The 230,686-nt window shown below is 37.0% G+C and carries 199 protein-coding genes and 1 tRNA gene (2 of these 200 cut by a window edge); 85 read left to right on the top strand and 115 right to left on the bottom strand.

The genetic code is table 11. From position 1 onward, the window contains the following. Window positions 1–830: the 3' end of an NTP/NDP exchange transporter gene (locus V8G61_RS03030; RefSeq protein WP_394873952.1), read on the top strand. The gene continues 1,984 nt to the left of window position 1, outside the view; 830 of the gene's 2,814 nt are visible here — the last part of the coding sequence; its start codon lies off the left edge, out of view; its stop codon occupies window positions 828–830. On the opposite strand, the gene V8G61_RS03025 is transcribed toward V8G61_RS03030, so the two are convergent. Continuing rightward, window positions 827–2,095, bottom strand: a complete 1,269-nt coding sequence (locus V8G61_RS03025; RefSeq protein WP_394873951.1) for a serine hydrolase — start codon at window positions 2,093–2,095, stop codon at window positions 827–829. The genes V8G61_RS03030 and V8G61_RS03025 overlap by 4 nt on opposite strands. Continuing rightward, the gene (locus V8G61_RS03020) at window positions 2,088–5,006 is read right to left on the bottom strand and encodes a PEP/pyruvate-binding domain-containing protein (protein WP_394873950.1); all 2,919 of its coding nucleotides are present in this window, start codon (window positions 5,004–5,006) and stop codon (window positions 2,088–2,090) included. Before V8G61_RS03020 ends, V8G61_RS03025 begins: the two co-directional genes overlap by 8 nt. 160 nt (window positions 5,007–5,166) lie before the next feature. Here V8G61_RS03020 and V8G61_RS03015 point away from each other — a divergent pair, with 160 nt between their 5' ends. From V8G61_RS03015 to V8G61_RS02945, 15 genes are all read left to right on the top strand, one after another. Then, complete coding sequence (locus V8G61_RS03015) at window positions 5,167–7,458, top strand: TonB-dependent receptor domain-containing protein (protein WP_394873949.1); 2,292 nt, start codon at window positions 5,167–5,169, stop codon at window positions 7,456–7,458. Between the two features lie 27 nt (window positions 7,459–7,485). Continuing rightward, complete coding sequence (locus V8G61_RS03010; RefSeq protein WP_394873948.1) at window positions 7,486–8,607, top strand: PQQ-dependent sugar dehydrogenase; 1,122 nt, start codon at window positions 7,486–7,488, stop codon at window positions 8,605–8,607. A gap of 4 nt (window positions 8,608–8,611) precedes the next feature. Further along, window positions 8,612–9,034: a c-type cytochrome gene (locus tag V8G61_RS03005; RefSeq protein ID WP_394873947.1), complete on the top strand. Its 423-nt coding sequence runs from the start codon at window positions 8,612–8,614 to the stop codon at window positions 9,032–9,034. A 65-nt stretch (window positions 9,035–9,099) separates the two neighbouring features. Further along, window positions 9,100–9,705: a uridine kinase gene (gene udk, locus V8G61_RS03000; RefSeq protein WP_394873946.1), complete on the top strand. Its 606-nt coding sequence runs from the start codon at window positions 9,100–9,102 to the stop codon at window positions 9,703–9,705. A 2-nt stretch (window positions 9,706–9,707) separates the two neighbouring features. Further along, complete coding sequence (locus V8G61_RS02995) at window positions 9,708–10,031, top strand: septum formation initiator family protein (RefSeq protein WP_394873945.1); 324 nt, start codon at window positions 9,708–9,710, stop codon at window positions 10,029–10,031. Next, window positions 10,024–11,427, top strand: coding sequence for a methylmalonyl-CoA mutase subunit beta (locus tag V8G61_RS02990; protein WP_394873944.1), 1,404 nt, complete (start codon window positions 10,024–10,026; stop codon window positions 11,425–11,427). The genes V8G61_RS02995 and V8G61_RS02990 overlap by 8 nt, the downstream gene beginning before the upstream one ends. Before the next feature lie 4 nt (window positions 11,428–11,431). Beyond that, complete coding sequence (locus tag V8G61_RS02985; RefSeq protein WP_394873943.1) at window positions 11,432–12,067, top strand: hypothetical protein; 636 nt, start codon at window positions 11,432–11,434, stop codon at window positions 12,065–12,067. Between the two features lie 28 nt (window positions 12,068–12,095). Continuing rightward, complete coding sequence (scpA, locus tag V8G61_RS02980) at window positions 12,096–14,213, top strand: methylmalonyl-CoA mutase (RefSeq protein ID WP_394873942.1); 2,118 nt, start codon at window positions 12,096–12,098, stop codon at window positions 14,211–14,213. Between the two features lie 341 nt (window positions 14,214–14,554). Next, window positions 14,555–15,319 carry a ParA family protein gene (locus tag V8G61_RS02975; RefSeq protein WP_394873941.1) on the top strand — a complete coding sequence of 255 codons (765 nt, stop codon included), beginning with the start codon at window positions 14,555–14,557 and terminating at the stop codon, window positions 15,317–15,319. 2 nt (window positions 15,320–15,321) lie between these two features. Further along, window positions 15,322–16,233, top strand: a complete 912-nt coding sequence (locus tag V8G61_RS02970; protein ID WP_394873940.1) for a ParB/RepB/Spo0J family partition protein — start codon at window positions 15,322–15,324, stop codon at window positions 16,231–16,233. Further along, window positions 16,223–16,840, top strand: coding sequence for a DUF5683 domain-containing protein (locus V8G61_RS02965; protein ID WP_394873939.1), 618 nt, complete (start codon window positions 16,223–16,225; stop codon window positions 16,838–16,840). Before V8G61_RS02970 ends, V8G61_RS02965 begins: the two co-directional genes overlap by 11 nt. Window positions 16,841–16,845: 5 nt before the next feature. Continuing rightward, the gene (gene dapB / locus V8G61_RS02960; protein ID WP_394873938.1) at window positions 16,846–17,553 is read left to right on the top strand and encodes a 4-hydroxy-tetrahydrodipicolinate reductase; all 708 of its coding nucleotides are present in this window, start codon (window positions 16,846–16,848) and stop codon (window positions 17,551–17,553) included. Window positions 17,554–17,620: 67 nt separating this feature from the next. After that, the gene (gene lepB, locus V8G61_RS02955; RefSeq protein ID WP_394873937.1) at window positions 17,621–19,198 is read left to right on the top strand and encodes a signal peptidase I; all 1,578 of its coding nucleotides are present in this window, start codon (window positions 17,621–17,623) and stop codon (window positions 19,196–19,198) included. 37 nt (window positions 19,199–19,235) lie between these two features. Next, the gene (locus V8G61_RS02950) at window positions 19,236–19,862 is read left to right on the top strand and encodes a WbqC family protein (RefSeq protein WP_394873936.1); all 627 of its coding nucleotides are present in this window, start codon (window positions 19,236–19,238) and stop codon (window positions 19,860–19,862) included. Further along, window positions 19,862–20,170 carry a DUF6122 family protein gene (locus V8G61_RS02945; protein WP_394873935.1) on the top strand — a complete coding sequence of 103 codons (309 nt, stop codon included), beginning with the start codon at window positions 19,862–19,864 and terminating at the stop codon, window positions 20,168–20,170. The genes V8G61_RS02950 and V8G61_RS02945 overlap by 1 nt, the downstream gene beginning before the upstream one ends. A 582-nt stretch (window positions 20,171–20,752) precedes the next feature. Here the strand turns inward: V8G61_RS02945 and V8G61_RS02940 are convergent. The 8 genes from V8G61_RS02940 to V8G61_RS02905 all read right to left on the bottom strand — a co-directional run bounded on the left by V8G61_RS02940 (window position 20,753) and on the right by V8G61_RS02905 (window position 27,232). Continuing rightward, window positions 20,753–21,796 carry an endonuclease/exonuclease/phosphatase family protein gene (locus tag V8G61_RS02940; protein ID WP_394873934.1) on the bottom strand — a complete coding sequence of 348 codons (1,044 nt, stop codon included), beginning with the start codon at window positions 21,794–21,796 and terminating at the stop codon, window positions 20,753–20,755. A gap of 4 nt (window positions 21,797–21,800) precedes the next feature. Further along, window positions 21,801–22,646, bottom strand: a complete 846-nt coding sequence (locus V8G61_RS02935) for a rhomboid family intramembrane serine protease (RefSeq protein ID WP_394873933.1) — start codon at window positions 22,644–22,646, stop codon at window positions 21,801–21,803. After that, window positions 22,646–23,392, bottom strand: a complete 747-nt coding sequence (locus tag V8G61_RS02930; RefSeq protein WP_394873932.1) for a rhomboid family intramembrane serine protease — start codon at window positions 23,390–23,392, stop codon at window positions 22,646–22,648. The genes V8G61_RS02935 and V8G61_RS02930 overlap by 1 nt, the downstream gene beginning before the upstream one ends. Before the next feature lie 2 nt (window positions 23,393–23,394). Beyond that, window positions 23,395–25,251, bottom strand: a complete 1,857-nt coding sequence (gene mutL / locus V8G61_RS02925; protein WP_394873931.1) for a DNA mismatch repair endonuclease MutL — start codon at window positions 25,249–25,251, stop codon at window positions 23,395–23,397. A 4-nt stretch (window positions 25,252–25,255) separates the two neighbouring features. Then, the gene (locus V8G61_RS02920) at window positions 25,256–25,546 is read right to left on the bottom strand and encodes a riboflavin synthase subunit beta (protein WP_394873930.1); all 291 of its coding nucleotides are present in this window, start codon (window positions 25,544–25,546) and stop codon (window positions 25,256–25,258) included. Between the two features lie 10 nt (window positions 25,547–25,556). Beyond that, window positions 25,557–25,793: a hypothetical protein gene (locus V8G61_RS02915; protein WP_394873929.1), complete on the bottom strand. Its 237-nt coding sequence runs from the start codon at window positions 25,791–25,793 to the stop codon at window positions 25,557–25,559. A gap of 171 nt (window positions 25,794–25,964) precedes the next feature. Beyond that, entirely contained in the window at window positions 25,965–26,450 is a 486-nt protein-coding gene (ribH, locus tag V8G61_RS02910) for a 6,7-dimethyl-8-ribityllumazine synthase (protein ID WP_394873928.1), read from the bottom strand. An 11-nt stretch (window positions 26,451–26,461) separates the two neighbouring features. Continuing rightward, a complete protein-coding gene (locus V8G61_RS02905; protein WP_394873927.1) occupies window positions 26,462–27,232 on the bottom strand; it encodes a tol-pal system YbgF family protein in 771 nt (256 codons plus the stop codon). Window positions 27,233–27,378: 146 nt separating this feature from the next. Between V8G61_RS02905 and recF the strand changes: the two genes are divergently transcribed. The 3 genes from recF to V8G61_RS02890 all read left to right on the top strand — a co-directional run bounded on the left by recF (window position 27,379) and on the right by V8G61_RS02890 (window position 29,047). Then, window positions 27,379–28,458, top strand: coding sequence for a DNA replication/repair protein RecF (recF, locus tag V8G61_RS02900; RefSeq protein ID WP_394873926.1), 1,080 nt, complete (start codon window positions 27,379–27,381; stop codon window positions 28,456–28,458). Window positions 28,459–28,461: 3 nt separating this feature from the next. Continuing rightward, on the top strand, window positions 28,462–28,758 hold the full coding sequence (locus tag V8G61_RS02895; RefSeq protein ID WP_394873925.1) for a DUF721 domain-containing protein: 297 nt from the start codon (window positions 28,462–28,464) through the stop codon (window positions 28,756–28,758). Between the two features lie 97 nt (window positions 28,759–28,855). Further along, the gene (locus tag V8G61_RS02890; protein WP_394873924.1) at window positions 28,856–29,047 is read left to right on the top strand and encodes a cold-shock protein; all 192 of its coding nucleotides are present in this window, start codon (window positions 28,856–28,858) and stop codon (window positions 29,045–29,047) included. Between the two features lie 187 nt (window positions 29,048–29,234). On the opposite strand, the gene V8G61_RS02885 is transcribed toward V8G61_RS02890, so the two are convergent. Then, window positions 29,235–29,654 (bottom strand): nucleoside-diphosphate kinase, encoded by a 420-nt coding sequence (locus V8G61_RS02885; protein WP_394873923.1) that lies wholly within the window; start codon window positions 29,652–29,654, stop codon window positions 29,235–29,237. A gap of 194 nt (window positions 29,655–29,848) precedes the next feature. Here V8G61_RS02885 and V8G61_RS02880 point away from each other — a divergent pair, with 194 nt between their 5' ends. The 5 genes from V8G61_RS02880 to V8G61_RS02860 are packed head-to-tail and all read left to right on the top strand — an operon-like array spanning window position 29,849 to window position 34,027. Next, window positions 29,849–30,868 (top strand): bifunctional oligoribonuclease/PAP phosphatase NrnA, encoded by a 1,020-nt coding sequence (locus tag V8G61_RS02880; protein WP_394873922.1) that lies wholly within the window; start codon window positions 29,849–29,851, stop codon window positions 30,866–30,868. Beyond that, entirely contained in the window at window positions 30,861–31,403 is a 543-nt protein-coding gene (gene gldI / locus V8G61_RS02875) for a gliding motility-associated peptidyl-prolyl isomerase GldI (RefSeq protein ID WP_394873921.1), read from the top strand. Before V8G61_RS02880 ends, gldI begins: the two co-directional genes overlap by 8 nt. Window positions 31,404–31,405: 2 nt before the next feature. Then, window positions 31,406–32,548 carry a peptidylprolyl isomerase gene (locus V8G61_RS02870; protein WP_394873920.1) on the top strand — a complete coding sequence of 381 codons (1,143 nt, stop codon included), beginning with the start codon at window positions 31,406–31,408 and terminating at the stop codon, window positions 32,546–32,548. A 53-nt stretch (window positions 32,549–32,601) separates the two neighbouring features. Beyond that, complete coding sequence (gene lgt, locus V8G61_RS02865; protein ID WP_394873919.1) at window positions 32,602–33,522, top strand: prolipoprotein diacylglyceryl transferase; 921 nt, start codon at window positions 32,602–32,604, stop codon at window positions 33,520–33,522. Between the two features lie 10 nt (window positions 33,523–33,532). Next, window positions 33,533–34,027 carry a DUF192 domain-containing protein gene (locus V8G61_RS02860; RefSeq protein WP_394873918.1) on the top strand — a complete coding sequence of 165 codons (495 nt, stop codon included), beginning with the start codon at window positions 33,533–33,535 and terminating at the stop codon, window positions 34,025–34,027. 81 nt (window positions 34,028–34,108) lie between these two features. On the opposite strand, the gene secDF is transcribed toward V8G61_RS02860, so the two are convergent. From secDF to V8G61_RS02840, 4 genes are all read right to left on the bottom strand, one after another. Then, a complete protein-coding gene (gene secDF / locus V8G61_RS02855) occupies window positions 34,109–37,084 on the bottom strand; it encodes a protein translocase subunit SecDF (RefSeq protein ID WP_394873917.1) in 2,976 nt (991 codons plus the stop codon). 178 nt (window positions 37,085–37,262) lie between these two features. Continuing rightward, window positions 37,263–37,877 (bottom strand): hypothetical protein, encoded by a 615-nt coding sequence (locus V8G61_RS02850; protein ID WP_394873916.1) that lies wholly within the window; start codon window positions 37,875–37,877, stop codon window positions 37,263–37,265. A 73-nt stretch (window positions 37,878–37,950) separates the two neighbouring features. Next, entirely contained in the window at window positions 37,951–38,877 is a 927-nt protein-coding gene (gene mdh, locus V8G61_RS02845; RefSeq protein ID WP_394873915.1) for a malate dehydrogenase, read from the bottom strand. A 232-nt stretch (window positions 38,878–39,109) separates the two neighbouring features. Next, the gene (locus V8G61_RS02840; protein WP_394873914.1) at window positions 39,110–40,150 is read right to left on the bottom strand and encodes a DUF6588 family protein; all 1,041 of its coding nucleotides are present in this window, start codon (window positions 40,148–40,150) and stop codon (window positions 39,110–39,112) included. 399 nt (window positions 40,151–40,549) lie between these two features. On the opposite strand from V8G61_RS02840, the gene V8G61_RS02835 reads away from it, so the two are divergent. Then, window positions 40,550–41,332, top strand: coding sequence for a membrane metalloprotease (locus tag V8G61_RS02835; protein ID WP_394873913.1), 783 nt, complete (start codon window positions 40,550–40,552; stop codon window positions 41,330–41,332). Window positions 41,333–41,463: 131 nt separating this feature from the next. Here V8G61_RS02835 and gyrB read toward each other — a convergent pair whose 3' ends face one another. Then, window positions 41,464–43,413: a DNA topoisomerase (ATP-hydrolyzing) subunit B gene (gyrB, locus tag V8G61_RS02830; RefSeq protein WP_394873912.1), complete on the bottom strand. Its 1,950-nt coding sequence runs from the start codon at window positions 43,411–43,413 to the stop codon at window positions 41,464–41,466. Between the two features lie 561 nt (window positions 43,414–43,974). Between gyrB and V8G61_RS02825 the strand changes: the two genes are divergently transcribed. From V8G61_RS02825 to V8G61_RS02810, 4 genes are all read left to right on the top strand, one after another. Continuing rightward, window positions 43,975–44,247, top strand: a complete 273-nt coding sequence (locus V8G61_RS02825; RefSeq protein WP_394873911.1) for a hypothetical protein — start codon at window positions 43,975–43,977, stop codon at window positions 44,245–44,247. A 2-nt stretch (window positions 44,248–44,249) separates the two neighbouring features. Continuing rightward, the gene (locus tag V8G61_RS02820) at window positions 44,250–45,650 is read left to right on the top strand and encodes an amidase family protein (RefSeq protein WP_394873910.1); all 1,401 of its coding nucleotides are present in this window, start codon (window positions 44,250–44,252) and stop codon (window positions 45,648–45,650) included. Continuing rightward, window positions 45,650–48,985 (top strand): bifunctional amidotransferase subunit GatB/aspartate--tRNA ligase AspS, encoded by a 3,336-nt coding sequence (gene gatB/aspS, locus V8G61_RS02815; protein WP_394873909.1) that lies wholly within the window; start codon window positions 45,650–45,652, stop codon window positions 48,983–48,985. Before V8G61_RS02820 ends, gatB/aspS begins: the two co-directional genes overlap by 1 nt. A gap of 161 nt (window positions 48,986–49,146) precedes the next feature. After that, window positions 49,147–49,695 (top strand): DUF2911 domain-containing protein, encoded by a 549-nt coding sequence (locus tag V8G61_RS02810; protein WP_394873908.1) that lies wholly within the window; start codon window positions 49,147–49,149, stop codon window positions 49,693–49,695. A 79-nt stretch (window positions 49,696–49,774) separates the two neighbouring features. Here V8G61_RS02810 and V8G61_RS02805 read toward each other — a convergent pair whose 3' ends face one another. Next, on the bottom strand, window positions 49,775–50,404 hold the full coding sequence (locus V8G61_RS02805; RefSeq protein ID WP_394873907.1) for a 7-carboxy-7-deazaguanine synthase QueE: 630 nt from the start codon (window positions 50,402–50,404) through the stop codon (window positions 49,775–49,777). Between the two features lie 102 nt (window positions 50,405–50,506). Here V8G61_RS02805 and V8G61_RS02800 point away from each other — a divergent pair, with 102 nt between their 5' ends. The 7 genes from V8G61_RS02800 (at window position 50,507) to V8G61_RS02770 (ending at window position 56,115) form a co-directional block, all read left to right on the top strand. Next, window positions 50,507–52,045, top strand: coding sequence for a helicase HerA-like domain-containing protein (locus tag V8G61_RS02800; RefSeq protein ID WP_394873906.1), 1,539 nt, complete (start codon window positions 50,507–50,509; stop codon window positions 52,043–52,045). Window positions 52,046–52,056: 11 nt separating this feature from the next. Beyond that, window positions 52,057–53,040: a YitT family protein gene (locus V8G61_RS02795; RefSeq protein ID WP_394873905.1), complete on the top strand. Its 984-nt coding sequence runs from the start codon at window positions 52,057–52,059 to the stop codon at window positions 53,038–53,040. A gap of 109 nt (window positions 53,041–53,149) precedes the next feature. Beyond that, window positions 53,150–53,707 carry a hypothetical protein gene (locus V8G61_RS02790; protein ID WP_394873904.1) on the top strand — a complete coding sequence of 186 codons (558 nt, stop codon included), beginning with the start codon at window positions 53,150–53,152 and terminating at the stop codon, window positions 53,705–53,707. Between the two features lie 4 nt (window positions 53,708–53,711). Further along, window positions 53,712–54,074: a cupin domain-containing protein gene (locus tag V8G61_RS02785; RefSeq protein ID WP_394873903.1), complete on the top strand. Its 363-nt coding sequence runs from the start codon at window positions 53,712–53,714 to the stop codon at window positions 54,072–54,074. After that, window positions 54,075–54,902: an alpha/beta fold hydrolase gene (locus tag V8G61_RS02780; RefSeq protein ID WP_394873902.1), complete on the top strand. Its 828-nt coding sequence runs from the start codon at window positions 54,075–54,077 to the stop codon at window positions 54,900–54,902. 24 nt (window positions 54,903–54,926) lie between these two features. Continuing rightward, window positions 54,927–55,682 (top strand): 23S rRNA pseudouridine(2604) synthase RluF, encoded by a 756-nt coding sequence (rluF, locus tag V8G61_RS02775; RefSeq protein WP_394873901.1) that lies wholly within the window; start codon window positions 54,927–54,929, stop codon window positions 55,680–55,682. Between the two features lie 4 nt (window positions 55,683–55,686). Then, a complete protein-coding gene (locus V8G61_RS02770) occupies window positions 55,687–56,115 on the top strand; it encodes a VOC family protein (RefSeq protein ID WP_394873900.1) in 429 nt (142 codons plus the stop codon). Window positions 56,116–56,121: 6 nt separating this feature from the next. Here V8G61_RS02770 and folD read toward each other — a convergent pair whose 3' ends face one another. The 3 genes from folD to V8G61_RS02755 all read right to left on the bottom strand — a co-directional run bounded on the left by folD (window position 56,122) and on the right by V8G61_RS02755 (window position 60,314). Next, window positions 56,122–56,997, bottom strand: coding sequence for a bifunctional methylenetetrahydrofolate dehydrogenase/methenyltetrahydrofolate cyclohydrolase FolD (gene folD, locus V8G61_RS02765; protein WP_394873899.1), 876 nt, complete (start codon window positions 56,995–56,997; stop codon window positions 56,122–56,124). Between the two features lie 37 nt (window positions 56,998–57,034). Beyond that, a complete protein-coding gene (ffh, locus tag V8G61_RS02760) occupies window positions 57,035–58,363 on the bottom strand; it encodes a signal recognition particle protein (RefSeq protein WP_394873898.1) in 1,329 nt (442 codons plus the stop codon). Between the two features lie 184 nt (window positions 58,364–58,547). Further along, the gene (locus V8G61_RS02755; RefSeq protein WP_394873897.1) at window positions 58,548–60,314 is read right to left on the bottom strand and encodes a hypothetical protein; all 1,767 of its coding nucleotides are present in this window, start codon (window positions 60,312–60,314) and stop codon (window positions 58,548–58,550) included. 113 nt (window positions 60,315–60,427) lie between these two features. On the opposite strand from V8G61_RS02755, the gene V8G61_RS02750 reads away from it, so the two are divergent. From V8G61_RS02750 to V8G61_RS02740, 3 genes are all read left to right on the top strand, one after another. After that, window positions 60,428–60,943, top strand: coding sequence for an RNA polymerase sigma factor (locus V8G61_RS02750; RefSeq protein WP_394873896.1), 516 nt, complete (start codon window positions 60,428–60,430; stop codon window positions 60,941–60,943). Window positions 60,944–61,013: 70 nt separating this feature from the next. Then, window positions 61,014–61,913: a FecR family protein gene (locus V8G61_RS02745; RefSeq protein WP_394873895.1), complete on the top strand. Its 900-nt coding sequence runs from the start codon at window positions 61,014–61,016 to the stop codon at window positions 61,911–61,913. Continuing rightward, window positions 61,906–64,260 (top strand): TonB-dependent receptor plug domain-containing protein, encoded by a 2,355-nt coding sequence (locus V8G61_RS02740; RefSeq protein ID WP_394873894.1) that lies wholly within the window; start codon window positions 61,906–61,908, stop codon window positions 64,258–64,260. Before V8G61_RS02745 ends, V8G61_RS02740 begins: the two co-directional genes overlap by 8 nt. Window positions 64,261–64,262: 2 nt before the next feature. Here V8G61_RS02740 and argS read toward each other — a convergent pair whose 3' ends face one another. Further along, window positions 64,263–66,047, bottom strand: coding sequence for an arginine--tRNA ligase (gene argS / locus V8G61_RS02735; protein ID WP_394873893.1), 1,785 nt, complete (start codon window positions 66,045–66,047; stop codon window positions 64,263–64,265). Between the two features lie 445 nt (window positions 66,048–66,492). On the opposite strand from argS, the gene V8G61_RS02730 reads away from it, so the two are divergent. After that, entirely contained in the window at window positions 66,493–68,559 is a 2,067-nt protein-coding gene (locus V8G61_RS02730; RefSeq protein ID WP_394873892.1) for an ATP-binding protein, read from the top strand. 4 nt (window positions 68,560–68,563) lie between these two features. On the opposite strand, the gene ctlX is transcribed toward V8G61_RS02730, so the two are convergent. The 37 genes from ctlX to rpsL form a co-directional block, all read right to left on the bottom strand. Further along, window positions 68,564–69,472 carry a citrulline utilization hydrolase CtlX gene (gene ctlX / locus V8G61_RS02725; protein WP_394873891.1) on the bottom strand — a complete coding sequence of 303 codons (909 nt, stop codon included), beginning with the start codon at window positions 69,470–69,472 and terminating at the stop codon, window positions 68,564–68,566. Window positions 69,473–69,508: 36 nt separating this feature from the next. Then, window positions 69,509–70,429 (bottom strand): dimethylarginine dimethylaminohydrolase family protein, encoded by a 921-nt coding sequence (locus V8G61_RS02720; protein ID WP_394873890.1) that lies wholly within the window; start codon window positions 70,427–70,429, stop codon window positions 69,509–69,511. A 145-nt stretch (window positions 70,430–70,574) separates the two neighbouring features. Then, on the bottom strand, window positions 70,575–71,864 hold the full coding sequence (locus V8G61_RS02715) for a citrate synthase (protein WP_394873889.1): 1,290 nt from the start codon (window positions 71,862–71,864) through the stop codon (window positions 70,575–70,577). 166 nt (window positions 71,865–72,030) lie between these two features. Further along, window positions 72,031–73,323, bottom strand: coding sequence for a phosphopyruvate hydratase (gene eno, locus V8G61_RS02710; RefSeq protein WP_394873888.1), 1,293 nt, complete (start codon window positions 73,321–73,323; stop codon window positions 72,031–72,033). A gap of 106 nt (window positions 73,324–73,429) precedes the next feature. Continuing rightward, window positions 73,430–74,548 (bottom strand): glutamine-hydrolyzing carbamoyl-phosphate synthase small subunit, encoded by a 1,119-nt coding sequence (gene carA, locus V8G61_RS02705; protein ID WP_394873887.1) that lies wholly within the window; start codon window positions 74,546–74,548, stop codon window positions 73,430–73,432. 152 nt (window positions 74,549–74,700) lie between these two features. Then, window positions 74,701–75,180, bottom strand: a complete 480-nt coding sequence (gene rplQ, locus V8G61_RS02700) for a 50S ribosomal protein L17 (protein ID WP_394873886.1) — start codon at window positions 75,178–75,180, stop codon at window positions 74,701–74,703. Between the two features lie 72 nt (window positions 75,181–75,252). After that, entirely contained in the window at window positions 75,253–76,245 is a 993-nt protein-coding gene (locus V8G61_RS02695) for a DNA-directed RNA polymerase subunit alpha (RefSeq protein ID WP_394873885.1), read from the bottom strand. Window positions 76,246–76,349: 104 nt separating this feature from the next. Then, the gene (rpsD, locus tag V8G61_RS02690) at window positions 76,350–76,955 is read right to left on the bottom strand and encodes a 30S ribosomal protein S4 (protein ID WP_394873884.1); all 606 of its coding nucleotides are present in this window, start codon (window positions 76,953–76,955) and stop codon (window positions 76,350–76,352) included. Window positions 76,956–77,068: 113 nt separating this feature from the next. Then, window positions 77,069–77,452: a 30S ribosomal protein S11 gene (gene rpsK, locus V8G61_RS02685; RefSeq protein ID WP_394873883.1), complete on the bottom strand. Its 384-nt coding sequence runs from the start codon at window positions 77,450–77,452 to the stop codon at window positions 77,069–77,071. A 107-nt stretch (window positions 77,453–77,559) separates the two neighbouring features. Then, entirely contained in the window at window positions 77,560–77,934 is a 375-nt protein-coding gene (rpsM, locus tag V8G61_RS02680; protein ID WP_394873882.1) for a 30S ribosomal protein S13, read from the bottom strand. 3 nt (window positions 77,935–77,937) lie between these two features. Then, on the bottom strand, window positions 77,938–78,054 hold the full coding sequence (gene ykgO / locus V8G61_RS02675; RefSeq protein WP_013305171.1) for a type B 50S ribosomal protein L36: 117 nt from the start codon (window positions 78,052–78,054) through the stop codon (window positions 77,938–77,940). A 49-nt stretch (window positions 78,055–78,103) separates the two neighbouring features. Beyond that, entirely contained in the window at window positions 78,104–78,319 is a 216-nt protein-coding gene (infA, locus tag V8G61_RS02670) for a translation initiation factor IF-1 (protein ID WP_007094967.1), read from the bottom strand. An 11-nt stretch (window positions 78,320–78,330) separates the two neighbouring features. After that, a complete protein-coding gene (gene secY, locus V8G61_RS02665) occupies window positions 78,331–79,674 on the bottom strand; it encodes a preprotein translocase subunit SecY (protein ID WP_394873881.1) in 1,344 nt (447 codons plus the stop codon). A 9-nt stretch (window positions 79,675–79,683) separates the two neighbouring features. Then, on the bottom strand, window positions 79,684–80,136 hold the full coding sequence (gene rplO, locus V8G61_RS02660; RefSeq protein ID WP_394873880.1) for a 50S ribosomal protein L15: 453 nt from the start codon (window positions 80,134–80,136) through the stop codon (window positions 79,684–79,686). Between the two features lie 13 nt (window positions 80,137–80,149). Continuing rightward, window positions 80,150–80,332: a 50S ribosomal protein L30 gene (gene rpmD / locus V8G61_RS02655; RefSeq protein ID WP_394873879.1), complete on the bottom strand. Its 183-nt coding sequence runs from the start codon at window positions 80,330–80,332 to the stop codon at window positions 80,150–80,152. A gap of 11 nt (window positions 80,333–80,343) precedes the next feature. After that, window positions 80,344–80,868, bottom strand: coding sequence for a 30S ribosomal protein S5 (gene rpsE, locus V8G61_RS02650; protein ID WP_394873878.1), 525 nt, complete (start codon window positions 80,866–80,868; stop codon window positions 80,344–80,346). A gap of 6 nt (window positions 80,869–80,874) precedes the next feature. After that, complete coding sequence (rplR, locus tag V8G61_RS02645; protein ID WP_394873877.1) at window positions 80,875–81,231, bottom strand: 50S ribosomal protein L18; 357 nt, start codon at window positions 81,229–81,231, stop codon at window positions 80,875–80,877. Between the two features lie 10 nt (window positions 81,232–81,241). Continuing rightward, on the bottom strand, window positions 81,242–81,784 hold the full coding sequence (gene rplF / locus V8G61_RS02640) for a 50S ribosomal protein L6 (RefSeq protein WP_394873876.1): 543 nt from the start codon (window positions 81,782–81,784) through the stop codon (window positions 81,242–81,244). Window positions 81,785–81,802: 18 nt separating this feature from the next. Further along, window positions 81,803–82,201 (bottom strand): 30S ribosomal protein S8, encoded by a 399-nt coding sequence (gene rpsH, locus V8G61_RS02635; protein ID WP_394873875.1) that lies wholly within the window; start codon window positions 82,199–82,201, stop codon window positions 81,803–81,805. 69 nt (window positions 82,202–82,270) lie between these two features. Beyond that, a complete protein-coding gene (rpsN, locus tag V8G61_RS02630; RefSeq protein ID WP_076698025.1) occupies window positions 82,271–82,540 on the bottom strand; it encodes a 30S ribosomal protein S14 in 270 nt (89 codons plus the stop codon). Window positions 82,541–82,543: 3 nt separating this feature from the next. Further along, window positions 82,544–83,095 carry a 50S ribosomal protein L5 gene (rplE, locus tag V8G61_RS02625; RefSeq protein WP_394873874.1) on the bottom strand — a complete coding sequence of 184 codons (552 nt, stop codon included), beginning with the start codon at window positions 83,093–83,095 and terminating at the stop codon, window positions 82,544–82,546. 2 nt (window positions 83,096–83,097) lie between these two features. Continuing rightward, complete coding sequence (gene rplX / locus V8G61_RS02620) at window positions 83,098–83,409, bottom strand: 50S ribosomal protein L24 (RefSeq protein ID WP_394873873.1); 312 nt, start codon at window positions 83,407–83,409, stop codon at window positions 83,098–83,100. Window positions 83,410–83,420: 11 nt separating this feature from the next. Beyond that, window positions 83,421–83,789 carry a 50S ribosomal protein L14 gene (gene rplN, locus V8G61_RS02615; RefSeq protein WP_344740271.1) on the bottom strand — a complete coding sequence of 123 codons (369 nt, stop codon included), beginning with the start codon at window positions 83,787–83,789 and terminating at the stop codon, window positions 83,421–83,423. Window positions 83,790–83,791: 2 nt separating this feature from the next. Next, entirely contained in the window at window positions 83,792–84,049 is a 258-nt protein-coding gene (rpsQ, locus tag V8G61_RS02610; protein WP_394873872.1) for a 30S ribosomal protein S17, read from the bottom strand. Between the two features lie 12 nt (window positions 84,050–84,061). Next, window positions 84,062–84,253 (bottom strand): 50S ribosomal protein L29, encoded by a 192-nt coding sequence (gene rpmC, locus V8G61_RS02605; RefSeq protein WP_394873871.1) that lies wholly within the window; start codon window positions 84,251–84,253, stop codon window positions 84,062–84,064. Window positions 84,254–84,266: 13 nt separating this feature from the next. Further along, window positions 84,267–84,686, bottom strand: a complete 420-nt coding sequence (rplP, locus tag V8G61_RS02600) for a 50S ribosomal protein L16 (RefSeq protein WP_394873870.1) — start codon at window positions 84,684–84,686, stop codon at window positions 84,267–84,269. 21 nt (window positions 84,687–84,707) lie between these two features. Next, entirely contained in the window at window positions 84,708–85,421 is a 714-nt protein-coding gene (gene rpsC / locus V8G61_RS02595) for a 30S ribosomal protein S3 (RefSeq protein WP_394873869.1), read from the bottom strand. A 9-nt stretch (window positions 85,422–85,430) separates the two neighbouring features. After that, the gene (gene rplV, locus V8G61_RS02590; RefSeq protein WP_394873868.1) at window positions 85,431–85,838 is read right to left on the bottom strand and encodes a 50S ribosomal protein L22; all 408 of its coding nucleotides are present in this window, start codon (window positions 85,836–85,838) and stop codon (window positions 85,431–85,433) included. A gap of 6 nt (window positions 85,839–85,844) precedes the next feature. After that, complete coding sequence (rpsS, locus tag V8G61_RS02585; protein ID WP_042245192.1) at window positions 85,845–86,123, bottom strand: 30S ribosomal protein S19; 279 nt, start codon at window positions 86,121–86,123, stop codon at window positions 85,845–85,847. Between the two features lie 3 nt (window positions 86,124–86,126). Continuing rightward, a complete protein-coding gene (gene rplB / locus V8G61_RS02580; protein WP_394873867.1) occupies window positions 86,127–86,954 on the bottom strand; it encodes a 50S ribosomal protein L2 in 828 nt (275 codons plus the stop codon). A 12-nt stretch (window positions 86,955–86,966) separates the two neighbouring features. Further along, window positions 86,967–87,257: a 50S ribosomal protein L23 gene (rplW, locus tag V8G61_RS02575; protein ID WP_394873866.1), complete on the bottom strand. Its 291-nt coding sequence runs from the start codon at window positions 87,255–87,257 to the stop codon at window positions 86,967–86,969. A gap of 5 nt (window positions 87,258–87,262) precedes the next feature. After that, window positions 87,263–87,892: a 50S ribosomal protein L4 gene (rplD, locus tag V8G61_RS02570; RefSeq protein WP_394873865.1), complete on the bottom strand. Its 630-nt coding sequence runs from the start codon at window positions 87,890–87,892 to the stop codon at window positions 87,263–87,265. Then, on the bottom strand, window positions 87,892–88,509 hold the full coding sequence (gene rplC / locus V8G61_RS02565; RefSeq protein WP_394873864.1) for a 50S ribosomal protein L3: 618 nt from the start codon (window positions 88,507–88,509) through the stop codon (window positions 87,892–87,894). The genes rplD and rplC overlap by 1 nt, the downstream gene beginning before the upstream one ends. A gap of 261 nt (window positions 88,510–88,770) precedes the next feature. Next, window positions 88,771–89,076 carry a 30S ribosomal protein S10 gene (gene rpsJ, locus V8G61_RS02560; protein WP_394873863.1) on the bottom strand — a complete coding sequence of 102 codons (306 nt, stop codon included), beginning with the start codon at window positions 89,074–89,076 and terminating at the stop codon, window positions 88,771–88,773. A gap of 11 nt (window positions 89,077–89,087) precedes the next feature. Next, on the bottom strand, window positions 89,088–91,214 hold the full coding sequence (gene fusA / locus V8G61_RS02555; RefSeq protein WP_394873862.1) for an elongation factor G: 2,127 nt from the start codon (window positions 91,212–91,214) through the stop codon (window positions 89,088–89,090). A 6-nt stretch (window positions 91,215–91,220) separates the two neighbouring features. After that, complete coding sequence (rpsG, locus tag V8G61_RS02550; RefSeq protein WP_394873861.1) at window positions 91,221–91,697, bottom strand: 30S ribosomal protein S7; 477 nt, start codon at window positions 91,695–91,697, stop codon at window positions 91,221–91,223. A gap of 21 nt (window positions 91,698–91,718) precedes the next feature. Further along, window positions 91,719–92,093 (bottom strand): 30S ribosomal protein S12, encoded by a 375-nt coding sequence (gene rpsL / locus V8G61_RS02545; RefSeq protein WP_042499114.1) that lies wholly within the window; start codon window positions 92,091–92,093, stop codon window positions 91,719–91,721. A 178-nt stretch (window positions 92,094–92,271) separates the two neighbouring features. On the opposite strand from rpsL, the gene V8G61_RS02540 reads away from it, so the two are divergent. The 9 genes from V8G61_RS02540 to rlmB all read left to right on the top strand — a co-directional run bounded on the left by V8G61_RS02540 (window position 92,272) and on the right by rlmB (window position 110,676). Then, on the top strand, window positions 92,272–93,966 hold the full coding sequence (locus V8G61_RS02540; RefSeq protein ID WP_394873860.1) for a POTRA domain-containing protein: 1,695 nt from the start codon (window positions 92,272–92,274) through the stop codon (window positions 93,964–93,966). Between the two features lie 382 nt (window positions 93,967–94,348). After that, the gene (locus V8G61_RS02535) at window positions 94,349–97,426 is read left to right on the top strand and encodes a SusC/RagA family TonB-linked outer membrane protein (protein WP_394873859.1); all 3,078 of its coding nucleotides are present in this window, start codon (window positions 94,349–94,351) and stop codon (window positions 97,424–97,426) included. 25 nt (window positions 97,427–97,451) lie between these two features. Next, window positions 97,452–99,068 carry a RagB/SusD family nutrient uptake outer membrane protein gene (locus V8G61_RS02530; protein WP_394873858.1) on the top strand — a complete coding sequence of 539 codons (1,617 nt, stop codon included), beginning with the start codon at window positions 97,452–97,454 and terminating at the stop codon, window positions 99,066–99,068. Between the two features lie 24 nt (window positions 99,069–99,092). Continuing rightward, entirely contained in the window at window positions 99,093–99,836 is a 744-nt protein-coding gene (locus V8G61_RS02525) for a hypothetical protein (protein ID WP_394873857.1), read from the top strand. A gap of 361 nt (window positions 99,837–100,197) precedes the next feature. Beyond that, complete coding sequence (locus tag V8G61_RS02520) at window positions 100,198–103,032, top strand: TonB-dependent receptor domain-containing protein (protein WP_394873856.1); 2,835 nt, start codon at window positions 100,198–100,200, stop codon at window positions 103,030–103,032. Window positions 103,033–103,056: 24 nt separating this feature from the next. Beyond that, the gene (locus tag V8G61_RS02515) at window positions 103,057–104,493 is read left to right on the top strand and encodes a hypothetical protein (protein ID WP_394873855.1); all 1,437 of its coding nucleotides are present in this window, start codon (window positions 103,057–103,059) and stop codon (window positions 104,491–104,493) included. A 659-nt stretch (window positions 104,494–105,152) separates the two neighbouring features. Next, the gene (locus V8G61_RS02510) at window positions 105,153–108,350 is read left to right on the top strand and encodes a SusC/RagA family TonB-linked outer membrane protein (protein WP_394873854.1); all 3,198 of its coding nucleotides are present in this window, start codon (window positions 105,153–105,155) and stop codon (window positions 108,348–108,350) included. Window positions 108,351–108,359: 9 nt separating this feature from the next. Further along, window positions 108,360–109,838: a RagB/SusD family nutrient uptake outer membrane protein gene (locus tag V8G61_RS02505; RefSeq protein WP_394873853.1), complete on the top strand. Its 1,479-nt coding sequence runs from the start codon at window positions 108,360–108,362 to the stop codon at window positions 109,836–109,838. A gap of 103 nt (window positions 109,839–109,941) precedes the next feature. Beyond that, window positions 109,942–110,676 (top strand): 23S rRNA (guanosine(2251)-2'-O)-methyltransferase RlmB, encoded by a 735-nt coding sequence (rlmB, locus tag V8G61_RS02500; protein WP_394873852.1) that lies wholly within the window; start codon window positions 109,942–109,944, stop codon window positions 110,674–110,676. Here rlmB and V8G61_RS02495 read toward each other — a convergent pair. Continuing rightward, window positions 110,673–111,413, bottom strand: coding sequence for a rhomboid family intramembrane serine protease (locus tag V8G61_RS02495; RefSeq protein WP_394873851.1), 741 nt, complete (start codon window positions 111,411–111,413; stop codon window positions 110,673–110,675). The two genes, rlmB and V8G61_RS02495, sit on opposite strands and share 4 nt — an antisense overlap. Before the next feature lie 167 nt (window positions 111,414–111,580). Here V8G61_RS02495 and V8G61_RS02490 point away from each other — a divergent pair, with 167 nt between their 5' ends. Continuing rightward, window positions 111,581–112,864, top strand: a complete 1,284-nt coding sequence (locus V8G61_RS02490) for a replication-associated recombination protein A (protein ID WP_394873850.1) — start codon at window positions 111,581–111,583, stop codon at window positions 112,862–112,864. A 3-nt stretch (window positions 112,865–112,867) separates the two neighbouring features. Here the strand turns inward: V8G61_RS02490 and V8G61_RS02485 are convergent, their stop codons facing one another. From V8G61_RS02485 to V8G61_RS02440, 10 genes are all read right to left on the bottom strand, one after another. After that, complete coding sequence (locus tag V8G61_RS02485; RefSeq protein WP_394873849.1) at window positions 112,868–113,686, bottom strand: hypothetical protein; 819 nt, start codon at window positions 113,684–113,686, stop codon at window positions 112,868–112,870. A 77-nt stretch (window positions 113,687–113,763) separates the two neighbouring features. Continuing rightward, window positions 113,764–114,453: a YjjG family noncanonical pyrimidine nucleotidase gene (locus tag V8G61_RS02480; RefSeq protein ID WP_394873848.1), complete on the bottom strand. Its 690-nt coding sequence runs from the start codon at window positions 114,451–114,453 to the stop codon at window positions 113,764–113,766. Continuing rightward, entirely contained in the window at window positions 114,443–115,747 is a 1,305-nt protein-coding gene (locus V8G61_RS02475; RefSeq protein ID WP_394873847.1) for a polysaccharide deacetylase family protein, read from the bottom strand. Before V8G61_RS02475 ends, V8G61_RS02480 begins: the two co-directional genes overlap by 11 nt. Next, complete coding sequence (gene radC, locus V8G61_RS02470) at window positions 115,747–116,445, bottom strand: DNA repair protein RadC (protein WP_394873846.1); 699 nt, start codon at window positions 116,443–116,445, stop codon at window positions 115,747–115,749. Before radC ends, V8G61_RS02475 begins: the two co-directional genes overlap by 1 nt. Window positions 116,446–116,510: 65 nt before the next feature. Next, the gene (locus tag V8G61_RS02465) at window positions 116,511–118,259 is read right to left on the bottom strand and encodes an ATP-binding protein (RefSeq protein WP_394873845.1); all 1,749 of its coding nucleotides are present in this window, start codon (window positions 118,257–118,259) and stop codon (window positions 116,511–116,513) included. Then, window positions 118,253–118,636 carry a hypothetical protein gene (locus tag V8G61_RS02460; protein ID WP_394873844.1) on the bottom strand — a complete coding sequence of 128 codons (384 nt, stop codon included), beginning with the start codon at window positions 118,634–118,636 and terminating at the stop codon, window positions 118,253–118,255. The genes V8G61_RS02465 and V8G61_RS02460 overlap by 7 nt, the downstream gene beginning before the upstream one ends. A 239-nt stretch (window positions 118,637–118,875) precedes the next feature. Then, complete coding sequence (murC, locus tag V8G61_RS02455) at window positions 118,876–120,231, bottom strand: UDP-N-acetylmuramate--L-alanine ligase (RefSeq protein ID WP_394873843.1); 1,356 nt, start codon at window positions 120,229–120,231, stop codon at window positions 118,876–118,878. Between the two features lie 139 nt (window positions 120,232–120,370). Continuing rightward, complete coding sequence (locus tag V8G61_RS02450) at window positions 120,371–121,291, bottom strand: tetratricopeptide repeat protein (RefSeq protein WP_394873842.1); 921 nt, start codon at window positions 121,289–121,291, stop codon at window positions 120,371–120,373. Window positions 121,292–121,425: 134 nt separating this feature from the next. Next, the gene (locus tag V8G61_RS02445) at window positions 121,426–122,151 is read right to left on the bottom strand and encodes an SDR family oxidoreductase (RefSeq protein ID WP_394873841.1); all 726 of its coding nucleotides are present in this window, start codon (window positions 122,149–122,151) and stop codon (window positions 121,426–121,428) included. Between the two features lie 97 nt (window positions 122,152–122,248). Continuing rightward, complete coding sequence (locus tag V8G61_RS02440; RefSeq protein WP_394873840.1) at window positions 122,249–122,770, bottom strand: DUF4136 domain-containing protein; 522 nt, start codon at window positions 122,768–122,770, stop codon at window positions 122,249–122,251. A 111-nt stretch (window positions 122,771–122,881) separates the two neighbouring features. Here V8G61_RS02440 and V8G61_RS02435 point away from each other — a divergent pair, with 111 nt between their 5' ends. Both V8G61_RS02435 and V8G61_RS02430 read left to right on the top strand, forming a co-directional pair. Then, the gene (locus V8G61_RS02435) at window positions 122,882–123,136 is read left to right on the top strand and encodes an autorepressor SdpR family transcription factor (protein WP_394873839.1); all 255 of its coding nucleotides are present in this window, start codon (window positions 122,882–122,884) and stop codon (window positions 123,134–123,136) included. A 4-nt stretch (window positions 123,137–123,140) separates the two neighbouring features. Next, window positions 123,141–123,782: an SdpI family protein gene (locus V8G61_RS02430; RefSeq protein ID WP_394873838.1), complete on the top strand. Its 642-nt coding sequence runs from the start codon at window positions 123,141–123,143 to the stop codon at window positions 123,780–123,782. A 126-nt stretch (window positions 123,783–123,908) separates the two neighbouring features. On the opposite strand, the gene obgE is transcribed toward V8G61_RS02430, so the two are convergent. Both obgE and V8G61_RS02420 read right to left on the bottom strand, forming a co-directional pair. Next, window positions 123,909–124,931 (bottom strand): GTPase ObgE, encoded by a 1,023-nt coding sequence (gene obgE, locus V8G61_RS02425; protein ID WP_394873837.1) that lies wholly within the window; start codon window positions 124,929–124,931, stop codon window positions 123,909–123,911. Window positions 124,932–124,998: 67 nt separating this feature from the next. Then, the gene (locus V8G61_RS02420) at window positions 124,999–126,108 is read right to left on the bottom strand and encodes an adenylate kinase (RefSeq protein ID WP_394873836.1); all 1,110 of its coding nucleotides are present in this window, start codon (window positions 126,106–126,108) and stop codon (window positions 124,999–125,001) included. Window positions 126,109–126,245: 137 nt separating this feature from the next. Between V8G61_RS02420 and V8G61_RS02415 the strand changes: the two genes are divergently transcribed. From V8G61_RS02415 to V8G61_RS02395, 5 genes are all read left to right on the top strand, one after another. Next, window positions 126,246–127,400, top strand: a complete 1,155-nt coding sequence (locus tag V8G61_RS02415) for a 5-(carboxyamino)imidazole ribonucleotide synthase (RefSeq protein WP_394873835.1) — start codon at window positions 126,246–126,248, stop codon at window positions 127,398–127,400. Between the two features lies 1 nt (window position 127,401). Then, on the top strand, window positions 127,402–127,884 hold the full coding sequence (gene purE / locus V8G61_RS02410; RefSeq protein ID WP_394873834.1) for a 5-(carboxyamino)imidazole ribonucleotide mutase: 483 nt from the start codon (window positions 127,402–127,404) through the stop codon (window positions 127,882–127,884). 146 nt (window positions 127,885–128,030) lie between these two features. Further along, complete coding sequence (locus V8G61_RS02405; RefSeq protein ID WP_394873833.1) at window positions 128,031–130,064, top strand: M3 family metallopeptidase; 2,034 nt, start codon at window positions 128,031–128,033, stop codon at window positions 130,062–130,064. 47 nt (window positions 130,065–130,111) lie between these two features. After that, entirely contained in the window at window positions 130,112–130,666 is a 555-nt protein-coding gene (locus V8G61_RS02400; protein WP_394873832.1) for a sigma-70 family RNA polymerase sigma factor, read from the top strand. Window positions 130,667–130,668: 2 nt separating this feature from the next. Then, entirely contained in the window at window positions 130,669–130,923 is a 255-nt protein-coding gene (locus tag V8G61_RS02395; protein ID WP_394873831.1) for a hypothetical protein, read from the top strand. Here the strand turns inward: V8G61_RS02395 and V8G61_RS02390 are convergent. Next, window positions 130,917–131,585 carry a hypothetical protein gene (locus V8G61_RS02390; protein WP_394873830.1) on the bottom strand — a complete coding sequence of 223 codons (669 nt, stop codon included), beginning with the start codon at window positions 131,583–131,585 and terminating at the stop codon, window positions 130,917–130,919. The two genes, V8G61_RS02395 and V8G61_RS02390, sit on opposite strands and share 7 nt — an antisense overlap. A 286-nt stretch (window positions 131,586–131,871) precedes the next feature. Here V8G61_RS02390 and gcvP point away from each other — a divergent pair, with 286 nt between their 5' ends. From gcvP to V8G61_RS02370, 4 genes are all read left to right on the top strand, one after another. Then, the gene (gcvP, locus tag V8G61_RS02385) at window positions 131,872–134,721 is read left to right on the top strand and encodes an aminomethyl-transferring glycine dehydrogenase (RefSeq protein WP_394873829.1); all 2,850 of its coding nucleotides are present in this window, start codon (window positions 131,872–131,874) and stop codon (window positions 134,719–134,721) included. Window positions 134,722–134,822: 101 nt separating this feature from the next. Continuing rightward, window positions 134,823–135,893: a 3-oxoacyl-ACP synthase III family protein gene (locus V8G61_RS02380; protein WP_394873828.1), complete on the top strand. Its 1,071-nt coding sequence runs from the start codon at window positions 134,823–134,825 to the stop codon at window positions 135,891–135,893. Between the two features lie 2 nt (window positions 135,894–135,895). Further along, a complete protein-coding gene (locus V8G61_RS02375; protein WP_394873827.1) occupies window positions 135,896–136,417 on the top strand; it encodes a methyltransferase in 522 nt (173 codons plus the stop codon). A gap of 23 nt (window positions 136,418–136,440) precedes the next feature. Next, window positions 136,441–137,304: a glycosyltransferase family 2 protein gene (locus V8G61_RS02370; protein WP_394873826.1), complete on the top strand. Its 864-nt coding sequence runs from the start codon at window positions 136,441–136,443 to the stop codon at window positions 137,302–137,304. 3 nt (window positions 137,305–137,307) lie between these two features. Here V8G61_RS02370 and pafA read toward each other — a convergent pair whose 3' ends face one another. Continuing rightward, entirely contained in the window at window positions 137,308–138,963 is a 1,656-nt protein-coding gene (gene pafA, locus V8G61_RS02365; protein WP_394874480.1) for an alkaline phosphatase PafA, read from the bottom strand. A 107-nt stretch (window positions 138,964–139,070) separates the two neighbouring features. On the opposite strand from pafA, the gene V8G61_RS02360 reads away from it, so the two are divergent. Together V8G61_RS02360 and V8G61_RS02355 are read left to right on the top strand one after the other, a co-directional pair. Then, complete coding sequence (locus V8G61_RS02360) at window positions 139,071–139,808, top strand: MlaE family ABC transporter permease (protein WP_394873825.1); 738 nt, start codon at window positions 139,071–139,073, stop codon at window positions 139,806–139,808. After that, on the top strand, window positions 139,808–140,575 hold the full coding sequence (locus V8G61_RS02355) for an ABC transporter ATP-binding protein (protein ID WP_394873824.1): 768 nt from the start codon (window positions 139,808–139,810) through the stop codon (window positions 140,573–140,575). The genes V8G61_RS02360 and V8G61_RS02355 overlap by 1 nt, the downstream gene beginning before the upstream one ends. Here V8G61_RS02355 and V8G61_RS02350 read toward each other — a convergent pair. Genes V8G61_RS02350 through V8G61_RS02340 form a run of 3 tightly spaced genes read right to left on the bottom strand, consistent with a single transcriptional unit; the run spans window position 140,572 to window position 143,733 of the window. Further along, window positions 140,572–142,050, bottom strand: coding sequence for a DUF389 domain-containing protein (locus V8G61_RS02350; RefSeq protein ID WP_394873823.1), 1,479 nt, complete (start codon window positions 142,048–142,050; stop codon window positions 140,572–140,574). The two genes, V8G61_RS02355 and V8G61_RS02350, sit on opposite strands and share 4 nt — an antisense overlap. A 2-nt stretch (window positions 142,051–142,052) precedes the next feature. Next, the gene (locus tag V8G61_RS02345; RefSeq protein WP_394873822.1) at window positions 142,053–143,132 is read right to left on the bottom strand and encodes a mannose-1-phosphate guanylyltransferase; all 1,080 of its coding nucleotides are present in this window, start codon (window positions 143,130–143,132) and stop codon (window positions 142,053–142,055) included. Window position 143,133: 1 nt separating this feature from the next. Then, the gene (locus V8G61_RS02340; protein WP_394873821.1) at window positions 143,134–143,733 is read right to left on the bottom strand and encodes a SprT-like domain-containing protein; all 600 of its coding nucleotides are present in this window, start codon (window positions 143,731–143,733) and stop codon (window positions 143,134–143,136) included. A gap of 94 nt (window positions 143,734–143,827) precedes the next feature. Between V8G61_RS02340 and V8G61_RS02335 the strand changes: the two genes are divergently transcribed. Continuing rightward, a complete protein-coding gene (locus V8G61_RS02335; protein ID WP_394873820.1) occupies window positions 143,828–144,256 on the top strand; it encodes a DUF4174 domain-containing protein in 429 nt (142 codons plus the stop codon). A 14-nt stretch (window positions 144,257–144,270) separates the two neighbouring features. Here the strand turns inward: V8G61_RS02335 and V8G61_RS02330 are convergent, their stop codons facing one another. Both V8G61_RS02330 and V8G61_RS02325 read right to left on the bottom strand, forming a co-directional pair. After that, entirely contained in the window at window positions 144,271–144,954 is a 684-nt protein-coding gene (locus V8G61_RS02330) for an SDR family NAD(P)-dependent oxidoreductase (protein ID WP_394873819.1), read from the bottom strand. Next, window positions 144,947–145,879: a M28 family peptidase gene (locus tag V8G61_RS02325; RefSeq protein WP_394873818.1), complete on the bottom strand. Its 933-nt coding sequence runs from the start codon at window positions 145,877–145,879 to the stop codon at window positions 144,947–144,949. The genes V8G61_RS02330 and V8G61_RS02325 overlap by 8 nt, the downstream gene beginning before the upstream one ends. Before the next feature lie 240 nt (window positions 145,880–146,119). On the opposite strand from V8G61_RS02325, the gene V8G61_RS02320 reads away from it, so the two are divergent. The 3 genes from V8G61_RS02320 (at window position 146,120) to V8G61_RS02310 (ending at window position 150,201) form a co-directional block, all read left to right on the top strand. Further along, complete coding sequence (locus V8G61_RS02320) at window positions 146,120–148,531, top strand: TonB-dependent receptor domain-containing protein (protein WP_394873817.1); 2,412 nt, start codon at window positions 146,120–146,122, stop codon at window positions 148,529–148,531. Between the two features lie 62 nt (window positions 148,532–148,593). Beyond that, complete coding sequence (locus V8G61_RS02315) at window positions 148,594–149,688, top strand: nickel-binding protein (protein WP_394873816.1); 1,095 nt, start codon at window positions 148,594–148,596, stop codon at window positions 149,686–149,688. A 123-nt stretch (window positions 149,689–149,811) separates the two neighbouring features. Beyond that, window positions 149,812–150,201, top strand: coding sequence for a DUF4242 domain-containing protein (locus V8G61_RS02310; protein WP_394873815.1), 390 nt, complete (start codon window positions 149,812–149,814; stop codon window positions 150,199–150,201). Window positions 150,202–150,270: 69 nt separating this feature from the next. Here the strand turns inward: V8G61_RS02310 and V8G61_RS02305 are convergent, their stop codons facing one another. From V8G61_RS02305 to porU, 5 genes are all read right to left on the bottom strand, one after another. Continuing rightward, window positions 150,271–151,923 (bottom strand): pyruvate dehydrogenase complex dihydrolipoamide acetyltransferase, encoded by a 1,653-nt coding sequence (locus V8G61_RS02305; protein WP_394873814.1) that lies wholly within the window; start codon window positions 151,921–151,923, stop codon window positions 150,271–150,273. A 3-nt stretch (window positions 151,924–151,926) separates the two neighbouring features. Then, window positions 151,927–152,925 (bottom strand): pyruvate dehydrogenase (acetyl-transferring) E1 component subunit alpha, encoded by a 999-nt coding sequence (pdhA, locus tag V8G61_RS02300; protein WP_394873813.1) that lies wholly within the window; start codon window positions 152,923–152,925, stop codon window positions 151,927–151,929. A gap of 88 nt (window positions 152,926–153,013) precedes the next feature. Next, complete coding sequence (gene cdd, locus V8G61_RS02295; RefSeq protein ID WP_394873812.1) at window positions 153,014–153,496, bottom strand: cytidine deaminase; 483 nt, start codon at window positions 153,494–153,496, stop codon at window positions 153,014–153,016. 83 nt (window positions 153,497–153,579) lie between these two features. Then, window positions 153,580–154,824, bottom strand: coding sequence for a type IX secretion system outer membrane channel protein PorV (porV, locus tag V8G61_RS02290; RefSeq protein WP_394873811.1), 1,245 nt, complete (start codon window positions 154,822–154,824; stop codon window positions 153,580–153,582). Between the two features lie 31 nt (window positions 154,825–154,855). Next, entirely contained in the window at window positions 154,856–158,740 is a 3,885-nt protein-coding gene (gene porU / locus V8G61_RS02285; protein ID WP_394873810.1) for a type IX secretion system sortase PorU, read from the bottom strand. Between the two features lie 266 nt (window positions 158,741–159,006). On the opposite strand from porU, the gene gldJ reads away from it, so the two are divergent. Then, entirely contained in the window at window positions 159,007–160,698 is a 1,692-nt protein-coding gene (gldJ, locus tag V8G61_RS02280) for a gliding motility lipoprotein GldJ (protein ID WP_394873809.1), read from the top strand. An 81-nt stretch (window positions 160,699–160,779) separates the two neighbouring features. Next, window positions 160,780–162,063 carry a UDP-N-acetylmuramoyl-tripeptide--D-alanyl-D-alanine ligase gene (murF, locus tag V8G61_RS02275; protein ID WP_394873808.1) on the top strand — a complete coding sequence of 428 codons (1,284 nt, stop codon included), beginning with the start codon at window positions 160,780–160,782 and terminating at the stop codon, window positions 162,061–162,063. Window positions 162,064–162,276: 213 nt separating this feature from the next. On the opposite strand, the gene V8G61_RS02270 is transcribed toward murF, so the two are convergent. From V8G61_RS02270 to V8G61_RS02230, 9 genes are all read right to left on the bottom strand, one after another. Next, window positions 162,277–163,047: a LuxR C-terminal-related transcriptional regulator gene (locus tag V8G61_RS02270; RefSeq protein WP_394873807.1), complete on the bottom strand. Its 771-nt coding sequence runs from the start codon at window positions 163,045–163,047 to the stop codon at window positions 162,277–162,279. Between the two features lie 191 nt (window positions 163,048–163,238). Next, window positions 163,239–164,699, bottom strand: a complete 1,461-nt coding sequence (locus tag V8G61_RS02265) for a sialate O-acetylesterase (protein WP_394873806.1) — start codon at window positions 164,697–164,699, stop codon at window positions 163,239–163,241. A 207-nt stretch (window positions 164,700–164,906) separates the two neighbouring features. Beyond that, a complete protein-coding gene (locus tag V8G61_RS02260) occupies window positions 164,907–167,375 on the bottom strand; it encodes a glycoside hydrolase family 88 protein (protein WP_394873805.1) in 2,469 nt (822 codons plus the stop codon). An 88-nt stretch (window positions 167,376–167,463) separates the two neighbouring features. Then, the gene (locus V8G61_RS02255) at window positions 167,464–169,170 is read right to left on the bottom strand and encodes a sulfatase (RefSeq protein WP_394873804.1); all 1,707 of its coding nucleotides are present in this window, start codon (window positions 169,168–169,170) and stop codon (window positions 167,464–167,466) included. A gap of 43 nt (window positions 169,171–169,213) precedes the next feature. Beyond that, a complete protein-coding gene (locus tag V8G61_RS02250; protein ID WP_394873803.1) occupies window positions 169,214–170,632 on the bottom strand; it encodes a purine-cytosine permease family protein in 1,419 nt (472 codons plus the stop codon). A gap of 25 nt (window positions 170,633–170,657) precedes the next feature. Next, a complete protein-coding gene (locus tag V8G61_RS02245; protein ID WP_394873802.1) occupies window positions 170,658–171,806 on the bottom strand; it encodes an alpha-hydroxy-acid oxidizing protein in 1,149 nt (382 codons plus the stop codon). A gap of 4 nt (window positions 171,807–171,810) precedes the next feature. After that, the gene (locus tag V8G61_RS02240; protein ID WP_394873801.1) at window positions 171,811–173,181 is read right to left on the bottom strand and encodes an FGGY-family carbohydrate kinase; all 1,371 of its coding nucleotides are present in this window, start codon (window positions 173,179–173,181) and stop codon (window positions 171,811–171,813) included. A 3-nt stretch (window positions 173,182–173,184) separates the two neighbouring features. Beyond that, window positions 173,185–174,465 carry a sugar isomerase gene (locus V8G61_RS02235; RefSeq protein ID WP_394873800.1) on the bottom strand — a complete coding sequence of 427 codons (1,281 nt, stop codon included), beginning with the start codon at window positions 174,463–174,465 and terminating at the stop codon, window positions 173,185–173,187. Between the two features lie 95 nt (window positions 174,466–174,560). Then, a complete protein-coding gene (locus V8G61_RS02230; protein ID WP_394873799.1) occupies window positions 174,561–176,666 on the bottom strand; it encodes a bifunctional aldolase/short-chain dehydrogenase in 2,106 nt (701 codons plus the stop codon). A gap of 702 nt (window positions 176,667–177,368) precedes the next feature. Between V8G61_RS02230 and V8G61_RS02225 the strand changes: the two genes are divergently transcribed. Then, window positions 177,369–178,415 carry a GntR family transcriptional regulator gene (locus V8G61_RS02225; RefSeq protein WP_394873798.1) on the top strand — a complete coding sequence of 349 codons (1,047 nt, stop codon included), beginning with the start codon at window positions 177,369–177,371 and terminating at the stop codon, window positions 178,413–178,415. Window positions 178,416–178,442: 27 nt separating this feature from the next. On the opposite strand, the gene V8G61_RS02220 is transcribed toward V8G61_RS02225, so the two are convergent. The 3 genes from V8G61_RS02220 to V8G61_RS02210 form a co-directional block, all read right to left on the bottom strand. Further along, window positions 178,443–179,864 (bottom strand): sulfatase, encoded by a 1,422-nt coding sequence (locus tag V8G61_RS02220; RefSeq protein WP_394873797.1) that lies wholly within the window; start codon window positions 179,862–179,864, stop codon window positions 178,443–178,445. Between the two features lie 13 nt (window positions 179,865–179,877). Then, window positions 179,878–180,192, bottom strand: coding sequence for an L-rhamnose mutarotase (gene rhaM, locus V8G61_RS02215; protein ID WP_394873796.1), 315 nt, complete (start codon window positions 180,190–180,192; stop codon window positions 179,878–179,880). 140 nt (window positions 180,193–180,332) lie between these two features. Then, on the bottom strand, window positions 180,333–181,241 hold the full coding sequence (locus V8G61_RS02210) for a T9SS type A sorting domain-containing protein (RefSeq protein ID WP_394873795.1): 909 nt from the start codon (window positions 181,239–181,241) through the stop codon (window positions 180,333–180,335). A 385-nt stretch (window positions 181,242–181,626) separates the two neighbouring features. Between V8G61_RS02210 and V8G61_RS02205 the strand changes: the two genes are divergently transcribed. Beyond that, window positions 181,627–185,277 (top strand): leucine-rich repeat protein, encoded by a 3,651-nt coding sequence (locus V8G61_RS02205; RefSeq protein WP_394873794.1) that lies wholly within the window; start codon window positions 181,627–181,629, stop codon window positions 185,275–185,277. A gap of 156 nt (window positions 185,278–185,433) precedes the next feature. Here V8G61_RS02205 and V8G61_RS02200 read toward each other — a convergent pair whose 3' ends face one another. The 9 genes from V8G61_RS02200 to V8G61_RS02160 all read right to left on the bottom strand — a co-directional run bounded on the left by V8G61_RS02200 (window position 185,434) and on the right by V8G61_RS02160 (window position 204,232). Next, window positions 185,434–186,561: a glycoside hydrolase family 105 protein gene (locus tag V8G61_RS02200; protein WP_394873793.1), complete on the bottom strand. Its 1,128-nt coding sequence runs from the start codon at window positions 186,559–186,561 to the stop codon at window positions 185,434–185,436. Continuing rightward, window positions 186,561–188,825 (bottom strand): glycoside hydrolase family 3 N-terminal domain-containing protein, encoded by a 2,265-nt coding sequence (locus V8G61_RS02195; RefSeq protein WP_394873792.1) that lies wholly within the window; start codon window positions 188,823–188,825, stop codon window positions 186,561–186,563. The genes V8G61_RS02200 and V8G61_RS02195 overlap by 1 nt, the downstream gene beginning before the upstream one ends. A 10-nt stretch (window positions 188,826–188,835) precedes the next feature. Further along, window positions 188,836–191,400, bottom strand: coding sequence for a heparinase II/III family protein (locus V8G61_RS02190; protein ID WP_394873791.1), 2,565 nt, complete (start codon window positions 191,398–191,400; stop codon window positions 188,836–188,838). Window positions 191,401–191,434: 34 nt separating this feature from the next. Further along, a complete protein-coding gene (locus tag V8G61_RS02185) occupies window positions 191,435–192,877 on the bottom strand; it encodes a sialate O-acetylesterase (protein WP_394873790.1) in 1,443 nt (480 codons plus the stop codon). 17 nt (window positions 192,878–192,894) lie between these two features. Continuing rightward, window positions 192,895–194,937 carry a BNR-4 repeat-containing protein gene (locus V8G61_RS02180; protein ID WP_394873789.1) on the bottom strand — a complete coding sequence of 681 codons (2,043 nt, stop codon included), beginning with the start codon at window positions 194,935–194,937 and terminating at the stop codon, window positions 192,895–192,897. Between the two features lie 26 nt (window positions 194,938–194,963). Further along, the gene (locus tag V8G61_RS02175; RefSeq protein ID WP_394873788.1) at window positions 194,964–198,488 is read right to left on the bottom strand and encodes a sulfatase-like hydrolase/transferase; all 3,525 of its coding nucleotides are present in this window, start codon (window positions 198,486–198,488) and stop codon (window positions 194,964–194,966) included. A gap of 336 nt (window positions 198,489–198,824) precedes the next feature. Further along, window positions 198,825–199,526: a hypothetical protein gene (locus V8G61_RS02170; RefSeq protein WP_394873787.1), complete on the bottom strand. Its 702-nt coding sequence runs from the start codon at window positions 199,524–199,526 to the stop codon at window positions 198,825–198,827. A gap of 16 nt (window positions 199,527–199,542) precedes the next feature. Next, entirely contained in the window at window positions 199,543–201,096 is a 1,554-nt protein-coding gene (locus V8G61_RS02165; protein WP_394873786.1) for a RagB/SusD family nutrient uptake outer membrane protein, read from the bottom strand. 22 nt (window positions 201,097–201,118) lie between these two features. After that, a complete protein-coding gene (locus tag V8G61_RS02160) occupies window positions 201,119–204,232 on the bottom strand; it encodes a SusC/RagA family TonB-linked outer membrane protein (RefSeq protein ID WP_394873785.1) in 3,114 nt (1,037 codons plus the stop codon). A gap of 646 nt (window positions 204,233–204,878) precedes the next feature. On the opposite strand from V8G61_RS02160, the gene V8G61_RS02155 reads away from it, so the two are divergent. Beyond that, the gene (locus V8G61_RS02155; protein ID WP_394873784.1) at window positions 204,879–208,169 is read left to right on the top strand and encodes a glycosyl hydrolase; all 3,291 of its coding nucleotides are present in this window, start codon (window positions 204,879–204,881) and stop codon (window positions 208,167–208,169) included. A gap of 167 nt (window positions 208,170–208,336) precedes the next feature. On the opposite strand, the gene V8G61_RS02150 is transcribed toward V8G61_RS02155, so the two are convergent. From V8G61_RS02150 to V8G61_RS02115, 8 genes are all read right to left on the bottom strand, one after another. After that, window positions 208,337–208,411, bottom strand: a tRNA-Val gene (locus V8G61_RS02150). A 62-nt stretch (window positions 208,412–208,473) separates the two neighbouring features. Further along, complete coding sequence (locus tag V8G61_RS02145; RefSeq protein ID WP_394873783.1) at window positions 208,474–209,691, bottom strand: bifunctional folylpolyglutamate synthase/dihydrofolate synthase; 1,218 nt, start codon at window positions 209,689–209,691, stop codon at window positions 208,474–208,476. Between the two features lie 3 nt (window positions 209,692–209,694). Beyond that, a complete protein-coding gene (locus V8G61_RS02140; protein ID WP_394873782.1) occupies window positions 209,695–210,540 on the bottom strand; it encodes an energy transducer TonB in 846 nt (281 codons plus the stop codon). Next, window positions 210,540–210,932, bottom strand: a complete 393-nt coding sequence (locus V8G61_RS02135; RefSeq protein WP_394873781.1) for an ExbD/TolR family protein — start codon at window positions 210,930–210,932, stop codon at window positions 210,540–210,542. Before V8G61_RS02135 ends, V8G61_RS02140 begins: the two co-directional genes overlap by 1 nt. Window position 210,933: 1 nt before the next feature. Continuing rightward, on the bottom strand, window positions 210,934–211,635 hold the full coding sequence (locus tag V8G61_RS02130) for a MotA/TolQ/ExbB proton channel family protein (RefSeq protein ID WP_394873780.1): 702 nt from the start codon (window positions 211,633–211,635) through the stop codon (window positions 210,934–210,936). A 52-nt stretch (window positions 211,636–211,687) separates the two neighbouring features. Beyond that, a complete protein-coding gene (gene nhaD / locus V8G61_RS02125; protein WP_394873779.1) occupies window positions 211,688–213,091 on the bottom strand; it encodes a sodium:proton antiporter NhaD in 1,404 nt (467 codons plus the stop codon). 10 nt (window positions 213,092–213,101) lie between these two features. Further along, a complete protein-coding gene (locus V8G61_RS02120) occupies window positions 213,102–214,328 on the bottom strand; it encodes a Glu/Leu/Phe/Val dehydrogenase dimerization domain-containing protein (RefSeq protein WP_394873778.1) in 1,227 nt (408 codons plus the stop codon). Window positions 214,329–214,479: 151 nt separating this feature from the next. Further along, window positions 214,480–215,544, bottom strand: coding sequence for an anhydro-N-acetylmuramic acid kinase (locus V8G61_RS02115; RefSeq protein WP_394873777.1), 1,065 nt, complete (start codon window positions 215,542–215,544; stop codon window positions 214,480–214,482). A 95-nt stretch (window positions 215,545–215,639) separates the two neighbouring features. On the opposite strand from V8G61_RS02115, the gene V8G61_RS02110 reads away from it, so the two are divergent. The 6 genes from V8G61_RS02110 (at window position 215,640) to V8G61_RS02085 (ending at window position 220,221) form a co-directional block, all read left to right on the top strand. Further along, window positions 215,640–216,782 carry an acyl-CoA dehydrogenase gene (locus tag V8G61_RS02110; protein ID WP_394873776.1) on the top strand — a complete coding sequence of 381 codons (1,143 nt, stop codon included), beginning with the start codon at window positions 215,640–215,642 and terminating at the stop codon, window positions 216,780–216,782. Window positions 216,783–216,903: 121 nt separating this feature from the next. After that, window positions 216,904–217,239, top strand: a complete 336-nt coding sequence (locus tag V8G61_RS02105) for an arsenosugar biosynthesis-associated peroxidase-like protein (RefSeq protein WP_394873775.1) — start codon at window positions 216,904–216,906, stop codon at window positions 217,237–217,239. A 3-nt stretch (window positions 217,240–217,242) separates the two neighbouring features. Beyond that, window positions 217,243–218,298, top strand: a complete 1,056-nt coding sequence (arsS, locus tag V8G61_RS02100) for an arsenosugar biosynthesis radical SAM (seleno)protein ArsS (RefSeq protein ID WP_394873774.1) — start codon at window positions 217,243–217,245, stop codon at window positions 218,296–218,298. A gap of 1 nt (window position 218,299) precedes the next feature. After that, the gene (locus V8G61_RS02095; RefSeq protein WP_394873773.1) at window positions 218,300–218,794 is read left to right on the top strand and encodes a rhodanese-like domain-containing protein; all 495 of its coding nucleotides are present in this window, start codon (window positions 218,300–218,302) and stop codon (window positions 218,792–218,794) included. Then, window positions 218,787–219,404 carry a TIGR04282 family arsenosugar biosynthesis glycosyltransferase gene (locus V8G61_RS02090; RefSeq protein WP_394873772.1) on the top strand — a complete coding sequence of 206 codons (618 nt, stop codon included), beginning with the start codon at window positions 218,787–218,789 and terminating at the stop codon, window positions 219,402–219,404. Before V8G61_RS02095 ends, V8G61_RS02090 begins: the two co-directional genes overlap by 8 nt. Before the next feature lie 4 nt (window positions 219,405–219,408). Next, window positions 219,409–220,221, top strand: coding sequence for a purine-nucleoside phosphorylase (locus V8G61_RS02085; RefSeq protein ID WP_394873771.1), 813 nt, complete (start codon window positions 219,409–219,411; stop codon window positions 220,219–220,221). 129 nt (window positions 220,222–220,350) lie between these two features. On the opposite strand, the gene V8G61_RS02080 is transcribed toward V8G61_RS02085, so the two are convergent. Further along, the gene (locus V8G61_RS02080) at window positions 220,351–220,998 is read right to left on the bottom strand and encodes a hypothetical protein (protein WP_394873770.1); all 648 of its coding nucleotides are present in this window, start codon (window positions 220,996–220,998) and stop codon (window positions 220,351–220,353) included. A 267-nt stretch (window positions 220,999–221,265) separates the two neighbouring features. Here V8G61_RS02080 and arsM point away from each other — a divergent pair, with 267 nt between their 5' ends. From arsM to V8G61_RS02065, 3 genes are all read left to right on the top strand, one after another. Then, window positions 221,266–222,234 (top strand): arsenosugar biosynthesis arsenite methyltransferase ArsM, encoded by a 969-nt coding sequence (arsM, locus tag V8G61_RS02075; RefSeq protein WP_394873769.1) that lies wholly within the window; start codon window positions 221,266–221,268, stop codon window positions 222,232–222,234. A 207-nt stretch (window positions 222,235–222,441) separates the two neighbouring features. Continuing rightward, window positions 222,442–223,176 (top strand): DUF547 domain-containing protein, encoded by a 735-nt coding sequence (locus V8G61_RS02070; protein WP_394873768.1) that lies wholly within the window; start codon window positions 222,442–222,444, stop codon window positions 223,174–223,176. After that, window positions 223,169–223,867 (top strand): TIGR04283 family arsenosugar biosynthesis glycosyltransferase, encoded by a 699-nt coding sequence (locus tag V8G61_RS02065; protein WP_394873767.1) that lies wholly within the window; start codon window positions 223,169–223,171, stop codon window positions 223,865–223,867. The genes V8G61_RS02070 and V8G61_RS02065 overlap by 8 nt, the downstream gene beginning before the upstream one ends. Here the strand turns inward: V8G61_RS02065 and V8G61_RS02060 are convergent. Both V8G61_RS02060 and V8G61_RS02055 read right to left on the bottom strand, forming a co-directional pair. Beyond that, the gene (locus tag V8G61_RS02060; RefSeq protein WP_394873766.1) at window positions 223,864–224,589 is read right to left on the bottom strand and encodes a metallophosphoesterase family protein; all 726 of its coding nucleotides are present in this window, start codon (window positions 224,587–224,589) and stop codon (window positions 223,864–223,866) included. The two genes, V8G61_RS02065 and V8G61_RS02060, sit on opposite strands and share 4 nt — an antisense overlap. Before the next feature lie 32 nt (window positions 224,590–224,621). Beyond that, entirely contained in the window at window positions 224,622–225,629 is a 1,008-nt protein-coding gene (locus V8G61_RS02055; RefSeq protein ID WP_394873765.1) for a glycoside hydrolase family 113, read from the bottom strand. Window positions 225,630–225,753: 124 nt separating this feature from the next. Here V8G61_RS02055 and V8G61_RS02050 point away from each other — a divergent pair, with 124 nt between their 5' ends. The 4 genes in view from V8G61_RS02050 to V8G61_RS02035 are tightly spaced (at most 41 nt apart) and all read left to right on the top strand, a layout consistent with a single transcriptional unit that may run on beyond the window. Further along, on the top strand, window positions 225,754–227,058 hold the full coding sequence (locus tag V8G61_RS02050) for an NAD(P)/FAD-dependent oxidoreductase (RefSeq protein ID WP_394873764.1): 1,305 nt from the start codon (window positions 225,754–225,756) through the stop codon (window positions 227,056–227,058). Continuing rightward, window positions 227,055–228,656, top strand: a complete 1,602-nt coding sequence (locus tag V8G61_RS02045) for a 4Fe-4S binding protein (protein ID WP_394873763.1) — start codon at window positions 227,055–227,057, stop codon at window positions 228,654–228,656. Before V8G61_RS02050 ends, V8G61_RS02045 begins: the two co-directional genes overlap by 4 nt. A gap of 41 nt (window positions 228,657–228,697) precedes the next feature. Further along, window positions 228,698–229,387: a glycosyltransferase family 2 protein gene (locus V8G61_RS02040; protein WP_394873762.1), complete on the top strand. Its 690-nt coding sequence runs from the start codon at window positions 228,698–228,700 to the stop codon at window positions 229,385–229,387. Further along, a protein-coding gene (locus V8G61_RS02035) for a cellulose synthase family protein (protein ID WP_394873761.1) crosses the window boundary here: on the top strand, window positions 229,384–230,686 show its 5' portion. Its footprint extends 188 nt past the window's final position; 1,303 of the gene's 1,491 nt are visible here — the first part of the coding sequence; the start codon lies at window positions 229,384–229,386; the stop codon falls past the right edge of the window. The genes V8G61_RS02040 and V8G61_RS02035 overlap by 4 nt, the downstream gene beginning before the upstream one ends.

Raw genomic sequence — 230,686 nt, 5'->3', positions numbered from 1 at the left:
TATTAAATTTTGGAAATGCGCTTTTACCTACCCTAGTTGACCAAGTAAAGGCAAGGGTTTATTCAATTGAGATCTGCAGGAGAGTTCCCGGACTTTTTGAAACTTTCAATTCTCAGGAAGCTATTACACAGCTCCTTCTTTTGATTGATGATCGCGATTTAAGTATCCGACTTGAAGTGATTCGATCTCTGAGCAATATAAAACGGAAATCCCCTAAATTTAAGTTCAATCGGTATAAAGTGGTTCGCATGATTTTGGAGGAATGTAAATTATATCAAAAGACCCTTTCGGCTTTACATACCCAAATAATTCAACAATATCGGAACAGAAAAAGAACCAAGGAAGTATTAAGTGAAGAAGAACGCGATGCCCGATCGGTATTACTAGATCTGTTAGAACACAGACTGGATTCGAGTTTGGAGCGTATCTTTAAATTATTAGGTTTAAAATACCAACAAAAGGATGTAGAAATCGCCTATTTTAGTCTTACCAGCGAAAAACATGAAGCGCGAAATAATGCCATTGAATTTTTAGACAACCTTCTTACCGGAGACCTCAAAAGAAAGCTTATTCCTATCATTGAAAATACAGTTTTGGATATTACCTCGGATGAGGTTATCCAGAAAATTCAACAGAAAATACTATCTGAATTTGAGTGCTTTAAGTTGCTATTAGAGGCCAATGATGTTAAACTGAAACGAGCGGTTTTGTATTTGATTAAAATTGAAAACGACAAAAAATACGTGCCTTTGGTGGAAACATGCGCAAAAAGCAATGACGAAAAAATAAAACTTTTTGCCATTGAAGTCCTTGAAAGTTTACAGAATTAATAGGAAGAGGCTTGAATAATTTTGTCGATACTTCCAGCCAGAACCATGTGATCTGTTGCAGAATTTTTGCGTAAAACATTGGTCATTAAAACGACCATGTATTTTTTTCCATTAGGATGTTCTATAATCGCAACAGAGTTCATGAAATTTTGAACATTTCCCATATATTTCCCACAGGTCTCGCCTTGACTTCTATCACACTTATATAAACTTCCCGACTTAAAAAAAACAGCAGCATCTTTGAAGGCCGGAGCTTGCGCGTATCTGATCCTTCTATCAGTCATATACATTAAACGTTTCATTTCTAAACTTGATGGCGCGTCAACAACTTGTCCTTGCTCTAATTTTATTAGAAATTTCATTAATCCAACTGGAGTTCCTATACTCCCGCCTTTATCTCCCACGTATGTATTTGCTCCTTTTGTAAAAAAACTTCCTAAGCGCCACTCATCACCTGATATTTCTAAATCCCGTAATGGTAAGTTCACCACATCATTACCGATATCGATAAGTTCCTTTCTGTTCGCAGTTTTAAAAAATTCGTCCGCTTCCTCCTGACTCAATTCAGGATATTTCGAACCGAAAATTTGCATCAATAATACCTCCCGCCATACAATACTGGCTGCTCCATTATTACTTACAGACAACATATGATCTGCCCATTCAAAAAGACTGAAAACATCACTTGCCACCACCTGACGCTTTACAAGTTTGTTGGTTTCGATATTAAAAATTGGTATCGTATGCTCATCCGTTAAAGCCCAAATACCCGCCCGCACGGTTTTATTTCGAAGTAATTCCAAACGCTTTTCAAAATCATCAGGGTATATTTTAGCTAATTGCGTAAATAATCCTGCTAAAACAGCGAGCTTCCCAACACTTCCAGGCTGGTAACCAAAAGTTTCATTTCTATAGGCATAATGTGTATCCTGAATATTTGAAATATCAAGAATGCTTAACGAATAGCTTTTATCTAAGCCTTGGAACAAGGCATTAATTTTCTTTTGAAAAATAGGATCCGGCTTTATAAAACAAATCAAACTATCACGTTGTCTGGGTAGCAGATTTAAGGTAATGTCTTTGTAAGACTTCAGTGCCCCTGTAGGCAAATTAAGAGGTTCCTTCAATTCACCGTTTTTAATAAGCTCGAGTCGCTTTAGGCGTTTGATTCCCGTATGTTCGTAACCATCAATGGGGTAGTAAGGCCTGATTGTAAATGAAAGGCAGCTTAAAACAAAAAGTGTAAAAATTAAATTTTTATTCATCGTTTATTTTTTGGTTGAGAGAAATCTTTTTGTTTTTGTCTATTGTAGGAGTAATGGTTTCCAAATACGAAGAACTTAAGGCCTTTTTGTTTTCCACAAACGGTCGAATTTGGAATAACCAAATTTTATTGTTCTTAAAACCAAGTTCAACGTCATAGGCGCCGTGATAGTCGGCATCAGTTTCCTTTGGAAGTCTCTCTCTGATTACTTGGGCGAAGGCCCGAATTTGATTCAAGTTTTGCTCACTTAAAATGGGTTGCTCAAAAGTGGCTTGCTTTTTACCTACGCCTCCGGATTCCGGCAAGCTATTATTCAATGTTTCTCTGGATGGTGCTAAAAGCTGGTAACTTCCGGAATTAAAGATTACATAGGTTTCTGCAAATTGTCCATCCACAGCCCCTCCGGCACCGCGACTGAAAGCTACGGTTAGATCCTTGTCATTGCCATTACTTATTCCTTTGGTGATCAATACACCTGAATAATCTACATCCACACTAGGTATAACCAAAATAGAAGGAAACACATTTTCGGGATTGAGTAAAAACTTTTGACGCCATTTAAAACTTCTTTCACTATACGGTGATGCCCAAACCTCTTTAATACCATCAAGAATTTTGCCTTTATCACGAACATTGAATAGGGTTAAATTTAATCCGGCACCTGTAAAATCCTTCAGATCTTCCATATTGGTATCGCTTCTTAAAAACACAGGAATGTCCCCTAAGTCCTTACCTAAAATAGTTTGAAAATCCGTTTCCAATTCACTTACAAAATCTGCTTTTAACGGCATCGCCCGAATCGCATCCCGTAAGATACTCAATTGTTGTAATTGATATTTTTCTACGTCAGTCTCGGTAATGCCTTGAGCTTGCATTTTTTCCGCCTCCTTAAAGGTATTCTTCAGAAACTCCCAGTACGACATGTTTTGACCGGACATGGTCTGATTCATATGATCTCTAAAAATACCGAAAGGAATGACCATTCCTTCAACAACCCGATCTGGAAACATTTTTTTCAATTGCCCCAAATTTGCTGCCTTAGGACCACACAATTTCCCTGAATCATCGGCATCCACTGTTCTGAGATTTACAACATGGGTTTGGTCTAAACGTATTTGTTCTACCGGGACCTTAACTTTTTCTTCTTTGCGCTCGGTTTTTTCAAAAAGTGATTTTTCAACGGCTGTCATCGTTGACTCTGGTTTCATGATAACATTTCCCTTGTTGGAGACAGCGTAGAATACTATTTGTCCGTTAAATTTTTGAAGATCCCTTAAATTCTCATCGGAAAGTGCCGCATTGGGTATGCCCAAATTTCTGGCGAGTAATTGCACGTGTGAAACCAGGTTACCTTCCGAAACGGTAGCTATTCCAGCCACCGGTTTTAAATCTGAGGGCGGCCTTTGAAAAATATAGATGTTGTCCGACGAAACTTCAACCTCATCAGGATCTCCAGACACAACCACCAAGGGTCCCAAAGTATAACCCGGATTTAAACCCCGAAAACCACTTTGATTCGGAATATCCATTACTTTATTCGTGAGTTCCGAAGCTTCAGCTATAAAATCACCCAATTTGCTTACGGTTTGGCCGAGTGGCAAGGCAATAGACCCTCTGATTTTATCATCTATAAATCCAGATGACAAAGGTTCAAATCCTAAAAATTCATTAACCACATACTTATAATTCGCCTTGAACATTGAGGCACTCCATTCCACTTCGCGCTGAGCATTCTGTAAAATTGTTGTTAGGTTCCCAAGGGTCATAGCATTTAAAGAATCGGGAGTTTTAGTAAAACTTAAGGCATCCCATTCCGAGCGCTCTATATATCCGGCACCAACAGAAGCCATTCCCAAATAACAAACCTTATCAATTAACTCTCCCACATCCTCAGTTTCCCAGTTTGGAGCATTCTTATAAATGATGTTTTCAAGTTTTAAAGAAAGATCAAGTAATTGAAGCCTTGACTTAGGCTGCTTTTCTTCAAGAAGTTCATTTCTTATATCATATAATAACTCTGAGGTTTCCGAAACTAATTTGGCGACATTGGAACTACGGCTATTTGAAGCAACGTAGGCATCAATTTTCTGACCGATCTTTGAACTCTTCAACAATGAAATATCTTTATTCAATGACGCTATATCAACAGGTTTAAAAAATGTGGTCATGACGCGAATTAAATCATCTAGCGCTTTCATTTGATCTTGAGTTAGTTTCGAATTATGTGATGTTTTAAAATCCTTAACCCTCTCAACATCACTAACTTCTGGCTGACTGTGGATCTTTACACGCAAATCCATAAACTCCGGGACTTCATCTGAAATTACTTTAGACTTACTCCTAATTAATTGCGACAAATTATCATCACCTTGATGCGGGATATCTTTGAGCGATTGCCGAATTAAAAAATAATTTTTTTTGATGAGATTATCCTGAGACAACAACCATGTGAAAAATTCAATACCCCAGGCCGCTTCATCTTCCGCCTGAATTGCGCCGCGATAAAACTGGCCCTTTCGGTTGATCCAACCGTTATCAACGCCTGTCAAATACTTCTCTAATTGGTATTGTTTTAATCGGGAGTGATTGTTTTCAGCATCCCAAAAATCGGCCTTATCAGTATAGGCTAAAATTTGTCCCAAATAAATGTGATTGCTTTTTCCTAAAGCAATTACTTCGTCTTTATATCGTGCATGCTGAACACCCGGACCAATAGGATCTGGACAAGGATCTTTTGGCTGCCGTATACTTCCATCTGTACAAAACCACCGAATGTCTTTGTATGGCCCCCGGATATCCGTTTTATAGTCTTGAATTCGCTTTGAAATATCTTGATTATTGATTTTTTGAGAAAAGGTTTTTCCACAACAAACCAGGATAAATAATAAAAGAAATGTGGGCGTTTTTACCATGAATTAAATTCTGTTACTAAGGGAAAGTACATTTTTGTATTCCAATTAAATGTAAGACATTTTTTATTAATAAAGGGTTTATGTTCTGATTTAAACTATGCATTTAAATACTCCTTTTTATTAGCTTTGCAAATCTTTATAAACCTTTAGTATTCATGCAATGACGCGTAAGCATTTCGTTACACTCCTATCACTATTTAGCTTACTTTTAAGTTTTGCCCAACAGAGCATAAAAGGCAAGGTGGTAGATGTTGTTAATGGAACCCCAATACCATTAGTCACTATTTCTCTCAACAACAATTTGGTGACCGCTTGCGATACAGAGGGAAACTTCACATTGAATAAGGAGGGTTATTATCAATTTGAAGTACTTGGGTACAAGGTTAAAAAAATGCAATTGGTATCAAGTAAATACTATATTATCCAACTCGTCATGGATCCCTCTCAACTCGATGAAGTTATTGTGAGCGCTAGCCAAATTCCCCAACGTTTAAAAAAAGCCACTGCTGCCATAGCAGTTGTATCTTCCAATGATATTGCCCGGAGCAATACTTTGAATTTTGACAAGACCTTAAACCGTATTCCCGGCATTTTTATGCAAAGTGGAGCATTAAACACCAATAGAATTACCATTCGTGGTATTGGGGCGCGAACGCCTTTCGGTACGTCAAAAATAAGGGCCTATTTCAAAGATATTCCACTTACCAACGGAAGCGGCGAAACCAATATTGAAGATTTTGAGTTAGGATCTATTTCGCGATTTGAGATCATAAAAGGTGCGGCGTCGAGTATTTATGGTGCAGGCTTGGGTGGTGTGATCCGGATGGAACCCGAGACCTCTTTTTTAGATCAGACCAATTTCGAAACCGAATTATCAATGGGTTCTTTCGGTCTTTTCAAAGCCCTATCAAAAGTAAATGTCGGATCGAAACATTCAGCTATAAAAGCGATTTATAGCCACACTTCAAGTGATGGGTACAGAGAAAATAACAACTACCAGCGAGAAACCTTTACGTTAAGTTCCGATCATTACCTAAACAAAAAGAACCAACTCACTTTTTTTGGAAGTTTTGTGGATTTAAAAGCTTTTATTCCAAGTTCTATTAATGAAGCCACTTTTTTAAATAATCCTGAAGTAGCAGCCTTTACCTGGAAGCAGGCACAAGGCTATGAAGATGCGAACCGCCTGATCGCAGGAATTTCCTGGTCTCACGATTACACCTCAAAACTTAAACAATTCACCAGTGTTTTTACAAGTTTTAGGGATTCCTACGAGCCACGCCCTTTTAATATTTTAACCGAAAAGACCTCAGCAATCGGACTCCGCAGTCGTCTTCTGGGACAAGGAAATTTAGGAAACACACCATTCCAATGGACTTTAGGCGGCGAATTATTCAGGGATTGGTATGCCTCTGCCACATTCGAAAATTTATATGAAGATTATCCTCCCGGAACCGGAAGTGTTGAGGGCGATAAATTATCCGATTTTAAAGAGCGTCGAAATTATTTTAATGCTTTCGCGGAAGCTAATATTGAAGCCTCTAAAGATTGGACGATTTCCTTTGGGTTAAACCTGAATCAAACGGGTTATACCTTAACCGATCGTTTTCCGGTGTCTACAGAAAACCCGGATCAATCGGGCCGTTATACCTATAAAACGATAGTGTCTCCAAAACTGGGAATGTCCTACCTGATCAATGAAAATATCAGTATGTTCTCAAGTGTAAGTCATGGGTTTTCCCCTATTTCATCAAATGAAACCTTATTACCCGACGGCCAATTAAATACAGATTTGAAACCGGAAACCGGATGGAACTACGAGATAGGTTCCCGAGGCACTTTTTTGAAAGATCGCATGCAATATTCAGTTTCCTTGTTCCGGTTAGCACTAAAGAATCTGTTAGTTGCCCAACGTACAGCACAGGATCAATATATTGGCATCAATGCGGGTAAAACGCGCCACGAAGGCATAGAATTAAGTTTATCCTATGATTGGCTGAAATCTGAAAACACAAGTTTAAATTCTCACATAAGCTACACTCGGAACCATTTTACTTTTTTAGAATTTACAGACGACACCAATAATTATTCAGGCAATGATCTTACCGGTGTACCATCGCATGTTTTTAACGCTCTACTAGATTTTGATACCCCTTTCGGACTTTATGGGAATTTGAATTATCAACAGGTAGGACAAATTCCAATAACCGATAGTAATAGTTTGTATACAGATAGTTATGGCCTTGCGAATTTTAAGATGGGATTTAAAAAAGCCTTATTTAAGTCCTTTAAAGCAAATATATATTTTGGCCTAAATAACATTTTCGACACGGACTATGCTTCACAAATTCTTACTAATGCTGTGGGATTCGGAGGTAGTGCACCACGTTATTATTATCCGGGAAACCCGATAAATTATTTTACAGGATTTAATCTGAATTATTCTTTTTAAATTTACCTTGAAAAAAAATGAGCAACTATGAAAAAATCACTATTTAGCACCTTGTTCTTGGCAATGGTGTGTTTGGCTTGTGCCCAGCAAACGCCTTCAGAAGTAACAGCTGAAAGTCCTGAAAATCTGAATTACACAACAGAATTGGTCGTTGAAGAAATGGGTATTCCTTGGGGTATGACCTTTTTACCTGACGGAAGTATGTTGTTCACTGAAAAAAGTGGCCAGTTGTTTCATTTTGTGGATGGTAAAAAAACGATCATTGCCGGACTTCCTGAGGTTTACGTTAGAGGTCAGGGAGGCCTAATGGATATTGCTACCCATCCGGATTATGAAAATAATGGGTGGCTGTACATTACTTTTGCTTCATCAGAAGGAGAAGAGGAAGGAGGAAATACGGCTTTAATTCGGGCGAAACTCAGAAATGATTCTTTGGTATCGATCGAAAAACTTTACAAAGCAGTTCCCAATACTAAAAAAGGACAACATTTTGGTTCACGCATAGCTTTTGATGATGCCGGCTATCTTTATTTCTCTATTGGAGAGCGCGGAAACCGCGAAGTGAACCCTCAGGATATCACCCGTGATGGTGGAAAAATTTACAGATTAAATGACGACGGTTCAATTCCTGCGGACAACCCTTTTGTAAATGATGCCGATGCAAAAAAGGCTATTTATAGCTATGGACATAGAAATCCACAAGGGCTCACCAAGAATCCATTTACCGGAGAGATCTGGGAACATGAGCACGGACCTCGAGGTGGCGACGAGATTAATATTATTCAGAAAGGAAAAAATTATGGTTGGCCGGTTATTTCATATGGTATAAATTATAGTGGCACTTCATTTACCGACATCACAGAAAAAGAAGGTATGGAACAACCATTGTTCTATTGGGTGCCTTCTATTGCACCAAATGGTCTCGTTATTGTTCATTCCGATAGGTATCCTAATTGGGAAGGTAACTTGCTTGTGGGATCCTTGAAGTTTCAATATCTGGAACGCTTAATATTGAAAGATAATGAAGTGGTAAAACGCGAAAAATTATTCGAAGGTATTGGTCGCCTTCGAGATGTGGTTCAGGCTCCGGATGGTTTTATCTACATTGCGGTGGAAGGAAAAGGTATTTTAAAAATCGTGAAAAAATAAGACTTTGAAATTAATAACTTTAAGCTGGTTAACAGGGCTTATTTTCATTTCCTCTTACCTGTCACTAGAAACTGAAAATTATACAGCACAGGACCCCTTACAGGAAAGCATCGAAAGAGGGGCTGAAATTTACACGGATTTTTGCATGAATTGCCATTTAGCTTCAGGCGAAGGTGTAGAAAATGTTTATCCACCATTAGCCAAATCAGATTATTTAATGAAAAATCAGGAAGAAAGTATCCGTGGACTTAAATATGGCCAGCAAGGTGAAATTACAGTCAATGGGAAAAAATATAACAGTTTTATGCCGCCACCGGGATTGGGTGATGATGAAGTTGCCGATGTTATGAATTATATCAATAATAGTTGGGGCAACAAAAACACAAAAATAGTTACTGAAGCGGATGTGGCTACAATAAAAAAATAGGTCATTTGATATTAATTGGATATTGATTTACCTAAATTTGTGACACGCTAATTAAAAACCGAATCATGCTCATTATAGGAATTGCCGGCGGTACCGGTTGTGGAAAAACAACTGTGGTCAATCAAATTCTGAATGAACTTCCGGAAGGGGTAGTTGGCGTGATGTCGCAGGATTCCTATTATAAGGACACCTCACATTTAACGTATAACGAACGCGTCAATATCAATTTCGATCACCCGCAATCCATCGATTTTGATCTATTAGAATCACATCTTAAGATATTAAAAACAGGGCAACCAATAAATCAGCCCGTATATTCCTTTGTAAAACACAATCGCACAGGCGATGTGGTCATAACGCTGCCGAGAAAGGTTATGATCGTCGAAGGAATTCTTATCTTAACACATCCTTCATTACGGGATATGTTTGACATTAAAATATTTGTGCATGCCGATAGCGATGAGCGCCTAATACGACGTTTAAAACGAGATATCGCTGAACGCGGAAGAGATCTGGATGAAGTTTTGAGCCGTTATCAAAACACCCTGAAACCCATGCACAATCAATTTATTGAACCTATGAAAGAGTTTGCCGATATTATTATACCAAACAATAAATACAATACAGTGGCTATTGATATCGTTCGAACTATAATCAACAACCGACTTTAAACATGGCTTTTTTTAAGCATAAAATATTTAAACCCTTCAAAAATATCTTTATCCTGATACTGGCAGGCTTTGCTATATGGATGCTTTTTTTTGATACAAATTCGTGGCTAATTCATCATGAATTAAATGGCGATATCAAGGATCTAAAAAACGAAAAAGACTATTACCTTGAGGAAATTAAAAAGGATAATGCCGCCATAAAAACTTTAAAAACAGAGGAGGGTCTCGAAAAATTTGCTCGGGAAAAATATTATATGAAAAAGAACAACGAGGAAATATATATTATAGAATACGAAGACAGCATAAACGCTAATCCACATGAATAAATCGAGATCCTTATTTGATGCGTTCGAACCGGTATCTGCGAAACAATGGAAACAAAAAATCCAATTTGATCTTAAAGGTGCTGATTATAACGATACCTTGTTATGGCATTCAAATGAAGGTATTGTGGTTAAGCCTTTTTACCATGCTGACGATTTTGAAAATGTAGAAGAACTACCCTTAACAACCCCATCAAATTGGAAGATCAGTCAGGCTATTTACGTGGCAGACACCAATAAGAGTAATTTAAATGCGATCGATGCACTGGCGCGTGGTGCAGAAAGTCTTCAATTTATAGTCCCTGACACCTCAGTTTCGGCTGAGGCTCTTTTAAAAGATATTGACCTGGATACTATTCCAGTGTATTGCGATCTTCTTTTTTTAGATGTTGATTATGTGAAAAACTTAATGAACCTTCAGGGTAAAGCCGGCATATTTATCAATACGGATATCATAGGCCATTTAGCCGTAAAAGGAAATTTTTACAACAATCTGAATTCAGATTTTTCCGCCTTTATTTCAAACGTAAAGATCACTAAAGCCATTACTGTTGACACCATTATTTATCAAAATGCTGGTGCAAACATGGTACAGCAATTAGCTTATGCGCTTGCCCATGCAAATGAATATTTAAATCAACTGACGGCAGCACGAGAAAAAGGTCATATTGATAATCCTTGGGAAACCCTGCAAATGATTTTTAGAGTGTCAATTGGTTCAAATTACTTTTTTGAAATAGCCAAACTTAGAGCCTTAAGGCTACTTTGGGAAACCCTGGCCGCTACATATGGCATTCAAGCTAATTGTAAAATCATGGCTACGCCATCCAGACGTAACAAAACCATTTACGATTATAATACAAATATGTTGCGCACTACCACAGAATGCATGAGCGCTATTTTAGGTGGCGCAGATGTAGTTTGCAATTTAGCATATGATTCCATTTACCATAAGGTTAATGAATTTGGCAATCGTATGGCACGAAATCAGTTATTGATTTTAAAGCATGAAAGCTATTTTGATAAAGTACACAATCCGGCTGATGGCGCCTATTATATTGAATCGTTAACAGATCAATTAGCTGAAAAAGCTTTGGAACTTTTTAAAACTATCGAATCAAATGGCGGGTTTTTAAGTCAGTTGAAAGCCCGAACTATCCAGCGGAAAATAAAAGAAAGCGCGGCAAAAGAACAGGCTCAATTCGACAATGGTGAAATTGTCCTGCTCGGAACGAATAAACACCCGAATCCAGAAGACAAAATGAACGAGAATCTCGAGCTCTACCCCTTTGTAAAGACGAAACCACGAAAAACATTAATTGAACCCATAGTTCCAAAACGATTAGCTGAACGATTAGAACAAGAACGATTAGAACAAGAACGATTAAAAAAGGAATAATATCATGACATTGAGAGGATTTTATATCACTATATTTTTAGCCTTTACCCTTCTTAGCTGTAACAAAAAGAACAATTTTAAGGATTTTAAATTTTCTGATGAGCAGCCTGTCATTACGTGTAAAAGCCTGAATAATGAGCTATTAAATGAAGCTTTATACAGTTTTGAGAATGATTTGAATAGACACTATAGTAGGTTATCCGGACAAAATTTAACCTTGGCCTATTCGCGATTTATCAATGGCGCAGTGAACAATCGTATCAAACTCACAGATATCGCTTCCAAACATTCTGTTCTGGTTTTTCAAGCCCTTAAGGATGAAGACCTCTGGGACGCTGAAAACCCCAGAAGTCATTTAAACTATAATAGTCCGTTTTTTAACTGCCTGATCCAAAATATAAACGAAAAACAATTACAAGCTACTTTGAAGGCCTTGCTAGAAACAAACTCCATGAGTCCAGAGCTGTTTGGAGCACCTTTAGCTTCAAATTACCGGGCGGCAGTTACTGATAAATATATAGCGCTTTATGTGGCTTTCGACCTGTTTTACGCGAAATTTTTTGACGAGGATTTATCTTTGGTAAACTTGAAATCAGATCCATATGAAAATGTGGATTTCAATAAGATTCCTAAAAAATAATATTAAATATTATCAAACCATAGTTTTTTTGAGAAAAGACGTTCAACATATTCAAATTAAAAAAAACAAGGATAATATAAAGCCAGGTAAAAGTTCATTTACTTCGGCTGAGGAAATTCTTATTCAATCGGTTTATACACCGAAAGATTTGAAGCATGTTGAACACCTTGATTTTGTTGCAGGTATACCGCCGTATCTTCGCGGGCCTTACAGTACAATGTATGTACGACGCCCCTGGACCATTAGGCAATATGCCGGTTTTAGCACGGCTCAGGAAAGTAATGCGTTTTACAGACGTAATTTAGATGCCGGGCAAAAAGGTTTATCTGTAGCTTTCGATCTCCCCACACATCGTGGCTACGATAGCGACCATGAACGTGTTGTAGGCGATGTAGGCAAAGCTGGAGTTGCCATCGATTCGGTTGAGGATATGAAAATACTTTTCGACCAGATCCCACTTGACAAAATGAGTGTTTCCATGACCATGAACGGCGCTGTGTTGCCAATTATGGCCTTTTATATTGTGGCCGCAGAAGAACAAGGGGTGAAACCGGAGCAGTTGGCCGGAACCATTCAAAATGATATTCTAAAGGAATTTATGGTTCGAAATACGTACATCTATCCCCCGTCCCCTTCCATGAAGATCATTTCGGATATTTTTGAATTTACGAGTCAGTATATGCCAAAGTTCAACAGCATCAGTATTTCGGGTTATCATATGCAGGAAGCGGGGGCAACCTGTGATATTGAACTAGCATACACGCTAGCAGATGGTGTGGAGTATATCAAAAAAGGTCTTGATGCCGGAATGGATATCGACACCTTTGCACCACGTTTATCGTTCTTCTGGGCTATTGGCATGAATCACTTTATGGAGATTGCCAAAATGCGTGCTGCCAGAATGTTATGGGCAAAATTGATAAAACGATTCAATCCTAAAAATCCAAAATCATTAGCTCTGAGAACACATTCGCAAACCTCGGGGTGGAGTTTAACAGAGCAAGACCCCTTTAATAATGTAGCCCGGACAACTATTGAAGCCGCAGCAGCGGCCTTTGGTGGTACTCAAAGCTTACATACAAATGCTTTGGATGAGGCCATTGCCTTACCCACAGATTTTTCAGCTCGGATCGCGAGAAACACTCAAATATTTTTACAGGAAGAGACTAAGATCACCAAAACTGTTGATCCTTGGGCAGGGAGCTATTATGTAGAAAAATTAACGCACGATATTGCACAAAAGGCCTGGGAGCTTATTGAAGAAGTTGAAACGCTTGGTGGTATGACCAAAGCGATTGAAGCAGGTATTCCCAAAATGCGGATTGAAGCGGCCGCAGCCAAAAAGCAGGCCCGAATTGATTCTGGAGAGGATATCATTGTTGGGGTTAATAAATATAGGTTAGACCAGGAAGATGCTATTAGCACTCTTGAAGTTGATAATAATACCGTTCGAAATCAGCAAATTGTGCGTTTATCTGAGTTGAAGGCAAATCGTGACGCGCACAAAGTCGAAGACGCTTTAAGTAAAATTACTGAAGCGGCACGGCATGGTAAAGAAAATTTATTAGCTTTAGCGGTAGAAGCTGCCCGGCAACGTGCAACACTAGGTGAAATTAGTGATGCACTGGAAACCGTTTTCGGACGCTACAAAGCACAAATTAAATCCGTAACAGGCGTGTACAGTAAAGCTATCAAAGACGATGAGTCATTCAAAAAAGCCAGAGAAATGGCTGATATTTTCGCAGAACAGGATGGTAGACGGCCACGTATCATGATCGCCAAAATGGGCCAGGATGGCCACGATCGTGGTGCTAAAGTCGTAGCTACCGCTTATGCAGATTTAGGTTTTGACGTAGATATAGGACCACTATTTCAAACACCAAAGGAAGCTGCAAAACAAGCTGTTGAAAACGATGTTCATATACTTGGTATTTCTTCGTTGGCAGCCGGTCATAAAACTCTGGTTCCGGAAGTTATCAAAGAATTAAAAAAATACGGTCGGGATGATATTATGGTTATTGTTGGGGGTGTCATTCCTAAACAGGATTATCAATTTTTGTTTGATGCCGGCGCTATTGCAGTGTTCGGACCGGGAACTAAAATAAGTGATGCCGCAATTAAAATTTTAGATATTCTTATTGATTAAAGATTTTATACTTAGTAGAAATAAAAAAACCGCTTTGTTTTACGAAGCGGTTTTTTTGTAAATTGATTTTTATTACTCTTTTGATTCCATCGGTTTACTGAAATCACCGGCATTTACAACGGTCCACTTATCAAACAATTTAAATTACTTTTTATTGACTTTATTCACGTCTTCAACGGTAAGCGATTTATTCTAAAAAAAATTATAAATTATGGTAATCAGACATTTTATCGAAGTTTTGAAATTTTTGAGTACTTCGCCTTTCGTCTATTTGTTAACAATTTCCGTTTTTATTACTGACAAATAATTGTATTTTTACCATTCATAAAACCAAATCATTAATGGGTAAAATAATAGCAATTGCTAACCAAAAAGGAGGCGTTGGAAAAACCACTACATCAGTAAATTTAGCGGCCTCTTTAGGTGTATTAGAGAAAAGCGTATTGTTAATCGATGCCGACCCTCAAGCGAATGCAACATCCGGAATAGGAATTGATGTCGATTCCGTAGAGCTGGGAACCTACCAACTTTTAGAACATTCAAATTCGGCAAAAGATGCCATTATTAAAACAGGAACTCCAAACTTGGATATTATTCCGGCCCATATCGACCTGGTAGCTATAGAAATTGAACTGGTTGATAAACCCTCTCGAGAGTATATGCTAAAAAAGGCTCTGGAAGATATCAAGGACGAATACGATTATATTATCATCGATTGTGCCCCATCATTGGGTTTATTAACTCTGAATGCACTTACCGCTGCCAATGCTGTAATCATCCCGATACAATGTGAGTATTTTGCATTGGAAGGTCTGGGTAAATTATTGAATACTATTAAAAGTGTTCAAAAAATTCACAATCCGGAACTGGATATTGAAGGGCTTTTGTTAACCATGTACGATTCACGTTTACGCCTTTCAAATCAAGTGGTTGAAGAGGTTCAAAAGCATTTTAATGACATGGTTTTTAAAACCATCATTCAGCGAAATGTACGATTAAGTGAAGCACCAAGTTATGGTGAAAGTATTATTGATTACGATGCTTCCAGTAAAGGTGCCACAAATTACCTAAGTTTGGCAAAAGAAATTATCGATAAAAATGGTTAAGTATGGCGAAGGCAAATAAAAAACAGGCTTTAGGTAGAGGGTTATCGGCATTATTGAATGATCCTGATAACGATATAAAATCAGCTAAAGATAAAAATGCTGAAAAGGTTATCGGTAATATCATTGAGTTGGATCTTGATTTTATTGAAGTTAATCCATTTCAGCCGCGGACCAAATTCAGTGAAGAATCCATTCAGGAATTAGCATCCTCCGTTAAAGAGCTTGGTATTATTCAGCCTATAACCGTTAGAAAACTGGGCTTTAATAAATACCAGTTGGTTTCAGGTGAACGCCGTTACCGCGCATCGAAACTCTTAAATCTGGAGACGATTCCTGCCTATATTCGTATCGCTAACGATCAGGAATCTCTAGAAATGGCTCTTGTTGAAAATATTCAACGTCAGGATCTGGATCCTATTGAGATCGCCTTATCATACCAGCGTTTAATTGAAGAAATTCAGCTTACCCAGGAACAAATGAGTGAGCGCGTAGGTAAAAAACGATCAACTATAACGAATTATTTACGCCTACTGAAACTGGATCCCATCATTCAAACAGGCATTCGTGATGGCTTTATCTCTATGGGCCATGGCCGTGCGTTGATCGCTATTGAGGATCAGGGTGATCAGTTGGATATCTACGAAAAAATCCTCTCGGGTAAACTATCGGTGCGTGAAACCGAAGACCTCGTTAGGAATTATCATGATAAGGGTGAAAGCAAAACCCCTTCAAAAAAAGCCGAAGACCAAAGCGTTCCCAAATACATTAAAAAAGGGGTTCAGGTGTTCTCTGAATACTTCGGACATAAAATTGACGTTAAAGTCTCTAAAAATGGGAAAGGAAAAATTACGATTCCATTCCATTCTGAAGAAGATTTTAATCGTATTAAAAAATTAGTTCAAGGTGAAAAATAAAATCCTTATAACAGGATATTTTTTCTTTTTACTCAGCTACACCCTTTCAGCGCAGGAAAAAAAGGTCCCGGAAAAAGAAATTATTAGCGACGAGGTTCTTGTGGACTCTGTGCAAGTGGCTAGCAAACCCATTGACCCCTTATCTCCAGCCAAAGCGGCGTTTTATTCGGCGATACTTCCCGGATTAGGGCAAGCCTACAACAAAAAATATTGGAAAATCCCTTTGGTTTATGGAGCTATTGGAACCGGCGTTTACTTTTACATTAACAACACTCAAGAATATAATCGTTACCGGGATGCTTATAAAAGTCGATTAGCAGGTTTTGAGACCGATGAGTTCTATTTTGACGCCCAGGGAAATAAGTTGACAAGCCCAAGAGTAACAACCGAAGGATTACAACGTGGTCAAAAATTTTACCGTCGGAATCGGGAATTGTCGCTGTTGGTTTTAATAGGCATGTACGCACTAAATATCATTGATGCCAATGTGGATGCCCATTTATTACAATTTAATGTGGATGAAAATCTGAGTTTAAATCCCCATTATGAATTAAATAATATTGATGCTCGGGGTAACCTCGGACTCAGTTTGAATTTTAAATTTTAAAATCTATGAAAATTGCCTTACTCGGATATGGACGAATGGGTCAAACTATTGAAAAAATAGCGGTCGATCGCGGCCATGAAGTAGTGTTACGCGTGGATAAAGATGATACCGATTACGATATTACCAAAGCTGATGTGGCGATTGATTTTAGCATTCCAGATGCAGCTTTCAATAATATATCAAATTGTTTTAATAATAAAGTTCCTGTGGTTTCAGGCACAACCGGCTGGTTGGATAAATACGATGAAGCTGTTGAGCTTTGCAAGGAGAAAAAAGGCGCATTTATTTATGCATCAAATTTCAGTCTGGGGGTTAATATCTTTTTTGAGCTGAATAAAAACCTGGCTAAAATGATGAGCCAATTGAAACAATATAAGGTTTCCATGGAAGAAATTCATCATACCAAGAAATTAGATGCTCCTAGTGGCACTGCAATTACCTTGGCAGAGGGGATCATTGAAAATCATGAAAAATACACGGAATGGAAATTAAATGATGGTTCCAACAACAACCTGTCAATTGTTGCGAAACGCATTGATGATGTTCCGGGAACGCATACGGTATCATATGAAAGTGATGTAGATACTTTAATGATCCAACATACAGCACATAGCCGACAAGGATTTGCATTAGGAGCCGTGATCGCAGCCGAATGGTTAAAAGAAGATAAAACGGGTGTTTTTACTATGAATGATGTGTTAAATATTGGTTAATTACAAAAACCTTAGTAACAAGAACTCGTAGTTTTAATACTAACGAAAGATTAAAAAAATTTAAATTATGACATTCTCGCAGTGGTTTATATTCATCCTCATCATACAAGTCATACACGGACTTGGCACCTGGAAACTTTATCTTAAAGCTGGTCGTAAAGCCTGGGAAGCCTTTGTACCCTTGTACAATGGCATCATTCTATTGAAAATAATCAATCGCCCATGGTGGTGGATCTTTTTGTTGTTTTTACCCATCGTGAACCTTATAATGTTCATCATTGTTTGGGTTGAAACTGCCAGAAGCTTTGGTAAAAACACCTATCTGGACACTTTTTTAGCCATTGTTACCCTCGGTTTCTATAACTACTATCTCAATTATGTTGCGGATGTCAATTATATCGAAAACCGGAGTTTACAGCCTAAATCGTCATCCGGCGACTGGGTAAGTTCTATTTTATTCGCCATCGTAGCGGCAACCATAGTACATACTTATTTTATACAGCCATTCACAATTCCATCTTCATCTCTGGAAAAATCATTATTGGTTGGTGACTTCCTTTTTGTGAGTAAATTTAATTATGGTGCACGTGTACCGATGACCACCGTAGCAGCACCGATGGTGCATGATACAATCCCAGGCCTGGGTATTAAATCCTACCTTTTTAGCGACGATTACGACAACAGAAAAACAGCCTGGCAAAATAAGTTTCAGTTACCTTACATGCGTCTTCCAGGTTTTCAAAGTATAAAGCGAAACGACATTGTGGTTTTTAATCAACCGGCAGATACACTGCTCGATATGAACCAGTTTCAACCGGATAGAAACTACTATAAGCCCATCGACAAAAAAACCAATCTGGTGAAACGCTGTGTTGGTACACCTGGCGATACCTTAGAGGTGCGAAATGGCTACGTTTATATTAATGGCGAAAAAAATAAATTACCGGGCACAGCTCAGTTACAGTTTAGTTATCTGGTACAACCAAAACAATACCGTTTTAACCCAAAAGTATTAAAGGACCGATATGATATTACAGACTATTTTGGGATTATGAATGCCCAAAACACGTATATTTTTTCAGCTATTTCGGATGAGGCTTACAACAATTTTAAGGATAACCCGAACGTCGGAAGTATTACCAAAAATATTCAAGAAGAAGGCGTATGGAATCCTGAAGTTTTTCCTCAGGACTCTACTTACGCATGGAACATCGATTTCTTCGGACCCCTATATATCCCGGAAAAGGGAAAAACGATAGACATCAATGCTAAAAACCTCCCTTTATATAAACGTGTGATCAGCGAATACGAAGGCAACTCCCTGAATGTTAAAGACGGACAGATCTACATCAACGGAGAACCTTCCAACACTTATACCTTCAAACAAAATTATTACTGGATGATGGGTGATAACCGCCATAATTCCATTGATGCGCGCCGTTGGGGTTTTGTACCTTTCGATCATGTGGTTGGGAAACCAATATTTGTTTGGATGAGTTGGGACGGTAAAAAGCCGCGTTGGGATCGTTTCTTTACAACCGTGAATGGCGACGAAAAACCAACCTCATATTTTATTCCGTTCTTGATAGCATTATTTGCCTATTTTGGGTATTCTAAATTCAGAAAGCGTAAGAAGAAGGCCTAATTAAGAATTACACACAGAATATCTAAATTAGTTATTCATGACAGTTTTACTGCATCCCACCTATTTCCCCAATGTAGCGGCTTTTTCGGCCTTGCTTCAGGCCGAAAAGGTGCTGTTTGAAATGCATGATAATTACGTGAAGCAAACCTACCGGAATCGCTGTTATATTTATGGGGCCAATGGCAAACTGAGTTTAAATATTCCTGTGGTCTTCAGTCAAAAATACCGTCAAAAATATAAAGACGTTCAAATTTTTAACGACGAGAACTGGCAGGCTCAACACTGGAAATCCCTGCTTTCAGCCTATCGGACTTCACCTTTTTTTGAATATTATGAAGACGACCTGCGGCCCTTATTCGAAAAGAAAGCCAGCTTTTTATTGGATTTTAACTTGAGGTGTTTTGAAGTTATTTGTGATTGCTTACAAATAGAGTTCCAACCAGAAGAAACAAAGGATTTTGACACCAAACCAAAACCATCAGTAGCAGATTTACGCCACTTTGTAAATGCAAAAAAAGAAATACCATTAGAATTTGAACCCTACACCCAGGTTTTTCAGGACAAACACGGTTTTTTATCCAACCTAAGCATTCTGGATGTGTTATGTAACGAAGGCCCCAATACCGTAAATTACCTCACCTCACAAACCTTAAAACCCTTGTAATGTTGCAAACACTGGCCCATTACGGAACACATATTTTCTTACCCTTAGTAGTCGCTTTGGTGTTCTACCCAAACCGGTGGAAAACAGCCTTTTTTATCATGCTTTCCTGCATATTAATCGATATCGACCATGTGTTAGCCACACCCATTTTCAATCCAAACCGCTGCAGCATCAACTACCACCCGCTCCACAGTTATTGGGCCATAGGCGTTTATTTCCTCATGCTAGTATTCAAAAAAACACGACTTCTCGGCATTGGTTTACTCATTCACATCATAGCCGATCTGGTCGATTGTAGTTTTATGTAATACTTAATATTTTCTATTTGGGCGTTACTTCGCTCGCCAAAAAGCGAGCTCGCCGGGCTTTCGGCAGTCGCGCTTTGCAAGGCGCTCCAACAATGCCTCAATCCCTAACGCGGGTTCTGGAATTTCAAAAATCTGTTGTTATTCACAAGGATCATAGTAACTGAAGAATCTATATACATCTGGATGGAGATTCCTTTTTGAACAGATTGCTTCACGCTGTTCGCAATGACGAAATGGAACGTCATTACGAGGAGCGCAGCGACGTGGTAACCTCATTAAAAGGATTTCTGTTTCAATTTTAAAGATTGCTTCGCTTTGCTCGCAATGACGGATCGAACCGCGTTAGGGATAGTAGCGAAAAGCCCACAGCGAGGTACGAGCGCGGACTTGTAGCGGATAGCCCGACCCTTGTGGTAACGCCCAAAAAAACTATTAAAAAAGTATGGTCATCATTCAGAAGAAACGCAGTGATGGTTTAACTTGTCATTCAGAAGGAACGCAGTGACTGAAGAATCTTCATTGATTAAACCAGAGATTCTTCGACTCCGAATATATTCGGAATGCTCTGAATGACAATCTAGACTAATCCTTTTTCAAACTCAGGGTCGCCGAAATAGGAAAATGATCAGAAAATTTCTGCGTGTAGTTTTTATAGCCATTCACGGCAAATGCCTTATCGGCCAGAATAAAATCGATACGCAGGGGAAAGTATTTTAGGGGGAAATAGTTAATGTAATAGGACTTCCCAAAACCGGATCCGGCCTCTTTAAATGTATCGTTAAGATCACCTTTAATTTTGCGGTATACATAAGAAAAGGCCGTATTATTAAAGTCGCCACAAATAATCATTTTATAATGGCATTGTGCCTTATGTTTTAAAAATAATTCCGTTTGATCCTGCTGCATTTTAAAGGTATTTCCAATACGCTTTATAAGGCGCTCGGAGTCTTCCTTTTTTAAACTGTCAACATCCGTATTAATGCGCAGGGATTGTAAATGCACATTATACACCCTGATCGTGTCCGGCCCTTTCACGACATCAATAAAAATAGCATTGTTACCGGTGTTAGGAAATTCTACCGAACCCTTATTGATAATTGGAAATTTTGAAAAAATGGCCTGACCGTATTTCGTGCGCTTCCCGGCTGTTTTCTCAAACTTATATTTAAAAAAAGATAAGTTTACACCATTACCGGGATGGTATTCCTGAACACTTAAAATATCAGGAGCTTCGGTTTCAACAAAATCAGCAATATTCGTCTCAATATGATCTTCCGGGATCCATTTGTACAAATTAAATAGGCGTACATTATAATTCATCACCTTAAAATTCCCGGGATCCTCAATAGCTTTTTCAGAGGAAAACTTATACAAAGTGCCGAACAATAAATAGCCTAATACTAAAACAGAAAACGACAAGAAAAACGTACGTTTCAGTTTGACCAACCAAAACAAGAAAAACAAGGCGTTAATGGTAATAAGTATAGAAACTCCTAGATTTAGAACAGATAATATCGAAAACGTTTTTGGGGGTAAATAGGGTAAAATAAAGGAAAGTAAAAGCAACAACGCAAAAAAAACGTTGACATAATAAATGAATTTATTTATGACACTACCTTTACCCATAAGACTATTTTCCCGCCTTAAATAAATATTCTTTTTCTGCTTCTGTTAAGCTATCATAACCACTTTTACTGATCTTATCTAAAATAACATCAATTTTTTTCTGATCCGGAAACTCCTTGAATTCGGATTTTGTATAGCCTCCTACCTTACTTTTTTTCTTGTGAACCGTTTTTAAAGGGCCTTTTTTTGAAAATTTAAAAAAGTCTACTATCTGATCCATAAAACGTCCAAATCCTGATCCAATATCCTTGCCTTGGGTTAATTTTTTAGCATAGATATAGCCTAAAATAGCCCCTCCTAAATGGGCTAGATTACCACCGGAATTCGCGCCAAAAACACCAATAACATCTAATATTATTACAGCTAAACCAATATACCATAACTTAATATTAAAGGTAAAGAAACGAAATTCTTGGTTGGGCATATAGGCACATAAAAAAATAAGTAGCGCTCTTACGGCTGCCGATGCACCTACAAGATAATTTCGGCCGAAGACTTCCGGAAATAAGGAATAACATAGCACAAATAAAACACCACCACTGATAGCCCCCAGAAAATAAACATTCAAGGCCATTTTCGCAGTGAACAGATTTAAGAACATCTGCCCAATAACATACAACCACAACATATTAAATAAAAGGTGAAGTGGCTCATAATGAAGAAAAGCATAGGTAACTATGGTCCATGGTTTTACAATAGCTTCCGAGAAATCACTTGGTAATTCAAACCAGGCCAAATACTCCCGAAGTAACAAACTCAGTAGAAAAATAATAACGTTAAAAACAATTATTTTTTCAAATACATTGAGTCGGGCATATTTGTACTTTATATCTTGTAAAAAAGAATTCATTAGTACCAGCGTTTATCGTTAAACTGATTTTTTTTCCAATACCACATAATAAGGAAACCAACTAAAGCACCACCCACGTGCGCGAAAAAGGCTGTATTACTCGGACTGAAAAATGACTGCCCCGTTAATCCGGAAACCAGATCTAAAATAATAATACCGGGGATAAAATATTTAGCCTTGATGGGAATCGGCAGGAATATTAACATGAGTCTGGCCTCAGGATTCATCATTCCAAAAGCAACTAAAATCCCCATTATACAACCGGAAGCTCCTACCATTAAAGCATTATAGATGGGATAAATTTGACGTAACTGATCTACTTGTATCTGAGATAAGTTACCTGTCGTTTGCCCGCTGGTAAGCATCTCTTTTATACTTTCAGTTGATAGCCCGGCATTCAATAAACTCTGATAATCCGGTAAGAACTGCCAATAATAATAGCCCGTTTGTAAAGCAACCGCACCCAATCCGGCGGAGAAATAGATGAATAAAAACCGTTTCGAACCCAACACCTGTTCTACTGGAGAACCAAACATCCAAAGCGCCAGCATGTTAAATGCAACGTGCATAAAACCACCATGCATAAACATATGGGTAATAATTTGCCAAAGTTCGAAGCTATTACTTTTAGGAAAATGCATGCCAAACAATTCGTAAAACATGTCGTTTCCTACGGTTATAGTTCCAACAAACACAATCACGTTAATGATTATTAAATGTTTAACCGTATCTGTAATCTGCATCATATCTATATAAATTTTTTATCCAGTTCATCAACACTCATGGTGATAAACGTAGGTTTATTTGACGGAGTAATATTGGGTTCTTTACATGCAAATAATTTGTTTACCAAATGCTCCTGTTCATCTTTTAGTAATGTCTGACCGGTTTTGATGGCTAAACTCTTAGCTATAGATTTGGCCAGAAGATCTACAGCACTAAAATGAGTATCGGGAACATCATTTTCAACATCGCGAAGTAAGGCCTCCAAAATAATGGATACTTCACTTTCAGACACCCCAACAGGCACACCACTAACGGCTACAGTTTCATCTTCCAAGGTATCAAAAATAAAACCGGCTGCTTCAAGATCCTCGCGCAATTCAGAGATCATCCCGATTTCCTGTTTGGAATAATGCATCGTTAACGGAAAAAGTAATTGCTGCGTAACAGCATCCTTGATCGTTATGTTTTTTAAATACTCTTCATATAAGATACGTTGATGAGCACGGTGTTGGTCTATCACTAGCATCCCCGATTTTATAGGACTCACAATGTATTTATTATGAAGTTGATACGTTGCTTGTTTGTTTTGGGTTTCCTGAGAATCATCAAAAATAGACGCCGCTTCATTATCGCTTTCAAAATGGACCTCACTAAAATTATCCAAAGACTTTGAACTTTTCGACTCCAAACCAACATACAAACTTTCCCATTGTTGGGCAGGTTGTTTGGTAAAACGTTCCCTCTGATGCTTTGCTTTTAACCCTGAATCTTGTCTGAAGGGATTATAATCGCGATCCACTTCAATATTCGGTGTATTGGCAGGTTTATTCTTTAAATGATACGGTGTTTGTAAATTTTCGTCTTGCTCGAAATCTAGGATTGGCGCAATATTAAACTGCCCCAAACTATGCTTCACAGCCGAGCGTAATAAAGCATAGATAGTATGCTCATCATCAAATTTAATTTCCGTCTTGGTTGGGTGGATATTGATATCTATGGTTTGAGGATCTACTTCCAGATATAAAAAATAGCTAGGGTGTGTCCCTTGCTTTAAAAGGCCGTCAAAAGCGGCTGCAATGGCATGGTTTAAATACGGACTTTTAATAAACCTATGGTTTACAAAAAAATACTGTTCGCCTCTGGTTTTCTTAGCAAACTCAGGTTTTCCCACAAAACCGGAGATATTCACTACTTCAGTTTCCTCAGCAACGGGAACCAGTTTTTCATTGGTTTTACTTCCAAAAATATTCACGATGCGTTGGCGGTAATTACTCATCGGCAAATTAAAGGTTTCGCTGCCGTTATTATACATTGAAAAACTTAGATCGGGATGCGCCATCGCCACACGATGAAATTCATCAATAATATGACGTAATTCTACGGTATTCGACTTTAAGAAATTTCGCCTCGCCGGAATATTAAAAAACAGATTTTTAACCGATACCGAAGTCCCTTTTGGTGTTACCACCACCTCCTGAGAACTTACGGCACTACCTTCAATAACCAAAGCAGTACCCACCTCATCATTGGCCTGTTTTGTTTTAAGTTCCACATGCGCAATGGCCGCGATACTTGCGAGAGCCTCTCCGCGAAAACCTTTAGTATGTAATTGAAATAGATCGTCAGCCGAGCGTATTTTAGAAGTCGCATGCCGCTCAAAACTCAAACGTGCGTCTGTGGGACTCATCCCATTGCCATCATCGATCACCTGAATCAAGGTTTTTCCCGCGTCCTTTAAAATAAGTTTAATAGTTTTAGCTTCAGCGTCAATGGCATTTTCCATTAACTCCTTAACTACTGACGCCGGGCGTTGTACAACTTCTCCTGCAGCAATTTGGTTAGCAACATGGTCTGGTAAAAGCTGAATAACGTCTGACATATATTTATTTAGAAAAGAAAATAGATAAATCGAAATCGATTATGAATAAAAAAACTAAAACGAGAATACCAATGATAATAAGAACACGACGATCGGCCTCGCGGTTCGGATTTGTTTTGTAATCATTCCAGGCTTGCTTGAACTTATTTTTAAACCCTTTCTGACTTCCAACCGTTTGTCTAAAGTCGTCGAACTTATGTTTCATTTCAAACGGACTGCCCTCCTGCCCTTTATTATCATAATAACGTGGGTTGTAGTTAAATCGTTTGTTCTTTCTTGTGCTAAATATTCCCATAATGTTGTTTTTATTGAATGTATTTACGTTCTAATACATACATACAAATCAATAATAATACCAAAACAATCAGCAAGGTTCGCATGGATATTATAGGTCTTGACTTTCGCTTGCCACGACGTGCTTCACGCCACTCCCTCAAAAATTCTTTGCTACCTTGCGCTTCATTATCAGATGATGTTTCCTCATTTTCATTTGAAAATCGAGGATTATAATTAAAGCGTTTGGGTTTGCGTTGTCTGAACATGATGGTGCTCTGGTTACCTTTCAAAAGTACTTAAAATTAGGCAGAAACTGAAAGGAGGATCGATCAAAAATTGTTAACAGTCGAAGGTACTGAAAATCTGCTCCTAGCCGTTACAAAATAGAAACGCGTAACGGTTAATTTTAACGCTAATTTATTTCAAAATATTTGTTCCTAGCTGTTCTTGCGGAGTTCCGCCATTTTAATAGCAGCAATAGCGGCTTCGGTACCTTTGTTTCCGTGCTTTCCGCCAGAGCGGTCCTGAGCCTGCTGTAAGGTGTTATCAGTAAGAACGCAGAAAACAACTGGTGTTTCACCCTGTACATTCAAGTCCTTTATACCCTGGGCCACGGCTTCACAAACAAAATCAAAATGTTTGGTTTCCCCTTGAATAACACTACCAATAGCGATAATGGCGTTAAGCATGCGGTCCTGCATCTTTTTACAACCATATATTAATTCGAAACTTCCGGGAACATCCCAGCGAATGATATTGGTAGGCAATACACCGTTTTCAATTAAGGCATCGTAAGCACCTTGATAGAGGCTCTCGGTAATAGAATCATTCCACTCAGAAACAACAATCCCAAACCGAAATTTTCTCGCGTCTGGGATTGTTGTTTTATCGTATTGTGATAAATTTTTATTTACCGTAGCCATGTATTTTAAAATTATTTATTGGCAAGTACCTGAGCCTTTCCTATGAACACCTCAATAGAACCGGCTTCCGTTGATTTAGGATATTCTTCCTTAATTCGCTTGAAATATTTTAGAGCTTTTTTTGCCTGTCCTAATTCCATAGCCGTTGTTCCTGCCTTGAACAAATACATAGGCGTTGTATATTCGTTATCACGCATATTAGAGGCCTCTTCATAGTAGCTTAAAGCGTCTTCCGGCTGATTCAACTGGATAAAAGCATCACCTATATTACCTTTCGCCAAGGGCGCCAAGATCTCATCATCACTTTCAAAATTGCTTAAATAGGTTACCGCATTTTGATAATCCTTCATTTTCAAATAGGCTGTACCGGCATAATAGTTAGCCAAATTACCGGCATCGGTACCACCATACTGATCAATAATATCCAGCATACCAAATTTTCCTTCACCACCGGTTAAAGCCAAATTATACAATGAGTCATTATCAGCACCATTGATCGCCTCATTAAAATATTTCTGTGCCTGGAACATATCATTCATTGCAGTAACTTGCTTCGGTTTAGCAACAAGCTCTTTGTAAGCCAAGGAACCCAAAACCACTACAGCAACAAGGCCTATAATGATGAAAATGTACTTTTGGTTTTTCTGTACAAATTCCTCAGTCTTTGAAGCCGTTTCATCAAGGGTATTAAATACACCTGCCGTAGTCGATTGTTCTTCAATGGCGGTTTGCTTATCCTCTTTGGTTTGAGGTTTGTGACCTCTCTTTTTATACGTAGCCATGCTATATGTCTTATGCTTGTTTATTGTGGCGCAAAAATATAATTTTTCTTCTGAACTAAAAGGGTATTTATTTGATATTTTTCAATAATTTGCATATCCTTTTCGACCCGGTAACACCAAAACAATACGAATAAGTTATTTTCTTTATGATTTTAAAATCCCTTTCATTACTTAATTACAAAAATTTTGATAGTAAAGATTTTCGTTTTAATGCCAAGATCAATTGTGTCGTAGGAAATAACGGTATCGGAAAAACCAATGTACTGGATGCTATTTATCACCTATCTTTTGGTAAAAGTTATTTTAATCCTATAGCAACACAAAATATCAGGCATGGTGAGGATTTTTTTGTGGTTCAAGGCGATTATGAAAAAGAGGCTACCGAAGAAAAGATCATTGTCAGCCTGAAAAAAGGTCAAAAAAAAGTAATAAAACGTAACGGGAAACCCTACGAAAAATTTAGTGAACATATTGGGTTCTTACCTCTGGTGATCATTTCTCCGGCCGACCGTGACCTTATTATAGAAGGTAGCGATACCCGACGAAAATTTATAGACAGCGTTATTTCGCAGGGCGATAAAAATTACCTTAACAGTCTTATTAAATATAATAAAGTACTCGCACAGCGTAATGCACTGTTAAAATATTTTGCGCTAAATCACACTTATAATGTAGACACTTTAGAAGTTTACAACGCCCAGCTTAACGATTACGGCCAAGTAATTTTTGATAAGCGAGATGCTTTTTTAAAAACTTTTATCCCTATTTTCAAATCGCGTTATGAAGCTATAAGTAATGGGAATGAATCAGTGTCATTAACCTACAAAAGCGATCTGTTCGATGACGATCTTAAAACCCTTTTAGAAAATAATATTAGTAAAGATCGTAGTTTACAATATACCAGCGTTGGTATTCATAAGGATGATCTGATGTTCGATATCGCAGATCATCCCATTAAAAAATTTGGTAGTCAGGGTCAGCAAAAATCCTTTTTAATCGCCTTAAAACTTGCGCAATTCGATTTTATAAAGACCCAGAGTGGAGTAAATCCTATTTTGCTTCTCGACGATATTTTTGATAAATTAGATGAAAATAGGGTCGCTCAAATCATCAAACTGGTAGACGATGAAAATTTTGGACAACTATTTATCAGCGATACGCATCCGGACCGAACAGAAAATGCCGTAAAACAAGTACATCAATCCTACGAAATATTTAACCTGTAAACCATGGCAAAACGTAATAACGAACATTTAAGCATCAGCGACGTTCTCAAAGAATTCGTGGAGACTAACAATTTGGAAAAAGGCCTTGACAAGATCCATGTTGCCGATGCCTGGAGCGACCTTATGGGTAATGGTGTAAACAATTATACCACCGAGATTATTTTAAAAAGCGACACCCTCTACGTAAAACTCAGTTCCAGCGTATTGAGAGAAGAATTAAGTTACGGAAAACAAAAAATAATCGACATGTTAAACGAGTCCCTGGGCAAACCCTTAATTAAAAAACTGATTTTAAGATAATTGAATCTCAAAAATTATTTGAAATAATCCCGGTAAAAAAAACAACTTACAAGTATTTAATGTACCTTTGTGTCTAATTTATTATAATACAAATACAATGAGTAAAGGTACAGTAAAGTTCTTCAATGATTCTAAAGGATTTGGATTTATCGTTGAAGAAGACAACAACAAAGAACATTTCGTACACATTTCGGGATTAATCGATGAAATTCGTCAAGGCGACAATGTTGAATTTGATTTGCAAGAAGGAAGAAAAGGATTAAACGCAGTAAACGTAAAAGTAATCTAATAAAATATACTTTCACACTTACAACAAAACAAAAAAAGGGAACCAAATTGGTTCCCTTTTTTTATATCATATCGTATCTTATTTATTTGGGCGTTACGCTCTTTCGGCCTTCGGGCTTTGCGCACTACACAGTAGTTCGCTTCAATCCCTACCTACCGGCAGGCAGGCCTAACGCGACCAGGGAGTTTTAAAACATCTCCCGACCTGAGAAATGAAAAGCACCTTCAATAGCAGCATTTTCATCGCTATCGCTACCATGAATGGCATTTTCACCAATCGATTTTGCATAAAGTTTTCTAATGGTTCCTTCAGCAGCATCCTCAGGATTAGTAGCACCAATCAAGGTTCTGAAATCTTCAACGGCGTTATCTTTTTCTAAAATAGCTGCCACAATCGGGCCACTGGTCATATATTCAACGAGCTCTCCAAAGAATGGACGCTCCTTATGCACCCCGTAAAAAGTTTTTGCATCTCCAGTAGTCATTTGTGTTAATTTCATTGCCACAATTCTAAACCCTGAAGCCGCTATTTTTTCTAAAATAGCACCTATGTGTCCGTTCTCAACTGCATCAGGCTTAATCATGGTAAATGTTCTATTTGTTGCCATTATGGTATTTTTAAAATTTTTGGCAAAAGTACAGTTTTTTAAAGGAATCCCTAGTATAAGCTTAAAAAAGTTTAACGCAAACAAATGCTTCCCATCTAACGCCTAACAGTTCTTTTAAAACAAATGAATAAAACCCTTTAAAAGTACGATTTTCTATTTTACCTGTATTTTATTAAATTGTATCTTCGCTATCTATGACGAAACAAGATTTTACCGATATAAAAAAACTGTTAACTACAGAAAAAAATATTGTAATAGTTACCCATAAAAATCCGGATGGCGACGCCATTGGTTCCAGCCTTGGGTTATACCACTTCCTGAAAACCTATCATCAACATGTACTGGTTATTGTGCCCAACGATTATCCCTCTTTTTTAAAATGGATGCCAGGTCACGAACACATTTTAAAGCACGATACACAAACCGCTATTTGTGATTCTAAAATTGATAAAGCTGATATTATTTTCACTCTGGATTTTAATGCCTTCCACCGCACCGGACAAATGGAAAAACCTCTGGAGAATAGCAAAGCGTTAAAAGTCATGATAGATCATCATCAGGAACCGGATTCCTATGCCAAGTACACGTATAGCGATGTCCGGATGAGTTCCACTTCCGAAATGATTTATCATTTTATGGACCACCTTGATGCTTTGGATCATATCACTCCGGAAATTGCAACCTGTTTATATACAGGGATCATGACTGATACCGGTTCATTCAGGTTTTCCTCAACAACAAGTTTAACACATCAGGTTATCGCGCACCTCATTGAAGCCGGAGCACAAAACAGCGATATTCACAATCATGTTTTCGACTCGAACAGCTATAACCGTCTGCAATTATTAGGTTGTGCTCTTAACAATTTAAAAGTTATCCCGGAATCCCGGGCGGCCTATATCACGCTTTCGCAAGAAGAGCTTAACAAATATAATTTCAAAAAAGGCGATACTGAAGGCATCGTGAACTATGGATTATCACTTGAAAACGTGGTCTTGGCGGCTATATTTATTGAAGACAAACAAGAGGGTATCGTTAAAATATCACTGCGCTCCGAAGGTCACTTTTCAGTTAATGACATGGCCCGTAAGCACTTTAATGGTGGGGGTCATATCAATGCAGCAGGCGGGAAAAGTCATTTATCCTTAAAAGATACAGTTGAAAAATTTATTAGTATATTGCCTGAGTATAATAAAGCCCTAAATAATGAATAAATTGATGATATTGCTCCTGGCTATAGCCCTGGGAAGCTGCAAATCGCACGAAGCAAGAAAACCTATCACTTCAAAATCAGGTTCCTTCATTGATGAGTCAATCGCACGTAATAAAGCACTCAACGAACGAGAATATGCGAGTATCGAAAAGATCATGGAAAAGGACGGTAATACGTACATAGCTTCTGAAAACGGATTTTGGTATTACTACAATACAAAATCCGAAGTAGATTCTTTAGCAACACCTGCTTTCGGGGATATAATCAACTATGACTATAATATAAAATCCCTGTCCGGACAATTGATCTATTCCAAAGATGATCTCAAAAATCAGGATTATATCATGGACAAGGAAGAGCTGTTTAGTGGCCTCCGTGAGGGTTTAAAACTTATGAAACCAGGTGAAACAGTAACTTTTATTTTTCCATCCCAAAAAGCTTATGGCTATTATGGTGATGAATATAAAATTGGACGCAATGAGCCTCTTATTTGCGAAGTTACCTTAAACGCTATAACACAAAACCAAACCAATTAATCATGGTATCAATTAAACCTGCACTTAGGGTTTTAGGGGTATTACTTGCTTTTAGTTTAAGTGCCTGTAAAGCGCAATATCCCGATTTAAATGATGGTCTTTATGCCGAATTTGTAACAAACAAAGGCACTATGTTAGCCGAGTTGTATTATAAAAAAGTACCTGCTACCGTAGCAAATTTCGTTTCGCTCGCTGAAGGTAATAACCCTTTAGCAGACAGTAGTTATCAAGGTAAAAAGTTTTACAACGGACTAATTTTTCATCGTGTCATCAAAGATTTTATGATTCAAAGTGGTGATCCCACAGGAACCGGAAGCGGCGATCCAGGCTATAAATTTAATGATGAATTTTCTCCGGATTTGAAACACGATAAAAAAGGCATTTTAGCCATGGCTAATTCCGGATACAATACCAATGGAAGTCAGTTTTATATCACCCACAAAGAAACACCCTGGCTCAATGCCTATGACGAAGACACGCTTCTAAAACCTTGTGAAAACAGCCGTGTAAGCTGTCATACTATTTTTGGAGAAATCATAAAAGGTTTAAGCGTTATCGATACCATTGAACAAGAAGATACTATTGAAGAACTTAATATCATCAGGAAAGGCAGTGATGCAAAGAATTTTGACGCACCACAAGTATTTAAGGATCAGTTAGCAAAGGCAGAGCGTCTTGAAAAAGAGAAGGCCGCAAAAGAAGCAGCTTTATTAAAGGCCAATAAGGAAAAATTCGAGAAACAAAAAGAAAATGCCATTGCTTTGCCTTCGGGTTTAAAATACTTGATAACAAAGCAAGGTGATGGACCTAAACTTAAAGAAACTTCTGATGTATTAGCCCATTATTCCCTGTATTTTGAAAATGGGAAACTATTGGAGACCAGTAGGCTCGAAACTGCTGAAAAGAATAAAATGGTAAATCCAAAACGTAAGGCACGTAATGGCTACCAACCTATTGAATGCGACTTGAGTCCTGATGCACAAATGATTGCCGGTTTTAAAGAAGGACTTAGACAATTAAGTGTAGGTGATAAAGCAACTTTATTTATCCCCTATCATTTGGCCTATGGAGAGTACGGAATGCAAGGTATTCCTGGTAAAACAAACTTAATTTTTGAGGTAGAAATTACGGAACTTCTAAACTAAAGTTACATAAAGACCTCTGCTTTTAATTATCTTTACCCTGAAAATTAATAATTATGCAGCTCTTAAAATTCGATTGGAATCCGCTAACGGGTATCGACATTGTTGGAAACTTCAAGCTCCACTTTTATAGTTTAATGTGGGTAGTAGCCTTTGTTTTAGGCTGGTACATTATGAAATACATTTATAAAAAAGAAAAGATATCTCTAGATTTTCTTGACCCTTTGTTTATGTATACGGTGCTATCTACCATGATTGGCGCCCGTTTAGGCCACGTCCTGTTTTATCAGTCAGAATTGATCTCACAAGATTTTTTTAGCATATTTTTACCTTTTAAATTCAAAGGTGGATTTGAATTCACGGGTTTTCAAGGCCTTGCCAGTCACGGAGCGGCCATCGGAATCATCATCGGCTTGTATTTATACCGCAAGAAATACAAATACAAATCTCTTTTGTGGATCTTGGACCGGGTTGTAATTTCGGTCGCCTCAGGCGCGGTATTTATACGTATCGGTAATTTTATTAACTCAGAGATTATTGGAAAAGTAACCCAATCTGACTTCGGTGTTCGCTTCATTCAGAATTATTATAATCGTTATGAGGCCGTTCGCCTCACAGGAATTCAAAACGTTCAAAAAGCCTATGACGCTATTGGAAAAAATCAAGAACTTTTAGAAAAGGTCCCCTACCGTCATCCGGCACAATTATACGAATCATTCAGCTATATCTTTGTTTTTCTCATTCTGTGGTATTTCTACTCGAAAACAGAAAAAAAGAATCAGAGGGGCTTCCTATTTGGACTGTTCTTAATCTTATTATGGACGATCAGATTCTTTGTAGAATTTGTAAAAGAACCTCAAGGAGATGAATACATTGATTGGTTTGGGTTAGATACGGGCCAATGGCTAAGTATTCCGTTCATTTTAATCGGTTTATACTTCATGTTCCAATACAAACCTAAACATACAGTAAAATAATTGAAAAGCTATGCTGGCTAAAAAAGCAATCCGTTCATCTTTAATACTATTAGGGGCTTTAAGTTTAAGTCTGAATATATCTTGTAAACATAAACCGAAAGTGGTTGAACAAACCAAAATCACGTTTAAAAAAGAAGGTTCATTAACCCTATTCACAAAAGACAGCTTGACTATTCATTTAAATATCGAAATTGCCGATACCGAATATGAAAGAGAAACGGGTATGATGTATCGTCCTACTATGAAAACTGATCGTGGCATGCTTTTTATTTTTGAAGATGAAGCACCTCGATCCTTCTACATGAAAAATACGGAAATACCATTGGATATTATCTTTTTAGATGCACAACAAAAAGTGGTAAGTATTCAAAAAAACGCCAAACCATTTAATCAAGGGTCACTACCATCAGAAGGACCAGCCAAATATGTTTTGGAAGTTAACGGTGGTTTAGCAGACAGCTGGAACCTTTCGAAGGGTGATTCTATTGCCTTCAAAAAAGAATAAAATTGTTCCTTCATCATAAAAAAAAGCCTGTCAACTCAGATGCTGACAGGCTTTTACGAACAATTTAGTTAGTCCAGTCCTTTATTTTTTATCTTCTTTTTCCTTTACAGAATCGTACATAATTGGTGTTGCAATAAACAACGATGAGTATGTACCTACGATGACACCCACAATTAAGGCGAACATAAACCCTCGAATGGAATCGCCACCAAAAATAAATATAGCCAATAATACGACTAAAGTAGTGAGTGAGGTGTTTAAGGTTCTACTCAAGGTACTGCTTAAAGACAGGTTTATAACCTTATTAAAAGGCCATTTACTGTGTTCGTTATAAAACTCACGAATCCTATCGAATACCACAACGGTATCGTTAAGAGAATAACCAATCACAGTCAGGATCGCAGCAATAAACGCCTGATCAATTTCCATGTTAAATGGCATAAACTTGTACGTAAGCGAGAATATTCCTAAAGTAATTAATACGTCATGGAATACGGCTGTCACAGCACCTAATGAGAATTGCCAACGTTTAAAACGTAATAAGATATATAAGAACACAACGATTAATGACCCAAAAACAGCCCAAATCGATTGTTGTTTAATATCATCGGCAATGGTTGGTGTTACTTTATCGTACTTTAAAAGTCCAACCGTTTTAGTATCTGAATCGCTAATAAAATCATCGTAAGTAACCCCTTCTAAATACGGCTGTAGGGCAGAAAACAATTCGCTTCTGATCTCCTCGTCAACCTCACTTCCGGCTTCATTTACTTTATACTTGGTCGTAATTTTCAATTGATTTGCTGTACCAAAAGTTTTTACCTCAGCACTACCAAAAACATCTACTAATTCCGCTTGAATTTCAGTTGGACTCACATCCTGTGCAAAACGAACCTGATAGGTTCTACCCCCAACAAAATCAACACCCTGATCTAGTCCGTTTGTAAATAATGATCCTAAACTAACAAGGATCATAGAACCTGAAACAATATAGGCTACCTTGCGCTTATTCAAGAAATTCACATTGATATTTTTGAAAAGATTTTTGGTTACAGCGGTAGTAAAGGTCAGGTTACCACCTTTATTAACGTACCAGTCAATTAATAATCTGGTTATAAAAATAGCTGTAAATAAGGATGTACCTATACCAATTAGTAAGGTTGTAGCGAATCCTTTAATAGGCCCGGAACCAAAAATGAAAAGGATTAATGCCGTAAGGCCGGTAGTAATGTTAGCATCTAAAATTGATGATAAGGCATTACTGAAACCATCGTTAACCGATTCACGCTGACCTTTACCTTTAATCAGCTCCTCCCTAATACGCTCATAGATAAGAACATTCGCATCCACGGACATACCTATTGTTAATACAATACCTGCAATGCCTGGAAGTGTAAGTACGGCGCCCAAGCCGGAAAGCACTCCAAAAATGAGTAGGATATTAAAAATCATGGCAATATCAGCGAAACCACCAGATTTGCCATAGTACATAATCATCCATAATAACACCAATACTAAAGCAATTAAGAATGACTTCGTACCACTGTCTATAGATTCCTGTCCTAAAGACGGTCCTACCACCTCACTTTGAATAATATCCGCTGAAGCCGGTAATTTACCTGCACGTAAAACGTTCGCTAAATCTATAGCTTCATTTAAAGAGAAATCACCTGAAATAGATGAGTTACCTCCGCTAATTGGACCATTGGTAACACCTGGTGCAGAATAAACAATATCATCTAGAACAATCGCGATATAGCCTTTATCATTATAGGCTTTCGTAGTCATTTCTTCCCAAATCTTTGCGCCTTTTGCATTCATCTGCATGGACACTTCCGGTTGATTAGTTTGACCAAATGCCTGACGGGCATCAACAATAACAGAACCACTTAATTCAGGAACGTCATCTCGATTCCCTACCAAGGCATACAAATTAATAAGCTCGCTATCACTTTGAGATTTCCCGAAAGCAAATTTAGTATAACGTTGCTCCGGAGCGAGCAAAGCACGGATTGGTGCCATGTTTAAATATCGTTTTACCTTTTCTTTATCCTTCTCATTAATCATAGCAATAGCTGAAGGATTTGGGGATTGAAACAATAAACTTGTTAATGGATTATTTTCAGGTTTAACCGTCGTTGAATCTGTAGCAGCTTCACCCAAGAGTTCATCAATAGTTGAATCCTGATCGGCATCCTCAATGTCCTGAGACTCTTCGGTCTTTTCATCACCCTGGTCTCCAACAATATCTTTTAAAGCCTCATTGGCTTGATTTAAGAAGGTATATAATGCTTGATTTTTATTAACTTCCCAGAATTCAAGCTGTGCTGTATTCTGTAATAAACGAATCGCACGTTCTTTATCCTTTACTCCAGGTAATTCAACAAGAATACGTCCAGAGGTTCCCAATCGCTGAATGGTGGGTTGGGTAACACCAAATTCATCAATACGTTTTCTTAATACTTCAAAAGCTGATACAATAGACTCGTCAACCTTTTGTTCAATAACTTGTTTTACCTCATCATCAGACATCGTTCCGTTTATTTCACCGTCTAATGCTTTGGTGTAAAAAATATCAGGTGATGCTAATTTCGTATCTCCTTTGATTTTATCAAAGGCGGCAAAAAAGTCTTCCAAATACGTGTTTTGACTATTTTTTTGGATCTCACTGGCATCATCCAACGCCTTATTGAATACAGGGTTTGTTGTGCGATTGGCTAAGGCTACTAAAATATCTTTTACAGAAATCTGAAGCGTAACACTAACCCCGCCTTTAAGGTCTAAACCTAAAGGCATGGCCTTTTCTTTAACCTGATTAAAGGTATATTTTGCGATTCCTATATTGAATACCGTATCGTTGGCAATCGAGTCTAAATACCGTGCCTCTTCTTGGCTGCGCTTTTCCCGATAATTAGTTTCTGAATCGGGGATTGAATTAATTGCTTGTTGTTCAGCATTATCTTCAATAGCATTCGTTTTGAAGGTGAATGACAATTGATAGATACTTACCAAACCAAACATAATAGCGAATAATTTTACTAATCCTTTGTTTTGCATTGTTATATCTTTTGAGTCAAATGTTTTTTTTAAAACGGGCAAATATAGAATTTACGCCACGATTTGACAAAATTTAAATGTAAATTAAAATGTTGTTTTTTATGGTGTTGACTAGATAGTTCTTTAAGGTCTGTTTAGAAGTTTATCAACACAAATACGCTGCTAAGGAGACCCTGATTTAAGTAAGGGGTCCGGCCCGAACCTGAGGTGTTTTTTGAGGCAAATGTTGCTGAAAAGTAGCAACATAAAAAGCTGGTTTAAGAGGCTTAATACCGTATGAGGTCATATTACAGGAACCATCGTAATATGTTCCATAGAATTTATTTTGTTCAAAATAAGAATCTGTTTTCAACTTTAAAACTGAAATAGAAACACCGTTCAGATCTGAATGATTAGGCCCCTTTTTTTGAATTTCAAAAATATCAAGCTTATAAGACAGCGTTTGATCCTTGACCGGAACATCAGAAGGTAACTGATTCTCGGAAGATGCGGCGATGTCAAAATCTAAATCTGGTTCATCAGAGAAGGTTTTTTTAATAACATCAACATCTTTATCACTGTAATAACAGATCCTTAGAATACCATTTTTCTGATCTTTTAAACGAATATTGCTAACACCTAGAAGCTTTAATTGAGCCTTGATATTATCGATCGTTATACGGGCATCATCTGAATAAATAGCGTCATTATGAAATTGAAGTACAATTTCCTGATTGGGTACTTCATTTTTGTGTTGAGACAACACACCAATAAAGGCCAACAATACAATTAAAATGTAGCTTTTTAAACGCATGGGCCAAATATAAAAAATAAAGACTGTATTTCTACAGTCTTTAGTTAAATATTACAAGGTGTTCAAAAGTGATCTATACGTCTAATAAACCGTTGGTTTTACGCACGCCTTCCGCACTAGCCTGCATATGTGCTTTTTCAGCTTCGCTTAACGGTACATCAACAATCTTTTCAATACCATTTTTACCTAAAATCACAGGCACACCAATACAAATATCATTAAGCCCATATTCACCCTCTAAAAAGGTAGAACAAGGGAACATTTTCTTTTGATCACAGGCGATGGCCTGCACTAAGCCACTTACCGCAGCTCCTGGAGCGTACCAAGCAGAGGTTCCTAATAATTTGGTTAGAGTTGCACCTCCAACTTTGGTGTCTTCAGCAACCTGATTCAATCGGTCTTCACTTAAAAATTCAGAAACTTTAATACTGTTTCTGGTCGCGTGCGAGGTTAAAGGCACCATTCCGGTATCACTATGACCTCCAATCACCATACCATCTACATCACTAATAGGGGCATCTAAAGCTTCCGCTAAGCGGTATTTAAAACGAGCGGAATCCAAAGCACCACCCATCCCAATAATTTTATTTTTTGGAAGATCCGATGTTTTGTGCACCAAATAGGTCATGGTATCCATTGGATTACTCACCACAATAATAACTGCGTTCGGCGAGTTTTTGATGAGGTTCGAGGACACATCCTTTACGATACCTGCATTTATTCCAATGAGCTCTTCACGTGTCATACCTGGTTTTCTTGGGATCCCTGATGTAATAACACAAATATCACTATCGGCTGTCTTACTGTAATCGTTAGTTACTCCAGTAATTTTGGTATCAAAACCATTTAAAGAGGCACACTGCATTAAATCCATGGCTTTTCCTTCGGCATAACCTTCTTTAATATCTAATAACACAACCTCGGAAGCGAAATTTTTAAAGGCAATATACTCTGCACAACTGGCGCCAACTGCTCCTGCGCCTACAACGGTAACTTTCATAAGATAATTTTTATATGTTTTGATTAAACTTGCTTAATTGGTAACATATTCATTGTTTAAAGATAACTAGCAAATGGCTGTATAAAACAATGAAAGTCACGCAAAATTACGAATTAATAAGCGTTAAATAAAAAAAGGCACAAGATAAAATCCTGTACCTTTTAATAAGTAACAATAACTAAACTAACTAAAACTAATAATCACTATTAATGAAAATTAAAAACTAAATTTTTTATCTGAAACCGAAATTAACTCCGACTGAAAATGCATTGTAATCTGAAATATGATACTCTGCGTTCAATCTGAAGAAACTCAGTTTTAATTTTGTTCCAATGGTTCCTCTCACAGCTGAAACTTTACTGGATACCGAAAACGGATCTGTAATGGTTTGCTGAAACAAGGGGCCGTTATTTACGGTATAACTACCTAACAAATCAGAATTTGATTTTCCCGATATATACCCCAATCCACCATAGAAATTAATAACTGGTAATTTGGTTGAGGCTATAAGTTGTAATAGAACGGTATTGGTACCTGTCTCTAATCGTTGATCATTACCACTAATACCTGAGGAATCAGTAAGATTATACTTTCCATCTAAATGAGTATAAGCCACCAAACCAGAAATTGCAACAGGCAATAATTTATCTGCAGGTAACCATTTGGTAAATTCCATTTGTATCCCAGCACCATACATTTTAATCGAAACATCATCTGTTTTAATCGATGGTATGAAACGGGCTTTTACTTCAATTCCTTTAACTAGTCCAATAGCCCCTTGAATAAAGGCTGTGGGTAACAAGTTTCCGGTACTATTACCGATGCCACCTGGAAGGGTAATGGTTTCCTGTTGTTCTCCCAGAATTGGATCATCGTAGGTCACGATAATATCTATATTCTGGTTATTATCACCCAACGCTGAAGCCACCATTTTTGCACCAGAAGGATCCGAAGGATCGTCAAAGGTCACTGTAAAATCTTGATCCGGACTATTATAATCGGCCATATCCATTAAAAACGACTTATGCTCATCTTTAAAAACAGCCGCATTCGCGATTAAGGAAATTTCAAATCCGCCCAAAGGTTTTGCATCCGCAGTATTGAACCAACCGGCATTCATACTATGAATCAATCCATCGGTTGCTGGTGAGAGATAATCATTAGCAAATCGCTCTGCATTATCTACTCCGGCAGCTAATAAAGCATCAATATCCTGAGCTTTTGAGGAAAGTGTTGCCAAACAAAGCAACGAAAATAAACATAACTTTTTCATTTATAACATAGATTTGGAGATACAAACATAGTAAAAATTTCATACAAAACAACATTTAATCGAAAAAAAATGCATTTTACCGATGTTTTTATCAGGTTAAACTTAAAATTTTGCTCTTACACTCACATTTGGGGTTAGCCCAAGTGTTGTATTAATTATCTGTATGGTGGAATTTTCGTCCTGAGGATTCACCTCATAATATCGGTTAATACTATTTTGACGAATAAAAGGGTGGATTCGAGCTTCTCAAAAATTCTATATCTTTACACAATAATAGTAACGCTAATTTAACGTTGTTATTAATTGAATTGAAACCACAAACATAATAATTACGTACATGTTATGGATAAAAAAACAGCTGATCACCTCGTAGGCAGATGTTTAAAAAACAAAACCCAAATGAAACGTAAACTCTTAATTATTTTTTCATTTATCACTGTAGTTTATAGTTGTTCCAATGATGAACCGATAAACAGCCAGGATACTACGTTCATAAATAAAGCACTTAACAGACAAACAACTGGAAGTTCGGCGAATGATCTACTTTCAGATGATAAATTTACAAGTATGATTATAGAGTTGGTTTATGTTGAAGGTTATGCTCCTGACCCTGCTACAGAGACCAATTTCTTGAATTTATTACAACAACGCATCTATAAGCCTGGAGGTATTACAGTTGAAAAACGTTCGATACCATCTCCAGGAAAGGATGTTTACACTATTCAAGATATCGCTCAAATTGAACGCGATAACCGCCAGTACTATAACGATGGTGATACCATTGCCGTTTGGGCCTATTTTTCGGATGGAAAATCAGATAGCGATTCTTCTGATAATAGAACCGTTATTTTAGGGACGGCTTATTGGAATACCTCGTTTGTAATTTATGAGAAGACATTGCAAAGCTTTAGTGGCGGAAACTTTGAGCCTAGTCAAACGCTATTGGAGTCTACCGTTATTTTTCATGAATTTGGTCATATTTTCGGTTTGGTGAACTTAGGATCATCCATGCAAACCGACCATGAAGATCTAGAGCACCCAAAACATTGCACGGTTGATACCTGTTTAATGTATTGGGCTACCGAATCAGCTATAGGTGTTGCCGACTTCGCTAATATGAATGCACCTCCGGATTTTGATGCACAATGTATAGCCGATCTGCAGGCTAACGGGGGTAAATAATATTAAACCAAAAAAGACTCGGAAATTGTTAAATAAAACGTCAAAGACGATTTTAACTAAATCCATCTTTAAAATGAATAAAAAAGGCTGTCTTGGAATAGACAGCCTTTTATTTTTTATTCTAATTTAAATTACACATCGATATTCGCATAAATAGCATTCTTCTCAATAAACTCACGACGTGGTGGAACCTCATCTCCCATAAGCATTGAGAAAATTCTATCAGCTTCCGTTCCATTATCGATATTTACTTGTCTTAAAGTTCTAAACTCAGGATCCATGGTAGTATCCCAAAGTTGTCCAGCGTTCATTTCACCCAAACCTTTATAACGCTGAATTCCGGCACTTCCACCAAATTCTTCGTTAATCTTATCTCGTTCTTTATCACTCCAGGCATATTGCTTTTTATTACCTTTCTTCACGAGGTACAAAGGCGGCGTAGCAATATAAACATGACCGGCTTCAATAAGTTCCTTCATATATCTGAAGAAGAAGGTTAAAATTAAGGTTGCAATATGAGATCCATCGATATCAGCATCACACATAATTACAATCTTGTGATAGCGCAATTTCGATAAGTTCAAAGCTTTACTATCTTCCTCAGTTCCTATAGTAACACCTAAGGCTGTGAAAATATTTCGGATCTCCTCATTTTCAAAAACCTTGTGGGTCATCGCCTTTTCTACATTTAATATTTTCCCGCGAAGCGGAAGAATCGCCTGAAACTTTCTATCACGCCCTGCCTTGGCTGTTCCACCTGCGGAATCACCCTCTACAAGAAATACTTCACAAAGAGACGGATCTTGTTCGGAACAGTCACTTAATTTCCCTGGTAATCCACCAATACTCATCACAGTTTTACGCTGAACCATTTCACGCGCCTTTTGAGCTGCGTGGCGTGCTTGAGCAGCAAGAATCACTTTTTGAACAATGATTTTAGCATCATCCGGATGTTCTTCTAAATAATCGGTAAGCATTTCTGATACTGCCTGACTCACAGATGCGGAAACTTCACGGTTACCTAATTTGGTTTTTGTCTGACCTTCGAATTGTGGCTCGGCTACTTTTACCGAAACGATAGCTGTTAAACCTTCTCTAAAGTCGTCTCCCGCAATGTCGAATTTCAATTTATCCAACATACCGGATTCATCGGCATATTTTTTAAGCGTATGTGTTAAACCACGACGAAATCCAGATAAATGTGTTCCTCCTTCATGCGTGTTAATATTGTTTACGTAGGAATGAAGATTTTCAGCGTAAGAAGTATTGTAAACCATAGCCACCTCAACAGGCACACCATTTTTCTCCCCTTCAAAGGCAATAACATCGCGCATTAAAGGTTCTCGGTTACCATCTAAATACTTGATAAATTCCTTTAAACCTTCTTCAGAATAAAAGGTTTCTCCTTCAAACGAACCATCATCTTTTTTATGACGTTTATCTACCAAATGAATGGTTATACCTTTATTCAAGTAAGCCAGTTCACGCATTCTACTTGCTAATGTATCGTAACTATACTCCAGGGTTTGGGTAAAAATAGTAGCGTCTGGTTTAAAGGTCACTACGGTTCCACGCAGGTCGGTTTCACCAATAGCTTTTACAGGATATAAAGGTTTTCCGCGCTCATATTCCTGTTCCCAAACAGTTCCGTTTCTGTATACCGTTGCTCTTAAATGCTCTGATAAGGCATTAACACAACTTACACCAACACCGTGCAATCCACCTGATACTTTATAGGAATCTTTGTCAAACTTCCCTCCAGCTCCAATTTTGGTCATTACAACTTCCAGAGCAGAAACGCCTTCTTTTTTATGAAGATCTACCGGGATGCCTCGTCCATCATCTTCAGTGGTAATGGAGTTGTCTTCGTTAATGGTTACCGTAATTTTGTTACAATGGCCAGCCAGCGCTTCATCTATGGAGTTGTCAACAACCTCATAAACAAGGTGGTGTAATCCACGTGTACCGACATCACCAATATACATGGATGGACGCATGCGCACATGTTCCATACCTTCTAAAGCCTGAATACTATCAGCAGAGTAATTATGCTTGTTAAATTCTTCTTTGGGTTCGCTCATCTTTTATATTTTATCTTAAAATTTAGTTTGCTTTCATCAAAAAAAAAGATGCCATCTAGCATCCTTTTGAATACAAACAAATATAAGAATTTATAATGCCTTTTTAAAGCTTTTTATCGCATCTTTAAGATAATTATCAACATTTGTTAATTACTTAAAAGTGCCTTAAAACAGCTAAAAAGGGCCTTAAAATGAATTTTACTTAATTTTAAAGACTTACTCGATTGGTATTTTTTAACAAATTGCTTAAATCGCTTCTAAGCATTTATCAACCATTAAAAATGGACCCAAAAAAGCATCAAATTCTGCTAAAAAAAAGTTTTTTTTCCTTTAAAAATACCACAATTCGTAAACTTAGTTTTAAAACCTTACCAAAAAGCCGTTAATCCACAAAATTCTTAAGGATTCATGTGTTAAATTCATAATTATGTAACCATTTGTATTTCATATTCAAAAGACCATAATCTGTTTTATTTTTAGAAGTGATAAGTTGTTTACTCCTTAAAAACTTTCGTAATTTTACCCCCTTATTAAAATTAGAATTTAACACTGAAAAAAGACATGAGTAAGATGATGACAGTCGACGTATTGTCGAGTATTAAAGGAGCAAAGCCGAGTGCGGCCGTGAACAAATTATTTGACGTTATTAAAAACGCCCAAACAAATAATAATAACACCTCTTTTAATAATAATCATAATAATCCTGTGTCTATAAATGACCTAAGAGCAGATGTGGTCGTGGCGAGTTCTGACATTGAGAAGGAAATCATCAAAGAGAATTTTCCTAAAGAGAAGGATGGTTATTTAGTTGTTTCAAAAGTTATTGAAGAATAATCATGGAGTCTCAAATATTAAAAATTCATCGACAATTGGTGAATAAAGACGTGTCCTGCACCGCACTGATTCAGGACAAATTGGATGCACTAGCTGCTAACACGCATCATACCGTAAATACTTTGCTACCTGATTATGCTTTGGCTCTTGCTGCCAAAGTTGATGCTAAAATTTCTAATGGTGAAACCATAGGAATCTTGGAAGGCATTCCCTTTGGAATTAAGGATGTATACATGCTGCAAGGCACTTATGCCACGGCGAGTTCGAAATTATTACAAAACTACAAATCGGCTTATACGGCCACAGCTATTCAAAAATTATTGGACCTGGGCGCTATTCCTATTGTAAAAGAAAACTGCGATAGCTTTGGCCATGGTTCTTCAAGCGAGAATACCATTTTTGGTGCTGTGAAAAATGCCAAAAATCCAGATTTGGTGGGTGGTGGTTCTAGCGGAGGCTCTGCTGTAAATGTCGCCAAAGATTTTACTGTATTCTCTATTGGTGGTGATACCGGAGGCTCCATTCGTCAGCCAGCCGGATATAACGGTGTTTTTGGCTTTAAACCAAGCTACGGACGTATTTCCCGTTATGGTTTGATGGCCTACGCCTCATCTACGGATTGTGTTGGACCCATTGCAAAATCGATTGAAGATATCCGTATCGTGCTTAACGCCATGAGCGGTAAAGACGTTAAGGATCAAACAACTTTCGAATCGACACCTATAAGCGAGGAAATAATTTCAAAAGAAAATACTGTAAAAACCGTAGGATATTTTAAAAACTTTATCGAAAGTGATGCCATTAATCCTCAGATAAAGGCTGATTTTTTAAAAATTATCGAAATCTTAGAAGCTAAAAAAATAGAAGTAAAAGCCTTAGATTTCTTTGATTCCGAAACTTTGGTTTCAACCTATTATACGCTCGCAATGGCTGAAACAGCGTCGAACCTCTCACGTTTGGACGGCACAAACTATGGCAATCGTATTGAAGCGGATTCATTAAAAGAATCCTATGCTGTGACCCGGTCTGAAAACTTTTCAGAAGAAAGTAAACGTCGTATTGTAGGCGGTAATCAGGTATTATCACAGGGCTTTAGTGACGCCATTTACCTAAAAGGATTAGAGTTGCGTGATGCCATTTCGGCTAACTTCGAATCTGATTTTAAAGCAGTTGATATTATTTTATCACCGGTTACACCAAATACGCCTCCTAAAATTGGTGACAGTTTAAAAGATCCTTTGGCGATGTATTTGTCAGACGCTTATACCGTAGGATTCAGTTTAGGCCAATTACCAACCTTAACCATTCCTCAAGGCACAGAGACCGGTTTACAGATCACAGCGGCAAAAACTAAGGACGCCCTTGTATTGCAATTTGCTAACACTTTAAAAACACTATTGTAATGGAGTTAGAAGCAATTGACAAGGCACTGAAAGCCCACGATTTGGAGCTCGTTATCGGTTTAGAAACCCACGTGAGATTAAACACGAAAACAAAATTATTTTGTTCATGTGCCAATACGGAAACAGACGAACCGAATACCAATATCTGTTCTGTATGTACAGGGCAAATGGGTGTTTTACCAGCCATTAACAAGGAGGCGATCACGAAAGCCATTTATTTTGGAAAGGCGGTAAAATCGTCGTTTGAAAATGAGATCATTTCCTGGGACCGGAAACACTATGAGTATCCGGACAACCCTAAAAATATTCAGATCACACAGTTTCATAATCCTATTATTCCTGACGGACAAGTATCTTGCTTTAGAAATGATGGGTCGCAGTTTACAGTGAATTTAACACAGGTTCATATTGAAGAAGATGCCGCCAAGTTACTTCATGAAAAAAACAACTCTTTAGTCGATTTTAATAAGGCCGGGGTACCATTAATTGAAATTGTCACCGAACCCTGTATTCGCCATATTGAAGATGCATCGATCTATGCACAATACATTCAACGAATCGTTCAGAATTTAGGGGTGTCTGAAGCCAATTTGGAAAAAGGGGAATTTAAATCGGATGTTTCGATCTCACTTCGAAAAAAACATAGCTACAATTTAAATCCACGTACCGAAATTAAAAACCTGAACTCTTTCAAGTTTATGGTGGAGGCTCTAAAGGAAGAGGTTGAAAAGCAACTGGATTATTATCTGGAGAATAAAACTTTTAGACCGGATCAAACCACCGTATTATTTGATGCCGATTTGAAGCAAACCAGAACCATGCGTAAAAAGGAATACGAAGCGGATTATAGATTTATCCGTGAACCGGATTTACCTTTTGTTACGATCAAGGAGGCCGTGGATGCTATACAAGTAGACACATCTACCCTTCCTTTTGCCGTGGAGTCTATCCTGATCAATGGCGGTGTTTTACCACAAGATGCCAAGTTTTTTACTGCGGATGCGCTTCGATCTAAAACCTTCATGACTTTTAATGAAGCCATTCAAGATCCGTCATATGTTGCCAAAACATTGGCAAACAATATAAAACCTGAAGATTACGATAAAATTCAAAACCCATCGGATTTTATTGATATTTTCCAGCGCTTCAAAGCTGAGACCATTACTGCTGTTCTGGCACAACATGCCTTTAGCGAATTAATAAAAAACCCTGAATTCGACTACAAGGCGTACTTTGAGGGACATAGTATTTCGGATGCCACAATCGAGAATGCTATCCAACAGGTAATCTCTGAAAATAGGGTAATAGCTGACGAAGTTGCCGCAGGAAACCATGGTAAAGCCGGTATTTTAGTTGGAAAAGTTATTGGTATCATTGGCAAAGGCGCACCGGGTAAAGTGATCCGTGAACGTATTATCGCAGATCTATCTGGAGAAAGATCCTTACCTGCTACGGATCAGATTTCAACAGAAAAGCCCAAGATCAAAAACATAAAATCCACAGTAAAACCTGAAGAAATCCTTCCGGAAATTCCTATGGTTATTAAAGACAGCTATCGGACACATCTCGCTTCACAACTGTCTGAAGAAAGCATTGAACAGGAGGTAACCCTATCTGGTTGGGTATCTAGTGTCAGAGACCACGGCGAGCTTATTTTTATTGACTTACGAGATTCGAGCAATGAAATTTTTCAGGTGCGTTTAAGTCGGGAATCCTTTCCCAATTTAGACGAATTAGTGAAGTTGAAACCCGAATCGGTCATTATGGTTTCCGGAACAGTTGTTCAAAGAAAAGCTGATGATTATAACAAAGCGTTACGAACCGGAACTATCGAATTAGAGGCCGTAAGTTTGGATATATTGAACCTTTCCCGAACATTGCCATTCGAAATAAAAAGGGCTACAAAAACGAACGAAAACACACGATTCCAATATAAGTTTTTAGATCATAGGAATCCTGATGTACGTCGTGCTATTGTAAACCGCCACAAGGTGATTAAGTTACTACGAGATGTTCTGGATCGTGCCGATTTTCTGGAGATTGAAACACCAATCTTGAGTGCAGGAACTGACGAGGGCGCGCGCGAATTTATTGTACCCACACGTAAACAATCCGGAGCCTTTTACACCTTGCCACAGGCACCCCAGCAGTTCAAACAAATGCTCATGGTGAGTGGCTATGAAAAATATTTCCAGATCGCACGCTGTTTCAGAGATGAAGATTCTCGTGGTGATCGACAACCGGAGTTTACGCAACTGGATCTCGAAATGGCCTTCGCGAGTATGGAGCAGATCATCGATCTGAACACCAAGATGTTCAATGAAGTCGTAACAACGGTATACGGCAACAAATGGCAGCTTAAACCATTTGAGGTTTTAACGCACAAGGAAGCGATGGATTATTATGGTTGCGACCGTCCGGATTTACGCTTTGGTTTAAAGCTTCTCGATATTACTGAAATTGTAAAAGACACTACATTTCAGGTGTTCAGCAAACCTATCGATGCCGGAGGAATAGTTAAATGCATCAAAGTAACTGCCGAAGAACAAGGTAAAAAACGTTTATCAAAAGGACAAATCGAAAAACTAACGAGCATTGCGCAAGAACACGGTCTTGGAGGTTTAGCCTATATCATAGTAAATAAAGAGGGATTACAATCTCCAATTATCAAGTTCTTAGGAGAAGACATCGCCACAAATATTATTGCAAAATCTCAAGCTCAGGTTGGTGATATTGTATTCTTTTCTGCGGCTGATTATGCTACTGCCAACAAAGCTTTAGATGCGGTTCGCCAGGAATTGGGGGCCATGTTGAAACTTATCAACCCCAAGGAATTGCGTCCGGCATGGGTGATCGATTTTCCAATGTTTGAACGAACTGAAGAAGGTCGGTGGACGTTTACTCATAATCCATTCTCAATGCCTGCAGTTAAAGATATTGACAAGCATATGCGAGGTGATGATAAGGAAATTGGCAATATAATTGCCCAACAATATGACCTGATCCTAAATGGTTACGAAATTGGAGGTGGTTCTGTACGGGCTCACAAGCCGGAAATTTTAGAAGCCACTTACAGAAATATGGGATATTCGAAAGATGACATGCTTAAAAGTGTTGGGACCATGTACAAGGCATTTCACTATGGTGCACCACCACATGGCGGAATTGCCTGGGGTATCGACCGCTTGATGATGATCCTTGAGAAAAAAGCATCCATCAGAGAAGTGATGGCTTTTCCAAAAACAGGAACTAGTGAAGATCTATTATTTGGTGCGCCCTCAACCCTTTCTCTTAAAAAAGTTGAAGAGATGAATGTCACGATTCTCAAAAAATAAAGACATCAATACCTATTAATTTTTAAAATAGCTTCGGTTCGTTCTGAAGCTTTTTTATTTATAAATAAATGGAAAAACAAACTTTAACAGTATATGGTAACTTTTATAAAAACTTTAAGAAAAATTACACTTACTTTTATTGAAAATAAAAACTAATAACTATGAAAAAAACAACACTAATTACCACAATTTGCATGGCCTTAACCATGCTATTTGCCTTAAATGTAAATGCACAAAAGTTTCCTAAGTTGGATGCAAGTCCTATGGATGCTGCAGCTTTCCCTACAAGCTACAAAGAGGCAAATAAACTAATAAAAATTATTTACAGCAGACCCCAATTAAAAGACAGAGACTTAAACACGCTTGCCCCGGCAGGTAAAGTTTGGCGTACTGGTGCTAATGAAGCTGCACAGCTTACCTTGTACACCGATATGAAATTAGGAGACACTACTGTAAAAGCTGGTACTTATACATTTTATACTATTCCAGGCGAAGACGAATGGACTGCTATTGTGAGCACCGATTTAAATACCTGGGGCTCTTATTTTTATGATGAAGCTAAAGATGTAGCACGTATTACAGTGCCGGTATCTAGTGGCGACGAATCATTAGAAGCATTTTCAATTGTATTCGCAGGATCCGATGAAGGTGTCGACATGCATTTAGGTTGGGGTAACAAACGTATTACTGTGCCTTTTACAAAAGCATAAAATCCAATTTTGGATAATTAAAAAAGGTTCAAGCGGTTTAGCCACTTGAACCTTTTTTATTTGGGATTTTCTTTTTATTCTAGGGAATATTCAAATACTTATGGGTTTGTAAGGACACTTTCCATTTCGGGTTTTTCATAACATAATCCACGATTTCAGGAACCACTTTATCTCGTTTGCTCCATTCCGGTTGTAGATATAAGATACAATCTTTATTCACCTTAGAAGCTTGTTCTTCCGCAAAGCGGAAATCATCTTTATTATACACAATAACCTTCAACTCATGCGCCTTAGCATAAACCTCTTTTGTTGGTAACTTTAATTTTTTAGGCGACAAACAAATCCAATCCCAGGTTCCTGTAAGTGAATAAGCACCAGAGGTTTCTATATGAACCTTCAAATTATTATCTTTTAATAGTTTGGTTAAAAAAGACATATCCCACATTAATGGTTCACCCCCCGTAACAACAATGGTATCACTATATTTTTTAGCATTTTCTACTATTTTTATTGCCGCTGTTGGCGGATGAAGATCCGCGTTCCAGCTTTCTTTAACATCGCACCAATGGCATCCCACATCACAGCCTCCCAGACGAATAAAATAAGCTGCCGTTCCTTTATGATAGCCTTCACCTTGAATGGTGTAAAACTCCTCCATTAAGGGCAACATTTCGCCTTTATCCACCTGTATTTGCATATCTTTATTCATAGGGCGCAAAGATACGGTATTGCCCCGAAATTATTCAAAGTTTTATATATCTTGTTCCAAGGTATTCAAGCAGAATAGTTATTTTTATAAAAAATTAAATCGATGTCAAAGACCGAGGACTTTTTCAATTACATCACAGCAGGTTATACTACTAAAGGAGATTATATTCCTGTAGGGGCTGCGATGCTAGACGGGGAAACCATTACTGGAGCTCATATTAAAATTCCATTAAAAACCATGAACCGTCACGGCCTTATTGCTGGCGCCACTGGTACAGGAAAGACAAAATCCTTGCAGGTTTTAGCTGAAAATCTCAGTGAACGTGGGGTTCCTGTTTTACTTATGGATATTAAAGGTGACCTTAGTGGTTTGGCGCAACCGAGTCCAGGACATCCAAAAATTACCGAGCGTCACGAGAAAATTGGTTTACCTTTTGATGCAAAAAAATTTCCGGTGGAGATTTTAACATTGTCGGAACAGAATGGTGTTCGGTTACGGGCTACCATAAGTGAATTTGGCCCGGTGTTACTCTCAAGAATTCTCGATTTAAGTGATGTTCAGGCCGGTATCGTTGCGGTACTTTTTCAGTATTGTGATGACAATAAGCTTCCTATTTTAGATTTAAAAGACTTTAAAAAAATCCTTCAATACGCCACAAATGAAGGTAAGGAAGAATTCGAAAGATCATATGGCCGGATTTCAACGGCTTCAACCGGTGCCATTTTACGTAAAGTTGTGGAATTAGAGCAACAAGGTGCCGATCTGTTTTTTGGTGAAACGTCTTTTGAGGTTGACGATCTGCAGCGTATCGATGAAGACGGAAGAGGCTACATTAATATCATCAGACTTACCGATATACAAGATAGACCAAAACTTTTTTCCACCTTCATGCTGAGCTTATTAGCCGAAATATATTCAACATTTCCAGAGCAAGGCGATAGCGACAGACCGGAATTGGTTATTTTTATCGATGAGGCTCATCTGATTTTTAACGAAGCTTCCAAAGCACTCCTAAATCAGATTGAAAGTATTGTGAAACTGATTCGAAGTAAAGGTGTTGGGCTATATTTTGTAACTCAGAATCCTACTGATGTGCCTGAGGAAGTTCTGGGGCAATTAGGCTTAAAAGTACAACACGCCTTGCGAGCCTTTACAGCCAATGATAGAAAAGCTATTAAACTAACAGCTCAAAATTATCCGGATTCGGATTATTACGATACAACAGAAGTACTAACTTCATTAGGCATTGGAGAGGCCTTGGTCTCTGCCTTAGATGAAAAAGGTCGTCCTACTCCTTTGGCAGCCACGATGATGCGTGCACCAATGAGTCGGATGGATGTACTTAGCGACACTGAACTAAGTGACTTACTGGGAGGATCGGCGCTGGTGAAAAAATATAACGACACCATAGATCGTGAAAGTGCCTATGAATTACTAAACACTAAAATTGCCAAAGCAGATGCTGAAGAAGCAAAAGAAAAAGCCAAAAAGGAACAAGAAGCTTTAGACCGAGCTTCTTCAAAATCATCACGACGCTCCCGAGGCCAGTATCAGCGTATGGATCCTATTGTAAAAGTACTTACCAGTGCAACATTTATCAGAAGCGTATTTGGTATTTTAACTAAAGTGTTAAAAAAGTAAGTTTTTAATCCATGAATCCATTTCTTTCAAAAATTCTAGTCGATATGGCTAGAAAAAAAATACGAGCACGAAGAAAAGTTGATAAACCTATCAGCAAAAAAGAGATTGTCCCCTTAGTTAGAAAATTCCAGGTAGAATTAACTCATGCCGTTAGGGAGTATATTTTTATAATTATCGGTGTGTTTTCGGCTGGATTTGGCTTAAAAGGATTCTTACTGCCTAATCATTTTATAGATGGTGGCGCAACTGGGATTTCATTACTTTTACAACACATCACTCATTTAGAATTAGGACTTATTTTAATTGTTGTGAACCTCCCCTTTATATTTCTAGCTTCAAAAACAATTGGCAAAAAATTTGCTATTAAAAGTATTCTCGCAATACTTCTTTTAGCACTTGTAGTTCACTTTATTGATTACCCTACCATTACCGAAGATAAATTATTGATCGCCATTTTTGGAGGCTTCTTTTTGGGCCTGGGAATTGGCATGTCTATGAGAGGAGGAAGTGTTATTGACGGCACAGAGGTTTTGGCCATTTACCTCAGCAGAAAGCTATCTATGACCATAGGAGATGTTTTATTTCTAATCAATATTTTAATCTTTTCTGTAGGCTCTTACGTACTGTCGGTAGAGATTGCATTATACGCCATTTTAACATACTTATCGGCATCAAAAACTGTAGACTTTGTTGTAGACGGATTCGAAGAATACATAGGTGTTACTATAATTTCTAATAAAAATGAAGCATTAAAGCATATGTTAACCGAAAAACTTCAAAGAGCCTGCACCATATACGCAGGAAAAGGAGGTTATGGTACTTCGGGGAAAAGTTATGATAAAGATATTATTTATACCGTTATTACGAGATTAGAAATTCCAAAACTCCAAACAGAAATTGATAAAATAGACAAAAAAGCTTTTATTATTATGGGCGTTGTAAAAGATTTAAAAGGCGGTATGATTAAGCGAAAACCCTTAAAAGAAGAGCATTAGCATATGTCAAAATAACACACGATCTAAAAACATTCCTTTTTAGTTCCCTCTAACGAACATAAAGTCATTAAAAAATAATTAAATCAATAACTAATTTTAAAAACTATTTATGCGACAATCCCTTTTAGGTATCTTACTTATTACCCTGGTTACAATCAGTTGTAAAAGAGAACAAAACCCGTTCGAAATTTCTAAACATCATGTTGGTTTGCTTACCGACTCCACACAAGTTAAAGATCTGGAGGCTATTTTCCCCAATGATTCAATCGTTACCAATACCGATAGCGATGCATTTTTAGGCGCAAATTACGACTATGAGATTTTTGATAAAAGCGGAAATAAACTATTGATCCTAACCCCTAAAAGTGCCATGGACTCTACCTCCGTTATTCAATCCGTTCAAATTATGGATCCTCGATTCAAAACCAATGCAAATATAACGACGGAAAGTACCTTTAAGGATATTTCAAATGCTTACAAAATTTCAAAAATCAATAACATGATCAATTCAGTTCTGATCAGTGTTAACGATCTGAATGCCAGTTTTTCAATAGATAAAAAAGAACTTCCGGCCAATTTAAGGTTTGATATGGACATGAAAATAGAAGAGACCCACATCCCCGACAATGCCAAAATAAAATACTTTTTCATTAACTGGAATAACTAAAATCATGTCAAAATACACCGTGCAAAAAGCACCCTTTGTGGTACCAACCGATGATGGCAAGCTAATCCAAGAACATTTCGGTTTAGCCTCAGATGGTAATACAAAAATCAGCATTGCCCACATGAAAGCACCGGCGGGTTGGAGCGAGCCTTTTCAAACCCCGGAATTTGATGAATATACGTTTATCATAAAAGGCAAAAAACAGTTTATTATTGAAGGAGAAACCGTGGTTCTTGAGGCAGGGCAATCGATCAAAATCAAAAAGAATACGCGTGTACAATACTCCAATCCCTTCACGGTACCTTGTGAATATATTGCCATTTGCACACCTGCTTTTTCAATGGATATGGTAAACAGAGAGGAATAAATGGAAAAACACCTCCCTAAAATAATTGGCTTTTTTATCAATGTGATTGAGGTTTTCTCTAGATCCTATGCTGCTAAATTAGCTATCAAACTTTTTGGAACACCCCGAAAAGGACGTTTAAGTGAGGATGAACAAGCGTTTTTGAAGGAAGCCAAACACGATACTTTTTTATGTCTGGATTTTGAAATTCAGACCTACAAGTGGCAAGGCAAAAAAGATACTATTATTTTAGCTCATGGCTGGGAAAGTAATACCTACCGCTGGAAAGACCTCATCCACACCCTTACAGCCTCAGATTTTACAGTAATTTCATTGGATGGTCCTGCTCATGGTAATTCTTCCGGAAAACGATTCAATACACTTGATTATAGTGCGTGTTTGGCCGAGGTAGCTAAAAATAATAAAGCTGATGTGATCATCGGACATTCCGTAGGTGGTATGGCCACTATTTTTAGTATTAGTTTTCATAAGGTTTCTAATCTAAAAAAAATTGTGCTATTGGGAGCGCCATCAAACTTTTCAGGTGTTTTAAACCGCTATGGTGATTTCATGGGCTACAATAAACGTGTTATGAATGCTATTGAAGCTCAAATTGAAAAAGAGTTCAACCATCACCCGAATTATTTTAATACCTCAGAATTTTCAAAAGACATTTCAGCCGAAGGCTTAGTTATTCACGATAAAAAAGACCCTATTATTCCTTTCCGTGATGCGCTAGATTATAAGGACCACTTTCCAAACGCAACACTCATAGAAACTAAAGGTTATGGTCATGGTCTAAAATCCGATGAAGTTTACAAACACATCACTAAATTTTTAATGGCTTAAGTTTATCGTATTTTTGTAACACTTATGAGCGAACAGGAACTTACACGTATAAATAAATTTTTGAGCGAAGCAGGCTATTGTTCGCGGAGAAAAGCCGATAAACTTATTGAAGAAGGTCGCGTAACCATTAATGGCATTGTTCCGGAAATGGGCACTAAAATAGCTCCGGGAGATGTGGTAGCTGTAGATGGAGAGGTGGTTAAAAACAATAAAGAAGCTTTTGTTTATCTAGCCTTTAACAAACCGGTAGGTATTGTTTGTACCACTGATACGCGGGTAGAAAAGGACAATATTATTGATTATATCAATTATCCGAAACGTATTTTTCCTGTAGGACGCCTGGACAAAATGAGTGAGGGCTTGATACTTTTGACCGATGACGGCGATATCGTGAATAAAATTCTCAGAGCCAGTAATAATCATGAGAAAGAATATATTGTTACTGTAAACAAACCGATCTCGCAAACCTTTATTGACAGAATGCGTGGGGGTATTTATTTGGAAGACCTACGTCAAAAAACCAAAAAATGTGTGGTAGAAAAACTAGATTCTTTCACATTTAAAATTATATTAACCCAAGGATTGAATCGTCAAATTCGACGCATGTGTTCTTATTTAAATTATGATGTTCAATCGCTGAAACGGGTACGTATTATGAATGTGACTCTGGATGTGCCCGTTGGGCAATATCGCGAGCTCACAAAAACAGAACTCAAAGAGTTGAACAAGCTCATTAGCGATTCAAGCAAAACACATATTCCGGGAAAACCAAAAAACTAGTATTATGAAAACAACATTATCACCCTTTCATCTGGCCATTCCTGTTCATAATTTAGGAACCTGCCGTGCTTTTTATCGAGACATACTAGGTTGCGAAGAAGGCAGAAGTGATACCCATTGGGTAGATTTTAATTTTTTTGGACATCAATTGGTGATCCATTACAAACCTAAGGCCAACGACAGCTCCTTGCACACAAACCCTGTTGATGGCCATGACGTTCCTGTACCCCATTTTGGAGTGGTTTTGGACTGGGATGTTTTTCATGTTTTTGCAGAAAATCTAAAATCAAAGAATATTGACTTTGTTATCGAACCCTATGTTCGTTTTAAAGGAAAGCCCGGAGAACAAGCGACCATGTTCTTTCACGATCCTGCAGGAAATGCTTTAGAGTTTAAAGCTTTTAAGGATTTGAGTATGATTTTCGCTACCTAAGTAATACTATGAATGGCGCTCTCTAGCGAGTAAGGTGTTTTTCAACAACATCGCTCGTGTCATAGGTCCTACTCCACCAGGAACCGGAGTGATAAAGCTGGCTTTCTTACTAACACTATCATAATCGACATCACCGGCTAACCGGTATCCTCGTGTTTTCGTATCATCCGGTACTCGGGTAATCCCTACATCAATAACCACAACGCCATCTTTTACCATATCAGCTGTTAAGAATTCAGATATTCCAATGGCCGCAACAATAATATCAGCTTGTTTTGTGATCTCTTTTAAATTTGCGGTTCTTGAATGCACCACCGTAACGGTTGCATTTCCAGCTTTACGCTTTTGACTCAGTAGAATACTCATAGGACGCCCAACAATATGACTTCTTCCCATAACCACCACATGCTTCCCGGAGGTTTCAATCTCGTAACGCTCCAATAATTCTAAAATTCCATATGGTGTTGCTGAAATGAACGTTGGCAAACCTAGGGTCATTTTTCCAACATTCGTTGGATGAAATCCATCAACATCTTTATCCGGATTTATGGCCATTAAAACCTTTTGTTCATCGATATGTTTAGGTAAAGGCAATTGCACTATAAATCCATCCACGTCATCATCTGTATTTAAATCGTGAACGATCTGAAGTAATTTTTCCTCTGAGGTCTCTTCAGGAAGATCGATCAAGGTTGATTTAAAACCTACCATTTCACAATCTTTAACCTTAGAATTCACATAAGTCATACTAGCCCCATCTGTTCCCACTAAAACCGCAGCCAAATGTGGTACTTTTTCACCGTTGGCTTTCATTTTTTCAACCTCGGCAGCAATTTCATTTTTAATATCGATACTGGTTTGTTTTCCGTCTAAGATGGTCATATTTTATTGGATAATTTGAATATTTATAAATGAAGGGTTAGCGCATGTTCTGCATCATTTGCATCATCTTTTTTCCGCCGCCACCTTGCATCATCTTCATCATTTTACTCATTTGATCGAATTGTTTTAACAGTTGATTCACCTGCTGCACGGAAGTACCCGAACCTTTAGCGATACGCTTTTTTCTGCTGGCATTAAAAATACCGGGGTTAGCACGCTCTTTTGGTGTCATAGAATGTATAATGGCCTCAATACCTTTAAACGCGTCATCATCAATATCCACATCTTTCATCATTTTTCCAACACCGGGGATCATGCCAACCAAGTCTTTCATATTCCCCATTTTTTTAATTTGTTGAATCTGATTTAGAAAATCATCAAAACCAAACTGGTTCTTAGCAATCTTTTTCTGAAGTTTTCTGGCTTCCGCTTCGTCATATTGCTCCTGAGCTCGTTCTACTAAAGACACCACATCTCCCATGCCCAAAATACGATCTGCCATTCGTGTTGGATAGAAAACATCAATGGCTTCCATTTTCTCTCCTGTACCAATAAACTTGATTGGTTTGTTCACCACCGACTTAATGGAAAGTGCTGCACCACCTCTGGTGTCACCATCTAGTTTGGTTAGAATAACCCCATCAAAGTTCAAGACATCATTAAAGGCTTTTGCTGTATTCACAGCATCCTGACCCGTCATGGAATCCACCACAAATAAGGTTTCCTGTGGGTTTATAGCCTTGTGAATATTCGAGATCTCGTTCATCATGGTCTCATCGACAGCCAAACGCCCCGCGGTATCAATAATAACCACATTATGTCCGCTAGCTTTGGCATGTGCAATACCAGCTTTTGCAATGGCCACCGGATCCTGGTTTCCTTTATCGCTAAAAACCTCAACATTGATCTGATCGCCAACAACATGTAACTGATCAATCGCAGCAGGACGATACACGTCACAGGCCACTAATAAAGGTTTTTTAGCTTTTTTATTTTTAAGATAATTCGCCAGTTTCCCTGAAAAGGTCGTTTTACCTGAACCTTGTAAACCAGACATTAAGATGACACTCGGGTTTCCTGAGAGATTTACACCTTCAGCATCGCCACCCATGAGTTCTGTGAGCTCATCCTTAACAATTTTAACCATTAATTGGCCCGGTTGTAAGGTTGTCAATACGTTTTGACCCAGCGCTTTTTCTTTAACGGTGTTGGTAAACTCCTTGGCTATTTTAAAGTTCACATCGGCATCCAACAAGGCTCGTCTAACTTCCTTTAAAGTTTCAGCTACATTAACTTCGGTGATACTTCCATGCCCTTTCAGTAAGTGTAAGGCACTATCTAATTTTTCGCTTAAGTTATTAAACATATTACGGTATACATTTTAAGAAGTGCAAAGTTAATGATTTGTAATATATTAATGAAGAGACACCGAGCAAAGTCCATAAAAAAAAGGCTGTCAAATGCATTTGACAGCCTTTATAAAGGAAACTACTTAGTAATTAACCTAACCTACTTAAATATTAACGTTCCCTTTTCACCAAAAACAATCATTATACTTTTACTTTCAGTATTAATATTCGTGATATCTCTCCGTTCGCATAAAAATCGTGTAAAACGATCTCCGTTTCTGAGACCTCAGCAATTTTCCATCGGTGGTTGAGCACTTCGAATGGCGGTTCAATACCATAATTCATTCCCAAGAATAGACCTTCATTTCTGTAAGCTAACCAGGATCCGTCGATAAGGCCATTATTTGGATCGGTTACTTTTATATGACCGCTTTCTAAAAATTGGATATTATAGCCTGCATAATTTTCTGTATTATTTACCTGGCCTTCTACGATGTAGTATTTCGTTACTTCCCAATGGTTTGAAATAAGAATATCATTTATGTAATTTATATCACCGTCAACAGATGGACAAAAACGCCGTAACACCATATCACTGTTGGTACGACCCAGTGCTTGAAGCTTAATGATTCCCGGTTCAAGAACGGTTACGAACCACTCTAATTGTAGGTTCGGTCTACCATCTAAGGTGATTTGCAGTACAAACCCATTATTTACCGGTAACACTTGGTAGGTGCCTTGAACAAACTCACCATTTACACGAATTTTAACTACATTATCAGCAAAGAATTTTAATGGAGTTCCGATATAATCACTTTCGTTATCGATACCATCAACCTGCAACCGCGCTACACGCCACAAGCATTCCTGTAAATAATTTTCTATTCGAGCTTTAGTGATTTCAAAAATGATATCACAATGTTTCTTTAGAATAACTCTATTGCCACCTTCCTGGAATAATTTGATACGTCCTTCATCAAGGTCATATACATGCCATTGCAGATTGAAGTCGGTCAAGGCGTCGAATTGTAAACTGATCAAGGCTCCGGCATCAGTAACTTCAGTGGTCCAGGTTCCAGTATACATATCACCATTTCTGGCTTTTACTTTAACCACACCGTCTTCTCTGAAAACCACAACATATTCACGATACACTTCTACGAGATCATCTTGATTACGCTCAAATTGGTATACCACCCAAGGGCAAGAGGTTAATACAGTATTTAATCTCTCTAAAGTGAAATCATCGTCACCATAATCGTTATCATCATCTTCGTCGCAGGCATCCTTAGCTTCTTCAATGGTTTGTTGTAATTGTTGATTATTATTTACCACAATTTCAGTTCCATCTGCTAATTTCATAGTTACCGGAAAATTCAAGCTAGCAAAAACTTCAGACCTTTTAACACGTTGAATGAAATGATATAAACGTGCATCATTTTCAATAGTAACCGTTTCAATAACCTGAAAATTGGCATTGTAAATTGAGAAGGTCAAAGGATACACAAAATCGATACATTCAATATCGTCATCCGGTTCGTTTTCTCCACGGCATTCCACAGCCAAAGCTCTCAGGGCTTCCTTACTCTCTATCACCACCCTTTCATGATTGGCTTTGATAATGGTTATAGGGAAAATGATGTCAAGAATATCTTCATCATTATCAAACTCTTTAAAAATACGTTCGATAACTATAAAATCTTCTTTGGAATCAATGCGGATCTCGAGTCCCTTAACAATAACGGTAATTGGTAACTCAACAGAAAGACAACTCGCACGGTCTATAATATTATCGAAAGATCCATCCATAATGGCCGTTGCGTTAATATTATTCGTTAACTGAGATTCTGCCAGCAAAGCCTCTGAAGAATTGGGTGGCATAATATCAGTAACCTCATCCTGACATGATGTAAGGAAGAGTAGGGCAAAAAAAGGAATAAAAAATAAGCGTTTCAAATGTGTTCTCATGGTTTTTTGATTTTGTTAAACATAGCGTTTTGTATATGAAACAGCTAAACTTTAAAAATTCCTACCCCGTAATGTCTTTTTTTTTATTTTAGTAACTTCAACCAACCCCATAAATGGAAAAAAAACTACATGACACCGTTTGCGAGGAGCATTTATTTTCTTCCATTTTTAAGACCCACTCTGAAAATTTATATCATTTCCTATATTATAAGTTTGGTGACCTTCTAAATCCGAAAGACAAAGTACAGGAAGCTTTTATTAAGCTTTGGCAAAATTGCGCAAAGGTATCTCCTGAGAAAGCAAAAAGTTTTTTGTTTACGACAGCAAATAATTTAATGTTGAATGAAGTAGCACATCAAAAAGTTGTTTTAAAGCATCAGCAACAAAAACCGAAACACTATACCAACGAAAACCCGGAATTTTTGATGCAGGAGCAGGAATATCATGGTAAACTTCAAAAAGCTTTGGCGAATTTAACAGAGGCGCAGCGTGTGGCTTTTATGATGAATCGTGTCGAGGGTAAACGTTTCAAGGAAATTGCAGAGCTACTTGATATCTCAACAAAAGCAGTTGAAAAGCGGATTTATGGCGCTTTGGAAAGATTACGTAAAGATATAAAAGAATTATAGCACCATTATTTTTCACCCCGAGGGTAGGAAAAAAGAAAAGTTAATTGTTATATAGTTGTATAAGAACATCATGGACAGAGAAACACTCATATTAAAATGGTTGAATAACGACCTGAATGATCAAGAACTTAAGGCCTTTAAGGCACTTGAGGACTACGATGATTTAGTATTGTTACAAGATAAGCTTCAGGGCTTCAAAGCAGAAACCTATAATAAGGCAGGAGAACTGGAAGCGTTACAAAAAGCCATTCGCACTAAAAAAGCAGGTAAATCGAATACTTGGATAAATCCTTTTTTACGAATTGCTGCTATTTTGGCTATTTGTTTTGGTCTTTATTACTACACCACGACATTAGACACCACTGTTTCGACGGCCGTGGCACAAAAAACCTCCATTGAACTACCCGATAATTCCAGTGTGGAACTCAACGCAGCTTCCTTTTTAGCCTTCAATAAAAATCACTGGAAAAAAGAGCGTGAAGTTGAACTGCAGGGTGAAGCTTTTTTTAAGGTTGAAAAAGGATCCACTTTCAAAGTTATTACCAACTCCGGAACGGTTACCGTTTACGGAACCCAATTCAATGTAAAACAACGTAAAGATTATTTTGAGGTTATTTGCTACGAAGGCTTAGTTGGCGTTACTTATAATGCCCAAGAAACAAAATTAAAACCTGGTGACCAGTTTTTAATTATCGATGGGAAAATTATTGCTAAAGAAAAAGAACTACGCTCAAGGCCTTCGTGGTTAACTCAGGAAAGTACGTTTAAAAGTATTCCCTACAAACTGGTGATTTCTGAATTAGAACGTCAATACGGGGTCACTGTAACACTCTTAAATGTTGACAACTCACAATTATTCACTGGTAATTTTACCCATAAAGATCTCGATCTGGCATTAAAATCTATCACTTTACCTTTGAATGTACAGTACAGCAAATCAAACGATACGATAACGATTAAAGGTGAATAAGAAAGGGTGGTTTCCTGGAGTTCTTTTTATTATTCTTTTGAGTGTTGGTTTTCTAAATGCCCAAGGAACTCAAACAGAAAAACAACCGCTTTTCCTTATTTTAAAAAGTCTTGAATCCAGATTTGGTGTTAGCTTTTCCTATGTCGATTCCACGATTGAAAATAAGGTCGCTATAAGTCCTGACCCAGATTTAGATCTGGAAACCGCTTTAGAGTTCTTAAAACTCGAAACTGGTTTGGAATTTGATTTTCTGGACAACCGCTTTATTGTAGTCAAAAAAGCTGTAAAAAATAGGTCCTTCGTAAGAACCCAGCGCCTTAATGAGGTAATTATTACCAATTATTTAACTTCAGGGATCAGTAAACTAAATAATGGTTCTATAACCATAAAACCTGAAAAATTTGGGATTTTACCCGGTTTAACTGAGCCCGATGTTTTACAGACTATTCAGGCCCTACCGGGTGTTATCAGCTCGGATGAAACCGTTTCAAACATTAATGTTCGTGGCGGCACCCATGATCAGAATCTTATTCTCTGGGATGGTATAAAAATGTATCAATCGGGACATTTCTTCGGACTAATATCAGCCTTCAATCCCTTTATTGCGAATAACATTATTATGCACAAAAATGGAACGCCCGCTAAATACGGCGATGGTGTTTCCAGTATTATTGATATGAAGTTACCCGATGAGATCGACGGAGAATTTCAAGGTGGCGCAGGTTTTAACCTGATCAATGCCGTGGGCTATGCCAAGGTTCCAATAACTGAAAATACAGAGCTCCAAGTGTCATCACGGCGTTCTCTTACCGATTTTTTGAACACGCCCCCTTTTGAACAATATTCTAAACGTATTTTTCAGGATTCTGATTTTAGCAATGCACAAAAGAATGGTAACTCCATTTCTCAAAATGAAACCTTTTTCTTCTATGATGTTACAGCTAAGTTTTTATGGGATATCACTGAAAAGGATAAGCTGAGGGTTCATTTTTTTAATGTTTTTAATGATTTGAATTACGATGAACAATCGACGGTAAACGATCGAAATGAAGCTTTAAACAGCAAACTCACGCAACGGAATAGCGCGATTGGATTAAGCTACACAAGAGATTGGACAGAGTATTTATCAACCAAGGCACAGGCCTATGTTACTAATTACGACTTGGATGCTTTAAACTATGATGTTCTCAATAACCAACGTTTGATTCAGGAAAATGAAATTTACGATGGTGCTTTCAAGTTTGATTTGAATTACAATCCTAATGAACAATTTGAAATCAATGCCGGTTACCAATTTAATGAAGTGGGTATAAGTAATTTTGAAGACGTTAACAATCCGAGATTCAGAAGCTATATTAAAAATGTTGTGAGAACGCATGCGGTTTATGGAGAATTCGATTACACCTCTTACGACTTACAAACCAAATTAATTGCCGGAACGCGGCTTAATTATATTTCAAAGTTCGACATGGTTTTAGTAGAGCCGAGGTTAACCTTTAGTCAGCGTTTTTTAAATTACCTGCGTTTCGAAGCCCAGGGAGAATTTAAAAGCCAGACAACCTCCCAGATCATTGATCTGCAAAATGATTTTCTTGGTATTGAGAACCGAAGGTGGGTACTCGCTAATAATAACACAGAGGTTGTTACGATTAACGAAAAAAATATTTACCCAGTTCCTGTCATAAAAAGTAAACAGGCTTCAGCGGGACTACATTTTAATAAAAATGGATTTTTGTTCGGTGTTGAAGGTTTCCTGAAAAAAGTTTCCGGGATTACCACCAGAAGTCAGGGTTTCCAGAACCAGTACCAATTTGAAAATGCTATAGGAGACTATCAAGTTACGGGAGTAGAAGCGCTATTAAACAAACAATTTGGAACCCTGTTCAGCACCTGGATATCCTATACTTACAGTAAGAACGATTATTCTTTTGAGTCCCTGAATAACAGCGAATCCTTTCCGAATAATGTTGATATTCGGCATGCACTAACCTTCGCAGGAACGTATACCTACGAAAATTTAAAAATAGCTTTAGGCTTGAACTGGCACAGCGGAATTCCTAACACACAACCGGCAATCAATGACAATCCGAATGATGATGTGATCACCTATGCCAGCCCGAACAGTTCGAATCTAAAAGACTATTTACGTACGGATTTCTCAGCGTGGTACAAATTTAAAATATCCGATGGGGTTGAAGGGAATTTTGGTGCCTCTATTTGGAATCTATTAAATAATAAGAATATTATAAAAACCTACTACGTTTTAGATGATAATAATACTGTGAATAAAGTCGAAAATGAATCCTTAGGCTTTACTCCGAATGTAAGTCTGTTGTTTAAATTTTAGGTTTACATCCGCTCAGGAACTTCAATCCCGAGTACATGAAAAGCATTCTTGATAGTTTGTGCCACACTTTTCGATAACTGGACCCTGAATAACTTCTCATCCAGATTATCTGCCCCTAAAATAGAAACATTCTGATAAAAAGAATTAAACTCCTTAACCAGATCATAGGTATAATTAGCCACGACTGCCGGACTATGTTGCCCGGCAGCTTGTTGAATAACCTCTGGAAATAATTGCAGTTGTTTCAATAATTCACGTTCCTTCTCATGTAATTCCAGATGATCTGCAGGTACCGTTTTATTTAGTGCCATATCAGACTTCCGGAGGATCGATTGGATTCTAGCATAGGTATACTGTATAAAAGGCCCTGTATTTCCTTGAAAATCGATTGATTCCTTAGGATCGAACAAAATGCGTTTTTTAGGATCCACCTTAAGAATAAAATATTTAAGAGCTCCCAAACCAATCGTATGATATAAAGTGTTCTTTTCAGCTTCAGAATACCCATCTAATTTGCCTAGTTCCTCAGAGATCTCTCCTGCGGTTGTCGCCATTTCTTCAATAAGATCATCGGCATCAACTACAGTTCCTTCCCGACTTTTCATTTTACCACTAGGCAAATCAACCATACCATAACTAAGATGATATAAATTATCGGCCCAATCAAAGCCCAGTTTTTTCAAAATAAGGAACAAAACCTTAAAATGATAATCTTGCTCGTTTCCAACAGTATAAACCATACCTCCTACATCAGGAAAATCTTTAATACGTTGAATAGCTGTTCCTATATCCTGTGTCATATAAACAGCTGTACCATCAGCACGCTGCACGATTTTTTTATCCAGACCATCTTCGGTGAGATCGCACCATACCGAACCATCTTCTTCTTGATGAAAAACCCCGTTTTTTAAACCTTCTTCAACAAAGGATTTTCCTAACAGATACGTGTTGCTCTCATAATATAGCGTGTCAAAATCCACACCTAGATTTTCATAAGTTTCATTAAATCCGGTATAAACCCAGCCATTCATTTTTTCCCAAAGATCCACAACCTCAGGGTCTCCGGCTTCCCATTTTCTCAGCATATTCTGTGCATCTACAAGTAAAGGCGCTTCTTTTTTTGCAACCTCCTCAGAAGCTCCACTTTCAATAAGTTTATTAACTTCTTTTTTGTATTCCTGATCGAATTTCACATAATAATTTCCAACCAATTTATCGCCTTTTAAACCAGTACTTTCAGGGGTTTCACCTTTACCAAAAAGTTTCCAGGCCAGCATACTTTTGCAAATATGAATACCACGATCGTTAATGATCTGGGTTTTATATACCTTTTTACCAGAAGCCTTTAAAATTTCTGCAACACTATACCCTAAAAGGTTATTTCGAATATGACCTAAATGAAGTGGTTTATTTGTGTTTGGCGAGGAGTACTCGACCATAATGGCCTTTTCTTCTTCAGAAATGGGCTGAAAGCCGAATGTTGAATCATCTTTAATTTGGTTAAAGAAATTCAAGTAATACATATCGCTAATTTCAATATTCAAAAAGCCCTTTACCACATTAAATCCCTTCACCTCAGATACCTGATCAACCAAAAAATTCCCAATCTGCTCACCAATGGTTACCGGATTGCCTTTAATAAAACGTAACATAGGGAAAATAACCACCGTGATATCTCCTGCGAATTCTTTACGTGTCGCCTGAAATTCAACAGAAGGCAAAGTGATATCGAAGCCATTGGCAACAGCCTGTATTACGTGTTTTTCTAGGGTTTCTTGAAGACTCATGAATCGATACATTTTAAGTGTGCAAAGATAAAACTTTTATTGAAGCACTTAACGATAAATTAGTGATCATATATGACCTAAATATAACTTTTTGTAAGGCTTTTCGGCTAATTATAAGTGTATTAAACCCTTGTTATTACTGGATTCGGTAATGATGCATTTCATCGACAAAAGTGTTGTTTTTCCATGATTTTTGCCGTTCATCTATTCGTCGATTTTCCGTTAATTTTTAGACAGGCGTTTCATCTAATATTTTGGTAGAAAAACCTGAAAATTAGATTATGATGCGGCTTTTTACAAATTTTGTTATGTAAAGCTATTAAAATTTCCAATATGTTTTGGAAAACTAACTAACACGTCACAACCTTATAAAGCTATATTTATTTCCCTCAATAAATGACAAGTTTTACTGTCACTTTATGTGAAAGTTGTGATTTAATGTTATATGAGGAGAATAATTATTTTAACCACCCTACTGTGCTCTTTTCTCAGTTTTAGTCAAACTAAAGAAATAGACAGTCTATCTGTTGAGTTGGCCTTCCAAGATCAGGACAGCTCAAAAGTAGATACCTCATTGAGTTTAATTAAGGCGCTTTACGGTATTGGTGAATATGACAAGGCCTTAAAGTATATCGTACAAAGTGAGAAATTAGCCAGTGATATTAATTACATTAAGGCCACAGCAAAAATTATGTTCTACAAGGCACTGGTTTTTGCTCAAAAAAATGACTACATCAACGCTATTAATGGTTATTCGAAATCTAAAACCTTATTCCTCCAACTAAAAGACACCCTGAGTGTTGCTAAAGTAAATAACAGTATTGGTTTAATTGAAATTAAACGCGGTAATTATGCTATCGGTTTACAATACTGCCTCGCCGCAATTAATATCCTTGAAAAGCAAGGATTAATCCGGGAGTTAAATATGGCTTATGACAGTTTGGCGGATGCTTATTATGAAATCAAGGCCTATGATAAGGCTATTGAATTTTATTTAAAAGCTATGGAAATCCAGAGGAAACTTAACGACAAACCTGGCCTTATAGCTTCTAACTCGAAATTAGCCGAACTATACTCCATGAAAAAAGAGTTTCGTAAAGCCATTGATTATTACGAGTCGGTTTTAAGTTTCGTAAATACAGATTCTATTAAGGGAATCATTTATCCTAAACTTGGTGGTGAATACCTTAAGTTTAATGATTTTGATAAAGCACAGGATTATTTGGTAAAGGCCTACAATATTAATTATCGCGCTGGAGACAAGACCAATTTATTAGTAACCCTGAATAATTTAGGAAATCTAAATTTAAAAGAAGACCGCTTAAAAATTGCACAAAAACAATTAATGGAAGCGGGGGAATTGGCCGAGTCTTTAAATCAAAAGGAAGAGCTTCTTAAAAACTACCAATTAATGAAGGTTCTGGATTCAACAGAACGTAATTTCCAACAAGCTTTTGAATGGCAGCGAAAGTATTTCAATCTAAAGGTTCTTTTAGAAAAAGAAAACAATCAAGTATTAAATTCAGAAGTTAATAGTATTCCATTAGAGCTCAATCCGAATTTTGATAAAGCTACTTCAGGGGAAAATCTTGAGGCCTCAACATCAGAAAAAGATGGCCTGTTAAATTTGGATGAAATTAATAAGTACAAAATAATTTTTTACGCTTTAGTTGGTGCTCTGGCTTTTGTACTTGTTTTTATTGTTATGCTTTACATGAAACGTAATAATAATATAAGGTATACTCAGGAATTAGAAGAAAAAAACATCAAATTACAATTGCAAAATGATGCTTTCGAAGAGCGAACACGCCACTTAGAGAGTGTTAATAATGTTAAAGACAAACTATTTTCCATTGTTTCTCACGATTTAAAAGACTCATTATCCTCAATTAATGGCTTTATTGATTTACTCAAAGATGGGTCTTTATCTCGTGAGGAGTTCGACAACCTTATTCCGGAACTCAGCGAAAATGCTAATAATGCCTCTTTATTATTATTTAACTTATTAAACTGGTCTAAGTCACAAATGCAGTCCTTAGAACCTAAACCCAGTTTATTTGATATCCAGGAGGTTTTTGAAGCAAAAACGAAATTGATCGAGCAACGTTTAGAAAGTAAAGGAATAAATTTAATAGATCACTCCCTCCGCGATTTTGCCTATGCCGATAGAAGTATGATCGAGATCGTAATTCAGAACTTGCTTGCCAATGCATTAAAATTCTGTAAAAATGGTGACACCATTACCATTTCCAATCATATAAGTAATGGTAGTTGCGTCATTAGTATAGCTGACACCGGTGTTGGCATTTCAAAAGAAAATATCTCTAAGCTGTTTAAAAACAACAGTTTTAGCACTATGGGAACCAACAATGAAAAAGGTACCGGTCTAGGACTTTCAATCTGTAAAGAATTGGTTGAATTAAACCATGGAAAAATTTGGGTAGAAAGCACCCTTAACGTAGGTACAACTTTTTATGTTGAATTACCTAAATCCAGATCTAACGGGGATTAATACATCAGGCCTTTGGTAAAAACACCTCAGCCATCATACACCTAGCACTACCACCTCCACAAGTCTCAATAGTATCCAAAGCGCTCGACATGATTTTAGTATGTTTTTCAAGCCTATTGATTTGATCAGGGTCTAAGGAATCATAAGCCTGTTGACTCATTATGAGGTACGGTGTATTTTGAGCTCCCATAACTTGTAACATATTTCCAGCGAAGTGAGATACTTGATCCTCCGTGATCGCTATGATTTCTTTACCGTCACTTTTTAAGTGTTTCACCACATTTTTGCGCTCTTTTTTATCATCAATACTATCCAGACAAATAACAGCGAAGGTTTCTCCAATACACATCATTACATTCGTATGATATATGGCTTTCCGTTTGCCATCAACCGTTTGATTGGCCGTAAAAATGACAGGTGAATACTCAAAGTCTTCACAAAATTCAATAAAAAGATCTTCATCAGCTCGCGGTGATAAAGCACAATAGGCTTTATGATTGACACGATCCAAGGCAATACTCCCGGTACCTTCTAAAAAAAGGGCCTCGGCCTCAGCACTAGTATAATCCACAATGTGGTTTATCTGGTATCCGAGTTCTTCTATTTTAAGAAAAATATCTTCCCGGCGCTCAAAACGTCGGTTCACAGCAAACATGGGGTAAACACCTACCGTCCCATCTTCATGAAAAGATACCCAATTGTTCGGAAAAATAGAATCGGGTGTATCGTATTCTTCAGTATCTTGAAAAACAATAACGTTTACTCCGATCCCTTGTAATTTTTCAACATACACATCAAATTCCTCTTGTGCTTTTTTGTTAATGGCCTCAGGAAGCATATTATCAATAGTTCCCTGATAATAGTTATTAACCGCCGTTTGTTCGTTCATTCTGAAATGAACGGGACGAATCATTAATATAGTATTTGTAATTTGATTTCGCATATAGAATTAATCGCGTATTAATGGCATTGTAGAACAACGCAACAAGCCTTCTTGTTTTCCAATTTCTTGATATGGTACCTCTTCTACAGTGAACCCTTGCTCCCGTAACCATTGATTCAAGCGGATAAAGTTTTTTTCTGAAATGATCACATTTTCAGAGATCGAAAACACATTGCTGAACATTTGGTACATCTCGTCTTTTGAAATTTCGAAAATATTATCTTTTCCAAAAAAATCAACCAACCATTCATAATCCTCCTCATGCAAAAACCCATTCTTGTGAATGATGGCTTTATTCGTTCCAATAGGATTGAAACAGCAATCCAGATGTAATGCATTTTCTCTGGGGTCAGTATTAGATTTTCTAAGTTCGAAAGCTTTTACAGTTTTACCAGGAAACAACTCTTTTATGGCTTCAACAGCCTTTTTATTGGTTCTCGCCGTAATGAAATCAGCGTAGTCATTCCCATAATAGGTACCAATAAAAATATGGTCATTCCATGGCATCACATCGCCTCCCTCAACATGGCAGTCTTCAGGTAAAATAATCCGATTTGCCTTTTCAACCTGACCCCATATATAATCAATGGCCGCTACCTCCTCTTCCCGGTTTGGAAGGATATTGGCTTTTATCATTTTATCTTCAATAACAAAAGCAATATCACGAGAAAAAATTTGATTACAATCCTTAATAAGTTCGGGTCTGTAAACCTGCACATCATATTTTTTAAAAACGGCCGCCACAGCTTCCATTTCCTTAACCATATCAGCTTCTTTGGGATAGGTACCAGCTTTGATATGCTCAATACTTTTAGGGTCGTAGCAATCCTCAATCCGGGGTATCGGACCATTACTTTCAGCCGTACCAAGCACCACAGCTCTTAAGCGTGAGGTCTCATTTTTGACATGTAATTTTAATTGATTCAAACCTTAAAATATTTCGAAATTTCCAGTCAAAACTAGTGATAATTAAATACATTTTTTAATTAATCTTTAAAAATAAGTGACCAAAAAAACAAAAGCTTCATGTGTTTCACATGAAGCTTGTATAAGTACTTTTTAAAAGTAAATTTTATCTTTTTTCAACCGGAACAAATTTACGTTCGGTTTCACCAATATACAATTGTCTAGGACGACCAATTGGCTCCTTACGCATGCGCATTTCACGCCATTGAGCGATCCAACCAGGTAAGCGTCCTAGCGCAAACATTACGGTAAACATATCTGTTGGAATGCCCATACCACGGTAAATGATTCCAGAATAGAAGTCGACATTCGGATATAGTTTTCTATCCACGAAATACTTATCCTCCAAGGCTTGTTTTTCAAGGCCTTTTGCAATATCCAAGATAGGATCTTCTATACCAAGATCACTCAACACATCATCAGCTGCTTTTTTAATGATTTTAGCTCGAGGGTCAAAGTTTTTATAAACTCGGTGCCCAAAGCCCATCAATCTAAATGGATCATTTTTATCCTTAGCCTTTTCCATGTATTTTGCAGTATCGCCGCCATCAGCCTTTATGGCCTCAAGCATTTCTAATACAGCCTGATTGGCACCACCATGAAGTGGTCCCCAAAGTGCCGAAATACCTGCTGAAAGCGATGCAAATAACCCCGCATGAGATGACCCTACAATTCTCACTGTGGATGTAGAACAGTTTTGTTCGTGATCTGCGTGAAGAATCAATAATTTATCAAGCGCATTAACCAAAATAGGATTCTGTATGTATTTATCCTGATTAGGCTGCTTGAACATCATCTTTAAAATATTTTCCACGTAGCCTAAAGAATCGTCACCATAATAAAGAGGTAAACCGTTTTTCTTACGCATGGTCCATGCCACAAGAATTGGAAATTTTCCTAAAATGCGCACAATAGCATTATACATTTCTTCTACAGAATCAACATTAACACAAGATGGATTAAATGATGTTAAGGCACTAGTTAATGATGCCAGAACCCCCATTGGATGAGCCGCTTTCGGAAATGCATCCAATATTTTCTTTACATCATCATCAACAAAAGAATGCTTCTTAATGTCTGAATGGAATTTTTCGAGTTGTTCATTTGTAGGCAATTCACCAAAAATTAATAAATAAGCCACTTCAAGAAAATCTGCCTTTTCAGCCAATTCCTCAATAGAATAACCGCGGTATCTTAAAATACCTTTTTCACCATCCAAAAAAGTAATAGCACTTTCACAAGCTCCCGTATTTTTGTATCCCGAATCTAGGGTTATCACGCCTTTTGTTGTGGCTCGCAATTTGGAAATATCTATTGCAACTTCATTTTCAGTTCCCGTAACTACAGGGAATTCATGTTTTACTCCGTTTATCTCTAATGTAGCAGTGTCAGCCATATGTTCAATTGGTTTTTATATTATTCTTAGCGGTTTGCTAAGTTACAAAATAAAGGCCTATTTGTAAAAGCACCTAACAAAGTTTTAACCAATTTCCTTATTGTTAAAACCAATCCAAAAAAAAGCGATTATCGGTAAGGATAATCGCTTTTCTAAAGGTTTTTTATTATTTTATTTTAAAGGCTTTTTCCTTCGGAAAATAAGCCACCGTGCCTAATTCTTCTTCTATGCGAAGTAACTGATTGTATTTCGCCATACGATCACTTCTAGAAGCGGAACCTGTTTTTATTTGTCCGGTATTTAAGGCCACTGCAAGGTCTGCAATGGTATTATCTTCTGTTTCTCCAGACCGGTGTGACATCACACAGGTATAACCAGCATTCTGAGCCATGTTAACAGCCGCGATCGTTTCGGTTAAAGTACCGATCTGATTCACTTTTATTAAAATAGAATTGGCAATGCCATTTTCTATACCACGTGACAGTCGTTCTACATTAGTAACAAATAGATCGTCACCAACCAGTTGCGTTTTATCCCCAACCAGTTCAGTCAAATATTTCCAGCCTTCCCAATCGTTTTCATCCATACCATCTTCGATAGAGATAATAGGATATTTAGCGACCAATTGTGCTAAGTAATCTGCTTGTTCTTTAGATGTTCTTACAACACCTGAATCACCTTCAAATTTTTTGTAATTATATTTTCCGTCTTCGTAAAACTCAGCGGAAGCACAGTCTAGTGCAATTTTAATCTCGTCTCCAAATTTATAACCGGCATTTTCAACAGCTTTAGCAATAGTTTCCAAAGCATCTTCTGTACCTCCGGCTAAATTAGGTGCAAAACCACCTTCATCACCTACCGCCGTGCTCAGGTTTCTATCATGCAGTACTTTTTTAAGATTGTGGAAAATCTCTGTACCCATTTGCATGGCATGAGTAAAGCTTTCCGCTTTAACCGGCATTATCATAAATTCCTGAAATGCGATGGGTGCGTCACTATGAGAACCACCGTTAATGATATTCATCATTGGAACGGGTAAGGTGTTGGCAGAAACACCACCAACATAGCGGTACAACGGCAAACCTAATTCGTTGGCTGCGGCTTTGGCTACGGCCAGTGAGACACCTAAAATAGCATTAGCTCCTAATTTTGATTTGTTTGGTGTTCCGTCCAAATCAATCATGATCTGATCGATCAGGTTTTGTTCGAAAACAGAAACCCCTAATAATTCTTGGGCAATAATATTATTTACGTTATCAACAGCTTTGGTAACGCCTTTACCCATATATGCTTTTCCTCCATCACGTAATTCTACGGCTTCATGCTCTCCTGTTGATGCTCCTGATGGTACAGCAGCACGTCCGAGGGTTTCACTTTCAGTAACTACGTCAACTTCGATGGTAGGATTTCCTCTTGAATCCAAAATTTGTCTTGCGTGAATATCAATAATAACACTCATATTGGTTTGTTTTATACTTTTTTATCCCCCAAATTTACGGCTAATTCTTCTTTATTTTAAGATGTTTTTAAATAAAAACTCAAAATAAAAGCTATAACGTTTTAGTTTAAACCAGGGCTTTTTGCTTTTTAATGTTTTCTATGAATTGATCGAAAAGATATGATGAATCATGTGGCCCAGGACTTGCCTCTGGATGGTATTGTACCGAAAAACAATTTTTATTCTTCATTCTGATTCCCGCAACGGTATCATCATTCAAATGAACGTGCGTGATCTCAAGGTCAGAATGTGATTCTGTTTCTTCACGATTTATGGCAAATCCATGATTTTGAGAAGTGATCTCTCCTTTTCCTGTAATAAGGTTTTTCACAGGATGATTGATTCCTCGGTGTCCGTTATACATTTTATAGGTTGAAATACCATTTGCCAAAGCAATAATTTGATGTCCCAAACAAATACCAAACAACGGAAGGTCGCGTTTAATAATTTCTTTTGCCACATTTTGAGCATTCTCTAAAGGCTGTGGGTCTCCAGGCCCATTGGACAGGAAATAACCATCAGGCTCAAAGGCCGCTAAATCTTCAAAAGAAGCATCATAAGGAAAAACCTTTATGTAAGCATCGCGCTTTGCCAAATTCCTTAGGATATTTTTTTTGATCCCAATATCTAAAGCAGCAATTTTAAAAGTCGCATCCTCTTTACCGAAATAATAAGGTTCTTTGGTTGACACTTTCGAAGCCAATTCTAAACCTTCCATATTCGGCACCTCGGCCAACTGCTTTTTCAAGCCTTCTATATTATCCACCTCTGTGGAAATAACAGCATTCATGGCGCCATGATCGCGTATGTAACTCACCAAGGCTCTTGTATCTACATCTGAAATTGCTAACAAATTATTTTTGTCTAAAAATGCTTCTAAGGAACTATCAGCTGCAGGTCTTGAATAATCATAGCTAAAATTTTTAACAATCAATCCTGCGATCTTTACAGAATCAGATTCCACTTCATCTTCATTGGTACCATAATTCCCAATGTGCGCATTTGTGGCTACCATAATTTGACCGAAATAGGACGGATCAGTAAAAATTTCTTGATAACCTGTCATTCCGGTATTAAAACATACTTCACCAAATGAAGTTCCTTGTTTATTACCAACAGCTTTTCCGTAAAAAATTGTACCATCTGCTAGAAGAACGATGGCTTTTTGTCGTTTTTGATATTTCATGTGTTAGATTATAAATCCTCGATTTGTCGTAAAAATGGTTCCTAACTCCAATTTTATTGTTGACCATATCTCAGAAAAGTTTAACAAAATTGCATAAAAAAAAGGATAAACTAAAATAGTTTATCCTTTATATTTCAAATGCTTATTAACATTTATTCTTCTTCGTTTGAAGCTTCCTTATTTTCAACCGGAGCTGCTGCTACAGGATTCGAACTTCCACCACGTCTACTTCTTCTAGTAGATTTCTTTGGTTTCTTATCAGCATTGTAGATCTCATTGTAATCAACAAGTTCTATCATTGCCATATCAGCGTTATCTCCTAATCGGTTACCCAACTTTATAATTCGGGTATAGCCTCCAGGTCTGTCGGCTACTTTCACTGCAACTTCTCTGAATAATTCAGTAACCGCATCTTTTTGTCTTAAACGTGACATTACAATACGTCTGTTGTGTGTTGTATCCTCCTTAGATTTTGTAATCATAGGCTCAACAAACTGCTTTAAAGCTTTCGCTTTAGCCACAGTTGTGTTAATACGCTTGTGCTCGATTAAAGAGCATGCCATATTAGCCAACATTGATTTTCTGTGAGCAGTTTTTCTGCTTAAATGATTTGTTTTCTTTCCGTGTCTCATGACCTTTGATTTAGACCTTTATCTTGCTGCAACTCTTTTGAGGAGCAAAATATAAAGGCCGTTTATTAGTAATTAATCTTTATCTAATTTGTACTTACTTAAGTCCATTCCGAAATTCAAACCTTTAACATTTACAAGCTCTTCAAGCTCAGTTAATGATTTTTTACCGAAATTACGGAACTTCATAAGATCGTTTTTATTAAATGACACCAAGTCACCTAAAGTATCTACCTCTGCAGCTTTCAAACAATTCAAGGCACGAACAGATAGGTCCATGTCTATTAATTTTGTTTTAAGCAACTGTCTCATGTGAAGTGATTCTTCATCATAAGTTTCTGTTTGAGCGATTTCATCAGCTTCTAGGGTGATACGCTCATCAGAGAATAACATAAAGTGGTGAATTAAGGTTTTCGCCGCTTCCGTTAAGGCATCTTGTGGTGTGATAGAACCATCCGTAATGATCTCAAAAACCAATTTTTCGTAATCCGTTTTTTGCTCTACACGATAGTTTTCTATACTGTATTTAACGTTTTTAATTGGGGTATAGATAGAATCTGTAAAGATTGTTCCCATCGGCGCTGAAGCTTTTTTATTTTCTTCTGCAGGAACATAACCACGCCCTTTTTCAATAGTGATTTCTAAATTGAAGTTCACTTTAGGATCTAAGTTACAAATTACCAACTCGGTGTTCAACACCTGAAATCCGGAAATGAATTTCTGGAAATCACCAGCTGTAATCCGCTCCTGTCCTGAAATTGAAATAGAAACAGATTCGTTATCGATATCGTCAATTTGACGCTTAAAACGTACTTGTTTTAGGTTTAAGATGATTTCAGTAACATCTTCAACAACACCTGCAATTGCAGAAAACTCGTGGTCTACACCTTCAATTCTAACCGAGGTAATAGCAAATCCTTCTAATGAGGAAAGTAAAACTCTACGTAGAGCGTTACCTACTGTTAATCCATAACCGGGTTCTAAAGGACGAAATTCGAATTTGCCTTCAAAATCCGTAGAATCAATCATGATTACTTTGTCGGGCTTTTGGAAATTAAATACTGCCATAATTTTTATTTCTTCGTTTTAGTTGTTATCAGGTTGCGCGGTTTATAAGTTTGAAGAAGTACGAATAAACCCTTTGGCCAAATACCAACGTGATTAATTTATAATTATTTAGAGTACAATTCTACGATGAATTGCTCATTAATATTTTCAGGAATCTGAATTCTGGCAGGAACAGAAACATATGTTCCTTGCTTAGTATCATCATTCCAAGTAATCCATTCGTATACGTGACTTGAATTTGAAAGTGATTTTTCAATAGCTTCAAGTGATTTTGATTTTTCTCGAACTGCAACAACATCACCGGCTTTTAATTGGTAAGATGGGATGTTTACTAAATTACCGTTTACGGTAATATGTCTGTGAGACACCAATTGTCTTGCAGCACTTCTTGTAGGAGCAATACCCATACGGAATACGACATTGTCTAGACGAGATTCACAAAGTTGTAATAAAACTTCACCTGTAATACCTTGAGACGTTCGAGCCTTTTTAAATAATCCTCTAAATTGTCTTTCTAAAATACCGTAAGTGTATTTTGCTTTTTGCTTTTCCATTAACTGGATTGCATATTCAGACTTTTTCCCACGACGTCTGTTGTTACCGTGTTGACCAGGAGGATAGTTTCTTTTTTCAAAAGATTTATCATCTCCAAAAATAGCTTCACCGAATTTTCGGGCTATCTTCGTTTTAGGACCAGTATATCTTGCCATTTCTTAGTTGTTGTTTATGAGAGTAACTATGAATTAAGGTCTTAATCTTATCCTTCGATAGTTGTTTTGATCTCTCGTTGATACTTGTTATTTATTACTATTGTTAATTTGAATTAAACGCGTCTACGTTTTGGAGGACGACATCCGTTATGTGGTAGTGGTGTAACATCGATGATCTCAGTTACTTCGATACCGGCATTGTGGATGGAACGAATAGCAGACTCTCTACCATTTCCAGGTCCTTTAACATAAACCTTTACTTTCTTTAAACCTGCTTCTGAGGCCACTCCTGCAGCATCTTCGGCAGCTAATTGGGCGGCATAAGGTGTATTCTTTTTAGACCCTCTGAATCCCATTTTACCAGCAGAAGACCATGAAATTACATCGCCTTTTTTATTGGTTAATGAAATGATGATATTGTTGAAAGAAGCTGTAATGTGAGCTTCTCCAACAGAGTCAACATTAACTTTGCGTTTTTTTGTGCTTGTTTTTGCCATATTTTCTAGTGCTTAGTTGTTTAGTGATAGTCGCTAGAATCCTAAACCGTAAAATTTCAAACAGATTCCTTCCAACGTCTAAATACTAAAGACTAAATTGTTAATTATTATTTCGTTGCTTTCTTTTTATTAGCAACAGTTTTTCTTCTACCTTTTCTGGTTCTAGAGTTGTTCTTTGTACGCTGACCTCTTAAAGGAAGACCTGCTCTATGACGAATTCCTCTATAGCATCCAATGTCCATTAAACGCTTAATGTTCATTTGTTGCTCAGAACGTAATTCTCCTTCGATCGTAAAGGTACCTACAGCCTCACGGATGGAACCTATTTGATCGTCAGTCCAATCTTGAACTTTTGTGTTTTCATCCACTTTAGCAGTGGCCAAAATTTCTTGTGCTCTACTTTTACCTATACCATAGATATAAGTTAAAGCAATAACTCCTCTTTTGTTTTTCGGTATGTCTACACCTGCAATTCTTGCCATAATTTACCCTTGTCTTTGTTTAAATCTAGGATTCTTTTTGTTTATAACGTAAAGTCTACCTTTTCTACGTACGATTTTACAATCTGCACTTCTTTTTTTAACTGATGCTCTTACTTTCATCTTGTTATTGTTTTTTATATTACTGTTACGCGGTTAAAAAACCTTGTAATTAGTATCTATAAGTTATACGAGCCTTAGTCAAATCATAAGGACTCATTTCTAATTTAACTTTATCTCCTGGTAATAATTTGATGTAATGCATACGCATCTTACCAGAAATATGCGCTGTCACAATGTGACCATTTTCTAATTCAACACGGAACATGGCATTTGATAATGCTTCAATAATGGTTCCGTCTTGCTCTATTGCTGCTTGTTTTGCCATAGTATTTTATATTAAGCTACTGCTTTTCTATTTTTACCTGTTTTCATCAAGCCATCATAATGTCTATTCAACAAGTATGAATTTACTTGTTGCATGGTATCAATCGCAACTCCAACCATAATAAGCAATGAGGTTCCTCCGAAGAACAAAGCCCATCCAGCTTGTACATCCATAAGCTTCACAATAAAAGCTGGGAACACAGCAATTAATGCCAAGAATATAGATCCTGGAAGTGTGATTTGAGACATTATTTTATCTAAATATTCTGAGGTTTCTGACCCTGGTCGAATACCCGGAATAAAACCACCACTACGTTTTAAGTCATCTGCCATTTTATTGGTAGGTACTGTGATCGCCGTGTAAAAATATGTAAATATGATAATCAGTAAGGCGAACAATACGTTGTACCATAACCCGAACATATCAGAGAAATTAGTTTGTATCCAATTCCCAACTGAACTTGTGCTTCCAAGCGCACCTCCAATTAACCCTGGAACAAACATGATAGCTTGTGCGAAGATGATCGGCATTACTCCTGACGCATTCAATTTTAATGGAATGTACTGTCTAGACCCGGCCATAGCATTTTTCTCATAACCGCCAGAGGCTGTACGTCTAGCATATTGAACTGCGATTTTACGAACGCCCATAACTAACATAACTGAAGCCAGAATAATTACAAACCAGATTACTAATTCAAAAAGAATTAACATCACATTGTTTCCTTCTAAACGAGCTGCAGAGTTCTGGATAAAAGATGCCGGTAAACGTGCAATAATACCCACCATAATTAAAAGTGAAATACCATTCCCTATACCTTTATCTGAAATCTTTTCACCCAACCACATCGCGAAGATGGTTCCCGTTACCAATATGGTCACAGAAGAAAAGTAAAATAACGGTCCTGAACCTAATAAAAAAGCACTTTGAGGAATACCCAATGCAGGTAAACTTGCTAAATATCCAGGTGCCTGAACCAAACAAATACCGATGGTTAACCAGCGCGTAATTTGTGTTATTTTCTTTTGCCCACTAGCGCCTTCCTTTTGTAACTTTTGAAGGTAAGGTATTGCAATACCCATTAATTGAACCACAATAGAAGCAGAAATGTAAGGCATAATACCTAGAGCGAAAACTGAAGCGTTAGCAAAAGCACCACCGGTAAAGGCGTTAAGTAACCCAAGTAAACCAGTTTCTGTGTTACTAGATAATTCACTTAACTGAGCCGCATCGATACCAGGTAAAACCACTTGAGCACCAAATCGGTAAACTAAAAGAAGACTTAATGTAATTAGGATTCTGTCTCTTAGCTCCTCAATTTTCCAAACATTTTTTATTGATTCTATAAATTTCATAAATCAGGCTTATAAAGTTATTGCTTCTCCTCCTGCAGCTTCAATGGCAGCTTTTGCTGAAGCACTAAACTTATGAGCAGACACTTTTAATTTAGCTTTTAATTCCCCTCGACCTAAAACCTTAACCAGATCATTTTTTCCGGTTAAACCATTAGCCATAAGAATGTCTAAATCTACGGTATCTTTAATCTTTTTATCGTCAACCAATGCTTGTAAAGTATCTAAATTTACACTTTGATATTCTACGCGATTAATATTGGTAAAACCAAATTTAGGAACACGTCTTTGAAGCGGCATTTGTCCACCTTCAAATCCTATTTTCTTAGAATAACCAGAACGAGATTTAGCTCCTTTGTGTCCACGAGTAGCGGTACCACCTTTTCCGGAACCTTGTCCACGTCCTACACGTTTTCCGTTACTTTTTACTGAACCTTCTGCAGGTTTTAAATTACTTAAATCCATTTTTCAGTTTAAATTATTTTGCTTCCTCTACAGAAACTAAATGTTCAACTTTAGCAATCATCCCAAGAATATTAGGTGTTGCTTCGTGTTCTTTAACTTGACCAATCTTTTTAAGACCAAGAGCTTCTAAAGTTCTTTTTTGTCTTTGCGTACGATTGATTGCGCTTTTAACTTTTGTTACTTTAATTTTTGCCATCTCTGTACGTATTAAGCGTTAAAAACCTGTTCAAGTGATAATCCTCTTTCGCGGGCAATAGCCTTGGCATCTCTTAATTGCAATAAAGCATCAAAAGTCGCTTTAACCACATTGTGCGGGTTTGAAGAACCTTGAGATTTAGATAATACATCATGTACACCTACAGCCTCTAAAACAGTTCTTACGGCACCACCAGCGATAACTCCTGTACCGGGAGCAGCAGGAATAATGTTAACGCGAGCGCCTCCATATTTACCTTTTTGCTCATGAGGAACAGTTCCTTTAATGATCGGGATACGAACCAAGTTTTTCTTAGCATCTTCAACAGCCTTAGCGATTGCACTAGCTACATCTTTAGACTTCCCTAAACCTTGTCCTACAACACCGGCTTCATCACCAACTACAACTATAGCTGAAAACCCAAATGCTCTACCACCTTTCGTTACTTTGGTAACTCGTTGTACACCAACCAAACGATCTTTAAGATCTAGTCCACCTGGTTTTACTAATTCTGCGCTTTTATATTTTTGAAACATAATATTTTAAAATTTTAGTCCGCCTTCTCTAGCCCCTTCAGCTAACGATTTAACTCTTCCGTGATATAAGTAACCACCTCTATCGAAAGCGATTGTTTCTACACCTGCTTTTAAAGCTTTTTCAGCAACAGCCTTCCCAACTAAAGCAGCAACTTCAGTTCTATTAGCTTTAGCAGTTTTTATGTCTTTATCTCTTGAAGATGCCGCAACGATGGTATTCCCAGTAACGTCATCTACAATTTGAGCATAAATTTCTTTATTACTTCTAAAAACAGATAATCTTGGTCTGGCTTCAGTACCAGAAACAATTTTACGTATTCTGTTTTTAATTCTTATTCTTCTATTATTCTTTGTTAATGCCATAACTAAATTATTAAGCTGATTTACCTGCTTTTCTTCTTATTTGTTCACCAACAAACTTAATTCCTTTTCCTTTGTATGGTTCTGGTTTTCTAAACCCACGGATCTTAGCTGCTACCTGACCAACTAATTGTTTGTCGAAAGAGGTTAATTTCACGATCGGATTTTTACCTTTTTCAGTAACAGTTTCTACTTTCACTTCAGGAGCTACGTCCAAAACGATATTGTGTGAGAATCCGATAGCTAAATCTAATTTCTGACCCTGGTTTGATGCTCTGTAACCTACACCTACCAATTCCAATTCCTTAGACCATCCTACAGATACTCCTTTAATCATGTTGTTCATTAAAGATCGGTATAAACCGTGTTTTGCTTTTTGATCTTTAGAATCATCAGCGCGAGTAACAAATATGTTACCTTCTTCTACCTTTATCTCAACAGAATCGTAATTTTGAGTTAACTCACCTAATTTCCCTTTTACAGTAACAACATTATCGTTAACTTCTACTGTAACACCTTCTGGAATGGCTACTGGATTGTTTCCTATTCTTGACATTTCTTTCTGGCTTTTAAATTAGTATACGTAACATAAAACTTCGCCACCCACATTTTCTTTCTTAGCTTGCTTTCCTGTCATCACACCATGAGATGTGGAAACAATGGCAATACCAAGACCGTTTAAGATACGTGGAAATTCATTAGCACCGGCATACTTACGTAAACCTGGTGTACTAATTCTTTGAAGTTTCTTAATTACTGGTTCCTTAGTTTCTTTATTGTACTTAAGCGCTATTTTAATAGTACCTTGTACTGTAGAATCATCAAATTTGTAACTTAAAATATATCCCTGCTCGAATAATATTTTAGTGATGTCCTTTTTTAAATTAGATGCCGGTATCTCAACCACTCTGTGGTTAGCACGTACTGCGTTTCTAATTCTTGTTAAATAATCCGCAATTGGATCTGAGTACATAATGAATTGATTTTGTGGTTTTGGTTTTCGAGCTAGGCTCAAACCTTAAACCTGATTATTTAAATAATATTACCAACTTGCTTTTCTTACTCCAGGAATTAAACCTTTGTTGGCCATTTCTCTAAACATCACACGAGAAATTCCAAAATCTCTCATATAACCTTTAGGTCTTCCTGTTAATTTACATCTATTATGCATACGAATTGGAGACGCATTTTTCGGTAGCTTTTGTAATGCTTCATAATCGCCAGCTTCTTTCAAAGCTTTGCGTTTTGCTGCATATTTAGCTACTGTTTTTGCTCTTTTTACCTCACGGGCTTTCATTGATTCTTTCGCCATATCTTAATTCTTTTTAAAAGGTAATCCTAATTCGGATAATAATGATTTTGCTTCTTTATCTGTTTCAGCAGAGGTTACAAAAGTAATATCCATACCAGTAATCTTATTTACCTTATCGATATTAATTTCCGGGAAGATGATTTGCTCGGTAATTCCTAAATTGTAATTACCCCTGCCGTCAAAACCTGTAGCTTTGATACCGTTAAAATCTCTTACTCGCGGTAACGCTGAAGTAACTAAACGATCTAAAAACTCATACATTCTTTCACCACGTAAAGTTACTTTAGCCCCAATTGGCATCCCTTTACGTAATTTGAAAGAAGCAACGTCTTTCTTAGATATGGTTGCTACTGCTCTTTGACCGGAGATAGAAGTTAATTCTTCAACTGCGTGATCAATAAGCTTTTTATCTGCCACAGCAGCTCCTACTCCTTTAGATATTACTATCTTCTTAAGTTTAGGAACTTGCATTACGTTTTTATAACCGAACTCTTCAGTTAACGCTGCAATAACCCTGCTTTTATAATCTTCTTTAAGTCTTGGTGAATATGCCATAACTATATTACTTCATTAGATTTTACTGAAAATCTTACTTTTTTATCACCTTCCGTTCTGTATCCCACTCGTGTTGTTTCCCCTTTACTGGTTAACAATGATAAGTTAGACACATGGATTGGTGCTTCTTTTTCAACGATCCCACCTTGAGGGTTTTGTGCACTTGGTTTCGAATGTTTCTTAACCAGGTTGATTCCCTCAACGATCACTTTGTTCTTGTCTGTGAATACCTCAAGCACTTTACCTTCAGAACCTTTGTGGTCTCCAGCTATTACTTTTACAGTATCTCCAGTTTTTATTTTAAGCTTTGTCATCTTATAATGTATTAAAGCACTTCAGGTGCTAATGATACAATTTTCATGAATTGTTTATCACGAAGTTCTCTAGCTACAGGACCAAATACACGTGTACCTCTCATTTCCCCTGTTGGGTTTAACAATACACAGGCGTTATCGTCGAAACGGATATACGATCCGTCAGGTCTTCTAACTTCTTTCTTAGTACGCACAACAACTGCAGTAGAAACAGCACCTTTTTTAATGTTTCCATTAGGTGTTGCATCTTTTACAGAAACAACGATCTTGTCTCCTACAGAGGCATATCTTTTTTTAGTTCCACCTAGAACACGGATAGTTAAAACTTCCTTTGCTCCAGTGTTATCTGCTACCCTTAATCTTGATTCTTGCTGTACCATAATTATTTAGCTCTTTCTATGATTTCAACTAATCTCCAACATTTAGATTTACTTAAAGGTCTTGTTTCCATGATCTTTACAGTATCTCCAATGTTACAATCGTTTGTTTCGTCGTGTGCAACGTATTTCTTCGTTTTCAACACGAATTTACCATACATAGGGTGTTTTACTTTTTTAACCTCTGCAACTACAATAGATTTTTGCATCTTGTTACTAGTAACTATTCCTATACGTTCTTTTCTTAATTTTCTTGTTTCCATCTTTCAGCAGAATTATTGTAAATCTCTTTTAGTTAATTCGGTCGCAATTCTAGCAACAGTACGTCTTATGGTACGTAACTGAATTGGATTTTCTAAAGGAGATATTGCATGAGCTAATTTTAGATCTGAATAACTCTTTTTTACTTCACCAAGTTTTTCTTGTAACTCAGCTACAGATAATTCTTTAATTTCTGATTGTTTCATAATATCAAATAAATTATGCTTCGTAATCTCTAGCAATTACAAACTTAGTTTTAACCGGTAATTTTTGAGCCGCTAAACGCAGTGCTTCTTTAGCAATATCCAAAGACACACCACCAACTTCAAATAATATACGTCCTGGTCTTACAGGCGCTACCCAATATTCAACGGCACCTTTACCTTTACCCATACGTACTTCAAGAGGCTTTTTTGTTATTGGCTTGTCTGGAAATACTTTAATCCAAAGTTGCCCTTCTCTTTTCATGTAACGTGTAGCGGCAATACGTGCGGCTTCAATTTGTCGCGCTGTAATAAAGTTCGAGTCTAACGCTTTTATTCCAAAAGTTCCGTTTGAAAGTTGATGCCCTCTTCCGGCGATCCCCTTCATACGTCCTTTTTGTTGCTTACGAAATTTTGTTCTTTTAGGCTGTAACATTTTTCTTTACTTTATAAAAAATTACTTTCTACGACGAGGTGCTTTGTTTCCTCTTCCCCCACTTTTTCCTTGCTTTTTAGATAAACCAACTAGTGGAGAAAGTTCTCTTTTACCATACACTTCACCTTTCATGATCCATACTTTTACGCCTAATCTACCATAAGTAGTGTGGGCTTCAACTAAAGCATAATCAATGTCGGCTCTGAAGGTTGATAACGGAATACGTCCTTCTTTATAGTGTTCGCTACGCGCCATTTCAGCACCGTTTAAACGACCACTAATTTCGATTTTAATTCCCTCAGCGTTCATGCGCATTGTTGCAGCAATTGCCATTTTTATAGCACGACGGTATGAAATTCTGTTTTCAATTTGACGTGCAATACTAGCCGCTACTAAATGAGCATCAAGTTCAGGTCTCTTTATTTCAAAGATGTTGATCTGAACTTCTTTTCCTGTAATCTTCTTAAGTTCTTCTTTTAACTTGTCTACCTCCTGGCCGCCTTTACCAATAATGATACCTGGTCTAGCAGTGGTGATAGTAACGGTTACAAGCTTTAAAGTTCTTTCGATAATTACTCTACTTACACTAGCTTTAGATAAACGCGCGTGAACGTATTTTCTAATCTTATCGTCTTCGGCAAGTTTATCGCCATAATCGTTTCCTCCGTACCAGTTGGATTCCCATCCTCTGATAATTCCTAAGCGATTTCCGATTGGATTTGTCTTTTGTCCCATACTTCTATCTTAGCTTTGTGTGTTATTATTAGCTCCTACCACCAAGGTTACGTGGTTTGAACGTTTTCTTATTCTGTGAGCGCGCCCCTGAGGAGCCGGACGTAATCTTTTTAACATAGATCCGCCATCCACTCTTATTTCTTTTACGATCAGGTCTGCAGATTCTACATCAGCATCCTCATTTTTCGACTGCCAATTCGCAATTGCTGACAATAATAACTTTTCCAAACGACCAGAAGCTTCCTTTTGGTTGAATTTTAAGATATTAAGAGCATTCTGTACCTTTTCACCTCTTACTAAATCGGCTACTAAGCGCATTTTTCTTGGTGACGTAGGACAATTATTAAGTTTTGCAAAAGCAACGTGCTTTTTAGCTTCCTTAATAGCGTCTGCCATTTCTTTTTTACGACTTCCCATAGCTTACTACTTTTTACCTTTATTTTTAGCACCGGCATGTCCACGGAATGAACGCGTTGGTGAAAATTCTCCTAGTTTATGACCTACCATGTTTTCAGTAACGTATACTGGAACGAATTGACGGCCATTGTGTACTGCAATTGTTTGCCCAACAAAATCTGGAGTAATCATACTAGCTCTAGACCAGGTTTTAATTACTGTCTTTTTGTTGTTCTCAACATTAGCAGCTACTTTTCTTTCTAATTTATAATGAACGTAAGGTCCTTTTTTTAATGATCTTGCCATGTCTTATTTCTTTCTACGTTCTACAATGTATTTGTTACTATATTTTGTTTTAGAACGGGTTCTATATCCTTTAGCAGGGATTCCCTTTCTAGAACGTGGATGTCCTCCTGAAGATTTACCTTCACCACCACCCATTGGATGGTCAACCGGGTTCATCACCACTGGTCTGGTTCTTGGTCGTCTTCCTAACCATCGAGTTCTACCTGCTTTACCACCTACTAATAGCTGGTGATCTGAATTGGATACAACACCAATGGTGGCCATACAATCACTAAGTACTAATCTGGTTTCACCAGAAGGTAGTTTTATGGTCGTAAATTTACCATCTCTTGCCATTAACTGAGCAAAAGCACCAGCACTACGTGCCATTACAGCACCTTGTCCCGGACGTAACTCAACACAAGAAATAATCGTTCCAAATGGAATTTGACTTAACGGCATAGCATTTCCAATTTCTGGTGCTACACCTTCGTAACCGGATACCACATTTTGCCCAACCTGTAAACCATTTTGAGCTATGATATAGCTTTTCTCACCGTCTTGATAATTCAATAAAGCGATAAAAGCGGTTCTGTTCGGATCGTATTCAATAGATTTTACTTCAGCTGGAATCCCAACTTTATTTCTTTTAAAATCTATTAAACGGTATCTTCTTTTATGACCACCACCAATATATCGCATGGTCATTTTACCTTGACTGTTTCTACCACCAGACTTTTTATTCGGAACGAGCAAGCTCTTCTCCGGCTTATCAGTAGTCACGGCGTCATACCCGTTTACTACTCTAAAACGCTGTCCTGGTGTGATTGGTTTTAATTTTCTTACTGACATAGTTGTCTTAAATTACAGATTACTGTATAAATCAATCATTTCACCTTCCGCCAGTTGTACAATTGCCTTTTTAACAGCATTTGTTTTACCATGTTGAATACCATTTTTTGTGTATTTGGTATTTCGATCTGGACGGACATTTATAGTACGAACTTTTTCAACAGAAACCCCATAAGCCTCTTCAACGGCTTTTTTAATTTCTATCTTATTCGCCTTTGAGTTCACTGCAAAAGTGTAACGATTTCTGATCTCGCTATCGGCAGTTGCTTTTTCTGTGATTATAGGTTTAATTAAGATATTCATGGTTCCTATTTACTTAAATTTAATTCAATACCTTCTAGCGCACCTTCTAAAAGGATTATTTGATTTGCGTTTAAAATTTTGTAAGTACTTAATTCTGAGTTAGTTATAACTTCAGAGCCTTTCAAATTACGCGATGACAAATATACATTATTATTTGCACCACCCAACACAAACAAAGACTTTTTATTCTCTAGGTCTAATGCCTTTAAAACAGCAGTGAAATTTTTTGTCCTAGGAGCATCAAAATTGAAGTCTTCTAATACAGTGATTGCTTTCTCTCCTGCTTTGATACTTAGGGCCGATTTACGTGCCAATCGCTTTAGGTTTTTGTTAAGTTTGAAGCTGTAGTTTCTAGGTCTTGGACCAAACATACGTCCACCACCTTTAAAAATACCAGACTTAATACTACCTGCTCTTGCCGTACCGGTACCCTTTTGCTTTTTAATTTTACGCGTACTACCAGTGATCTCAGCTCTTTCTTTCGATTTATGAGTTCCCTGACGTTGGTTTGCTAAATATTGTTTAACATCCAAATATACAGCGTGATTATTAGGCTCAATAGCAAACACATCGTTAGAAAGGTCTGCCTTTCTACCCGTGTCTTTTCCGTTTATATCTAAAACTGCTACTTTCATTACTTTCTAATAATTACATAAGCGTTTTTGTGACCCGGCACACAGCCTTTCACAACAAGTAGATTCTTTTCAGCAACTACTTTTAAAACTCTTAAATTTTGAACTTTTACTTTTTCACCACCCATACGGCCTGCCATTTTCATGCCTTTAAAAACACGAGCAGGATACGATGCAGCTCCAATAGAACCCGGTGCTCTTAAACGGTTATGCTGACCGTGAGTAGCTTGACCTACACCACCGAAACCATGACGTTTTACAACCCCTTGAAATCCTTTTCCTTTAGATGTTCCTGCGATATCAACAAATTCACCTTCAGCAAAATGTTCTACAGTGATAGCATCTCCTAATTTGTACTCCTTATCAAAACCTTTGAATTCAACGAGCTTGCGTTTTACAGAAGTACCCGCTTTTTTAGCATGACCTTGATCAGCTTTAGTAGCGCTTTTTTCTGTCGCGTCATCGAAACCAACTTGAATAGCTTTGTAGCCATCAACTTCTTCGGTTCTGACTTGGGTAACGATACATGGGCCAGCTTCGATTACTGTACAAGGAATGTTTTTTCCGTTGTCATCGAATAAGCTGGTCATACCGATTTTTTTTCCAATTAACCCAGACATATTTATTAATTATTAATGTTACTATTTGTTGAAATTTAATTCAACCCTTTTTACTCGATAATCGAGACTTAATTACCGTAAGGTCCGTCTCAATATTAACTTTTGTTATTTAAACTAATCTGTAAGATTCCCTAGAGATAGTTTCCTTTTAAAAAATTTCAGGGACAAAATACCTTTCGTCCCTGAAATGTATTTATCCGTTTTTCCCGCGACCGCATCGGTGGGACATGTTAGATCCCGAAACAAGTTCGGAATGACAAGTTATACTTTAATCTCTACTTCAACACCACTTGGTAATTCAAGCTTCATTAACGCATCAATAGTTTTTGATGACGACGAGTAGATATCCAATAAGCGTTTGAATGAACTTAACTGGAACTGCTCTCTCGACTTTTTGTTAACGTGTGGAGAACGTAATACAGTGAAAATTTTCTTGTGTGTTGGTAATGGAATTGGACCTGTTACAACAGCACCTGTACTTTTTACTGTTTTTACAATCTTATCAGCAGACTTGTCTACTAAATTGTAATCGTAAGATTTTAATTTTATTCTGATTTTCTGACTCATGTTCTTAGATTTTAAGCTTCCACGCCTTTAGCTGCCTTGATCACTTCTTCAGATATATTTGAAGGTGTTTCAGCATAGTGTGAAAATTCCATTGTTGAAGTTGCACGACCTGAAGATAAGGTTCTTAGTGTGGTTACATAACCAAACATTTCTGAAAGTGGCACGGTAGCTTTAACTGTTTTAGCTCCGGCACGATCACCCATGTTGCTCACTTGACCACGTCTTCTATTTAAATCACCTACAATGTCACCCATGTTTTCTTCAGGAGTAATTACCTCAAGTTTCATAATAGGTTCCATGATTACTGCTTTGGCAGCTTTGGCAGCATTTTTAAATCCAATTTTTGCAGCTAATTCGAACGATAACTGATCCGAATCCACATCGTGGTAAGATCCGTCTGTTAACGTTACCTTCATCGCATCAATTTCATATCCGGCTAAAGGACCGTTTTGCATTGCCATTAGGAATCCTTTCTCAATGGATGGAATAAATTCTTTAGGAACGTTACCACCTTTAATTTCAGAAACAAATTCTAAACCTTGTTTACCTTCTTCAGCTGGTCCTAAAGTAAATACAATATCAGCGAATTTACCACGACCACCAGATTGTTTCTTATAAACCTCTCTGTGGTTTGCAATTTGTGTTATCGCTTCTTTGTACTCAACCTGAGGTTGACCTTGATTCACTTCAACCTTGAATTCGCGACGTAAACGGTCAACAATAATATCTAAGTGAAGCTCACCCATCCCAGAAATAATAGTTTGGCCTGAAGCCTCATCAGTTCTAGCGGTGAATGTTGGATCCTCTTCAGCTAATTTTGCTAAAGCCATACCTAATTTATCAACATCTGCCTTGGTTTTAGGCTCAACGGCAATACCAATTACAGGGTCCGGGAAATCCATAGATTCCAGAACAATCGGATGCTTTTCATCAGATAAGGTATCTCCTGTTTTAATATCTTTAAAACCTACAGCTGCTCCAATATCTCCAGCATTGATAAAATCAATGGCGTTTTGTTTATTAGAGTGCATTTGGTAGATACGTGAGATACGCTCTTTTTTACCTGAGCGGTTGTTCAATACGTAAGAACCGGCATCCAAATGACCTGAATAAGCTCTAAAGAATGCTAAACGCCCTACGAAAGGATCGGTCGCAATTTTAAATGCTAATGCAGCAAATGGTGCATCGATACTTGGTTTACGAGCTTCTTTCTCACCTGTATCCGGGTTTGTCCCTACAATGTTATCTCTATCTAATGGAGATGGTAAGTAACGACAAACAGCGTCCAATAAGAATTGAACCCCTTTATTTTTGAAAGCAGAACCACAGATCATTGGGATTATAGCCATATCCATTACCGCAGCTCTAAGTGCAGCGTGCACTTCATCTTCAGTAATTGAATCTTCATCTTCCATGAACTTCTCAAGAAGATTTTCATCGTAAGTAGCTACCTCCTCAATTAATAAGGCTCTGTATTTTTTTGCTTCAGCTTTTAATTCGTTTGGAATTTCGATAACATCAAAAGTTGCCCCTTGAGTTTCATCGTGCCAAACGATCGCTCTGTTCTTTACTAGATCAATAATACCTTTGAAGTCAATTTCGTCACCAATGTTCAATACAATTGGCACAGCGTTAGACTTCAACATATCTTTAACTTGTTGACAAACCCCTAAAAAGTTAGAGCCCTGACGGTCCATTTTATTAACGAAACCAATACGTGGCACTTTATAGTTGTCAGCTAATCTCCAGTTTGTTTCAGATTGTGGCTCAACACCATCTACCGCACTAAACAAGAATACTAAACCATCAAGAACACGTAACGAACGGTTTACCTCTACGGTAAAATCCACGTGGCCAGGAGTGTCAATAATATTAAAGTGGTAATCCTTTGTATCAGGAGTCGGTTGTGCATTTTCCATTGGAAACTTCCACGAACAGGTTGTTGCAGCAGAGGTAATGGTAATACCACGCTCCTGCTCTTGCTCCATCCAGTCCATAGTTGCAGCACCATCGTGAACCTCACCAATTTTGTGAGATACTCCCGTATAGTAAAGAATACGTTCTGTAGTAGTTGTTTTTCCTGCATCAATATGTGCAGCAATACCTATATTTCTAGTATATTTTAAATCTCTTCCCATTATATTTTAAAATCTAAAGTGAGAGAATGCTTTATTAGCTTCTGCCATTTTATGCGTATCAAGACGTTTTTTAACGGCCGCTCCTTCTTCTTTAGCTGCTGCTAAAATTTCTGAGGCCAGGCGTAACGCCATTGATTTTTCATTTCTTTTACGTGCGTAACTAATTAACCATTTCATGGCTGTAGATACTTTACGGTCTGGACGAATTTGCATTGGAATTTGGAATGTAGCACCACCAACACGACGGCTACGTACTTCTACGTGAGGCATCACATTAGACAAGGCATCCTTCCAAAGATCTAATCCTGTTTTTTCTTCGTCAGTCTTTTTTGATTCTACGATATCAATAGCATCGTAGAAAACTTTAAAAGCTACAGACTTCTTTCCGTCCCACATCATCATATTAACGAAACGCGTTACTAGCTGATCGTTAAAACGTGGATCCGGTAAAAGCGGTCTCTTTTTTGCTGCTCTTTTTCTCATGTCTTCTTCTTAAAGCGTTAATTACTTTTTAGGGCGTTTTGCACCATACTTAGATCTACGTTGTGTTCTACCTGCAACACCTGCTGTGTCTAAAGCACCACGAACGATGTGATATCTAACTCCTGGTAAATCTTTTACCCTTCCACCTCTAACCAATACTATCGAGTGCTCTTGTAAATTGTGACCTTCACCACCGATGTATGCGTTAACCTCGTTTCCGTTTGTTAAACGAACCCTTGCTACCTTACGCATTGCTGAGTTAGGTTTCTTAGGCGTCGTTGTATAAACACGAGTACACACACCACGTCTCTGAGGACACGAATTCAAAGCAGCCGATTTACTCTTCTTGGTTATTTTGGCTCTTCCTTTTCGTACTAATTGTGAAATTGTTGGCATATATAATTCCTATAAATTTTAAAATCCCTTGATTAAAGGGCTGCAAAGGTAGAAATTTAAATTAATTATTCAAATCCTAAATCATTAATTTTTAAGAGTTTTGAAAAATTAAATTTTCAATCATATTAAAAGACTACTTTTTCCGTTAGTTTTACAACAAAAACCAGATTTTATAGCCGTGCAAAAATACATCATTTTCTACCTTATTATATATGGTATGTTTTCCTCCGGAATTTCGGCTCAAAATTTATATTTAGATATGGAGGGTAACTCAAACTCCGAAACTCTGGTTTTGAACGAATTGAATTATCTAAAAACCCACGCGGATTTAGCAAGTATCAATACAGAAGTGGATTCGGTTCAAACGAGCCTGTATAGATTGGGGTACATTGAAGCACAGCTTTCGAGTTTAGAAAGGACAAATGACTCAACATTTTTAGCCCATTTTAAACTTGGTAACAAATTTGAATCCATTAAGATCCATTACACAAATTCCAAATTCATCCATCCGGAAATATTGAGTTCATTCTCTACCTCAGTATCCGACACCTATTTTGTACTGCCCTATCAAAAAATAACATCCACTTTAAAAAGGCTGAGCTCAACACTAGCAGAACAAGGCTTGCCCTTTAGTAAAGTCCAATTAAAAAATATTACCATAAAGGATAATAGCCTGGCTGCTGATCTTGAGCTTATTCCGGATCAACAAAAACGCATTATTGATGCCATTGAAATAAAAGGCTACGAACAATTTCCCCGGTCTTTCCTCCGCTATTACCTAAATATCAAAAAAAATCAGGTCTTTAATTTAACCGAGATCAAAAAGAAAACAGAACAAGTTCAAAGTTTAAATTTTGCCAATCAAATAAAACCGCCGGAAGTTCTTTTTACTAAAGACTCTACAACACTTTACCTCTATTTAGAAAAACAAAAAAGCAACAGTTTTGATGGATTTTTAGGTTTTGGAACCAATGAGGACACAAATAAAATTCAATTTAATGGGTATTTAAATTTGAATTTGATCAACACTTTAAATTTCGGCGAAGCCTTTCGCTTGTTTTATAAAAGTGATGAAACAGATCAGCAGCTTTTTGAGGTAAACGCAGCACTACCTTACTTGTTTAAATCCCCGGTGGGCTTAGCTATGGAATTGAGGGTGTTTAGGCGAGACTCTTCATTTACTACAGTAGACCAATCTATTAAGACCACCTTTCAAATTAATCCTAAACACCAAGTTGCTCTCGGGTTAACTGCAACTGCATCCAATAATTTATTTAGCTCCGGTACAGTTTCAGATATTGCTAATTACAATACCCGATTTTTAACTGGGAGCTATCAATACAGAAATCTACAATTTAACAATGCTCTATTTCAAACCAAATCGAGTTTTTATTTTGAAGGGAATTTAGGATCTCGTAAAAATGCAGGGACCTCCCAAAATCAATCACGCTTTGTTATAGATGCGATGCACATTTTCCAACTGAATTTGAAAAACAGCCTATATTTCAAACTACACGGGGAGACTATTTCCTCTGACACCTATTTTGAAAATGAACTTTTGCGTTTCGGCGGCATTAATTCCATTCGTGGCTTTCAGGAAAATAGTTTGTTAGGGAATACCTATGGTATTTTAAATACAGAGTACCGTTTTACATTAAGTCCAAGCCTATACGTACATTCCATTACAGATCTTGGCTATTTCGAGAATAATATATCTGATTTGAAAAAAAAATTATTCAGTTACGGAATCGGCTTGGGTGTTCTCACTAAAGCAGGCTTATTTAAACTGAACTATGCTGCCGCTAAAGTTGAAAATGAACCTTTTAAAGTATCAAACTCTAAGGTACATATTAGCCTTACTACTATATTTTAAAAATTATAACTTTTACATTTTAAGTAGTCATTTGACACCATTTAGCTTAGCTCTTCGTTAAAACGAATCATTTTCAAACCAGATGCTATAGTTCAAGAATAGGCCGAATGAAAAATGTAATCAAAGTTTAAAAAACAGCTAAATTGTATTAGAGCTTTTAAATAAGACGACTTTTAAATTTTCAGTTTAATCGTACTAATTCAGCGAAATATTTTAAAAAAATGTAAAAAAACGATGGATTTATATTAATTTTTAACAATCATTTGTTGTTTTATTAACTTTTAATTATGATTTTTGCCGCTGACTAACTCTAATAATTATAATAATGAAAACAAAGTTTAGTGGAATTCTAACGCTACTAATGGCGTTAATGGTGCAACTCATGTTTGCACAAACAAAGACAGTTTCAGGTACGGTTACCGATGCTTCGGGCTTACCGCTCCCTGGTGCTACTGTTTTAGTAAAAGGTACAAATAGTGGTACTTCAGCAGATTTTGACGGAAATTATTCCATTCAAGTAAATCAAGGTGCTACCTTGGTTTATAGTTTTGTGGGATACATTACCAAAGAAATGACTGTAGGTTCCTCCAATGTCATTAATGTAACAATGACTGAAGATGCAGAATCTTTAGACGAAGTTGTTGTTGTTGCTTATGGTACTACAACTAAAGAGGCCTTTACTGGATCTGCTGGTGTAGTACAATCTGAACAATTGGAGTTGAGAGCATTAACCTCTCCAATAGCTGCAATTGAAGGTAATGTAACAGGAGTACAATTTCTTTCAACTAGTGGTCAACCAGGAAGTTCTCCAAGTATAGTTATTAGAGGTGTAGGTACTTTAAACGGTACTACAGATCCATTATTTATTGTAGATGGTGTTCAATTTGAAGGGGGTTTAAATACTATAAATCAAGATGACATTGCATCATTAACAGTTTTAAAGGATGCTGCCTCAACTTCGCTTTATGGTTCTCGTGGAGCTAACGGTGTAATAATTATTACTACAAAAACAGGTAAAAAAGGCGCTGGTATCACAGTATCAGCAACTAGTTCATTTGGAGTAATGAGCAGAAGTATCGACCAATATGATGCAGTTAGCCCAGGTGAATACTACGAATTAATGTGGGAAGGTTACAAGAACACTCCTAATGTTCAAGCCCAACCTAATCCTGAGGCTTTTGCTTCGGCAGACATTTTTAATCGTTTAGGTAGAAATCCTTTTAATGTTCCTAATGATCAAATTGTTGGTGTTGACGGAAGATTAAATCCTAACGCACAAGTAATTGCTGAAGATTTAGATTGGTTTGATGCATTGCAAAGACAAGGGAGTAGATTAAACAACTCTGTGAATGTTTCTGGTGGTGGTGATAACCATACCGTATTCTTTTCATTGGCAAATCTTCAAGAAAAAGGATATGTTATTGAAAGTGGTTATGATAGAACTACAGCGCGTTTAAATGGATCATTTGATCCGACTAGCTGGTTATCCTTAGGTGGAAACATGTCTATTACTACTGAAAAATTAACAGGCCCTCCTTCCAGAGGAGCCGCTGCTGCTAACGTTTTTAGTTTTGCTAAAGATATGGGATCGATTTATAGCCCATATCTATTAGACCCAGTTACTAACCGGATTATCAGAGATGAAGCCGGAAACAAACTTTGGGATCGAGGTGAAGGTATTGGAGAATTAGGTATTCAATCTAGACCTACTTTAATCGGGCGTAATGCTTTAGAGGAGGCTATTTTAAATAACTACCTGGAAACAAGAAACAACGTTACGATGCGTATTAATGCTGAATTTACCATTACTGATGGTCTTAAAGCAAGCTTAGTATACGGTCAAGATATACAAAATGGTATTACCCAAAGTTATCAAAATCCAATTGTAGGTGATGGTCAACCTGAAGGTAGACTGTCTGACGATAGGTTCACACGAACTGTTGAAAACTTCAACCAGTTAATTACTTACAACAAATCTTTTGGAGATCATAATCTTGATGTAACATTGGGTCATGAAAGCTACAATAGAAATTTCAGAAGTAATGATGTGTTTAAAACAACGCAAACTGCATCAGGAATTTATGAGTTAGACAACTTTTCTGTAGTTGCAGATGCCGGTGGTAGTAGTACAGATAAAAGACTGGAAGGGTTTTTCTCTAGATTAAATTACAACTTTGCGAATAGATATTACATAGGTGCTTCTGCAAGAAGAGATGGGTCTTCTGTATTTGACAACAATAAGTGGGGTACTTTTTATTCTGTGTCAGGTGCTTGGAGAATAGATCAAGAAAACTTCATGTCAGACGTTTCTTTTATAAATAATTTAAAAGTAAGAGGGTCATATGGTGAAGTAGGAAACGACCAATTAGGAAACTTCTATATTTCGCAAGGTTTATACAGTTTACTCTCAAATGCTGGAACGCCAGGTATCTTTTGGGATACTACAGGTAATGCTGATTTGCAATGGGAAACAACTTCTACGTGGGATGTTGCGTTAGAGTTTGGATTGTTCAATAATCGTATATCAGGATCTGTTGAATATTACAACCGAGATACATCTGATTTACTTTATAATGTGCCTATTCCTCCTTCTGAAGGTCAAGTTAACGCACCGAATAACATCGGAGATATGTATAACAGAGGTTGGGAAGTTAGTTTAAATGGTACTATTGTTCAAACTAATAATTTTTCATGGGACCTAGGCCTTCAAGCCTCAACTCTTGAAAATAAAATTACACGTATACCAGATCCTTTTATTAATGGTTCTAAACGTTGGGCAGAAGGCCGTTCTAGATTTGATTGGTTCCTTTATGAATTTGCTGGTGTAGACCCAAGTAATGGTGATGCCCTTTACTATGTATTTGAAGAGGTTGACGGTGTACCTGGTATTCCTGTATTTGATGAGAATGGAGCTCGTGCTACGACTAATGATTGGGCTGAGGCACAACGTGGTTATGTTAACGAATCTTCAATTCCAGATGTAATTGGATCAATTACAAACTCGTTTAGATACAAAAATTTAAGTCTAAGCGTCTTATTTACTTACCAATTAGGAGGTAAAGTAATTGATTATGGTTATGAAGATATGATGCATGCAGGAGAGTTTGGAAGATCGTTGCATCCTGATGCAAAAAATGCTTGGAGACAACCTGGTGATATTACCAATGTACCGCGTTTAGAGCAAGGAAATCCTCTTTTAACTCAAGCGCTTTCTTCAAGATGGTTAACAGATGCTAGTTTTTTATCACTTAGAAATGTAAATTTATCTTATAATTTTGATAGCGCTGTTGCGGATAAGATTGGTGTGAATAATTTAAGAATATTCGCTACTGGTGAAAACTTATTATTGTTTGCAAATAGAACTGGCTTAGACCCTCAATTTAACCTTGCAGGTACTGGAGATGGAACAGATTATGCTCCAAACAGAGTAGTATCTGTTGGTGTTAACGTTTCTTTCTAAATTTAAATTAATAAAACAAAATAAAATGATACGAAAAAAAATAAAATTGTTTCTATCAGTTACAATCATAACATTGGCAATGTCAGGTTGTTCTGAAGAGTTTCTCGAAACTGTTCCTACGGATGCAATATCTACTGCCGGAGCTTACACAAACCCCGATAATATTGCCCTAGTAGTAAATGGTCTTAACAGACAAATGTACGTTGCAGCCTTAAGTGGTTCCACAACAAGTAGAGATGGTGAAATGTATTTTGTACCTGCCTTTGATTTTATAGGAGGAGAAGTTATACATACAGGTCCAGGGTTTGGATGGCAAAAATCAGAAGCTGCTTGGACAACGCACACAAACGCAACATTCGCTACTGTTTTTAATTTATGGTACCAACGTTACCACATGATAAACGTTTCAAGTGAAGTGATAGACCAAATTTTTGAGCAAGATTTCGCAAGAACACCTCAAGTAAATGGTCTTTTAGGTCAGGCATATGCTTATCGCGCTTGGTCCTACTGGAGATTGATAACAACTTACGCCAAAGGTTATATTATTGGTAATCCTGAAACTGATCCTGGAGTGCCATTAATAAGTGCATTGGGAGCACCATTTGAAGGTGGACCACGTGCAACTGTAGCAGAGATTTACGCCCAAATAGAAGATGATATAGATGAGGCGATAGGATATTTAGAAAAAGCAGGTGCTCGTCCAAATAAATCTACTATAGATTTAAATACAGCTTATGGAATAAAAGCACGTATTGCTTTATCCAAAGGTGATTGGGCTACTGCAGCATCAAGCGCGGCCGCGGCTAGAAATGGTTATCCAATTATGGATGAAGCCGAATGGTTATCTGGATTTCAAGAAGACGGCATCTCTGAAGCTATATGGGCTTGTGAAGTTATTGATACAGAATCAAATTTCTTCCAATCTTATTTTTACTACATTTCTTTTGCGTTTAATGGTGGTGAATGTAGAGGTAACAACAAAATGATAAATAATGAGTTGTATGACCAAATACCTGCTACTGATTTCAGAACTAAAGCATGGCTACCATTGGCACCAAATACAAACTCGGCTGCTTATAACAACCAAGGAGGAAGTGCTGCAGCAGATCCAAATTATGATGATCAAACGACATTTCTTGCGGCTAAAGCTGCTATTATAGCAGAATATGGTGCAACTAATGGGCATAACACCCACCCATATATGAATGTTAAATTTAAACCAGCGAATCCTGGAACCAGTGGTCCTGACGACATGATTTTTATGAGATCGTCTGAAATGGTATTAATAGAAGCAGAAGCTAAAGCCATGTTAAATGATATTCCTGGTGCCCAAGCAGCATTAAATCTTTTAGGTTCTAAAAGAGATTCTGCCTATGATGTATCTCAATATGCCACTCAAACTGCTTTGATGAATCAAATTAAATTTCAAAGACGCGTAGAATTATGGGGAGAAGGTTTTGCATATCATGATAAAATTAGATGGGATGAAGGTATTGATCACACTAACTCTGGAGCTTCAATTGTTATATATCAAGATGGATTTATACAGGAGCGACCTTCAGTAAATGATGATTGGATTTGGAAAATTCCACAAGCTGAAATTGATGCCAATCCTTATATTTCAGAATCTGATCAAAACTAGTTCAATTATAATAAACTTCTAATTATGAAAAAAACAATAAATATATTTTTAATTATTTTTTCGCTAGTTTTATTTCAAAACTGCGATGAAGAACAATTTGAACCTAGTTTAAATTATGTAACGTTTGCCTCAGATATTTCTACCGGTGTAGATGTTGGTGGCAATCAAGATGTTACCGTAGTGGTTTATACTGCTGAAAATGTTGGTTCTGATACTACCTTTACTCTAATGGTTGATGAAAGTACAGACGCAGCTGCTGGTTCCTATGTTGTACCAACTTCTGTAACGGTACCAGCTGGTTCAAATGCTGGTTCGTTTACTGTTGCATTATCCGATGTTAACTTAGGTATTGGAATTAATAGACTTGTTATAGATTTTGATGATGTTGGTATGTCTAGTACTGGGCAACCAATAACTATTGAATACATTCAAAATTGTAATGAAGTAAGTGGTACACTTGATTTAAGATTTAATTATCCTTGTGAAGTAAGTTGGGCGATAGAAGATTCCGAAGGGGGCATTGTACTTTCTGGTTCAGGTTATTCAGGTTGTACTAGTGCATATTCTGAAGTTTCTGAGCCAATAACATTGTGCGCCGGAAGATCTTACACACTTATTACTACCGATGATTATGGAGATGGTTGGGGATCAACAGGAAGTTACACACTTACCATTGACGGTGTAGAAAAAGTTACTGGTGATACTTCATTAATGAATAATGGGGGTAATGGTGAAATTTCTGCTCGCGCATCATTTGACACAAATTAGAAATTCATACCATTTAAATTAATAAAAAAAGAGACTGCTGTTAGCAGTCTCTTTTTTTATACACGAAACCCATAGGACATTTTAACAAACGGTGACCTTTGCTTAGTGTTTACCGATTTCATCAAGATTATATATTTGAAAATCACGGGTTTCAAAAACGACCTCGAAATTGGTGTTCTTTTTTTAAGAATAAGTCAATTATGTAAACGTTTTGGTAAAATTTAACATCTAAATGTAATCTGCATCAGTATTATCTTACTTAAATTATAATATTTTTGAAAAACTGAGAAAAAGAAACTTTTTATCTTAAAATTTAACTGAGAATTTTTGTTTTATTAACTAATAATTAAGACTTTTGATTTTGACTAACACAAATAATTATAAAATGAAAACAAAGTTTAGTGGAATTCTAACGCTACTATTAGCGTTTGCCGTGCAATTAACATTTGCACAAGAAATGACAGTTTCTGGTTTGGTTACCGATGCTTCAGGCTTACCGCTCCCCGGGGCCACTGTCTTAGTAAAAGGTACAAATAATGGTACTTCAACCGATTTTGACGGTAATTATTCTATTCAAACGAGTCAAGGTAGCACCTTGATTTTTAGTTTTGTAGGATATACAACCAAAGAAGTGGTAGTTGGTGCCTCAAGCACCATAGATGTCACTCTAGCACAAGACGCCGAGTCGTTGGAGGAAATTATTATCACAGGTCAAGGTTCTGGTATTGCTAAGAGAAAGTTATCTACAACAGTTGATGCGCTTGACGCCGAAGAAATTGACAAACTCCCTTCGAATCAAATTGATCAACTTTTACAATCAACCACACCAAGTGCTCAAATCAGATTAAGTTCTGGTCAACCTGGTACTGCTGCAATTATCCGAACAAGAGGTGCTATTTCAGCAAATAGTTCAGCTACACCTGTTCTAATCGTGGATGGTGTTCGAGTAGACAACCTGAATTCAAATCCGCAATTAGGTACCGACACAGGAGGAGCAGATATTTCTGCACTTACTGATATACCTGTGGAATCCATTGAAAGGATAGAATACATTAAAGGTGGAGCAGCTACTACGCTTTATGGAGCTGACGCCGCAAATGGTGTAATTCAAATTATAACAAAAAAGGGAACTAAAGGAAAAGCAAGATTTACTTTTGAATCTAGACTGGGCGTTATCAAAGCTACAGAAGATTTTTTAAAGTATGATAGAACAGCTGAAGCCCTTTTCAAGCCAGGTACTTCTTTGGAATATAAAATAGGTATCAACGGAGGAAATGAAAAAGTAACATATAACTTTTCGGGAAGTTTGTATGCTGACGATTCATTCAATAAACTAAACGAGCAAATAAGAAGAAATTTATCTTTCGGATTAGGCGCTGAAGTTTCAGATAAATTAAAATATCAAGGGTCTTTTTCATATGTGGGAGTAGAGTCTAACCTCGATTATAACGCAAATACTAGCTTCGGTAGATACTCTGCTTTTGAGGGTGCTGGCCGTGGAAATTTAGATGCCCTTACCGATGAGGAGTGGCAATCAGAATTAGATAGATCTAATGCTATTGGTGAAAACGTTGATATTGTAAATAAAGTTAATCGTTTTACGAACTCAAACAAATTTATCTACGATATAACTGATAATATACAAGCTAACGCAACAATTGGTATAGATTTTAGAAATTTTGTACAAGAAGAAGTCTTAAGTAATGCACTTCAAGTTGCTTTAGGATCAATCAACCCAGGTACTACCGATCAAGCCATTGTGAACAGACTTATTAGAAATGCATTCACAGTAACAGGTGATTTAAACTTCACTCATAAAGGAAGTATAGATAATTTTGATTTTGTAACAATTGTTGGTGCCCAATTTTTTAGAACTACTGACAGACAATATCAAGCATCAGGAAGTGGTGGTGTTGATGGAACAACCGACTTAGGCTTTTTTCCAACACAAACTGCCGATGATTTCATATTAGAAAATGCGAACTACGGTTTTTATTTCTTAGAAAATATAGGTATTTATGATGTTGCTTTCCTTGAGCTTGGTGGTCGTTTCGATACGAACACACAGGCAGGTGAAAACACAAGCGCGTTATTTTTACCGAAAATAGGATTCACCTATAATATCTCTGACCACGATTTCTATTATGATTCTGATTTAAGAAATATTGTTTCAAGAATTAAATTGAGAGCCAATTATGGTGAGGCAACAAATTTTGCCCAGGCTTTTTCTGAACAGAGAACTTTCGCATTAAATCCATTTTTAGGAACACCTTCATTTACATTTAACAACCCTGGAAACCCTGATTTAATTTCAGAAACTGTTGTTACGTATGAAGGTGGTATTGAGCTTGGATTTATTAATAATAGAATCAATTTAAGTGCAACCTATTATAAAGCCATAACTGAAGATGCTTTATTTACACCTCCAGCTCTTCCATCTTCTGGTCAATTAGATCAAGTTCAAAATATAGGTGAAATTGAAAACAAAGGTTGGGAATTTGCATTAAATACTGATATTATTAGATCTGAAAATCATAATCTGAGTTTTAATTTTTCATATAACAAAAACGAAAACATAGTTACCAATACTGGTGGTGCACCGGAATTTAACGTTGGTGGATTTACTGTAATTGGGTCTTGGGTTGAAGAAGGCCAGCCTTTAGGTTATTTAAGAGGTACCGCATCAACTCCAAACGGTGATGGAACATATACAAGGACTCCTAATTCATCTTTAGGACAAACCTTTGCACCTAATTTTGGTTCATTCGGTCTTAACTATACTTGGAAAAATCTTAACATTTTCATGACAGGAGATTACCAATTTGGCGGTCAAATTGTAGAGTTAAGTTTCTTACTAAGACATTTAAGAGGTGCTGATAACACTGGAATACCTGAAGATTTAGTAGGTACTACAAGTCCGTTTAACTACGTAAACTACTTTGTATTTGATAATGACTTTGTTAAAGTAAGAAATTTAGGGGCTTCCTATTCTTTCGGTAACAAATTGAAATTATTTGATGATGTTATTTTAGGATTTACAGTGACTAATCCATTTAACTGGACTGCGAGTGGTTTTGATCCAGAAACAACAGGTTCTGGTATTGGTACTCAAAATGCATTCTCAAGTGGTGGATTTACTTATGGAACAGAATCTGCACCTAGAATATTTATGACATCACTAAAATTTAGATTCTAACATATTATTAAATATTACTATAAAATGAAAAAAATATCAATATATATCCTGACATTAATTTTTTTAGTTAATTGTACGGATGATTTAAAGGACGCAACGGATTTTACTGCAGTAGAGAATCCAAATTTATCTGAAAGTACTGTTGTTGGTCAACCAAACTCTTCAAATATTTGGTTGCAAGGTTTAGAAAGACAATTAGCTAACGCCATAGACGAGATTTTAATACTCGCTGAATTAGGCTCTGATAATTACGTTAATACCCAGACATTTTTTAACCAGTTTATGGATAAACTGGAAATCCGAAACGATGATCCTGATATGGAAGATACTTATTTTGACATAGCAAGATTAAGAGAAATGGCTAGGTTTGGTTTAAACACTGTAGGACCTGGTGATACTGAATATAATACAGAAATTGAAGCAGAATACAACTTCTTTGAAGGGCTTGCATATCTTTATTCAGCCATGTATTTTTCACATGTACCAGCTGAACCAGGAGGTCCAACATTTTCGTCATCTGAAAATTACAATTCAGCAATAGCTTCATTTAATTTGGCAATTGGACTAAATCCTAAGCCTGAATATCACTTGGCTAAAGCAAGAGCATTCTATTATCTAGGGAATATTACGGAGGCATCATCTGCCGCAAGTGCAGCTCTTGCTTTGGATAATGATTTTTTAAGATCAGCAAGATTTGATGAGCAAAATAATCCTGACAATCAATTTGAGGATGCTTTATATGAAAGAGCTACCTTTGATGATTTGCAACCTTTACCTACCCTAGATTTCTTAGATCCAAAATATTCTTTTGTGAGTGCTGCTGAAGATGCTCCTGTACATTACTTAAAAGCTGAAGAAGCTTATTTAATTTTGGCTGAAGCAAGTTTGGCAAATAGTAATGCCGCGTTAGCTCAAGATAATCTTGAAGATTTACTTGCAGTTGTGGCAACTAGAGAAGTTAGGGAAATCGATGACTCTATTGAAGGAAGACCGGATGCATCAGCCAATTCAGCTAATTTTCCTGATAGGCCAAGTAACTCTTCAGTTATTGTTAATGGTAGATCAGGTCTAGTTTTAGATAGACAGTCTGGTGATATTATGGTACCGTCAGTTTCTGGTACATCATTAACTCAACTTGAAATTGACGCCCTATTAAATAATGATAGTGCTTTAGAATTACTTTATAGAACTAGACAGGAAATTTTCATAGCTGAGGGAATTCGATTGGTTGACATGGGCGTTAAATTAGTTATACACCAAAATGAATTTTTACAGAACATAAATATTAGTGATGGCGATCCTGGAACTGTACCAGTAATACCATCGTTTATTGATGCAGTGAAAACAGACTTAGATGCTATTACTTTCAATCAAACTACAAATATTGCTACAACTACTATTGATTTAAATCAAATTTTAGTGGCAAACAAAACTTCTAATGAGGTACTTCCATTTCATTAATTTGTAGTATTGTTTAATTGACAATTAATTTCAAACATCCCAATAATTTTTTTATTGGGATGTTTTTTTGTTATTAATTATTAGTAATAATCAACCCTTCTTTATTTGTGAGTTGTTCAATATAGAATTTTATAATAATTCATAGTATTCGTTCCATAACGATATAAAGTTTATTAATTAATTATTTCTTTAATTAAGAAATATCTTAAATCTACTTAAACCGTGTTAATTGAATGAACATAATGCTATTTAAAGAGTTGGTATTTTGGAACGAAAGTTATTGTTAGGCCATATTTGATGAGATAAAGCTGTTGTCCATTTTGGCAAATAAGGCAAACTTAACTTAATCTATTTTATATTAAGATGCTTTCCAGGTAGAGAAACAATAATTTAATAATGAATGAATTTTCAAAATCGCATAATCTGAAATTAAGGATAATCTAAATATAAATCCAGCAATTAAAAAAAATGAAATATTATATTACAACAGGCCTTCAAACTTTGAAGGCCTATTTTATTAATAGAATAAAGGATAAGAGTACTATTACTTAAAATTTGTCATACAATATGAGTGTTTACTATAAAATTTAACCCATATTTATTGTTTTATTAACTTTTTATTAAGAATTTTGATGCTGACTAATTCAAATAATTATAAAATGAAAACAAAGTTTAGTGGAATTCTAACGCTATTACTAGCGTTTGTCGTGCAATTAACATTTGCACAAGAAAAGACAGTTTCTGGTTTGGTTACCGATGCTTCAGGCTTACCGCTCCCGGGTGCTACTGTCTTAATAAAAGGAACAGCTAATGGTACTTCAACAGATTTTGATGGTAACTACGCCATAATAGCTAATACAGGCGATATTCTTGTATTTAGTTTTGTTGGTTATTCCACAAAAGAAGTTGCTGTTGGAAACTCAACGACAATCAATGTACAAATGGATGAAGATACTTCATCTTTAGACGAAGTAGTTGTTGTTGCTTACGGAACTCAAAAGAGAGAATCTCTCACAGGTTCTGTGAGCGTAATCTCTGGGGATCAAATAGAAAATACAACTTTTTCAAACCCTGCGCAAAGCCTTGAAGGTTTAGTTTCTGGTTTAAGAATCATTCAAGCGGATGGAAATCCTGGTGCAGATCCAATAATTAGAATAAGAGGTTTTGGTTCAATTAACGCTGATAGTGCACCTCTAATTGTATTAGATGGTATTCCCTATTCTGGAAGTTTAAGTAGTATTAACCCACAAGATATTGAATCTACTTCTGTACTAAAAGATGCCTCGTCTACTTCGCTTTATGGTAACAAAGCCTCTAATGGTGTTTTATTAATTACCACCAAAAAAGGTAGTAAAAATAGAAGTCCTAGAATAAGCATTGATACACGTTATGGTACCACTCAACGTGCTACCAAAGAATATAATATTATCAAAACTCCGCAAGAGTTCTACGAATCATACCACAGTGTATTGGCTAACTCTGAATTTGCAAGTCAAGCGGCAGCAGGAACACCAATAAGTATTGGAGAGGCAAGACAATTTGCTTCTGATAATTTAATTCCAACTCTTGGCTATAATTTATATGATGTACCGGATGCAGATTTGGTTGACCCAACAACAGGTAGACTCAACAGCGCTGCAAACTTATTAGTAAACGATAGATGGGAAGATGCTCTTTTTAGAGATAATGCAACTTTTAGTTCTACAAACCTTAATATTTCTGGTGGATCTGAAGATATTGATTACTATTTCTCTATAGGTACGGAAGAAAATAATGGTTATACCGTAAGAAGTAACTTTAAAAGAAAAACAGCTCGTTTGAAAGTTAACTCCTCGAAGATCGCTGAAATTATTTCTTTAAGTGGTGATGTAGCTTATGCAAAATCTAATAGTCAGGCCGTACCAGCTACTCTTGATGGAGGTGTTCCTACAACAAACTTTGCAAATGCCTTCTTCTGGACAAGAAGGATTGCTCCTATTTATCCTGTTTATCAGTATGACCAAAATTGGAACCCGATTCCTAATCCAAATAACCCAAGTGGCATTGCTTATGATTTTGGTGTTCCTCAAAATTTCCCTGATGGATCTTCAAGAGGACCAAGAAATTATGCTCCAGGTGAACACCCTTTAGCCGTAATTGAAAATACAATAGAGGCAAATGAAAGAGACAATTTTAATGGAGCTTTACGAGCTAAAATTGATTTACCACTCGGTTTTAAGTTTGAATATGTTATGAACTACTTAACTGAAGTAGATAAAGGTACTGACTTCACAAAACCTGGCGCTGGTGCATTTGCAGCAGCAAACAACGGTTTGTTAACTAATAACAGGGATAATTTCTCTGCATTCACGAATCAGCAATTATTAACATGGGATAAGGAAATTAATCGACATAGTTTTAATTTTCTTTTAGGTCATGAAACATATGAAGAGAATTTCACAACCCTATCATTATCAAAAAGAAACATTATAGGTACCTTTAGTCCTATTCTAGATAACACATCAGTATATGCTTCTGCAAGTAATTATAACACTAATTATACAACAGAAGGCTACTTTTCTAGATTTATATATGGCTTAGATAACACTTATTATGTTAATTTAACTGGACGTTATGATGCTTCTTCAGTCTTTCACCCAGACGAAAGATGGGGTGCTTTCTGGTCTGCAGGTGTTTCATGGGTACTTAGCAATGAAGATTTTTTGAGTGATTCTGATGTTATAAATTATGCGAAATTCGCAATGAATTACGGTACAACAGGTAATGACAGAATATTTTACGAGGGCACATCCGTTAGAAATTTAGTTGCCTACGAAAATCAATATGTTATTGGCGAAAATAATGGGCAGCTAACTCAAACATTATTCAGTTTAGGTGGTAGAGATATCACATGGGAAAAAGCCTCAAGTTTAGATGTACACTATGAAATGAGCTTATTGAATAGTCTAAATCTTTCTGTAGGTTATTTTAGAAAAAAATCTGAAGATTTATTATTTAATAACCCATTACAGTTATCTACAGGTCAAGCATCAAGACCAGAAAACTTTGGCTCTATGGTGAACAGTGGTTTTGAAGCTGAGGTATCTTGGAATGCAGTAAAGAAAGAAAAATTTAATGTTAACTTTAATGCTAATGTTTCTACGCTCAAAAATGAAATTACAGAACTTCCTAGAGACTCAATACAAGTAGGTAATTTCCGAAGAGTAGTAGGTAAAAGTATTTTTGACTACTTTATGGTTAAATCAGCAGGTGTAAACCCAGCAAATGGAAATGCACAATATTATACTAAAGACAGCAATGGAGAAACCATTATAACTGAAAGTTATGCTGATGCTGCAGCCAACGGTAGAGAATTTATTGGCAAACGAGCAATTCCTGACGTAACAGGTGGGTTTGGAACAAATATTCAATTTGGAAACTTCAACTTAAGCTTACAATTTGCCTACCAAATTGGAGGTTATGGTGTTGATGGAGAGTACTTTGGATTACTTGGAGCTACGCAAAATGTTACAAACTTCCCAGATTATAACCAAACGTGGACTGTTGACAACCCAACTGCCCCTTTACCAAGAGTAGATCCTTTACGACCAGACCAATATCGAACTTCAGATCTATATCTTGTAGATTTAAGTTTCTTAAGTTTAAATAATATAAATTTAGGGTATACACTGGCTAACGAAACCCTAAAGAAATTACATATCGAAAAATTAAGGATTTATGGTACTGTAAATAACGGATTTTTATTATACCGAGCAAGACAGGGATACGACCCTCGTCTTAACTCAGTAGGTAGTTCTTCTTCTGAATATGGTGCCAGTAGAACTATAGCTTTTGGTGTTAATATAAATCTTAACTAAAAAAAAGAAATGATGAAAGAAAACAAATTTAAAACAATGAAACTAGACAAATATCTTGTCTTTTTCTTCTCGGTTACCCTATTTATGTCTTGTGGAGATTTAGATAGAAATTTTGATGAAGAAAGATACTTAACAGAGTCACATGCGCAAGCAAACAATGAAGCAGGTGGTACTGTAGGACTTCAAGCATTAGACGGAGCTATTCTATCCTATTTTAGAGATGGTGAGGCAGGTACTGATGAATTTGGTATTAAAGCTGTTGATTTAGGTATGGATCTCAGAAGTAACGATATGGACATGAGTAGAAATACTTGGTTTGGTGTTTATAATAACTATGACAATATCATTCTTACTTCAGGTGACAATGAATTTATTTGGGAGTTTTTCTATAAAATTATAAATAATGCCAATGGTATTATAAACCAAATACCAGAAACATCCCCAGAAGAAACGTTAATTTTCAAATATAAATCTCATGCTTACAGAGCGATTGCTTATTTTTATTTGATAAGAATATACGAACATACAAGAGCTTCAGACGATACAGAAGCTATACCAATTGACTTTGGTGATTTTGTTGGTCAACCAAACTCTACTGTTGGAGAAGTTAAGGCTCAAATCCTTCAAGATTTAACATTAGCTTATAATGGTTTAGAAGGTTATGCAAGAGCATCTAAAGAAGAGGTTGATGCCAGCGTTGTTGCTGCATTTTTGGCAAGGTACCATTTAACCTATGAAAATTGGAGTGAAGCAGAATTATTTGCAGATATAGCCATGTCTGTAGGTAGTATTGAGAGTGATGTTACCCATGGGTTTGATGAACTTTCTTTATCAGAAGTTATTTGGGGCTCTGAAGTGACCGAAGCCACGAGTGAAGTATATGCTTCTTTCTTCTCTCATATGAGTCAAATAAATGATGGATACAGTGGATGGAACCACTTTAAAACGGTAAACTCTAATTTATACGATATGATTCCTGCTAGTGACAAAAGATTAGCATGGTTTGCAGATCAAGAATACGGACCTTGGGAAATATTAGTTCCTGGTACTTGGGGGCATTACAATATTACACCCAAATACACAAGCTTAAAATTTATAGCAGAGCCAGGTCCCGGAGTATTTATAGGAGATTATATTTACCTAAGAAATACTGAATTTTATCTCACTAAAGCTGAAGCATTAGCCAGACAAAACAAAGATTTAGAGGCTCAGCAAGTTTTATATGACTTGAATTCTGTTAGAGACGAGAGCTATGTTATATCTACGAATACAGGACAAGCTTTAATTGATGAAATCTTACTGTACAGAAGAATTGAATTGTGGGGTGATGGTGTTGCCTCCTTTGATATGGCAAGACTTGGTGTTGGGTTAAATAGAAAAGATGGAAGGCAAAATCTTGTTATGCCGGGTGCTGATCTGGTAATACCTGCATTAGATCCAAAAATGATTTATCAAATTCCTATTGCAGAAGTAGATGCTTCAAACTAAATTGTTTGCATTTCTTATATTAATCAAAAGCCAGAGAAATTATTCTCTGGCTTTTTTTATGACAAGATAAAATAAATATTAGTTTTACATTTTAAAAAAGTCTATGGAAAATCAAACCCAAATTTTTGGTTTACGCGCTATTATAGAAGCTGTACAATCAGGTAAGACCATCGATAAGGTGTTTCTTCAAAAAGGCCTAAACGGTGAACTCTTTAACGAATTGGAATCACTGTTACGTACCGAAAGTATCAATACCTCATATGTTCCGGTAGAAAAACTGAATCGCCTCACCAAAAAGAATCATCAGGGTGCTGTAGCCCAAATTTCTCCTGTAGCTTTCCATGATATGGAATCTTTGGTCCTAAAAGTTATTGAGTCGGGTGAAACGCCCTTATTTTTACTTTTAGATCAATTGAGTGACGTAAGAAATTTTGGGGCTATTATCCGTACCGCAGAATGTACCGGTGTCCATGGGGTTATCATCCAGAAAAAAGGTGGTGCTCCTGTTAATGGAGACACTATAAAAACCAGTGCCGGAGCCGTTTTTAAAGTTCCCATTTGTAAAGTAGACCATATTAAGGATGCTGTATTTTATATGCAGGCCTCGGGCATACGCGTTGTTGCCGCTACTGAAAAAACGAATCAAACCTTATATGATGTGTCGTTTAAGGAACCTACCGCTATTGTTATGGGTTCTGAAGGCCGGGGTATTAACCCGTCGATCTTAAAGGTGGTCGATGATAAAGCCAAACTACCCCTTTTGGGGGAAATTGAATCCCTGAACGTAAGTGTAGCCTGTGGTGCTTTTTTATATGAAGCTTTAAGGCAACGTCTCTAATCATTCTTTTTTTTGTAATTGTAGTTTATTACAATTCGATTAGCTGGTTTATTCTCTGATTTATCTTCAGTTTCCGTGGTTTCAATAAAGTTACCGTCCTTATCAAAATGTTTTAAGAAGGGATCATTATCTTCATTATAATCCGGTTGCTCCCAGACATAGGTTTTCCGCCGGGCTATTTCTTTTTTGAATATAAAAGCAAAAAGCAACCCCGTGATTAACCCTGATAAATGTCCTTCCCAGGACATACCATCCTCCATTGGGAAAACATACCAGATCATACTTCCGTAAAGAAAAATGACACTTAGAGACAGTGCTATAAGTCTGTAATTTTTAGCTAAAATCCCCTTAAAGAAAATAAAACTAAACAAAACATAAATAAGACCACTTGCACCGATATGATAAGCTGGTCTGGAAATACACCAGGTTAAAAATCCTGAAATTAATATCCCCAAAAGCAACACCTTCCAGGCTATAGCGCGATAAAAATAAAACAGTGCCATACTTAAAATAAGTAAAGGCATACTATTGTGATACAGGTGCTCCATACTGCTATGGATAAACGGGCTTAAAACAATACCGCGCAATCCTTTAAATGTTAATGGATATACTCCATAGGTGTTGAAATTGTAACTGAAACGTACCTCGAACCAGAACACCACCCAAATGAGCAAAACGAAAAATATAGGGTATCCTACGACACCTGTTGTAAATTGAAATGATGGATTTGATTTCATTGAATTAAATATAGCAAATAATAAACCAACCTTGGGCTAGATGCTAAATTGGCATACATACGCGTGAGCGATTGTAGCAAACTACCGTGTAGTGCGGAAAGCGCGACCCTTGATTTTTATCAAGGGGCACGCCCAAAACTTAAATAATTTCATTTAATTTTACAGCTATGAACGACAATGCACCTTTAGCCGAACGATTACGACCACAAAGCCTGGAAGACTATGTAAGTCAGTCGCACCTAGTGGGCGAAAATGGTGCCCTTGCCCAGCATTTAAAGCATGGATTGATACCATCGATGCTATTTTGGGGCCCTCCGGGAACAGGAAAAACAACCTTGGCCCATATCATTGCAACTGAGTCTGGACGACCTTTTTATGCATTGAGCGCCATAAATTCAGGGGTGAAAGATGTGCGTGATGTGATTGAAAAGGCGAAGCAAAGCGGGGGCTTATTTACGACTAAAAATCCTATTTTATTTATTGACGAAATTCATCGGTTTAGTAAATCTCAACAGGATTCGTTATTACAGGCCGTAGAGAAAGGTTGGGTAACTTTGATTGGTGCCACAACTGAAAACCCGAGTTTTGAGGTGATATCGGCCTTGTTATCGCGATGTCAGGTTTATATTTTAAATGCTTTTGAAAAAGCAGATCTGGAAACCTTATTGAAGCGTGCTATCAAAACAGACCAACACCTCTTAAAAAAAAATATTCAACTTAAAGAAACCAATGCATTATTGAGACTTTCAGGTGGAGACGCCCGAAAACTATTGAACATGTTTGAGTTGGTTATTAATGCCATAGACTCCGATACCATTGAAATTACGGATGAAATCGTTTTAACAAAATTACAGAATACTACGGTAAATTATGATAAGACCGGCGAACAGCATTATGATATTGTTTCTGCCTTTATCAAATCGATACGCGGGAGCGACCCAAATGCTGCAGTGTATTGGCTGGCCCGAATGATCGAGGGCGGCGAGGATGTGAAATTTATTGCCCGACGTTTACTAATCTCGGCTAGTGAAGATATTGGTAATGCGAATCCAACAGCCTTAGTTATCGCCAACAATACCTTTCAGGCTGTTAGTACTATTGGGTATCCCGAATCGCGTATTATACTGAGCCAATGTGCCATTTATCTGGCTTGTTCTCCTAAAAGTAATGCTGCTTACAAAGCTATTGGCGCCGCGCAACAAGTTGTAAAAGAAACCGGAAATCTGCAGGTACCTTTAGACCTAAGAAACGCCCCCACTAAACTTATGAAAGAGTTAGGTTATGGCGCCGATTACAAGTATGCCCACGACTATGCGAATAATTTTGTAGATCAGGAGTTTTTACCGGAAGCTATAAAAGATTCAACTTTCTATAAACCCGGAGATAATCAACGGGAAAAGGCCCATAGGAATTTTTTAAAAAATCGTTGGAAATCAAAATATGATTATTAGAGCCTAAAACTTAATGATCAAAAACTTTTGAACCACTACCCCATTATCTAAAGTTTCATAAACCCACTGGCCATTATGCTTGTAGATCATAGCGGAATGGTTTTCTACTAAATACACATTAGCTATTTGCGTATTGAACATGCGATACACCACTTTTGGGGTTTTATCGACCAACTGAAAGCCATTAGTAATTTCTTGAGCGTATAATGTTTCTAAACTTTCTTCCGATTGTTGGCTTGAACCCTCAGGAACTATTTCCTCCTTAACTTCTTGTTGCTGTATTTTCTGTTCTGCCATTTTTGCTTTTACAGCTTGAGGTAATTCCTGAATTTCTTGTGGTTTGGTTTGCTGTTTTGGCAATACAGCTTTAGTCGCTGCTATACCTCCCGGTTCATATTTATAATTTAAAAGCTCGAGTGGTTTAAACGCATTTCGTGTGGCCTCAGTGTATGCTCTTTTAAAATCCTTTTCACGACTTTCTCCATCGGGTCCTTTATAAATTTCAGTCCCATTACAATTTTTTAGAACCAAAGCTAATTTAGTTCGAAATAAACCACTGTCTTTGAACATATCAGCATTTAAGGCCAAGCAACGATTATAATTCAGGTCTTGGGGTAATTCATCGCCTTCCATATACGCTTCAAAACCATATTTCTCAAATAAGAATTTTGATAAAGCATTAATTTGATACTGATTAGGTTCTTTTAAAAAATCATATTTTTTAGGAACTATCACATATTTATAATCATTTATGCTGGTTTGAGCAAAAACATTGAAACCCAAAAAACAGATTATTAGAATAGAAAAAAAAGCGGTTTTCATTAGTATTATTATGAAGTTAAAGTTTAAAGATAAGGATACCTTTTTAAAAATTATAGCCTTTTAATTATAAAACCTAACTAAAGATAGTTTTTTAATAAAGACAAATGATCGATCTGTGTAATTGGGTGGTTAACTACCTCATTCCTGATATTAAAAAAAATAGCTTCCATACCAATTTCTTTCGCTCCCAATACATCAGCCTCCAAATTATCACCAATCATGACGCTTTTTTCCTTACTGGTTTTCGCCAGTTCCAAGGCGTAATAGAAAATATCGGGATGCGGTTTTTTTACACCGGCAATTTCCGAGTTGGTAACCGTTTCAAAATAATGGATGATATTAGATTGTGCTAACTTTTTATGCTGCACCTCTTGAAATCCATTTGTTATGATATGTAACCTGTACTGTTGGCTAAGGTATGTTAAGATCTCTTTGGTATGGTCGAATAAATGATTAAAGCTACTTAAATGTGTTATATAATCTTCTGAAAGGGTATTAATGATTTCAGGGTCTAAGGTCAAGTCCAACTCTAAAAAGGCATCATTTAAGCGTTTAAAACGCAGGTAGGCCTTCGAAATTTTATCCTCGCGATATAACTTCCAGTATTTTAAATTAATAGGCTCATAAACAGAAATAAAATCATTTAAAGATACTTCGATGGTATTGCTTTTAAAAATCTTTTCAAACGTCAAAGCTGAATTCTTATCGAAATCCCACAACGTGTGATCCAAATCAAAAAACACGTCTGTAATACCGTTAATCTTCATCTTGAGCGGAGTTTAATATCATGTTAAACAGCTCCTTATAACCAACCCAACGTTCATTTTCACTAAATGTGTAATTATGAAAAATAGGGGTAAATTCGCCATTAACGGCCTTAACCTCATCTATAATGGTGTTAAGCGCTTTCTTTTTATCGAGAAGCGAATGCTCCTTCAATAAAGCATAATCCAGAAAATGATATGGACAAATTTTTAAAGGGGTTTGCACTTCATAATCCAAATCATAAAATAAAAAGGGTGTACAACTGCCAGCACGAAAACCAATATGATTCACATAGCCCATGGTATAATCTTCCTGAATTTCAAGTTCAATTAAATTTCTATATGAATCGGGTAAATTAAGTCGTGAAAATGATTGCCGGCTAGCTTTTAATGGCATATTGATAATCTCTTCCATACGTATCTTTTCCTTTTTCAGGATTTCAGCATTTTCGGTAGCGAAAAAAGATGGTTTTAATCCAACTTCACAGTAATCAGCCACGTGCTTAATTAGGGAAACAAAATTGCGCTTATTAGGATTTATACCTTTATCGTAGGTGGAGTAATCGCCAATTAAAAAGAAAAACAGGAATTTATGTTTGGTAAGTTTTTGCCGATTCAGGATGTATTTAAAGGTGTCGTAGGGGTCGTGTTTAAATCCAAGCAAAACGGCATATCGCATATACAGATCTTTGAGGCGGAACTTAAAAAAATCTTTAATAGTACCTCCCACCGTTCGCATAATTCCCTTTAATTTAAAAGTATAAGCCACGGGTACATCTATGATTGGTTTTAAGCGGTAGTGTTGTTCCGGAAACTCATAATCAGGAAAATGTGCCTGCAAAGCCTCTTTAAACTTATAGGCCCAAATATCGACCACCGGCTGCCGTAAAAAATCGTGTTTATATGCTATACTTTCCGTAGCCATAAAACGCCCATATTCATCTTTAACATGGGGTAAATATTCTTCATAGCGCGATAACATATAAAAGGCTGCTGCAAAAATATCGAAGGGCAAGGAACTCTTTTCTCCATTTGAAAAAAAACATTTGGTACGCCCCCAATCCGACACATGGATCTCAATATCATTCAAACCCTGTTCGAATAAAATATCATGACTTTTTATAAAAAATTCGTTTCCCAATTGTTGTTTGGTATACGACATTTTTAAGCTGTTATGCGCTATAAAATTTTCAATGGTACTTGTAAAATCTACCTTAATTCCTAATACCCGAGTACAAATATGCCGAAAAACATATTTGAGTCGCGGTGAGATGTTATGCGTGTAAACTAATAGCATTAAAGAAGGGTTTCGTCTGCAAAACTAAAGTATGCTTTTTCTGTGATAATAAGATGGTCCAGTACCGTTATATCCAAAACTTTTGCTGCTGTTTTTAGTTTCTCTGTTATTTTTTTATCGGCTTCACTTGGTTTTAGGGTTCCTGAAGGATGGTTGTGTGACAAAATTAAGCCTGTTGCACCTAATTCCAGGGCTTGTTTTAAAACGAGTCTTACATCGACCAAAGTACCTGTTATACCGCCTTTACTCAATTGATTTTTCTGTATAACCTTATTGGAATGATTCAAATATATAATCCAAAATTCCTCGTGTTGTAATTCTCCTATTACCGGTTGCATCAATTCAAAAACCGCTTTACTCGAGGTTATTTTAGCTTGTTTTAATGCATCTTCCAAACGTCTCCTGCGCCCTAATTCTAGAGCTGCTAAAATGGTAATAGCCTTGGCTTCACCAATGCCTTTAAACGTCATTAATTGCTTAATAGATAATTTTCCTAAAGCATTCAGGTTATTATCAACTTGTTTTAAAATACGTTGACACAGGGCCACAGCACTCTCATCCCGATTTCCAGAACCAATTAAAATGGCGACCAACTCGGCATCACTCAAAGCGGCTTGTCCTTTATACAGTAGTTTTTCTCGGGGCTGATCTGCTTGGCTCCAGTTTTTTATAGAAAACGAGGGGGCTTTTTCAGTCATTTGATAAATATAAATATTGTGTATCTATCAAACAATTTATTTCAGAAATAAAGCTGTAATTAATGTTAAATTGCACTTCTTTTTTCAGCCTGCTCACTATAAGACTTGAGAAGCATATACAATTTTTCAGGATTGAAAGGTTTACCCATAAAACCGTTCATTTTGTAGCGTTTTGTTTTCTGCTTAATATCCGATTGGGCAAACGCGGTTAAGGCGATTATAGGAATATTGGAAAGGGATTTATCCGATAAGTTTCTAATCATTTCAGTGGCGTCATACCCATTAAGTATGGGCATTTGTAAATCCATTAAAATAAGATCAAAAGTGTTTTTAGGAGCCGTCAAAAATCGAATAGCTTCTTCACCATTTTCCGCAATTATGAAATTAACTTTCCATTTGGTGAAAAATTGCTTTAAAATAAGCGTATTCATTTTATTATCCTCCGCAACAAGTACGCTAACATCAAGAGGCTTATAAGATGGCTCTAATTTCACCATTTCAGTTTTAAAAGTGCTCAAAGAATTACTTATTTTGTATGTAATGTCAAAAGAGAAGCTAGACCCTGAATTTAATTTACTTTTTACATTTAAATCACTGCCCTGAAGATTTAGTAATTTTTTACAAATTGCTAGGCCCAATCCTGTTCCTCCATATTTTAAAGAGGTCTCGGAATTTGCTTGAACAAAACTCTCAAATATTTTTTTCTGGTGTTCTTTTGAAATTCCAATACCCGTATCAATAACTTTAAATCTTAAATTAATTTTATTATTAGTGATTCCTAAATTTTTTATCTTAAAAACAATGCTTCCTTTCTCGGTAAATTTTAAGGAATTACTTAATAAATTTCGGATAATTTGATTCAGCTTTAATGTGTCACCAATAAGAATGTCGGGGATATCCTTTTCTTTAACGACATTAAACACCACCCCTTTTTGTTCAGCCTGAAAACGAAAATCTGATTTTATACTTTCTATAAACTGATTTAAACTAAAATCCTTTTGTCTTAACTTTTCCTTACCTGAATTAATTTTACTAAGATCAAGCAGATCATTAATAAGGCCTAAAAGGTGTTCTCCTGAATATTTAAGTGCCATTAAATTCTCTAATTGCTGGGGTAAATAATCCTCCATAAGCAAAATATTGGTAAGACCTGTAACGGCATTTAAAGGCGTTCTTATTTCATGCGACATGGTAGACAAAAACTCGTCTTTAGCCTTATTGGCATTTTTAAGTTCTATTTCAGTCTCCTTCAAATTGGTAATATCTACAATAGATCCAATATACCCTTTCGGTTTTCCTTGTACGTCCAAAACCAATTTCGATTTCACTTTAAACCACATCAACTTATCATTGATCTTATGCTTAAAATTGAATTTTGTGAAACTCTCATTTTTATTCAAAATTTGAAGATCTTCGGACCGATCTTGCATATCGTTTAGATTAATGAAAGTACTAAAATGTTTTCCTAGCGATTCATTTACAGAAAGGCCAGTTAGATTCGCCCATGATTCATTTAGAAATGTAAAATGACCTTTCAGATCGGTCTCAAAAATGACACTCCCTATATTTGAAACGACATTTTCGAGCTGCGTTCTTGTATTATCACGCTCAAATATTAGTTTTTGATTGGCTTGTAAAAGTTCTTTAGAATTTTCTTCCGAAATTCTTTCGATATATCTCACATCCGCATCATAACTATGATAAGCTTCATCAACCATGCCCAAAAAATCAGCAAATTCCGGATTATTTAATAGTTCCGGAGGTGCTTTTTTGAGCTGTCGCCTTAATAGTCTGTGAAATTGATTATTTAACATTCTGAAAGTGTTGATATTGTCATACTCTGATTGTGTAATTCACTATTGGAGGAACCACTAAATGGAGTTATTTGGTCATAGGAATAAAATCCTGTGAAACAGGTTTTTTCTCCCAAAACATCAGGAACAACTTCTACCTCTTCTCCAATTAACTGTTTTAGTAAGAACCAACGGCCCAGAGAACTTATTAATAGCGCTAAGTGATTTAAATCTTTGTGGATAACGTCCAGGCATTGTTCCAAAATTCTATTAAAATGCTTTTGATTAGACTTAAACTGGAGTGAAATAAAAAGCATGAAAAGGTTTGCATCAATGTTAATAGACGACAATTGTTCAAGCCAATTGGGCTCACTGAGAGATAATTGTTCAACTTTCATACTTTTAGGTTAGTAGGAATCCAAAATAAGCATTTCATCGCTTTTTTTGAACGTTTCGTCGAATTTATAACAAAATTTAATACTAAAAAAAAAATTTAAATTTTAAAGCGAATTTTGCTAATAATTCTTACAGAATGGGTAACTGGTTTTACCGTTCATCGGATTTTTATAAAAAATACTACAAAATCAGAACGAAATTATCCGAAGATTAATGAGGTGTGATTAAAACCGGGATATTTTTAGGAAAGTAAGGCTTTAACCTCATCAAAATCTAAACCGCCGTAGTTGCCGGAACTCATCAATAGAAGCGCCGTGTTTTCTAGATTTTGATCAAATAAAAAAGATTTAAATTCTTCAGGATTGGTATAAATAATCAAATCATCACGTTCAAACGCTTTTTCAATCTGATCTTTCGATACGGAATCCAACTTTTTAATGGCTACCGCCTCAGGGGAATAAAAAACTACAGCTTCATCAGCAGCATCCAAAGCTCCTTTATATTCTTTAAGAAACTCAGCATTCAAACTACTGTAAGTGTGCAATTCTAAACAAGCTAGGTTCCTGAAATTCGAGTATTGAGCTTTAACAGCTTCTGTTGTTGCCTTGACCTTACTGGGTGAGTGTGCAAAATCTTTATATATGACTGTTCGCTTATTTTCCGCCAGCTTTTCTAACCGTTTACTAGCCCCTTTAAAGGTCGTAATAGCCTCATAAAAATCATCTTCATCCACACCCATATGTTGACAAATCCATTTAGCACCGGCCAAATTATTTAGATTATGATTACCAAATACCTCAATAGGTAAAGGCCCTTCAGAAGTTTCAAGAAATGTTTGTCCGTTTTCTATCGTATATTCCGGTGTGTAATAAGGTATTTTCCGAATAGGGTTTTGAGAAGCTTCCACCACACGTCTAACCTCTGGATCTTCTTCATTATAATTAATACTTCCACCATCTACAATGGAATCCACAAAAATGCGAAATTGGTCAACATAGTTTTCATACGTTGGAAACACATTAATATGATCCCATGCAATCCCACTTAATAAGGCAATATTGGGTTTATACAAATGAAATTTTGGCCGTCGGTCTATCGGAGAGCTTAAATATTCATCACCTTCTAAAACAATAAAATCATTCTCCTCAGTAAGTTTCACCATAACATCAAAACCTTCTAATTGGGCACCTACCATATAATCGACATCACGATTATGGTAATGCATCACGTGTAATATCATTGAAGTAATTGTGGTTTTACCATGACTTCCACCAATAACAACCCGGGTTTTATGTTTTGCCTGCTCAAACAAAAATTCCGGATAACTATAAATTTTTAATTTAAGTTCCTGCGCTTTCAGAAGCTCAGGATTATCCGATTTGGCATGCATTCCAAGAACAACGGCATCCAGATCGCCTGTTATTTTTTCTGGAAACCAACCAAATGCCTCCGGCAACAATCCGGCTTTGTCCAAACGTGATTTTGAAGGTTCAAATATGGTATCATCACTTCCGGTCACTTCGTAACCCTTATAATGTAAAGCCAAGGCTAAATTATGCATGGCTGCCCCTCCAATGGCAATAAAATGTACGGTCATGGTTTGATCTTATAAGATTTTGTACGGAATGGTATTTTTGATTTTTGTTAAGGTAAATATAGGAATTGACATTCTAAATGCCTGATAGAATTTCTGTTTTCTGAACAAATAAAAAGTAGTTTATCAAGCTTGGTTCTACTTAAAGATCTAATATTTTTTCCTTTTCTGCTATAAAGGGTTTTATTTGAGGTAATTCGTCCAGAGCAAGATCAATATATTTAAGAGCTTCTTTTTTATTTTGTTTATGAGTTTGAATTTGTGCCAAACGGTAATTCGCCCAGGCTCTCGGAACCCCGTCTTTTGAACTATAATTTCTGATATAGGTATGTAGGCAGGCTTCCCCTTTATCCAGATCTATATTATATTCTGCAGCAACTTTCCCTATTTGGTAATACAATGCATTTCGATTCAAATATGATTGTTCTGAATACATCTCGGGAATTTGCTTTCGAGCAGAAATACTATGCAGGGCATCACTCTCTTCTATGGCAAGTTTATAATATTTTTCGGCCAGATCCGGCTGATCATCATATTCATAAACATATCCTAAAGCCAAATAGCCATCCAATTTCGAAAGATTAAGAAGCTCGTTAGCATATTTTAATGACTTGGTTTGACTTCCTCCAAATATACCCGGTAACTGCATATACAATTCTACTAGCGCCCATCGTGCTTCAATATGCTTAGGATCTAATTCTATAGCTTTTAAAAACGAGGACTTTACATCACCAATATAGCTTAAGGCTTTAAATTTATTCTCTAAGGCCTTCATGCCTAAAACTCCTCCATATTTATAGTGATAATTGGCATTGTTTACATCAAGTCCAATCAAAGTTTTATACTCCACGAGAGCTTCATCCCATTTTTTCTGATAGCCATAAGCATCACCTAAAAGTTCAATAGCCTCTTGACTGTTAGGATGCTTTTCAAGGTAATGCTTTATAAATCGCTCTGCTTTTTCGTATTGTTTCTTTTGAAGAAACACCTCAACACCCGACAAGGACATTTGTCCGAACATCGCAGCAGGAAACAATAGTAGGTATAGAAATTTCTTCATCATATTCAGGCGAAAGTGCAAATTTAACTTTTATAACTAACTTACGAACAATTAATCTTAAGCATAACGAAAGACTTGTTGTAATATTTGACAGAAACAGATAACAAGCCTTATAATATTTTTATAAGCTCATTTTTCTAATGACTAGGTGGCATGGTTGGCCGTACCTCAATTTTACTTGGTAAGGTTCTTGGGTGCATTTTTAGTAAATCAATGACCAACATTCCGATATCTTCGCCCTGAATTTTCCAGGCATCCTTTTCGTTTGGGGTATTTCCATTAAAATGGGTAGCCACAGAGCCTGGCATGATCGTACTTACCTTAATATTATATTGCCGTAAATCCAGCATGGCAGCTTGTGTAAATCCGGTTACTCCAAACTTACTGGCATTATAGGCCGATCCTTTAGCAAAGAAATTAGTACCGGCTAAACTGGAAATTGTAATAAAATAGCCTTCAGTTGCTTTAAGGGCTTCAACACTACTTTTTATAGAGTAAAACACGCCTGAGAGATTTGTATCTATGGTTTCTTTCCATTGGTCGACAGTCAACTCCTCTACACTCGCAAAATGGCCTAGTCCGGCGTTGGCAATTACGATATCGAGGCGACCGAAGACTTCAATAACTTTTTTTACAGCGTTTGCCTGACTATTATAGTCTTTAACGTTAGCTTCAATACCAATGGCTTTAGCCCCGGTTTTTGATACCTTGTTTAATTCGGTTGCGGCGTCTTGTGCGGCTTTTTCATTCCGGCTTGTGATCGCTACCTGAATACTCTCGTTTAGCAAGGCCAAGGCGACAGCATAACCAATTCCTTTGGTACCACCGGTTATTAATGCGACTTTATTATTTAGTAAACTCATGTTCTTTTTTTTGAATTGTTACGAAATTACAAAATCAACAAGCCTTCCCAAAAGATAAACTGTTAGGATAATTATAAAGTTTGAAGGTTTGAAGGGCCTACTTACTTGGTGGGTACTTTGATAAGACCTTGTTCACCAGTTGTTGAATTCGTGTGAGTCGGGTTTCAGGAGAAGCGTTTGGATCAAAACGATAATCGCTTATCGCTTGCCAGAATAATTGCTTTTTGTTCTCATCAACAAAATCAATAGTGATCTGACGATTCACCTGACCCTGACCAATAGGTAATCCAATGGAAATACCACCACCCATATTCCGACCACCACCGCCAACACCAAGACCAACAGTTTGATTTGGTGCCTGTTGATAGGCCTGACTTCTAATGTCAATAAAAAAATCTGGTGTATTAGATAATTCCATACCCATCAATTTAAGTTTCGCATCCAAAGCATCCAAAAGACGCCGTGTATCCAAGTCACTTAAGCCGGGCTTCATATCACTATAATAATTATAGGTTTTATATGCATTAAAATTGGTTTGCTGATCATAATCGTACGTTACATATATGGGCGCACAGGAACTTAAAACCATAACGAGTAATAGCCATTTCATAGAATTCATTATACCTATTTTTTTTAAATTTAATTAAAAAATTAGCGTATTCATTAATTCTTATCCTAAAAATTTGAATAATTCAAATAATATTTAGATATTTGTCTAAATACCTAAATAATGAATTATTTATTTAAAGCCTTAAATGATGAAACCCGTCGGGAGATACTCGAGCTCTTAAAGACACGTGACTTGACCGCTGGTGAAATTGCTGAAGCTTTTGATATTTCGAAACCCAGTATTTCGCATCATTTGGATATTTTAAAACGTGCTGAATTGGTTACCAGTGAAAAACAAGGCCAATTTATTACCTACTCTATTAATACCACCATACTCGAAGATGTCTTGCAATGGCTAATAACATTAAAAAAATAATCTGATGAAACTAAAAAAAGAACTTCCATTACTTCTTATCGTTGCCGCTCCCCTAGCTTATTTGGCTTTTGTTTGGAACAGTCTACCCGAAACCGTTCCACTTCATTGGAATTTCAAAGGAGAAATTGATAACTGGGGAGATAAAAGCTCCTTAATCTTTATAACCTGTTTAATGACTTTATTTATGTATGGTTTACTCTCCGTAATCCCATTAATAGATCCAAAAAAGAAGCTTCAATATATGGGACAAAAATATTATAATTTAAAATTTTTTCTACTCCTATTTATGGCGGCCTTAGCTATGTTTATTATCTACAGTGCCAAAGAGCAGGCCATACATAATCCCAATTTATTATTCATTGTTTTGGGCTTGTTGTTTGTGGTTTTTGGAAACTATATGAAAACCATTAAGGCTAATTATTTTATTGGAATTCGAACCCCGTGGACCCTGGAAAGTGAAGCAGTTTGGAAGAAAACCCATACTCTGGGCGGTAAACTTTGGTTTGTTGGCGGTCTGGCTATTGTAGTGTGTTGTTTGATTTTTAATAAGGATATAAGTTCAAGGATTTTTTTAACTATAGTTATTACCATATCAGTTATTCCAATCCTATACTCCTATTTTCTTTACAGAAAATTAGATTCGTAAACCCGGATGTCACCCTTAAAAAGTTAGATGGTTTGAATTATTTATTTCAAACAGACAAAACAGTTTTGCGTTAGGAATACGGTCAGATTGAGGAAAACCTTTCTCCAAAAGCTTTCGAACTCATTTCTAGATGGATTTCGGAGCGGTTTCACTAGAATTCAACATTTTCCAAAGAGCGTCCTTGAGCTCTGTAAGACCTTGCTGAGCAACAGATGAAATAAAAAGATATGGCACCGGTAACGTTTTGTCTAATTCCGATTTCATTTCAGCCTTTAATTCAGCATCCAACATGTCACTTTTCGAGATAGCGATCAATCGTTCCTTATCCAGCATTTCTGGATTATAACGACGCAATTCATCGAGTAAAATATCGTATTGCTTTTTGATGTCTTTGGCATCCGCAGGAATTAGGAATAGTAGAATTGAATTACGTTCGATATGCCTTAAAAAATAATGTCCTAAACCCTTACCTTCAGCAGCACCTTCAATAATACCCGGAATATCAGCCATGATAAAGGTTTTAAAATCACGATATTCCACGATACCCAAATTGGGTTTTAGGGTTGTAAATTCGTAATCTGCAATTTTAGGTTTGGCTGAAGTCATCACCGAGAGCAAGGTCGATTTACCGGCATTCGGAAAACCTACCAACCCAACATCAGCTAACACTTTCAATTCCAGTATAACGTCTTTTTCTTCCATCGGTATACCAGGTTGGGCATAACGCGGTGTTTGATTCGTAGATGATTTAAAGTGCCAGTTTCCCAGACCACCTTTTCCACCTTCAACTAAAACTTTTTCCTCACCATCTTCAGTAATTTCGAATAATATCTCCTTGGTTTCAGCGTCTCTGACTACGGTTCCTAAAGGCACTTCAACAAAAGCATCTTCACCATCAGCGCCGGTACTCCTACTTTTACTACCATGTTCTCCATGGCCCGCGCGAATGTGCTTTTTAAATTTTAAATGAAAAAGTGTCCACAAGTTTTTATTTCCTCGAAGAATCACATGACCGCCACGACCACCATCACCACCGTCGGGACCTCCTTTTGTAACATATTTTTCACGATGTAAATGCGCAGAGCCCTTACCTCCGTTTCCGGAAGCCACATATAGTTTTATATAATCAACAAAATTACCTTCAGTCATGCGTCTGTAGTTCCGCTTTGCGGAAAATATAAGATTAATTAATTGGCTTTAGGATTAAAAACCGTTTTTATAAGTTATCAATAACAGCACTTAAGCGCTTGGTAATATCCTCAATCGAACCAACACCATCAACACCATAATACTTGTCTTGAGCTGAGTAATAATCCTTTAATACCGCTGTTTTTTTGTAGTATTCACCAATTCGGGTTCTGATCACAGACTCATTCGCATCATCTGGTCTGCCACTGGTCTCACCACGCTTTAAAAGCCGTTCTACCAAAACATCATCGTCTACTTCCAGAGCGATCATCGCATTGATTTGCGAATCTTTAGTGTCCATCAATTTATCCAACGATTCAGCTTGTGCATTCGTTCTAGGAAAACCATCAAAAATAAAGCCTTTGGCATCAGCATTCTTTTCAACCTCAGCATTAAGCATATCAATAGTTACCTGATCTGGTACCAATTCACCTTTATCCATATATGACTTGGCCAGCATCCCTAAAGCTGTTTCGTTCTTGATGTTAAATCTAAAAACATCACCGGTTGAAATATGGACTAAATTATATTTTTCTTTTAAAAAATTCGCTTGTGTTCCTTTACCTGCTCCCGGAGGACCAAAAAGCACTAAATTGATCATGTGTTGTGTTTCTTTTATTTGATAAACTTCAGGAATATCGCGTCCTAACCCGTTATAATCCAAACCGTAACCTACTATGAATTTATTAGGAATTTCTTTCCCCACATAGTGTAGTTTAAAGTCTTTATTATAGGCCTCAGGTTTATGAAATAAGGTCGCAATTTTTAAAGTCTTTACATTTTCATTTTTAAAAATACGATGAACCTCATTCAGTGTATTTCCCGTATCGATAATATCCTCTAAAATGACCACCGTTCGACCCGTAAGATCTTGCGTTAAACCAATTAATCGCTGAATATCTTCAGTAGATTTCACGCCTTCGTAGGACGCTAATTTAATAAAGGTTACTTCGCAGGGCTTAGGATACTTTTTTACAAGATCACTGACCACCATAAATGAGCCATTCAAAATACCTACAAAAACAGGTATTTCGTCACCAATATCTTTGGAAATATCAGCGACCATTTTATCCAGGATCGCATCAATTTCTTTGGCAGATATAAACGGTTTAAAATATTTATCGTGAAGTTTAATCACTATTACTTGTTTTTAAGGACGCAAAGATAATCAATAGATTAAGGAATACCCATTTTTTGATTTAGCATTTCAACAGTATTTTAAGATTTAAGTGTATTTTTGCGTATGAATGATGACTATTTACCCAAAATAACAACATGAATTACTTTTCTTCAAATTTTAAACTCGGAATTTTAGGCGGTGGTCAACTTGGAAAAATGCTGCTTTATAACACCAGAAAATTTGATATTTACACCTGTGTTCTGGAAGCCAGTAATGCGGCTCCCTGTAAAATTGCTTGTGACGAGTTTCATTTGGGAGACCTCCTGGATTACGATGCCGTTTACAATTTCGGAAAACAGGTAGATGTCCTTACCATTGAAATCGAGAATGTTAATATTGATGCGTTAGCTGATCTTGAAAAGGAAGGTATTAAAGTATATCCATCATCAAAAACGCTACGCACTATTCAAAATAAGGCCAAGCAAAAGTTATTCTATATTGATCATAATTTACCCACGGCACCTTTTTCCCGATTTGCCTATTTGTCAGAGATCAAAGAGGCATTGAAACATGGTGGGTTAAAGCTCCCTTTTGTTTGGAAAGCGGCACAGTTTGGTTATGATGGTCAGGGTGTGAAGATCGTAAAAACTATAGAAGATCTGGAAGGGTTACCTAAAGGAGAATGCATTGCCGAGGAGCTCGTACCATTTAAAAATGAGTTAGCCGTTATTGTTGCACGAAGGGCCTCGGGCGAGGTGAAAAGTTACCCTGTTGTAGAAATGGAATTTCACCCGGAAGCAAACCAGGTGGAATATGTTATTTGTCCGGCCCGGATATCGGAAGCCGTTGCAAAAAAAGCACAAGAGGTAGCCTTAAACATATCAAAGGCCTACAATCACGTGGGCTTGCTTGCCGTGGAAATGTTTCAAACCCAGAACGACGAGATTTTAATAAACGAGGTAGCCCCGAGACCTCATAACTCCGGACACCAAAGTATTGAAGCGAGTTACACATCGCAATTCGAGCAGCATCTCCGAGCCATTTTAGATCTGCCTTTGGGTAAAACCGATAGTAAAGTTGGAGGTGTTATGGTGAATCTCGTTGGTGCTGAAGGCTACACCGGAAACGTAGTGTATGAAAACATTGCCGAGATTATGAAAATGGATGGCGTAACGCCGCACATTTATGGTAAAAAACAAACACGCCCGTTTCGTAAAATGGGGCATGTCACCATTGTGAATCAAGATTTAAATGAAGCCCGAAAGATCGCTGAACAAGTGAAAGGATTAATTAAAGTAATAAGTGAATAATATGAGCAAAGTAGGAGTAATTATGGGAAGCAAAAGCGACCTACCCGTGATGCAGGATGCCATCGACATCTTAAAAGAATTTAACATTGAAGTAGACGTCGATATTGTATCTGCCCATCGTACACCAGAAAAACTTTTCGATTATGGTAAATATGCCCACACCAAAGGGTTCTCAGTAATAATTGCCGGGGCCGGAGGTGCGGCACATCTGCCTGGAATGATAGCCTCACTATCTCCTTTACCTGTTATTGGAGTGCCTGTAAAAAGTAGTAATTCCATTGATGGCTGGGATTCTGTTCTGTCTATTCTACAAATGCCTGGTGGCGTTCCGGTTGCAACAGTAGCCCTAAACGGCGCTAAAAATGCGGGTATCCTGGCGGCTCAAATTATTGGCGCTCATGATTCTGCAGTATTAGACAAAATCATAGCCTACAAAGAAGGTTTAAAAAGTAAAGTAATCGAATCTGCGAAAGACTTAAAATAAAAAAAGCCTCAAATGAATGAGGCTTTTTTAGCTATTAACAATAATTCTGTGAGTTAGTCACTCGTGAAGTATCGGTGGCTAATATATAAAAAATTATTATGTGCGCATAGTAATCTTAATTTTTCTAAAAATATTTTTTTCATAAAATGAATCCATATTTAAAAACACCTTTCGCAACTCCCTATAATTCAGCACCTTTTTCAAAAATTAAAACAGAAGACTTTATGGTGTCGTTCATCGAATCAATGGATCAGGCTCGAGCAGAAATTGATGCTATTGTGGAAAATCTGGACGCACCAACCTTTGAAAATACAATTGAGGCTTTAGAATTTTCTGGTGAGCAACTCGATATCATTTCCAGTATTTTTTTCAATTTGAATTCGGCGGAGACCAACAAAACCATTCAGGATATTGCCCAAGAAGTATCGCCTATGCTCTCTGAGTTTAGTAACGATATTACCTTGAACAAAGTGCTTTTTGAGCGTATCAAAACAGTATATGATTCTCAAAACGAGTTGAAACTAAGCACTGAGCAGTTAAGATTATTGGATAAAAAATACAAAAGCTTTTCCAGAAATGGAGCTAATTTACCGGAAGGCAAAAAACTGAAACTCCGTGAGATTGATAAAAAATTAAGTCAGTTGAAATTAAAATTTGGTGAACATGTTCTGGCTGAAACAAATAAATTTGAAATGTTGGTAACCAATGAAGATGACCTTTCCGGGTTACCCGAAGGGGCTAAAGAGGCTGCCCAACATTTAGCGGAATCGAAAGACCTGAAAGGTTGGTTATTTACTCTGGATTACCCTAGTTATATTCCATTTATGACCTATGCTGATAACCGAGAATTAAGAAAAAAAATGGCTTTAGCTTTTGGTTCTAAAGGGTTCCACAAAGATGATCTGGATAATCAGAGTATTGTTTTGGATATCGCCAAACTACGCTTTGAGCGCGCCCAACTTTTAGGGTATAAAACACATGCACATTTTGTTTTAGAAGAGCGTATGGCTGAAACGCCTGAAAAAGTTACCGAGTTTCTGAATGAGCTTTTAGAGAAGGCAAAGCCAGCAGCAAAGCGGGAGTTTAAAACTTTGGAAAATTTTGCAAAATCTCTTGATAATATCGACCGCCTTGAAAAATGGGATGGGGCTTATTATTCAGAAAAACTAAAACAAAAATTATTCAAGCTGGATGATGAGCTATTAAAGCCTTATTTCAAACTGGAGAATGTTATTGACGGGGTGTTTACCATAGCCAACAAGCTTTACGACCTCAACTTTGAACTTATCGATACTATCGATAAATACAACGAGGAGGTTTTAACCTATAAAGTAACGCAAAGCAATGGTGATCTGGTAGCGATCTTTTACGCTGATTTTTTTCCGCGTCCCGGAAAACGAAACGGGGCCTGGATGACCGTTTACAAACCGCAATTTGTAAAAAATGGCGTGAACCACCGGCCACATATTTCAATCGTTTGTAATTTCACCAAACCCACAAAAACCAAACCTTCCTTACTTACCTTTAATGAAGTAACCACATTGTTTCATGAGTTTGGCCATGCCTTACATGGGATGTTGGCTGATACCACTTACCCTAGTTTATCCGGAACCAGTGTTTATTGGGATTTTGTGGAATTACCAAGTCAGGTGTTGGAGAACTGGTGTTACGAAAAAGAGGCCTTGGAAATCTTCGCAAAACACTACGAAACCGATGAAATGATCCCGATGGAATATGTAAAAAAAATCAAGGAATCAGCTACTTTTAATGAAGGGATGCAAACGTTGCGTCAACTCAGTTTTGGGCTTTTAGATATGAGCTGGCATGGTATCGATCCTTCAAAAATAACGGATGTAAAATCGCATGAACTGGAAGCTTTCCAAAACAGTAAACTCTATCCCGATGTAGCAGAAAATTGCATGAGTACAGCATTTTCTCATATTTTTCAGGGTGGATATTCCTCAGGATATTATAGCTATAAATGGGCCGAGGTTCTGGATGCCGATGCTTTCGAATATTTTAAAGAAGAGGGTATTTTTAGCAAAACCGTTGCAGGAAAGTTTAGAACTCACGTTTTGTCGCAGGGCGGCACAGAGGATCCGATGATCTTATATAAGCGCTTCCGCGGAAAAGAACCGGAACCTGAAGCCTTATTAAAAAGAGCAGGATTGATTAAATAATAAAATCCATTTTTTTAGTTTATTTTTGGTGTTCACATAATTGCACTATGCCAAAGCATGAACTTTATCCGGATCAATGGATTGATTTATACGCCGACTACCTTTATAATTATACCATCGTGCGTGTAAGTGATAATGATGTTGCACAGGATCTTGTGCAGGACACCTTTTTGGCAGGCTTAAAATCGATGAAGAATTTTAAAGGTGAAGCCAGTGAACGTACCTGGCTTATTTCAATATTAAAGCGTAAAATCATTGATCACTACCGGAAAATAAATTCAAATAAAGGTCAGGCCGAAGTTCGCATGAGCTATTCTGATGATCCAGAAAGCGAGGGCGATTGGCTGGAAGAGCGCGTTGCCGACCCATTTGATAAAACAGCCGAAGACACCATGCAAAATGAAGAACTTGGTGAAGCCATTTTTAAGTGTCTGGAAAAACTCCCTAAGAAACAGGCCGAGGTCTTTAAAATGAAAACTATTGAAGGCTATGAAACCGAGGTTATTTGTAATGAACTCAATATTACACCGTCTAACCTGTGGGTTATAATCCATCGGGCTCGTACGGCAATGGCACAATGTTTAAAAGAAAACTGGTTTTAATTATGTTTAAGTTTATTATTCCCTGTAAAGAAGCCAATCACAATTGTGACAAAACACAATACAAGGAATCTTCCTTCCGTGAAAAGTTAAAACTTTATGCGCATCTTATATACTGCCGAGCTTGTAGACAGTACACAAAGAACAACATCAAACTAACAAAAGTGATAAAAAAATCTCATGTTACCTGTATGGAACGAGATTGCAAAAAACGCATGCAAAAAGAATTCAATGCGGCCTTAGAGAAAGAATCTCAATAGATTTCAAATAAGCGTAAAACCAGCCATAACACAGGTATCCCTTCAACCCAAAAAGCACTGTAGTATTCGCTTTGTTTTTTTCTCGCTAAAATTAAAAGCAAAAATATCCCTAAAACAACTACGATAAGTACACTTCTGGCAAAGCCTGTTTCGTCAATAAAATAGTTCAACAACAAGATTACCAAAAGCAAAACGACCCCTACAAACTTTGTGAATCTTACTCCAATTTGTTGGGGTAATGTTGATAATTTTAAACTGTCATACTGCAAATCTCTTATTTCGAATGGTAACATGAGAACGACAACGAGAAGAAAACGCTGAATGGCTAAAATAATTACTGTTTGATTTATAGAAAGGTTATCTTCAATAACAGGAAGAAAGACAGTAACGCCTGTCCACACCAAGGCAATCAAATAAATCTTTAAACCTACAACACTACGAAGATTGTGTTGCTGATCTATAAAATAGCGTTTGGGTAAAAACGGGATGGCGTACAAAAAAGTAACCAACCCAAAACCCCCAATATAATAAAGCGTTTTTAAGCTAAGCTGTAGACCAAAATAGCACATCAAAATAAAACAAAAAAAGGAAAATATTTGTATCGCTTTCAGTCTCGTGGTTAACCTCCGATGATGAAATTTTGCAACACCAAAATACTTCACAAAATTATAACCTGTTATAGTGGCAAAAAACACAAAAAAAAGCAGAGATTCATCCAGAGGATTGTGAAGGTCTAATAGTGTTATCCAGGTTAAGCATGCAACCGATAAAGCCACGTGAATACTGCTATTAATGTAGAAATTAAAAATCTGTTTAAAAACCTTCATTTTATAAAAATACGCAAACTGTTAATAACGAAATTATTTGGTTAAAAACTTTCCGTTTTATCCCTTAAATCGTATTAATTATTACTTACTTTTGCAAAATTATATAACATATTGCAACTTAATGAATACAAAAGCTTTTGCCCTTCGCCATATTGGCCCTAGAGAAGAAGACCAGAAATTAATGTTACAAACCATTGGAGTTGACTCCTTGGATCAACTTATTAATGAAACGGTCCCTGCCGACATTCGTTTAAAGAATCCGTTGGATCTGGATGTTCCCATGACCGAGTACGAGTATCTGTTGCATATCCATGAGTTATCCAAAAAAAATAAAGTTTATAAGACTTATATCGGTTTAGGCTATCACCCTACTATTACCCCTGCGGTTATTCAGCGTAATGTTTTGGAAAGCCCGGGATGGTATACAGCATATACGCCATATCAGGCAGAAATAGCTCAGGGCCGTTTGGAAGCCTTATTGAATTTCCAAACGATGATTATGGAACTAACCGGTATGGAAATAGCCAATGCTTCATTACTAGACGAAAGCACCTCGGCTGCTGAGGCCATGGGCTTGTTGTTCGCAGTAAGAGAACGGCAACAAAAAAAGGATGACATTGTAAAATTCTTCGTCTCTGACCGAACCCTACCACAAACTTTAGCCGTGTTAGAAACACGTGCTAACCCTATAGGCATTGAATTAGTGATTGGGAAAGAAGAAGAATTTGATTTCTCTTCCGATTATTTCGGAGCCTTATTGCAGTACCCTGGAAAGGCGGGGCAGATCACCGATATTAAATCTTTTATTGAGAAAGCGAACGCTGCCGAAATTAAAGTGGCTGTGGCAGCTGATATTTTAAGTTTAACAAAACTGGAAGCTCCCGGTAAATTTGGCGCTGATGTTGTTGTGGGGACAACCCAACGATTTGGAATTCCAATGGGATTCGGCGGACCACACGCTGCTTATTTTGCAACTAAAGAAGCTTACAAACGATTTTTGCCTGGTCGTATTATTGGTGTCACAAAAGATGCCGATGGTAATCGTGCACTTCGCATGGCTTTACAAACAAGAGAGCAACATATAAAACGCGATAAAGCGACCTCAAATATTTGTACCGCTCAGGTTTTATTGGCAGTTATGGCCAGCATGTATGCTGTATATCATGGTCCTGAGGGTTTAAAATCCATTGCACAACGTGTACATAATAAGACCGTTGCATTGGCAGATGCACTCAAAAAATTAGGTTACAAGCAAGTGAACACAAGCTATTTTGATACCCTGCAAATAAAAACTAAGGCCAAGCGCATGAAGCGTTTTGCAACAAAGAAAAAAATAAACTTGTGTTATCAGGATAGAAAAACGGTTACGGTCTCTTTAAATGAAACAACGTCAATGAGAGATCTGAATTATTTGATTTCCGTTTTCGCTGAAGCTGCAGAAAAAGAGACCATAGTTTTAAACCATGTTGATCCTGCTAATGTTATTCCTGAAGCCTTACAACGTAAAACTGAATTTTTAACCTCAGATGTATTTAATACCTATCATTCGGAAACCGAATTGATGCGCTACATCAAAACATTGGAGCGCAAGGATCTGGCCTTGAATCATTCGATGATTGCATTAGGGTCCTGTACAATGAAACTTAATGCGGCTTCTGAAATGTTGCCTTTAAGTATTTTCAAATGGGCCAACATCCATCCTTTTGTAGCCAAAAAACAAGCGAAAGGTTATTTTATTGTTTTAAAGGAACTTGAAGAACAGCTTACAAAAATCACCGGATTTGCAGGCACTTCGTTACAACCCAATTCTGGGGCACAGGGTGAATTTGCCGGTTTGATGGTTATTCGTGCTTATCACGAATCGCGAGGTGATTTCCATAGAAATATATGTTTGATTCCTTCATCTGCTCACGGGACAAACCCTGCTAGTGCGGTTATGGCTGGTATGAAAGTCGTTGTAACTAAATCTACTGAAGAAGGAAATATTGACGTTGATGACTTACGAGAAAAGGCAGAATTGCATAAAGACAATTTATCAGCCTTAATGGTAACGTATCCTTCAACACACGGTGTATACGAATCGGCGATCAAAGAAATTACGAAGATCATACACGATAATGGTGGACAAGTCTATATGGATGGCGCAAATATGAATGCGCAGGTAGGCTTGACCAATCCAGGAAATATTGGAGCTGACGTTTGTCACCTTAACCTTCATAAAACCTTTGCCATACCACACGGTGGTGGTGGTCCAGGTGTAGGTCCAATTTGTGTGGCGGAACAATTAGTACCTTTCTTACCAGGAAACCCAATCAGAAGAACCGGAGGAGACCATGCGATCTCATCCATTTCAGGAGCGCCTTTTGGATCTGCTTTAGCATGTTTGATCTCCTATGGTTATATAAAAATGCTTGGGTCTGAAGGTTTAACTGCATCTACAAAAGTGGCTATCCTTAATGCAAATTATATTAAGAAACGCCTTGAAGGAAGTTTCGAAACCCTGTATTCAGGTGAACAAGGTCGTGCGGCTCATGAAATGATCATTGATTGCCGTCCATTCAAAACCCACGGTATTGAAGTTACCGACATTGCAAAACGCCTTATGGATTACGGCTTTCATGCGCCAACCGTTTCCTTCCCTGTAAATGGAACCATGATGATAGAACCAACCGAAAGTGAGAGTAAGGCCGAGATCGATCGGTTTTGTGATGCCATGATCTCTATCAAACAGGAAATTGATGCGCTTTCAGAAGGTGAAAGTAACAACGTTTTAAAAAATGCACCGCATACTTTGGATATGATCACAGCTAATAATTGGGACCTACCTTACAGTAGAGAATATGCTGCGTATCCATTAGATTATGTTAGACATAATAAATTTTGGCCTAGTGTACGACGCGTTGATGATGCCTATGGAGACAGGAATTTAATATGTTCTTGTGCCCCTATTGAAGCGTATCAGGAGGCTTAAAAGGCACTTTTGAACATCGTAAATTACAAGCTTATAGTTGGCGTTATTTTTTTAAAGGCCTTATATTGCCTTAACTGAATTAAATACCCAGAAATTAATTTATGAAAATAAAAATAACGGGAACGGGAAGTTATATTCCTTCCTTAGTTGAACCAAATGACGCGTTCCACAACCACACTTTTTTAAATAGTGATGGATCTGCCATAAATGCCACAAATGAAACTATTGTTCGAAAATTTAAAGCCATTACTGGAATTGATGAAAGGCGATATGCCAAAGATCATTTAAACACTTCCGACCTTGGATCATTCGCTGCAGAGCGCGCTATTGAAAGTGCCAATATTAACCGGGAGGATATCGATTATATCATTGTAGGACATAACTACGGCGATGTTCGTTTCGGAAGTCATCAAAGCGATACCGTTCCAAGTATTGCCTCACGAGTGAAGCACTTGTTGCGGATAAAAAACCCACGTTGTGTGGCTTATGATGTTCTTTTTGGCTGTCCGGGATGGATTGAGGGCGTGATTCAAGCTCAAGCTTACATGAAGGCCGGCATGGCTAAAACCTGTTTGGTTATTGGCGCTGAAACGCTTTCTCGAGTTATTGATCCGCACGATCGAGATTCTATGATCTATAGTGATGGTGCCGGTGCAGTTATTCTTCAGGCCCGTGAAGATGATAAAGACGAATCAGCTGGTATTATTGCTCATGAATCAGCTACCTATTCTCTGGATGAAGCCCACTTTATTTTCTTTGGAGAAACCAATAATCAGGAGATTACTGATAATCGACGCTACATCAAAATGTACGGTCGGAAAATTTATGAATTTGCCATTACCAATGTGCCGTTAGCCATGAAATCTTGTTTGGATAAAAGTGGTGTGGATATTAAAGAGGTTAAAAAGATCCTGATTCATCAGGCCAATGAGAAAATGGATGAAGCCATTGTAAAACGGTTTTACAAGCTTTATGGATTGGACATGCCTGAAAATGTGATGCCTATGAGTATCAGGAAATTAGGAAATTCAAGTGTGGCTACGGTACCCACCCTATACGACCTGATTTTAAGAGGCGATCTTGAAGAGCAAACCATTAATAAAGGAGATATTATTATTTTTGCAAGTGTTGGCGCAGGTATGAATATCAACGCTATTGTTTATCAGAATTAATAATGTACGAAAACAGTTTTCCTAACAAACGTTATAAGCATACCCTAGAATTTCTTCAAAAACACGTCCCTGAATCTCAATCGATTTTAGACCTCGGTGTCGAAAATCCATTTACTAAAATCATGAAAGATCATGGTTATTCTGTTGAAAATACTCAAGGCGAAGATCTGGATATCGATACATCAACTATTCAGAAATCCAAAGCAGATGTGGTAACCGCTTTCGAAATTTTTGAACATTTATTATCACCTTTTACGGTTCTAAAATCAATTCAATCTAATAAATTAGTAGCAAGTGTGCCGCTGAAACTCTGGTTTTCTCCCGCTTATAGAAACAAAACAGACATGCTTGATCGTCATTTTCATGAGTTTGAAGATTGGCAATTCGACTGGTTATTAGAAAAAGCAGGATGGAAAATTATAGATCGTCAAAAATGGACCAACCCCACACGAAAACTTGGAGTACGGCCAATTTTGCGGTTCTTTACCCCACGATACTATATTGTTTACGCTGAAAAAATGTAATTTTAGGCTTTAAACACCACGCTTTGAACTTTTACATTGTTATTCCCGCACATAATGAGGCTGAGGTTATTGGTTTAACTTTAGAATCCTTATCCAATCAAAGGCTTTTACCTAAGCAGGTTGTTATAGTTAATGACAATTCCACTGATGACACAGGAGCTGTTGTAGAATCCTTCATGAAAGAAAACCCATGGATTTCCTTGGTAAACTCCACCTCTTCCAACGAGCACTTACCCGGTTCTAAAATTATTAATGCCTTCTATAAAGGTCTCGAAATCTTAGATGATGATTATGATGTGATTTGTAAATTCGACGCCGACCTCATTTTTCCGGAAAACTATCTCGAGCAATTGGCCATTCACTTTAAGGAAAATAAACATCTCGGTATGGTTTCCGGGTTTTGTTACATTGAAAAAGATGGTACATGGGTTCTTGAGAATTTAACTCGAAAAGATCATATTAGGGGTGGCCTAAAAGCCTATAGGAAAAAATGTTTTCGAGACATCGGAAAACTCAAGCGATCTATGGGTTGGGATACGGTTGATGAGCTTTTAGCTAAATATCATGGTTGGAACATTCAAACTGATGAAACACTTCATGTAAAACATCTCAAACCTACCGGTCAAAGCTATAGTAAAGCTTCAAAATATCTACAGGGCGAAGCCATGTATAAAATGCGTTACGGGCTAGTTATTACTTTTATTTCAGGTTTAAAACTCGCCTATCGTAAAGGTCAAATGGGTTTAATGGTCGATTATATAGCCGGTTATTTTAGGGCCAAAAAGGTCAGGGCTGAATTTTTAGTTTCCGAGAATGAAGGGAAATTTATCCGTAAACTCCGTTGGAAAGGTATGTTGGGAAAATTAAATTTTTTAAGAGTATTCTAAATTTTATTTAAAAACAAAATCTAAAGGATTACCCATGTTTGCATTTGGATAACTAATCCCTAATAATGCAGATATTGTTGGTGCAATATCAGTAATTTCAGTTCTTTGAAAAGTAGCACCATGTTTTATACCTTTTCCAAAAAACAATAAGGGCACGTGAGTATCATACTCATACGCAGAGCCATGCGTTGAGCCCGTTTTACCATAATTAATAACGGCCGGGGCGAAGGCAAAGATAACATCTCCCGAGCGCTTCTGATTGAATCCGTTTTGAATTAACCTTTCAATACCATCAATAAAAGAAGTACTAGACATAGCCGTTCCCGTATAGGCTTTTTCAATATAATTATAACTAATAATTTCGTTCACTAAGTCCTCTTGAACATCGTCTAAATCTAAATTAAGTTCTTTCAATTTTTCTTTATTCAAAAATATTTGATTGTTGCTTATACTTTCTATTAAATTATTATTTCCATAGGTGTTAGTGATAAATTCGTTAACACTATTTCGAAACGCTTTAGAATCAAAATAACCTGCAGGAATATTCACACTTTTTAAATATTCAGGCACATCAACAGCAGCATGATCGGCGGTTAAAAACACGGTATAATTATTCTTCCCAACTGCATCATCCAATGCCTTCAAAAAACGACCAAGATCTATATCTAAGCGCAAGTAAGTGTCTTCGATTTCTTTAGAATTCACTCCAAAGTTATGACCTACATAATCTGTGCAGGAATAACTCACGGTTAAAACATCTGTTTCATTATCCTTACCTAATTGCTCACCTTTAACAGCTTCTATAGCAAAATCTGTGGTTAAACTATTTCCATAAGGCGTTGTTTTTAATATATCATAACCTTTGTTCTGACGTTTTAAAATTACTAAGTCATAAGGAAAAGTTGCTGTCTCTTTACCTTCAAATCCGCCTTCAAAATCATTCAAATCATCTCCACTTTCTGTATAGGTCTCAATAGGATAAAGGGTATTCCATTCTTTTAAATATGAATCAACATGATGTTCTTTATTAAATTCTATTACCCATTTCGGTAGAGAATCCATGTAATAGGTACTTGAAATCCAATGACCTTCGTCCTCCCCTTGAAACCAATAGGCAGCGTTTGCCGTATGTCCTGCGGGTAAAATAGATGCCCTATCTTTAATTGACACCCCAATAGTTTTTCCTCGCATTTGCGTAAACAGTCTATTCTCATCGGCAAAAGTGGTTGAAACCATCTTTCTGGGCGACATTTGTCCTGAATTATTTGAAGTTCCTACCGATTGTTCAGAATCATCTTCAACGCAGTACACATTTTTTTTCAACTCCTTATCATACCAATTATTAGATATGATGCCGTGATATTTTGGGGAGGTTCCGGTGAAAATGGAAGCATGACCCGGCCCGGTGTAAGTAGGTACATAATTAAAGTGGTTATTTTTACAATTAAAACCCTCCTTCATCAAACGCTTAAAACCATCTTCGCCAAATTTATTGTAAAAACGCGTTAAATAATCATAACGCATTTGATCTATTACGATACCAACCACAAGTTTTGGTCTTTCCAAACTTTCAGTTGAATTATTGGTATGAGATATTTGTGCTTTACTGGTAAGACTTAATAAAAAAACTAAGAGCAAAGTCAGGCTATTTTTATTCATCATTAATTCTATTAGGAATTCAAAAATAGATATTTTATAAGAGGATTATGTGAAAATGAGGATAAATACGCGTAACTTTTTTTACTTTAGCAATTCATTATTTTTATATGACTTACCTACATAACATAGGAACGTACTTTTTAATGATTGCTGAAATGTTTCGAAAGCCTACAAAGTGGAAGGTAATGAAACAACTTATCCTAAAAGATATAGACGACCTAATAATAAATTCTTTGGGTATTGTTGCGTTTATATCCTTTTTCGTGGGCGGGGTAGTAACGATTCAAACATCATTAAATATAGACAACCCTTTGATTCCAAAGTATTTGGTAGGCTTTGCCACCAGACAATCCATTATATTGGAATTTGCACCTACATTCATATCTATAATTATGGCTGGAAAGGTAGGCTCTTTTATTACCTCCAGTATTGGTACAATGCGAGTTACAGAGCAAATTGATGCGCTTGAAGTTATGGGAATAAATTCCTTGAACTATCTGGTATTCCCCAAATTCATCGCGCTTCTAATCTACCCCTTTGTTATTACCATAGCCATGGTTCTGGGAATTATAGGTGGAATGATTGCTAGCGTATATGGCGGGTTTAGCACCCTACAGGATTATATCACGGGTATACAATACGATTTTATTCCGTTCCAGGTAGCTTATGCTTATATTAAAACTATGGTTTTTGCTTTCATTCTAGCAACAGTGCCCTCCTATCATGGTTATTACATGACCGGTGGTGCACTAGAGGTTGGTAAAGCCAGTACAACCTCCTTCGTTTGGACCAGTGTACTTATTATCGTCCTCAACTATATTCTAACCCAAATGCTCCTAGCCTAATGATAGAAGTTAAAAATTTACATAAATCTTTTGGTGATAGTCACATATTAAAAGGTATTTCCACCACTTTTGACGAAGGAAAAACCAATATGATCATCGGGCAAAGTGGTTCCGGCAAAACGGTCTTTTTAAAATGTCTTTTAGGATTATTCGATTTTGAAGAAGGTACCATTTCTTATGATGGCGAGGCTTTTTCGGGACTTACAGAAGATCAGAAACGAAATTTACGAGCCAAAATGGGAATGGTATTTCAAGGAAGTGCACTGTTCGATTCTTTAAACATTCTTCAAAACGTAATGTTCCCCTTACAGATGTTTACGAAAATGAGTGATAGTGAAATGGAAGATCGCGCAGATTCTGTTCTCAAGCGTGTGAATTTAATAGATGCGCATTATAAAATGCCGAGTGAGGCTTCTGGAGGGATGCAAAAACGGGTTGCTATCGCTCGAGCCATTGTAAACAATCCTAAATATTTGTTTTGTGACGAACCAAATTCGGGTCTTGATCCAAAAACGGCAATCGTTATTGACAACCTAATTCAAGAAATCACCATTGAATACAATATGACCACCGTAATTAACTCCCACGACATGAATTCGGTTATGGAGATCGGCGAGAAAATCGTTTTCCTTAAAAACGGTATTAAAGAATGGGAAGGTTCTAATAAAAATATTTTCAAAACAGATAATGCTTCTATTACCGATTTTGTTTACTCGTCTAATTTATTTAAAAAGGTTCGTAAGATGTATTTAGAAAATATAGATTAGTTAAGGCGTTTTACTACCAAAGTATCAAGTTTATATTTCTCTTTCAACCAACGTTGCAGTTTTTCCTTTTCTTTTTCTCTTGATGCATTATTCGATAAAGAATCAACCCATTTTACTGAAAAAACAGGAATAGTATCTGTTTTTTTAAAATTTGTGCTGATCACATTAGCATAGGTAAACTCATCAATAGCTTCATAGTTTATTTTAAGTTCATCCAGAAATTCATTCAACGGAATCGTGTTTTTCTCATATACCGACAACTGGCGTACTTTTTTTTCTAAAAATGAAATTTTTTGACTTTGTGATAACAGGTCCAAAGAGTCCCTTGTACGCAGCTCCGACATGTAACGAAAATTATCAAAGCTACTCGATTGATTTTGGTTTATCACCAATTTGGTATTATTGAGAGCATTGTATTTAGACATACGTTCTTGCAACAAGGTAATCGTGTTTTCCGGAATAACATCCAGTCCGAAAGTATTAAGTTCAATACTGGATTCACCACTCGGGCCATATTTATAGGTAACATTTTTTTTCAAATAATCCACATGAGGTAAATCAGGCATCGCACCAAGTTCATTTACCACATAGCTCTTTGCATCCCTGTTAAAGTTACTCTCTTTAACCACATTAATGAATGTCCATACGGCAGGTATCATCACCACAATCGCAAGTAAAGATGCTATTCGAGCGGTACGTTTCCGCTTCGCTGAATTAATATATTTCAACATCGGAAAACCTAAAACCTTCACGACCAAAAAGGTGGCTAAAGCAATAAAAATTGTATTGATAATAAAGAGATACATGGCACCCCCGAAATACGCCCAGTTTCCTTTTGCCAATCCATAACCTGCAGTACACAAGGGCGGCATTAAGGCTGTTGCAATGGCGACACCAAAAATGGCTGAGGCTATGGTACCCCTTTTTGTACGTGCTATAATTAAGGCCATACCACCAAAAAAAGCAATCAATACATCACGAATATCCGGTTTAACCCGACCTAATAATTCGGAGGTATCTTCACTTAAGGGGAAAATATAGAAAAACAAAAAGGCTGTTAATAAACTCAGTACGATCATGATCGCAAGGTTTATTAAGGAACGCTTTAGGGTATCAATATCATTTATAGCAATAGATAAGCCTACACCTAAAATAGGGCCCATAAGCGGGGAAATTAACATGGCACCAATTACTACTGCTGTAGAATTGGCATTCAGCCCAATGGAGGCCACAAAAATGGAACAGATCAAGATCCAGGCCGTAGCACCTTTAAAGGAAATATCACCTTTAATGGCTTTAACGGTTTCATCCCGATCGGTGTCACCCCTAAAATCCAATAATTCAGTCAGGAATCGTTTTACACTTTTGAATAAGCCCTGAGCATCTTTTTTAACGGCTTCCTTAGATTGTTCAACAGCCTGCTCGTGTTTTGCTTCCTCTTCCTCAGAGAAATTGAATTTATTTTCTTCTGCCATATTTAACCATATTGCTTACCAAACTTGTCTTTTACAGCTTGGAGAACCTTTTTAATATCCTGTTCTTTTGATTTAGGAAAGATAAGTAAAACTTCGTCTTTATCAACAATGATGTAGTCATTTAAGCCATCAAGAACTACAATCTTATCTTTTTTAGTCCGCAACATGTTACCGGAAGCATCTTCTACTAAAGTTCGCGCATTAACAACCGCATTATTATTCTCATCTTTTTTCAATTTATCGTATAAACTACCCCAGGTTCCGAGGTCGTTCCAGTCAAATTCAGCACCGATAACATAAACGTTCGAGGACTTTTCCATAATGGCGTAATCCACAGAAATATTTTCAGCCCTTGGATAATTTTCTTTGATAAAATCGGATTCTGTATCTGTATTATATGCCGAAATTCCCGATTCAAATAATTGAAATAACTTAGGTTGATTCCCTTTAAAGGCCTCAACAACGCTCTTCACGCTCCACATGAAAATACCGGCATTCCATAAAAAATTACCTTGTTCAATAAAACCTTTAGCGGTTTCATAATCCGGTTTTTCTCTAAATTGATTTACAGGTTTGATGGTATTTTCAGCCTGTTTGTCAAATTCTATGTATCCGTAACCTGTGTTTGGAAAAGTGGGTTGAATTCCCAGGGTCATTAAGGCATCATTTGACGCACAAAATTCGAAGGCTTGCTCTACATTTTTTGAGAAAGTTGCTTCATCCTCGATCCAATGGTCACTTGGTGCCACGATCATAAGGGCATCAGGATTTTCCTTTTGAATTTTCAGGGAAGCGTATAAAATACAAGGTGCTGTATTACGCATTGCGGGTTCCAGAACAACCTGTTTTTGAGTAACTTCAGGAAGTTGTTCTAAAACCAGGTCGTTGTAACGCTCATTGGTTAATATATAGATGTTCTCTTTTGGGATGAGATGCGCTAAACGCTGAAAGGTTTTCTGAATTAAGGTATCTCCTGTCCCCAGCATGTCGTGAAATTGTTTGGGAAAATCCTGTGTACTAACCGGCCAAAACCGTGATCCTACGCCTCCTGCCATTAAAATGGCATAATAATTCTTATTCATTTTAAGTGTTTAATAATTCAACTTCCGCATTCGGATTAAACAGATAAATACGTCCTGTTTTAACCTCTATGCACTCATAACGCTTAACGCGCTTCTTCCCCATTTTGAAAATCTTTCCATTATAAAGTCGAAATTCACAGCCCTTGGGAATGTCAAAAATATACGTTTTATTATTGGGTTCATCAAATTTTTTTAATGCCAGAGCCAAAGCTGTATCGGTATCACTGGTGGCTTTCGGGTTTTTAAAATGTCTGGCTAAGAGTGGCAATAGATCAGATGGAAAAACCTCTGGATTCAAAAATGGCAACATGATCCGCTGAAATGTTTGTTTCCATTCTTTACCGTGCGGTTTAATAAATCGGCCGAAATTCTGATAGGCTTCGAAATGGGCAATTTCATGAAGTAGTGTGATCAGAAAGCGATAGGTATTTAAATTGGAATTGATTGTTATTTGATGAGTTCCGTTAGGTAGGGCCAAATAATCCCCGTGGCGCGTTTTACGCTCTTTCTTTATTTTTACAACCAAATGATCGTGCTCTAATAGCCGTTTTACTCTAGCCAGTGCCGATTCCGGGATGTAGTCATTTAAAAGCTCCGCCATGCAACAAAAATACAGTATTTAATAAAGTAAAAAATGATTCTATAATTTCATTTTTATAATTTTTTAATTCCGATGATACTTCATAAATTTAAAGATGAAACTTTTAAAATTAATCCTTCTGGTGACTTTTAGTTTTCAATGTTCTGAAGCATTCACTCAAGATTTAAGCAAACATAAATGGGAAAACAGGTTATTACTGATTTTAACCAATGATCCTGAAAATCTGAGTTATAAAAAACAGGTTTTAGAATTTCAAAAAGCCCCTTTAGAATTTAAAGAGCGAAAACTTCTGGTATATCATATAACACCTTCCAAGTTTAAAAAAGGACTTTATAGCGATATCTGGCAAGATACAGAAAGCAAATATGCCTTTTTTTATCCCACAAAAGCAGATTTTGAGGTTATTCTGACAGGTTTGGATGGTGGTATAAAACTACGACAAAAGACCTTATTACGTTGTTCCAACCTCTTTTCCGTGATAGACCGGATGCCCATGAGAAGGCAAGAATTGCGTAACAAATAGGGTTTAAAATCTATCTAGGGTGTTGAGTTTGATACCTGAAGCAACTTTCCGTTATAGTATTTGTTACCTTTTAAGGAAAACTCAAAAATATATTCAGCCATTTCTAAGGCTGTGGTTGGCGCCTGATATCCAGGGAATGCTTCTTCCAGCATTTCGGTTTGTACGGCACCCAAAGCCAAAACATTAAATGATATACCAGATTCCTTGTATTCCTCAGCTAAAAGCTCCGTTAAGGTAATTACCGCTCCTTTACTAGTACTGTAAGCAGCCAACCCAGGAAATTTCATGCTACCCTGTACGCCTCCCATGGAACTGATAGTAAGCACATGGCTTCCTCCTTTCATAAAGGGTAATACTACGCGTGTCAATTCAGCAACCCCAAAAACATTTGTTTTATACACCGCTTCAAAATCAGAAGTACTTGTTTCAGAAAAAGGTTTATTGATCAATGCGCCGGCGTTATTTATCAAAATATCAACCTGACTCCAGTTTTTATTAACGAATTCCGTAACCTTTTTGTAAGCATCGGCATCATTTAAATCAAAAGAAAAACAGGAAACGCCTTCTAAATGCAAAGCTTCAACGGGTTTTTCATTCCGCGAAAGCGCCAATACCTGATGACCTGCTTTCGAAAATAGTTTTACCAATTCAAATCCAATACCCCTGCTTGTTCCCGTAATAATGATATTCTTACTCATTCGTGTTTAATTTTATAGCTTTTGTTTGCGCATTGATCATTCCGCTTAAAGCGGGAATCATGTCATTTACAAAACGTGTCATGTGGGTGAAATCCATTTTATCAGCTTCGTCATCAACGTGATGATAGTACTCGAAATTTGTAAAATCAAAAGTTGAAATAGCATGTGCCGGAATCTTGAATGCATTATAGAAGGGATAATTATCTGACCTTTTGAATAAGTTCAATTCCTTGGCCTGAGGTAAAAACCCAATAATTGTATCTTGCGCATACGCATTTAATTGTTCGGCCATATTAGATGCATCATAACCTGAAATATAGGCTAGCGCGTGATTCGGATCTCGAGGCACTCCAATCATTTCAATATTAATCATAGTATACACATCCAGTTCCATGGCCTTCAACCTTGACGCTAAATGCGTAGATCCCTTCAACCCTTTCTCTTCACCGGAATACAAGGTAAACAATATACTACGCTTCGGGTTTTGCCAGGCGAAATATTTGGCCCAGGCCAAAACAGCCACTGTTCCTGAGGCATCATCGTTGGCGCCGTTGGCGATAGAATCACCGTTAATTTCTTTACCAAAACCAATATGATCATAATGCGCTCCTAAAATAACATACTCATTTTTTAGTTCCGGATCTTGTCCTTCTATAGTACCCACAATATTGTAGCCAACCATGTCTTTAATATTAAAACTGTCGCGATAGGTTTCAAAAAAAGGTTTAACATTGTGGGTTTTAAACGTGTTTTCAATATAACGCGCAGCCAATTCTATCCCTTGGCTGCCGGTATCACGCCCCTCTAACTCATCGGATGCTAAATATTCCAAATCAGCTTTAATTTCCAGTTCATTAACAGACGGTTTTTGAGCGTTGCAACTAAAAACAACGAACGACAAAAGGAGAAATATAAATTTTTTCATTTCATTTTTTTAAGAGACTAAAGGTATAAAAAAGATCATATTTTGAGCTAACTCGAACTATATTCTTAGCCTGTGCTCCCATCCGGCATCAATATTTCCTTAAAAAAAGTATTTAAATTGTTTAAATAATTATATTTGAGAAAATTACTTCTCCCTAAAACCCATTCTACCTAAAATTATTTTGTTGTTGATAGCTGCTTCAAATCGGCGTGTTATGCTATTGAGTAAATTGAAACAACTATGAAACAGTTTTTATTTGGGTGCTTTTTAATTATAAGTGCTTTTGGCCTTGCACAATCCCAATTTACGATTTCGGGAGACGTAAAAGACACCAATCAACAAGGAATCGCCTTTGTGAACGTACTGTTGGTAAAAGCGCAAGATTCTTCTTTAGTAAAAGGTACCATTTCAAATGAGAATGGATTTTATAGTATAAATAGTGTGTCTGCTGGAACCTATAAAATCATAAGCAGTTTCGTGGGCTATCAAACTCATTATTCTAAAACATTCACTCTAAACCAGAACTATAAGCTTGAAACCATTATTATGGGTGAAGGCGAATTACTTGATGAAGTGGTTGTTGAAGCCAAAAAACCACTGTATCAACAAAAAACGGATCGTATGGTCATTAATGTTGAAAATAGTATCGTTTCATCCGGTAGTACCGCTCTTGAAGTTTTAGAACGCTCGCCCGGGGTCAACATTAACAGGCAGAGTAACAGTATTTCAATATCGGGTAAAAGTGGTGTGGTTTTGATGATCAATGGTAAAATTAGTTATATGCCGGAATCTGCTGTGGTTCAAATGCTTCAGGGTATGAGTGCCGATAATATTGAATCGATCGAATTAATAACCTCACCTCCTGCCAATTTTGATGCCGAAGGCAATGCGGGCTACATCAATATTGTTCTAAAAAAACGATCCGATCTGGGGCTTAACGGGTCCTACACCCTATCGGGAGGTTACGGGAATGGTCTGACAACCAATAACAACCTTAATTTTAATTACCGAAAGGAAAAGATTAACATTTTCGGGAGTTATGGCTTTGTTTTGGACGAGCGCAATAATACTTTTAAAACCAGTCGGGAATATATGGAAGGTGGGAACGCTTTAGCCACCTTTACAGAGACCAACAGAGACCCCAGAGACCGAACTCACAATTTTCGATTAGGTCTCGATTTCGACATTTCTGAAAAAACAATTATGGGCGTACTCCTTAATGGGTTTAATAATAAATGGACCATGGATGCCTATAATTACAGATTTGACACTGAAAATGGAATGCCCACTTCATTTCTCGATATTTATAATTTTGAACTACACGATAAAAAACATATCGGTCTGAACTACAACCTAAAACACAATTTTAGCGAGGACAGTTATTTAAGTTTTAATGTGGATTATCTTTACTATAAATTTAACAACCCAACAGACTATGAGAATATCTACTACGATGAAAACAATAATTTTTTGCGGACCGAATATTTAAGATCCGGAAAGATAACTCCACTTGCAACCTGGGTTGGTTCCTTAGATTATAGTACCACGGTAAACGACGATTTAAAGGTTGAGACTGGGGTGAAAGCTGTTAAATCCAATTTTGAAAATTATGTCAACGTAGATAATCTGGAAAATAATGTTTGGGTCGAAGATCCTAGCTTGACCAATACTAGTTTTTTAGATGAAAAAATTTACGCTGCCTATGGGTCTGCAGATTATACATTAACAGAGAAAACCAGTGTGAAACTAGGTTTACGGTATGAGCATACTATTTCTAAGTTGGATACCGATAAGCAGGGCACTGTAGTAGACCGAAATTATGGGATTTGGTTCCCCAGTGCTTACTTCAATCATAAATTGAATGACACTTTAAGCCTCAACCTTTCCTATAGCAAACGTATTACGCGCCCTACCTTCAATGATCTAGCACCATTTGTGCTTTTTTTCGATCCTAATACCTTTATTTCAGGAAATGCCTCTTTACAACCTGCTATTTCAAACGCGTATAAATTCAGTGTAAATTATAAATCCTATTTTTTGTCTTTTGAATACACAAACCAGGATAGCACCATTGCCCAATTTCAAGAAAAATTAGACCCCAGTACAGGACGATTAATTTTTGAAGCGGCAAACCTCGATTACACAAAGACCTTTAGTATCATTTTGGGCCTACCCGTAAAAATAACATCCTGGTGGCGTACTCAAAATAACATTAATCTGGTAAAGCAAACGGTTCGAACTTTTTACAACGAAGAGCCTTTAAAATTAAGCATTGGCAATTTTTCGGCAAACAGCTCCCATTCATTCAAGATATCTGAAAGTTTTTCAGCCGAGTTATCTGGGCTTTATAATGGTCCAAGTATTTTTGGTTCCGCCCGCTATCAAAGTTATTATGCCCTAAATTTTGGAGTTCAAAAAAAGCTCAAAGACAATTGGGGTAATTTAAAATTTGGAATCAATGATCTTTTAGAAAGTTTTGAATTTAATGGAGGAACGGATCTTCCAGATCAAAACATTAAAACGAGTAATACCTTCGATTTTTCGAACAGGACCTTTTTACTTACCTATTCCAGGAATTTTGGAAACACAAAGGTTAAAGCCGCTCGAGATCGTGAAACGGGCTCCGAAGAGGAACGTCGTAGGGTAAATTAATTATAGCCTTAAGAAGTAGTTTAAGAAACTAAAAATCATTACTTTAGAACAAAATACTAACTATGCCAATTTATATGGACAGGCACCATTTGCCAGACGATATAACTCCCGAAAAATTATCAGAGTTACATCAGCAGGATCTGCATATAGAGCATAAACACAACTGTAAAGCCTTTACCTATTGGCTGGACCTTGAACAGAGATATGCATTTTGCTTAATTCAGGCGCCTAATGAAGAAGCTATTTATAATTTACATAAAGAATCACACGGGGATTTACCGACTACAATTATTGAGGTAGAACCAGCAGTAGTTAAATCCTTTTTAGGACGTATTAGTGATCCTGAACCCAGTGAAATTAATGCATTACAGGAAATTAACGATCCGGCTCATCGTATTTTGATGATGATACGAACGAAACACCTAAACGACTTCAATAGCTTTAGAAAAGATCATGTTAAAAGTTCAGGTTTTGAGAACCAATTGAATCAAATTGTTGGGCAAAACGAAGGTAGGATCACCAATAAAAACAGCTCAGAGATCTTAATTTTATTTCGGTCTGTTGGGCAGGCTGTAACATCAGCGCAACAAATAACTCAAGCATTAAAAAATACAGAATCGCAAAATATTAATATCGGAATCGTCTCTGGTTTTCCGGTGACACCAGACTCGGATACTTTTTTTGAAGAGGCGATTACACAACTTACCAGATTTTGTACTTTAATTAAAGCCCCAGTAATCATTAATAGTGAACTTAGAGCCTTATACCATCAAGAACAGGGCAAAAATAACAAAACACTTCACGATGCTTTTATACTAACCCCCGGCGATGAGCGGTTTATAAATAAACTCTTCAAATTTATAGATGTGCATTGGAATAATCCAAATTTGGATTTGGACTTGTTTAGTCGTGCTATGGGCCTCAGTAAATCCCAACTCTACAGGAAACTCATGCGCTTATCAAATCAATCTCCAAATAACTTCATTCGAAATTATCGTCTAAAAGAGGCTTTAGAACGCCTTAAGACTCAGAAAGGAAATATCTCGGAAATTGCTTTTGAAACCGGATATAACAGTGTTGGATACTTCTCAAAACAGTTTAAAAACGCCTTTGGTCTATTACCATCCAATTATCTTAAAACGGTAAAAAATTCTTGATTTTCAACAACCTATGCAATGATTTTACACTTATTTGAACGATTTGTCCAAATCGTGCCAAAAATTCTCACCTAATTTAGTAGTGAACAAAAAGATTCATTATTAACTAACAATCCAATCATTATGAAAACGATTAAATCAATTGTTATTCTCGTGAGTTTATTAACAACACCAATTATTATGGCACAAGAAAGCACCGCTGCCGATCTTTTAAGAAAAGAAGCCAGCACACCAAAAATGAATATGTATGTTATTGAACGCGACATACCAAATGTGGGAGCATCTACAACAGAGGACCTCACAAACATTTCGAAAAAATCCTGTAGCGTTTTGGATGGTATGGGCTCTAACATTAAATGGGTAAATAGCTTTGTTACAGGAGACAAAATTTACTGTGTATATTTAGCCGAAAATATTGAACTCGTAAAAGAACACGCCACAAAAGGGGGGTTTCCTGCCAATAAAATTAGTAAAGTGGAAAACGTTATTGATCCTTCAACGGCAAATAATTGAAAAAGAATAGAACAGAAAATAAAAAAACCACTTCTTTTGAAGTGGTTTTTTTATGATTATGTTTTTAACTTAAATTAACATTGTAACCGGGTTTTCAATGAATCCTTTTAAGGTCTCAAGGAACTGGGCTCCAGTAGCACCATCGACGGTTCTGTGGTCGCAGGCTAAAGTTAATTTCATTGTATTACCAACAACGATCTCACCATTTTTAACGACGGGTTTTTGAACGATTGCTCCAACTGACAAAATAGCCGAATTAGGTTGGTTGATGATGGACGTAAAATAATCAATCCCGAACATACCTAAATTCGATACTGTAAAAGTGCTACCCTCCATTTCCTGAGGTGTTAATTTTTTATTTCGTGCTTTACCGGCCAATTCTTTCACCTCAGCACCAATTTGAGGTAAGGTTTTCTCATTAGTAAAACGTACTACCGGAACAACCAGACCATCAGGTACCGCAACCGCAACACCTATATGCACATGGTTATTCAATCGCATTTTGTCCGGGAACCACTGCGAATTAACCTGTGGATGCTGTTTTAAGGCTAGAGCACAAGCTTTAACCACGATATCATTGAATGATATTTTAACATCCGGAATAGAATTGAACTGACTGCGGAAGGCCATCGCATTATCCATATCAAATTCTACAGCTAAATAATAATGAGGCGCAGAGAACTTGGAATTGGTTAAGGCCTTCGCAATCGCTTTTCGCATTTGAGAATTTGGAACTTCTTCAAAATCTTCCTGACCCATAGGAACGAATTTCGCAGAAGACGCCGCCAACGCACCCGGGGTATAATTTTCAATATCTCGTTTTACGATACGCCCCTTATCCCCAGAACCTTGAATATGATTTAAATTAACACCTTTTTCTTCAGCTAATTTTTTCGCCAGAGGCGAAACAAAAATACGCCCATTAGATTCTACCGGTGCAGGAGCAGGTTTTCTGTCTTGCGCCTGAGAGGAAGTTGTTGAAGCCGGTTTAGATTCCGTTTTAGGAACTTTGGCTTTCGCCTCTTCTTTCGGTTCTTCTGTTTTAGATTCCGTAGAGGCTTCCTTTTCGAAACCTTCAGCTATTCCTGAAACATCAGTGCCTTCAGGGCCTATAATGGCTAATAAGGCATCAACTTTAGCTGATTCGCCTTCTTTTAGTCCAATTTCTAATAAGGTTCCAGATTGAAATGATTCAAATTCCATGGTAGCCTTATCGGTTTCAATTTCAGCTAGGATATCACCCTCTTCAACCTTATCTCCTACTTTTTTCAACCAGGTTGCTACGGTACCTTCTTCCATGGTATCACTTAAACGTGGCATGGTTACTATGGTCACGCCTTCCGGAAGTTCGGCTTTTTTAGCAGGTTTGTCTTCTTTATTTGAAGTATCATCCTTTGATTCTGATGACTTATCATCAGTCTTTTCAGCTTCAGCCTTATTGTCAGAAGTTCCTTTACCTTCTATGATCTCTGAAATATCTTCACCTTCTTCACCTATGATGGCCAAAAGCTCATCTACTTTAGTGGTTTCACCTTCCTTTACACCAATATAAAGCAAAGTCCCCTCATTGAAGGACTCGAATTCCATAGTCGCTTTATCGGTTTCAATTTCGGCTAAAATATCCCCTTCTTCTACCTTATCGCCTACCTTCTTCAACCAGGAAGCAACGGTTCCTTCTTCCATTGTGTCGCTTAAGCGCGGCATGTTTACTACTGTAGCCATAGTTTAAATTTTATGTTGAATGAATGGATAATCCTCTTGCTCATAAACCACATCGTACATCACATTTTTATCTGGGAAAGGTGATTCTTCAGCAAATTTCTCGCATTCAGCAACGCGTTCTTTAACACGTTTATCAATTTTTTTCAGATCTTCCTCTTTTGCGTATTTCTTTTCCAAGATAACATCTTTCACTTGGGTTATGGGATCTATTTTCTTGTACTCCTCTACTTCCTCTTTTGTTCTGTAGTGCTGCGCATCAGACATGGAGTGACCACGATAACGGTATGTTTTTAATTCCAAAAAGGTTGGTCCACCACCCTTACGAGCACGTTGAATAGCTTCATCAAAACCTTCAGCTACTTTTACAGGGTTCATGCCATCTACAGGGCCACAAGGCATATCATACCCTAAACCTAGTTTCCAAATATCAGTGTGACTGGCTGTTCTGGAAACTGATGTTCCCATGGCATAACCATTATTTTCACAAACGAATACAACAGGTAATTGCCAAAGCATTGCCAAGTTAAAAGTTTCATGAAGTGATCCCTGACGGGCAGCTCCATCTCCAAAACAACATAGGGTTACAGCATCATTTCCTTGGTATTTATCACCAAAAGCTAGTCCGGCTCCTAAAGGAATTTGACCACCTACAATACCATGCCCTCCATAAAAACGATGTTCCTTTGAGAATATGTGCATAGAACCTCCCAATCCTTGCGATGTTCCTGTAGCCTTACCATAAAGTTCGGCCATAACACGCTTGGGATCAACACCCATTCCGATAGGTTGTACGTGGTTACGGTAAGCAGTGATCATTTTATCTTTGGATAAATCCATAGCATGTAATGCACCTGCCAAAACGGCTTCCTGGCCGTTGTATAAATGAAGAAAACCTCTTACTTTTTGTTGGATGTATACTGCAGCAAGTTTATCTTCAAACTTTCTCCAGAATAACATGTCTTCGTACCATTTGAGGTAAACCTCTTTTGTTATTTTTTGCATGGACTGTTCTGTTTAATACACGAGTTACAAAAGTAACACTTTGAACGGTATTGGAAAAACACTTCAAGTATAATTTTAAGCGAAATCGTTATAGGACAGAATTATCAAATAAAAAAGGTAACAAATTTTCCAAAGAGGCTGATTTTGCTACTTTCCCCGTTTCTCCCATGAAATAAATTTCAATTGGAAACTTCTGTTTGATTTCATATTCTGCGATGGCTTGTCTGCAGGCTCCACAAGGGGGAATGGGTTTTTGTGAAACTTTATTTTTTGAGCCTGCTGAAATCGCCATCTTTAGTATGCGGGTTTTCGGAAACTTTGCTCCGGCATAGTAAATAGCCGTACGTTCGGCGCATAACCCTGAGGGGTAGGAAGCATTTTCCTGATTACTTCCTGTTATGATCTCTTTATTTTCTAAAAGCAATGCAGCCCCAACAAAAAAACTTGAATACGGCGCGTAGGCCCTTTTTCTCGCCTCATGAGCCATTTGCATCAATTTATTCACGTCTTCTGGCAATTCATGAACGGTGTCATACACCTCCAAAATCGATGCTACTTTAATTTCTTTCATGCTTTAAATTTAAGTAAGACTAAGATAGAACAAAAAAACTATTGCTTTTGGCAATAGTTTTAATATCCGGTCTTTTGATGCTTTTAATATTCGGTGTAAGAATCGGCTCCAAAATTAAATGTTAGTGAAAAGCGTAAAGTATTCTCTAACGGACTTTGAATGCGTGATGCAGAAAATAGATAAGATAAATCGATGTTTACAATATTGGCTTTAAATCCAGCACCAAGGGCTAAAAATTTACGAGCACCTTTATCCTCACTTTCATTAAAATAACCTAAACGAAAGGCAAAAGCATCCTGATAACGATACTCGGCACCAAGAGCCCAAGTAAATTCTCTTAATTCTTCACTAAATCCACCGGGAGCATCCCCAAAAGATTGGAACATCCCCTCAACAAATCCAATATCTTGTGATTTCCCCTGATAAATAACACCATTCGTATCGGAAATCTGATTTCCTAGGGTATCAACACCCTCGTCGTACTGGCCGTTTCCATTGTTATCGGTATACTCATATTCCGTCCCTAAGATTGGTGGAGTTGGAACCAGTAATTTTGCAACTTCAGCGGTTACAGCAACGGTATTATAATTATCTAGGATGAAATCAAATCCGGCACCTAAACGCAACGTGGTTGGTTGAAAGTTTTCTTGTCCGGCAGCGTCATATTTAAATTTGGGTCCAATGTTTTGAATCGCAAATCCACTTCGCCAGCGGCCATTAAAATCGGAATATGCTTCCTCTTCACTTTGATAATATCCTGAGATATCTACACCAAAGGTACTAGCCGGAGAGGCATCGCCATCTACACCAATAAGACGTAAATCGGAACGCAAATAACGCATTCCAACAGCCATACCGAATTGATCGCTCAGTCGTAAAGCATATGATCCATCTAAAGTAAATTCGTTTGGACGTTGAATCAAAGCTGTTGAGAATTCATCGGCCAAAAACTCGATATCACCTAAAGAGAAATATTTTAAACTTACTGCGAATGCACTTCGCTCATCAATACGATTAAAATAGGTTATATTTCCTAAAAAAATATCATTTACCAATTTACTTAAGTAAGGGGTATAACTTACACCAATACCAGATTTAGCCTCCGAGAATACATATTTTGAAGCATTCCATTGCTGTGAAAATGCATCAGGGGAAGTTGCCACACCCATATCTCCCATGGATGCAGCTCGGGCATCCGGAGCTATGAGTAAAAAGGGCATCCCGGTAGTGATTACACGAGAATCATTTTCATTTGGTATGATAGTAGTTTGTGCTGTGACTTCATTAATAATAGTAAATACCATTAATGCGCATAATAGTTTCTTCATTTTTGTTTGCGTTAGCTTTATAGTTATTGTTTTAAAGTATGACTAGCTTTTCAATTTTCTCGGCTTTTTTATCTAAAACCCCAGAATAAACAGTTAGTTTGTATACATAAACTCCTTTGCCTAATTTATCTCCAAAATCATCGCGTCCGTCCCAAACAAGGTCTCGTGATAAAGTACTTGTTGTGGCGCCCGCTCCTGAGGTTTGACCGTTTAGGGTTCTTACCAGTTTTCCGGATACCGTGAATATCTGTATAGAAACGTCTAAAGGTGCCGAACTATTGTGATTAAACCAAAATTCCGTGTAATTAACGAATGGATTGGGGTAATTTAGAACATTTTGAATTACCAAATCTTGGTCTTTGTCGTACACTATAAATTGAATTTCCATAACCGATGAGTTATTGAAAACATCCCAGGCTTTTATTGTTAAGGTATGTAATCCGGGTGCCAGATTTCTAAAAGGAAACGTAACGAGCCCTTTCGTGTAATCATCAACTTCAGTTTGATAATAATCGTTCAGGATAAATGGATTTGTTTCATCGCCATCTAAAATAGCCACAATATCGTGACCAACCCCACTGGCAGTATTAATGCCATTTTCATCTGAAAGTTTGGCCAATAAGGTAGGTGATTCGTTGGTAATACCTCCGGATACAAAACTCTCATCGTTCATAAATAAATTTATAATGGGACCTGTATTATCATTTACAGCATTTTCATTGAGCCCACCAATTTTTACTGTATTTACACTGGCTCCTGATTGATCATTCAAGGCTGCGTTATTTTCCGCATAAAAACTCACTTTTCCAAAACCAACCGGTATTCCAATATCTTTAGGCACTACGAAATCAAAAGTAAATTGACCATTAATCACTGAGGCCTGACCTCGAAAAATAATTTCTCCTAGAGTCTCAAAATCCATGATTACCAATTCGCCATTGTTTCGTGTACCATCGTTGGCAAGAGTTTGTCTTTGAATATTTTTATCAAAAATGGTAGTCGATAAAACACCATTATAATTCGTTAGTACGTTTCCAGAAATATCGGTCACCTCACCGGCTAACTTTACGTAGCTCAATGCTTTTAAAGTATCTGTAGCCTGAGTAATAGGCACATCGTTTATTTGCGTTAAGCGCACATTAGGCTTAGGAAACGCCAGTTTCATGGCAGGATCGCCTATAAAAAAAGCTAGCCGTTTTTGTGCAAGATTCGAACCTGTGATATTATTTTTTGCCAATCGTAATGCTTCAGCCATTGTTGGATATTCAAAATCGCCAAAAGTATCGTTCATGCTATACGAAAATAAGTATTGGCCTAAGACCTTATTAAAATTGATTCCGAAGGTAACGAAGACCTGTCTGGTTGTTGTAATTAAACCGATCGAACCGGCTTCTTTGTTCCAATAAATAAGTTCTCCTGCGGTTTCCCGATAAGGGTTATCAAATTTTGTAAACTCGCAGGTTACAGTAACGAAACAATGAAGTTTATTAAAATTTCGCAGGTTTTCAATATCGGGTTTCAAGAAAAAACGCTCCTGTGCCAAGGCATCCTCCCCGCCATGTCCGAAATAATTGAAAACAAGTGCCCCACTATCAATGGCATTTACCAGAGCGGTATTTACCTGAGGATAACGATCGCCTCCGGCAGATGTTTCCTGTTTAAAAGCATCTGCATAAATTTTTACTACATTTATAAAAGGCTTATTATCAACAACATCAGTAGCTATAATATCTGAAGTTTCTTCGATCACGCCCTCCCAATTCTGATCAACATCATCAGAGACCACTACATAATTATTACGCCAACTTCCAAAAGATTCCTTGTTGTAATACGATGCAATTTTATCAACGAGTTCCTTAGCCCGCTGTGGTGTATCAGCCAAAATTCGACCAACTGCAATATCTAGTTTATCGGCAGCTATCAAGGTTCCTTCTTCAGGATCCATCATACCATAGAAATCATCAGAAACAAACGAATTAGTCACACTAAAACTATTATAAGAATACCACGATGGTACAACATTCGTATTGTTTGGAATCCTGTCCTTATAATCGAAAGAACCATCACCAAAAAGGCACAGATATTTCAAGCGATTTTGTGCCGTAGTTGCATTATCGTAAATATATTTCACAAAGTTTCGAATGGCACCAATATCCTGATTTCCCGCACTAAATTCATTATATATAGCATCGAGTGTCACTACTTTTACGTTTAGATTATTTTGCTGTTCGTGAATACCTGCCAAACGTTGTGCCTGAGACAACATTCGCTGTGGCGCAACAATGAGATAATCAATATCCTCAAATTGACCTTGGCTATTATTAAAAATGGTCCCCTTTAAATTTTGATTTGCTAGAGAGGTTTCAGCACCCAGTTGAGGTTCATAAAAATCTAATGGGGTAACGGCAACATATTTTCGCACGCTACCAAGAGTCGCGTTAAAAGTAAAATTAGGGTTAGCATCCGTATTTTTCAAACCCGTTATGTTGTAGAGATCGGTAACATCCCAAACCTCAGAGACATTACTAGAATTCGATATGGTATATGAGGCAATACCTGAATTTATAGCAGCATCATTCTTTTTAAATAAAAATTGTTTATCGGTAAAGGTTAAGGCACGACTTGCTTCAATTGATACATAATCCAAATATCCCTGAGCCGAAGGATTACCCTGGTTATTATATTCCAAAGCAATATTTAAGGTCGAACCGGAAACATTAATATCCCCCTCAAATGAACCGTCAGAAGCTAAATTAAAAGTAGGAGCTGAAGGTAAAACAATATTACCAACATCAGCACTATTGACGCGCACTGCCATAGTACTTGTAGAGGCCGATGCCGCAGCTGCTTCAACCTTAATATGTACAGGCTCGCTTGTTACAAGATTTGGAAAATCAAAAGACAATGTTTTTAAATTTTCAATAGTGAATCGATCCGCAAACCAACGACGGCCTAAATTCGCAATATTATAATTGTCCTTTTCATAGAATTGATAATCGTCGAAGGAGGTTATCGCCAAATCGACAGGACCCTGCGGTTGCGTCATTGGGAGAATACGTTTACCATTTCCAGAGCTTATGTTTAAATAGTAATACGTTTCATCCGTGTAACAGTTAATATGAGTATTACTTTCAACATTGAATTGCTTGGGGCCATCAGCATAAAATAAGATATAATCTTCGTCATTAAACACACCATCGCTTTCTCCAACAAATTCAATGGCGTTTTCCTGAACATCAATTGGATACGGAATTTGATTTGTGTAAGGGATCATCCTACCGCCATTACCATAGATCTTCACCGTTCTCGGGTCTAAGCCATCTACATTAACACCCAGAGCGCGAATAAAATTTTTGGATAGTTTATAAACTCCAGTCGTATCGATATAAAATTTATACCAGAGTCCCGAACTTAAAACCGAATTACTAATAACCTTTTGAGCATTAAATTTATTTACCCCGGCAATTTTACTCGTATTCGTTCCAAAGCTATAATTAATCTGAAATGAAATAACTTTTTTATAGGCACCAGAATCCGACTTGAGTATTGGAGATAGCTGAAAAACTGCAAAACGTTTTCCTCTGGCCATTGCATTATTTATGCGTGGATTTAAATTATTTGGAATTGATTTCGGGTCTAAATCTTTTAATTCTGCGGAAGAAATGCTTGCATAAACCACATTAGTAACCTGTAAAGAAGCTTCGTTTATAGTTTGAGACGTTGTCCACTGTGTTATAAACTGAAGTCCCTTTTCTGTATCATAATTAAAATACGTGCTGTTGAAAGCAGGCAAGACCATAGATTCAGAGCCATTAGAAATTTTAGAATCGCCATCCCAATCAAGATCAAAGGTTTTTTGTTGTCCAAAACCTACTGCTGAGATTATTAAAAAAATGCACCCTAGAATTTTATTCATTACAAAATAACGTTCATTATTATTGGCTTAGTATAAGTATGTGACTAGAATTAGTCTCGGGACAAAAATAAAGATAATATTTGAGCAAAAGATACGTTTATATTAGACAATTATAAGGTAATAAGCAATCAAATCATCGACAAAATGCATAAAAAATAGGGTGAAATGCGCTTTTTTTTGGTTAAAATGCATATTTTCGCTTGCGTTGTTCGGTTTAATTGTTATATTGCGTCACCAAATAAAATATTTTTAGCTTACTTAAACGTATGGATATGAAAAAAATAGTAGCGTATAAGATACTATTAGCTGTTGCCCTAACTGTGGTTGCAACTAGTTGTAAAAAATCTTCGAGTTCAAGAAATAGTTCCAGAGCTACCGGTTGGGAAATCAATTCCAGAGAAGGTGGTTTTCAGTACAATACAGATTTCAAAGAACAGGAAACTTCTCCTGGTCTTGTATTTATTGAAGGTGGAACTTTCACGAAAGGACGTGTTCAAGATGATGTGATGCACGATTGGAATAATACACCAACGCAGCAGCACGTGCAATCTTTTTACATGGATGAAACAGAAGTTACCAATGAAATGTACCTTGAGTACCTGGATTGGATCAAACGTGTTTATCCACCATCTGACGAAAAATTTAGAGCCATCTACAACGGTGCTCTGCCAGATACACTGGTATGGAGAAACCGTTTAGGTTATAATGAAGTGATGACAGATAATTACCTGCGTCATCCAGCCTACGGAGAATATCCTGTAGTAGGTGTAAGTTGGATTCAGGCAGTTGAATTCGCCAATTGGCGTTCAGATCGTGTAAATGAATACAATCTTGAACAAGCAGGTTACCTAAAACGAGATGCTAAAGTTTTGGATGTTAACTCAGAGTCAACATTTAGTACCGACACTTACATTAATGCACCAACTTTAACCTATGGTGGAAATGAAGAAGTTTTAAGTGGTAACGGTAAAAGCAAACGCTTTTCAAGCACCGATGCTGAAGGCAATGAAACTAATATTTACGCCAATCGCGCCACCGGACTAATTTCTCCAAAATACAGACTCCCAACTGAAACAGAATGGGAATATGCTGCACTTGGATTAAGCGAATTAAGAAGTTATAACTTATACCGTGGACGTAAAAAGTATCCATGGGAAGGTCAGTATACCAGAAACGGTTCACGTAAATATCGTGGTGACCAAATGGCAAACTTCAAGCAAGGTAAAGGTGATTACGGCGGGATCGCAGGATGGTCTGACGACGGTGCTGATATTACCAACAAGGTAAAATCATATGAGCCCAACGATTACGGTTTATATGATATGGCCGGAAACGTCGCTGAATGGGTAGCTGATGTTTATAGACCAATAGTTGATGGTGAATACAACGACTTTAACTATTTCAGAGGTAATGTATACACTAAAAATGCTATTAGTGAAGATGGAACTGTAGAAGTAGTAGGTGTTGATAATATTCAATATGATACTCTTTCAAACGGAAAAATAGTTGCCAGGAATTTGCCTGGTGAAATTGTACAAGTACCGGTTGACGAAAATGAAACTTACTTGCGTACAAATTTTGATCGCAGTAATGAGATCAACTTTAGGGATGGTGATAAGCGTTCATCCAGAAATTTCCAGAGTTTTACTGAAGATGAAACCACTGAAGACCAAGATGCACAAACACGTAAAATGTATAATGCACCTGTAAATAAAATTGAGAGAGATGAGGATGGCAACATCATCAGAGAATACGATAAGAGCAATACCAGAACGTCCTTAATTAGTGATGAAGTTCGCGTTTACAAAGGCGGTTCCTGGAAAGATAGAGCCTATTGGTTAGATCCGGCGCAACGTCGTTACTTCCCACAAGACATGGCCACTGATTATATCGGTTTCCGTTGTGCAATGTCTCGCGTAGGTTCAAAATCGAAAACAAAAAAGAAAACGAAAAGTTAATTACGTTTAAAGTATAAAATTTAAAAAAGTCCTGACATTAGTTAGGACTTTTTTAATACATTTATTTACAAAACAAAACCTTTGGATACAGCAAAACTTCATCAGCTTTTTTTAGAATGCCAGTCAGTATCAACCGACACTCGAAAAATTACTCCTAACGCCCTTTTTTTCGCCTTAAAAGGTGAAAACTTTAATGGCAACGCTTACGCGGAAGAAGCTCTGAATCAAGGAGCGAAATTTGCGGTAGTAGATGAAGCAGCTTATCAAACCTCAGAGCATATCATTTTGGTAGATGATGCCTTAAAAGCCTTGCAAACCTTAGCAACTTTTCACCGACAGTATTTAAAAACTCCGATAATAGCTTTAACAGGTAGCAATGGAAAAACCACAACGAAAGAACTTATTAATGCAGTGCTTTCTCAAAAATATAAAACAATTGCTACCGTAGGGAACCTAAACAATCATATTGGAGTTCCGTTAACCTTATTGTCCTTTTCATCAGATACAGAATTAGGTATCGTAGAAATGGGAGCTAATCATCAAAAAGAAATAACATTCTTGTGCCGCATTGCCCAACCGGATTTTGGATTAATTACAAACTACGGAAAAGCGCATTTAGAAGGCTTTGGGGGTGTTGAAGGCATTATAAAAGGGAAAAGCGAAATGTATGATTTTTTAAGGTCTCATCATAAAACAGCGTTTGTTAATGCCGATGACCCAATTCAAATTGAAAAAACAAAAGGCATAAAACGCCAGATCTTTGGAACTTCAGAACAGGATGTTTCTGTGACTTTTATGGAAGCTGATCCATTTGTTAAACTTTCATATAATGACCTGGATATTCAAAGTCAATTGATCGGAGACTACAATTTTACCAATATTGCCTTCGCCGTAGCCATCGGGCATTACTTTAAAGTAGAGAAAAGTGCTATTAAAAAAGCTATCGAAGGTTATGTTCCTTCCAACAATAGATCACAGATCAAATCCATTGGAACTAACAAGATCATATTAGATGCCTATAATGCTAATCCAACCAGTATGCGTGCTGCATTATTGAATTTGAGTCGGCAAACCGGAGATAAAATAGCCTTTTTAGGTGATATGTTTGAATTAGGTGACGCTGCCTTTGAGGAACATCAGAATATTCAAAAACTGGCAGACTCCTTAGACATCAATACCATCACCTGTATCGGGAAACATTTTTATGAGGCGGCAATAGCGTCAAATAAAATAACACATTTCGAAACCTTTGAAGACTTTAAAGAAGCTTCCGAATTATCAGAGTTAAAAAACAAAACCATATTAATAAAGGGTTCCAGAGGTATGGCCATGGAGCGCATTATAGATCTTTTACCGAACCCGTAAACATAAAAACTCCTTAAATAAAAAGTGCCTAACATACGTTAGACACTTTTCCGTTTAGATAATCCTCCCTAAGAATTGACTAATAGCTAGACAAATATCTAATAAAAAAGCATATTAGACAATACTCAAAATGAGTATTTTTTCAAAAAATTTCAAAATTAATTTCAATCATTAGCAAAGATTCCCTTAAAACAGTAGGAATTATTTAAGGTGTTAAATCATAAATTGATTTATTTTCATCATACCAATGAGTTCTCCGGTTGAGGAAATATTGAGTTTTTTAAGAATATTACGACGGTGCGTATCCACCGTATTTGGACTGATACTTAATTTTTTAGCAATTTCTTTACTAGAGTAATTCAAAACCAATAAGCGAACAATATCACGTTCTCTATTACTTATACCTTCAGAAATTAATTTTTGGGAGAAATTATTGAAATAAAGCGTTTCATATTCATTCTGAGCATTCAGCCGTTTCGCTGAAGCACAAATCTGCAAGTTAATTTCAGGGTGTAATACAGTATAATGCGCTAAGCCTATTATAGGTTTGTTATTTGAGTCAAATTCTAAAGGACTCGTATTCTGAATGATATTCACATATTCATCAGAAGCATTTTTAAACCGATAATTCCATGTGTAGGTCATTTTATTTCTATCCGACTCAGGAATTTCGTTTAAAGTAAACTCCATCAAACTATTTAAAGCCTGCAACCACTTTTCCAGATCATCAGGATGCATTCTACTCCAAAAATACCGCATACCGTGTTCTTCAAATAATTTCTTGTCCAATCCCAAGCAAGAACGCATGTTCTTACTCACATATTCAAAAATGAGTTTCTGTGTATTTGTGATACAAAAAAAAGTAGAACTATATGGTAAATATTCATCTAGTTCAATAATTTTTTTTATGTGGTGTTCAAGTGAGGGATTATCATAAGATCTAAAAATTTCGTGGTAAGCTGACTTGATATTAATATCATTCATAGCATTGGTGGTTGGTACGAAAAATAACAAAAAAATATGAAATAAAGAACTGAGCTAAAATAAATAAAAAACCTCATATTGATTATCAGTCTGTTAATTTTTTTTTAGGGTCTAAAAAATAAAAAGCTTGATGTTTATTGAAGAGGTTAAATCATTTTTTTAAATCCTAATGACTTTCAATACCTATTATTTTATTTTTGATTTTCCTGGTCATTAAATCGTGATGCCTCCTCCCAACGATCCGTTCTAAAAGAGGATACTGGAAGCTGATTCGTTCCGTACAAAGAAGCCTCTACCCAGTTGTTCCAAGCATAACGAACGGCTTCCGGGTTCGGAACTTTCGGGCTTGAAACAAAAACACCTCTTCCATTTATTATTTTTGCCTCTGCCGGATAAAAAACATGGTCTTTACCAGCAATTTCAAAACCTTTCAGGTCATCATACGAATACAAACCGTTTCCGTTTTTAAAGTCCAGAAGAATACCATTATTTTGTAATTTCATAGAATCGTAACTAGGTGATTCTGGGTCAAATCCTTGAAACCCGTAAGTTTTATTCAAAGCAAGTCCTAATAAGCGATCAGCTACCTCCTTTTTCTTTGGTGGATGGATCGACCTCTGATCACCAACATCTAAAGTTATAGCGATACCCGAATTCGAAATTGAATCAACACATTGCAATTGGGCTTCCCGTTGAAAAGCTGAGTTTTGTACCTCCTGAAAAAAAGTATTTCCACCGTATCTAAATGGCGCGATTTGAGCAAAATAAAAAGGTGCCTCCTGATTTTCCCAACGCGTACGCCAATCATTCACCATGGCCGGAAGCAAGACCTTATATTGTTCAGGTTCACTTCGATTGGCTTCGCCCTGATACCAAAGAAACCCCTTTAAAGTGAATGGGATTAAAGGATTAATCATAGCATTGAATAAAACCACAGGAGTTTTATTCATTCTTGTCTTTTCATTAACCTGACTTAAGTCAACGGTCATATACTTACTTAAAACCTCCTTGCTTGTCCAACTTTCTACCGGACTAGACCCCCAAGATGTATGAATAATTCCAACCGGAACATCCAGTAGTTTTTGTAGTTGACTGGCGAAGAAATAACCAACAGCACTAAAATTTGAAACATTTTTTGGATCAGCTGCTTCCCAGCTCTGATAATTTTCTAAATCTTGAAGTGGTGTAACAGATCCCACCCTCCCTACTGAGAAAAGACGCAAATTTGGATTATCTGCATTAATAATGGCTTCCTGCGACCCATAAATAGGTTGTCCTGAATTACCCTTCACTGGCATTTGCATGTTGGATTGCCCAGAACACAGCCATACTTCGCCAAACAGTATATTTTCTAATAAAATATCAGAATCATTACCCTTAATCCTTATGGTTTGGGCTTGTTTTGAAAGCGTCGTTTTCACTCTTACAAACCATTTACCATCACTATTGACTTTCACTTCAACGGGGTTTTGAAGCCAAGAAGTTTCAATACGTAGCGTTTCATTGGTATCCGCCCAACCCCAAAGGGCCACATCAGCATCCCGCTGAAGCACCATATTTGATGAAATGATTGCTGGTAATTTTACTTTGGCAAAAACCCCTGATATAACTATCATGAAAAACACGATACTTAAAACTACTTTTTTCGTCATAATCTATTATAATTTTAAAAAGAGAAACCTCTTTGAATTCGAAACTTTGAATTTATAAATTGTTTGGTAACTAATTTAATGGAAATTTTAGTATGTCTATAAATGTACTGCTTTTGTGTATTAAGAATTGAAAAGTTAAGTAAAATTCTAGAAACTAATCAATTAAAAAGAAGATTAAAAAGGTGTTTTTAATGCCCACAATGATTGCTATTTATTTTCAACGGGAGTATCCAATATGATACCCAACACATTAGCATTATAATCTTTAAAAGTATTCCAAGGACCATTCAACCATAATAATACTTTATAACCTTCATCATTCACCACTATAGGACGGATGTTTCTATAATTTGAGTTCGAAGTTATTGGTTTCCATTTGATGGTGGAAATATCATCATTTAAATCAATATGTGCCATATAAATTTCATGAACACCTCCTAAATCTTTTCCTGTTGAAGGATCCACATCTGTGGAGATATAAACTTTTCTCGGGTCTTCAGGGTCGAATGCTAAAAGTCCGGTGTAACTACTCTCTATCTTGTAAAGACACTTTCCTGCATATGCTATTTCCCTGTCATGCCAGGATTCACCATCCCAGGAAGATATCCTGAAACGATGATCGGAATCATTAAGATACAGAGAATATCCAATATGCGGGTAATTTTGTGAATCTGTGCCCATAGCACAAGTCCACGCGCTATTTGGTACACTTTCGGTTAAAATAGATTTTTCATTTGTATCACTTCCACTATACAACTTTTCACCTTCTGAGGTTCGAAGAGGCCCAGAATTTATATCCTTTATTTTTGTACCATCAGCCTTATAGAAGATATTGTTCGAAAATTCAACGTAGTAAATATTATTACCAAATCGGCGGGGGTGCCCGTCTGTATAGGATATTCCAATGGTATTTTCGTCTATCTGATGATAGCGCGCATATGGTCGCTGATACCCTTTAATATCATTGGCTATAAAATGGGTGCTTTCACCCCAGGAATCCCCGAAATCATTCGATTTCATAAATGTTGGGTTAAACGTAAGCCCATCCCTGAAAAAATTGTATAACGTACCCTCGTTCTTTAAATAGAATAAATTCATGTAGGTTACACCATTTTTATGGTTGTAATCATGTTCAAAAAGTTTACAATTCATCCAGTTCAAATAATTACCTGGCTCAGTAACGCTTGAATAATGGATTTTTTCTTTACTGTGCATCGCCCAGACGGCTAAAATGCGATCGTCGGGTCTTTTAAATAAGGCCGGTGCATCGTGATCATCTACTTCTAAGTTTTCATGTAACACAACGGTACTATCAATTTTTTCAGACCTTAAATCATAAATCCCAATTCGAACATCGCCACTTTGACCACTTATTCCTGAAATCACCAATTTACCATCACTAATAACGGCCCTAGGATCTTGGTACCAACACCACCCCCCATCTTCCATAAAAGTTGAATGGCTCATATCCCTTGATGGTGGATGAAATTTACTGAGATATTTATATAATTCTGAACCCGCGGCTAAAAAGGCGCCTACGCCATAAACCTCCGAATAATTTTGAAAACTTTCACCGGGCTTTGCCCCTATAGGTTGAACAAAACCTAACATCCCCTTTTCATCGACACACTTTACCAAAGCATTCCAGGCTTTAAATAAAACCGGTTCAAAAACATCTTTTTCCAACAAGCCTTGATTTATACCCCAGGCCAGTCCGAAGGTAAAAAAAGACGTTCCGCTGGACTCCATCGTTGGATAATCTTTTAAATCGCCCAAAATACCTGCAGACCACGTGCCATCTTCTCTTTGAGTTTCTTTAAGGCGCTCAGCCATTTTAACAAATAAATCTTTATAAAATCCACTTTTAAAATTCTCAGGAAAATCCGGAATCATTAAAGCCAAACCTCCAAATACCCAACCATTCCCACGTGACCAAAATATTTTTTTACCATTTTTTTCTCTTTTATCAAAGTAGGATTTATCCCTATAAAAAAGGTTTTCCTCTGGATCCCAAAGTTCATTATATGCCATTTTGTATTGGGAATCCATATACTGTAAATAGGTACTATCCTTGGTTACTTTTGCTAGTCGCACCCAAACTGGAGGTGCCATAAATAGGGCATCACACCAGTCCCAATGATATTTTTTCCCCTTTTCACTAGCCATGATCGAATCAAAACGTCTTTTGGTAGGTTCAATAGAAGCTATTTTTTTTAATCGAACATTTTGATGAAGACTAAGGTAAAATTGTCCCACAGCTTGATCATCCGCATGATAGAAGCGTTTATTTAATTGCCAATTATTTCGATCACCTATTTCCACTAGCCAGTTTACATATTTTGGATCGTGAGACACTGTACTTAGTTCGAACATTCCAGAGTACAGAGCAGCACAAGTCCAGTCCAATTCGTGGTGTTTCTTCCTGTTATCCCATTCTCTTTTATTTTTAGATGATGGCAAAGCACGGTACTTACCCATATCCTCAAAGGTCTCTATTTGCCAATCGGCTACTTTTTCGGTTATGCTTAAAACTTCTCTTGAATGTGGTGTTTGCAATTGATTGGCGTTTTCCTGCTTGCAACTATAAACCAGAGTCAGAAGTAAGGCCAATAAGTATGTAAGGCGAAAACTTTTGGTGTGATAATTCTTCGATAATAACTTTATAATAAAGATCATAAATGATAATATTTTCTACATTTTAGATAAATATAATTCAAAATATGTATTTCAAAACAAAAGGATCATCCTTTAACCAACAGGATGATTATTGGTATTGCTCAAACAAATTTTTAAATGGTATGCTCCTTATTTCTTTTTGAGGGTTATAATCCGGATTTAAAATTGGCCAATAGCGCTTATCAACATTTTCAACCAACCAGTTCATTAATTTATAAAATAATTTTTGAGTTAATTCTGGGTTTTCTTTTGAGATATCATTTTTTTCATAGGGATCTTTCTGAATATTGAAAAGATGAAACCTTCCATACCAATCAAAAATAAGTTTGTAATCTCCGTCCCGAATGGCAGAGCACGGAGTCAATGGAAGTTTATCGAACGGACTATTATAAATGACGTTAAAAGGGTAATGCCAATATTGTGTTCTTTTGGTATAGCGTTTTTGTTCATTCTCCCTATCCGTAAATAATGAAACTAAACTTTCGCCATCAAGCGACAGGTGGTTAATTTCTCTATCATAATCATGTCCGGCAATTTGTAAAAGTGTAGGAAACAGATCGGTATAATCTACAGGTACATCTACCCACTTTCCTTCTTCTGTATGACCTTTCCATCTAAAGATAAAAGGCACTCTTATCCCTCCCTCTGTTAAACATGCCTTTCCACCCAAAAAAGGTGCATTATCAGTGCCCTTCCCGTTAGGAGTCACTTTACTATCGATTCCTCCATTATCGGATAAAAATACGATCAAAGTGTTTTCATCAATTCCAGTTTCTTTTAATTTATTGAGAATTTCCCCTACGGAACGATCTAAACTTTTTAGCATCGACGCATAAACCGGATCTTTATGATTATTCCACCCTCGCGTTTCTTTCTTTTCAAAATACGCGACTTCAGACTTTTTACCCTGATATGGGGAATGCACTGCAAAATGTGAAAAGTATAATAGAAATGGTTTATCCTTACGTTGGGAGCGATCTTCAATAAAATCTAACGCTTTTTCAGTCAGGTCATCTGTAAGATACTCGTGACCTGAATCATTACCTGCATGTCCAATATTCCATACATCTTGCGGCATTTCAGGAAAAACCTCTTTCGACTTGTCGTTCCATTTGTCTCTCCAGTTATAATAAACAGATCCTCCTGCATCGTACCAGGCTAATGCTTCGAAACCCTGGTCCTCAGGTTGATAATCTTTCGCACCAAAACCACCTACATGCCACTTCCCAATAAATGCTGAGTCATAGTCGTTTAATACCTCAGCAATCGTTGTTTCATTTAATCCATTATCTATTGGCGATCCGCTTGGTAGTGCCGAATTTGAAATCCCGTTTTTCAGAGCCTGCTCTATTTTTATATCATCCTTATGTTCTAATACATCATGCGGATAATAACCTTCAGGAACGGGTAAATTTTGATTGTAATAGGTTTTCCGTAACGGCATGGCCGTTGTAAAACCCAATCGGGCTGAATATTTTCCGGTAATAACGCCTGCTCTGGTAGGAGAGCATAATTGATTAACATATGCTTGTGAAAATGAAATACCTTCAGCCATCAGTTTATTGAGGTTGGGCGTTTCATAAAACATGGTTGTTGTATCCGCAGATGTAAAATGTGTGGCGTAGGATTGAATATCCATAATGCCTAAATCGTCAGCAAGGATAAAAATAATATTTGGTTTCGTGTTTAGCTGTATTTCTTTTGAAGAAAGGTTTTTGTCATTTTTACAAGCAGTAATGTTCAGGATAAAAATGAAAAAAAATAAACTTTTTAAAAAAGTGCTTTCTTCAATCATAGAATGATATTTTAATAATTCAAGACCCTAAAAAAGTATCTCGTTACTCTGAAACATTTTTCTGAAACTTCTTGCTGAAAAAAATAAAGAGTATCCCTGCTAACAACCAGGCAGGCAGGGTAACAAAAGACAAAAACACATCAAATTGTACCGAAATAAAGTAAAACACACCAAAACTTATGGCCCAAGCCCAAAAAACAGATTTGTTAAATGAAGAATTTGCCTTAAGCGCATAATTTTTAACAATCCCAGCACGCTTGTGAAAGAAATGCTCAAATACTATAATGGCCCCAAAAGGTGCTAGAATAAACCCATAAAGTGCCACAAAACCTAAAAGTTTCATTGCAAAGGCCGGAAACAACCCCGCTATGGTAGCCACCGATCCTGCTATAATGGTTACTTTAGCTGTTGATAATTTTGGAAGGATGGCTTGAAAGGCCAGACCGGCTCTGTAAATAGTCGGATTAGCAGTTGTCCAACCTGCTAAAACTACGGCTAAAATACCGAATATCCCAATAGCATTGTAGGCTAAAGGTCCGGGCGCCACGGTTGGTGCTTCTCCACCATTCAATAAAGCCGCAGCTTCAGGAGACTTTAAATAAACAGCATATAGCAATGCAGCAGCTATCCATGCCATATAATGTCCAACATACATTCCTGCCGCCGTTGTCCAGCCAGCATTTGCATTTTTTGCAAATCTGAAAACCGATAAATCCGACATCCCGATGTGCATGGCTGCGTTTGCAAACCATGACCAAATGACAACATGCCAAAACGTGAATTTAATTTGACCAGGAAATGGATCTGATCCTTCACCCCAAATATTCCAGAAATCTGAAAAACTTGTTACCCCAAGTTGGGATAATGCTACGATACCACAGGCAATAAATGCAACAACAATTATAGGGCTCATCCAATCCGCTGCCTTTGAAACGGTATTATATCCGCGGGCTGCAATAATTGAAATTATAGCCCCTACCAGTACAACGATAATTACCCACGTAATACCATTGGGCATAGTATCCGTAAGTTTGGGCATAGGCATATCGAAAGGTATACCTACAGCCGTTGCCGAGACTGTAATCATGGAGCCTGCTAAAAAGCAAAACAACACTCCGTTGGCCAGGTTATAGAAGATTACAAGTTTTTTTCCACAAATTTTTTCTAACTGAAAATATAAGGTTAGCCTGTTTTTAACGGCAATTTCAGCAGTTAAATAACGCCAACAAAGAACAGCTAGCAAATTTCCTAAAAGTAAACCAACGATTAAATCGAATGCACTAACACCTGCCGTTAAGAAAAGTGGACCGATCATAAATTCAGTTCCTGCCGCATGTTCTCCGGCATACATTCCCAAGAAACTTTTCCAACCTTTTAAGTTAGATTTTGGAACTGGAACTCTTTCAAATTCACCCCCGGCAATATGTTCTATAACCTCTTCTTCATTGTGTACAGGACTCATAAATTTTATTTTTAGTTGGTTAATTTTACTTTATTAAATGGGCCGGAAGATCTTCCAGATTTTCACAACAAAGCTGTTCCATAATCTGTTGTAATTGTACTTTTAAAATAGAAATGGTGTGGTCTCCACCTTTATTACCTAACGCGGCAGCCCCGTACATAAATGAACGACCCATGAACGTGAACTTAGCCCCTGACGCCAGGGTACGTGCAATGTCTGGACCCGAGCGTAAACCACTATCCATCATCACTTCAATCTTATCCCCATACTTTTCTGCAATGGTAGTTAAAGGTTTAATTGAAGACTCTCCAGCATCTAGTTGTCTACCACCGTGATTTGATACTATAATGCCATCAAAACCCATACGAATTGCTTCCTCGGCATCTAATTCATTAGCGACACCTTTTAGAACCAGCTTCCCTTTCCACATATCGCGAATGGGTTTTATTCGCTCTTCATTTAGGCGACCACTAAATGTTTCATCCATGAATTTGCCAAGTTGTTTTAAATCCAAACCCTTAGGCATATATGGTTTTAAATTAGCGAAATTTGGTTGGCCGTATTTTAAAGTATTTAAAGCCCATGTTGGTTTACCTAATACTTGTAGTATATTTTTAATAGACATTTTTGGTGGCATTGCCAGGCCGTTTCTTATATCTCTGGGTCTATAACCAAATGTTGGGACATCGCATAAAATAACAAGTACAGGGCATTGTGCCGCAGCAGCTCTGTTTATAATATCATCTCGCAACTCCGGTTTTGCAGGGTGGTATAATTGAAACCATGCTTTCCCTTCGGTTAATTCGCTTATCCGCTCAATACTAGATGTTGTTACTGTGCTAAGAATGAAAGGTATGTTATGCTCAAAAGCCGCTTTTGCTAAAATTTCCGGGGAATTAGGCCACATCAAGCCTTGTAGTCCCACAGGAGCAATCCCGAAAGGAGCATCATACTCGACACCAAACAATTTCGTTTTTAAAGAAGCTCCATTAAAGTCTCTTAAATAATGAGGCTTTAACTGAAGGCTTCTAATATCAGCCGTGTTTCTATGTAGATTTATATCTTCATTACATCCACCATCAAGATATTCGAAAGCAAATTTTGGCATGCGCTTTTTTGCTTTATCTCTTAAATCCTCTATTGAGGGATATCTTGTATCAAATTTCAAAGCCATATTATTATTTGATTATAAAAGGTACATGTTTTTTTAATGCGTAATTTTTTTTAAGAAATTTAGAGTTCAGTTTGGCATCTGATATACATAAAACGGCTCCTAAAGCTGAACCTAAGGAGGCTTCGGTAGTCCTTAATTTTTTATCTCTAAAATAATGTGACAGCAATTTTATATACAAATCATTATCACTAAATCCACCATCTACATATAATCGTTTAATTCCGTCGTTTCCGATCACTTTTTTAATACTTTCTATCTGTAAAAGCACTAATTCCGTCATGAGCTGGTGATAGGCATGTTCGAATTTATCGTATGGTAATTTAGTTTGAGCCGGCATTTGACTATCCTCAATACTTTCCCACTTAAACATATGAGCAAAGTCCTGAATTATTTCAAAATAGGTATCATAATCAAATTTCACAGAGCGATGATAATCTTCGGGCATCCCATACCGTTCATTTAATTTTTTTACTTGAATTTTGTACTCATTACCTAAAAACAAACGCGCGGCCTTCACTGGTTTCCCATTAATCCGCATGTAGTTTATAAAATCTGAACTTTCACTGTTGTCTGACAACGAAAATTTCGTGAAGGGATTCAGAGCAATGCTCCAGGTTCCGGTAGATACCAAAACAAATTTCTTTTTTATACTACGAACATATGGTAATAAGGCTGCTGAACTGTCGTGTATACCAACTCCAATCTTAATGCGTTTACCATTATAGTTCATATTAATACTTGTTTCAGTAGAAACAATTGGAGGCAATATTTTATGTATTTCCTCATCATAAACCCACTGATGATAATCCTTTTTCTCGTAATCCCAGAGTGCGGTATGACAACCAATACTGGTGTATTCACTTATCGGAATACCGGTAAAAATATAGCTTAGGTATTGCGGTAAGTGCAAAGAATATTTTATTTTCTTAAAAACCTCCGGCTTTTCATACTTTAACCAATATAATTGCATACCGGAATTTAGAAAGCTGAGATCATAACATCCCGTCTTCTTTAAAAATTCAGATTTCGATCCGTATTTTTTTAAAAAAGAATCAAGTATTCCTTTATCTAAAGGCTTGGTATAATTGTAGAGCGGTGTAAGAACCTGACCATATTCGTCGATATGTACAAAACTGGCGCCATAAGTAGAAAAATTTATGGCTTGAACATTGTATTTTGATTGTTCTAAAATATTCTCAAATACAGATTTAATCCAATTCTGAAGGGCTTCCAAATTTTCAGTGGGGTGTCCATCTTCATCCTTTATTTCATCAAAACGAATATATTCTTTATAAATTTCTTTGAAATTTTCATCAAAAAGAAAGAATTTTTTGTTCGTTTTTCCAATATCAAAAATAGCAGTTACATCTATCATAAATTAAAGTCCTGTTGCTACAGTATTTTTACCCCTTTCTTTAATCAAAGTTTCGCGAACTTTCCAATCTCTATATGAATTAATCGGGTGAATTGCTCCACCAAGATCCAATCTTACCTTTTGTATTAATGGCCTAACATCCGTTTTAAAAGCATTTTGTAAAATTTCTTGACAACTAACAACATCATGATTCAGTTGTGCTTCCTGCAATGCGTCCTGATCTACTAATAGCGCTTTTGCATATGATTCTTTAATGGCTTCAAGCGATTGTATTAAATCCTCTAAAGGATCTTTAACATTATGACTAGCATCTATCATCCAGGATAAGTTTGGGTTTTGTGGATTATTGTACATGCCATAGACCAATTCATTGAATATCAGGAATAAAGCATAAGGTTTTATACTTCCTACTGTTAAATCATCATCACCATATTTGCTATCATTAAAATGAAACCCACCTAATTTACCTTTCAATATCAAAGTAGAGACTATTTGCTCTATGTTTGAATTAGGCAAATGATGTCCTAAATCAACCAGAGAGAAAGCCTTTTCCCCACAGGCATTAGCAAGCATGAATGACGTTCCCCAATCTTGAATTACCGTGCTATAAAAGTTAGGTTCATAAGGTTTGTATTCAATGAGCATATTCCAATCATCTGGCAAAGCTTTATAAATTTCCTTTAAACTTGTCTCCGTATATTGAAGTGCTTTTTGAAAATTAGTTTGACCGGGGAAATTTGAACCATCTGCCAACCATACGGTTAAACTTTTAGAACCTAATTTATTTCCAATATCTATAACCTCTTTGTTATGCTGAATGGCTTGATCGCGAACAGCTTTGCTGATGTTACTCAACGAACCAAACTTATAACTTTCTTTAGCGTCTTTTTGGTCTTGAAAAGTATTTGAGTTTACGGCATCAAATTTAATATCCAGAGAACTTGCTAATTGTTTTATACCGTCATAATCTTCCGGAATATCCCATGGAATATGTAGTGAAACAGCCCCTGCAGATTGTGTCAGCGAATGGATAACACCTATATCCTCTAATTTTTGAAATAAATTAGTAGGTTCCCCATGATAAGAAAAACGTCCGAAACGCGTTCCCCCAGCTCCCAATGCCCAACTTGGTATGGCCACCTGAAAGTCCTTTAAATTTCCTATAATAGCCTTTACATCATGCCCTTGTCTCTCCAAATTATTAGACAAAAAATCAAAGGATTCCTCATGATTTTTAAGATCGAATTTATTGCTATTAAGTATTTGGTCTTTATTGATTTTCATTTTTTTTATTTTCAAAATATAAAAACTTCCACAAACCATAATCTATTTATGGAAGTTTTATACAAACTAAACAAAACTTAAATTTTTTACTACGTTTATCTTACAAAGGCATTTGCCATGCCTCCATCTACATTTACTATATTACCGGTAGTTTTATCTAAAACCCCAACCAAGGCAAAAACCCCGTTGGCAATATCTTCCGGATATATAATTTGATTTAATAAATTTCGTTTGGCGTAATGAGCCGGCAGCTCATCCACAGTTATTCCATAGGCTTTAGCTCTACCAGCCGCCCAGTCTCCTTCCCAAATCTTGCTGCCCACAATGACACCATCAGGATTTACGACATTAACCCTTATTTGATCCTTGCCTAGTTCAGCAGCTAACAAACGAGCCATGTGTTGCTGAGCCGCCTTCGCCGTTCCATAAGCCACATTATTTGGACCGCTTACTAAACCATTTTTACTGGCTATAGAAATATAGTCTCCACCTAAAGCTTGTTTACGTAAAATTTCTACACCTTGCTTCGCTAGATCAAACTGGCCTTTAACCAGTATATTTTGAAGAATATTCCAATCCTTATCTGTAGTTTCATTTAAAGGTTTAGAAATCGCTAATCCTGCACTGTGAACTATAATATCTACGCCTCCAAAGGCTAAACAAGCTTTTTTAAAGGCTTCTGAAATAGATTCAGTACTTGTAACGTCGCATATAGCATAGGTCGAAACATCTCTTTTAAAACAAGAATTTGCTTCTTTCAGACCTTCTTCATTTATATCTGTAAGCACCACATTCGCCCCTTCTAATGCTAATTTCTCGGCAATAGCCTTTCCTATGCCACCACCTGCACCTGTAACAAAAGCTACTTTACGTGAAAGCGGTTTTTCTTTTGGCATTCTTTGTAATTTAGCTTCTTCCAGTAACCAGTATTCTATATCAAAAGCTTCCTGTCTGGGAAGAGAGGTATAAGCTGAAATGGCTTCTGCTCCACGCATAACATTGATGGCATTGATATAAAATTCACTAGCCACTCTGGTGGTTTGTTTATCCTTTGAAAAACTAAACATTCCCACCCCGGGATAAATAATAATTACGGGGTTAGCATCACGCATAGCAGGACTATTTTCTTTTTTACAAGTATTGTAATAATCTGCATAATCCTTTCTGTACTTTTCAAAAGCTGGTTCTAATTTCTCTAAAATAGTCTTAGAGTTTGAAAGGTCTTCATTTTTGTCTAAGTCTAAAACTAAAGGTTGAATTTTCGTTCTTAAAAAATGATCAGGACAAGAGGTTCCCATAGGGGCAAGACGCATTAAGTCGTTGCTATTGATAAATTCCATGACCACTTCATTATCACTAAAATGACCGATCATTCTATTTTCCGAAGAACACAAACCACGTAATAAAGGCATTATTTGAGCTGCCTTTTCTTTTCTTTCGGCTGCCGGCAGACTTTCAATTTTCTGCCCACCGAACACACTTCCTTTTTCCTTAATTTTCTTATCAATATATTCAGAAGCCATTTCTATAACTTCCAAACTATTTATGTAACATTCATATGAAGTGTCTCCCCAGGTAAAAAGACCGTGACTCCCGAGAACAATTCCTCGAATTCCAGGGTTATCATTTAAACATTTTTCAAGTTGTAAGCCTAGATCAAATCCAGGCCTTTGCCATGGAACCCACCCCATCGTATCGCCCCAAATCTCGGCAGTAACTTTTTCACTATCCTGAGCAGCAGCAACGGCTATAAGGGCATCTGGATGCAAGTGGTCGATATGTTTGAAAGGTAGTAAACCGTGAAGTGGTGTATCAATTGAAGGTGCCTTACTGTCCAAATCATAAATACAATGGTTAAATAGGCCAACCATGCGGTCTTCATCATGAATACCCTCGTATACATTTTTAAGATCTCTTAGACGTTTTGTATATAACCCCGCAATACCAGCTCTTGTTAAAGTACCAATATCACCGCCAGATCCTTTTACCCACATCACCTCAACCTCATCATTGGTTAATGGATCTTTTTCTACGGTTTTACAGCTCGTGTTTCCACCTCCATAATTTGTAATTCTGAGATCGGCCCCTAATATATTCGAACGATATAAAAACAGATCGACTTGATTTTCTCCTAAAGATGATGCTTTATTATCATCCCATAAATAATCAACGTATTTAAACCTTTTAATAATTTCCTTCATTTCTATGGTTAAAATTAATTCGTATCAAAAATATATTTCAGATTGAACTTTTGTATCCTGTACTGTACCGTATATCGAAACATTTGATTTTATAAAAAAATATTTTTAGTTAAAAAATTCAGCAAAACACTGTTTTTCAAATACTTAAAAATATTTGGTAATTTACTCATTCATCTTAAATGAAACCTAATTAAATATCCCAACATTCAATTTTAAATTGGAACAGGACACCGCAGGACCCTTTAACCAATCCGTTGGATTACCTTTACATCAACTTCTAATACTCTCATTTAAATTTATATTAACTCACTCATGAATTACAAAAGGTATATGACGCTTAGTGAATTATTAATTATTGCTGATCCTATACATTCCAAATGTTCATCTGGAGAATCTCCTCGATTAATTCACTCTATCAGTTTTGCATTTAAAACTGGTAATCATAAGTTTAATAAATTAAGATTAAATAATTTACGACCAAAAGCATTCCTCAGAAGAGTTCTTTTTTTGTGCAGAAATACAGAAATGTTCACAAAAATTAATCATTTGTGGGTTCAAATAATTAACAAGATTAACACAAAGTATTCGTTATCAAAACGCAACAGAATATTAAAATAATTTTAAGTTAAATAGGATAAATTTTTGTTTTGTTTTTGTACTTTGTTCCACTTTTGTTTTTTCAAAAAACTAAGATTTATCTCTATGTCTTTAATGAAATTTATAAATATTGATGAAAATTCCAGAGTTCCTAAGTACCAACAAATTATAGACTCTATAATTGATAATATTGCTTTGGGAAACTTGACTATGGATCAAAAGATTCCATCGATAAATATGTTTAGTGAAGAATTTTATCTTTCAAGAGATACTGTAGAAAAAGCTTATAGCATATTAAAGGAACGTAACATTATTACCTCTATTCGAGGAAAAGGATATTATATTTCTCGAACAAAATTAATTTCAAAAATTAATATTTTATTTCTTGTCAATAAACTAAGTTCCTATAAATTAAGAACCTACAACCATTTTATTAATGCTATGGGAGCTAATTCCCATACCGATTTACATATTTATCATTGTGATGAAACCCTGTTTTTAAACTTAATAGACAAAAATAAATCGGCTTATGATTATTTTATCATAATGCCCCATTTTAAAACTAACGATCTCAAACATATTAGTTTTACTGAAAATGTTGTTAAAGCAATTAAAAAAATTCCTAGGGAAAAATTAATTATACTCGATAATATTAAACCGGAAATTGATGGCAATTTAATTGAGATTTATCAAGATTTTGAGAATGATATTTATAATGCATTGAGTGAAGGTATTTCGAAAATAAAAAAGTATCAAAAAATTATACTCGTTTATCCTGAAAAATCTGTTTACCCTTATCCTCGACGGATTTTACATGGTTTTAGAAAATTTTGCGTGGAGCATAAATTGGATTTTGAGATTCTAAATGAGATTTATGATGATATGATTATTAAAAAAGGGGATTTATTTATTACCATTGAAGAGGCTGATCTGGTTAATCTTGTAAAGCAGGTAAGGGAGGATGAGTATAAACTTGGTGTTGATATTGGTATTATTTCTTATAACGACACACCCTTAAAAGAGCTTTTAGGAATAACGGTTATATCAACAGATTTTAAAAAAATGGGGGAAACTGTAGCCTATATGATATTGAACAAAGAAAAGGGCCGGGTAAAAAATCCCTTTAATTTTATTGATAGAGAATCGCTTTAAACTTAACTTCTAATTTACTCCTAAATCTTAATTTAAAAAGTCTTTACCCCATTTTTGACGTAATTCCGCAGCGAAGTCTACAACCAGGTTTTTATAAGCATTCTTTTCTGCTAAATTATCTAATTCAAGAGGGTCAGAATCATGATTAAATAACATTCTTTGATAAGTCTTTCCTTTTTCGTCGATCCATTCGGTATAAAAGAATTGATCTTTGATTAAGGTCACAGCATCTTTAAACTTTGACACTGCATAATTTTTATTAAGATTTCCGCCATAGAAAAGTTGTCTTAGGCTTACACCTTCCAGATGGGAAGGCATTTCGATTCCAGCAAGATCACAAAGGGTTGGATAAATATCGATATACTCAACAATATCATGGCTTCTTTCCCCTTTAGTTACACTAGGGATTTTTATGAGCAAAGGAGTTCGCAAAGCCGATTCAAATGTGGAGTGTTTGCACCAAAGTTTATGATTTCCTAAATTCCAACCATGATCACCCCAAAGGACAACAATAGTATTCTCTGCCAACCCAAGATCATCTAATGTTTTTAAAATCCGTCCAATTTTAGCATCAATATAACTCACGCTAGCATAATACCCATGAATTAGTTTTATTGCAAGTGCCTCATTAATGGGTTCCTTACCATTTGGAATACCATAATAAGTTCGAAGCTCACCGAAATTATTAAAAGCTTCTTTCGGGGTTGATTTTGGTTGGGAATAGTTCTCTGGAAGTTTTATATTCTTTTCTTCGTAGAGATCCCAATATTTAGTTGGCGCGTTAAAGGGTAAATGAGGCTTTAGAAAACCTAAAGCAAGAAAAAAAGGAGTACCCTTTTCTTTAAGTTTCCTTAAGTCAGCAATACCTTTATTCGCTATTTTTCCATCGGCATAGACGGTGTCATTTACCGGCGATGATTCATAGGCCGGACCTCTATTTCTCATATTTCTTAAGGTATCATTTTCTTTGGAAGCATAATAATTTCCTGCAATCTTGGGATGCCAAATTTCATCCCAGGCATTTTTATCATCATCATTATGATGATATACTTTTCCGTTTGAAATAGTTGTATAACCATTATCTTTAAGGGTCATAGGAAGCGATGATACCTTTGGCGCATCAACATCTTTTCTTGTACTAAAATTCAAAAAGCGATTCCGTGTTGGACGCAATCCACTTAGGATACTCGCTCTGGATGCACCACATACAGGAATATTACAATAAGAACGCTCAAATATTAAGCTCTGAGAAGCTAATTTATCTAAATTTGGAGAACTTATATGAGAAGCTCCATATGCATTAATTTCAGGCTTTAAGTCGTCTACGGCAATAAAAAGAATGTTAGGCTTGGTTGTTTGCTCAGGTACTATAAAATCCGGATTGGGATGAACTGACAAAAAACAAAACGCCGTTAAAAACAGTGCAATAAAGCTAGTGATGATTTTCATAATATTATGGCGTTTATGGTAAATAAAAAATTTCCTCTAAAGTAACGGAAACAGGAGAATTATCCGGATTTACCTCCATGATATCTGCCATATAATCCCACCATTTTTGAACAATATCCTTTTGTGCTAAACTTTGAGAATCTGATTTTCCAGAAACTTTTTGGAAGGCAAATAAGGTATTTGTGTTGTCATCCAAAAAAATAGAATACTCTGAAATACCTGAATTTTTTAGCAGGATTTTTAGTTCAGGCCAAATGGCATCATGTCTTTTTTGATAAGTGTCTTTTTGCCCGGGTTTCAATTTCATTGTAAAAGCTATTCTTTGCATAAGTTTTTAATTTAATAACTATTTCATTTAAACTAAAAAAGCCGGCTGTTAATAAAATTAAACAGCCAACTTTTAATCAATGAGATAAAACTAAATAAAATAAATTTTACATACTATGCTATTAGTTCTTAGGGATCTCATTATTTGGAAACTAGCATTTTGCTAGCAAAAGGTGTTTTCAAAACGTAAATGCCTTTAGAAAAACCTGATAAATTTATAGTCTTACTTTCACCTTCCAGAACTTTAACTCCTAAAACATTGTAAACGACCCATTCAGTCTCGATGTTCAAATTGAACTGGCCATTGTTTGCAGGATTTGGATAGGCTTTGAAAACACTGGCTTTCTTTTGAAAGTCATCATCACTTAAGGTAGACTGCAACGAAAATGTTAGATAATCTAAATCCCAAGTAGCATCTAAAAGCCTAGTTCTAATAATCCAAGTTCCAGCTGTTAATTCGAAAGGAGTTGTAGGATCAGAATCCATAAATACAGGTGTTCCACCTCCATCAGTTCTTCCCAGAACTGGATTTCCGGCATTAGCATTTACAATCGCTGTAGACGTTGATAAATCCGGTGGATAAATGTAGACTTGAAATCTCTTATTAGCACCTTCATGTCTATAATTTACGGTTGCAGTGTACATACCCGATTGCAGTACATTCACAGTAAACATTTGAAATTCCTGACCTTGATTACCCGTTAGAAATACACCTGAAGACCCATCTCCAGTAGACAAATCCACATCAGAACCTGAACGGTAATTAGAGTCTCCAAGGTTACCAGCACTCGCATCATAGTAAGTCGCCGCTTCCCCTGTAGTAGGATCAATAGGGTTTACAGTATCGCCAGTGTAATTGGCTCCGTCTACGCTTCCCGATAAACTGTCAAAATTTTCAAATTCCAATTTATCTGCAGCGCCAACGGCCGTTCCTATTTGAATAGCCGTTCCGCCAAAAGGAACACCTAAATAGTTTTGCGCCTGAGAGACAAAAATCCCTACAAAGGTCGCTATTGAAAAAAATAAAATCTTAAGTAGTGTTGTTTTCATAAAATGTAATTTAAGTTATTTGGAGTTAAAACTACAGCCAATTTATTCTTGATCTATCCCGTACTATCCTGTTTATAATCTCTATTTTACTTCCTGATCGAACTAAGTAATGATTCTTTATGTTACTAAAATGAATTCCAAATTAATAATGAAGTTTAAACCTTTCTTCATAACCATCTTCATTCAAATAAAATAAAAAGGCGATTAACCAAAGTGTTTTATTTTTATTACAAAATCTGAGCGTTTTTACTAAACTCAACTTTTTAAAAGCTGAAATTTTAGTTTATAAATTTTTGAAAAGTGATTTTAGTAATTGAAGTCAGGTAAGAGCAGGATAGAAATTGAATTTCATTAGACGACATTTAGCGATTCCTAAAGACATATCATGAAAACAAACCTACTTTGTATTATCGGATTCATTTTTTTTATTACCCAAATACACGCCCAACTTTTGATTGGGGATACATTTAATGATGGAACACTATCGTATAAGATAGAAAATTTAAGTCCGGAAGAAGTCAACGTTACCGGATTTAGCGGAGCTACCGTTGCCAATTTAGTTATTCCATCAACAGTTTCTTCCTCGGGTCAAACCTTTAACGTTGTAGGCATAGGAGCGAGCGCTTTTAAACAAAAATCAGGGCTGGTATCAGTACAATTTCCAACAACTTTATCATTTATTGGAGATACAGCATTTCAACAAACCGCAACATTAGAGTCTTTTACCCTTACTAATCCCAGCGCGTTAAACACCTTAGGCAGAGCTATTTTTGCGGGCTGCACCGGTTTATTAAGTGCTGATTTTTCGGATATTACAGTCGATCTGTCCTCTAGCGATAGCATGTTCAATAATTGCACCTCTATGGCGGCATTTACAATGAAAAATAATACGACAACCGCAACTTTACCTCCGGCATTTTTGGGAACCTGTTCAGCTTTGGTCACAGCCGATCTTTCCGGATGCACAAATATTATATCGCTATCCGACAATGTTTTTAGAAATAACACCTCTTTAACAACATTGTACTTAGGCACCGACACACCACCTTCATTATCATTTACCACCAATGCTCAAACCTTTGCATTTGTTAACAATGGAAGTTTAACAAATATTGACAGAACATTATACGTGCCCACTAATACCGGAGCTTCTAATTATTCTGCTATTCCTGATTGGACTAATGTTTTCGGTAGCATACAACCGCAAGAAGTCCAGGAACAGATTACACAACGTCCTATGATTTGGGTTAAAAACTCGGATAAAGCATTTATCCTCAATGAAATTAATAATAACACATGGAAATCTACCTATTATACTAATTTCAAAAATAGAGTTGACGCAGAACTTTCCGGTTATTTGGCTAATCGACAAGGATATTTAAGCCAATTGCCTTTTGACAATTCCAATGCTGTGGCAGGACAGATTCCCCCATTTAAAACCATAACTGATGGTCAGGCTAACGCCGGTCCGGATCGAAATACCTACAAACTTTTTTTACAAAGCGGAATCGATAGTGGTGTTGTTTATTTTTTAACCGGAAACGAGGATTATGCAAAATTCAGTGCCTCTATTTTCTATACATATTTGAAGGCGATGAGTCAGGTTCCGGTTTCATCTTCTACAAATTTTAATGCCGGATGGATTTATCCATTGGATCACTTGAGAGAAGCCCGCGATTTTGGAGCCCAACTCCCCATACTCTATGATTTTATTGCCGGTTATATTAAAGGAGGTGGAACAGCCTATGATTTTGCAGCCAATAATGAGGTAACTATCAACTGGTGGGAAGCAGAGTCTGTTTTTAAAAAATATATTTATTTAGCTAAAGAACGAGGTGGTATAGCTTCTAACTGGCCAGCACTGGAAAGCGCCAGTTTAGCCTGTAATATATTAGCCTTGGATAGTGAGACCGAAAGAAATACAGAGATACAATACGTAATAAACAAGCGTGCAAATCGGCAGATTCCTTTTAGTGTTATGTCACAAAAAATTGATGATAACGAAGGCATTTGGCCGGAACCGTTTACCTATTCTAAGTATGTTGCCGAATACTCCACCTACTTAATGGCCTTAATCACAAAATACGATGGCTCTTATGATTTGGCATCTAATTATGCTAATCTTCCCCAATCACTTGACCTTCCAAATGATTTTTCTTATCCAAACGATAACAGAACTCTTCATTTTGGTGATGGTAGCAGAGGTTTCAGAAAATATACAGATGGCTATGAAATGGCTTATTATTTAGGCCAACTAACCAATGACAATTTGCTTTTAGATAAATTCGGAAAACTTATCAATTCAAGTGTTAATTATGATAATTACAATAGAGCCAATTTCAGTTCACAGCGCTCTACACCAGCAGATCCTTATTATAACGAACCTTTAAGGTTACTTTGGTTTTCTGGCACAATTGAAGGAGAGAGCACAGCTTTTAAACAAAATATTACCAACAAGCTAGGTTTTGCAGGTATTTCTATTCAAAGAAATTTAGAAACTCCTGATCCTGTTCTCAATGGATTAATGTTATTTGTTGGTGGCGCGGGATTTGTCCATAGTTACGCCTCGGGAATGAATATGGAATTATATGGTCCAAAAACTGTGATAGGCGCCGCAGCAGGTAACACCAGAAATTACACGTCCACAATCCACAGAAATTACTACAGATTATTTGCGGCACATAATACAGTTATCGTAAATGGGGCCTCACAGGGTAGCGGTGGTAATGCAAATATCGATATTAACACAGTTCAAAAATTATCGATTGAACCGGAGTACACACAAGTGCCTGTATCCCCTAAAAACTCCTTTAGTACAACCAGCTTTTTAGATGATAGAGGCAGTTTAGCCGAAGCTTTACAATACAGAACAATGGCTATTGTGCGAACCTCCCCTACCTCGGGTTATTATGTAGATGTCTTTAAATCTAACTCATCTTTGAGTAATGAATATCACGATTATGTTTATCACAACCTTTCTGATATATTACAATTGCAAAGCAATGGTGTGGATCTTTCCTTAACAAGCGATTCCAACAGATATGCAGCCGGAAATACCGTTGGAGGATTCGATAATCCAGGATGGCAATATTTTACAGACGTTCAAACTTCTGGCACATACTCTGATGATGTTACGGCTACCTTTACTGCCAATCGTCTTGGCGGATTAGTGAATATGAAAATGTTAATTCCTGGGGAAGCTAATAGAGAATATACTAGAGTTAATGCACCTCCCACTGTTGGAATAGCAGGATCTTACGACAATACCCCGACCCCTACAGTAGTTATTCGACACAATGGAGAGGCATGGAACACACCATTTGCCGTAGTTTATGAGCCCTATTACGGTGATAATACCAACAGCGTTACCAAAGTAACCAATATAAAAAGAGGAGGAAATTTTGCTGGATTGGAAGTACTTAGCACTGTGGAAGGTAAAAACATGAAACAAATCATTTTGCTCAGAGATAATGATGATGGTATTTTTAATGACCTCACTCTGGATGTTGAATTTACGGGAAGATTTATAGTATTATCATTAGATGAAAACGAAGAACTAACTTCCATTTACATGGGGAAAGGATCTCACGTTAAATATAAAGGTTGGGACATAGACTCACAAAACGGCGAAGCAACCAGTTTTTATGTAGATATTCTTGATAACAACGCCACAATAACAACGAATTCGCAACTGACCTATACCTACCCGGTAAATACGACTATTACAAATACCAACGTCATTAATAATGGAACGCTTGCTATAGAAGAGAACAATTTTAATAATATTGAAAAGACCTTTAAAGGGTATCAAAATAAGGGTTCTGATACCTGGACTTTTGAAACAAAAAACATAGAAATAACCAATAGTTCGGAATTAAAAATTGTCAATCTTTTAGGGCAAACTATTTTAAGTCAAAAACTTAAGGGAGTCGTAACAGAAGTTAATTTGAATCATCTCTCCAGAGGTATTTATATAGCTTTAATCACTAATAATAATTCAGTGGAAGCTTCAAAAAAGATAATACTCAAGCCTTAAAAAAGGCCAAATATAATGTTGATCTATAACTTGTTTTAAATTATAAAAACAAAAAATACCGGCTACTAAAAAATCTTATTTTAGTAGCCGGTATTTTTTGGTAATGACTTATTACTAAAAGATTATTGTCAAGAACTAGAGATTGAGTGCGTTTTATTAATTCAATTTCAAAACTTCGCTTCCAGCCATTAAAAATGCACCTGTTCCAAAATTTTGCCAACTATCCTTGTTAGCCGGCTCTGGAAATGCCCCAATGTTTTGCACCCATCCAATCATACCGTCTTCCTGCTGACATTGAGCCAAAGCATTCCATGCTTTTTTTACCGCTTTTGTAAATTTGGGTTTTTCTAAAAGACCATTATTCACACCCCAAGCTAAAGAGAAGGTAAAAAAACCACTTCCACTAACCTCGCCATGATCAAAAGATTCCGGACACAATAAGCTCGTGCGCCATAAACCATCTTCTGGCTGTAGTTCCAGAACCCTTGCTGCCATTTTTTTAAAGAGATTTTCATAAAAAGGACGTTCCGGATCTGCTTGAGGTAAATCGTCCAATAATAATGCTAAACCTGCTAAAACCCAACCATTCCCACGAGACCAAAAGATCTTTTCCCCGTTAGGTTCTTTTTTATCATTTTTACCGGTCCATACAAATCTTAGATCACGAGCAAATAAAAGCTCTTCTTCATCAAACAATTGATCATAAGTTTGTTTATAATAATGGTGCATGGCTTCCAAATATTTTGGTTGTTCAGTATGTTTTGCATAGAGATTAATTACAGGCGGCGCCATAAATAAGGCATCACACCACCACCACAAAATATTTTTGGTCTTATCAGAATCTGTGCCGTCCTTCCATTTATTAGCTTCGTACAAATGCACCTTTAGAAAGTCCTCAGTTGGTTTAAGATCTACAAAGTTTTTCCGACCTAAATTCATTTCGATATAAAGGTAACTGTATGAAATAGCGACATCATCCGCATGAAAATACCGGTCTAGAGTTTGCCAATTATTGTGATAACCTTGATTTTTTAAGGCGGCCTCGTAAATTTGATCTCCAGTTGTTTTATGTGCACGCGAAACACCTGTGTAGTAAGCACCTTCGGTCCAGTCTGTTGGTGCTAGCGCAAATATTGGGTGAGCTTCCTGCCATTCTAGAGCTTTTATCATTGAGGTTTTAATGAGCTCTTTGTTCAGAGGATCCTGAGCGTTCGTTTTTTGCAGAACTGAGCAATTGAAGAGTGCAAATAATATCAAAAGCTTTAAAAAAGATTTGTACATCATTATTCGATATTAAGTTTAAACTTTGTTTCTAAATAATCTTTTGAAGAAGTTCCCACCATAATGGTGTAATCACCTGCTTCTAAAATTTTATTCATTTTTAAACCCGTAAATTTCAACATGTCCGGCGTAATCTTAAAGGTAACCATTTTTTGTTCACCTGGGTTTAATTCAATTTTTTTGAAGGCTTTCAATTCTTTATCTGGTCGTGTTACCGAACCAATAATATCTTTGACATAAAGTTGCACAACCTCTTTCGCTTTTATTTTCCCTGTATTTGAAACGACAACACTGACCTCAATTTCTGTTTCTGGTGTTAAAATAGAATCTGTTAATTTGAGGTCAGAATAATCAAATTGCGCATAACTTAAACCGTGGCCAAACGGATAAAGCGGACCATCTTCCAAGAATAAATATCCCTTTTTATAATTGATCTCTTTCATACTATAATGGAAGGGTAATTGACCTGTGTTTCGAGAAACTGTTACAGGTAATTTTCCTGATGGAGAAACTTCGCCAAAAATAATTCTAGCCAATGATTCATCGCCAAATTCACTTAAATCCCAGGCATCCAAAATGGCGTCGGCCTTTTCTGAAATGGTATTAATGGCTAAAGTTCTTCGGTGTTTTAAAACAACGATTACCGGTTTTCCGGCAGATTTAATCTTTTCTAATAATAAATCTTGTGCACCAACAGGTTCAACCGTCGCTCTATCGCCTATTCCATTATTGAAAAATGCTTCTTTGGCTGTATTTTCGTCGCCTCCCAAAAATAGAATTGTGAGGTCTGAAGCTCTGGCTTTATCTACTAAATCATTAATAACCTTGGGGTCTGTATCTAAAAGTTTTGGAACGTCCCTCTTACCATCAGTAAGTTCAAATCCTTTTTCAGCTATATAGGAAATTTTGGTTCCCGAGACAGCTTCGAACATAGCTTTGGTGTTAGGCGCTAAAAGAGGACCTAATAACGCTATTTTTTTAGTATTATCCTTACTTAAAGGCAAAATATCCTGATCGTTTTTAAGTAAAATAACAGATTCTAAATCGGACTTCTTTGCTAATTCCAATGATGCGTTTGACCGAACTTGAGTTTTCGTTTTTTCGATATCCACGTATGGATTATCAAACAAACCTAAAATGAATTTGGTACGTAAAACTCGCTTTACAGAACGGTCAATTAATGTCTCTAATTTCGGATTTTTCTTAACCATTTCAGGAAGTAAAGCATAAGAATCTTCAGCATAAAGATCGACGTCTATACCTGCCTCGAGGCCCATTTGAGCCGCTGCTTCTGGTGATTCAGCTACATGCATAAAATAAAATAGTCGGGCAATATCATTTGAATCAGAAACAACATAACCTTCAAACCCCCAATCGTCTCGAAGTACACCGGTTAAAAGCTCGGGATTACCATGACTGGCGATTCCGTTAATATCACCATGAGAAGCCATTATTCCCAAGGCTTTTGCCTCTTTAATCGCAGCCTCAAAAGGCGGATAAATTTCATCAATAAGGGTTCGAGGAGAAATTTCTATGGCAGCAAAATTTGTACCACCTAAAACCTGGCCATAAGCAGCAAAATGCTTAGCTACGGCACCAATGTGAGTACCGTTACCCAGACCTTTGTAATTGCCTTGAACCCCTTTAATAGCCTGAGTTACCAATTGAGTGGTTAGATACGTATCTTCACCAAAAGCTTCACTCATACGGCCAAACCGAGGATCACGAACAATATCGGCTTCAGGAGAATGACACATATGCATGCCACGGAATCGCGCTTCACGTCCAACAACATCCCATATCTGATGCACTAAATCAGGATTGAAAGAGGCTGCCGAGGTTATAGGGCGCCCAAATTTGGTAGAACCCTTGGCATCTACGCCATTATAAGACTCCGTTACAAACAAGGCTGGAATTCCCCAGCGGTTATTTTCTATGATATATTTTTGAAGTTTATTGTTAAATTTTGCGGCTTCTACAGGCGGAAGGTGCTCCCCGGGATTTTTAATTCCTGCTATGCCCAATTTTAATTTTTCAACGACCTTCTCTGATAATTTTAAGTTTCCCTGTTTGTCTGACTTTGCACCAATATTAGCATGGAAAATACGCATTTGTGCCACTTTTTCCTCCAAGGACATTAAGGGTAATAAAGCGTCAACACGGTCATCAATGGAAAGTGATGAATCTTTATAATCCTTTGAAACTGATTTTCCTTGGTTACAGCTATAGAATAAAACGATTACAGCCGCCAGAATTAATTTTTTCATTTTTTCTTATTTAGTTATTAAATAAAACTACTGCGTTTTTAGTACCATTCACTTCTGGTTTATCGTTACTTAAATCCATGTATATTGAAATTGGTTTTTGATCTTTGGATGTGATCTTTAAATTCTCAAAAGTTAATTCAGATCCCTTTCCTATGTAAACATTTTGCAACTTATTTTCTGTATCACAGGTTAACACTGCGAAGGCCCCTTTAAAAACAAAATCCAATGCATCATTACGATAAACACTTTCAGGCTCTTGGCTAATAATATATTGAATTATGGTTTGGCCCTCCACATGACTTTGAACCATGAATCCTTTAAACTGATTATCTTGCTTCAAACCCACAACTGCTTGAATACCTTGATCAGCATCACTGGCAAATTGTGGTTCATAAATGACCCCGAAAGGTTGTTTCCAGGCTTCACCATTTTGGCGAATTACTAATGTTGGTGTTGATTTCTCTTCGTAGGGCTCGGGTGCATCAAATGTCTTTGGAGCTTGTACCGCCGTATATTCTCTATTTTGGTTTCCTAAAATAAACACGTTCATATAGCGTTTTTTGCCATCATAAAGATGATTTAAAATAAATTTGGCTTGCACATCCGAATTGTATACTTGAGATGTTTTCACATTTTTAAAAAAATGCCAACCCGGATTGCGATACCTTCCATTTTGTTTCCAGATTTTTTTGGCATTGGCCATAAATCGGAGTTTATCAGAATGAAATTTTAATCCTGAATCTTCAAAAACTAAAGTGTCGCCAATATTATGGTACAGATAATCGTGGTATTCATTAGGTAATTTCGATTTCGAACGGAATATATCTACATAATAACCTGTTTTTGGTGACGTTCGAATAAGTGCCAAGGTTCGTTCCTGTGTGGCTTCTGCGCCATCTCCTTTATCATCTAAGAAACTGGTTCGGGTAAAGGAGTGATTCGGAGAAACCGCAGGTTCAGATGGATTCGGCTCCATAGCAATGAGCCCCACTTTATTGATAGCTAAACCTACCCAACCTCCCTGACCCTGAGAGCTTCCGTTAACAATAATTGTATTATGAGCAGCAAAAATTCTGGAATAATTCTCATGAATATCTTGTTGGTATTTTCCACGACCATTATCAACGCCTAAAACTTCTCCTAAACCATAGAGTTCTATGTTCATGCCTTCTGCATGACCGTGAACCATATGAGCCCCACCTACAAAACACATCAGACCGTAGTTGGGGTCTTCCGTTGAACTTAGATTTCGTTGAAGAAAAATACCAGCATGCTCCACCTTATCGGTGGTAGGCAGTTCAAAAGCAGCCATTTCCTCAGTCAGTTCCAGATTCGGTAAGAGCAAGGATTGAACACTTCGGCTTTCATAATCTCCCGACTCAATAGCTCTGAACAAAAGAGGTCCGAATTTATTTATTATTCTAGGATCATTATTTAATTTTCCTAATTGAAATGCAAATTCGTAACACAAATATGAAGGAGACCCATTACGTTTACCATCGCCCCAGCGAATTATTTCATTATTGGGATAAACCAGATAATCAAGTTTTGGCAAGGAATAAAGGACGTTGGAGTATTTTTTTCCAAGATTTAATTCAGGCTTATACCGATCTACTACAAACATAAGTTCTGTGAGTATGTTAGAAACAGCATTAAGATATTGTGAAGATTCGGGCCAAATATCACCTTCATTTTTATAAATACCTGCCATCACCTCTAATGGATCTTGATGCGGTGTCTTTTTCTCTAAAAAATAGGCTAATAAGGAATCTCTTTCTTTCAGATTTTCCATAGCAAGTGCGTTGTACACCAAGTTAGTCGCTTCCAAGGCTGGATGATTCGAATTGATTTGACCGTAATTAATACTGATATCTGCATAAGTTCTAAACACCTCCTGAGCTTTGTCAACTGGGAAATCTACTTTTGTTCTTTTAATAAGATCATACGCCTGTCCCCCGTCTTTTAAAAAGGATACAATAAAATCATAAATAACAGGGAGTTTTTCTCCCAGATCTCTTACCTCTCGAAAGCCATCGTAGGGATATAGCCAGCCCCCTCTTTGATGCCATTCAGAAAGTTCAGATTGCAGAACGGCATTTACATAGACATTTAAAATATCCGTAGCACATTGTGCGTATTTATCTTCCCCGGTAAGAAAGTACGCCACTCCAGAATGAATACCAATGTTAAGGTATTTTTTTAAAGTTTCAGCATTTTTAAATTCGGTATCCGTAACGTTATCCAGATTTTTTTGTTTCCCATTGTCAACGTGATACGTTTTAAAAAATGGAGGCATTTCTTTGCGTTTACGGCTTTTCCAATCCAAAGGCAAGCCGTTCAAGAATTTCTCGGGGTCTTCTTCATGCTTTCGTACCTTTGGTTCTAACTCGCTAATTAAATCATTATAAGCTTTTTTGGCCCAGGGCTCCGTTTTTATTTTTTGTAGAATAGCTGGTCGATCTTCAATTTTCACCAATATAAAAGGACGCTCAGGGTTTTGAGCTCCAATTATCAAACAAAAGAAAAAGCCTAAAAGCAATAAAAAAAAATTAAAAAAATCACCTGATTTCAACATCTTAATACCATTTTAAAATTATAATCCCGATCGATTATTTTTTCCAATTATCCGTTCGAAAAGGAGAAACCGGAAGGCCGGCTTTACTGAACAAAGAGCCCTCCAAGCAATCTACGAAACCATAACGTACTGCAGTTGGCACCTGAACTTCCGGACTAAATACAGTTATAGTTTGATCAGAATTAATTTGAGCCTTTGCTGGATAAAAATTTTGATCTGCTCCGGCAACTTCGAAATTTTGCAAGCTTCGCGTTTTGTCTAATTTTAAATTAGCTTTATTGGGACCAAAAAATTCAAAATGAATTTGAGCTTTATTTCCTTTAATTTCCATCTTTTTAAACTCCGGACTTCGAAACGGTAGCTTATCAAACCCGTATTGATTGGCCAAAGCCCAGCGGGTAAGACGGTTTGCTACTACTCTTTTTTCCGGTGGATGAATATTATCACAATGTCCAACATCAGTAGTAACTACTATGCCCGAATTGGAGATTTCCTGAGCTGCGAACAACTGAGCTTCTCTTAACTCATTTGCAGCAATTAGTAGTGATCTTCCCTTTTCAAAATAACCAAAGGGTGCAATTTGAACAAAATAAAATGGTAGATTATCACCTTTCCATTGTGACCGCCAGTTATTGACCAAATCATGCATTGATTTTTTATACCTATGTGCTATTTTGCGATTTCCCTCTCCCTGATACCATAAAAATCCCTTTATTTTGAAATCTTTAAAGGGGTAAATCATAGCGTTGAAAAGGCAACTAGGTCTTTTTCGTTTATTGATATCTTGTGGCAAGCTATCCGGTATGGTAATATTTTCATAGGTTTCAACAATTTCTTTTGGCAACCAACATTCTATAGGTGTACCGCCCCAAGATGATTCAATAATACCAATAGGCACGTTTAATTTTTCAAATAACTCCTTGCCGTACATATAACCAATAGCACTAAATGCTTTTACGGTTTCCGGACGCGCTTCTTCCCATTCGCCTACCACATTGGTTTCTAACGATAAACTAGACGCTCTTTCAGTATTAAACAACCGTATATGCTGATTTTTTGAAGTGGCAATTAATTCTGGGCCGCCCCAAATTGGCTGGTTCTTGTTACCTTTCATGGGCATTTCCATATTAGATTGGCCGGAACAAAACCACACCTCACCAATCAAAACATTATGCAAGGTAATTTTGGAGGTCCCGCTGATACTGATTTCCTCCGAATTAAAAGAGGCCTTAGGTGTTTTTAAAGTTGTATTCCAATTACCATTTTGGTCCGTTTCAACTAATTTGCTTTCACCCCAGCTTGATAGAATATTAACAGAAGTTCCCGGTAGGTCCGTCCCCCAAATTGGAACATTTTCCTGTTGTTGGAAGACCATATTATTACTAAAAAAATTAGGTAGTTTTGTTTGAGTATAACCAAACCAAATTTGAAAAATGATAAACAGAAAACTTAAAGCCTTGAATTTTAAAATTTGCACTTATTTAAATTTTTTAACTATTTAATTAATAAACGTTTAATCATTTTACTCTCGTTAGACTTTAGTTGCAAGAAGTATAATCCACTCGAATATTCAGAGAAATTTAATGGCTCTCCGGTGAAAGTTCCTTTTTCCAGAACTTGCCCTTGAAGATTCATTAAGATATACTCGGGATTTTTCACCGTGGTAAGCAGGTTGAAAACCCCTGTACTCGGATTTGGATAAATAGACACCCCTTCTTTTTCAAATTCATTCGTGCTTAAAGCTGAGTTAAAGTTAAAGTCTAACCTATCTGGCCTACTTGATAAGGATAATTTCTGAGTTAATATCACCGTGTTTTCTCCTTGAACCAAACTCACGTTAGAAATTGTGGAAGTATCGAACACATTCCAATCCAAAGTTCTGGTTATTGGCGTATTACTATACAAAACACCATTTATTTCGATATCCATTATGGAATCATCTCTGTTTCTATTTGAAGCAGTCAATACAAAATCATAATCACCTGCCACGTCAACATTAAATTTATATTCCAGGAATTTATTTCCTGGGAATTCACTAACATATTCTCCATTTGAAGCATCAATATTGGGTCCTACTAAAACTTCGGGTGATGCCGTAGTAAAGTTCTCAGCCTCTATACCAATATCAGATCCGGTAACTGGAGTGGAATCCTCCACCTCAGAAAGTGTAAAGACCTGAAGATACATGGGGCAGGCATCACCTGCCACATTTTCCATAAGATATACATAGAGTTTATCATTTACCTGAACAGCGTCAAAATGCTTAAATACTTTTGTGTCGGCGCTAGAGTAAGCTATCCTCCAATTATTATTACCTTCTAAGGTAGACTTAACAACAGGTTTCCCACTTATTAGTTCCACCATAAAGACTTTATCATTATAGCTAAACATATCCCCGCGGACGTCCGGATTGGGAATACCACCGCCGGCTGCCCGAGAAAAGGTTGTAGCCCCGGCCGCCTTATAATAGTGCACATTTTGATTGTCTACTCGGGTAACAAAATGAATGGCTCCACTTTGAGTTACTGTGAAAGCAGGATCATTGGGTGTTCTTGGTGAAGTTGATGTTCCATAATCATCACAGGGTTCTGCCACTTTAAGCGCATCAGGGTATGAAAAAGGCACAGCTATACCGTTATCATTTGCATCAAACCAGTTCCCGGAACTATCAAATGGTATTGAATTGGTATAAGTAAAAAACAATCCGTTATTCAGAGCGTAATTGTTATTTGGATTATTCGCATATCGAATGGAAAATCCCGAATAAAATTTACCATGTAAAAACTTTTCTTCTCCATAAAGACTGTATTTATCCGGGGCTGTAATTCTGCCAAAAGAGTAGGTCCAGCTACTACTCCAGGACACCCCATTGTAGTAGTTAAAAAGAATATTGCCATTACCGGAACCACCATATCTGTAGCGTGCTATTAAACCACCATTACCGGCACGCATGATTACCGGATAGGTTGCCAATTGATAATCATCCCCGGATTTCAAAAAGTTTTGTTTTGGTTTAAAAATGCTCAAATTAAATTCAGCATCTGGAACAAAAGCCTTATTGGTATACGAAACACTATAATTAAAATAATCATTCGGATAATTAGCAGAACTATATGCGTGCATATCATAAAGGAGATGGATGGTATTATCTATCGTACTCACCCCGATCGCTGCCGTATTATGAGAATCCCCAATTGTTGGATCACCCTGAAAACCAATATGCTGATGTGGGAACTCAATAGTCACCCAATTTCCCGAAGGATCGTTAAGATTTTTTCTAGACAACATTAAATTTCTTTTATCCATGCCGCCCTTGTACCAGGTAACAAATACATAGCCATTAACAACATCAATACAATCGCCGTGTGGGGTAATTCGAGGCCCGAATTGATAGTCTACGCCTTGGACACCATCAAAAAATAAACCATCAGGTGCTACCTGAGTTTCTTCCGTTAAGCTTGCGGATAGAACCGTCGTTTGAGCCATTGTAGCCATACAAACTACTAGCATGGTTAAGATTGCGTATAATTTTTTCATAATTGCTTTTTTTTTAGTGATTTTTTTTAGAAGGAGTTTATTTTTAGTTGAATGGTGTGCTCTCCCGGACCTAATTGAATGACATTATAAAAAGGAGAAACCTTCTGTCCATTATGAATTAAATCCATACGATTCTTGAGATCAATATTAAACTCTCCTTCCATATTTCCAGGTATTTCAATAACGAATGTTTGTAGTCGAGGTCCGTTGTAGGAATAATTGCCCTTTATCATACCACGTACTGTGGGTACCACAATTTCACTAGATTTTAATTCACCCATTTGGGGTTTAATTGTGGCTATACCAAAACCCGGGGTCTTGGGCTTTATACCCCATAAACCTCTTGGAATAATATTAGCCGGTGCAGCTCCCCAAGCATGATTCCAATCTAAATTATTTTTATATTTTGTATCCCAGGCTTCTAAAGTGATTGTGGAACCAACAGCGATCATATTATACCAACTGCGATCTGATTTACTTGTTAATAACTTCAAAGCATAATTTTCCTCGCCAGCACGATATAAGCCATCCATTAAAAATTGTGCCCCATAAACACTGCAGGCCATACCTCGAGATTTAACGAATTTTAATACCGAGTCCAAGCGGTCTTCAGGCACTAAACCAAATGCTAATGGCATCATGTTGGCATGTAAAGAAGCGTGCTCTGTTCCTATTCCGTCAACATAAATCCCACGCTCTTTATCAAACATGAGCTCATTCAAAGCTTTTTTAGCTTTAGCAGCTCTAAAATTAAAATCGAGGACCTCATCAGTTTTTCCCAAAACGTGTGCAAACTCAGCCATAATTCTCATGTTTTCATAGAAAAAAGCATTGACTACAGTGTTGTAGGGCTTAAAAACAAAACCATCACGCTCACCCTTAGTTTTGCTGCCATTAAAATTAGCTGAAGGCCAGTCAACTATATCTGTTAAGGGTTTTTTGTAACCCTCTTCAAAGCCAAGTTTGTACATAAACTCGGGAGTTACCTTTTCCGCCGTGATTAAACCATCAGGATTAGACAATTCATAAAGTGATTTATGTTTTAAAGCCTCGTAATAGCGCTCAATAAGTTCCGTATTTCCGGTATACATGTAATCTTCATAAATCAATAAAGCCACATGCTGTTGCCATTCTGTTGGCCAGGTAGGATGTTTCATAAAATATTCTATGGTTCTTCTTGCCATAGCATATTCCCGATCTGTATTATAATGACTAAGCTGGTTTATATAAGCATCCGCCTCATAAGGAATACGCTCTCGATCTCCATCAACATAAAATCTATTGAAGGTTGTGGCCTTTATAGAATATTTACATAAATCCCAAACCTGATTTAAAATATCATCATCGCTTTCAAACTGACTGCTGTTATTATTCCAAAAAGTGTGATAGGCCAATTGCTCAAAATCATCAGCCGAAATAGGAGACTTTGCACCTTCAATCTCAGCATACCTAAATGGCATCAATATTGGAAATCCTTCCGGCAAGGCAACAGCTTTGTTCGGCATGGTATTTCTTTCATCTGCTTTAATTGGAATGCGATAACGGTTGAGGCCCGGCTTCACCTCTACTTTAAGTTCCTGATATCTAATATTACTTTTAGCTGGTGGCGTTCTGTTTATTTTCCCATCCTCCAACATTTCACCTACTCTTATTGTGAGCGTATGCGTTGTTTCAGCATTATAATTAAACTCCATTGTTGCAAAAGCAGCTTTTCCAAAATCTAAAAAATAAATACCGTCATTTCGTTCAAACTTCAAAGGCTTTATAGTATCTGTTTCAAACTTATTTTCAGTAGACTGAATATAACTATCGGGATTCCCTACCATAAATTTTTGTGGCTTAGAATAATCAACCAATCGGTTTTCATCATCCCAAATTCTAACTTTCCAATAGTAGGTTTTACCAGCCTCTAGTTTAGGCCCCTTGTATTCCACATTTGTAGACTCTGAAGAACCCACACGTCCGCTATCCCAAATGTCACCGTTATTATTTTTAATGATCTCCAGTGAAGAAGAAACTAAAATTTGATAGCCTGACTGGTATTTTGCCAGCGTCGGAACCGTCCAACCAAATTCTGGTTTGGTGTCTAAAATAGCAACCCCTTCACTAGGATCTCTTATTAATTCAACGGTTAGATCAAATGGTGGCTTTCTGTATTTGTTACTATTTATCTGAATCAGTTCATCAAGTTTGTTTCGCAATTTTTTGGCGACCTCCTGATACTTTTTCTTTCCAATTAAATTCTTAGTTTCTAAAGGATCATTTTTAAGATTGTAAAGCTCTTCGACTGTATTATCATTCACATATCTGAAATACTTCCATTCCTCAGTTCTCACTCCTTCACTTGGAGGAATGTTATTAAAATCCCAAAGGTGCTCAACAAGTATCGTATCTCTTTCCAGAGAATTCGTTTCCTTTTTAACGATCGGCATCAGGCTTTTCCCCTGCCATGAATCCGGTGCTTGAATCCCAGCCAAATCTACAATGGTGGAAGGCACATCAACATTTAGTGCCATGTCATTAATGTCTTGATGCTTTTTGACTCTAGGGTCGTATACGATTAATGGAACCCGAATAGAGTTGTCGTACATCAACCATTTGCCGGCCAATTGCCGCTCGCCCAGAAAGTAGCCATTATCACCCATCAGGATGATTACCGTATTATCATCCAATCCCTGTTCTTTTAATTTTTCACGGATCTTTTTAATTTCCCTATCAATACCGGAAATCATACGATAATAGCCCTTTAGACTATGTTGATATTTTTCTGGAGTATCATATCTCCACGTCCATCGCAATCGGTTAAAACCTGTTCTTACATTTTCAGGCAAGGCATCGAAATACTTATCTTCATTTAATGCAGGCTCTGGTATGGTGGTGTTTTGAAGTAGTTGGTCTGTTTCCTGTTGCCAAAAATATTGATCCGGAGCTCTATCATGGGCATGAGGCGCACTAAAACTTAAAGACAAACAAAATGGTTTATCCTTTCCAGACACGGCATCAATAAAATCCAGTGCTTTTTGCCCGGTATAACGAGTTAAATGAACCGTATCTTTTTCAAGAGTTTTATAAAAATACCCTCGTCGGTCTTTAAAATTATTGTTCCTGTCGTAGGACTCGTAAACGTCAAACTGTTTATCAAGATGATCATAAAGAACACCATATTTACCAAAAAAACCGGTAAAATATCCATGGTTTTTGAGCAAAGCAGGGTAAGAATTAACCATATATTCTTCCCGAATATTACCTGTTTGGAAATTAAAATTATGAGATCTTTCATGTAATCCTGTTAAAATGCTGGCTCTACTTGCCGCGCAAATTGGTGTGGTCACTATAGTGTTGTTAAAATAGGTTCCGGACTTGGCAAGGTTATCCATCTCCGGTGTGTCAACAAATTTATTCCCAGCATATCCAATAGCATCAAAACGTTGGTCATCGGTGAGTATGAATATAATATTAGGCCTTTTTTCTTGATTTTTTTGTTGTGCCTGAGCACTATTCAAACAAAAGAAGACGCTTACAAGAATTAATAAAATTCTACTATATTTCATAAAAATGGGGTTGTATAAATAAAAAGGTTATTTAAAATTAAATGTAGCTAAAAATACCACATTAGATAGCAAGTAGTATCCTGTTCTATCCTGATTATTAAAATGCCGATCTTTAGAATTTTAATGATAAAAAAGGCCTTAAAAGCTTTCAGAAATCGGCATATTTATTTCAATAGAAATTCCTGATAATTAAACTGTGTGTTTTCAGGACGTTACAGTTATCCTTAAAACATCAGTTTAAAATAAAGAACTCCTCTTGATAATTCAAGAGGAGTTCTTTTCTGAATAATTAATACTAATATAAATAATTACAAAAGGTATTATATTTTTAGTATTTTAATATGGTTTATTTCTTACGGGATCTCTAAGTACATGACCAATACCATTATTGAATTGGTAATTATGGGCCCAAACCTGTTCCCACCAGCTTGTTGCTGTGGTTGGCAATGGTGCTCCAGGTGCATTTACAGTTATGCGATAAATAACATCTCTTCTGAATGCGATAAGGCCATCATCACCGGGAATGAGGGTCTGAAATAAATAATCTGTTTCACTTTGAAACAAGGTTGGAACTTGCAGAACATAAGAAGCAACAATATGGTAACGCAGCAGCGTTCTTAATTTCTCAAGTTTCGCTGGAGTATCTACCCGATCCATAGTTTCATCAGCGGTTTGACCTGCAGGAACTGAAGATGATCCCGTAACAATCTGAATGATATTCCCATTACCTGTAAAGGCTCGGTTATCTAACATAAGATACGTTCTATCCGTTGTTGCCACTTGATTATACTCGTTTACCATATCTGCCTTTCTGATAGCCGCTTCAAAATAATTAAACTCTAAAGCATCATACCTACCATTAGCCAGTAATGGAGGGGTTCTGGATTGTATGAATTCCCAGGCTGTAATATTTTCAAAAGGAACTTTTTCAACGGCCTCCGGTTGGAAATCAAATTGCTCTTGTAATCCGACATCGCAAGATGATACAGAAAGTATCAGAACTATAATTGCGGAGAATTTTAAAACTTTAATATTCATAATTATATTTTTTAAATTAATAACCGGTATTTTGCGGTAATAAATTTGGATTTTCATCTAAATGTTCAAAGTATATCGGAAATAATAACCTGTCTTCGGTTAATATAGAAGCTTCAGGTATTTCACTTAATATCGGGTTCAAAATTTCTATTGCCTTATCAGTTCTTCGTAAATCCCACCATCTTTTACCTTCACCTAACAATTCAAATTGTCTTTCATCTAAAAGATAGTTTTCCCGATCTTCCTGAGTAAGACCGAACTCGGCCATAGTTACTTGAGGAAGTAAACGGGCAGAGCGCAGTTGGTTTAAAATTTCCAGAGCCCTGATCCCATCTGCATTTAACTGGTTTTCTGCTTCAGCTAGCATTAACAACATGCCGGCATATCGGTAAAGAACAATATCTGTATCATCCTGAACCGGACTAAAATTATCATAATTCCATTTGGCTACTAAAGCATTTCCCTCAAAACCGTCAAATCGACCTTGGCGACTTGCAAAATAACGCCAGTCTCCGTAAAGCGGACCTGTTGAGGTTGTAACTGCGGGCTGTACTCCAGGATATTTGGCATCCCATTCCGCCTGTTCTGTAGGGAATCTTCTCGTCCATTTAACATTCAAAGAATCAGAAATATAAAAACTCGGAATCCCTGCATAGAATAATCTATAAACACCTGATCTGTTCGCTAATCTTTGTCCCGGATTGTCTTCATCTTCAGCTAAATCAAAACGGATGGAAAATATAAGTTCCGGTCCAGTTTGAATTTTTCCTCTTCCATCTGGGGTATCCGCTGTTTGTGGTGTATTAGAAAAAAGATCTTGCCACGCCTGAACGGAAGTCACTAAACTATGCCCTCCAAGAGCTATCATTTTTTCTATGGCTTCTTTGGCTTTAGGATAGTCCTTCATCCACATATAAACTTCAGCTTGCAAACATAATATGCTAGATTTTGAAAATCTAAAGTCACTTGTTGGGGGACCAATAATTGATTCCGCTTTCAACATGTCCGGTATGATAACCTCATTTAAAATCTGGTCACCGGGCGTTCTTGATTTCTGTAAATCCGCAACAGATTCTGTTGGTTCGGTGAATAATGGAACGGAACCCCAAACTCTGATGGCATCAAAGTAAGCGAAAGCTCTTGCCGCATGCGCCTCAGCCAAAAGGCTTTCATTATAAGCTGTAATCTGAGGAATATATTTGATAGCGGTATTTGCACGATTTATCAATTCGTATAAATTGTCCCATTTTAATGTTTCTCTGTTACCACTTGTTATATTCTGTAAAACAAGCTCTTTGTAATCAATTGGCGCACCATCCTGGGCTAATTTATAACTATCAGATCGAAATTCACCCCATAAAAAGTGTGCAACTCGATAGGCTGGTTGCATGGCATCATACATCCCAATAATTCCTGATTCTGCATCCGTATTATTCTTCCAAAAATCTTTAGGACCAATTTCACTTTGTGGTTGTTCATCTAAAATATTCTGGCACGAGAAGCAGATGGCTAAAATGGTGAATATTAAAACACCTAGCTGGATATTCTTATTAAATTTATATTGTCTCATATCTTTCTTGTTTATTTTTTTACTACAACTGGAGTTTCAATCCAAGTATAATTTCACGATCATTTGGATATCGCAATCCATCTATTCCAGGATTTAAAGGGTTTCCTCTATTACCAAGTTCAGGATTGAATCCGATATAATCTGTCCAGGTAAGCACGTTATTTACAGCTAAATTAATGGATAACGCATTAACAAATTTCAGTTTATCAAGAACAGATTTTGGTAAATCATAATTGAACCTGACGTAACGTAATTTAATGTAATCGCCTTTAGTTACAAAAAAGCTGTTAGGTGCAAACCGGTTTTGAGACACCCTGTTTAATCTTGGATATACGGTAACATCGCCTTGTTCTACCCAAGCATTTTCAATACGATCAGGACCTGGAGTTTCACCATTTGAATTCAAATCGTTTCGGGCCTCATCCCAACGTCGGTAAATATCCTGTCCGAAACTATAATCGAACAAAAAGGCTACACTAAAGCTTTTGAACTTAAACTCATTTGAGAAACCTCCAAAATAAGATGGCAAACCATTACCAATTATTTGTCTGTCTTCCGAGGAAATTTGGAAGTCGCCATCAATATCCTCCCACATGATGTCTCCACCTTGTAAGATGGTATTTCCTACTCTCATTTGGTTCACTGTTCCTGTATACTCAGAGCCATCTAAAGTGTAGTTTACGAAATTACCATCCTGATCGAAATTAGGCGTTAATTGGGTCCCGTTATCTGTGTAAGCATTAGATTCATCATATTGGAAAACACCTAAATTTTCAAATCCAAAAATGTTTCCTATCGGTTGCCCCTCTTCAATTCTGTAGAATCCCGAATCAAAAGGAGTACCTCCATCTAATTTGGTTACTTTATTCTTCTGGAAGGAAATATTAAATGTTGTGTTCCAACTAAAATCTTTGGTCTTTATAGGTGTACCACCAAAGGCCAAATCGATCCCTTTATTATCAATAGCTCCTACGTTTCTTCGAATTTGAGCAAATCCGGATTCTTCAGGAAGTGGCACAAAAGCTAAAAGATCGGTGGTTTCTTTCTTCCAAATATCCACATCTACCGTGAATCTGTTTCGGAACATACCTAAACTCATACCTAAATTGGTTGAGGTGGTTTGCTCCCATTTCAATTCATCATTTCCTAGACGTGTAGGAACGATTCCACCTTGACCGTTATAAATATAACCTGCAGAATAAGCTCCTGTAAATTCATAATCAGAGATCCGGTCATTACCAACGACTCCATAACTAGCTCGGAGCATTAGATTGTTTATAGGTTTAATTTTCTTCATAAACGATTCCTTGCTCACTTTCCAACCTAAACTTAAAGAAGGGAAATTTCCGTATTTGTTGGTAGCTCCAAATCTTGAAGACCCATCACGACGGATTGTACCTGATATTAAATATTTATTTTTAAAATCATAATTAAACCCTGCAAATAATGAGAACAAAGAGTTTGCACTATTACCTGTGTTTGGAAGAATACTTACTCTTAAAGGATCCGCATTTCCGAACGTTTGAACATAATCATTATTAAAATCAGCGGATATATTAAATAATTCTGAGTAATTTTTTTGTATTTGCATTCCTGCAAAAGCACCTAAATTATGTTTGCCCCAACTATTTTTATAGTTCAAGAAATTTTCTTGCTGAATATTGTATGCATTAACAAAGGTTTCTCTACCAGTAGGCACAGGGTTATTCGGCCTTGACACTATAATTGGATCAAAAAGGTTGATTTTTCTAAACCTGTAATTAATACCCAATGTTGATTTAATAGTCAGATTAGGTAAGAACTCCAATTGTGCGTAGTTGAATATTTGTCCACGATAGTTCCTGGATTTAATAGTACGCAAGGTCTGCGCAATAGGATTCGCTCGTCCTCCAAATTCCGGAGAATAACTTCCGTCCGGCTCAAAAACCGGATAATAAGGAATACGCTCAACAATTTGTTGAAATACCTGGCTTTCATTTAAACCATTTTGGTCGTCATAAGTAAGGTTTATTTTTGATCCTACTTGAAGCTTTTCGGAGAAGTTAACATCCACTTTCAATGCTGTAGTTAACCTTTTGAAGTCACTTCCTATGGCAACTCCTTGCTCATTCATATAACCACTATTCCAATAGAACTTTATCTTTTCAGTACCACCCACAACACCAATATTGGTTTGTTGCCTTACGGCCGGTCGTGTTACTAAATCCTGCAGGTCAAAAGAATTTGTTCTTAATAAGCTCAGCGTATCACGTTCTATAGAGTTCGCACCAGCGGAGCTTCCATTTACTTTTAACCTGTCATATAATTCTCTTTGACGCGTGTTTGAAACACGAATATCGCCAACTAACTGACTGTAACCTGTTACAGTACTGATATTCACCCTTAATTGACCTGCTTTTCCTTTTTTAGTTGTAATCAAAACTACACCATTAGCTGCTTGGGCTCCATAAACTGCTGCTGTAGCACCATCCTTAATCACCTCAAACGACGCAATATCATCTGGATTCAGGTTATCGATATCGTCTAATTGTTGCCCATCCACAACAAACAAGGGACTGGTTCCGGCACCACCGAATGTAGATACACCCCGAATACGAACGTCAAACCCTTCTCCAGGACCGCCATTCGATAATATTTGAACCCCGGCAACTTTTCCTTGTGCCGCATCAAAGGCATTAACTGGTGTTGCTTCTTCCAGAGATTCCGATTTCAAAGTTGTTAGAGCTCCAAGAACCTTTTCTCTGCTTACAGGAGCATAACCAATAACCACAACTTCGTCTAAAGCTGCAACATCTTCCTGAAGGGAAGTGTTCACGAGGTCCTTAGACCCTATAGCCACCTCTTTGGTTAAATACCCAACATATGAAAAGATCAAAGTCCTCTTTCCAGAGAGCAATGTAATTTCATAATTACCATCAAAATCGGTAACTGCTCCGTTGCCTGTACCCATTTGAACTACATTTACGCCTGGCAGAGGCATTCCGTCTGTACTTGTTACTTTCCCTGTAATTTTATTTTGAGCCTCTAAATGAGAAATCCCAAAACTGAAAAAAACAAAGACAAGCAACGAAAATAAACTTGAGAGCGACACTCTCTTTAAATACTTTTTTTTCATTTGGTCGAATAATGTTAACATAAAAGTTAGTTTTATTAGTTGGTAAATTTTAAAGATCAATGACCTTACCTAGTTACGGAACAATTTTACAAATTACATATTGATTGAGTATCCTGTACTATACTGTGTGTGCGTCCACATTTTTCAAATTGCTTCATTTAATTTTCATATTTTAATGTTGAATTGGCGCCGATTAATAAGTCTTTTTAAGCTAATTCCAAGGATTGGTTAAAAATTATTATTCTGAAATATTTCAGCATTATAACCTACAACTTACGTCGAAAAAACTTTTAAAATTTACCGGAAAATAATTTGGTAGCCGATTCGAAATTTAATTCCAAAATTTCAATTAATAGCATAGAAGAATTGCGAGGCTTTTCCTTTATGAAGCAACCTCAAAAAAATTTTAAAATCTCCGGTAAATATTATACCTTCGATTTCCAATTAAGTTAGTTTAGGCTTTTTTAACTCCTTCTTTCCTAAACATCGTTCAAAGTTATTTGACCAATTTTGAAAAATTGTCCTGTACTATCATGTTAGCACTTTTTCAATTTGAAGCTATCATAAATACAGGCTGTTTTTTAATATTTAAACACTGATGATCAATAAAATTACACGTCATTCAAAGTTCCAGCTTAACAATTTAAAACCTCTAATTCGAGAACTAATGGGAAATTTATCTCTTAAAAATATCACTACAGCCTTAATCGCTCTAAATATTATTTTAAATCTTGGATGCACTGATCAAAAAACTCAGGTTACATTCTCTGACATTCAATCTGGTTTTATTACTCCAAATCCAGATAATACCCTCTGGTGTTATTGGTATTGGATAGGAGATGATGTTTCAAAAGAAGGTATCACAAAAGATTTGGAAGCCATGAGAGCAGCTGGTATTGGTGGCGCCTTAATAGGAAATATAAATCCAAAAGAAAAGGACGGAAAAGTACCCATGTTAAGTGAGGCTTGGTGGAATCTTATGGTTCATGCAGTTAATGAAGGAAAACGCGTTGGGGTCGACATCGGGGTTTTTAACTGTCCAGGTTGGAGTCAATCCGGAGGGCCATGGATAAAACCGGAAATGGCCATGCGCTATTTAACCTATTCTGAGACCCAGGTAAGTGGCGGAGAAAATATCAATATTAAACTCGAAAAGCCAACTAAAAATTTTCAGGATACTTACGTGTTAGCATTCCCATCGATTTCATCTGAAAAAAACTTCTTAAGTTCAGACAACACTGTCGTTTCAACCAAACCAAGTATCAAAAGCGTAAATAATATCATAGATCGAGACACAACAACTTTAGCTTCATTTTTTACAGGTAATCAAAATTATCAGATCGATTTTATTTCTGATAAAAATATAAATGCTCAAAGTTTGAAAATTATTCCAGGTAAAAAACCCTTTGAGGTAGAATGCAGCGTTTTTGCAAAAAAAGATAGCATCTTTAAATTTTTAAAATCATTTTCAATTAACCGAAGTAAACTGGATCCTAATGTGGGTCCTGATAAATATGCACCAATACTAATAGATTTGCCTGAAACAAACGCCAATCATTTTAGGTTAGAATTTAAATTAAGTTCAGATTTTTATAACCTTCAGGCCGATGAAAAATCTAAAAAATCGTTCTGGGATATTGCAGAAATCCAAATTTCTGAGGGGTCTGGGCTTGCGTTCTATGCGCAGAAAAGTTTAGGGAAAATGCACCCTACTCCATTTCCTTCATGGGATACCTATTCCTGGGAAAAACAAGAATCTCTTAAAAATGAAAATTACAAAATAGACACCAATAACGTTTTAGATTTAAGCGATAGTATGGATAATTCAGACACCCTTCGTTGGAATGCTCCTGAGGGTCAATGGACCATACTGCGTTTTGGGATGACGCCAACAGGCACCATGAACGCGCCTGCTGCCCCGCAAGGAAAGGGTTATGAGGTTGACAAAGCAAATAAAGAATTTGTTAAATTCCACTATAACCAATTCATTGGAGCTTTATTAGAGCGGATTCCTGATTCAAGTAAGAGCGCCTTTAAATATGTTATAGCAGATAGTTATGAAATGGGTTCCCAAAACTGGACGGATAATTACGCTAAAAAATTTAAATCTCAATTTGGTTATGACCCTACGAAATATTTACCCGTGTTTTCCGGTAGGGTTGTGGGTAGTGTGGAAGAATCCAATCGATTTCTCTGGGATCTTCGCAGGTCGATTGCTGATGCTGTTGCCTATGAATACGTAGGTGGTCTCAAGGAGGCTAGTAATGAAGATAATCTTAAACTTTGGCTAGAAAATTATGGTCATTGGGGATTCCCATCAGAATTTTTAATGTACGGTGGACAATCAGATTTGGTGAGTGGTGAATTCTGGAATGAAGGAACATTGGGTGACATTGAATGCAAAGCAGCATCTTCAGCGGCACACATTTACGGTAAAAACATGGTTTCTGCAGAAGCTTTTACAGCAGCAAACAGATCATATGTCAGACATCCTGCAATGCTCAAAAAAAGGGGTGATTGGTCGTATACAGAAGGTATTAATCATTTTGTATTACACCTATATATTCATCAACCTGATGATAAAAGAGTTCCCGGTGTCAATGCGTGGTTTAGTTCAGAATTTAATCGACATAATACTTGGTTTAAAAAAGGAAAAGCCTATTTCGATTATCTACGACGCTGCCAACACCTTTTACAACAAGGAAATTACGTAGCTGATGTCTGTTATTTTATTGGTGAAGACGCTCCTCTAATGACTGGCGTAAGAGACCCTGAGTTACCTGATGGTTATGACTTCGATTATATCAATGCCGAAGTTATTTTGAATAATTTACAGGTTGAAAATGGGCGATTTGTTTTACCTAACGGGATGTCATATGGTCTTATGGTTTTGCCCCCTTTGAATACCATGAGGCCTGAACTACTTTCAAAATTGGAAAGCTTAGTGAAACAAGGCGGCAAAATATTTGGTGACCCTCCGGTTAAATCTCCTAGCTTACAAAATTATCCTGAAAGTGATAGTTTGGTAAAGCAATTAGCTAGTAAGATGTGGGGAATGAATTCAAGTAAATTTATAAATTATGGAAATGGGACTATTGTAAAAAATCAAGACCTTGAGAAAACCTTGTCGAAACTGAACATCCAAAAAGATGTAGAAATTAAAGATAGTAAATCCGTTTTATGGACACACCGGAGCCTTCCGGAAATGGAAATATACTTCCTGACGAATCAAAGTGACGAGGAGGTAAGTATCAACCCCTCGTTTAGAGTTCAAGGACTGAAGCCTCAATTATGGGATCCCATGACTGGAGAAATTCGTAAGCTAAATGAATTCTCTGAGAAAAACGGAAGAATCCAAGTTCCTATAAAATTCGAACAACTTCAGAGTTGGTTTATTGTATTTTCAAATGCAGAATTGAATCAGGAGGCAAATTATACACAAAACTTTCCTGAAACCACTGTAGTTCAAGAACTTAAAAATACATGGTCAGTAGAATTCTTAAATAAATCCTTGGGGCCAAAAGAGAGTGTTATTTTTCACGAACTTAGTGATTGGACCACGAATGAAGACGAAAATATAAAATACTATTCGGGTACAGCTGTTTATAAATCATCATTCAATTTTGAAAAAGATCAAAACCAAGAGGATCTTTTTATTGACCTTGGAAATGTTGGTGTTATGGCCTCTGTTAAAATAAACGGCATTCCTTTGGGAACTACCTGGATATATCCCTATCAATTGAAAGCTACCAAAGCTATTAAAGATGGTGAAAACACCATTGAGGTTGAAGTAGTAAATGTATGGAGGAACCAATTGACAAAGGATAATAGATTAAACAAAGATGAAAGATCTACCTGGGTTTTGGTAGATAAATTCACGCCCGAAGAAGCTTTAATTCCTTCTGGATTAATTGGGCCTGTAGTTATTAAGGGGTTTAATAAGCATTCAAAAAATTAATAGCTTTTAAGAAATTAAATATGGTTATTATTTCTTTTAGTCAAATCTAAAATAGATTGATCCCTGAAAGGTATATCCATATATTTTGAAACTCTTTTTTCAAGGAGTCCAAATAAAAAAACGTCAAGCTAAAGCTTGACGTTTTTCAGTTAAGAAGTATGATTTCGTGGGCGCAGAGGGATTCGAACCCCCGACCCCTTGGGTGTAAACCAAGTGCTCTGAACCAACTGAGCTATGCGCCCTCTAAATTGGATTGCAAATATAAATTAGTTTTTAATACCGCAAAAGCTTTTTTATTAAAATTTTAAATTATTTCAGCCACTACAAAAGTACTGCCTCCTACAAATATCAGATCACGATCCGAAGCCTTTTTAAGAGCCTCATTATAGGCGTCTCCTACTGAAGGAAATGCACTTCCGTGAAAACCTTTTTCTAAGAATTTATTCTTTAATACCTCAGCATTTAATCCTCTTGGAATATCAGGCTTGCAAAAATAATACTGCGCCTCCCTAGGAAATAAGTTTATTATGGAATTGAGGTCTTTATCTTTTACCGCACCAAGTACGATATGCAGGTTTTCAAATTCCAAAGTTTGTAATTGCTTCATCACATAGGTTAAACCAGACTCATTATGCGCCGTATCACAAATAACTAAAGGCTTCTTTAAAATAACCTGCCAACGCCCTAGCAAACCGGTATTCTTGACCACATGAGACAAACCATACTCCAGAGCCTTATCCGAAATTGTATAATCTTTTTGCCTAAGTAAATACAAGGTCTGAACAGCTGTATTTATATTCTTTATCTGATAACTCCCCTTCAAATCTGAGACATAGCTAGTCTTTGGCTTTTGATCGGCGAAAATTATATCTGCATTATTTTTTTCCGCAAGGGCTTTAAACGTAGGGGTTGTCTCGCTTTGGGTCTCCCCAATAACTACAGGAATGCCCGGTTTTATAATGCCACCCTTTTCTTGAGCTATTTTTTCAAGAGTATCACCCAGAAACTGCATGTGATCAAACCCAATATTGGTAATCACCGAAACTTCAGGTGTAATAATATTCGTAGAATCAAGTCGTCCGCCCATGCCAACCTCAATAACAGCAATATCAACATTTTTCTCTGAAAAATATTGAAATGCCATACCTACAGTCATTTCAAAAAATGATAAGGTATGTGATTCAAAAAAAGATCTGTTTTCTTCAATAAACTGTACAACGAAATCCTCATCAACCGAATCGCCATTTACCTTGATACGCTCCCTGAAATCCTTTAAATGAGGCGACGTGTACAAACCAACTTTATAACCCGCTTCTTGAAGTACAGATGCTATCATGTGGCTTGTAGACCCCTTACCATTGGTGCCCGCCACGTGAACGGATTTAAATTTATTTTCCGGGTGACCCAGATGATTTGCAAGTGCTGTAGTATTGGATAGATCTGCTTTATAAGCTACTTTACCCTGATGTTGGTACATGGGTAACTGAGAAAACATCCAGGTTAGCGTTTCCTGATAGGTCATGTTCTATTGCCCCAATTTGAAGTTTACCTTAACAAACCCAATTTGTTTTACCGGCGCATTAGAATCCGCAGGCCATTTATGCGATAAGGCTATTTTTTTTGCAGGCTCTAGTAAACAGGGGTCCGTATTCGTTGTGCCTTTAACGCCGGGTATAGCTTCAACTACATTACCTGCCTGATTCACTGTGATTTTCACAATAACCAAACCTGATTCATTACAATCTTGTTTCAAGGTTGAATAGGTGGCACGACCACGGCCATTAAGACCATAACCTACACCGCCACTTCCGGTACCTTCCCCACCAAAATAACTTGGGGCATAGGGATCACCATTGAGTTGTCCTTTATCACCGGAAACATTATCATCGCCTTCACTTCCTGTTGCACCTTCAGAGCTGCTAACCCCGCCGATCAAAGCATCCAGTTTTTTCTTTTTTTCTTCCTGTTCACGCTTTTCTTTCGCTATACCTTCCGCCTCCGCTTTTGCCTTTGCGTCTGCTATTACTTTTGCTTTGGCTTCAGCCTCCTTTTGCTTTTTTATAGCAATCTCCTCGACGTTATCAGCCGTTAAAACCTCTTCTTTAGCTTCCGCGGTTTTTGTAGGCTCTGCTGCTGTTTGTTCTGTTTGAGGTGGTGTTTCAACACGTTTTGGTTCTGATTTCACAGGTTTTTCAGGCTGTATATCACCTTGACCAAAATTACTATTACCAAAATTTACAGCCACACCATATTCTTCAGGCGGATCCATATAAGGTGTTCCTACTACGAATAATAGTAGTAAAAGAATAATGGCGATTAGCGTTGTGAGCTTCGCTGAATCTCTTTGATATTTGGTGTTGAAATAGCTCATTAATTTGGCCGCACGGCTAAGATAACTTTCACTTTATTTCGATTGGCAATATCCATGACCTTAACCACATTTTCTACAGGCACTGATTTTTCAGCCCTGAGGATAATGGTAGGCTTTGCCTGGTCGGATACCGCAGCCATCAATTCATTTTCTAAAACACTTTCTCCAACGCGTTTTTGGTCGATATAATAGGTTAAATCTTTTTTTATACTCACCGAAACCGATTTTTTATTCTCGGTTTTTCCGCTGGCCTTTGGCAACACAATATCAATAGCATTGGTGGTAACCAGTGTGGAGGCAATCATAAAAAAGATCAGTAATAAGAACACAATATCCGTCATGGACGACATATTGAATTCGGGTGTTACTTTATTTCTTCCTCTGAAATTCATATTAAGTAGGCTCGTTTAAATGATCTAAAAACTCCAGTGAGTTGGCTTCCATTTGATAAACTACTTTATCGGTTCTAACGACCAAATGGTTGTAAGCAATATAGGCTACGATACCAACAATCAATCCTCCAACCGTCGTGGTCATCGCAGTATACAAACCGCCGGCAAGCACATCCATTTGGATCGTACCTCCAGAGTTTGCCAATTCAAAAATTGCAAGGATCATTCCAACTACAGTTCCAAGGAATCCGATCATTGGAGCGGCTCCGGAAATAGTTGCCAGAATACTGATGTTTTTTTCTAAACCGTAAATTTCAAGTCGTCCGGCATTTTCAATAGCGGTATTAATATCCGCCAAAGGCTTTCCAATTCTGGTAATGCCCTTTCCTATTAATCGGGATACCGGGGTGTTCAATTGAACACATAATAATTGGGCAGCTTCAATTTTTCCATTGCTGACATGATCTTTTATTTGATTCATAAAATTCGAATCAACTTTGGAAGCTGCCTTTATAGCGAACAAACGTTCAAAATAAATATAACAGGCAATGATGAGTAAAACGAAAAGTATCGCAATGATCAATTGTCCGGCTAAGCCGCCACTGGTAATAAGTTCAATAATAGATAGTGATTTCTCTACAGACTCGTCATTAGCCATAGCCTGAGCTGCATTTGTTGGGGTTTGTATTAATGTATATAGCATATATAGGTCGTTTATTGCAAGTGTATAACGTTGCTTTTCAAATTAAAGTATATTAAAAAAGAGTTCTTGTTACCATAAAGGCTGCGGCACCTACCAGGAATCCTATGAGGGCCAACCATGAGATTTTCTTCAAATACCAGAAGAAATTTATTTTTTCCATACCCATGGCTACGACTCCTGCAGCTGAACCGATGATAAGCATACTACCACCTGTACCCGCGGAATAGGCTATAAAATGCCATAACTCATTATCCATAGGTTCATGGAACATTCCTAAACTCGCAGCAACCAAAGGTACATTATCAATAATAGCAGAACCTACCCCTAATAATAAAATAACCAGGTCGGAAACGCCACGGGAACCATCTGCGTAGTGCATTTCTGTTCCTAACATTGGCATATATTCTTCTAAAGAACCGGCAAAATTAAACAGGATCCCAAGGGATTCTAATGCTGCAACCGCCATTAAAATACCTAAGAAAAATAAGATACTAGGAAGTTCGATTTTAGACAGTGAATGGTGCACGGGACTGTGACTGGCGTGAGCATCACTTTCGTCAGCATAAAACTCTGTCATACTGAATTTTGTATTACTGTATATTTCTGCAAATATAGCAACAACCCCCAAAGAGAGCATCATCCCTACATAAGGTGGCAGATGGGTAACAACTTTAAAGATAGGAACAAAAACGATGGCTCCTAAACCTAAATACAACATGGTACTGCTGAATTTCGACTTTTTCTTTTCTTCAGTCTCTTCTATTTCCAGTTCCCCCCTGAAAACGGGTAAGAAGGATGCAATAAAACTCGGTACCACCATACATAACAAAGATGGCACGAACAAGTATCCAAACAAATGCCCGGTCGATACTTTTTTACCAATCCATAACATTGTGGTGGTAACGTCACCAATTGGAGACCAAGCACCCCCGGCGTTGGCCGCTATAATGATCAGGCCAGCATACCAAATACGCACATCACGGTCTTTAACGATTTTTTGAAGAATAGAGATCAGAACAATAGTCGCTGTTAGATTATCAATGATTGCAGATAGGAAAAATGCCAGAATTGAAAATATCCAAAGTATTTTTCGTTTGCTCTTGGTACGAACAAAATCCTTAATGGTAGAAAAACCATCAAAATAATCAATAATCTCAACAATGGTCATAGCACCCAAAAGGAACACTAAAATTTCAGAAGTTTTACCAAGATGATGCAATAAGGTTTCCTCCATAAGTTCCATCTTACGGCTGTGATCCAACAGACCAAAACCTTCCATGAGGTTATGCTGCGCTGAATCGAACCAATTTGGAAAAGCATCGATTCCCAGCGAGATAAGGGCCCACATAACGGCCATCATCACCAGAGCTGGAATTAGTTTGTCTATTTTTAAACTGTGTTCAAGCGTTATAGCTAAATAACCCAAGGCAAATATTAAAATAAGTAAAGCTTCCATGTTGTAAATATTAAATAAGTTGGTTTAATGCAATTTCAAAAGCAGTGGCGCTTATCCCTGTTTTTGAATTGTTTTTATTATGTATTCTTTCGATCGCTTCTTTAATACGATCGGATGTATCATTAAAAATAGCCTCATCTGTCATTTGTACACGACGCTCCATAAAATACGCAAAAACCCGCGCCATACCGCAATTAGAAATGAAATCGGGTATTAAACTTACCCGTGAATCTATTTGCTCCATGATGGGCCCAAAGAAAATTTCTCTATCAGCGAAAGGCACATTAGCACCACAAGAAATAACTTCTAATCCGCTTCCTATCATCTCATCTATCTGATCTCTGGTAATCAACCTTGAAGCTGCACACGGCGCAAATATTTCGGTTTGTAATCTCCATATTTTTTCATTAATCTCCTCAAAAGGGATTAAATTCATAGCTTTTAAGGTATTCCCATTTTTAGCTAAAAATAAGGTTTTAATTTCTTCAAACGAAAAACCTTCCTCATTAATTAAGCCTCCTCCAATATCTATGATCCCGACAATTTTGGCTCCCATTTGGGACAAATAATAGGCAGCAGCAGCGCCTACATTGCCAAATCCCTGGATTACCGCGCGCTTTCTTTTTACATTTCCACCATAAATATCGTAAAAATGTTTAACAGCTTCAGCCACACCAAATCCGGTGATCATATCAGCTACCGTATATTTCCGAGATACATCAGGTGAGTAGATCGGATTTTCGATCACTTTAATAACACCTTGACGTAACTGCCCAATTCTATTTATTTTATCTGCTTCAGTAGGTTTAAAATGCCCATTAAAAACACCTTCTTGCGGATGCCACACACCACTCTCTTCTGTGATCGGAATCACCTCATGGATTTCATCAACATTTAAATCGCCACCAGTGCCATAATAACTTTTCAACAGGGGCGACACCACTTTATACCAGCGCTCTAAAACACCTTTTTTTCGCGGATCGTTAGGGTCGAAATTAATACCCGATTTAGCACCGCCTATGGCCGGACCTGATACCGTAAATTTAATTTCCATGGTTTTTGCCAGAGAGAGGACTTCATTCATATCCAGTCCTTTCCGCATTCGCGTTCCGCCACCTGCAGCACCTCCTCTAAGGGAATTAATAACCACCCAACCTTCAGCATCGGTTTCGGAATCTCTCCAATTAAACACTATTTCAGGGGCTTTATTTTCGTATTTTTTTAATAATTCTTTCATTTCTAATTAATTAGGATTTCGAATCTCAAGTGTTGTGTTTTCCGGAGTTTGAAATTGGAGTAGTTACAATTGATTCATTAGAAAAGTTTTGCAATTATTGTTTCAACAAATATAAAAAACTAAAAAAGCTTAGCCCTTAAATTTAGCCTTTTTATGGTGTAAATATTTTTCCGGAACTATGATTTTTAGATGCGCCAGTAACACTTTTTAAGCAATTTACTTCGTTGCGCAATTTTAAAACCCCTAAAAACCCAAAAATAATGGCTTCTTTGAATTCTATAAGCGTCCTGTCCGGAATGTGTAAACGATTCAAAGTTTTTTCTTTTATCCGTTGGATGAGAAACGTATTATATGCCCCACCTCCTGTGATAAGTACAGAAGCTTCCGGTTTCATCTTGATTGCCAAACCGATCTGATCTGAAATATGTTCTGTTAAGGTTCTTAAAACAACTTCAGTAGAGATATCTTTCTCGTTAATCAATGGAAAAATTTCCGAATGAACCCACTCGATCCCTAGTGATTTTGGAAAGGTTTGTTTATAGAAATTTAATCCATTCAAAGCGCGTAAAAGTGGTTCATCTAAAGAAGCATTTGAAGCTATACTTCCTCCGTCATCATAGTCGAACCCCAATTGTTTCGCATAATGATTCAATACAATATTCACCGGACAAATATCATAAGCCACCCGTTCTCCATCTCGGGAAAACGACACATTTGCAAAGCCTCCAAGATTCAAACAAAAATCAAAATCAGAAAATAATAACTTATCACCTATTGGCACGAGAGGCGCACCTTGTCCACCAAGGGCAACATCTTGAACTCGAAAATCGCACACCACAGCCTGCCCCAATTTCTTTGCCAATATTGGTAGGTTCCCTATTTGATAGGTGTAGCCTTTGTCAGGTTCATGTTTTGCCGTATGACCATGAGAACATATAGCATCAAAATCTTTGATCTGAAATTTATTGATAAACCCTTGTATAACTTCAGTCAGAAAAGTAGTGTAATCAGTATCGATGACTTGTAATTGATCGTCTGAAAATTTCACCAGATCTTTCAAAATCTGATACCAAGTATCCGGATATTTTACTGTTTCTGAGTGCTTTATATTATAACGCCAGACTCCCTGATATTCAAACTCAACCAGAACCAGGTCGATACCATCCAAGGAGGTACCTGACATCACACCAATAACGCGAAATAAATTTTTCTTCATTTAAGGGTAAAAATAATAATCAATATTGAAAAATTCACACTAAAAAGGTATATTTGTAAACTTTTTTATAAAAAACAACCTAATATTTACGAATTATGGATTTTTACCTTACAGAAGAACATCTTATGATACGCGATGCCGCACGAGATTTTGCCCAAAATGAATTGCTCCCGGGTGTTATTGAACGTGATGAAAAACAGGAGTTTCCTGATGCCCTCGTAAAGAAAATGGGAGACCTCGGATTTATGGGTATTATGGTTGATCCAAAGTATGGTGGTAGTGGTATGGATACCATTTCTTATGTCCTGATCATGGAGGAACTATCCAAAATTGACGCTTCTGCTTCTGTAATCGTCTCAGTAAATAACTCATTGGTATGCTATGGTATTGAAAAGTATGGTAGTGAGGCCCAAAAAGAAAAGTATTTATCTAAACTGGCCACTGGTGAATTTGTTGGTGCATTTTGTTTAAGTGAACCCGAAGCCGGTAGTGATGCCACATCACAACATACAACAGCGATCGACAAAGGCGATTATTACCTTTTAAACGGTACTAAAAACTGGATCACAAACGGTGGGCGTGCCGATGTGTATTTGGTGATCGCACAGACCGATAGAGACAAAGGTTCGCATGGTATTAATGCTTTTATTGTTGAAAAAGGTATGGAAGGTTTTCATGTAGGACCGAAAGAAAACAAACTGGGTATCCGAGGAAGCGACACACACACCCTTCAATTTAACGACGTGAAAGTGCCAAAAGAGAATCGCATTGGCGCTAATGGTTCAGGGTTCCGTTTTGCTATGAAAACCCTTTCAGGAGGACGCATAGGAATTGCTGCTCAGGCCCTGGGTATCGCTTCAGGAGCATATGAGTTGGCCTTAAAATATTCCAAAGAGCGAAAGGCATTCGGCACCGAGATCAGTAATCATCAAGCTATAGCTTTCAAACTCGCTGATATGTACACGGATATTGATGCAGCCAGACATTTAGTAATGAAAGCTGCCTGGGATAAGGACCAGGGAAACAACTACGACAAATCCAGTGCTATGGCAAAATTATACGCTTCAAAAGTTGCTATGGAACATACCGTTGAGGCCGTTCAAATCCATGGTGGAAATGGTTTTGTAAAAGATTATCACGTAGAGCGTTTGATGCGCGATGCCAAGATCACACAGATTTATGAAGGAACATCTGAGATTCAAAAGATTGTGATCTCAAGAAGTATATTACGAGATTAAAAAGTTGATTTATCCGACATAAAGTAAAAGACTCAATAACATTGAGTCTTTTTTTGTTAAGAAACCTTAAACTTTTCGACTTTAAACGGAGCAATCTTTATATTTAGAAAAAATTCAAATTATGCAAAAGACATATTATGATCCGGCCGATCTAAAAAAGTTTGGAAAAATTAGTGACTGGAATGAAGAGCTAGGCGCTAAGTTTTTCGACTATTATTCTAAAGTTTTTGAAGAAGGCGCACTCACGGCCAGAGAAAAATCACTTATCGCTTTAGCTGTAGCACACACCATTCAATGTCCGTATTGTATTGATGCTTACACCGGCGATGGTTTACAGCGTGGTATCACTAAAGAAGAAATGATGGAGGCGCTTCATGTTGCCGGAGCCATCCGCGGTGGCGCTTCGTTAGTGCATGGGGTTCAAATGATGAATAAAGTGAATAAACTTGATATGTAATTTATGGCAACAAAATCACTACACAAGCGTGAAAGCGATTTAGCCCAGAGTAAAAAGCAGCTCGAAATATTATCGAACGGTATTTTTCAAAATGGCGACCTACCCAAATTTAAAGATAAGATTGCCGAAACAAATCAATTTCCGCTAAAAGCGAAACCTCTAGAAATTCTTCAAATCAATGTGGGGTACATGTGCAACCAGGTATGTTCGCATTGCCATGTGGATGCCGGTCCAGATCGGAAAGAGATCATGACTCGGGAAACCATGCAACAATGTTTGGATGTTATAAAAAATACCGGGGCGCATACTCTGGACCTTACAGGTGGTGCTCCTGAAATGAATCCAAATTTCCGATGGTTCGTTGAAGAAGCCTCAAAAATTGGTGTTAAGGATTTTATCGTACGGTCTAATTTAACCATCATACGTGCCAACAAAAAGTATCACGATCTACCGGAATTTTTTAAAAAACACAAGGTGCATGTCGTGAGTTCCATGCCGCATTGGACACGTGGTAAAACAGATAAACAAAGAGGTGATGGCGTTTTCGACAGCTCCATAAAAGCTTTACAAGAACTTAATGTCGTAGGTTATGGCCTGCCTAACAGCGATTTAAAACTGGATTTGGTATACAACCCGTCTGGAGCCTTTCTCCCAGGAGATCAAGCCAGTATGGAAAAAGATTTTAAAAAGGCCTTGTTGGATGATTTTGGTATCCATTTTCATAATTTATTTGCCATTACCAATCTTCCTATTTCAAGATTTTTAGAATATTTATTGGCCTCAGAAAATTATGAGGATTATATGTATAATTTAGTTGAAGCCTACAATCCGGCAGCGGTGGCCAATGTCATGTGCACCAACACGCTTTCCGTAAGTTGGGATGGTTATTTATATGACTGTGACTTCAACCAAATGCTGGAACTACCTGTAAATAGTAAGGTAAAACACATAAGCAATTATAACCAAACCCTATTGGAAGGCCGAGACATTGTTATTTCGCAACACTGTTATGGTTGTACTGCTGGCGCCGGTAGTAGTTGTCAAGGTTCCGTAGCGTAGTATGAAAAATCTAATCACATTTGTTGCCTTGTTATTTGTTCTGACTGGTTTTGCTCAAGACAGTCTTGCTAAGGTTCTAAAAAAATATAATAACAACAAGATCCCTTACATAAGCGCTTCCGATATAGACACTGTAAATACAGATGTTATTTTTTTAGATGCCCGCGAGAAAAAAGAATATAACACGAGCCACATCCAAAACGCCAAAAATGTAGGATACACTCATTTTGATCTGAAGAAGGTCGAGGCTGAAATTCCGGATAAAACAAGTGAGATCGTAGTATATTGCACAATCGGAGTACGATCCGAAGCGGTTGCCACAAAGCTTAAACAAGCAGGCTATACCAACGTATATAATTTGTTCGGGGGTATTATTGAGTGGAAAAATACAGCCCACAGGGTTTACAACAATCAAAATAAAACAACAGATACCATTCACACCTATTCCAAGGAATGGGGTAAATGGTTAAACAATGGTGTTCAAGTCTATGAATAAAACCTTAGTTATTATATTCGTAAAAAATAGCATTCCTGGAACTGTTAAAACACGCTTGGCCAGTGCCATTGGTAACCAAGGTGCTTTTGAGATATACAACACTCTGGTAGATCTTACGCGACAAGCCGTTAAAAATTTGGAAGCAGATAAACACGTTTACTTCTCAAAGACTATAGAAGAAAACTCCTGGAATGGTTTTGAGAAACATGTTCAGCAAGGTAACGATCTTGGAGAACGCATGTATAACGCTTTCCAAAACGGGTTTCAAAAAGGTTATGAACGCATTGCTTTAATCGGATCCGATCTTCCTGATATTAGTACCGAACTCATAAAAAGTGCCTTTCATAAATTAGGTCAGAATGAATTGGTTTTCGGGCCGGCCCAAGACGGTGGTTACTACCTTATTGGCATGTCTAAATTACATTCTCAGGTATTTCAAAATAAGCCCTGGAGCACGGCAGCATTACTAGAAATCACCCTTAATGAGCTCGAAAAAGATGATACCCCGTACAGCTTATTGGAAACCTTGAATGATATCGATACGCTGGAAGATCTTCAAGCATCGGCATTTTTCAAAAACAATACATTACTACAATCCAAAATAAAATAATATTATGGAGAAAATCATTGATCAAACAGTAGATTATCTAAAAGGTAAAGGCTTCGAATCGCCTCAAATAGGTATCATTCTCGGCACAGGATTAGGACAATTAATTCATGAAATAGACATTATCACGGAAGCCAGTTATAATCACATTCCCAATTTCCCAACTGCTACGGTCGAATTCCATAAAGGCAAACTCATTTACGGCACTTTAGAAGGTAAAACCGTGGTAGTCATGCAAGGGCGCTTTCATGTATACGAGGGCTATACCCTTAAGGATGTTACATTTCCGGTGCGTATTATGGAAAAACTAGGTATCACCACGCTTTTGGTATCGAACGCCGCAGGAGCCATCAACTTAAACTTCAAAAAAGGAGATCTCATGCTCATCGAGGACCATATCAATTTACAAGGCAGTTCGCCCCTAGCCTTTAAGGGGGTCGAGTTATTGGGAGAACGTTTCACCGATATGAGTGCTCCTTACGATACCGCGATCAATAAAAGTTTTAAAACCATTGCCAAAAACAACAACATCACTTTACACGAAGGTGTTTACGCCAGTGTGGTTGGACCTCAACTAGAAACCCGTGCCGAATATCGCATGCTCAAGATCATAGGCGCCGATGCGGTAGGTATGAGCACCGTTCCCGAAATAATTGTTGCCAATCATCTTAATCTCAAAGCCGCGGCAATTTCCGTACTAACTGACGAGTGTGACCCCGACAACCTCGAACCGGTAAATATTCAAGACATTCTCGACAGCGCATCTAAAGCCGAGCCAAATATGATCACCCTATTCAAAGAACTCATAAGATCTCTTTAAAATAAGGGCGTTACCACAAGGGTCGGGCTTTCGGCAGTCGCACTTTTCAAGGTGCTCCAACAAAGCCTCAATCCCTAACGCGGCTACCGCAATAACACACAACGTTAAGTAAACGGTTTTAAAAGCTTCCTAATAACAATCGCAGTCACCTCTTCTAAACCTGAAGATCATGCCAATATTATGTTGCCAGTGTTTCGTTAAATAATCCTCAAAACTGTGCTTATAAGTGATATCGATATTGAAACCAAAACTGTCGGATATCCAATATTTCAAACCTAAACCTCCATTCAAGGTTCCCGCTCCTACAAGTTCTCCGGTACCATTTCCATTGGCATTGTACTGTCCTTCCTGAATCCAGGTATAACCAAATCCAGCGGCAACATAAGGCTCGAAATTTTCATTTTTAAATATCTTTTTCAAGTCTTTATTAATCATGGCATCAACACCAATATAATTCAGGTCGTTAACCTTGGCAACATATTGCCCTGGTAATTCACCCCACCTTTTAATACTATTGAAAGAGCCTCTTAAACTCACAAATAGATCCTCCTTAAAATAATAGCCGAAACGAGCACTAGGAACCCCCAAATTCCAATGATCTTTCGCGTTTAAAAATTCATCAAAAAAAGGACCTTGGGGAAGGTCTTCGCCAACCGGATATACATCCACAACATTTGCCCCTATTTCAAAAAACCAGGGGCTGTTGGCGGGTTGGATTTGGCCAAATAGAGAGCTTCCTGCCAGAAGCATGATTGAACAAATAAAAAAATTTCTCATAATTTTCTTTTAGTGGTTAATACATTTTGGTACAGTAAACACTGCTTTTGGTTAATAGCAAAAACGTATCTAAAAAAATTAATTAATTTATGAGGGAGATATTCGATGGTCGATACGCCTAGGCATAGATTACGTCAAACATACGAGATTTATCGAAAAAAAGATGTTTTCAAACTCCAAAAAATTTAAATTCGCCAGACAATCTGAATTTAGGCTGTTATGTTTACTAAGGCAAAACGACTTATCTTCCAAATCAAAAAAAAAGAAATGAGCTATCACGAAACGACGCATAATGTATATAAAGAAGCCGCTTTAACCCCTGATGTAGGGCTATGTTGCACCACAAACCCGATCTGGGAACTTCCAGGATTAAAGATCCCAAGGATCATGCAGGAAATGAATTATGGTTGCGGTAGTACCGTTCATGCACGTGATCTGGCCAATAACCCTAAAATGTTATACGTTGGCGTTGGTGGTGGCATGGAGTTATTACAATTTGCATATTTCAACCGTCAAAAAGGAGGTGTTGTGGGTATTGATGTGGTCGATGAGATGTTAGAGGCCTCACGCAAAAACTTTATTGAAGCTGAAGCTCTAAACCCTTGGTTTAAAAGTGAATTTGTAGATCTTAAAAAAGGAGATGCACTTCATTTACCGGTTGAAGATAATTGTATCGATGTTGCAGCGCAAAATTGTTTGTTTAATATTTTTAAGACCGACGATCTCAAAAAGGCTATTGCCGAAATGTATCGGGTTTTAAAACCCCATGGTCGCCTCGTCATGAGTGATCCCACCTGCGAACAACCCATGAACGACACGTTACGTAACGACAATCGCTTACGTGCCCTTTGTTTAAGTGGTAGTTTACCCATTGCCGATTACATAAAAATGCTCACCGACGCCGGTTTCGGAACTATCGAGATTCGTGCCCGTAAACCATACCGCATTTTAGATTCTAAGCATTACCCAACGGATGAACTGATTTATATAGAATCTATTGAAGTAGCCGCCATTAAAGATCCCATGCCGGAAGACGGCCCCTGTATCTTTACTGGGAAAGCCGCTATTTACTTTGGGGAAGATGATTATTTTGATGATCAAAAGGGCCATGTATTATTGAAAAATCAGCCTCTGGCTGTTTGTGATAAAACAGCCAAAGCTTTGGCTGCGATCGACCGAAACGATATTTTTATCAGTGAATCAACCTATCATTACGATGGTGGTGGCTGTTGTTAGATCCGTTATCTGATTTTCTAATCAATAATTAGCTTATAGAAAGCTTACGAAATCATGTGTAAAGCTTATGGTGTTATTTGTTCCGGACTGATTTTATGTCTCATTATGGCAGGGATATTGCATTAGGTTTTGATCATGATGGGAACTTTAGGAAAGTCTCATTCAACTGGGATTCTATCTTTTAAATAATAATCGTAACTAAAAAAGATGAAAGTCTACACGCTTATTTTACTACTAACCTTTGGGTCCTTTACTCAAAATCAAGGCATTAATGTTCCTAATAAAACAAATGCATTACAAACACCAGACTATGCCCACTGGACGGTATTGCTTCAAAAACACGTTTCAGACGACGGCAATGTTAACTATGAGGGCTTTAAACAAGATTGGTCACCCCTAAAGCGTTTTATCCAAACATTAAGTACCCAAACACCAAATGAGCACTGGTCGAAAGAACAAGTTCTTAGCTATTGGATCAATGCGTATAATGCCTTAACGATCGATCTGATTTTAAGGCATTACCCCGTGGAAAGCATTAAAGATATCCGAAATCCATGGAAGCAGGCCCTGTGGACATTAGGAAGTAAAACCTATGATCTAGATACTATTGAACATGAGATTTTACGAAAAATGCAAGAGCCACGTATTCATTTTGCCATTGTTTGCGCCTCGTATTCCTGTCCGAAATTAAAAAACTCAGCCTACACGCCTGACCAACTCAATGACCAATTACAACAAGCTACTGTAGATTTCATAAACGATCCCAAACGGAATGAGCTATCAGAAAATAGCCTTGAGATCTCTAAAATATTTAAATGGTTTCGTAATGATTTTGAGGAAGAACAGAATTTTATCGATTTTTTAAATCAATTTACTGAAATTGAGATTTCTAAAACGGCCCAAATACGATATCAAACTTACAATTGGGAGTTAAATGATTAAACTATCCATTATAATTCCGGTTTTAAACGAGGTGAACAGCATTCCAATACTTTTGGAAAACTTGCGAAAACATGCCTCTAACCCAAGCCATTTCGAACTTATTTTTGTAGATGGCGGTAGTACTGATGGTACTTTCGATCTTTTAAAAAAAACAGAAGGAATTTTAGTATTACCATCCAAAAAAGGCAGGGCGAAACAAATGAATCTTGGCGCTAAAGAGGCACAAGGAACGATCCTTTATTTCTTGCACGCTGACTGTTTACCTCCTAAACATTTTGATAAACTTATTCTGAATGAAATCACTAACGGTAGCGAATCCGGCTGCTTTAGAATGAAGTTTGACAGTAATCATCCTTGGTTAAAGTTTGCTGGCTGGCTAACGCAATTACCTTTTCTCTCCTGTAGAGGTGGCGACCAAAGTTTGTTTATTACAAAAGCTCTTTTTAAGGCCGTTGGGGGTTATGATGAACAATTTTTTATTTACGAAGACAATGACCTTATCCGAAAATTATACGAGCGAAAAACCTTTGTAATCATAAAAAAATGGTTGATCACCTCGGCACGAACGTACAATTCACATGGGATCTGGAGAGTGCAATATCATTATGCGATTATACATTTAAAAAAATTCTTCGGCGCTTCGGCTACGCACCTCAACAACTATTACAAAAAACACGTCCTTGATTATTAATTTCTGCCTTTTTCATCAGGATACAAATCCGGTAAAGGATCACTCTGGTACACGGCTTTAGTATCAATATTTATGGCCGATAATTTCCCTTTAAAGGCAGCACCGGTGTCAATATTCCAAACGCCGGCGGCTTGCATCGGAAGGTCTGATTGATAACGGGTGGTTGGTGTATGACCGATGTAGATTTCACTGTAATGTTTCAGCCGATTGGGATAGTTTGGATCATCCTTTTTAATATGCTCATTTAAGGCAAGTGCCATTTCCCAAAGCGTTCTGTCGTAAAAAAACGTATCCTGAGATACTTCCTTACCCACACCATGCATTGAGGTAAAACCAGCATGAATGAACAAGCGGTTATTATCATCTAGAAAATACGGCTTCATGCCTTTAAAAAATTCCAGATGTTTTTGCTTTTCCTCTCGTGAAATATCAGTGTAACTTCCTAAGGTGGCTTTACCTCCATGGATGTACCACGACGGATTAACAGCGCCTTCTTCTAGCCAGTTTTCGCACCAAACATCATGATTTCCTTTTATAAAAACACAAGAAAACGTTTCCTTTAACTCCATTAAAAACGCAATTACTTGAGCCGACTCCGACCAACCATCAACATAATCTCCCAAAAAAATCAATTGATCTTCCTCAGTAATTTCCATAGTATTTAAAAGTTGTATCAAGGCCTTAAAACCGCCATGGATATCTCCAATAGCAAAAGTTCGCATGTTATTCTATTTTTAATAATTATTATTGAAATTCACCCATTTAAGCGGTACTGCTTTTTGATCAGAGCTTGAACAGGTTTATTTTGAGGTGTAAACATGGTATTGTTTTCACCGCCTACCTTATCGTGATTATGAAACCATTTCCATAGAAATCCACCTGCAAACCACGGTTCATTCCAAAAGGTTTTAAAAAGAGCTTCTGTAGCATTACACTGGGCTTGTAAATTAACACCCTTCATATCACGATCACTGTTCCATGGCGCCTTTCCGGAGTAATCTACGCTGCGGTATCCATATTCGGTGAATAGGATAGGTTTATTTAGTTTTTGAGACAGACCTTTCATGTCCATTTTATATTTTCCCCATCCTGAAAGACAATCCTCAACAGTGGGCATTTTCTTGTCACTAACCGGAAAATATGCGTCAATACCAACATAATCCAAAGAACTCCAGAATGGCACTGTAGCATACTCATTCCAATTAGCAGCATAGGTTAATTTACCTTTATAAATGCGTCTTATTTTTGAAATTAAGTCTTCCCAAAATTGCGGGCGATCGTGTGTAAAGTTTTTAAGTTCAGTACCTATACAGAACACAGGCACATTTAATTGTTCGGCGAGTTCAGCGTAGGTTAAAATAAATTTTGAATAAGAGGCTTCAAAGGTTTTCCAGTCGGCTTCATTGGCCATAGTGATCTGCCCGGTAAATTCGCCACGCCTTACCCATATTTGAGGTTTCAACATGACTTGAATCTGATGATCCTGCAACACTTTAACGTATTGCTTCACACCTTCAACACGCTCACCAAACCATTGCCGTTCTGTATTAAATATCAATTCTGGATGTTGAAGGTCGCGGATAAAACCAAAAGGCATAACAGCGGAATAATTGGCGTTCAAATCCAAAATAGGTCTTATGTGTTGTGCATCTATGGCTTCCCGCGAAGAAACAAAACTAACGCCATTAATTTTATCAGGCTGACTTCGGCAAGACCCTACAATTAAACAGATTAAAACCGTTAGGCATTTACAAAATTTCATTTTTTGACGAATCTTATCTTAAGCGAAAGATACTAATCCATTTTTAAAAAATATTCGGTTTCTAAATTAAACTTAAAATAAGTTCTTATCTTTATCAATGATTGATTGCCCTCAAAATCTCTTTATGGAACATATTGTTATTATAGGAAATGGCATTTCAGGAATAACTGCTGCCCGGCACATCCGAAAAAATTCCGATAAGAAAATCACGATCATTTCTGCCGAAACACCCTATTTTTTCTCACGTACGGCCTTGATGTACGTTTATATGGGACACATGACCTTCGAGCAGACCCAACCCTATGAAAACTGGTTTTGGGAAAAGAATCGAATCGATCTAAAACAAGGCTTTGTAAACCGTATTACACCGAAAAATAAAAGTATTCATTTAAATGATGGCAGTTCAATAAGCTATGATAAGCTCATTATAGCCACGGGCAGCAAACCCAATAAATTTGGCTGGCCTGGACAGGATCTTAAAGGTGTTACCGGGCTCTATCATAAACAAGATCTTGACATCTTAGAAACCTATGCCCCAAACAACAAGGTATGTAAACGGGCTGTTATTGTAGGTGGTGGCTTGATTGGTATTGAGTTGGCTGAAATGCTCAGCACCCGCAAAATTCCTGTAACCTTTTTGGTAAGGGAATCCAGTTTTTGGAATAATGTTTTACCAGAAGGTGATAGCCAAATGATTTCACGACATATTCGAAACCATAATATTGACCTTCGTTTGAAGACCAATCTTAAAGAAATTAAATCGGATGAAAATGGTCAGGTAAAATCAGTCGTTATCGCGGAGACCGGTGAAGAAATCCCTTGTAATCTTGTGGGCTTAACAGCCGGTGTATCACCAAATATTGATTTTTTAAAAGAATCGGGTATTGAAACCTTACGCGGTGTAAAGGTTAACCGCTACCTAGAAACCAATGTTCAAGATATTTATGCTATTGGTGATTGTGCCGAGCAATACGAGCCTATAGGACGTCGAAAATCGGTAGAAGCCGTATGGTACACCGGACGTATGATGGGTGAAACTTTAGCCCAAACCATTTGTGGAAATCGCATGACGTACAATCCCGGACATTGGTTTAATTCAGCTAAGTTTTTTGATATTGAATATCAAACGTATGGTTGGGTTTCTGCAAAACCAACAGATGAAGAAGCACATTTTCATTGGAGGCATGATGATGACACGAAATGTATTACCATCGCATACAATAAGAGCAATAAGACATTTTTGGGCATTAATACCCTGGGAATTCGAATGCGTCATGAGGTTTTTGATCGTTGGCTTACCGATAAACGTGATATCGATTATGTTATAGAACATCTGGAGGAGGCCAATTTTGATCCGGAGTTTTATACACATTTTGAAAACACCATTAAAAGTACCTATTTAAAAACATTTGAAACCTCGACCCAATGAGCCTTAAATTAAATACCTCTATGGCATTGGTAAAACCTGATGCCCAACCGCTAACAACAAAACAAAAATTTGCTGTTGCACTGGGAACTTCGGGCTTGTTCATACTTACTTTGGCCGCCTTGAATACCTCCTTTCCAAATCAAGGCCTTTTTTTAAGTCTGGCATTAGGTCTTATGACCATAGGTGTCGTTTTATTTACCCATGACCTTTATCTCAATGAACAAAAAGGAATTAAAAATGACGGGGTTTGGTTTAAAGCTATCAGTTCCAGAGGAACCCTGGGTTGGATTTTAGGACTTGTCTTGACGCTCTTTTATATTGTATTGTATTTCTATCCGAGCCTTTTAGGATTAGCTTCCAACGGGGAGAACAATACGGGCCTCGTTGGTCTATTCGATCCTTTAAGTAAATTATTGAGTGGGAATCCAGCGAGTCAATGGTTTGTTTATGGCACACTTTACACGCTAGCCATCATCATTTTTGGATATAAATTCATATTAAAATACCGTCATAATAGATACGAACAAATCCGAACTGTTTCGGTCATGTTCTTTCAATTAGGCTTTGCCTTTTTAATCCCGGAATTTATGTCGCGTCTGAATGCGAGTCCGGATTATAATTTACCCTACTACGACCTGAAAAGTATTTGGCCGTTAAACTATTATGTTTTCGATCAATGGTCTGTAAATGGCTTATTATCCTCAGGGACATTAGGTCTATCGATGCTTCTTTTTGGTATCGCTTCGATATTTATTATCACACCTATTTTAACTTACAAATACGGAAAACGCTGGTATTGCTCCTGGGTTTGTGGTTGTGGTGGTTTGGCTGAAACTGCCGGAGATCCCTTTCGGCATCTTAGTGATAAATCATTAAAAGCCTGGAAACTGGAGCGCTGGTTAATCCACGCTGTTCTGGTGTTTTCAGTAATCATGACTACTGCCGTAATTTACACCTATTTGGGTAAAGACCCTTCCCGATATTGGTTAACCCAAAATGTTTTTTTAATTGGGGTTGGCTTGCTGTTAACTGCAGTATTTACAGTAGTCATGATATTTAAACGTGAAAGTTTAGGGAAGGATGCTCGCTATGGTGCCATAGGTTATTTTCTAATTATAGCAGCATTATTTATAATGCATTACACTGGAACCACCGAGAAAATCTTTTTGATAAAAGCAAGTTCCTTACGATCTGCCTATGGCCTTTACATTGGCTCTATTTTTTCAGGTGTTATCGGTACAGGTTTTTATCCCATTTTTGGAAATCGTGTATGGTGTCGATTCGGTTGCCCTATGGCCGCCATCCTGGGTTTTCAGCAACGTTTTTTTTCAAAATTCAGAATTACTACAAACGGCGGACAATGTATTTCCTGTGGTAATTGTTCCACCTATTGTGAGATGGGTATTGATGTTCGCGCATACGCGCAGAAAGGCGAAAATATTGTACGCTCCAGTTGTGTGGGCTGTGGTATATGCAGTGCGGTATGTCCAAGAGGTGTTTTAAAATTGGAAAATGACACCATGAAAGGTCGGATTAACCCCAATGATATTTTACTGGGCAATGATGTCGATTTAATGACCTTTGTAAATAAAAAATAATAGCCCAAACAATTGTATTTTTACAGCCCTAAGAATTTCAAATGGCCATAATTAAAGTTATCATTCCAGCTTATAACGAAGCAAACTCAATTGGTCTCGTCATCCAGGACATTCCAAAAATCGTAGATGAAGTAATCGTGGTGAGTAATGGCTCTACCGATGCTACCGAAACCAATGCTAAAACTGCCGGTGCCACAGTACTTACAGAGATGAATAAGGGTTATGGCTATGCTTGTTTAAAAGGCATGGAGTATATCGCCAGACAAACTTTAAAACCGGATATCGTTGTGTTTTTAGATGGTGATTATAGTGATTATCCAGAGGAATTAAATAAAATTGTTAATCCTATTATAAAAGAGAACAAAGACTTGATTATAGGTGCTCGTGTCAAACATCTAAGAGAAAAGGGATCGATGACCATGCCTCAGATTTTTGGAAATTGGTTAGCCACTACGCTAATGCGATTTTTTTTTAATGCCAAATTTACGGACCTTGGTCCCTTTAGGGCTATAAAATATGAAAAGCTCTTAGCCCTTAACATGCAAGATAAAACCTATGGTTGGACCGTAGAAATGCAACTAAAAGCCCTAAGGAAAAACCTCTTATATTCCGAGGTTCCGGTTCATTACAGAAACAGAATTGGTGTTTCAAAAGTTTCTGGTACGGTAAAAGGTGCTATATTTGCAGGCATAAAAATTCTAGGTTGGATTTTTAAATACAGTATTAAATGATATTAGAAAAGATAATCATAGCAGTTTATACCTTCGCATTGATCATGATATTGGCTTACGCCCTGGCGCAGCTAAATCTGTTGTTCAATTACCTCACAGCCAAGCGCAAAGAAGACACTGCAGAAAAATTTGATTTATCGAACCCGGATGAAATTCCATCGGTAACCATTCAATTACCAGTTTATAACGAAATGTATGTTATGGACCGTTTATTGGATAACATAGCCAAAATAGATTACCCAAAAGATAAATTAGAAATTCAGGTTCTAGACGATTCTACAGATGAAACCGTTGAAACCACACGTGAGCATATCAAAAAGCTACAGGCCACAGGACTGGATATCAAACACATGACCCGGGAAAACCGTGTAGGTTTTAAAGCAGGCGCACTTAAAGAGGGCCTTAAAACTGCCAAAGGTGATTTCATTGCCATTTTTGATTCCGATTTCTTACCTGAAGAAGACTGGTTGAAACGCACGGTACCTTACTTTAAAAATCCAAATATAGGTGTTGTTCAAACCCGTTGGGGCCATATAAATCGAAACTACTCTATACTAACAAGAATACAAGCCTTCGCATTGGATGCTCACTTTACTCTGGAACAGGTTGGAAGAAATAGTAAAGGGCATTTTATTAACTTTAATGGTACAGCCGGTGTTTGGCGTAAAGAATGCATTATCGATGCCGGTAATTGGGAAGGTGATACCTTGACCGAGGATCTGGATCTAAGCTACCGGGCACAACTTAAGAACTGGAAATTCAAATATCTGGAGGATGTTGAAACCCCGGCCGAACTGCCGATTGTTATCAGTGCAGCACGTTCCCAGCAGTTCCGCTGGAATAAAGGTGGTGCTGAGAACTTTAGGAAAATGCTTTGGCGTGTCTTGAAAAGTCAAAATATATCAGCTAAAACTAAGGTTCACGGATTGCTGCATTTACTCAATAGCACCATGTTTTTGAATATTTTAATTGTGGCTGTTTTAAGTATTCCCATGCTTTACATTAAAAACGAATACGAACACTTGAAAACCTATTTCATAGTGATGAGTTTCTTCGTAACGAGTACTATAATTTTCTTTATTTGCTATTGGATCATGTACCGTAATATTTACGGCGACGGGATTAAGAATTTCATTCAATACATTGGAATGTTCTTCCTGTTTTTCTCCATTGCTATGGGCTTTTCATTGCACAATACCATCGCTGTTATTGAAGGGCATTTAGGAAAGAAAAGCGAGTTCGTAAGAACTCCTAAATTCAATATCGCTAAGTTTAAAGATAATTGGAAAACCAACAAAT

It is taken from the genome of Gaetbulibacter sp. M240 (genome assembly GCF_043876815.1).
In the GTDB taxonomy this organism is placed as follows: Bacteria; Bacteroidota; Bacteroidia; order Flavobacteriales; family Flavobacteriaceae; genus Gaetbulibacter_A.
This window is presented reverse-complemented; position numbering and strand designations above follow the sequence as displayed.

Excerpts from the sequence above, each read along its gene's own strand:
- V8G61_RS03025 (WP_394873951.1), bottom strand. The coding sequence starts at position 2,095 with ATGAATAAAAATTTAATTTTTACACTTTTTGTTTTAAGCTGCCTTTCA.
- V8G61_RS03020 (WP_394873950.1), bottom strand. The coding sequence starts at position 5,006 with ATGGTAAAAACGCCCACATTTCTTTTATTATTTATCCTGGTTTGTTGT.
- V8G61_RS03015 (WP_394873949.1), top strand. The coding sequence starts at position 5,167 with ATGACGCGTAAGCATTTCGTTACACTCCTATCACTATTTAGCTTACTT.
- V8G61_RS03010 (WP_394873948.1), top strand. The coding sequence starts at position 7,486 with ATGAAAAAATCACTATTTAGCACCTTGTTCTTGGCAATGGTGTGTTTG.
- udk (WP_394873946.1), top strand. The coding sequence starts at position 9,100 with ATGCTCATTATAGGAATTGCCGGCGGTACCGGTTGTGGAAAAACAACT.
- V8G61_RS02995 (WP_394873945.1), top strand. The coding sequence starts at position 9,708 with ATGGCTTTTTTTAAGCATAAAATATTTAAACCCTTCAAAAATATCTTT.
- V8G61_RS02990 (WP_394873944.1), top strand. The coding sequence starts at position 10,024 with ATGAATAAATCGAGATCCTTATTTGATGCGTTCGAACCGGTATCTGCG.
- V8G61_RS02985 (WP_394873943.1), top strand. The coding sequence starts at position 11,432 with ATGACATTGAGAGGATTTTATATCACTATATTTTTAGCCTTTACCCTT.
- V8G61_RS02975 (WP_394873941.1), top strand. The coding sequence starts at position 14,555 with ATGGGTAAAATAATAGCAATTGCTAACCAAAAAGGAGGCGTTGGAAAA.
- V8G61_RS02970 (WP_394873940.1), top strand. The coding sequence starts at position 15,322 with ATGGCGAAGGCAAATAAAAAACAGGCTTTAGGTAGAGGGTTATCGGCA.
- dapB (WP_394873938.1), top strand. The coding sequence starts at position 16,846 with ATGAAAATTGCCTTACTCGGATATGGACGAATGGGTCAAACTATTGAA.
- lepB (WP_394873937.1), top strand. The coding sequence starts at position 17,621 with ATGACATTCTCGCAGTGGTTTATATTCATCCTCATCATACAAGTCATA.
- V8G61_RS02950 (WP_394873936.1), top strand. The coding sequence starts at position 19,236 with ATGACAGTTTTACTGCATCCCACCTATTTCCCCAATGTAGCGGCTTTT.
- V8G61_RS02945 (WP_394873935.1), top strand. The coding sequence starts at position 19,862 with ATGTTGCAAACACTGGCCCATTACGGAACACATATTTTCTTACCCTTA.
- V8G61_RS02940 (WP_394873934.1), bottom strand. The coding sequence starts at position 21,796 with ATGGGTAAAGGTAGTGTCATAAATAAATTCATTTATTATGTCAACGTT.
- V8G61_RS02935 (WP_394873933.1), bottom strand. The coding sequence starts at position 22,646 with ATGAATTCTTTTTTACAAGATATAAAGTACAAATATGCCCGACTCAAT.
- V8G61_RS02930 (WP_394873932.1), bottom strand. The coding sequence starts at position 23,392 with ATGATGCAGATTACAGATACGGTTAAACATTTAATAATCATTAACGTG.
- mutL (WP_394873931.1), bottom strand. The coding sequence starts at position 25,251 with ATGTCAGACGTTATTCAGCTTTTACCAGACCATGTTGCTAACCAAATT.
- V8G61_RS02920 (WP_394873930.1), bottom strand. The coding sequence starts at position 25,546 with ATGGGAATATTTAGCACAAGAAAGAACAAACGATTTAACTACAACCCA.
- V8G61_RS02915 (WP_394873929.1), bottom strand. The coding sequence starts at position 25,793 with ATGTTCAGACAACGCAAACCCAAACGCTTTAATTATAATCCTCGATTT.
- ribH (WP_394873928.1), bottom strand. The coding sequence starts at position 26,450 with ATGGCTACGGTAAATAAAAATTTATCACAATACGATAAAACAACAATC.
- V8G61_RS02905 (WP_394873927.1), bottom strand. The coding sequence starts at position 27,232 with ATGGCTACGTATAAAAAGAGAGGTCACAAACCTCAAACCAAAGAGGAT.
- recF (WP_394873926.1), top strand. The coding sequence starts at position 27,379 with ATGATTTTAAAATCCCTTTCATTACTTAATTACAAAAATTTTGATAGT.
- V8G61_RS02895 (WP_394873925.1), top strand. The coding sequence starts at position 28,462 with ATGGCAAAACGTAATAACGAACATTTAAGCATCAGCGACGTTCTCAAA.
- V8G61_RS02890 (WP_394873924.1), top strand. The coding sequence starts at position 28,856 with ATGAGTAAAGGTACAGTAAAGTTCTTCAATGATTCTAAAGGATTTGGA.
- V8G61_RS02885 (WP_394873923.1), bottom strand. The coding sequence starts at position 29,654 with ATGGCAACAAATAGAACATTTACCATGATTAAGCCTGATGCAGTTGAG.
- V8G61_RS02880 (WP_394873922.1), top strand. The coding sequence starts at position 29,849 with ATGACGAAACAAGATTTTACCGATATAAAAAAACTGTTAACTACAGAA.
- gldI (WP_394873921.1), top strand. The coding sequence starts at position 30,861 with ATGAATAAATTGATGATATTGCTCCTGGCTATAGCCCTGGGAAGCTGC.
- V8G61_RS02870 (WP_394873920.1), top strand. The coding sequence starts at position 31,406 with ATGGTATCAATTAAACCTGCACTTAGGGTTTTAGGGGTATTACTTGCT.
- lgt (WP_394873919.1), top strand. The coding sequence starts at position 32,602 with ATGCAGCTCTTAAAATTCGATTGGAATCCGCTAACGGGTATCGACATT.
- V8G61_RS02860 (WP_394873918.1), top strand. The coding sequence starts at position 33,533 with ATGCTGGCTAAAAAAGCAATCCGTTCATCTTTAATACTATTAGGGGCT.
- secDF (WP_394873917.1), bottom strand. The coding sequence starts at position 37,084 with ATGCAAAACAAAGGATTAGTAAAATTATTCGCTATTATGTTTGGTTTG.
- V8G61_RS02850 (WP_394873916.1), bottom strand. The coding sequence starts at position 37,877 with ATGCGTTTAAAAAGCTACATTTTAATTGTATTGTTGGCCTTTATTGGT.
- mdh (WP_394873915.1), bottom strand. The coding sequence starts at position 38,877 with ATGAAAGTTACCGTTGTAGGCGCAGGAGCAGTTGGCGCCAGTTGTGCA.
- V8G61_RS02840 (WP_394873914.1), bottom strand. The coding sequence starts at position 40,150 with ATGAAAAAGTTATGTTTATTTTCGTTGCTTTGTTTGGCAACACTTTCC.
- V8G61_RS02835 (WP_394873913.1), top strand. The coding sequence starts at position 40,550 with ATGAAACGTAAACTCTTAATTATTTTTTCATTTATCACTGTAGTTTAT.
- gyrB (WP_394873912.1), bottom strand. The coding sequence starts at position 43,413 with ATGAGCGAACCCAAAGAAGAATTTAACAAGCATAATTACTCTGCTGAT.
- V8G61_RS02825 (WP_394873911.1), top strand. The coding sequence starts at position 43,975 with ATGAGTAAGATGATGACAGTCGACGTATTGTCGAGTATTAAAGGAGCA.
- V8G61_RS02820 (WP_394873910.1), top strand. The coding sequence starts at position 44,250 with ATGGAGTCTCAAATATTAAAAATTCATCGACAATTGGTGAATAAAGAC.
- gatB/aspS (WP_394873909.1), top strand. The coding sequence starts at position 45,650 with ATGGAGTTAGAAGCAATTGACAAGGCACTGAAAGCCCACGATTTGGAG.
- V8G61_RS02810 (WP_394873908.1), top strand. The coding sequence starts at position 49,147 with ATGAAAAAAACAACACTAATTACCACAATTTGCATGGCCTTAACCATG.
- V8G61_RS02805 (WP_394873907.1), bottom strand. The coding sequence starts at position 50,404 with ATGAATAAAGATATGCAAATACAGGTGGATAAAGGCGAAATGTTGCCC.
- V8G61_RS02800 (WP_394873906.1), top strand. The coding sequence starts at position 50,507 with ATGTCAAAGACCGAGGACTTTTTCAATTACATCACAGCAGGTTATACT.
- V8G61_RS02795 (WP_394873905.1), top strand. The coding sequence starts at position 52,057 with ATGAATCCATTTCTTTCAAAAATTCTAGTCGATATGGCTAGAAAAAAA.
- V8G61_RS02790 (WP_394873904.1), top strand. The coding sequence starts at position 53,150 with ATGCGACAATCCCTTTTAGGTATCTTACTTATTACCCTGGTTACAATC.
- V8G61_RS02785 (WP_394873903.1), top strand. The coding sequence starts at position 53,712 with ATGTCAAAATACACCGTGCAAAAAGCACCCTTTGTGGTACCAACCGAT.
- V8G61_RS02780 (WP_394873902.1), top strand. The coding sequence starts at position 54,075 with ATGGAAAAACACCTCCCTAAAATAATTGGCTTTTTTATCAATGTGATT.
- rluF (WP_394873901.1), top strand. The coding sequence starts at position 54,927 with ATGAGCGAACAGGAACTTACACGTATAAATAAATTTTTGAGCGAAGCA.
- V8G61_RS02770 (WP_394873900.1), top strand. The coding sequence starts at position 55,687 with ATGAAAACAACATTATCACCCTTTCATCTGGCCATTCCTGTTCATAAT.
- folD (WP_394873899.1), bottom strand. The coding sequence starts at position 56,997 with ATGACCATCTTAGACGGAAAACAAACCAGTATCGATATTAAAAATGAA.
- ffh (WP_394873898.1), bottom strand. The coding sequence starts at position 58,363 with ATGTTTAATAACTTAAGCGAAAAATTAGATAGTGCCTTACACTTACTG.
- V8G61_RS02755 (WP_394873897.1), bottom strand. The coding sequence starts at position 60,314 with ATGAGAACACATTTGAAACGCTTATTTTTTATTCCTTTTTTTGCCCTA.
- V8G61_RS02750 (WP_394873896.1), top strand. The coding sequence starts at position 60,428 with ATGGAAAAAAAACTACATGACACCGTTTGCGAGGAGCATTTATTTTCT.
- V8G61_RS02745 (WP_394873895.1), top strand. The coding sequence starts at position 61,014 with ATGGACAGAGAAACACTCATATTAAAATGGTTGAATAACGACCTGAAT.
- argS (WP_394873893.1), bottom strand. The coding sequence starts at position 66,047 with ATGAGTCTTCAAGAAACCCTAGAAAAACACGTAATACAGGCTGTTGCC.
- V8G61_RS02730 (WP_394873892.1), top strand. The coding sequence starts at position 66,493 with ATGAGGAGAATAATTATTTTAACCACCCTACTGTGCTCTTTTCTCAGT.
- ctlX (WP_394873891.1), bottom strand. The coding sequence starts at position 69,472 with ATGATTCGTCCCGTTCATTTCAGAATGAACGAACAAACGGCGGTTAAT.
- V8G61_RS02715 (WP_394873889.1), bottom strand. The coding sequence starts at position 71,864 with ATGGCTGACACTGCTACATTAGAGATAAACGGAGTAAAACATGAATTC.
- eno (WP_394873888.1), bottom strand. The coding sequence starts at position 73,323 with ATGAGTGTTATTATTGATATTCACGCAAGACAAATTTTGGATTCAAGA.
- carA (WP_394873887.1), bottom strand. The coding sequence starts at position 74,548 with ATGAAATATCAAAAACGACAAAAAGCCATCGTTCTTCTAGCAGATGGT.
- rplQ (WP_394873886.1), bottom strand. The coding sequence starts at position 75,180 with ATGAGACACGGAAAGAAAACAAATCATTTAAGCAGAAAAACTGCTCAC.
- V8G61_RS02695 (WP_394873885.1), bottom strand. The coding sequence starts at position 76,245 with ATGGCAGTATTTAATTTCCAAAAGCCCGACAAAGTAATCATGATTGAT.
- rpsD (WP_394873884.1), bottom strand. The coding sequence starts at position 76,955 with ATGGCAAGATATACTGGTCCTAAAACGAAGATAGCCCGAAAATTCGGT.
- rpsK (WP_394873883.1), bottom strand. The coding sequence starts at position 77,452 with ATGGCAAAAACAAGCACAAAAAAACGCAAAGTTAATGTTGACTCTGTT.
- rpsM (WP_394873882.1), bottom strand. The coding sequence starts at position 77,934 with ATGGCAAGAATTGCAGGTGTAGACATACCGAAAAACAAAAGAGGAGTT.
- ykgO (WP_013305171.1), bottom strand. The coding sequence starts at position 78,054 with ATGAAAGTAAGAGCATCAGTTAAAAAAAGAAGTGCAGATTGTAAAATC.
- infA (WP_007094967.1), bottom strand. The coding sequence starts at position 78,319 with ATGGCAAAACAAGCAGCAATAGAGCAAGACGGAACCATTATTGAAGCA.
- secY (WP_394873881.1), bottom strand. The coding sequence starts at position 79,674 with ATGAAATTTATAGAATCAATAAAAAATGTTTGGAAAATTGAGGAGCTA.
- rplO (WP_394873880.1), bottom strand. The coding sequence starts at position 80,136 with ATGGATTTAAGTAATTTAAAACCTGCAGAAGGTTCAGTAAAAAGTAAC.
- rpmD (WP_394873879.1), bottom strand. The coding sequence starts at position 80,332 with ATGGCAAAAATTAAAGTAACAAAAGTTAAAAGCGCAATCAATCGTACG.
- rpsE (WP_394873878.1), bottom strand. The coding sequence starts at position 80,868 with ATGTTTCAAAAATATAAAAGCGCAGAATTAGTAAAACCAGGTGGACTA.
- rplR (WP_394873877.1), bottom strand. The coding sequence starts at position 81,231 with ATGGCATTAACAAAGAATAATAGAAGAATAAGAATTAAAAACAGAATA.
- rplF (WP_394873876.1), bottom strand. The coding sequence starts at position 81,784 with ATGTCAAGAATAGGAAACAATCCAGTAGCCATTCCAGAAGGTGTTACA.
- rpsH (WP_394873875.1), bottom strand. The coding sequence starts at position 82,201 with ATGTACTCAGATCCAATTGCGGATTATTTAACAAGAATTAGAAACGCA.
- rpsN (WP_076698025.1), bottom strand. The coding sequence starts at position 82,540 with ATGGCGAAAGAATCAATGAAAGCCCGTGAGGTAAAAAGAGCAAAAACA.
- rplE (WP_394873874.1), bottom strand. The coding sequence starts at position 83,095 with ATGGCATATTCACCAAGACTTAAAGAAGATTATAAAAGCAGGGTTATT.
- rplX (WP_394873873.1), bottom strand. The coding sequence starts at position 83,409 with ATGACAAAGCTTAAAATAAAAACTGGAGATACTGTAAAAGTAATAGCT.
- rplN (WP_344740271.1), bottom strand. The coding sequence starts at position 83,789 with ATGGTACAGCAAGAATCAAGATTAAGGGTAGCAGATAACACTGGAGCA.
- rpsQ (WP_394873872.1), bottom strand. The coding sequence starts at position 84,049 with ATGGAAACAAGAAAATTAAGAAAAGAACGTATAGGAATAGTTACTAGT.
- rpmC (WP_394873871.1), bottom strand. The coding sequence starts at position 84,253 with ATGAAACAATCAGAAATTAAAGAATTATCTGTAGCTGAGTTACAAGAA.
- rplP (WP_394873870.1), bottom strand. The coding sequence starts at position 84,686 with ATGTTACAGCCTAAAAGAACAAAATTTCGTAAGCAACAAAAAGGACGT.
- rpsC (WP_394873869.1), bottom strand. The coding sequence starts at position 85,421 with ATGGGACAAAAGACAAATCCAATCGGAAATCGCTTAGGAATTATCAGA.
- rplV (WP_394873868.1), bottom strand. The coding sequence starts at position 85,838 with ATGGGAAGTCGTAAAAAAGAAATGGCAGACGCTATTAAGGAAGCTAAA.
- rpsS (WP_042245192.1), bottom strand. The coding sequence starts at position 86,123 with ATGGCAAGATCATTAAAAAAAGGACCTTACGTTCATTATAAATTAGAA.
- rplB (WP_394873867.1), bottom strand. The coding sequence starts at position 86,954 with ATGTCAGTAAGAAAATTAAAACCAATCACACCAGGACAGCGTTTTAGA.
- rplW (WP_394873866.1), bottom strand. The coding sequence starts at position 87,257 with ATGAATATCTTAATTAAACCTATAATCACAGAAAAAGCAACTGCCGAT.
- rplD (WP_394873865.1), bottom strand. The coding sequence starts at position 87,892 with ATGAAAGTAGCAGTTTTAGATATAAACGGAAAAGACACGGGTAGAAAG.
- rplC (WP_394873864.1), bottom strand. The coding sequence starts at position 88,509 with ATGTCTGGGTTAATTGGAAAAAAAATCGGTATGACCAGCTTATTCGAT.
- rpsJ (WP_394873863.1), bottom strand. The coding sequence starts at position 89,076 with ATGAGTCAGAAAATCAGAATAAAATTAAAATCTTACGATTACAATTTA.
- fusA (WP_394873862.1), bottom strand. The coding sequence starts at position 91,214 with ATGGGAAGAGATTTAAAATATACTAGAAATATAGGTATTGCTGCACAT.
- rpsG (WP_394873861.1), bottom strand. The coding sequence starts at position 91,697 with ATGAGAAAAAGAGCAGCAAAAAAGAGACCGCTTTTACCGGATCCACGT.
- rpsL (WP_042499114.1), bottom strand. The coding sequence starts at position 92,093 with ATGCCAACAATTTCACAATTAGTACGAAAAGGAAGAGCCAAAATAACC.
- V8G61_RS02535 (WP_394873859.1), top strand. The coding sequence starts at position 94,349 with ATGTTTGCACAAACAAAGACAGTTTCAGGTACGGTTACCGATGCTTCG.
- V8G61_RS02530 (WP_394873858.1), top strand. The coding sequence starts at position 97,452 with ATGATACGAAAAAAAATAAAATTGTTTCTATCAGTTACAATCATAACA.
- V8G61_RS02525 (WP_394873857.1), top strand. The coding sequence starts at position 99,093 with ATGAAAAAAACAATAAATATATTTTTAATTATTTTTTCGCTAGTTTTA.
- V8G61_RS02515 (WP_394873855.1), top strand. The coding sequence starts at position 103,057 with ATGAAAAAAATATCAATATATATCCTGACATTAATTTTTTTAGTTAAT.
- V8G61_RS02510 (WP_394873854.1), top strand. The coding sequence starts at position 105,153 with ATGAAAACAAAGTTTAGTGGAATTCTAACGCTATTACTAGCGTTTGTC.
- V8G61_RS02505 (WP_394873853.1), top strand. The coding sequence starts at position 108,360 with ATGATGAAAGAAAACAAATTTAAAACAATGAAACTAGACAAATATCTT.
- rlmB (WP_394873852.1), top strand. The coding sequence starts at position 109,942 with ATGGAAAATCAAACCCAAATTTTTGGTTTACGCGCTATTATAGAAGCT.
- V8G61_RS02495 (WP_394873851.1), bottom strand. The coding sequence starts at position 111,413 with ATGAAATCAAATCCATCATTTCAATTTACAACAGGTGTCGTAGGATAC.
- V8G61_RS02490 (WP_394873850.1), top strand. The coding sequence starts at position 111,581 with ATGAACGACAATGCACCTTTAGCCGAACGATTACGACCACAAAGCCTG.
- V8G61_RS02485 (WP_394873849.1), bottom strand. The coding sequence starts at position 113,686 with ATGAAAACCGCTTTTTTTTCTATTCTAATAATCTGTTTTTTGGGTTTC.
- V8G61_RS02480 (WP_394873848.1), bottom strand. The coding sequence starts at position 114,453 with ATGAAGATTAACGGTATTACAGACGTGTTTTTTGATTTGGATCACACG.
- V8G61_RS02475 (WP_394873847.1), bottom strand. The coding sequence starts at position 115,747 with ATGCTATTAGTTTACACGCATAACATCTCACCGCGACTCAAATATGTT.
- radC (WP_394873846.1), bottom strand. The coding sequence starts at position 116,445 with ATGACTGAAAAAGCCCCCTCGTTTTCTATAAAAAACTGGAGCCAAGCA.
- V8G61_RS02465 (WP_394873845.1), bottom strand. The coding sequence starts at position 118,259 with ATGTTAAATAATCAATTTCACAGACTATTAAGGCGACAGCTCAAAAAA.
- V8G61_RS02460 (WP_394873844.1), bottom strand. The coding sequence starts at position 118,636 with ATGAAAGTTGAACAATTATCTCTCAGTGAGCCCAATTGGCTTGAACAA.
- murC (WP_394873843.1), bottom strand. The coding sequence starts at position 120,231 with ATGACCGTACATTTTATTGCCATTGGAGGGGCAGCCATGCATAATTTA.
- V8G61_RS02450 (WP_394873842.1), bottom strand. The coding sequence starts at position 121,291 with ATGATGAAGAAATTTCTATACCTACTATTGTTTCCTGCTGCGATGTTC.
- V8G61_RS02445 (WP_394873841.1), bottom strand. The coding sequence starts at position 122,151 with ATGAGTTTACTAAATAATAAAGTCGCATTAATAACCGGTGGTACCAAA.
- V8G61_RS02440 (WP_394873840.1), bottom strand. The coding sequence starts at position 122,770 with ATGAATTCTATGAAATGGCTATTACTCGTTATGGTTTTAAGTTCCTGT.
- V8G61_RS02435 (WP_394873839.1), top strand. The coding sequence starts at position 122,882 with ATGAATTATTTATTTAAAGCCTTAAATGATGAAACCCGTCGGGAGATA.
- V8G61_RS02430 (WP_394873838.1), top strand. The coding sequence starts at position 123,141 with ATGAAACTAAAAAAAGAACTTCCATTACTTCTTATCGTTGCCGCTCCC.
- obgE (WP_394873837.1), bottom strand. The coding sequence starts at position 124,931 with ATGACTGAAGGTAATTTTGTTGATTATATAAAACTATATGTGGCTTCC.
- V8G61_RS02415 (WP_394873835.1), top strand. The coding sequence starts at position 126,246 with ATGAATTACTTTTCTTCAAATTTTAAACTCGGAATTTTAGGCGGTGGT.
- purE (WP_394873834.1), top strand. The coding sequence starts at position 127,402 with ATGAGCAAAGTAGGAGTAATTATGGGAAGCAAAAGCGACCTACCCGTG.
- V8G61_RS02405 (WP_394873833.1), top strand. The coding sequence starts at position 128,031 with ATGAATCCATATTTAAAAACACCTTTCGCAACTCCCTATAATTCAGCA.
- V8G61_RS02400 (WP_394873832.1), top strand. The coding sequence starts at position 130,112 with ATGCCAAAGCATGAACTTTATCCGGATCAATGGATTGATTTATACGCC.
- V8G61_RS02395 (WP_394873831.1), top strand. The coding sequence starts at position 130,669 with ATGTTTAAGTTTATTATTCCCTGTAAAGAAGCCAATCACAATTGTGAC.
- gcvP (WP_394873829.1), top strand. The coding sequence starts at position 131,872 with ATGAATACAAAAGCTTTTGCCCTTCGCCATATTGGCCCTAGAGAAGAA.
- V8G61_RS02380 (WP_394873828.1), top strand. The coding sequence starts at position 134,823 with ATGAAAATAAAAATAACGGGAACGGGAAGTTATATTCCTTCCTTAGTT.
- V8G61_RS02375 (WP_394873827.1), top strand. The coding sequence starts at position 135,896 with ATGTACGAAAACAGTTTTCCTAACAAACGTTATAAGCATACCCTAGAA.
- pafA (WP_394874480.1), bottom strand. The coding sequence starts at position 138,963 with ATGAATAAAAATAGCCTGACTTTGCTCTTAGTTTTTTTATTAAGTCTT.
- V8G61_RS02360 (WP_394873825.1), top strand. The coding sequence starts at position 139,071 with ATGACTTACCTACATAACATAGGAACGTACTTTTTAATGATTGCTGAA.
- V8G61_RS02355 (WP_394873824.1), top strand. The coding sequence starts at position 139,808 with ATGATAGAAGTTAAAAATTTACATAAATCTTTTGGTGATAGTCACATA.
- V8G61_RS02350 (WP_394873823.1), bottom strand. The coding sequence starts at position 142,050 with ATGGCAGAAGAAAATAAATTCAATTTCTCTGAGGAAGAGGAAGCAAAA.
- V8G61_RS02345 (WP_394873822.1), bottom strand. The coding sequence starts at position 143,132 with ATGAATAAGAATTATTATGCCATTTTAATGGCAGGAGGCGTAGGATCA.
- V8G61_RS02340 (WP_394873821.1), bottom strand. The coding sequence starts at position 143,733 with ATGGCGGAGCTTTTAAATGACTACATCCCGGAATCGGCACTGGCTAGA.
- V8G61_RS02335 (WP_394873820.1), top strand. The coding sequence starts at position 143,828 with ATGAAACTTTTAAAATTAATCCTTCTGGTGACTTTTAGTTTTCAATGT.
- V8G61_RS02330 (WP_394873819.1), bottom strand. The coding sequence starts at position 144,954 with ATGAGTAAGAATATCATTATTACGGGAACAAGCAGGGGTATTGGATTT.
- V8G61_RS02325 (WP_394873818.1), bottom strand. The coding sequence starts at position 145,879 with ATGAAAAAATTTATATTTCTCCTTTTGTCGTTCGTTGTTTTTAGTTGC.
- V8G61_RS02320 (WP_394873817.1), top strand. The coding sequence starts at position 146,120 with ATGAAACAGTTTTTATTTGGGTGCTTTTTAATTATAAGTGCTTTTGGC.
- V8G61_RS02315 (WP_394873816.1), top strand. The coding sequence starts at position 148,594 with ATGCCAATTTATATGGACAGGCACCATTTGCCAGACGATATAACTCCC.
- V8G61_RS02310 (WP_394873815.1), top strand. The coding sequence starts at position 149,812 with ATGAAAACGATTAAATCAATTGTTATTCTCGTGAGTTTATTAACAACA.
- V8G61_RS02305 (WP_394873814.1), bottom strand. The coding sequence starts at position 151,923 with ATGGCTACAGTAGTAAACATGCCGCGCTTAAGCGACACAATGGAAGAA.
- pdhA (WP_394873813.1), bottom strand. The coding sequence starts at position 152,925 with ATGCAAAAAATAACAAAAGAGGTTTACCTCAAATGGTACGAAGACATG.
- cdd (WP_394873812.1), bottom strand. The coding sequence starts at position 153,496 with ATGAAAGAAATTAAAGTAGCATCGATTTTGGAGGTGTATGACACCGTT.
- porV (WP_394873811.1), bottom strand. The coding sequence starts at position 154,824 with ATGAAGAAACTATTATGCGCATTAATGGTATTTACTATTATTAATGAA.
- porU (WP_394873810.1), bottom strand. The coding sequence starts at position 158,740 with ATGAATAAAATTCTAGGGTGCATTTTTTTAATAATCTCAGCAGTAGGT.
- gldJ (WP_394873809.1), top strand. The coding sequence starts at position 159,007 with ATGGATATGAAAAAAATAGTAGCGTATAAGATACTATTAGCTGTTGCC.
- V8G61_RS02270 (WP_394873807.1), bottom strand. The coding sequence starts at position 163,047 with ATGAATGATATTAATATCAAGTCAGCTTACCACGAAATTTTTAGATCT.
- V8G61_RS02265 (WP_394873806.1), bottom strand. The coding sequence starts at position 164,699 with ATGACGAAAAAAGTAGTTTTAAGTATCGTGTTTTTCATGATAGTTATA.
- V8G61_RS02260 (WP_394873805.1), bottom strand. The coding sequence starts at position 167,375 with ATGATCTTTATTATAAAGTTATTATCGAAGAATTATCACACCAAAAGT.
- V8G61_RS02255 (WP_394873804.1), bottom strand. The coding sequence starts at position 169,170 with ATGATTGAAGAAAGCACTTTTTTAAAAAGTTTATTTTTTTTCATTTTT.
- V8G61_RS02250 (WP_394873803.1), bottom strand. The coding sequence starts at position 170,632 with ATGAGTCCTGTACACAATGAAGAAGAGGTTATAGAACATATTGCCGGG.
- V8G61_RS02245 (WP_394873802.1), bottom strand. The coding sequence starts at position 171,806 with ATGGCTTTGAAATTTGATACAAGATATCCCTCAATAGAGGATTTAAGA.
- V8G61_RS02240 (WP_394873801.1), bottom strand. The coding sequence starts at position 173,181 with ATGATAGATGTAACTGCTATTTTTGATATTGGAAAAACGAACAAAAAA.
- V8G61_RS02235 (WP_394873800.1), bottom strand. The coding sequence starts at position 174,465 with ATGAAAATCAATAAAGACCAAATACTTAATAGCAATAAATTCGATCTT.
- V8G61_RS02230 (WP_394873799.1), bottom strand. The coding sequence starts at position 176,666 with ATGAAGGAAATTATTAAAAGGTTTAAATACGTTGATTATTTATGGGAT.
- V8G61_RS02225 (WP_394873798.1), top strand. The coding sequence starts at position 177,369 with ATGTCTTTAATGAAATTTATAAATATTGATGAAAATTCCAGAGTTCCT.
- V8G61_RS02220 (WP_394873797.1), bottom strand. The coding sequence starts at position 179,864 with ATGAAAATCATCACTAGCTTTATTGCACTGTTTTTAACGGCGTTTTGT.
- rhaM (WP_394873796.1), bottom strand. The coding sequence starts at position 180,192 with ATGCAAAGAATAGCTTTTACAATGAAATTGAAACCCGGGCAAAAAGAC.
- V8G61_RS02210 (WP_394873795.1), bottom strand. The coding sequence starts at position 181,241 with ATGAAAACAACACTACTTAAGATTTTATTTTTTTCAATAGCGACCTTT.
- V8G61_RS02205 (WP_394873794.1), top strand. The coding sequence starts at position 181,627 with ATGAAAACAAACCTACTTTGTATTATCGGATTCATTTTTTTTATTACC.
- V8G61_RS02200 (WP_394873793.1), bottom strand. The coding sequence starts at position 186,561 with ATGATGTACAAATCTTTTTTAAAGCTTTTGATATTATTTGCACTCTTC.
- V8G61_RS02195 (WP_394873792.1), bottom strand. The coding sequence starts at position 188,825 with ATGAAAAAATTAATTCTGGCGGCTGTAATCGTTTTATTCTATAGCTGT.
- V8G61_RS02190 (WP_394873791.1), bottom strand. The coding sequence starts at position 191,400 with ATGTTGAAATCAGGTGATTTTTTTAATTTTTTTTTATTGCTTTTAGGC.
- V8G61_RS02180 (WP_394873789.1), bottom strand. The coding sequence starts at position 194,937 with ATGAAAAAATTATACGCAATCTTAACCATGCTAGTAGTTTGTATGGCT.
- V8G61_RS02175 (WP_394873788.1), bottom strand. The coding sequence starts at position 198,488 with ATGAAATATAGTAGAATTTTATTAATTCTTGTAAGCGTCTTCTTTTGT.
- V8G61_RS02170 (WP_394873787.1), bottom strand. The coding sequence starts at position 199,526 with ATGAATATTAAAGTTTTAAAATTCTCCGCAATTATAGTTCTGATACTT.
- V8G61_RS02165 (WP_394873786.1), bottom strand. The coding sequence starts at position 201,096 with ATGAGACAATATAAATTTAATAAGAATATCCAGCTAGGTGTTTTAATA.
- V8G61_RS02160 (WP_394873785.1), bottom strand. The coding sequence starts at position 204,232 with ATGTTAACATTATTCGACCAAATGAAAAAAAAGTATTTAAAGAGAGTG.
- V8G61_RS02155 (WP_394873784.1), top strand. The coding sequence starts at position 204,879 with ATGGGAAATTTATCTCTTAAAAATATCACTACAGCCTTAATCGCTCTA.
- V8G61_RS02145 (WP_394873783.1), bottom strand. The coding sequence starts at position 209,691 with ATGACCTATCAGGAAACGCTAACCTGGATGTTTTCTCAGTTACCCATG.
- V8G61_RS02140 (WP_394873782.1), bottom strand. The coding sequence starts at position 210,540 with ATGAGCTATTTCAACACCAAATATCAAAGAGATTCAGCGAAGCTCACA.
- V8G61_RS02135 (WP_394873781.1), bottom strand. The coding sequence starts at position 210,932 with ATGAATTTCAGAGGAAGAAATAAAGTAACACCCGAATTCAATATGTCG.
- V8G61_RS02130 (WP_394873780.1), bottom strand. The coding sequence starts at position 211,635 with ATGCTATATACATTAATACAAACCCCAACAAATGCAGCTCAGGCTATG.
- nhaD (WP_394873779.1), bottom strand. The coding sequence starts at position 213,091 with ATGGAAGCTTTACTTATTTTAATATTTGCCTTGGGTTATTTAGCTATA.
- V8G61_RS02120 (WP_394873778.1), bottom strand. The coding sequence starts at position 214,328 with ATGAAAGAATTATTAAAAAAATACGAAAATAAAGCCCCTGAAATAGTG.
- V8G61_RS02115 (WP_394873777.1), bottom strand. The coding sequence starts at position 215,544 with ATGAAGAAAAATTTATTTCGCGTTATTGGTGTGATGTCAGGTACCTCC.
- V8G61_RS02110 (WP_394873776.1), top strand. The coding sequence starts at position 215,640 with ATGGATTTTTACCTTACAGAAGAACATCTTATGATACGCGATGCCGCA.
- V8G61_RS02105 (WP_394873775.1), top strand. The coding sequence starts at position 216,904 with ATGCAAAAGACATATTATGATCCGGCCGATCTAAAAAAGTTTGGAAAA.
- arsS (WP_394873774.1), top strand. The coding sequence starts at position 217,243 with ATGGCAACAAAATCACTACACAAGCGTGAAAGCGATTTAGCCCAGAGT.
- V8G61_RS02095 (WP_394873773.1), top strand. The coding sequence starts at position 218,300 with ATGAAAAATCTAATCACATTTGTTGCCTTGTTATTTGTTCTGACTGGT.
- V8G61_RS02090 (WP_394873772.1), top strand. The coding sequence starts at position 218,787 with ATGAATAAAACCTTAGTTATTATATTCGTAAAAAATAGCATTCCTGGA.
- V8G61_RS02085 (WP_394873771.1), top strand. The coding sequence starts at position 219,409 with ATGGAGAAAATCATTGATCAAACAGTAGATTATCTAAAAGGTAAAGGC.
- V8G61_RS02080 (WP_394873770.1), bottom strand. The coding sequence starts at position 220,998 with ATGAGAAATTTTTTTATTTGTTCAATCATGCTTCTGGCAGGAAGCTCT.
- arsM (WP_394873769.1), top strand. The coding sequence starts at position 221,266 with ATGAGCTATCACGAAACGACGCATAATGTATATAAAGAAGCCGCTTTA.
- V8G61_RS02070 (WP_394873768.1), top strand. The coding sequence starts at position 222,442 with ATGAAAGTCTACACGCTTATTTTACTACTAACCTTTGGGTCCTTTACT.
- V8G61_RS02065 (WP_394873767.1), top strand. The coding sequence starts at position 223,169 with ATGATTAAACTATCCATTATAATTCCGGTTTTAAACGAGGTGAACAGC.
- V8G61_RS02060 (WP_394873766.1), bottom strand. The coding sequence starts at position 224,589 with ATGCGAACTTTTGCTATTGGAGATATCCATGGCGGTTTTAAGGCCTTG.
- V8G61_RS02055 (WP_394873765.1), bottom strand. The coding sequence starts at position 225,629 with ATGAAATTTTGTAAATGCCTAACGGTTTTAATCTGTTTAATTGTAGGG.
- V8G61_RS02050 (WP_394873764.1), top strand. The coding sequence starts at position 225,754 with ATGGAACATATTGTTATTATAGGAAATGGCATTTCAGGAATAACTGCT.
- V8G61_RS02045 (WP_394873763.1), top strand. The coding sequence starts at position 227,055 with ATGAGCCTTAAATTAAATACCTCTATGGCATTGGTAAAACCTGATGCC.
- V8G61_RS02040 (WP_394873762.1), top strand. The coding sequence starts at position 228,698 with ATGGCCATAATTAAAGTTATCATTCCAGCTTATAACGAAGCAAACTCA.